Annotated in this window: 229 protein-coding genes, 2 tRNA genes and 3 pseudogenes (2 of these 234 cut by a window edge); 147 read left to right on the top strand and 87 right to left on the bottom strand. The window is 64.8% G+C overall.

The features are described from left to right. A protein-coding gene (locus tag C7T96_RS10795; RefSeq protein ID WP_245414120.1) for a protein-disulfide reductase DsbD domain-containing protein crosses the window boundary here: on the bottom strand, positions 1 to 15 show its 5' end (the start). 810 nt of this gene lie to the left of the window's left edge; the window shows 15 of its 825 coding nt (coding positions 1-15); the start codon lies at positions 13 to 15; its stop codon lies beyond the left edge, outside the window. A 153-nt stretch (positions 16 to 168) separates the two neighbouring features. Between C7T96_RS10795 and C7T96_RS10790 the strand changes: the two genes are divergently transcribed. Beyond that, positions 169 to 801, top strand: coding sequence for a YqgE/AlgH family protein (locus C7T96_RS10790; RefSeq protein WP_106571233.1), 633 nt, complete (start codon positions 169 to 171; stop codon positions 799 to 801). A gap of 8 nt (positions 802 to 809) precedes the next feature. Here C7T96_RS10790 and C7T96_RS10785 read toward each other — a convergent pair whose 3' ends face one another. The 4 genes from C7T96_RS10785 to thrC are packed head-to-tail and all read right to left on the bottom strand — an operon-like array spanning position 810 to position 7,035. Beyond that, on the bottom strand, positions 810 to 3,674 hold the full coding sequence (locus C7T96_RS10785) for an EAL domain-containing protein (protein ID WP_238719705.1): 2,865 nt from the start codon (positions 3,672 to 3,674) through the stop codon (positions 810 to 812). Positions 3,675 to 3,702: 28 nt separating this feature from the next. After that, entirely contained in the window at positions 3,703 to 4,314 is a 612-nt protein-coding gene (locus tag C7T96_RS10780) for a GNAT family protein (RefSeq protein WP_106571232.1), read from the bottom strand. Between the two features lie 6 nt (positions 4,315 to 4,320). Continuing rightward, positions 4,321 to 5,613, bottom strand: coding sequence for a pitrilysin family protein (locus C7T96_RS10775; RefSeq protein ID WP_106571231.1), 1,293 nt, complete (start codon positions 5,611 to 5,613; stop codon positions 4,321 to 4,323). A gap of 24 nt (positions 5,614 to 5,637) precedes the next feature. Continuing rightward, positions 5,638 to 7,035, bottom strand: coding sequence for a threonine synthase (thrC, locus tag C7T96_RS10770; RefSeq protein ID WP_106571230.1), 1,398 nt, complete (start codon positions 7,033 to 7,035; stop codon positions 5,638 to 5,640). A 139-nt stretch (positions 7,036 to 7,174) separates the two neighbouring features. Here thrC and C7T96_RS10765 point away from each other — a divergent pair, with 139 nt between their 5' ends. Continuing rightward, positions 7,175 to 7,756, top strand: coding sequence for a hypothetical protein (locus C7T96_RS10765; protein WP_106571229.1), 582 nt, complete (start codon positions 7,175 to 7,177; stop codon positions 7,754 to 7,756). Between the two features lie 106 nt (positions 7,757 to 7,862). Here the strand turns inward: C7T96_RS10765 and C7T96_RS10760 are convergent, their stop codons facing one another. Continuing rightward, complete coding sequence (locus tag C7T96_RS10760; protein ID WP_106571228.1) at positions 7,863 to 8,549, bottom strand: HAD family phosphatase; 687 nt, start codon at positions 8,547 to 8,549, stop codon at positions 7,863 to 7,865. Between the two features lie 148 nt (positions 8,550 to 8,697). Here C7T96_RS10760 and C7T96_RS10755 point away from each other — a divergent pair, with 148 nt between their 5' ends. Next, positions 8,698 to 9,825 (top strand): site-specific DNA-methyltransferase, encoded by a 1,128-nt coding sequence (locus tag C7T96_RS10755; RefSeq protein ID WP_106571227.1) that lies wholly within the window; start codon positions 8,698 to 8,700, stop codon positions 9,823 to 9,825. A 22-nt stretch (positions 9,826 to 9,847) separates the two neighbouring features. Here the strand turns inward: C7T96_RS10755 and C7T96_RS10750 are convergent, their stop codons facing one another. Beyond that, positions 9,848 to 10,459, bottom strand: coding sequence for an HAD family phosphatase (locus tag C7T96_RS10750; protein WP_106571226.1), 612 nt, complete (start codon positions 10,457 to 10,459; stop codon positions 9,848 to 9,850). Next, the gene (gene mutY / locus C7T96_RS10745; RefSeq protein WP_106571225.1) at positions 10,456 to 11,571 is read right to left on the bottom strand and encodes an A/G-specific adenine glycosylase; all 1,116 of its coding nucleotides are present in this window, start codon (positions 11,569 to 11,571) and stop codon (positions 10,456 to 10,458) included. Before mutY ends, C7T96_RS10750 begins: the two co-directional genes overlap by 4 nt. A 64-nt stretch (positions 11,572 to 11,635) precedes the next feature. Here mutY and C7T96_RS10740 point away from each other — a divergent pair, with 64 nt between their 5' ends. The 3 genes from C7T96_RS10740 to C7T96_RS10730 all read left to right on the top strand — a co-directional run bounded on the left by C7T96_RS10740 (position 11,636) and on the right by C7T96_RS10730 (position 16,489). Next, on the top strand, positions 11,636 to 12,133 hold the full coding sequence (locus C7T96_RS10740) for a DciA family protein (RefSeq protein ID WP_106571224.1): 498 nt from the start codon (positions 11,636 to 11,638) through the stop codon (positions 12,131 to 12,133). Positions 12,134 to 12,277: 144 nt separating this feature from the next. Next, positions 12,278 to 12,970 carry a DsbA family protein gene (locus C7T96_RS10735; RefSeq protein WP_106571223.1) on the top strand — a complete coding sequence of 231 codons (693 nt, stop codon included), beginning with the start codon at positions 12,278 to 12,280 and terminating at the stop codon, positions 12,968 to 12,970. A gap of 60 nt (positions 12,971 to 13,030) precedes the next feature. Beyond that, positions 13,031 to 16,489, top strand: coding sequence for a chromosome segregation SMC family protein (locus C7T96_RS10730; RefSeq protein ID WP_106571222.1), 3,459 nt, complete (start codon positions 13,031 to 13,033; stop codon positions 16,487 to 16,489). 43 nt (positions 16,490 to 16,532) lie between these two features. Here C7T96_RS10730 and C7T96_RS10725 read toward each other — a convergent pair whose 3' ends face one another. The 3 genes from C7T96_RS10725 to C7T96_RS10715 all read right to left on the bottom strand — a co-directional run bounded on the left by C7T96_RS10725 (position 16,533) and on the right by C7T96_RS10715 (position 18,720). Beyond that, positions 16,533 to 16,877, bottom strand: coding sequence for a VOC family protein (locus tag C7T96_RS10725; protein ID WP_106571221.1), 345 nt, complete (start codon positions 16,875 to 16,877; stop codon positions 16,533 to 16,535). Positions 16,878 to 16,970: 93 nt separating this feature from the next. Beyond that, positions 16,971 to 17,312, bottom strand: coding sequence for a hypothetical protein (locus C7T96_RS10720; RefSeq protein WP_106571220.1), 342 nt, complete (start codon positions 17,310 to 17,312; stop codon positions 16,971 to 16,973). A gap of 91 nt (positions 17,313 to 17,403) precedes the next feature. Next, positions 17,404 to 18,720 (bottom strand): UDP-glucose/GDP-mannose dehydrogenase family protein, encoded by a 1,317-nt coding sequence (locus tag C7T96_RS10715; RefSeq protein ID WP_106571219.1) that lies wholly within the window; start codon positions 18,718 to 18,720, stop codon positions 17,404 to 17,406. A 288-nt stretch (positions 18,721 to 19,008) separates the two neighbouring features. Between C7T96_RS10715 and C7T96_RS10710 the strand changes: the two genes are divergently transcribed. The 3 genes from C7T96_RS10710 to C7T96_RS10700 all read left to right on the top strand — a co-directional run bounded on the left by C7T96_RS10710 (position 19,009) and on the right by C7T96_RS10700 (position 22,411). After that, complete coding sequence (locus C7T96_RS10710) at positions 19,009 to 20,151, top strand: DegT/DnrJ/EryC1/StrS aminotransferase family protein (RefSeq protein WP_106571218.1); 1,143 nt, start codon at positions 19,009 to 19,011, stop codon at positions 20,149 to 20,151. Between the two features lie 194 nt (positions 20,152 to 20,345). Beyond that, complete coding sequence (locus tag C7T96_RS10705; RefSeq protein ID WP_106571217.1) at positions 20,346 to 21,074, top strand: glycosyltransferase family 25 protein; 729 nt, start codon at positions 20,346 to 20,348, stop codon at positions 21,072 to 21,074. Next, a complete protein-coding gene (locus C7T96_RS10700) occupies positions 21,071 to 22,411 on the top strand; it encodes an O-antigen ligase family protein (RefSeq protein WP_106571216.1) in 1,341 nt (446 codons plus the stop codon). The genes C7T96_RS10705 and C7T96_RS10700 overlap by 4 nt, the downstream gene beginning before the upstream one ends. Before the next feature lie 130 nt (positions 22,412 to 22,541). Here C7T96_RS10700 and C7T96_RS10695 read toward each other — a convergent pair. After that, positions 22,542 to 22,616: transfer RNA gene (locus tag C7T96_RS10695), tRNA-Gln, on the bottom strand. Between the two features lie 400 nt (positions 22,617 to 23,016). Here C7T96_RS10695 and ppdK point away from each other — a divergent pair. The 5 genes from ppdK (at position 23,017) to C7T96_RS10670 (ending at position 32,775) form a co-directional block, all read left to right on the top strand. Further along, positions 23,017 to 25,680: a pyruvate, phosphate dikinase gene (gene ppdK, locus C7T96_RS10690; protein WP_106571215.1), complete on the top strand. Its 2,664-nt coding sequence runs from the start codon at positions 23,017 to 23,019 to the stop codon at positions 25,678 to 25,680. A 216-nt stretch (positions 25,681 to 25,896) separates the two neighbouring features. Further along, positions 25,897 to 27,612, top strand: a complete 1,716-nt coding sequence (locus tag C7T96_RS10685) for a type I secretion system permease/ATPase (protein ID WP_158264341.1) — start codon at positions 25,897 to 25,899, stop codon at positions 27,610 to 27,612. Then, positions 27,603 to 28,928, top strand: a complete 1,326-nt coding sequence (locus C7T96_RS10680) for an HlyD family type I secretion periplasmic adaptor subunit (RefSeq protein ID WP_106571213.1) — start codon at positions 27,603 to 27,605, stop codon at positions 28,926 to 28,928. Before C7T96_RS10685 ends, C7T96_RS10680 begins: the two co-directional genes overlap by 10 nt. A 391-nt stretch (positions 28,929 to 29,319) precedes the next feature. Next, on the top strand, positions 29,320 to 29,775 hold the full coding sequence (locus tag C7T96_RS10675; protein WP_146149171.1) for a hypothetical protein: 456 nt from the start codon (positions 29,320 to 29,322) through the stop codon (positions 29,773 to 29,775). A gap of 15 nt (positions 29,776 to 29,790) precedes the next feature. Next, positions 29,791 to 32,775, top strand: coding sequence for an FG-GAP-like repeat-containing protein (locus C7T96_RS10670; RefSeq protein WP_106571211.1), 2,985 nt, complete (start codon positions 29,791 to 29,793; stop codon positions 32,773 to 32,775). Between the two features lie 133 nt (positions 32,776 to 32,908). Here the strand turns inward: C7T96_RS10670 and C7T96_RS10665 are convergent, their stop codons facing one another. Continuing rightward, on the bottom strand, positions 32,909 to 33,604 hold the full coding sequence (locus tag C7T96_RS10665) for a cation diffusion facilitator family transporter (RefSeq protein ID WP_106571210.1): 696 nt from the start codon (positions 33,602 to 33,604) through the stop codon (positions 32,909 to 32,911). 72 nt (positions 33,605 to 33,676) lie between these two features. On the opposite strand from C7T96_RS10665, the gene C7T96_RS10660 reads away from it, so the two are divergent. Then, entirely contained in the window at positions 33,677 to 34,087 is a 411-nt protein-coding gene (locus C7T96_RS10660) for a helix-turn-helix domain-containing protein (protein WP_106571209.1), read from the top strand. Positions 34,088 to 34,114: 27 nt separating this feature from the next. Here the strand turns inward: C7T96_RS10660 and C7T96_RS10655 are convergent, their stop codons facing one another. Then, positions 34,115 to 34,486: a hypothetical protein gene (locus C7T96_RS10655; protein WP_106571208.1), complete on the bottom strand. Its 372-nt coding sequence runs from the start codon at positions 34,484 to 34,486 to the stop codon at positions 34,115 to 34,117. A gap of 176 nt (positions 34,487 to 34,662) precedes the next feature. Here C7T96_RS10655 and C7T96_RS10650 point away from each other — a divergent pair, with 176 nt between their 5' ends. Both C7T96_RS10650 and C7T96_RS10645 read left to right on the top strand, forming a co-directional pair. Further along, on the top strand, positions 34,663 to 36,291 hold the full coding sequence (locus C7T96_RS10650; RefSeq protein ID WP_106571207.1) for a 3-(methylthio)propionyl-CoA ligase: 1,629 nt from the start codon (positions 34,663 to 34,665) through the stop codon (positions 36,289 to 36,291). A gap of 144 nt (positions 36,292 to 36,435) precedes the next feature. Then, entirely contained in the window at positions 36,436 to 37,206 is a 771-nt protein-coding gene (locus C7T96_RS10645; protein ID WP_106571206.1) for a DUF1499 domain-containing protein, read from the top strand. A gap of 11 nt (positions 37,207 to 37,217) precedes the next feature. Here C7T96_RS10645 and C7T96_RS10640 read toward each other — a convergent pair whose 3' ends face one another. Continuing rightward, positions 37,218 to 38,123 (bottom strand): MBL fold metallo-hydrolase, encoded by a 906-nt coding sequence (locus tag C7T96_RS10640; RefSeq protein WP_106571205.1) that lies wholly within the window; start codon positions 38,121 to 38,123, stop codon positions 37,218 to 37,220. A 118-nt stretch (positions 38,124 to 38,241) separates the two neighbouring features. Here C7T96_RS10640 and C7T96_RS10635 point away from each other — a divergent pair, with 118 nt between their 5' ends. From C7T96_RS10635 to cysN, 15 genes are all read left to right on the top strand, one after another. After that, positions 38,242 to 38,847, top strand: a complete 606-nt coding sequence (locus tag C7T96_RS10635; RefSeq protein WP_106571204.1) for a biotin transporter BioY — start codon at positions 38,242 to 38,244, stop codon at positions 38,845 to 38,847. Between the two features lie 385 nt (positions 38,848 to 39,232). After that, on the top strand, positions 39,233 to 40,534 hold the full coding sequence (locus C7T96_RS10630) for a sugar transferase (protein WP_106571203.1): 1,302 nt from the start codon (positions 39,233 to 39,235) through the stop codon (positions 40,532 to 40,534). A 16-nt stretch (positions 40,535 to 40,550) separates the two neighbouring features. Continuing rightward, on the top strand, positions 40,551 to 41,261 hold the full coding sequence (locus tag C7T96_RS10625) for a class I SAM-dependent methyltransferase (protein ID WP_106571202.1): 711 nt from the start codon (positions 40,551 to 40,553) through the stop codon (positions 41,259 to 41,261). Between the two features lie 290 nt (positions 41,262 to 41,551). Beyond that, the gene (wecB, locus tag C7T96_RS10620) at positions 41,552 to 42,673 is read left to right on the top strand and encodes a UDP-N-acetylglucosamine 2-epimerase (non-hydrolyzing) (protein ID WP_106571201.1); all 1,122 of its coding nucleotides are present in this window, start codon (positions 41,552 to 41,554) and stop codon (positions 42,671 to 42,673) included. Next, positions 42,670 to 43,935 carry a UDP-N-acetyl-D-mannosamine dehydrogenase gene (gene wecC, locus C7T96_RS10615; RefSeq protein WP_106571200.1) on the top strand — a complete coding sequence of 422 codons (1,266 nt, stop codon included), beginning with the start codon at positions 42,670 to 42,672 and terminating at the stop codon, positions 43,933 to 43,935. Before wecB ends, wecC begins: the two co-directional genes overlap by 4 nt. Then, a complete protein-coding gene (locus C7T96_RS10610) occupies positions 43,932 to 46,058 on the top strand; it encodes a bi-domain-containing oxidoreductase (RefSeq protein ID WP_106571199.1) in 2,127 nt (708 codons plus the stop codon). The genes wecC and C7T96_RS10610 overlap by 4 nt, the downstream gene beginning before the upstream one ends. Before the next feature lie 64 nt (positions 46,059 to 46,122). Then, on the top strand, positions 46,123 to 48,150 hold the full coding sequence (asnB, locus tag C7T96_RS10605) for an asparagine synthase (glutamine-hydrolyzing) (RefSeq protein WP_106571198.1): 2,028 nt from the start codon (positions 46,123 to 46,125) through the stop codon (positions 48,148 to 48,150). Between the two features lie 3 nt (positions 48,151 to 48,153). Next, positions 48,154 to 50,172, top strand: coding sequence for an alginate lyase family protein (locus C7T96_RS10600; RefSeq protein WP_106571197.1), 2,019 nt, complete (start codon positions 48,154 to 48,156; stop codon positions 50,170 to 50,172). A 2-nt stretch (positions 50,173 to 50,174) separates the two neighbouring features. Continuing rightward, complete coding sequence (locus C7T96_RS10595) at positions 50,175 to 51,437, top strand: oligosaccharide flippase family protein (protein WP_106571196.1); 1,263 nt, start codon at positions 50,175 to 50,177, stop codon at positions 51,435 to 51,437. A gap of 56 nt (positions 51,438 to 51,493) precedes the next feature. Continuing rightward, positions 51,494 to 53,113: a glycosyltransferase gene (locus tag C7T96_RS10590; protein WP_158264340.1), complete on the top strand. Its 1,620-nt coding sequence runs from the start codon at positions 51,494 to 51,496 to the stop codon at positions 53,111 to 53,113. A 695-nt stretch (positions 53,114 to 53,808) separates the two neighbouring features. After that, complete coding sequence (locus tag C7T96_RS10580; RefSeq protein WP_106571193.1) at positions 53,809 to 55,164, top strand: DUF2793 domain-containing protein; 1,356 nt, start codon at positions 53,809 to 53,811, stop codon at positions 55,162 to 55,164. Positions 55,165 to 55,314: 150 nt separating this feature from the next. Next, the gene (locus C7T96_RS10575) at positions 55,315 to 56,973 is read left to right on the top strand and encodes a heparinase II/III family protein (protein WP_106571192.1); all 1,659 of its coding nucleotides are present in this window, start codon (positions 55,315 to 55,317) and stop codon (positions 56,971 to 56,973) included. Further along, entirely contained in the window at positions 56,973 to 58,235 is a 1,263-nt protein-coding gene (locus tag C7T96_RS10570; RefSeq protein ID WP_106571191.1) for a glycosyltransferase family 4 protein, read from the top strand. The genes C7T96_RS10575 and C7T96_RS10570 overlap by 1 nt, the downstream gene beginning before the upstream one ends. Before the next feature lie 229 nt (positions 58,236 to 58,464). Then, positions 58,465 to 59,388 (top strand): sulfate adenylyltransferase subunit CysD, encoded by a 924-nt coding sequence (cysD, locus tag C7T96_RS10565; protein ID WP_106571190.1) that lies wholly within the window; start codon positions 58,465 to 58,467, stop codon positions 59,386 to 59,388. Positions 59,389 to 59,390: 2 nt separating this feature from the next. After that, positions 59,391 to 61,328 (top strand): sulfate adenylyltransferase subunit CysN, encoded by a 1,938-nt coding sequence (gene cysN / locus C7T96_RS10560; RefSeq protein ID WP_106571189.1) that lies wholly within the window; start codon positions 59,391 to 59,393, stop codon positions 61,326 to 61,328. Positions 61,329 to 61,367: 39 nt separating this feature from the next. Here cysN and C7T96_RS10555 read toward each other — a convergent pair whose 3' ends face one another. The 9 genes from C7T96_RS10555 to C7T96_RS24355 all read right to left on the bottom strand — a co-directional run bounded on the left by C7T96_RS10555 (position 61,368) and on the right by C7T96_RS24355 (position 69,939). Further along, entirely contained in the window at positions 61,368 to 62,390 is a 1,023-nt protein-coding gene (locus C7T96_RS10555) for an NAD-dependent epimerase (RefSeq protein WP_106571188.1), read from the bottom strand. A 3-nt stretch (positions 62,391 to 62,393) separates the two neighbouring features. Next, positions 62,394 to 63,722 (bottom strand): nucleotide sugar dehydrogenase, encoded by a 1,329-nt coding sequence (locus C7T96_RS10550; protein WP_106571187.1) that lies wholly within the window; start codon positions 63,720 to 63,722, stop codon positions 62,394 to 62,396. A gap of 137 nt (positions 63,723 to 63,859) precedes the next feature. Continuing rightward, positions 63,860 to 64,666 carry an ectoine/hydroxyectoine ABC transporter ATP-binding protein EhuA gene (gene ehuA, locus C7T96_RS10545; protein WP_338036287.1) on the bottom strand — a complete coding sequence of 269 codons (807 nt, stop codon included), beginning with the start codon at positions 64,664 to 64,666 and terminating at the stop codon, positions 63,860 to 63,862. A gap of 8 nt (positions 64,667 to 64,674) precedes the next feature. Further along, positions 64,675 to 65,346, bottom strand: coding sequence for an ectoine/hydroxyectoine ABC transporter permease subunit EhuD (gene ehuD / locus C7T96_RS10540; RefSeq protein ID WP_106571185.1), 672 nt, complete (start codon positions 65,344 to 65,346; stop codon positions 64,675 to 64,677). Positions 65,347 to 65,349: 3 nt separating this feature from the next. Further along, positions 65,350 to 66,015 (bottom strand): ectoine/hydroxyectoine ABC transporter permease subunit EhuC, encoded by a 666-nt coding sequence (gene ehuC, locus C7T96_RS10535; protein WP_106571184.1) that lies wholly within the window; start codon positions 66,013 to 66,015, stop codon positions 65,350 to 65,352. A gap of 88 nt (positions 66,016 to 66,103) precedes the next feature. Then, complete coding sequence (locus C7T96_RS10530) at positions 66,104 to 66,943, bottom strand: transporter substrate-binding domain-containing protein (RefSeq protein WP_106571183.1); 840 nt, start codon at positions 66,941 to 66,943, stop codon at positions 66,104 to 66,106. Between the two features lie 34 nt (positions 66,944 to 66,977). Continuing rightward, positions 66,978 to 67,118 (bottom strand): hypothetical protein, encoded by a 141-nt coding sequence (locus C7T96_RS24025; RefSeq protein WP_158264339.1) that lies wholly within the window; start codon positions 67,116 to 67,118, stop codon positions 66,978 to 66,980. A gap of 325 nt (positions 67,119 to 67,443) precedes the next feature. Then, positions 67,444 to 67,716: a hypothetical protein gene (locus tag C7T96_RS10525; protein ID WP_106571182.1), complete on the bottom strand. Its 273-nt coding sequence runs from the start codon at positions 67,714 to 67,716 to the stop codon at positions 67,444 to 67,446. 132 nt (positions 67,717 to 67,848) lie between these two features. Then, positions 67,849 to 69,939 (bottom strand): hypothetical protein, encoded by a 2,091-nt coding sequence (locus C7T96_RS24355; RefSeq protein WP_146149170.1) that lies wholly within the window; start codon positions 69,937 to 69,939, stop codon positions 67,849 to 67,851. On the opposite strand from C7T96_RS24355, the gene rffA reads away from it, so the two are divergent. Next, positions 69,838 to 70,968 carry a dTDP-4-amino-4,6-dideoxygalactose transaminase gene (gene rffA / locus C7T96_RS10515; protein WP_245414119.1) on the top strand — a complete coding sequence of 377 codons (1,131 nt, stop codon included), beginning with the start codon at positions 69,838 to 69,840 and terminating at the stop codon, positions 70,966 to 70,968. The genes C7T96_RS24355 and rffA overlap by 102 nt on opposite strands. Positions 70,969 to 71,033: 65 nt before the next feature. On the opposite strand, the gene C7T96_RS10510 is transcribed toward rffA, so the two are convergent. After that, on the bottom strand, positions 71,034 to 71,660 hold the full coding sequence (locus C7T96_RS10510) for a methyltransferase domain-containing protein (RefSeq protein WP_106571180.1): 627 nt from the start codon (positions 71,658 to 71,660) through the stop codon (positions 71,034 to 71,036). Positions 71,661 to 71,780: 120 nt separating this feature from the next. Here C7T96_RS10510 and C7T96_RS10505 point away from each other — a divergent pair, with 120 nt between their 5' ends. After that, positions 71,781 to 72,161, top strand: a complete 381-nt coding sequence (locus tag C7T96_RS10505; RefSeq protein ID WP_106571179.1) for an EamA family transporter — start codon at positions 71,781 to 71,783, stop codon at positions 72,159 to 72,161. A 29-nt stretch (positions 72,162 to 72,190) separates the two neighbouring features. Here C7T96_RS10505 and C7T96_RS10500 read toward each other — a convergent pair whose 3' ends face one another. The 5 genes from C7T96_RS10500 to C7T96_RS10480 form a co-directional block, all read right to left on the bottom strand. Then, complete coding sequence (locus C7T96_RS10500; protein WP_245414118.1) at positions 72,191 to 73,108, bottom strand: hypothetical protein; 918 nt, start codon at positions 73,106 to 73,108, stop codon at positions 72,191 to 72,193. A gap of 9 nt (positions 73,109 to 73,117) precedes the next feature. After that, on the bottom strand, positions 73,118 to 73,783 hold the full coding sequence (locus C7T96_RS10495; protein WP_106571178.1) for an acetyltransferase: 666 nt from the start codon (positions 73,781 to 73,783) through the stop codon (positions 73,118 to 73,120). A 131-nt stretch (positions 73,784 to 73,914) separates the two neighbouring features. After that, on the bottom strand, positions 73,915 to 74,907 hold the full coding sequence (locus tag C7T96_RS10490) for a glycosyltransferase family 2 protein (protein ID WP_199190450.1): 993 nt from the start codon (positions 74,905 to 74,907) through the stop codon (positions 73,915 to 73,917). Between the two features lie 50 nt (positions 74,908 to 74,957). Beyond that, on the bottom strand, positions 74,958 to 75,809 hold the full coding sequence (locus tag C7T96_RS10485) for a class I SAM-dependent methyltransferase (protein WP_106571176.1): 852 nt from the start codon (positions 75,807 to 75,809) through the stop codon (positions 74,958 to 74,960). Continuing rightward, positions 75,802 to 76,554, bottom strand: a complete 753-nt coding sequence (locus C7T96_RS10480; RefSeq protein ID WP_106571175.1) for a WbqC family protein — start codon at positions 76,552 to 76,554, stop codon at positions 75,802 to 75,804. The genes C7T96_RS10485 and C7T96_RS10480 overlap by 8 nt, the downstream gene beginning before the upstream one ends. A 94-nt stretch (positions 76,555 to 76,648) precedes the next feature. Here C7T96_RS10480 and rfbB point away from each other — a divergent pair, with 94 nt between their 5' ends. The 4 genes from rfbB (at position 76,649) to C7T96_RS10460 (ending at position 80,484) form a co-directional block, all read left to right on the top strand. Then, complete coding sequence (gene rfbB, locus C7T96_RS10475) at positions 76,649 to 77,707, top strand: dTDP-glucose 4,6-dehydratase (protein ID WP_106571174.1); 1,059 nt, start codon at positions 76,649 to 76,651, stop codon at positions 77,705 to 77,707. A 10-nt stretch (positions 77,708 to 77,717) separates the two neighbouring features. Continuing rightward, the gene (gene rfbA / locus C7T96_RS10470) at positions 77,718 to 78,602 is read left to right on the top strand and encodes a glucose-1-phosphate thymidylyltransferase RfbA (RefSeq protein WP_106571173.1); all 885 of its coding nucleotides are present in this window, start codon (positions 77,718 to 77,720) and stop codon (positions 78,600 to 78,602) included. Positions 78,603 to 78,778: 176 nt separating this feature from the next. Beyond that, entirely contained in the window at positions 78,779 to 79,600 is an 822-nt protein-coding gene (locus C7T96_RS24020) for a hypothetical protein (protein ID WP_158264338.1), read from the top strand. Further along, entirely contained in the window at positions 79,594 to 80,484 is an 891-nt protein-coding gene (locus C7T96_RS10460) for a glycosyltransferase (protein ID WP_158264337.1), read from the top strand. Before C7T96_RS24020 ends, C7T96_RS10460 begins: the two co-directional genes overlap by 7 nt. Here the strand turns inward: C7T96_RS10460 and C7T96_RS10455 are convergent. Continuing rightward, the gene (locus C7T96_RS10455) at positions 80,462 to 81,415 is read right to left on the bottom strand and encodes a UDP-glucuronic acid decarboxylase family protein (RefSeq protein ID WP_106571170.1); all 954 of its coding nucleotides are present in this window, start codon (positions 81,413 to 81,415) and stop codon (positions 80,462 to 80,464) included. The genes C7T96_RS10460 and C7T96_RS10455 overlap by 23 nt on opposite strands. A 227-nt stretch (positions 81,416 to 81,642) precedes the next feature. On the opposite strand from C7T96_RS10455, the gene cysQ reads away from it, so the two are divergent. Further along, positions 81,643 to 82,458 (top strand): 3'(2'),5'-bisphosphate nucleotidase CysQ, encoded by an 816-nt coding sequence (gene cysQ, locus C7T96_RS10450; protein WP_106571169.1) that lies wholly within the window; start codon positions 81,643 to 81,645, stop codon positions 82,456 to 82,458. A gap of 28 nt (positions 82,459 to 82,486) precedes the next feature. Here cysQ and C7T96_RS10445 read toward each other — a convergent pair whose 3' ends face one another. From C7T96_RS10445 to C7T96_RS10430, 4 genes are all read right to left on the bottom strand, one after another. Further along, positions 82,487 to 83,407: a carbohydrate kinase gene (locus C7T96_RS10445; RefSeq protein WP_106571168.1), complete on the bottom strand. Its 921-nt coding sequence runs from the start codon at positions 83,405 to 83,407 to the stop codon at positions 82,487 to 82,489. 167 nt (positions 83,408 to 83,574) lie between these two features. Next, on the bottom strand, positions 83,575 to 85,296 hold the full coding sequence (locus tag C7T96_RS10440) for a TadG family pilus assembly protein (protein ID WP_106571167.1): 1,722 nt from the start codon (positions 85,294 to 85,296) through the stop codon (positions 83,575 to 83,577). 1 nt (position 85,297) lies between these two features. Then, positions 85,298 to 85,675 (bottom strand): TadE/TadG family type IV pilus assembly protein, encoded by a 378-nt coding sequence (locus C7T96_RS10435; RefSeq protein WP_238719690.1) that lies wholly within the window; start codon positions 85,673 to 85,675, stop codon positions 85,298 to 85,300. 330 nt (positions 85,676 to 86,005) lie between these two features. Beyond that, a complete protein-coding gene (locus C7T96_RS10430; RefSeq protein ID WP_127596575.1) occupies positions 86,006 to 86,449 on the bottom strand; it encodes a MarR family transcriptional regulator in 444 nt (147 codons plus the stop codon). Positions 86,450 to 86,582: 133 nt separating this feature from the next. Between C7T96_RS10430 and C7T96_RS10425 the strand changes: the two genes are divergently transcribed. The 8 genes from C7T96_RS10425 (at position 86,583) to C7T96_RS10390 (ending at position 97,658) form a co-directional block, all read left to right on the top strand. Continuing rightward, positions 86,583 to 87,713 carry a substrate-binding domain-containing protein gene (locus tag C7T96_RS10425; RefSeq protein ID WP_127596578.1) on the top strand — a complete coding sequence of 377 codons (1,131 nt, stop codon included), beginning with the start codon at positions 86,583 to 86,585 and terminating at the stop codon, positions 87,711 to 87,713. Between the two features lie 164 nt (positions 87,714 to 87,877). Further along, entirely contained in the window at positions 87,878 to 89,476 is a 1,599-nt protein-coding gene (locus C7T96_RS10420; RefSeq protein ID WP_106571163.1) for a flotillin domain-containing protein, read from the top strand. 32 nt (positions 89,477 to 89,508) lie between these two features. Continuing rightward, entirely contained in the window at positions 89,509 to 90,732 is a 1,224-nt protein-coding gene (locus C7T96_RS10415; RefSeq protein WP_106571162.1) for an ABC transporter substrate-binding protein, read from the top strand. 85 nt (positions 90,733 to 90,817) lie between these two features. Next, positions 90,818 to 91,684 (top strand): branched-chain amino acid ABC transporter permease, encoded by an 867-nt coding sequence (locus tag C7T96_RS10410; protein ID WP_106571161.1) that lies wholly within the window; start codon positions 90,818 to 90,820, stop codon positions 91,682 to 91,684. Beyond that, on the top strand, positions 91,681 to 92,718 hold the full coding sequence (locus C7T96_RS10405; protein ID WP_106571160.1) for a branched-chain amino acid ABC transporter permease: 1,038 nt from the start codon (positions 91,681 to 91,683) through the stop codon (positions 92,716 to 92,718). The genes C7T96_RS10410 and C7T96_RS10405 overlap by 4 nt, the downstream gene beginning before the upstream one ends. Beyond that, positions 92,711 to 93,427 carry an ABC transporter ATP-binding protein gene (locus C7T96_RS10400; protein ID WP_106571159.1) on the top strand — a complete coding sequence of 239 codons (717 nt, stop codon included), beginning with the start codon at positions 92,711 to 92,713 and terminating at the stop codon, positions 93,425 to 93,427. The genes C7T96_RS10405 and C7T96_RS10400 overlap by 8 nt, the downstream gene beginning before the upstream one ends. Positions 93,428 to 93,430: 3 nt before the next feature. Beyond that, entirely contained in the window at positions 93,431 to 95,875 is a 2,445-nt protein-coding gene (locus tag C7T96_RS24350; protein ID WP_106571158.1) for an amidase, read from the top strand. Between the two features lie 145 nt (positions 95,876 to 96,020). After that, on the top strand, positions 96,021 to 97,658 hold the full coding sequence (locus tag C7T96_RS10390) for an AMP-binding protein (RefSeq protein ID WP_245414132.1): 1,638 nt from the start codon (positions 96,021 to 96,023) through the stop codon (positions 97,656 to 97,658). Between the two features lie 213 nt (positions 97,659 to 97,871). Here the strand turns inward: C7T96_RS10390 and C7T96_RS10385 are convergent, their stop codons facing one another. The 21 genes from C7T96_RS10385 to C7T96_RS10300 form a co-directional block, all read right to left on the bottom strand. Further along, entirely contained in the window at positions 97,872 to 98,402 is a 531-nt protein-coding gene (locus C7T96_RS10385) for an HD domain-containing protein (RefSeq protein WP_106571156.1), read from the bottom strand. Between the two features lie 19 nt (positions 98,403 to 98,421). Continuing rightward, entirely contained in the window at positions 98,422 to 98,733 is a 312-nt protein-coding gene (locus tag C7T96_RS23860; protein WP_146149169.1) for a hypothetical protein, read from the bottom strand. A 232-nt stretch (positions 98,734 to 98,965) separates the two neighbouring features. Further along, the gene (locus C7T96_RS10380) at positions 98,966 to 100,063 is read right to left on the bottom strand and encodes a tyrosine-type recombinase/integrase (protein WP_106571155.1); all 1,098 of its coding nucleotides are present in this window, start codon (positions 100,061 to 100,063) and stop codon (positions 98,966 to 98,968) included. A 196-nt stretch (positions 100,064 to 100,259) separates the two neighbouring features. Beyond that, the gene (locus tag C7T96_RS23855) at positions 100,260 to 100,448 is read right to left on the bottom strand and encodes a hypothetical protein (RefSeq protein WP_146149168.1); all 189 of its coding nucleotides are present in this window, start codon (positions 100,446 to 100,448) and stop codon (positions 100,260 to 100,262) included. Between the two features lie 293 nt (positions 100,449 to 100,741). Beyond that, positions 100,742 to 101,035, bottom strand: a complete 294-nt coding sequence (locus C7T96_RS10375; RefSeq protein WP_106571154.1) for a hypothetical protein — start codon at positions 101,033 to 101,035, stop codon at positions 100,742 to 100,744. Next, entirely contained in the window at positions 101,032 to 101,340 is a 309-nt protein-coding gene (locus C7T96_RS10370) for a hypothetical protein (protein ID WP_106571153.1), read from the bottom strand. Before C7T96_RS10370 ends, C7T96_RS10375 begins: the two co-directional genes overlap by 4 nt. Beyond that, a complete protein-coding gene (locus C7T96_RS10365; RefSeq protein ID WP_106571152.1) occupies positions 101,337 to 101,588 on the bottom strand; it encodes a hypothetical protein in 252 nt (83 codons plus the stop codon). The genes C7T96_RS10370 and C7T96_RS10365 overlap by 4 nt, the downstream gene beginning before the upstream one ends. Continuing rightward, positions 101,585 to 102,016 carry a hypothetical protein gene (locus tag C7T96_RS10360; RefSeq protein ID WP_106571151.1) on the bottom strand — a complete coding sequence of 144 codons (432 nt, stop codon included), beginning with the start codon at positions 102,014 to 102,016 and terminating at the stop codon, positions 101,585 to 101,587. Before C7T96_RS10360 ends, C7T96_RS10365 begins: the two co-directional genes overlap by 4 nt. Continuing rightward, entirely contained in the window at positions 102,013 to 102,327 is a 315-nt protein-coding gene (locus C7T96_RS10355; protein ID WP_106571150.1) for a hypothetical protein, read from the bottom strand. The genes C7T96_RS10360 and C7T96_RS10355 overlap by 4 nt, the downstream gene beginning before the upstream one ends. Beyond that, on the bottom strand, positions 102,324 to 102,713 hold the full coding sequence (locus C7T96_RS10350; RefSeq protein WP_106571149.1) for a hypothetical protein: 390 nt from the start codon (positions 102,711 to 102,713) through the stop codon (positions 102,324 to 102,326). The genes C7T96_RS10355 and C7T96_RS10350 overlap by 4 nt, the downstream gene beginning before the upstream one ends. Continuing rightward, positions 102,713 to 102,979, bottom strand: a complete 267-nt coding sequence (locus C7T96_RS10345; RefSeq protein ID WP_106571148.1) for a hypothetical protein — start codon at positions 102,977 to 102,979, stop codon at positions 102,713 to 102,715. Before C7T96_RS10345 ends, C7T96_RS10350 begins: the two co-directional genes overlap by 1 nt. Next, a complete protein-coding gene (locus C7T96_RS10340) occupies positions 102,976 to 103,452 on the bottom strand; it encodes a DUF1367 family protein (protein WP_106571147.1) in 477 nt (158 codons plus the stop codon). Before C7T96_RS10340 ends, C7T96_RS10345 begins: the two co-directional genes overlap by 4 nt. 82 nt (positions 103,453 to 103,534) lie before the next feature. Continuing rightward, positions 103,535 to 104,200 carry a lambda exonuclease family protein gene (locus C7T96_RS10335; RefSeq protein WP_106571146.1) on the bottom strand — a complete coding sequence of 222 codons (666 nt, stop codon included), beginning with the start codon at positions 104,198 to 104,200 and terminating at the stop codon, positions 103,535 to 103,537. Continuing rightward, a complete protein-coding gene (locus C7T96_RS10330; RefSeq protein ID WP_146149167.1) occupies positions 104,197 to 104,907 on the bottom strand; it encodes an exonuclease domain-containing protein in 711 nt (236 codons plus the stop codon). Before C7T96_RS10330 ends, C7T96_RS10335 begins: the two co-directional genes overlap by 4 nt. Beyond that, positions 104,904 to 105,698: an ERF family protein gene (locus C7T96_RS10325; protein WP_106571144.1), complete on the bottom strand. Its 795-nt coding sequence runs from the start codon at positions 105,696 to 105,698 to the stop codon at positions 104,904 to 104,906. The genes C7T96_RS10330 and C7T96_RS10325 overlap by 4 nt, the downstream gene beginning before the upstream one ends. After that, on the bottom strand, positions 105,695 to 105,997 hold the full coding sequence (locus C7T96_RS10320; RefSeq protein ID WP_146149166.1) for a hypothetical protein: 303 nt from the start codon (positions 105,995 to 105,997) through the stop codon (positions 105,695 to 105,697). The genes C7T96_RS10325 and C7T96_RS10320 overlap by 4 nt, the downstream gene beginning before the upstream one ends. After that, complete coding sequence (locus C7T96_RS24480) at positions 105,994 to 106,125, bottom strand: hypothetical protein (RefSeq protein WP_280951731.1); 132 nt, start codon at positions 106,123 to 106,125, stop codon at positions 105,994 to 105,996. Before C7T96_RS24480 ends, C7T96_RS10320 begins: the two co-directional genes overlap by 4 nt. 1 nt (position 106,126) lies before the next feature. After that, positions 106,127 to 106,507, bottom strand: coding sequence for a hypothetical protein (locus C7T96_RS10315; RefSeq protein WP_106571142.1), 381 nt, complete (start codon positions 106,505 to 106,507; stop codon positions 106,127 to 106,129). After that, positions 106,507 to 106,974, bottom strand: coding sequence for a hypothetical protein (locus C7T96_RS10310; protein WP_106571141.1), 468 nt, complete (start codon positions 106,972 to 106,974; stop codon positions 106,507 to 106,509). Before C7T96_RS10310 ends, C7T96_RS10315 begins: the two co-directional genes overlap by 1 nt. A gap of 17 nt (positions 106,975 to 106,991) precedes the next feature. After that, positions 106,992 to 107,828, bottom strand: a complete 837-nt coding sequence (locus C7T96_RS24170) for a pentapeptide repeat-containing protein (RefSeq protein WP_106571140.1) — start codon at positions 107,826 to 107,828, stop codon at positions 106,992 to 106,994. A 175-nt stretch (positions 107,829 to 108,003) separates the two neighbouring features. Beyond that, complete coding sequence (locus tag C7T96_RS10300; RefSeq protein WP_106571139.1) at positions 108,004 to 108,663, bottom strand: S24 family peptidase; 660 nt, start codon at positions 108,661 to 108,663, stop codon at positions 108,004 to 108,006. Positions 108,664 to 108,745: 82 nt separating this feature from the next. Here C7T96_RS10300 and C7T96_RS10295 point away from each other — a divergent pair, with 82 nt between their 5' ends. From C7T96_RS10295 to C7T96_RS10130, 36 genes are all read left to right on the top strand, one after another. After that, complete coding sequence (locus C7T96_RS10295) at positions 108,746 to 108,958, top strand: hypothetical protein (protein WP_106571138.1); 213 nt, start codon at positions 108,746 to 108,748, stop codon at positions 108,956 to 108,958. Then, on the top strand, positions 108,955 to 109,092 hold the full coding sequence (locus C7T96_RS24010) for a hypothetical protein (protein WP_158264336.1): 138 nt from the start codon (positions 108,955 to 108,957) through the stop codon (positions 109,090 to 109,092). The genes C7T96_RS10295 and C7T96_RS24010 overlap by 4 nt, the downstream gene beginning before the upstream one ends. A 3-nt stretch (positions 109,093 to 109,095) precedes the next feature. Continuing rightward, positions 109,096 to 109,785, top strand: a complete 690-nt coding sequence (locus C7T96_RS10290) for a GapR family DNA-binding domain-containing protein (RefSeq protein WP_106571137.1) — start codon at positions 109,096 to 109,098, stop codon at positions 109,783 to 109,785. Between the two features lie 126 nt (positions 109,786 to 109,911). Continuing rightward, on the top strand, positions 109,912 to 110,316 hold the full coding sequence (locus tag C7T96_RS10285; protein ID WP_106571136.1) for a helix-turn-helix transcriptional regulator: 405 nt from the start codon (positions 109,912 to 109,914) through the stop codon (positions 110,314 to 110,316). A 21-nt stretch (positions 110,317 to 110,337) separates the two neighbouring features. Continuing rightward, on the top strand, positions 110,338 to 111,429 hold the full coding sequence (gene dnaN / locus C7T96_RS10280; RefSeq protein ID WP_106571135.1) for a DNA polymerase III subunit beta: 1,092 nt from the start codon (positions 110,338 to 110,340) through the stop codon (positions 111,427 to 111,429). Between the two features lie 37 nt (positions 111,430 to 111,466). Further along, the gene (locus C7T96_RS10275) at positions 111,467 to 111,757 is read left to right on the top strand and encodes a hypothetical protein (protein WP_106571134.1); all 291 of its coding nucleotides are present in this window, start codon (positions 111,467 to 111,469) and stop codon (positions 111,755 to 111,757) included. A gap of 637 nt (positions 111,758 to 112,394) precedes the next feature. Further along, entirely contained in the window at positions 112,395 to 112,661 is a 267-nt protein-coding gene (locus C7T96_RS10270; RefSeq protein ID WP_106571419.1) for a hypothetical protein, read from the top strand. Continuing rightward, the gene (locus tag C7T96_RS10265) at positions 112,661 to 113,332 is read left to right on the top strand and encodes a sigma-70 family RNA polymerase sigma factor (protein ID WP_106571133.1); all 672 of its coding nucleotides are present in this window, start codon (positions 112,661 to 112,663) and stop codon (positions 113,330 to 113,332) included. The genes C7T96_RS10270 and C7T96_RS10265 overlap by 1 nt, the downstream gene beginning before the upstream one ends. Continuing rightward, positions 113,329 to 113,922 carry a hypothetical protein gene (locus C7T96_RS10260; RefSeq protein ID WP_199190449.1) on the top strand — a complete coding sequence of 198 codons (594 nt, stop codon included), beginning with the start codon at positions 113,329 to 113,331 and terminating at the stop codon, positions 113,920 to 113,922. Before C7T96_RS10265 ends, C7T96_RS10260 begins: the two co-directional genes overlap by 4 nt. 164 nt (positions 113,923 to 114,086) lie before the next feature. Next, positions 114,087 to 114,407, top strand: a complete 321-nt coding sequence (locus C7T96_RS10255; protein WP_106571132.1) for a hypothetical protein — start codon at positions 114,087 to 114,089, stop codon at positions 114,405 to 114,407. After that, positions 114,408 to 114,983 carry a GcrA family cell cycle regulator gene (locus C7T96_RS10250; protein ID WP_106571131.1) on the top strand — a complete coding sequence of 192 codons (576 nt, stop codon included), beginning with the start codon at positions 114,408 to 114,410 and terminating at the stop codon, positions 114,981 to 114,983. It begins immediately after the preceding gene. Beyond that, positions 114,980 to 116,650, top strand: a complete 1,671-nt coding sequence (locus tag C7T96_RS10245; RefSeq protein WP_106571130.1) for a DUF6551 family protein — start codon at positions 114,980 to 114,982, stop codon at positions 116,648 to 116,650. Before C7T96_RS10250 ends, C7T96_RS10245 begins: the two co-directional genes overlap by 4 nt. Beyond that, positions 116,647 to 117,030, top strand: coding sequence for a helix-turn-helix domain-containing protein (locus tag C7T96_RS10240; RefSeq protein WP_106571129.1), 384 nt, complete (start codon positions 116,647 to 116,649; stop codon positions 117,028 to 117,030). The genes C7T96_RS10245 and C7T96_RS10240 overlap by 4 nt, the downstream gene beginning before the upstream one ends. Beyond that, complete coding sequence (locus C7T96_RS24005) at positions 117,027 to 117,203, top strand: hypothetical protein (protein ID WP_158264335.1); 177 nt, start codon at positions 117,027 to 117,029, stop codon at positions 117,201 to 117,203. Before C7T96_RS10240 ends, C7T96_RS24005 begins: the two co-directional genes overlap by 4 nt. A 26-nt stretch (positions 117,204 to 117,229) precedes the next feature. Next, positions 117,230 to 118,075, top strand: coding sequence for a hypothetical protein (locus C7T96_RS23850; RefSeq protein ID WP_146149165.1), 846 nt, complete (start codon positions 117,230 to 117,232; stop codon positions 118,073 to 118,075). Between the two features lie 13 nt (positions 118,076 to 118,088). Then, complete coding sequence (locus tag C7T96_RS10230) at positions 118,089 to 118,502, top strand: hypothetical protein (protein WP_146149164.1); 414 nt, start codon at positions 118,089 to 118,091, stop codon at positions 118,500 to 118,502. Continuing rightward, complete coding sequence (locus C7T96_RS10225; RefSeq protein ID WP_106571126.1) at positions 118,495 to 118,899, top strand: helix-turn-helix domain-containing protein; 405 nt, start codon at positions 118,495 to 118,497, stop codon at positions 118,897 to 118,899. Before C7T96_RS10230 ends, C7T96_RS10225 begins: the two co-directional genes overlap by 8 nt. After that, complete coding sequence (locus C7T96_RS10220; RefSeq protein ID WP_245414117.1) at positions 118,896 to 119,441, top strand: hypothetical protein; 546 nt, start codon at positions 118,896 to 118,898, stop codon at positions 119,439 to 119,441. Before C7T96_RS10225 ends, C7T96_RS10220 begins: the two co-directional genes overlap by 4 nt. A 226-nt stretch (positions 119,442 to 119,667) precedes the next feature. Continuing rightward, positions 119,668 to 120,180 (top strand): DNA-packaging protein, encoded by a 513-nt coding sequence (locus C7T96_RS10215; protein WP_245414116.1) that lies wholly within the window; start codon positions 119,668 to 119,670, stop codon positions 120,178 to 120,180. Continuing rightward, positions 120,101 to 121,453, top strand: a complete 1,353-nt coding sequence (locus C7T96_RS10210) for a terminase family protein (RefSeq protein ID WP_106571124.1) — start codon at positions 120,101 to 120,103, stop codon at positions 121,451 to 121,453. Before C7T96_RS10215 ends, C7T96_RS10210 begins: the two co-directional genes overlap by 80 nt. 2 nt (positions 121,454 to 121,455) lie before the next feature. Beyond that, the gene (locus C7T96_RS10205; protein ID WP_106571123.1) at positions 121,456 to 123,279 is read left to right on the top strand and encodes a phage portal protein; all 1,824 of its coding nucleotides are present in this window, start codon (positions 121,456 to 121,458) and stop codon (positions 123,277 to 123,279) included. A 4-nt stretch (positions 123,280 to 123,283) separates the two neighbouring features. After that, a complete protein-coding gene (locus C7T96_RS10200) occupies positions 123,284 to 124,429 on the top strand; it encodes a DUF2213 domain-containing protein (RefSeq protein WP_106571122.1) in 1,146 nt (381 codons plus the stop codon). Positions 124,430 to 124,507: 78 nt separating this feature from the next. Continuing rightward, a complete protein-coding gene (locus C7T96_RS10195; RefSeq protein WP_106571121.1) occupies positions 124,508 to 125,191 on the top strand; it encodes a DUF2190 family protein in 684 nt (227 codons plus the stop codon). 26 nt (positions 125,192 to 125,217) lie between these two features. After that, positions 125,218 to 126,189 (top strand): major capsid family protein, encoded by a 972-nt coding sequence (locus C7T96_RS10190; RefSeq protein ID WP_106571120.1) that lies wholly within the window; start codon positions 125,218 to 125,220, stop codon positions 126,187 to 126,189. A gap of 66 nt (positions 126,190 to 126,255) precedes the next feature. Then, positions 126,256 to 126,570: a hypothetical protein gene (locus tag C7T96_RS10185; protein ID WP_106571119.1), complete on the top strand. Its 315-nt coding sequence runs from the start codon at positions 126,256 to 126,258 to the stop codon at positions 126,568 to 126,570. 3 nt (positions 126,571 to 126,573) lie between these two features. Beyond that, entirely contained in the window at positions 126,574 to 127,053 is a 480-nt protein-coding gene (locus C7T96_RS10180) for a DnaT-like ssDNA-binding protein (protein WP_106571118.1), read from the top strand. After that, entirely contained in the window at positions 127,053 to 127,433 is a 381-nt protein-coding gene (locus tag C7T96_RS10175; RefSeq protein ID WP_106571117.1) for a hypothetical protein, read from the top strand. The genes C7T96_RS10180 and C7T96_RS10175 overlap by 1 nt, the downstream gene beginning before the upstream one ends. 12 nt (positions 127,434 to 127,445) lie before the next feature. Next, entirely contained in the window at positions 127,446 to 127,859 is a 414-nt protein-coding gene (locus tag C7T96_RS10170) for a hypothetical protein (protein WP_106571116.1), read from the top strand. Then, positions 127,860 to 128,909 carry a head morphogenesis protein gene (locus C7T96_RS10165; RefSeq protein WP_106571115.1) on the top strand — a complete coding sequence of 350 codons (1,050 nt, stop codon included), beginning with the start codon at positions 127,860 to 127,862 and terminating at the stop codon, positions 128,907 to 128,909. A gap of 2 nt (positions 128,910 to 128,911) precedes the next feature. Next, on the top strand, positions 128,912 to 129,361 hold the full coding sequence (locus C7T96_RS10160) for an HK97 gp10 family phage protein (RefSeq protein WP_245414115.1): 450 nt from the start codon (positions 128,912 to 128,914) through the stop codon (positions 129,359 to 129,361). Positions 129,362 to 129,566: 205 nt separating this feature from the next. Next, the gene (locus C7T96_RS10155) at positions 129,567 to 129,986 is read left to right on the top strand and encodes a phage tail terminator-like protein (protein ID WP_106571113.1); all 420 of its coding nucleotides are present in this window, start codon (positions 129,567 to 129,569) and stop codon (positions 129,984 to 129,986) included. A gap of 21 nt (positions 129,987 to 130,007) precedes the next feature. Then, positions 130,008 to 130,460 (top strand): hypothetical protein, encoded by a 453-nt coding sequence (locus tag C7T96_RS10150; RefSeq protein ID WP_106571112.1) that lies wholly within the window; start codon positions 130,008 to 130,010, stop codon positions 130,458 to 130,460. A gap of 12 nt (positions 130,461 to 130,472) precedes the next feature. Next, a complete protein-coding gene (locus C7T96_RS10145; RefSeq protein ID WP_106571111.1) occupies positions 130,473 to 130,886 on the top strand; it encodes a hypothetical protein in 414 nt (137 codons plus the stop codon). Between the two features lie 182 nt (positions 130,887 to 131,068). Next, positions 131,069 to 131,221, top strand: a complete 153-nt coding sequence (locus C7T96_RS10140; protein ID WP_199190448.1) for a hypothetical protein — start codon at positions 131,069 to 131,071, stop codon at positions 131,219 to 131,221. After that, complete coding sequence (locus C7T96_RS10135; RefSeq protein ID WP_146149163.1) at positions 131,221 to 133,188, top strand: hypothetical protein; 1,968 nt, start codon at positions 131,221 to 131,223, stop codon at positions 133,186 to 133,188. The genes C7T96_RS10140 and C7T96_RS10135 overlap by 1 nt, the downstream gene beginning before the upstream one ends. Further along, positions 133,188 to 133,940, top strand: a complete 753-nt coding sequence (locus tag C7T96_RS10130) for a hypothetical protein (RefSeq protein ID WP_106571108.1) — start codon at positions 133,188 to 133,190, stop codon at positions 133,938 to 133,940. The genes C7T96_RS10135 and C7T96_RS10130 overlap by 1 nt, the downstream gene beginning before the upstream one ends. 2 nt (positions 133,941 to 133,942) lie before the next feature. Here C7T96_RS10130 and C7T96_RS10125 read toward each other — a convergent pair whose 3' ends face one another. Beyond that, the gene (locus tag C7T96_RS10125; RefSeq protein WP_106571107.1) at positions 133,943 to 134,305 is read right to left on the bottom strand and encodes a hypothetical protein; all 363 of its coding nucleotides are present in this window, start codon (positions 134,303 to 134,305) and stop codon (positions 133,943 to 133,945) included. A 37-nt stretch (positions 134,306 to 134,342) separates the two neighbouring features. Here C7T96_RS10125 and C7T96_RS10120 point away from each other — a divergent pair, with 37 nt between their 5' ends. From C7T96_RS10120 to C7T96_RS10105, 4 genes are read left to right on the top strand one after another with little or no spacing between them, the layout of a single operon-like run. Continuing rightward, complete coding sequence (locus C7T96_RS10120) at positions 134,343 to 134,921, top strand: transcriptional regulator (RefSeq protein ID WP_106571106.1); 579 nt, start codon at positions 134,343 to 134,345, stop codon at positions 134,919 to 134,921. Beyond that, positions 134,918 to 135,382 (top strand): hypothetical protein, encoded by a 465-nt coding sequence (locus C7T96_RS10115; protein ID WP_146149162.1) that lies wholly within the window; start codon positions 134,918 to 134,920, stop codon positions 135,380 to 135,382. The genes C7T96_RS10120 and C7T96_RS10115 overlap by 4 nt, the downstream gene beginning before the upstream one ends. Then, positions 135,382 to 137,565: a phage tail protein gene (locus C7T96_RS10110; RefSeq protein WP_106571104.1), complete on the top strand. Its 2,184-nt coding sequence runs from the start codon at positions 135,382 to 135,384 to the stop codon at positions 137,563 to 137,565. Before C7T96_RS10115 ends, C7T96_RS10110 begins: the two co-directional genes overlap by 1 nt. Before the next feature lie 42 nt (positions 137,566 to 137,607). Beyond that, on the top strand, positions 137,608 to 139,818 hold the full coding sequence (locus C7T96_RS10105; RefSeq protein WP_106571103.1) for a hypothetical protein: 2,211 nt from the start codon (positions 137,608 to 137,610) through the stop codon (positions 139,816 to 139,818). 79 nt (positions 139,819 to 139,897) lie between these two features. Here C7T96_RS10105 and C7T96_RS10100 read toward each other — a convergent pair whose 3' ends face one another. The 3 genes from C7T96_RS10100 to C7T96_RS10090 all read right to left on the bottom strand — a co-directional run bounded on the left by C7T96_RS10100 (position 139,898) and on the right by C7T96_RS10090 (position 143,518). Next, positions 139,898 to 140,824: a class I SAM-dependent methyltransferase gene (locus C7T96_RS10100; protein WP_146149161.1), complete on the bottom strand. Its 927-nt coding sequence runs from the start codon at positions 140,822 to 140,824 to the stop codon at positions 139,898 to 139,900. Positions 140,825 to 140,875: 51 nt separating this feature from the next. Continuing rightward, positions 140,876 to 141,247 carry a hypothetical protein gene (locus tag C7T96_RS10095; RefSeq protein WP_106571101.1) on the bottom strand — a complete coding sequence of 124 codons (372 nt, stop codon included), beginning with the start codon at positions 141,245 to 141,247 and terminating at the stop codon, positions 140,876 to 140,878. A gap of 711 nt (positions 141,248 to 141,958) precedes the next feature. Next, positions 141,959 to 143,518 carry a hypothetical protein gene (locus tag C7T96_RS10090; RefSeq protein ID WP_106571100.1) on the bottom strand — a complete coding sequence of 520 codons (1,560 nt, stop codon included), beginning with the start codon at positions 143,516 to 143,518 and terminating at the stop codon, positions 141,959 to 141,961. A 426-nt stretch (positions 143,519 to 143,944) separates the two neighbouring features. Here C7T96_RS10090 and C7T96_RS10085 point away from each other — a divergent pair, with 426 nt between their 5' ends. The 5 genes from C7T96_RS10085 to C7T96_RS10065 are packed head-to-tail and all read left to right on the top strand — an operon-like array spanning position 143,945 to position 145,792. Continuing rightward, complete coding sequence (locus C7T96_RS10085; protein ID WP_106571099.1) at positions 143,945 to 144,742, top strand: hypothetical protein; 798 nt, start codon at positions 143,945 to 143,947, stop codon at positions 144,740 to 144,742. After that, positions 144,742 to 144,984, top strand: a complete 243-nt coding sequence (locus C7T96_RS10080; protein ID WP_106571098.1) for a hypothetical protein — start codon at positions 144,742 to 144,744, stop codon at positions 144,982 to 144,984. The genes C7T96_RS10085 and C7T96_RS10080 overlap by 1 nt, the downstream gene beginning before the upstream one ends. After that, positions 144,887 to 145,150 (top strand): hypothetical protein, encoded by a 264-nt coding sequence (locus C7T96_RS24345; RefSeq protein WP_106571097.1) that lies wholly within the window; start codon positions 144,887 to 144,889, stop codon positions 145,148 to 145,150. The genes C7T96_RS10080 and C7T96_RS24345 overlap by 98 nt, the downstream gene beginning before the upstream one ends. 5 nt (positions 145,151 to 145,155) lie before the next feature. Continuing rightward, positions 145,156 to 145,518 carry a hypothetical protein gene (locus C7T96_RS10070; RefSeq protein ID WP_245414114.1) on the top strand — a complete coding sequence of 121 codons (363 nt, stop codon included), beginning with the start codon at positions 145,156 to 145,158 and terminating at the stop codon, positions 145,516 to 145,518. 58 nt (positions 145,519 to 145,576) lie between these two features. Further along, the gene (locus C7T96_RS10065) at positions 145,577 to 145,792 is read left to right on the top strand and encodes a hypothetical protein (protein ID WP_106571096.1); all 216 of its coding nucleotides are present in this window, start codon (positions 145,577 to 145,579) and stop codon (positions 145,790 to 145,792) included. A gap of 131 nt (positions 145,793 to 145,923) precedes the next feature. Here the strand turns inward: C7T96_RS10065 and C7T96_RS10060 are convergent, their stop codons facing one another. The 3 genes from C7T96_RS10060 to C7T96_RS10050 all read right to left on the bottom strand — a co-directional run bounded on the left by C7T96_RS10060 (position 145,924) and on the right by C7T96_RS10050 (position 147,106). Next, on the bottom strand, positions 145,924 to 146,574 hold the full coding sequence (locus C7T96_RS10060; protein WP_199190447.1) for an SOS response-associated peptidase: 651 nt from the start codon (positions 146,572 to 146,574) through the stop codon (positions 145,924 to 145,926). A 120-nt stretch (positions 146,575 to 146,694) separates the two neighbouring features. After that, on the bottom strand, positions 146,695 to 146,958 hold the full coding sequence (locus tag C7T96_RS10055) for a hypothetical protein (protein ID WP_106571095.1): 264 nt from the start codon (positions 146,956 to 146,958) through the stop codon (positions 146,695 to 146,697). A gap of 71 nt (positions 146,959 to 147,029) precedes the next feature. Then, positions 147,030 to 147,106: transfer RNA gene (locus tag C7T96_RS10050), tRNA-Pro, on the bottom strand. A gap of 208 nt (positions 147,107 to 147,314) precedes the next feature. Between C7T96_RS10050 and C7T96_RS10045 the strand changes: the two genes are divergently transcribed. Beyond that, a complete protein-coding gene (locus C7T96_RS10045) occupies positions 147,315 to 148,832 on the top strand; it encodes a phosphomannomutase/phosphoglucomutase (RefSeq protein WP_106571094.1) in 1,518 nt (505 codons plus the stop codon). 24 nt (positions 148,833 to 148,856) lie between these two features. Continuing rightward, positions 148,857 to 151,109, top strand: coding sequence for an AGE family epimerase/isomerase (locus C7T96_RS10040; protein ID WP_106571093.1), 2,253 nt, complete (start codon positions 148,857 to 148,859; stop codon positions 151,107 to 151,109). A gap of 46 nt (positions 151,110 to 151,155) precedes the next feature. Here C7T96_RS10040 and betB read toward each other — a convergent pair whose 3' ends face one another. From betB to betI, 5 genes are all read right to left on the bottom strand, one after another. Then, positions 151,156 to 152,619, bottom strand: a complete 1,464-nt coding sequence (gene betB, locus C7T96_RS10035) for a betaine-aldehyde dehydrogenase (protein WP_106571092.1) — start codon at positions 152,617 to 152,619, stop codon at positions 151,156 to 151,158. Between the two features lie 147 nt (positions 152,620 to 152,766). Further along, on the bottom strand, positions 152,767 to 154,419 hold the full coding sequence (gene betA, locus C7T96_RS10030) for a choline dehydrogenase (RefSeq protein ID WP_106571091.1): 1,653 nt from the start codon (positions 154,417 to 154,419) through the stop codon (positions 152,767 to 152,769). Positions 154,420 to 154,469: 50 nt separating this feature from the next. Next, positions 154,470 to 155,471 carry a pyridoxal-phosphate dependent enzyme gene (locus C7T96_RS10025; RefSeq protein ID WP_106571416.1) on the bottom strand — a complete coding sequence of 334 codons (1,002 nt, stop codon included), beginning with the start codon at positions 155,469 to 155,471 and terminating at the stop codon, positions 154,470 to 154,472. Then, positions 155,471 to 156,997 (bottom strand): choline-sulfatase, encoded by a 1,527-nt coding sequence (betC, locus tag C7T96_RS10020; RefSeq protein WP_106571090.1) that lies wholly within the window; start codon positions 156,995 to 156,997, stop codon positions 155,471 to 155,473. The genes C7T96_RS10025 and betC overlap by 1 nt, the downstream gene beginning before the upstream one ends. After that, positions 156,994 to 157,587: a transcriptional regulator BetI gene (betI, locus tag C7T96_RS10015; protein ID WP_106571089.1), complete on the bottom strand. Its 594-nt coding sequence runs from the start codon at positions 157,585 to 157,587 to the stop codon at positions 156,994 to 156,996. Before betI ends, betC begins: the two co-directional genes overlap by 4 nt. 172 nt (positions 157,588 to 157,759) lie before the next feature. Between betI and C7T96_RS10010 the strand changes: the two genes are divergently transcribed. The 4 genes from C7T96_RS10010 (at position 157,760) to C7T96_RS09995 (ending at position 161,109) form a co-directional block, all read left to right on the top strand. Then, positions 157,760 to 158,926, top strand: coding sequence for an acetyl-CoA acetyltransferase (locus tag C7T96_RS10010; RefSeq protein ID WP_106571088.1), 1,167 nt, complete (start codon positions 157,760 to 157,762; stop codon positions 158,924 to 158,926). Then, positions 158,923 to 159,669 carry an SDR family NAD(P)-dependent oxidoreductase gene (locus C7T96_RS10005; RefSeq protein WP_106571087.1) on the top strand — a complete coding sequence of 249 codons (747 nt, stop codon included), beginning with the start codon at positions 158,923 to 158,925 and terminating at the stop codon, positions 159,667 to 159,669. Before C7T96_RS10010 ends, C7T96_RS10005 begins: the two co-directional genes overlap by 4 nt. A 43-nt stretch (positions 159,670 to 159,712) precedes the next feature. Next, complete coding sequence (locus tag C7T96_RS10000; protein ID WP_106571086.1) at positions 159,713 to 160,168, top strand: hypothetical protein; 456 nt, start codon at positions 159,713 to 159,715, stop codon at positions 160,166 to 160,168. A 164-nt stretch (positions 160,169 to 160,332) separates the two neighbouring features. Continuing rightward, a complete protein-coding gene (locus tag C7T96_RS09995; protein WP_106571085.1) occupies positions 160,333 to 161,109 on the top strand; it encodes a type III pantothenate kinase in 777 nt (258 codons plus the stop codon). Here C7T96_RS09995 and C7T96_RS09990 read toward each other — a convergent pair. Then, the gene (locus C7T96_RS09990; RefSeq protein ID WP_106571084.1) at positions 161,079 to 161,825 is read right to left on the bottom strand and encodes a DUF3750 domain-containing protein; all 747 of its coding nucleotides are present in this window, start codon (positions 161,823 to 161,825) and stop codon (positions 161,079 to 161,081) included. The two genes, C7T96_RS09995 and C7T96_RS09990, sit on opposite strands and share 31 nt — an antisense overlap. 76 nt (positions 161,826 to 161,901) lie before the next feature. Between C7T96_RS09990 and C7T96_RS09985 the strand changes: the two genes are divergently transcribed. Next, positions 161,902 to 162,906, top strand: coding sequence for an asparaginase (locus C7T96_RS09985; protein WP_106571083.1), 1,005 nt, complete (start codon positions 161,902 to 161,904; stop codon positions 162,904 to 162,906). A 28-nt stretch (positions 162,907 to 162,934) separates the two neighbouring features. Here C7T96_RS09985 and C7T96_RS09980 read toward each other — a convergent pair whose 3' ends face one another. The 5 genes and pseudogenes from C7T96_RS09980 to C7T96_RS09960 form a co-directional block, all read right to left on the bottom strand. Next, positions 162,935 to 164,305, bottom strand: coding sequence for a TIGR03808 family TAT-translocated repetitive protein (locus C7T96_RS09980; RefSeq protein ID WP_106571082.1), 1,371 nt, complete (start codon positions 164,303 to 164,305; stop codon positions 162,935 to 162,937). Between the two features lie 99 nt (positions 164,306 to 164,404). Then, positions 164,405 to 164,786: pseudogene (locus C7T96_RS09975) on the bottom strand (type II toxin-antitoxin system death-on-curing family toxin). Continuing rightward, positions 164,783 to 165,014 (bottom strand): annotated as a pseudogene (locus C7T96_RS09970) (AbrB/MazE/SpoVT family DNA-binding domain-containing protein). Before C7T96_RS09970 ends, C7T96_RS09975 begins: the two co-directional pseudogenes overlap by 4 nt. Before the next feature lie 78 nt (positions 165,015 to 165,092). Continuing rightward, positions 165,093 to 167,216 (bottom strand): methylmalonyl-CoA mutase, encoded by a 2,124-nt coding sequence (gene scpA, locus C7T96_RS09965; protein WP_106571081.1) that lies wholly within the window; start codon positions 167,214 to 167,216, stop codon positions 165,093 to 165,095. Next, positions 167,213 to 168,652 (bottom strand): methylmalonyl-CoA mutase family protein, encoded by a 1,440-nt coding sequence (locus C7T96_RS09960; RefSeq protein WP_106571080.1) that lies wholly within the window; start codon positions 168,650 to 168,652, stop codon positions 167,213 to 167,215. Before C7T96_RS09960 ends, scpA begins: the two co-directional genes overlap by 4 nt. Before the next feature lie 345 nt (positions 168,653 to 168,997). On the opposite strand from C7T96_RS09960, the gene C7T96_RS09955 reads away from it, so the two are divergent. After that, positions 168,998 to 170,587, top strand: coding sequence for a helicase HerA-like C-terminal domain-containing protein (locus C7T96_RS09955; RefSeq protein WP_106571079.1), 1,590 nt, complete (start codon positions 168,998 to 169,000; stop codon positions 170,585 to 170,587). 18 nt (positions 170,588 to 170,605) lie between these two features. Here the strand turns inward: C7T96_RS09955 and C7T96_RS09950 are convergent, their stop codons facing one another. Together C7T96_RS09950 and C7T96_RS09945 are read right to left on the bottom strand one after the other, a co-directional pair. Continuing rightward, on the bottom strand, positions 170,606 to 171,310 hold the full coding sequence (locus C7T96_RS09950) for a L,D-transpeptidase (protein WP_245414113.1): 705 nt from the start codon (positions 171,308 to 171,310) through the stop codon (positions 170,606 to 170,608). A 197-nt stretch (positions 171,311 to 171,507) separates the two neighbouring features. Further along, entirely contained in the window at positions 171,508 to 172,170 is a 663-nt protein-coding gene (locus C7T96_RS09945; protein ID WP_106571077.1) for a haloacid dehalogenase type II, read from the bottom strand. Between the two features lie 147 nt (positions 172,171 to 172,317). On the opposite strand from C7T96_RS09945, the gene C7T96_RS09940 reads away from it, so the two are divergent. The 4 genes from C7T96_RS09940 (at position 172,318) to C7T96_RS09925 (ending at position 175,487) form a co-directional block, all read left to right on the top strand. Beyond that, entirely contained in the window at positions 172,318 to 173,193 is an 876-nt protein-coding gene (locus tag C7T96_RS09940) for a branched-chain amino acid aminotransferase (protein WP_199190446.1), read from the top strand. A 104-nt stretch (positions 173,194 to 173,297) separates the two neighbouring features. Beyond that, positions 173,298 to 173,900 (top strand): superoxide dismutase, encoded by a 603-nt coding sequence (locus C7T96_RS09935; protein ID WP_106571076.1) that lies wholly within the window; start codon positions 173,298 to 173,300, stop codon positions 173,898 to 173,900. A 193-nt stretch (positions 173,901 to 174,093) separates the two neighbouring features. Further along, positions 174,094 to 174,531, top strand: coding sequence for a cytochrome c (locus tag C7T96_RS09930; RefSeq protein ID WP_199190445.1), 438 nt, complete (start codon positions 174,094 to 174,096; stop codon positions 174,529 to 174,531). A 14-nt stretch (positions 174,532 to 174,545) separates the two neighbouring features. After that, positions 174,546 to 175,487, top strand: coding sequence for a cytochrome c (locus C7T96_RS09925; protein ID WP_238719692.1), 942 nt, complete (start codon positions 174,546 to 174,548; stop codon positions 175,485 to 175,487). 15 nt (positions 175,488 to 175,502) lie between these two features. Here the strand turns inward: C7T96_RS09925 and C7T96_RS09920 are convergent, their stop codons facing one another. After that, positions 175,503 to 175,823 carry a hypothetical protein gene (locus C7T96_RS09920; RefSeq protein WP_106571073.1) on the bottom strand — a complete coding sequence of 107 codons (321 nt, stop codon included), beginning with the start codon at positions 175,821 to 175,823 and terminating at the stop codon, positions 175,503 to 175,505. A gap of 107 nt (positions 175,824 to 175,930) precedes the next feature. After that, positions 175,931 to 178,030: a S9 family peptidase gene (locus C7T96_RS09915; RefSeq protein WP_106571072.1), complete on the bottom strand. Its 2,100-nt coding sequence runs from the start codon at positions 178,028 to 178,030 to the stop codon at positions 175,931 to 175,933. Between the two features lie 131 nt (positions 178,031 to 178,161). Between C7T96_RS09915 and C7T96_RS09910 the strand changes: the two genes are divergently transcribed. From C7T96_RS09910 to C7T96_RS09865, 9 genes are all read left to right on the top strand, one after another. Further along, positions 178,162 to 178,533: a hypothetical protein gene (locus C7T96_RS09910; protein ID WP_106571071.1), complete on the top strand. Its 372-nt coding sequence runs from the start codon at positions 178,162 to 178,164 to the stop codon at positions 178,531 to 178,533. Positions 178,534 to 178,836: 303 nt separating this feature from the next. Next, entirely contained in the window at positions 178,837 to 181,182 is a 2,346-nt protein-coding gene (locus C7T96_RS09900; protein ID WP_106571069.1) for a putative monovalent cation/H+ antiporter subunit A, read from the top strand. Position 181,183: 1 nt separating this feature from the next. Next, positions 181,184 to 181,603, top strand: coding sequence for a Na+/H+ antiporter subunit B (locus tag C7T96_RS09895; protein ID WP_106571068.1), 420 nt, complete (start codon positions 181,184 to 181,186; stop codon positions 181,601 to 181,603). Beyond that, on the top strand, positions 181,603 to 181,980 hold the full coding sequence (locus tag C7T96_RS09890) for a Na+/H+ antiporter subunit C (RefSeq protein WP_106571067.1): 378 nt from the start codon (positions 181,603 to 181,605) through the stop codon (positions 181,978 to 181,980). Before C7T96_RS09895 ends, C7T96_RS09890 begins: the two co-directional genes overlap by 1 nt. Before the next feature lie 5 nt (positions 181,981 to 181,985). Then, the gene (locus tag C7T96_RS09885; protein WP_106571066.1) at positions 181,986 to 183,557 is read left to right on the top strand and encodes a Na+/H+ antiporter subunit D; all 1,572 of its coding nucleotides are present in this window, start codon (positions 181,986 to 181,988) and stop codon (positions 183,555 to 183,557) included. Then, complete coding sequence (locus tag C7T96_RS09880; RefSeq protein ID WP_106571065.1) at positions 183,554 to 184,027, top strand: Na+/H+ antiporter subunit E; 474 nt, start codon at positions 183,554 to 183,556, stop codon at positions 184,025 to 184,027. Before C7T96_RS09885 ends, C7T96_RS09880 begins: the two co-directional genes overlap by 4 nt. Continuing rightward, positions 184,024 to 184,350, top strand: a complete 327-nt coding sequence (locus tag C7T96_RS09875) for a cation:proton antiporter (RefSeq protein ID WP_106571064.1) — start codon at positions 184,024 to 184,026, stop codon at positions 184,348 to 184,350. Before C7T96_RS09880 ends, C7T96_RS09875 begins: the two co-directional genes overlap by 4 nt. Next, positions 184,350 to 184,706 carry a monovalent cation/H(+) antiporter subunit G gene (mnhG, locus tag C7T96_RS09870; protein ID WP_106571063.1) on the top strand — a complete coding sequence of 119 codons (357 nt, stop codon included), beginning with the start codon at positions 184,350 to 184,352 and terminating at the stop codon, positions 184,704 to 184,706. Before C7T96_RS09875 ends, mnhG begins: the two co-directional genes overlap by 1 nt. A 420-nt stretch (positions 184,707 to 185,126) precedes the next feature. Beyond that, entirely contained in the window at positions 185,127 to 185,549 is a 423-nt protein-coding gene (locus C7T96_RS09865; protein WP_106571062.1) for a MucR family transcriptional regulator, read from the top strand. 85 nt (positions 185,550 to 185,634) lie between these two features. Here the strand turns inward: C7T96_RS09865 and C7T96_RS24535 are convergent. Next, positions 185,635 to 185,841 (bottom strand): annotated as a pseudogene (locus C7T96_RS24535) (cytoplasmic protein); the annotation flags it as partial. A 268-nt stretch (positions 185,842 to 186,109) separates the two neighbouring features. Here C7T96_RS24535 and C7T96_RS09855 point away from each other — a divergent pair. Together C7T96_RS09855 and C7T96_RS09850 are read left to right on the top strand one after the other, a co-directional pair. After that, positions 186,110 to 186,511 (top strand): helix-turn-helix domain-containing protein, encoded by a 402-nt coding sequence (locus C7T96_RS09855; protein ID WP_245414112.1) that lies wholly within the window; start codon positions 186,110 to 186,112, stop codon positions 186,509 to 186,511. 1 nt (position 186,512) lies between these two features. After that, the gene (locus tag C7T96_RS09850; RefSeq protein ID WP_106571061.1) at positions 186,513 to 187,331 is read left to right on the top strand and encodes a DUF6456 domain-containing protein; all 819 of its coding nucleotides are present in this window, start codon (positions 186,513 to 186,515) and stop codon (positions 187,329 to 187,331) included. Between the two features lie 69 nt (positions 187,332 to 187,400). On the opposite strand, the gene C7T96_RS09845 is transcribed toward C7T96_RS09850, so the two are convergent. Both C7T96_RS09845 and C7T96_RS09840 read right to left on the bottom strand, forming a co-directional pair. After that, positions 187,401 to 187,829, bottom strand: coding sequence for a SufE family protein (locus C7T96_RS09845; RefSeq protein WP_106571060.1), 429 nt, complete (start codon positions 187,827 to 187,829; stop codon positions 187,401 to 187,403). A 76-nt stretch (positions 187,830 to 187,905) separates the two neighbouring features. Continuing rightward, positions 187,906 to 188,241, bottom strand: coding sequence for a DUF5330 domain-containing protein (locus tag C7T96_RS09840; RefSeq protein ID WP_106571059.1), 336 nt, complete (start codon positions 188,239 to 188,241; stop codon positions 187,906 to 187,908). Positions 188,242 to 188,780: 539 nt separating this feature from the next. Here C7T96_RS09840 and C7T96_RS09835 point away from each other — a divergent pair. The 3 genes from C7T96_RS09835 to C7T96_RS09825 all read left to right on the top strand — a co-directional run bounded on the left by C7T96_RS09835 (position 188,781) and on the right by C7T96_RS09825 (position 191,777). After that, positions 188,781 to 190,493, top strand: a complete 1,713-nt coding sequence (locus tag C7T96_RS09835; RefSeq protein ID WP_146149160.1) for a PAS domain-containing sensor histidine kinase — start codon at positions 188,781 to 188,783, stop codon at positions 190,491 to 190,493. Continuing rightward, positions 190,468 to 191,274: a peptidoglycan-binding protein gene (locus C7T96_RS09830; RefSeq protein ID WP_106571057.1), complete on the top strand. Its 807-nt coding sequence runs from the start codon at positions 190,468 to 190,470 to the stop codon at positions 191,272 to 191,274. The genes C7T96_RS09835 and C7T96_RS09830 overlap by 26 nt, the downstream gene beginning before the upstream one ends. Positions 191,275 to 191,432: 158 nt before the next feature. Further along, positions 191,433 to 191,777 (top strand): DUF1491 family protein, encoded by a 345-nt coding sequence (locus C7T96_RS09825; protein WP_106571056.1) that lies wholly within the window; start codon positions 191,433 to 191,435, stop codon positions 191,775 to 191,777. Here C7T96_RS09825 and C7T96_RS09820 read toward each other — a convergent pair. Then, positions 191,767 to 192,717: a hypothetical protein gene (locus tag C7T96_RS09820; protein WP_106571055.1), complete on the bottom strand. Its 951-nt coding sequence runs from the start codon at positions 192,715 to 192,717 to the stop codon at positions 191,767 to 191,769. The genes C7T96_RS09825 and C7T96_RS09820 overlap by 11 nt on opposite strands. Before the next feature lie 185 nt (positions 192,718 to 192,902). Between C7T96_RS09820 and C7T96_RS09815 the strand changes: the two genes are divergently transcribed. Beyond that, positions 192,903 to 193,094, top strand: coding sequence for a hypothetical protein (locus C7T96_RS09815; protein ID WP_106571054.1), 192 nt, complete (start codon positions 192,903 to 192,905; stop codon positions 193,092 to 193,094). 78 nt (positions 193,095 to 193,172) lie between these two features. Here C7T96_RS09815 and C7T96_RS09810 read toward each other — a convergent pair whose 3' ends face one another. The 4 genes from C7T96_RS09810 to C7T96_RS09795 form a co-directional block, all read right to left on the bottom strand. After that, the gene (locus C7T96_RS09810; protein ID WP_106571053.1) at positions 193,173 to 193,892 is read right to left on the bottom strand and encodes a DUF1013 domain-containing protein; all 720 of its coding nucleotides are present in this window, start codon (positions 193,890 to 193,892) and stop codon (positions 193,173 to 193,175) included. Between the two features lie 169 nt (positions 193,893 to 194,061). Continuing rightward, positions 194,062 to 194,604, bottom strand: coding sequence for a DUF1254 domain-containing protein (locus tag C7T96_RS09805; RefSeq protein WP_106571052.1), 543 nt, complete (start codon positions 194,602 to 194,604; stop codon positions 194,062 to 194,064). Further along, the gene (locus C7T96_RS09800; protein WP_106571051.1) at positions 194,597 to 195,178 is read right to left on the bottom strand and encodes a DUF1214 domain-containing protein; all 582 of its coding nucleotides are present in this window, start codon (positions 195,176 to 195,178) and stop codon (positions 194,597 to 194,599) included. The genes C7T96_RS09805 and C7T96_RS09800 overlap by 8 nt, the downstream gene beginning before the upstream one ends. A gap of 82 nt (positions 195,179 to 195,260) precedes the next feature. Beyond that, complete coding sequence (locus C7T96_RS09795; protein ID WP_106571050.1) at positions 195,261 to 197,411, bottom strand: penicillin-binding protein 1A; 2,151 nt, start codon at positions 197,409 to 197,411, stop codon at positions 195,261 to 195,263. A 193-nt stretch (positions 197,412 to 197,604) separates the two neighbouring features. Between C7T96_RS09795 and C7T96_RS09790 the strand changes: the two genes are divergently transcribed. Further along, the gene (locus C7T96_RS09790; RefSeq protein ID WP_245414131.1) at positions 197,605 to 198,186 is read left to right on the top strand and encodes an IS1595 family transposase; all 582 of its coding nucleotides are present in this window, start codon (positions 197,605 to 197,607) and stop codon (positions 198,184 to 198,186) included. Here the strand turns inward: C7T96_RS09790 and C7T96_RS23845 are convergent. Beyond that, positions 198,183 to 198,410, bottom strand: a complete 228-nt coding sequence (locus C7T96_RS23845) for a hypothetical protein (protein WP_146149159.1) — start codon at positions 198,408 to 198,410, stop codon at positions 198,183 to 198,185. The genes C7T96_RS09790 and C7T96_RS23845 overlap by 4 nt on opposite strands. A gap of 14 nt (positions 198,411 to 198,424) precedes the next feature. Here C7T96_RS23845 and C7T96_RS09785 point away from each other — a divergent pair, with 14 nt between their 5' ends. The 27 genes from C7T96_RS09785 to C7T96_RS09660 form a co-directional block, all read left to right on the top strand. Further along, positions 198,425 to 198,955 (top strand): hypothetical protein, encoded by a 531-nt coding sequence (locus C7T96_RS09785; protein ID WP_106571049.1) that lies wholly within the window; start codon positions 198,425 to 198,427, stop codon positions 198,953 to 198,955. A gap of 399 nt (positions 198,956 to 199,354) precedes the next feature. Then, positions 199,355 to 199,846 (top strand): hypothetical protein, encoded by a 492-nt coding sequence (locus tag C7T96_RS24165; protein WP_199190444.1) that lies wholly within the window; start codon positions 199,355 to 199,357, stop codon positions 199,844 to 199,846. 25 nt (positions 199,847 to 199,871) lie between these two features. After that, positions 199,872 to 201,092 carry a terminase family protein gene (locus tag C7T96_RS09780; protein ID WP_199190443.1) on the top strand — a complete coding sequence of 407 codons (1,221 nt, stop codon included), beginning with the start codon at positions 199,872 to 199,874 and terminating at the stop codon, positions 201,090 to 201,092. Between the two features lie 116 nt (positions 201,093 to 201,208). Then, positions 201,209 to 202,384 carry a phage portal protein gene (locus C7T96_RS09775; protein ID WP_106571047.1) on the top strand — a complete coding sequence of 392 codons (1,176 nt, stop codon included), beginning with the start codon at positions 201,209 to 201,211 and terminating at the stop codon, positions 202,382 to 202,384. A 35-nt stretch (positions 202,385 to 202,419) separates the two neighbouring features. After that, a complete protein-coding gene (locus C7T96_RS09770; RefSeq protein WP_146149158.1) occupies positions 202,420 to 202,911 on the top strand; it encodes a hypothetical protein in 492 nt (163 codons plus the stop codon). Positions 202,912 to 203,090: 179 nt separating this feature from the next. Then, the gene (locus C7T96_RS09765) at positions 203,091 to 203,441 is read left to right on the top strand and encodes a DUF6107 family protein (protein ID WP_106571045.1); all 351 of its coding nucleotides are present in this window, start codon (positions 203,091 to 203,093) and stop codon (positions 203,439 to 203,441) included. Next, positions 203,431 to 203,997 carry an HK97 family phage prohead protease gene (locus tag C7T96_RS09760; RefSeq protein ID WP_106571044.1) on the top strand — a complete coding sequence of 189 codons (567 nt, stop codon included), beginning with the start codon at positions 203,431 to 203,433 and terminating at the stop codon, positions 203,995 to 203,997. Before C7T96_RS09765 ends, C7T96_RS09760 begins: the two co-directional genes overlap by 11 nt. Then, positions 203,994 to 205,253: a phage major capsid protein gene (locus C7T96_RS09755; protein ID WP_106571043.1), complete on the top strand. Its 1,260-nt coding sequence runs from the start codon at positions 203,994 to 203,996 to the stop codon at positions 205,251 to 205,253. The genes C7T96_RS09760 and C7T96_RS09755 overlap by 4 nt, the downstream gene beginning before the upstream one ends. A 104-nt stretch (positions 205,254 to 205,357) precedes the next feature. Beyond that, positions 205,358 to 205,930, top strand: coding sequence for a head-tail connector protein (locus C7T96_RS09750; protein WP_106571042.1), 573 nt, complete (start codon positions 205,358 to 205,360; stop codon positions 205,928 to 205,930). After that, complete coding sequence (locus tag C7T96_RS09745; protein WP_106571041.1) at positions 205,927 to 206,262, top strand: phage head closure protein; 336 nt, start codon at positions 205,927 to 205,929, stop codon at positions 206,260 to 206,262. The genes C7T96_RS09750 and C7T96_RS09745 overlap by 4 nt, the downstream gene beginning before the upstream one ends. Positions 206,263 to 206,319: 57 nt before the next feature. After that, the gene (locus tag C7T96_RS09740) at positions 206,320 to 206,844 is read left to right on the top strand and encodes a DUF3168 domain-containing protein (protein WP_245414111.1); all 525 of its coding nucleotides are present in this window, start codon (positions 206,320 to 206,322) and stop codon (positions 206,842 to 206,844) included. Between the two features lie 49 nt (positions 206,845 to 206,893). Next, positions 206,894 to 207,307, top strand: coding sequence for a phage major tail protein, TP901-1 family (locus C7T96_RS09735; RefSeq protein ID WP_106571040.1), 414 nt, complete (start codon positions 206,894 to 206,896; stop codon positions 207,305 to 207,307). Further along, positions 207,304 to 207,648: a gene transfer agent family protein gene (locus C7T96_RS09730; RefSeq protein WP_199190467.1), complete on the top strand. Its 345-nt coding sequence runs from the start codon at positions 207,304 to 207,306 to the stop codon at positions 207,646 to 207,648. Before C7T96_RS09735 ends, C7T96_RS09730 begins: the two co-directional genes overlap by 4 nt. A 43-nt stretch (positions 207,649 to 207,691) precedes the next feature. After that, positions 207,692 to 207,892 carry a rcc01693 family protein gene (locus C7T96_RS09725; protein ID WP_106571038.1) on the top strand — a complete coding sequence of 67 codons (201 nt, stop codon included), beginning with the start codon at positions 207,692 to 207,694 and terminating at the stop codon, positions 207,890 to 207,892. Continuing rightward, positions 207,885 to 208,460, top strand: coding sequence for a phage tail tape measure protein (locus C7T96_RS09720; protein ID WP_106571037.1), 576 nt, complete (start codon positions 207,885 to 207,887; stop codon positions 208,458 to 208,460). Before C7T96_RS09725 ends, C7T96_RS09720 begins: the two co-directional genes overlap by 8 nt. A gap of 37 nt (positions 208,461 to 208,497) precedes the next feature. Beyond that, entirely contained in the window at positions 208,498 to 209,148 is a 651-nt protein-coding gene (locus C7T96_RS09715; RefSeq protein WP_106571036.1) for a DUF2460 domain-containing protein, read from the top strand. Beyond that, complete coding sequence (locus tag C7T96_RS09710; protein ID WP_106571035.1) at positions 209,145 to 210,035, top strand: DUF2163 domain-containing protein; 891 nt, start codon at positions 209,145 to 209,147, stop codon at positions 210,033 to 210,035. Before C7T96_RS09715 ends, C7T96_RS09710 begins: the two co-directional genes overlap by 4 nt. Next, on the top strand, positions 210,032 to 210,487 hold the full coding sequence (locus C7T96_RS09705; protein WP_106571034.1) for an NlpC/P60 family protein: 456 nt from the start codon (positions 210,032 to 210,034) through the stop codon (positions 210,485 to 210,487). The genes C7T96_RS09710 and C7T96_RS09705 overlap by 4 nt, the downstream gene beginning before the upstream one ends. A 9-nt stretch (positions 210,488 to 210,496) precedes the next feature. Beyond that, entirely contained in the window at positions 210,497 to 214,402 is a 3,906-nt protein-coding gene (locus C7T96_RS09700; RefSeq protein WP_106571033.1) for a glycoside hydrolase TIM-barrel-like domain-containing protein, read from the top strand. A gap of 45 nt (positions 214,403 to 214,447) precedes the next feature. Beyond that, positions 214,448 to 214,654: a hypothetical protein gene (locus C7T96_RS09695; protein WP_106571032.1), complete on the top strand. Its 207-nt coding sequence runs from the start codon at positions 214,448 to 214,450 to the stop codon at positions 214,652 to 214,654. A 137-nt stretch (positions 214,655 to 214,791) separates the two neighbouring features. Then, a complete protein-coding gene (locus C7T96_RS09690) occupies positions 214,792 to 215,088 on the top strand; it encodes a hypothetical protein (RefSeq protein ID WP_106571031.1) in 297 nt (98 codons plus the stop codon). 78 nt (positions 215,089 to 215,166) lie between these two features. Beyond that, positions 215,167 to 215,832, top strand: coding sequence for a response regulator transcription factor (locus tag C7T96_RS09685; protein ID WP_106571030.1), 666 nt, complete (start codon positions 215,167 to 215,169; stop codon positions 215,830 to 215,832). A 43-nt stretch (positions 215,833 to 215,875) separates the two neighbouring features. Further along, positions 215,876 to 217,243, top strand: a complete 1,368-nt coding sequence (locus tag C7T96_RS09680) for an ATP-binding protein (RefSeq protein ID WP_106571029.1) — start codon at positions 215,876 to 215,878, stop codon at positions 217,241 to 217,243. A 112-nt stretch (positions 217,244 to 217,355) separates the two neighbouring features. After that, positions 217,356 to 217,763 carry a hypothetical protein gene (locus C7T96_RS09675; RefSeq protein WP_106571028.1) on the top strand — a complete coding sequence of 136 codons (408 nt, stop codon included), beginning with the start codon at positions 217,356 to 217,358 and terminating at the stop codon, positions 217,761 to 217,763. Between the two features lie 112 nt (positions 217,764 to 217,875). After that, positions 217,876 to 219,003: a c-type cytochrome biogenesis protein CcmI gene (gene ccmI, locus C7T96_RS09670; protein WP_106571027.1), complete on the top strand. Its 1,128-nt coding sequence runs from the start codon at positions 217,876 to 217,878 to the stop codon at positions 219,001 to 219,003. Positions 219,004 to 219,005: 2 nt separating this feature from the next. Then, entirely contained in the window at positions 219,006 to 219,446 is a 441-nt protein-coding gene (ccmE, locus tag C7T96_RS09665) for a cytochrome c maturation protein CcmE (RefSeq protein ID WP_106571026.1), read from the top strand. A gap of 7 nt (positions 219,447 to 219,453) precedes the next feature. Continuing rightward, positions 219,454 to 221,143, top strand: partial view of a heme lyase CcmF/NrfE family subunit gene (locus C7T96_RS09660; protein ID WP_106571412.1) — the 5' portion only. It continues 293 nt past the right edge of the window; the window shows 1,690 of its 1,983 coding nt (coding positions 1-1,690); the start codon lies at positions 219,454 to 219,456; its stop codon lies beyond the right edge, outside the window.

Raw genomic sequence — 221,143 nt, 5'->3', positions numbered from 1 at the left:
CATGATCGGTTTCAAGCGGTTCCTCCCATCGTCCCATCAGTGTCGCCAATCGGCCCGGACTTCAATCCGCACGCCGATCATCTGCCGTCATTTCTGCGTGAAGGCGGGCGATGGCGCCGGATTTCAAACCGTCTTTCAAGAATTGCGGAAACGCGATAGGCTTTGAATATGGATTTGTTGCGCCAGAAGGGAAAATCGAGCACGCCGCCCGGCAATGCCGGCGGGGCGGGCGGTTTTCTCGACGATCATTTCCTGATCGCCATGCCGGGCATGGTGGATGACCGTTTCGCGCGCGCCGTCATCTATGTCTGCGCCCACAGCGAAGAAGGCGCGATGGGGCTGATCATCAACCAGTCCCAGTCGCTGCGCTTCGCGGACCTGCTCGTTCAGCTCGGCATCGTCGACGAAAAGCAGGCGATCCGCCTCGCTCCCTCCGCGCGCGACCTTTTGGTGCGCAATGGCGGCCCGGTCGATCGCAGTCGCGGTTTCGTTCTCCACTCCGACGACTACGTGGTCGAATCCTCGCTCCCGGTGTCCGACGAGGTCTGCCTGACCGCCACCGTCGATATCCTGCGCGCCATCTCCGAAGGCGAAGGCCCGCGCCACGCCATCATGGCGCTCGGTTATGCGGGATGGGGGGCCGGCCAGCTCGAGCAGGAGATCGTCGACAATGGCTGGTTGACCTGTCCGGTCGACATAGAGCTTCTGTTCGATGGCGACATCGAGCGCAAATATGACCGCGTCCTCGCCTCGCTCGGTATCGACGTCGCCCATTTGAGCAATTTTTCCGGTCACGCCTGAGTTTCCGGTCATGCCTGAGTAAGCGGGAACTGCTCCTTCAAAAGCTTCAGCGCCGCGTCGGCCGTCAGCGGCGCGCCGAACAGGAAGCTTTGAACGAATTCGCATCCCATCTGCCTGAGCTGCAGCGCGTCGGCCTCGCTGGAAACGCCCTCGGCCACGACCGACAGGCCGAGCTCGTGCGCCATGTCGACCATGGAGCTCAACAGCACCGCCTTTTTCGGACTGGTGTCGTCGACGAAGCTCTTGTCGATCTTGATGGTGTCGAAAGGCAGGCGGGTCAGATAGGACAGCGACGAGTAGCCGGTGCCGAAATCGTCCAGAGACAGGCCGATGCCCAGCTTGCGCAGCTTGTCGAGCACGTGCGTGCTCTGCTCGGGATTGTCCATGATCAGCGATTCGGTCAGTTCGAGACGGAAATAGATCGGTTTGAGATTGGCCCTGGCCAGCACCGAGCGCACGTCGGTGACGAGATCCTGCCGGATGAGCTGCCGGCTCGACAGGTTGACCGACACCGACAGCGGCGAGTTGCCGATCTGTTTTTGCCACGACGCCAGATCTTCGGCCGCGCGCTGCATGGCGAAAAGGCCGAGCTGCACGATCAGATTGCAGTTCTCCGCGACCGGGATGAATTCGCCCGGCAGGATCATGCCCCGGCGCGGATGATCCCAGCGCATCAGCGCCTCGAAGCCGGCGACCGAATTGTCCTCCAGCCTAACGATAGGCTGGTAGACAAGGCTGAGCTCGCCGCGATCGAGCGCACGGCGCAGATCCGATTCGATCTGCAGGCGATCGGCGCCGTAGGAGCGGAAGGCGGGGCGGAAGGGCTCGATCCGGTCGCCGCCGAAGCGTTTGGCCTGCTGCATGGCGAGTTCGGCGTCCTTGACCATGTCCTCGGCGGTGGCGGAGGGCGACGTCCATGAAATCAGGCCGATCGATCCGGTCAGCACGATCTCGCGTTTGGCAAAGCTGATCGGCGCCCGGATCGCCTGGCGCAACGCGTCGGCGAAGGCCGCGATCCGCGCCGGGTCCTGTTCGGAAAGCAGCATCAGCGCAAACTGGTCGCCGGTGAACCGCGACAGCGCGTCCTGCGGCTTGATCAGCCGGTGCAGCCGGCGTGCCAGCGTCAGGAGCATGGTGTCGCCGGCCGACATGCCGAGCCCGTCATTGACGTGCTTGAACCGGTCGATGTCGATGACGAAAACCGTCGGCCGGACCTTTTCCTCCGCGCGCGCGATGCTGACGACCGCGTCGAGCCGGTTGAGGAACAATTCGCGGTTTGGCAGGCCGGTCAGATTGTCGTGCACGGCGTCGTGCAACAGCCGCTCCTCGGCCTTTTTCTGCTTGGTGACGTCGATCAGCGTGCCGACGCAGCGAATCACCTCGCCGTCCGAGCCGACCACCGGCCGCGCCCGCATCAAAAACCAGTGATAATGCCCGTCGGCCGCCCGCAGCCGAAAACTCTGGCCGATGCGGCCGCGCCGGTGTTCCAGCACCATGTCGAGCGTGGTGCGGAAATGGTCGCGGTCGTCGGGATGCAGCACCGGCAGCCAGTTGCGGGCCGGGCCGTGCAGGCTGCCGCCGCTCAGGCCGAGCTGCTCGCTGATGTCGGGCCGGGTCACCACGCGGTCGCGCAGCACGTCCCAGTCCACCACCGTGTCGCCGGAGCCGGTGATGGCCAGCGCCTGGCGCTCCATGTCGCTGAACAGGCCTTGCTGCAGCGCGCCGCCGGAAAAGGCGTGCTGCATCACGGTGAAGCCGATCAGAAGCACGATCAGGATCAGGCCGCCGCCCAGCGCCGGCTGGACGATGTCGTTGTCGAGCAGGCCGGTGATGGCCAGCCACGAGCCGGCCATCCACACCAGCACCATCAGCCAGCTCGGCACCAGCATGATCGCGCGGTCATAGCCGCGCAGGCCCAGATAGACGACCAGAAGCAGGCCGATGACGGCGGTTGCGGCGAACGAGAGCCGCGCGATGCCGGCGGCCACGGCCGGATCGAAGAACACCGCGATGCCGGCGATCAGGCCGAGCCCGGATATCCAGGCGAGCGCGACATAGCTGAAATGGCCGTGCCAGCGGTTGAGGTTGAGATAGGCGAACAGGAACACGATCGAGCTTCCCGCCAGCGCGATTTCGGTCACCGAACGCCACAATTGCTCGCTGCCCGGCGATATTTCGATGACCTTGCTCAAGAACCCGAAATCCACGCAGATATAGGCAAGCGCCGCCCAGGCGAGAGCAGCCGTCGCCGGAAACATGGTCGTGCCCTTGACGACGAACAGGATGGTCAAAAACAGCGCCAGGAGCCCGGCGATGCCGATCACGATGCCGCGAAACAGCGTGTAGGAATTGACCGTGTCCTTGTAGGCTTCGGGATCCCACAGATAGACCTGCGGCACCTCGGGCGAGGCCAGCTCGGCGATGAAGGTGATCACCGAGCCGGGATTGAGGGTCACCAGGAAGACATCGGCGTCGGGGCTTGCCTGCCGGTCGAGCGCGAAGCCCTCGCTCGGCGTGATCGCGCCGATCCGGCTCGCGCCGAGATCGGGCCAGAACAGGCCGGAACCGACCAGACGGAAATGCGGGGCCACGATCAGCCGGTCGAGCTGCTGGTCGGTCGTGTTGGCGAGCGCGAACACGGCCCAGTCGCCGGACGAATTGCTCTCCTTGGCCTCGACCTCGATGCGCCGCACGATGCCGTCGATGCCGGGCGCGGTGGACACCTGGAAACTGGCGCCCTTGTTGCGGTGGAATTCCAGCGCGCCGGACAGGTCGAGCGCGATGTCGTCGCGCGATATTCTGATCGGTTCGATCGCGCCGGCCGGCACCGGCGCCCACAGCGCGGCCACAACCACCGCGACGAGCCCCAGCAGGAAATAGCGTATGTGGCGGTCGGTCGAATCAGGTGCCACCGGTCTTGCCCCGTATTTGCTGTGCCCGATAGTCGTCCACGATCAGGGCGTAAAGATAGTGGTCCTGCCACGTTCCGTTGATCTTCAGATAGGACCGCAACAGTCCTTCCCGCGTGAATCCGGCTTTTTCAAGTACACGCATGGACCGCGTGTTGCCGGGAATGCAAGCCGCCTCGATCCTGTGCAGGCCGAGTGTCTCGAAGCCGTAGCCGCTGGCCAGGCGCAGCGCCTCCAGCATGATGCCGCGTCCGGCGTGGCGCTCGCCCATCCAGTAGCCGATCTGCGCGGACTGGGCCACGCCGCGCCTGATATTGCCGATCGAGATGCCGCCGGCCATCTTGCCGGTGTCGTTGAGATAGATCAGGAAGGCGGTGCCGGTGCCGCGGTCGTGCTCTTCGCGATAGCGCCTGATCCGTGTGCGCCAGGCCGGCCGGCCGAGCTCGTCGCTGGCCCATTTCGGTTCCCACCGTTCCAGGAATTGGCGGCTGGTGCCGCGCAGTTCCGCCCACTCGGCATATTCCTGCCCGGTGGGAAATTTGAGCGTGATCCTTTCCCCTCTGGCGGACGGGTAGGCCCGGCTGAAGAACGGCAGGCCGGCCATTGCCGGCTAGCCGGCGACGACACGCATGGCCGATTGCCGGTCGGGCAGCAGGCCGACAATGTCCTCGAAGGCGGCCAGCGAACCGACGGGGCCGACCGCTGCCACGGTCGGGCGGGTGGAGAAAAGCCGCGCCGACAGGTCGGCCAGCCGCTCCACCGTGATCAGCGAAAGCCGCTCCATCAATTCGTCCATGGAGACCGGGCGGCCGAAAAGCAGCATCTGGCGCGCGATCTGCGAGGCGCGGCTGGCCGCGCTTTCGCTCGACATCTTCAACCCGGCCCGGTATTGCGCCCGCGCCCGGTCGAGCTCTTCCTGCTTGATGCGTTCGCCGGCCTTGCTCAATTCGTTCACGAGCACGGGAACCAGCGTCGCCATATCCTCCTTGCCGGTGGCGGCGTGGATGCCGAACACGCCGGTGTCCGAAAAGCCCCAATGGAAGGCATAGACCGAATAGCAAAGCCCGCGGCGCTCGCGCACCTCCTGGAACAGGCGCGACGACATGCCGCCGCCCAGGATCATGGAAAGCAGCTGGGAGGCATAGAAGTCCCGCACGTGGTAGGCGCGGCCCTCGAAGCCGAGCACGATCTGGGCGTCCATCAGGTCGCGGTGTTCGCGAAAGTCGCCGCCGACATAATGCGCCGTCGGCGGCGTGCCGGCCGGCGCCTTGGGCTGCAGGAGGCCGAGCCGCTTTTCGACCTCGCGGGCGAATTCGTCGTGGCGCACGGCGCCGGTGGCCACCACCACCATGCGGTCGGCGCCATATTGGCGCGCCATGAAATCGTGGATCTGCTTGGGCGTGAACGACTGCACCGTTTCGGGCGTGCCGAGAATGGTGCGTCCAAGCGTCTGGTGGCGAAAGGCGGTTTCGGAAAAATGGTCGAAAACCACGTCGTCGGGTGTGTCGTGGGCGGCGCCGATCTCCTGCAGGATGACATGCTGCTCGCGGCGCAATTCCTCCGGATCGAACCGGGAATCGGTCAGGATGTCGGCCAGGAGATCGATCGCGAGCGGCAGGTCGTCACGCAGCACGCGGGCGAAAAACGATGTCGTTTCCACGCTCGTGGCCGCGTTGATCTCGCCGCCCACATCCTCGATCTGGGAGGCGATGTCCCATGCCGAACGCGAGCCGGTGCCCTTGAAAGCCATGTGCTCGAGCAGATGGGCGATGCCGTGTTCGTTCTCATGCTCGTCGCGCGACCCGGACCGGACCCACACGCCGAGCGCGACGCTGTCGATATGGGGATGGGTTTCGGTGACGACCGTCAAACCGTTCGACAGACGGCTTACCTCAACTGCCATAAATGGCCTACTCCTTGTACTCCCTCAGCCGGCCGCGCGCGTATGCCTGCCGACATAATCCTCGACCGCCTCGGTTTCCGACGCCAGGATTTCGTAGTTTTCCTCATGATCCATAAGGCCCGCAAGGCGCGATGGCAAGGTCGGGTGCACCGCGGTCGCTTCCTTGACCGCATCGGGAAACTTCGCCGGGTGGGCGGTGGCGAGCACGATCATCGGGCTTGGTCCATCGTCGATTTGGCGCGCCACCCGCATCGCGGTCGCCGAGTGCGGATCGAGCAGATAACCGCTGTCGTCAAGCACCGTACGCATGGTGTCGGCGGTTTCGGCCATGGTCGAGCGTCCCGCCGAAAAATCGGCGCGCAACGTCTTGAGCGCCGCCGGCGCGATGGTGAAGGCGCCGGACTGCCTGAGCCCCTCCATCGCCGCGACCGTCGCCGGCGCGTCGCGCCCGCAGGCTTCGAAAAGCGCGCGTTCGAAATTGGACGAGACCTGGATGTCCATCGACGGCGAGGTTGTCGCCACCACGCCCTGCGTCTCGTAACGTCCCGACGCGAGCGCGCGCGCGAGGATGTCGTTGTCGTTGGTGGCGATCGCCAGCCTTTCGATCGGCAGACCCATCTTCTTGGCGGCGTAGCCGGCGAAAATATCGCCGAAATTGCCGGTCGGCACCGTAAACGACACCGCCCGCTCCGGCGCGCCGAGCGCGACGGCGGACGTGAAATAATACACGATCTGGGCCATGATCCGGCCCCAATTGATCGAATTGACGCCCGAAAGTCGGGTTTTTTCGCGAAAACCGTGATGATTGAACATGGCTTTGACGATCGCCTGGCAGTCGTCGAAATTGCCTTCGATCGCCAGGGCGTGGACATTGGCCGCCCGCGAGGTGGTCATCTGGCGCTGTTGCACCGGCGAGACCTTGTTGTGCGGAAACAGGATGAAGATGTCGGTCCGGTCGCGGCCGGCGAACGCCTCGATCGCCGCGCCGCCGGTGTCGCCCGAGGTCGCGCCGACGATCGTGGCGCGCTCGCCGCGCTCGGCCAGAACGTGATCCATCAGCCGCGCCAGCATCTGCATGGCGACGTCCTTGAAGGCCAGCGTCGGTCCGTGGAACAGTTCCAGCACGAATTCGCCCGGCGCGCTCTGCACGAGCGGGCACACGGCCGGGTGGTGGAACGTGGCATAGGCCTCGCGCGCGATCGCCGACACCGTGTCCTGGGCGATCTCGCCGTCGATGAACGGCGCCATGATCCGGCTTGCGACTTCGTCATAGGGCCGTCCGCGCAGGGCGCGCATGTCGGCCGGCGAGAGCTGCGGCCAGCTCTCGGGCAGGTAGAGCCCGCCGTCGCGCGCGAGCCCCGTCAGGAGCACGTCGGAAAAACCGAGGGTCGGGGCCGTTCCCCGGGTTGAGACATAGCGCATTTTACCCGTCCGTTCCTCATCTGCGGGCCGCGGCCGGCTGTCGGGGCCGCGGCGTCGTTGAAAAACCACAATCCATCGGTCGCATTTTCGGCGCGGCGTTGATATAGAACGGCGCCGTTGTCACAGGAAAGAGCGGTTGATGGTGTTGTTGGTGAACAAGCCGGGTTTTGTAAAGCGTGCGGCCGCCCTCGGGCTGCTGCTCGCCGTCGCGGGGTGTCAGTCGGGCGGCGGGCTGGACCTCGGCCTCGGTGGCGTCGGCAACAATGCCGCCACCAACGAGAACGAGAAGATTTCGGCCGACGAGTTGCGCGCCTATTGCCCGCGGGTGATCCTGCGCGCCGGTACGGCCTATTACAATACCTACCAAAAAGGTGCCGAGAACGATCCCGACAAGGTGGTCTACCAGGCCGCGATCACCGACGTGACGCGAAGCTGCAGCTACGGCTCGGGCATGCTGACCATGAACGTCGCCGCCGCCGGCAGGGTTGTGCCGGGGCCTGTGGCCAAGGACGGCCAGGTGTCGATGCCGATCCGCGTGGCGGTGGTGCAGGGCGACCAGGTGCTTTATTCTGAACTGCACAGATACGATGTCGCGCTGACCGCGAATCAGCCCGCGACCCAGTTCGTCTTCAACGATCCCAACGTGACCTTCCCCACGCCGAGCGCGCAGAACATCCAGGTCTTCGTCGGCTACGACGAGGGCCCGCCCAAGACGCGCTGAGGCACGCGGCCGCGCCCGCTAGCAGCCTGACACCAACCGGCCGACAGGCCGAGCGAGGCCGCGCCGGCGTTTACGCGCCGCGATCCACAGCGGCCCGGTGCGGGGGTCAGGGTGCTTCCGACCACTGCGACAAGGCGGCCAGGGTCGGCTGAAAATCGGACCAGCGGCCGATCACGGTCTCCGCGCCGGCCTCCGTCAGCACGTCGGCATGGCCGGGATAGCTGTGGCGCCCGCCGGTGAAGCCGATCACCCGCATGCCGGCCGCCTTCGCGCCGGCGATCCCATGCGCTGAATCCTCGATCACGAACGTGTTGGCCGGTTCGGCGCGCAGGCGTTCGGCGGCGAAGAGGAACACGTCCGGCGCCGGCTTGGGGCGCCGCTCGGGCGTCTGCTCGGCCGAGAAAACCGCATCGGCGAAGGCCGGCTTCAGCCCGGTCCTGGTCAGCATCATCTCCAGGCGCTGCGGCGAGGAATTGGAGCAGATGCAGCGCGGCGCGGTGGTCCTCAACACCGCTTCCAGTGCCCCGTCGACCGCTTCCACCTGGCGCGCGAGTGCCCGGTCGACGGCCTTCTCGGCGCGTTCCAGCAGGCTTGCCTGCAACGGAATGCGCGCCTCCTCCTCGATGCGCAGCAGGATGTCGCGGAAGGTGAGGCCGGCATAGCGTTCGCCCAGCTCGGCCGCGGTGATGGGAAAGCCCGCCTCGGTGATCAACTGCGCCTCCACCCGCGCGGCGATGATCTCGGAATCGACGAGAACCCCGTCGCAATCGAAAATTACCAGCTCGGGCTGCATGGATCGGCCTGTGTTTGGAGGGAGGGGAATGCCGGCCAGATATCGTATGTGCCGCGCCGGCGCAAATCGGCCGGGCGATACACTAAAAATTTACGCAACGCGGTAACCATAACGAGGCGTAAACAGTCCAAGTGTTGTGAGTATCGCCATGCCAGCCGTGCGTTCCGTCGCCGACCTGACCGCCTCCCGAACCGATTGGTGCGACACGATCCTGAAAGGCGATTGCGTCGCTGCGCTCGAGCGCCTGCCGGACCATTCGGTCGACGCGATTTTCGCCGACCCGCCCTACAATCTGCAGCTCGGCGGCGATCTGCACCGGCCCGACCAGTCCAAGGTCGACGCCGTCGACGATGCGTGGGACCAGTTCGACAGTTTCCAGGCCTACGACGCCTTCACCCGCGCCTGGCTGCTGGCCGCGCGCCGCGTGCTCAAGCCGACCGGCACCATCTGGGTCATCGGCTCCTATCACAACATTTTCCGCGTCGGCGCCAAGTTGCAGGATCTCGGCTACTGGATCCTCAACGACGTGGTGTGGCGCAAGACCAATCCGATGCCGAATTTCCGCGGCCGGCGCTTTCAGAACGCGCATGAAACCATGATCTGGGCCTCGCGCGACCAGAAGGCCAAGGGCTACACCTTCAACTACGAGGCGCTCAAGGCTTCGAACGACGACGTGCAGATGCGCACCGACTGGCTGTTTCCGATCTGCACCGGCGCCGAGCGGCTGAAGGGCGCCGACGGCGCGAAGGCGCATCCGACACAAAAGCCCGAAGCCCTTTTGGCGCGCGTGCTGATGGCCTCGACACGGCCCGGCGACGTGGTGCTCGATCCGTTCTTCGGCTCCGGCACCACCGGCGCGGTCGCCAAGAGGCTCGGCCGGCATTTTGTCGGCATCGAGCGCGAGCAGGCTTATATCGACGCCGCCACGGCGCGCATCGACGCGGTCGAGCCGCTCGACAATCCCGAACTCGCCATCCTGACGGGCAAGCGCGCCGAGCCGCGCATCGCCTTCGTCAGCCTGATCGAGGCGGGCCTGGTCGCGCCCGGCCTGGAACTCAGCGACGCCAAGCGCCGTTGGACCGCGCGGGTGCGCGCCGACGGCACCGTCGCCGTCGGCAACGAGGCCGGTTCCATCCACAAGATGGGCGCGCGCGTCCAGGGGCTCGACGCCTGCAACGGCTGGACCTTCTGGCATTTCGACAGAAAGGGCGCGCCGACGCCGCTCGACGCCCTGCGCCAGGACATGCGTCAGCGCATGGCCGTCGCCGCGGCCTGACCGCCCGCCGCGCCTCCGGCGCCTAGACGACGATGCCGTGGCGCGCCAGCGCGTCTTCCAGCATGGCCGGCGCGGTGAAGTGGATCGCCCGCCATCCGGCCTCGCGTGCGCCCTCGACGTTTGGTTCGCTGTCGTCGATGAAGATCGCGCCGGCGGGGTCGAGGCCGAAGGTTGCCGCGTGAAGCTCGTAGATGCGGCGGTCGGGCTTGATCATGCCGACCTCGCCCGACACCGTGACGCCGCGCGGGCGGTCCAGAAACGGAAATCTGCGGCGCGCCTCGACAAAGGTGTCGGCGGCGAAATTGGTCAGCATGGTGACGTCGTGGCCGCGCTCGATCAGTTCCAGCATCAGCGCGACGCTGTCGTCATAGGCGTGCGGCACCATCTCGTGCCAGTGGCGGCGAAAGGCGCGGATATTGTCTTCCTCATGCGGATGATCGTCGATCAACAGCGCCTCCGCCTCTTCCCAGCTTCGCCCGCGGTCCTGTTCCACGTTCCAGGCCGGCGTGCACACCGTGTCGAAGAAGCGCTGCCGCTCCCGCGCGTCCGGGATCAGGCGCGTGTAGGGGATTTCGGGATCGTAGTGGATCAGCACCTTGCCGATATCGAACACGATGTGGCGGATGTCGCTCATGGGCTCGCTCCGGGGGCGGGAGGTTTCCTGGTCGCGCCCGGTATCGCAGCCTCGATTGCCTTTTTCATGACAGTCGGCAGCGCTTCGCCGTGGACAAGATGCCGCGGCGACCACCAATGGCCGGCCGGGGCGTCGTCGTCGAAACGGGCGTGGTAGACCGAAAGCCGCAGTTCGAAATGGGTAAAGACGTGGCGGATTTCGCCCGCCGTCCGCCAGCCGGCGGCAAACGGCGCGGCCTCGAGGCCGCCGGCGCCGTCCGTCCGCGCCGACCAGGCGCTCGTCGGCACCTCGCTCATGCCGGCCAGCAGGCCGGTTTCGCCGCGCTTGCGCAACAGCAGCGCGCCGTCGGCGCGCTCGGCGACGAAGGCGGCGCCGGTGCGCACCGGCTTGGCCGCCTTTGCCGGCTTGACCGGATAGCGCTCGGCCTCGCCGGCGGCAAAGGCGGCGCAGTCCGCGCTGACGGGGCATAGCGCGCAGGCCGGCGCGCGCGGCGTGCAGATCGTGGCGCCGAGATCCATCATCGCCTGGGCGAAGTCGCCCGGCCGCTCGGCGGGCAGCCAGCGTTGCACGATCGCGGCGATGTCCTTCTTGACCGTGGCGACCGGCGCCTCGATCGCCGCGTGGCGGGTAACGACCCGCTCGACATTGCCGTCGACGACGGCGACCGGGATGTCGAAAGCGATCGCCGCGATCGCTGCGGAAGTATACGCGCCGATGCCGGGCAGGGCGCGGAGCGCGGCAACGTCGGCGGGAAAGGCGCCGTCATGGCGCGCCACCACCTCTTCGGCGCATTTTTTGAGGTTGCGCGCCCGCGAATAGTAGCCAAGCCCCGCCCAGGCCTTCATCACCGCCTCGCGCTCGGCCGCCGCCAGAGCCTCCACGTCGGGCCAGTCGCGCAAGAACCGTTCGTAATAGGGTTTGACCGCCGCGACCGTGGTTTGCTGCAGCATGATCTCCGACAGCCAGACCCGGTAGGGCGTCGCCCGCAATCCGTTTGCGCGCTCGCCGGGCGCCACCCGCCAGGGCAGCCGGCGATGGTGGCGATCGTACCAGGCCATCAGCCGGGCGGCGAAGTCCGTCCGGTTCGGTTCGGGCTTGGCGGGGGCTGTCATCGGCGGGCGGCTCGGCTATGATGGCGGTGGGCGGTTCGCGCCCCACCGATAAGGCAGGTCAGGCATGAAAGGAAAGGGATATCGGGGTGCGCCGGTCGCCGTCAGCGACCTGGCGACGCGCATTCTCGACCCGGTGATGAAAAAGCGCGCCGGCATGTCGGTGAGCCTGGTCCAGTCGTGGCCGGAGCTCGCCGGCACGCGGTTGGCCGCGTCCACCCGGCCGGAAAAGATCGCCTGGCCGCGGCGGCGCCATGAGGACGACCCGTTCGAGCCCGCGACCCTGATCGTCGCCTGCGAGGGCGCGGCCGCGCTGCACCTCCAGCACGAAACCGGCGAAATCGTCAGCCGTATCAACAGTTTTTTCGGCTTTGCCGCGATCGGCCGCATCCGCATCGTGCAAAAGCCGGTCGGCAACGACGCCGTGCGCCGGCGTCCTGCCCCGCGCGCCCTGAGCAAGGACGAAATCGGCCTGGTCGAAAACAGCGTCAGCAGCGTCAGCGATCCCGGGTTGCGCGCGGCGCTGGAACGGCTCGGCCGCAACGTCGTCGCCGCGCGCAAATGAAGGCGTGTCGGCGACGTTGGCGATTTCGTGAACGCGCCGCGACACTTTGCTCTGTGACTGGCGGTTGCAATGCCTTATTAAGCGCCAACTCTCGCTTTTTCATCGCCGACCGTAGCAAAATCCAGATATCGACAGGTGATTCGCATGACCCGTTTCGTTTCGCGTCGCAACGTCGTCGCTTCGCTGGCAACCCTGCCGGCAGCCGCTTTGCTGGCGGCGTGCAGCGATTCCAACGGCGCGAGCGCGCCTGAAACGCCCGAGACGCCGAAAGTGGCCGTGCCCGAGGCGCAGGGCTCGGTCGATATCGACAAGCTGATGGAACCGGGCGCCTTGCCCGAAAAATGGGTCGGCGACGAAGACGCTCCGGTCACGATCGTGGAATACGCGTCGACGACCTGCGGCCATTGCGGCAATTTCCACCGCAACACCTATCCCGCGCTCAAGGAGAAATATATCGATACCGGCAAGGCGCGGCTGGTCCTGCGGGAATTTCCGTTCGATCCGCGCGCGGAAGCCGGTTTCATGCTGGCGCGCTGCGCCGACGACAAATATTTCGCCATGGCCGATGTGCTGTTCAAGCAGCAGGATGCCTGGGTATCGGTGGAAAACGCCCGAGAAGCATTGCTGAAAATCGCCCGTCTGGCCGGTTTTTCACAGGAGTCCTTCGAGGCGTGCTTGACGGACCAGAAGCTTCTGGAGGATGTTAGGGCTGTCAAGGACCGCGGAGCGAAGGAATTCGGCGTCGACTCCACGCCGACCTTTTTCGTCAACGGCAAAAAATATGCGGGGGCCATGTCGATTGACGAGTTCTCGGCAATCATCGACAGCATGCTCTGACGCCAGGCAGCCAGCCCGGCGGGGCCTTCCTGCGGCCGCAGGGCGGGGGAGCCGCGCCTGATGCGCTTTTCCCGGCTTCGCGTCCTCGGCTTCAAATCCTTCGTCGAACCCAGCGAGTTCGTCATCGAAAGCGGCCTGACCGGCGTGGTCGGGCCGAACGGCTGCGGCAAGTCCAATCTCGTCGAGGCCCTGCGCTGGGTCATGGGCGAGAATTCCTACAAGAACATGCGCGCGTCCGGCATGGACGACGTCATCTTCTCCGGCTCCGGCACGCGTCCGGCCCGCAACACGGCCGAGGTGACGCTTTTCCTCGACAATGCCGACCGCTCCGCGCCGGCCGCCTATAACGACACCGACGAGCTCCAGGTGTCGCGGCGCATCGAGCGCGAGGCCGGGTCGGTCTATCGCATCAACGGCAAGGAGGTGCGCGCCAAGGACGTGCAACTCCTGTTCGCCGACCAGTCGACCGGCGCGCGCTCGCCCTCCATGGTCGGCCAGGGCCGTATCGGCGAGCTGATCCAGGCCAAGCCGCAGGCCCGGCGTGCGCTGCTGGAGGAGGCGGCCGGCATTTCCGGCCTGCATTCGCGCCGCCACGAGGCCGAGCTGCGCCTGCGCGCGGCCGAACAGAACCTCGAGCGGCTCGACGACGTCGTCGGCGAGCTGGAAAGCCAGATCGAGAGCCTCAAGCGTCAGGCGCGCCAGGCGGCCCGTTTCAAGAGCGTGTCGGCCGATATCCGCCAGGCCGAGGCGATCCTGCTGCATCTGCGCTGGTCGCAGGCCAAGCAGCAGGCGGGCGAGGCGCAATCGGCGCTCGCGGCGGCGACGTCGCTGGTCGGCGAGCGCGCCCAGGAGCAGATGAACGCCGCCAAGGAGCAGGCCGTCGCGGCGATGCGCCTGCCCGAACTGCGCGACGCCGAGGCCACCGCCGCCGCCGCGCTGCAGCGCCTGTCGATCGCCCGCACGCAGATCGACGAGGAGGCCGCGCGCCTGAAGACGCGCCAGGGCGAGCTCGACCGTCGCATCGCCCAGCTCGACGCCGATATCGAGCGCGAGGAGCGTCTCGTGCGCGACAATGCCGACACGCTGGCCCGGCTCGACGCGGAGGAAAAGACCCTGACCGCGGAGCAGGCCGGCTCCGCCGAACGCGAGCAGGCGGCGAAGGCGACATTCGAGGAAGCGTCGTTGCGGCTCGCCGCGAGCGAGGAGAAGCTGGCCGCGATCACCGCCGAACGGGCCGAGGCACTGGCGCAGCGCACCCAGTTCGAGCGCTCCGTGCGCGAGCACGCCGAGCGCCGCGACAGGTTCGAGCGCCAACTGGCCGAAAAACGCGGCGAAGCCGAAGCCGTGGCCGCCCGGCTTTCCGAATTGCCGGATCCGGCCGAAAAGCAGCGCAAGGTCGAACAGGCCGAGGCCAATGTCGCGGCGGCGGAGACCGCCACCACGGCCGCCGAAACCAAGGTTGCCGACGCGCGCGCGGCCGAGGCCGCGTTGCGGGCGCCGCTCGACGAGACGCGCGCCGAGCTGCAGCGCCTGGAAACCGAGGCGCGCACGCTGGCCAAGGTTCTCAATGCCGGCGACAGCGGGCTTTTTCCCGCCGCCCTCGAGCAGATCAGGGTCGAGCGCGGTTTCGAGACCGCGCTCGGCGCGGCGCTGGGCGAGGATCTCGATGTGCCGCTCGACCGCGCCGCACCGGTCCATTGGGGCGAGATGGATCCCGCCGACGGCGACCCGCGCCTGCCCGAGGGCGTGCGCCCGCTGGCCGAGATCGTGCGCGCGCCGCGCCAGTTGGCGCGCCGGCTCGCCCAGATCGGCCTGGTCGAGGCGGCCGACGGACCCAGGCTGCAAAAGGCGCTCGCGCCCGGCCAGCGTCTGGTCAGCCGCGACGGCGCTCTGTGGCGATGGGACGGGTTCACCGCCAGCGCCGACGCGCCGACGGCCGCCGCCCAGCGGCTGGCGCAGAAGAACCGGCTCGCCGAACTGGAACAGGAGGTTGCCGCCGCCGCCGCGCGTCTCAAGCAGGCTGAAACCGCCCAGCAGGAGGCCGACGCGCTGGTGCGTCAAACCGTGGAGATGGAAAAACAGGCCCGCGAGGCCTGGCGGCTTGCCCAGCGCGCGGCCGGCGAGGCGCGCGAGGAACTGGCCAGGGCCGAAAAGGCGGCCGGCGAATTGTCGACCCGCAGGGCGACGCTTGCCGAGGCGATCGCGCGGCTGGACGAGAGCGCGGCCGAGGAGGCAAGGCTTCTGGCCGAGGCGCAGGCCGCGCTCGACGGCGCGCCGGACCCCGGCGACATCCAGTCGCGTTTCGAGCGCCAGTCGACCCTGGTTGCGGAGGATCGTTCCGCCCTTGCGGACGCGCGCGCCCTCGATGACGGTCTGAAACGCGAAGCGGAGGCCAGGCAGAGGCGATTGACGGCGATCGCGCAGGAGCGCCAGGCCTGGATCGCGCGCGCCGACAATGCCGACCGCCAGAAGGCCGCCTTGATCGAACGGCGCGCCGAGGCCGGGCGCGAGCGCGCCGGGATCGAGGATGCGCCCGATGCGCTCGACGCGCGCCGGCGGGCGCTGTTGTCGGAACTGGGCCACGCCGAGACCCGCCGCAGCGAGGCCGCCGACGCGCTCGCCGTGGCCGAGACGCGCCAGACCGAGTTCGACAAGGCCGCCAATGCCGCCCTGCAGGCGCTGTCGGAAAGCCGCGAGGCGCGCGGCCGCGCCGAGGAGCGCCTGACGGCGGCGGAGGAGCGCCGACGCGACGCCGAAGCGCGTATCCAGGAGGCGCTGGGGATCGCGCCGCATCTGGTCTTTCGCCACACCGGGCTCGGTCCCGACGATCCGCTGCCCGAGATGGGCGATGTCGAACGGCGCATCGACCGCTTGAAGGGCGACCGCGAACGGCTCGGCGCGGTCAATCTGCGCGCCGAGGAGGAGCAGCGGGAACTGGCCGGGCGTCTGGAGACCATCGTCACCGAACGCGAGGACGTGATCGAGGCGATCAAGAAGCTGCGTCTGGCGATCCAGAGCCTGAACCGGGAGGGCCGCGAACGCCTGCTCGAGGCGTTCGACCGGGTCAACGCCCAGTTCCAGCGCCTGTTCACCCACCTGTTCGGCGGCGGCACGGCCGAGCTGCAACTGGTCGAATCCGACGATCCGCTGGAGGCGGGCCTGGAAATCCTCGCCCGCCCGCCGGGCAAGAAACCGCAGACCATGACCTTGCTGTCGGGCGGCGAGCAGGCGCTGACGGCGATGGCGCTGATCTTCGCCGTGTTCCTGACCAACCCGGCGCCGATCTGCGTGCTCGACGAGGTCGACGCGCCGCTCGACGATCACAATGTCGAGCGTTTCTGCAATTTGATGGACGAGATGGCGGCGAGCACCCATACCCGCTTCGTCATCATCACCCACAACCCGATCACCATGGCGCGCATGAACCGCCTGTTCGGCGTCACCATGGCCGAACAGGGCGTCAGCCAGCTCGTTTCGGTCGATCTACAGACCGCCGAACAGATTCGCGAGGCGAGCTGAGGCAAGCGTGACCGCCTGCCTGGCCTTGGCCGAACCGAACAGCCTAGTCGCCCCACACCGCCAGCTCGTTGCCAGCCGGATCGGCGAAATGGAACCGTCGGCCGCCGGGGAAGGAGAAGATCGGTCGCACGATCGTCGCGCCGGCGTCCTCGACCGCGGCCAGCGTTTCCTCCAGATTTTCCGAATAAAGCACCGGCAACGGTTTTGCCGCCTCATCCGGCTTGGTTGCCTCAAACCCGCCTTCCAGCCCCTCGTCGAAGGCGGAATAGGTCGGGCCGTAATCGGTAAAGGTCCAGCCGAACGCATTGCTGTAGAAGGCCTTGACCGCGTCGAGCGTCGCGCCGGGAGCCGACATTTCCAGATAATCGATCTTTCCGGTCTTTTTCATCGCGTGTCCTCGCTGATTGTTCTCTATTTGTTCTATTCGGTATCGGTGCTGCGGGCAAGGGCCGGCGCCCTTCTTGCGATTGTGCCTGCGGGACTATGCGCCGCGGCATTCGCGGCGGGTGATCGAGCGGTCCATCGCCTCGATGCGGCCGAGCGCCTTGCGGTGCTGTTTGGCGTTGCGGCCGCGCGCGTCGGGCACCAGCGTGCCGAAACCGGTCGGCAGCAAGGCCGGCCGTGCGCCGGGTTTTTCGCCCGGGTCGAGCGCATCCGGCTCGCCATGCTCGGCGGCGAGCGCGTCGCGTTCCGCCACCAGTCGATCACAGGGGATCTGGTCGAAATGAAGCGACGACACGATTTCGTCGTCGAGCCCGCCCGAAAGGCTGGTGCAGCCGGCAAGCGCGCCGGCGACCACGACAAGGCTCCATTTCGACAACATCGCCGCCTCTCGTTTGGTTTCGGACCAACCGTCATCTGTCGGTCCAATTCGGGCGGCATCATGTCCAGCGCCGTGCGCCGAAGGATGCCGCTCAGTCGATCCCGTTCGGACGCCCGAGGCTCGCATAGGCAAAACCGAGCCGTTCGACGTCCTTCGGGCGGTAGATGTTGCGCAGGTCGACCAGCACCGGCGTGGCCATGATCGCCTTCAGGCGCTCGAAGTCGAGCGAGCGGAACTCGTTCCATTCCGTGACGATCACGACGCAGTCCGCGTCGGCTGCGGCGTCATACGCGTTTTGGGCATAGTCGATCTGGGCGAAATAGGCGCGCGCGGCGTCCATGCCTTCGGGATCGTAGGCGGTGATGTGCGCGCCCTGGTCGAGCAGCGCCTGGATGATGGCGATCGAGGGCGCCTCGCGCATGTCGTCGGTATTGGGCTTGAAGGTCAGGCCGAAGATCGCGATGCGCTTGCCGCGCACCGCCCCGCCGCAGGCGGCGACGACCTTGCGCGCCATGGCCCGCTTGCGCTGGTCGTTGACGGCGACCGTCGTTTCCACCAGGCGCAGCGGCGTACCCAGGTCCTGCGCGGTCTTGACGAAGGCGAGCGTGTCCTTGGGAAAGCACGAGCCGCCGTAGCCCGGCCCGGCATTGAGGAATTTCGGACCGATGCGCTTGTCGAGACCGATGCCGCGGGCCACCTCCTGCACGTCCGCGCCCGCCTGTTCGCACAAATCCGCAACCTCGTTGATGAAGGTGATCTTGGTCGCCAGGAACGCGTTGGCGGCGTATTTGATCATTTCGGCCGTGCGCCGGCTGGTGAAGAGGATCGGCGCCTGGTTGAGATAGAGCGGTCTGTAGACCTCGGCCATGACGGTGCGGGCGCGCTCGTCCTGGGTGCCGATGACGATGCGGTCGGGGCGTTTGAAATCGTCGATCGCCGCGCCTTCGCGCAGGAATTCGGGATTCGACGCGACGGCGAAATCCGCCTCCGGATTGGCTTCGCCCATGATGCGCTCCACATCGTCGCCGGTGCCGAGCGGCACGGTCGATTTCGTCACCACCACGGTGAAGCCTCGGAGGGCGCCGGCGATCGAGCGTGCGGCCGCGTGGACGAACGACAGATCCGCATGGCCGTCGCCGCGCCGCGACGGCGTGCCGACGGCGATGAACACGACGTCGGCCTCGGCGACCGCCGGGGCGAGCTCGGTCGTGAAGAACAGCCTGTCGGCGGCGACATTGTCGGCAACCAGCCGGTCGAGGCCCGGCTCGTAGATCGGGATGCGCGCCGATTGCAGCGCGGCGACCTTTTGTTCGTCGACGTCGACGCAGGTCACGCGATGTCCGAAATCGGCCAGACACGCGCCGCTCACCAATCCGACATAGCCGGAACCGATCATGGCGATGTTCATGTGAACCCCGACGAATGGCGACCCATCCCACCGGAGGGCCGGAACGAACCCACGCGGTCTGCGCCGCGGCGATGGCGCGTGGTGGCATGGCGTGGGCCTCGTTTCAAGAAAACTTTGCCCGCGCCCCCGTCTCGCCGGGCTCCGAACCGCCCGGCCTCGGCTCTTCACCTTGTGTAACGACACGGCGACGAGATTGACGGCCGGCCGTGCTTGCACCTTTGACGCGCGCCTTCTATCAGCGGGTCAGGCTGGAAGGCCGCACAGCAAGGCTTCGCTTGAAAGGCGCACATGCAGTTTGTCGATCTCCACACGCAGCGCGAACGAATCGAGCCGCAGCTTCAGGCTGCCATGGCCAGGGTGTTCGCGCATGGCCGCTATATTCACGGACCCGAGGTCGCCGAGTTCGAAAGGCGGCTTGCCGATTTCGTCGGCGTGCGCCACGTGGTGGGCTGCGCCAACGGCACGGATGCGTTGCTGATCCCGCTAATGGCGCTCGGCATCGGACCGGGCGACGCGGTTTTCTGCCCCAGCTTCACCTTTGCCGCCACCGCCGAAGTCGTGGTTCTGGCCGGGGCCGAGCCGGTGTTCGTCGACATCGAACCGGACAGCTACAACGTCTCGCTCGCCAGCCTGGAAGCCGCCTACGAGCAGGTCCGCGCCGAGGGGCGGCTGACGCCCAAGGCGATCATCCCCGTCGATCTGTTCGGCCTGTCGGCCGACTATCGGGCGCTCGGCCGCTTCGCGCAGGAGCGGGCGCTGGCGATCGTGGAAGATGCGGCCCAGGCGATCGGCGGCAGTTTCGGCAACACCAAATGCGGCGCTTTCGGCACCGCGGCCGGCACCAGTTTCTATCCGGCCAAGCCGCTCGGCTGTTATGGAGACGGCGGCGCGATCCTGACCAACGACGACGATCTGGCCGAAACGATGCGCTCGATCGCCTTTCACGGCATGGGTGCCAGCCAGTACGACAATGTCCGCATCGGTCTCAATTCGCGCCTGGATACGCTGCAGGCGGCGATTCTGATCGAGAAACTGGCCATTTTGCCGTCGGAAACCGAAGCCAGGCAGGCGGTAGCCGACCGTTACACCGCAGGGCTGTCGGACGTGGTCAAGGTGCCGGCCGTGGCCGCGGGCTATCGCTCGGCCTGGGCGCAATACGCCGTTGAATCGGACCGTCGCGACGCCGTTCGCGCGCATCTGAGCGCTCTCGGCATTCCCTCGATGATCTATTACGAAAAGCCGCTGCATCTGCAGGCCGCCTATGCGGCCTACGGCCGCGCCCCGGACGGCCTTGCGGTGTCGGAGGCGGCCAGCAACAACGTGGTGTGCTTGCCCATGCATCCCTATCTGGGCGAGTCCGATCAGGACCGGATCATCGCCGCGGTACGCGAGATAGCGGACGCCGGGCTGATGCGGCGGGCCGGTTCGTAGAACGGCCGGCCGCGCGCGCCACGGCGCTGGGCCGCGCCGATCGGGCGCAACGCGTGTTTGCCATACTTTCAATAAGAGCGGCCAACCGCGGCCTTGCGGTTGCTTATAAAGGCGCGCCGACCTAAACATTTCTGCCCCGGCCGGCGCGTTGTAGGCGGCCGGGGCGTGTTCTTTTTTGCAGTGACAGACCATCGATGGTGCCAGTTCTTGTCATAAATCTCGCGCGCTCGCCCGAGCGCTGGGACGCCATCCGGCAGACGGCCACGGGGCTGGATCTGCGCCGTGTGGAGGGCGTCGACGGCGGCGCGATCGCGCGGGAGGAATGGTCCGCCATCGACCGGGAACGGTTCCGCGCCAGGCACGGGCGCATCGTCACGCCGGGCGAATATGGCTGCTACCGCTCGCATCTGGCGGCCCTGGCGACGGTGGTCGCCGAGGGCGTTGACGTCGCCGTCATCGCCGAGGACGACATCGTGCTCAACGACCGGCTCGGCGAAAGGGCGGCGGCGCTGTTTGCCGGCGTCGAGGAGCCGCGGCTGGTCAAGCTCGTCAACCACCGCACCACCGGTTTTCTGGAAAAGGGCGTGTCGGCGGCCGGCGACGCGTACGGGCGCTGCCTGTTCGGGCCGCTGGGGTCGGCAGCCTGTTATGCCGTCAACCGCAGCGGCGCCCAACGCCTGGTGGAAACGCTCGCCACCATGTGGCTGCCCTGGGACGTGGCGCTGGAGCGCGGCTGGGCGACCGGTGTGGCGACCTATACCACCCGCGAGCCGCTTGTCGCCTTCAGCACCCATCGCGCCCGTTCCACCATCACCGCCAGCTACGCGCACACCAAGCTGCCGACCTTGCAAAGGCGGCGCGCGTTCTCCTTCCGGGCGCGCGACTTCCTGCGGCGCGCGGGCTACGCGCTGGAGGCGGCATGAACGCGCCCACGCAGCCGGCCGCGCACAGGCCGCCTTTCCACAGGACCGAACTCGTCGGACACGCGGTGCTGTTTTGCCTGGTCGGCATGATCTCGGCCGTGTGGATCGAGACCGACCTTTACCGCGTGGCGATGCTGCCGCCGATCGCGCTCGGGCTCTGGGTCTATTTTTCCCGGCGCGATTTCCGCCCGGCGATGGGCCCGATGGGCTGGGCCTGCCTCGTGTGGGCGCACTATGTGGCGCTGCGTTATGTGTGGGTTGTCCTGACGAGACCGGACTCGACCGGCGGCTCGGCGGAAGGCATCTATCTGATGCCGGCGCTCTACATGACGGTCGGTTATGTGCTTTTCCTCTACCGCGACAAGCTTGCCCATCTGGTCTGGGTCTTCATAGCCATCAGCCTTGCCGCCTTGCTCGCCAGCATCGACATCGTGGCGGTCTTTCGGCCGGATGCGGGCCTGGTTCCGTTTCTTTTCCAAAACAACACCATCCATTCCTCCGTCGGCGCCGGTCTGATTCTGATCGGAGCCTTTTGCTTCGGCTTGTGGCTGCTTTCCCGCTCCGATCTGCCGGGCCGGATCGTGTGGACGGGGCTGGCGGTTGCGTTGCTGATCGGCATTCTCGCCGTGCTCGGGATTTTCGGCGCCAAGTCGAAGGGCGTGTGGATCGCGCTGCTCGTGACGGCGCCCTCCGTCGTGGCGGCCACGTTCGCGCAAATCAGGGGCAAGGCGCGATGGGTGGTCATGGCTGGTTTCGTGTGTGCCTCGGTCGTCGGGATCCTGATTTTTCATCAGATCGTGTGGCATACGATCGGCCATGTCGTCGTCAGTGCCGTGGACCTGGTCCAGCGGCTGCTTTCGGGAATGCCGGCGCGCCAGATGGTGCTCGACGCGATCGATTCGGGAACCTTGCCCTATACGTTCGACGCGCGCATCCGCGTTTGGTGGAACGCCCTCTCGATCTGGCGCCTCGACTGGCTTTTCGGTCAGGGGATCTGGTGGGAAAATCTGTGGCAGCAGACCCGTTTCGCCGATATCGGCTATGAGCTGATGCACAATGGTTATCTGGAGATCGCCATCCGGTTCGGCCTGTTCGGCCTGGAATTTTATGCCGTGCTTCTGGCGTGGTGTCTCTACCAGGCGACGGCCGCCGTCCGCCGCGGCCTGATTCCGCTCGAACTCTATTTTTTCTATCTGCTGACGTTGATTTTTTTCCTGGCGAGCATGCTCAGCAATTCCAACATCCGCCTCGCTGTCGGCGAAAGCTACATGCTGATGGCCGGCGGTTTCGGCTTTTGCTGCTATTATCTGCGCCAGGCAGCCGGCCAGGCGCGATAGCGCGCCGAATCGACGGCGTCGTTGCCGGCAATCGTTGGAAGCTTCCAGTCAGCACCTCGGGCCGGGGTACGGGCCCGTCTGTCCGCAACGGAGGTGCGGGCCGGTCTGTTTGGAACGGACCGTGGAGACATGGCTGGGGCGCCTGGATTCGAACCAGGGAATGACGGTACCAAAAACCGTTGCCTTACCACTTGGCTACGCCCCAGCATCGTCGCTGCCTTGCGACGGGGTGGCGCCCTTATATGGATGCTCCGCCGTCAGTGCAATGACTAGTTGGCGTCAAGCGCGCGCTGCCGGTCGGCGGTCGCCGTCGTTGCCGCGGCTGCGAGGATTTGCGGTGGTCAACGATCCCCGAAACCGCTAGAGCAAGGCCGGACCGGGCCGGGGCGATCCGGCTTGCGTCCGGCGAATCGGTTCGCATGACAGGCGGACGGCATGGCGCGCTATCCCGGCGAGGTTGCCGGGCGGGCCGGATGTCGGCTGTGGCACCGCGAAAGAGGCGGGTAATTCGGACCGGACGGATCGGTATTCACGGGCGCCCCGGGGGCGGGATGGCCCGGTCGGATATGTCTTCGGGTGCTATCCAGACGGCGAGGGAGATCGCGATGGCGAAATGGGTCTATAACTTCGGCAACGGTAAGGCGGAAGGCCGCGTCGGCGACAAGAACCTGCTCGGGGGCAAGGGGGCCAATCTGGCCGAGATGTCCGGGCTCGGATTGCCGGTGCCGCCGGGTTTTACCATCACCACCGAGGTCTGCACCCATTATTACGCCAACGCACAAAGCTATCCCGGCGAACTGAAACAACAGGTCGAAGACGCGCTTGCCCGGATCGGCGCCGATACCGGCCGCCGTTTCGGCGATCCGCGCAATCCGCTTTTGGTTTCCGTGCGCTCCGGCGCGCGCGCCTCGATGCCCGGCATGATGGACACCGTGCTCAATCTCGGCCTCAACGACGCCACCGTCGAGGCGTTGGCCGAAGAGGCGCAGGACCGCCGCTTCGCCTATGACAGCTATCGCCGTTTCATCCAGATGTATTCCGACGTCGTCATGGGGCTCGACCACGAGGTTTTCGAGGAGATCCTCGAGGACGAAAAAGCCGGGCTCGGCATCGAATTCGACACCGAGCTCGACGCCGGCCACTGGATCGGGCTGGTCGAGCGCTACAAGGCCAAGGTGGTGGAGGAGCTGGGGCAGCCCTTTCCCCAGGATCCGCACGAGCAGTTGTGGGGCGCGATCGGCGCGGTGTTCTCGTCCTGGATGAACCATCGCGCGATCACCTATCGCCGCCTGCACAATATTCCCGAAGGCTGGGGCACGGCGGTCAACGTCCAGGCGATGGTGTTCGGCAATATGGGCGACAGTTCCGCCACCGGCGTGGCCTTCACCCGCGATCCGTCGACCGGCGAGCGCACGCTTTACGGCGAGTTTCTGGTCAACGCCCAGGGCGAGGACGTGGTCGCCGGCATCCGCACCCCGCAAAACATCACCGAGGAGGCCCGCATCGCGGCCGGCTCCGACAAGCCGTCGCTGCAAAAGCTGATGCCGGAGGCGTTCGGCGAATTCGCGCGCACCGCCGAGACCCTCGAGCGCCATTATCGCGACATGCAGGATCTCGAATTCACTATCGAGCGCGGCAAGCTGTGGATGTTGCAGACTCGTTCCGGCAAGCGCACGGCCAAGGCCGCCTTGCGTATCGCCGTCGAGATGGCCGCCGAAGGCCTGATCACGCGCGAGGAGGCGGTGGGGCGCATCGATCCGGCCTCGCTCGACCAGCTTCTGCATCCCACCATCGATCCGGCCGCCAAGCGCGACGTGATCGGCCTCGGCCTGCCGGCCTCGCCGGGGGCGGCCACCGGCGAAATCGTGTTCTCCTCCGACGAGGCCGAGGAAGCCAAGGCGGCCGGCCGCAAGGTTATCCTGGTGCGCGTGGAAACCAGCCCCGAGGACATTCACGGCATGCATGCCGCCGAAGGCATTCTGACGACGCGCGGCGGCATGACCAGCCATGCCGCGGTCGTGGCGCGCGGCATGGGCAAGCCGTGCGTGTCGGGCGCGGGCACGCTGCGCGTCGACTACAAGACCCAGACCATGACCGCGCTCGGCCGCAGCTTCGGGCGCGGCGACGTGGTCACCATCGACGGCGCCTCCGGCCAGGTTCTGGCCGGTGCGACCGCGATGCAGCAGCCCGAACTGTCGGGCGATTTCGCCGCGATCATGGAATGGGCCGACGCGATCCGCCGCATGCGGGTGCGCGCCAATGCCGAGACCCCGGCCGATGCGCGTACGGCGCGCTCCTTCGGCGCCGAGGGCATCGGCCTGTGCCGGACCGAGCACATGTTTTTCGACGGCGAACGCATCGTGGCCATGCGCGAGATGATTCTCGCCGACAGCGAGACCGGGCGCCGCGCCGCGCTGGCCAAGCTTCTGCCGATGCAGCGCTCGGATTTCGCCGAGCTGTTCGAGATCATGGCCGGGCTGCCGGTCACCATCCGGCTGCTCGATCCGCCGCTGCACGAATTCCTGCCCAAGACCGAGGAGGAGATCGCCGAGGTCGCGGCCGTCCTGGATGTCGAGGCGGAATTGCTGCGCCAGCGCACCGAGGCCCTGCACGAGTTCAACCCGATGCTCGGCCATCGCGGCTGCCGGCTAGCGGTCTCCTATCCCGAAATCGCCGAAATGCAGGCGCGGGCGATCTTCGAGGCGGCCGCCGAGGCCGCGGCCAAGACCGGGCGCCCGGTCGAGCCGGAAATCATGGTGCCGCTGGTCGGCATCGTGCAGGAGCTCGAATTCGTCAAGGCGCGCATCGACCAGGTCGCCGCCGAGGTGATGGCCGAGACCGGCACCAGCATCGCCTATCTGACCGGCACGATGATCGAATTGCCGCGCGCCGCCATCCGCGCGCACGCCATAGCGCAGGTGGCGGAGTTCTTTTCCTTCGGCACCAACGATCTGACCCAGACCACGTTCGGCATTTCGCGCGACGACGCCGCAACGTTCCTGGAGACCTATCGCCAAAAGGGCGTGATCGAGACCGATCCGTTCGTGTCGCTCGACATCGAAGGTGTCGGCGAACTGGTGCGCATGGCCGCCGACAAGGGCCGCACGGCACGTGAGGGCATCAAGCTCGGCATTTGCGGCGAGCACGGCGGCGATCCGGCCTCGATCCGCTTCTGCGAGGAGGTCGGGCTGGATTACGTGTCCTGTTCGCCCTTCCGCGTGCCGATCGCCCGCCTCGCGGCCGCGCAGGCCGCGATAGGCAAGGCCTGAGCGGCCTGCGCGGTTGGAAGCCCCGGATATTGCAGACGGTTCGGGCCGACAAATGCTGGCACTACCGCCTGGTTCCGGCGAGACGCTTTAGCGCGAACCGCTCAAGTGTGTCTTGCTTATGTTTGCCTCTGCGACCAAGCTGGCAACTCGATTTGCCACAGTTGCATACGCCGTATGCAGGCGTGGAAGCAGCATATCAAATGCGGTGATCTATTGATGAGCAAGGCAGGAGACAATCCGGTTGGCGAGTTGCGATCGATCTTGCCTTTCCTGATCGTGGTCTCGCTGCTCATCAATATTCTGATGCTCGCCTCGCCATTATATATGTTGCAGGTTTTTGACCGAGTGCTCACGAGCCATTCGATCGAAACACTGATTTTCCTGTCCTTGTTGGTTCTGGCGGCGTTGCTGGTCATGGGGGCGCTGGATGCCTGCCGCGTTACGGTTTTTGCCCGGTTCGGAGACTGGTTGGACCGACGTATTTCCGGAAAAGTGCTGGATGCGGTTATCAACTCGGCCGCTCGTCCTGCCTCCAGATCTACAATCCAGCCGCTCGCCGACATTGCTACGGTCCGGCAGTTTCTGGGGTCTCCGAGCGCAGGCGCGATCTTCGACACGCCCATGGTGCCGATTTTCGTGGCCGCGATCTGGTTCTTGCATCCGATCCTGGGTGCCGTGGCGGCAGGAAGTGCTGCACTTCTCGCTGCGCTTGCCATGGCCAACGATTTCTTGTCGCGGGGGCCCGGCTCGTCAGTGTCGCTATCCGGCGCGGAGAGCCAGGCCTTTCTCGAAACGACCGTGGCGAATGCCGATGTCGTTCGCACGATGGGGCTGCAACAACGCGTGGTCGTAAACTGGGCGGGCATGCGCGATGCGCTATCCACGCAGATGTTGTCCGTCTCCACGATCGTCGGTGTACTCGGCGCGGTATCCAAATCGATCCGGTTGGCCGTGCAGGCGGCAATTCTGGGAGCCGGGGCGTATCTCGTCATCGTTCGTGCCATCACGCCTGGCGAGATGATTGCGGCGTCCATCCTCCTGGGGCGGGCCCTGGCGCCCGTCGAAACCGCCCTCAGTGGATGGCGACAGCTTGTGTCTGCGCGTCACGCCTGGAAGCGTCTCCGTGCTCTGCTGGAAAGCTACCGACCCGCTGACCGCAGCCATGCATTGGTCGATGCGCGCGGCGATCTGGAGATCGAAAACGTCGCCTTGCGTGCTGCGGCGGACCGCAAACCCATACTGCAGAACGTATCCTTTGCCTTGGAACCCGGCGACACGCTGGGCGTCATCGGAGATTCGGCTGCGGGAAAATCAAGCCTTGGGCGCGTGCTTGTCGGGGCATGGCCTCCTTCTGCCGGATCGGTGCGATTTGACGGCGCGGAACTTGCGCAATGGGATCCTGAGGCGCTCGGCAACCATGTCGGGTACGTGCCACAATCGGCCGCACTTTTTCCCGGAACGGTACGTCAGAATATCGCGCGCTTTCGAGACGTTCCCTTCGAGGCCGTAATGGAGGCCGGGCGCCGGGCCGGATGCCATGAGGCGATCCTTCAGTTGCCCGATGCATATGACACGGATGTCGGCCATCACGGTGAGCGGCTTTCCGGGGGGCAACGCCAGCGCGTGGCGCTCGCCAGAGCGGTTTTTGGTAAGCCGCGCCTCGTCGTGCTCGACGAACCTGACGCGAATCTTGATCAGGCGGGGCATGAGGCGCTACTACGATGCTTGGCTTCTCTGCAGTCGGAAGACGTCACGCTGGTCGTCATTGCGCATAGGCGCGATTTGCTTTCTGTTTGCGGAAAACTACTGTGGTTGGAGAACGGAAGGGTGAGGGCGTTTGGGCCGACGAAGGACGTGATCGAGTTTATGGGCGATCACAAGAAAAAACACCTGCGCGCGGTTGACGGCGAAGCGAAACAGCAATGGAATTGACGCTTGCGCATGCAACGTTGCGGGATCGCATCCGAAGCCCCTTGCGGATTGCGACGCTGTTTTCAGTCCTGTTTTTTGCCGGATTCGGCACGTGGTCGGCCCTGGCGCCTTTGACGGGCGCCGCAGTTGCTCACGGGTTCATCGGCGTCGAGAACAAGCGGCAGACGATCCAGCACCTCGAAGGCGGGATTATCGAACGCATAATTGCCAGGGAAGGGGACCGGGTCGAAGCCGGCGACCTTCTGGTTCGTCTCGACGACACGGTGCCGAAATCCACCTATGACCTGCTTGAAGGGCAGTATGTCGACCTGATCGTCGAGCGCGCGCGCCTCGAGGCGGAGCAGGTGGAGGCGGAAGTCATCGAATGGCCGGATCTGCTGGCGGTTGTCTCGGACCGCACGCGGGTCACGCGGGCGATGCGGGTGCAGCAAGAACTCTTTCAGGCGCGCCGCGAGGCGCTGGCAAGCCGTGCCGGCCTCCTCAATGCAGGAATTCGTCAGCTCGAAGAACAAATACGTGGTCTCGACGCACAGGAGTCCGCGACACAGCGACAACGTGGGCTGGTTCGCAAGGAAACTGCGGCGGTCGAACAACTGGTCGAACAGGGGCTCCAGAGTCGTCCTCGACTTTATGCCCTGCAGCGCACATCCGCGCAAATGGATGGGGCATTGGGTGATATCGCGTCGCAAAAGGCGCAGGCGCGCTTGTTGATCGGCAAGTCTCGGCTCGAGCTCCTTGATCTGAAGACCCAGACCAGAAACCAGGTCGTCGGCGATCTCCGCGACCTTTCGGCTCGCATTGCCGATATGCAGCCCCGGTTGCGGGCAGCACGCGACAAGCTGAACCGTCTCGAATTGCGGGCACCGATGGCCGGAACGATCGTGGGAATGCAGTTTCACACCGAAGGCGGCGTGATCGGTCCCGGCGCTCCGGTTCTCGATCTTGTGCCAACCGACGCGCCCTACGTCATCGAAGCTCGACTAAGCCCTCAGGATATCGATATCGTTAGGGCCGGGCTGCCGGCGGAAATTCGATTGGTTGCCTTTTCTTCACGAATTACGCCCACCTTGCCGGGGCGCGTTGTACATGTCTCGGCCGACAGTCTCTTCGATCGCAAGAGCGAACAATCCTATTACGAGATCAAGGTCGAGCTACAGGTCGACCCGTTGCTGCTGAGACAGCACAAGGTCGATCTGGACAAGCTCTACCCCGGCATGCCGGTTGAGGTAATGCTGGTGACCGGGCAACGTACTTTGCTCGACTATGTTCTTCAGCCCGTCACCGACATGTTCGCGCGCGCATTCCGTGAGACCTGACAAGATTCGGCTGGCCATGGTTGCTGCGTTTCGAATTCGCTCGACCCGCAGGGCGACGGTTTTCGGTTCCCGATCGGTACGGGCGTCTGGATCTCCGGCATTCCTACTCACCGCTGGGGGACGGGAACCCATGACCGGGCTGCGACGACGGCAACCTGGCGAAGCTGAGTGACCGTCATGATCGTGCCGATTGAAAAAAGCCCGCGTCATCGGTTGCTCCTTTCGAACCGGGCGATCTCTCCTGAAGATCGTGACGGTGAATTAGTCTAATGGGCGAATGGAAGCTGTGGATGTTTAGAAAACCGTTGATGATATAAGCCAATTCAGAGTACCTGTTTCGAGAAAGTGTCGAATCTGATCTCATCTCGGACTGAAGTCGGGCGGTGTTGCAATGTCCGGACGATGGAAATCACTGAGCGCCGGCCTCGTATTGGCGGCCACCTTTCTTTGTGCAGAGGCGCTGGCTATGCGGAACCCGTTTCTCAACGATCTCCGGTCTGTGTCGCTTGCCTGCGAGGGCCCTCGACAGGGCGAATGGTGCGAGGTTGCCGCAGCGGTGGTGGGCGAGGCTGTTCGTGTCCCCGTGGTGGTCGTTCCCGCTGCGAAACTTCCGCTCAATCCGTCAGGCGCCCCCGCGGTGAACGACGCATGGCTCGTGGTCGAGGTCGCACCGGACGGGGGAGAGCTTCAGGTGCGACTGGATTGGGGGTCGGCCATGAAGATGGCCGGTGTCGATCCCGGGCATGCATCGTCCCGGCTGGCCGATGACGTCGATACGAGGGATGAGAAGGTGTGGCGGAAAATTCTCGCCGCGACACCGTTCGTGCGCAAAAGCGGTGAGAAGTAGGAGGAACGAGCAGGGATGGCTACCTATCCGAACCCACTCAGTGATCAAGGCATCGCGGATCAGTTGACGCGTACCGGAAAACACTGGGCGAAGACGACGATTACCTATTCCTTCGACGATTTAAGCACCGCCGGAAATGATCTGAATTCGACTTATGAATCGTGGATCAAGAAGGCAATCGGGCAGATCGGTGAAATCCTGAATCTCACCTTTGTCGAAACGGGCTCTGGAGGTGACATCACATTCAACGGGAGCTCCGGCAACGGCACCTATGCAAGCACGTCTTATTACACGGTCTCCCGGGAGATAGTCTCGTCAAACATCTTCTTTGACAGGACGTGGACAGGCAATCAGCCGTCGGCGTTGGACTACGGCTCGTATGGTTTCACGACGATCATGCATGAGTTCTTGCATGCGTTGGGCCTGTCGCATCCAGGCGATTACGATGCAGGATCGGGCGATCCGAGTTATTTCCCCGATGCCGAGTTCCTGCAGGATACGCATCGTTATTCGGTGATGTCGTATTTCGGAGCCGGGTCGGACGGGAGCGGCACGTCGCACTATTTCTACAACGGCTCCTCGTTCGAATATCAGTATCCCCAGACGCCAATGGTCTACGACATACTCGCCCTGACGCAGGGCGGGTTTAACGGGAAGTTCGGCGGCTATTCGTTCAACACCGCAACGAGGTCTGGCGATACGACATACGGCTACAACCCCACGGGCGGCATAAATGAGGTCTACGATTTCGTATCAAACCCGTCGCCAGTGCTGACGATCTATGATGCCGGAGGTGTCGATACACTCGATCTTTCCGGCGACACCGTCTCGATGCAGGCCAATATCGTTTATGACGCCAATGGGGTTCCTTCATCCTACAACACGGTTGCCCGCGAAACATCCGTCATCGACTTGCGCCCGGGACATTATTCTTCAACCCATGGCATGAAAAACAATCTTGGCATCTCGTTCGGAACGACGATCGAGAACGTCGTAGCCACCCAGTTCAACGATACGATCTATGGCAACGATGCCGATAACCTGATCACCGGCGGCAGCGGAAACGACGTCATGGACGGCGGTTCTGGGACCGATACAGCGGTCTTTTCCGGCGCGCGCGCGAACTACACGATAACGAACAATGGCGGTACGTTTACGGTCGTGGGTCCGGACGGAACCGACACGTTGACCAATTTCGAGTTCCTGAAGTTTGCCGATCAGCAGGTCGCGACCGCCGATCTGGTCGCTCCGTTCGGAACCATGGTCAAGGCATCACCGAGTTTTGGAAGAAGTGCCGGGTGGGCCGACCAGGACAGGTACGCCCGTACGACGGCTGACGTGGACGGAGACGGCAAGGCTGACATTGTCGGCTTCGCGTCTAGCGGAGTGATGGTCGCTCTGGGCACCGGCGGCGGTAATTTCGGGACGATGATGCAAGCCACTGCCAGTTTCAGCAGGAATGCGGGATGGATTTCCCAGGAAACCTATCCACGTCTGCTGGCGGATACCAACGGCGACGGGCGTGTCGACATTGTCGGCTTTGGCGCCGACGGAGCGTTCGTCGCGCTGGGCCGGGCGGATGGAACGTTCGCACCGTTGAAAGTGGCTGCCAATAGCTTTGGCCGGAATGCCGGCTGGGTCGATCAGGAGGTCAAGACCCGAACCCTGGCCGATGTAAACGGCGATGGAAACGTCGACATCGTCGGCTTTGGCGCCGCAGGAACCTATGTCGCATTGGGTCAAGGCGACGGCACTTTCGGCACGATCAAGAAGGCGACGTCGGATTTCGGTACGGACCGGGGCTGGAACAACCAGACCGAGAAACCGCGCATCGTCACCGACATCAACGGCGACGGGCGGGCCGACATTGTCGGCTTCGGCGCGGCGGGCACCTATGTCGGTCTGGGGCAGGCGGACGGGACTTTCGCGCCACTTATTCTGGCAACCTCAAGTTTTTCACGGAATGCGGGATGGTCGGACCAGGACGTGTACACGCGCGTTCTGACGGACCTTAATGGCGACGGGAATACCGATATCGTCGGTTTCGGCGCGGCGGGCACCTACTCCGCTCTGGGCAACGGCGACGGCACGTTCCAGGGGTTGAAGCTCGCGACGTCCAGTTTCGGAATCAACGCGGGCTGGGCGAACCAGGACAACTACGCCAGACTGTTCGCAGACGTCGATGGTGACGGCAAGGTAGACATTGTCGGCTTCGGCGCGGCCGGCACCTATGTCGCCTTCGGCAAAGGAGACGGCACGTTCAGTCCTCTGGAATTGGGCACCGAACGTTTCGGAAAGAACGCCGGCTGGACGAGCCAGGAAACGACTCCGCGTTTTGTCACGGACGTCAACGGCGACGGCCGGGCCGACATTATCGGGTTCGGTTCCGATGGGGCGTACCTGGTGCTGGCGAACGCAGGCGGGCAGGGAAACGCGCCCCGGTATTTTTCGGAAGGCTATCTGTCGGGCGACCGGCGGTTGGAGGATACGATTTCCGTCGATATCGACCATGCGGGCATCGTTCGACAGCCGGGTTCGGATGACCGGGCGGTGGGCGGCTCGCTGCAGGATTTGCCGGGCGTCCTGGCGGACGACTGGTTTGGAGATGCGGTCGGCGGCGGTCGTTTTGGCGGCGCTGCCCCTGGGAACGGTGAAACAACGACCGGTCTCGTGGGGCCGGCCGACATGCGTCAACCGAATGCGGTGGGCGACGGTTTGGATCAATTGCCCGGCGTGTTGGCCGACGATTGGTTTGGCGATGCCATAGGCGGCAAGCAGGCCGGCGGGGCTGAAGCGCACGATGTGCTCGCTGTCGTCGTCGAACACGCGCAGTTGCGCGATGCCGAACCGGCGCCGGAATTTGTCGACATCTCCCTGGCCATCGAATGGACGGGCGCGAGCGAGGGACCTCTGGCGCCGCCGGTCACTGACCCCGTTCCCGCGACCGCATTCGTCATCGCGGAGGACTGGACCGACGCGGGCAATCACGGCTTTTTCTAGCGCCGGGAAAGCGAAGGGCGCCTTGGTCTCGACGTGAGGCCGCGCCCCTCACGACCGAAACCCTTGAACACGCCGACTTGGTCTTGAGCATGCCCGGGCCGCCCATCGCACGTATTCGGTGGGCGGCGCGGGGTCAGCGCCCGGCCTGGGGCTTTTGGGCGTCGCAGCCGGGACCGTGCCCGCACGGAGATGCGGGGTCGTGAGCGACCGGCATTGTGTCGCCGGCCGAGAATTCCCGCCATCCCTGGCGCAGGATCTGGAAGGACGACGATAGGAACAGGCCCGCCATCAGCCCGGCCACGATCACGTCCGGCCAGCCGCTGGTCGTGCCCCACACGCCGAGCGCGGCCGCCATCACCGCGACATTGCCGATCGCGTCGTTGCGCGAGCACAGCCAGACCGAGCGGACATTGGCATCGCCATCCTTGTAGCGCACCAGCAAAACCACGCTGACGATATTGGCCGCCAGCGCCAGGAAGCCGATCGCGCCCATGATCTCGGCCTGCGGCACGCCGAGATAAAGCACGCGCCACACCGTCGATGCGAACACCCACAGCCCCATCACGAACAGGCTGAGGCCCTTGGCGAGCGCGGCCGTGGCCCGTACCTTCAGCGAGGCGCCGATCACGGCGAGCGAAATCGCATAGGTCAGCGCGTCGGCGAAAAAGTCGAGCGCGTCGGCCTTTAGCGCCTGGCTGCCAGCCATCTGCCCGGCCGTCATCTCCACCGCGAACATCGCGCCGTTGATGGCGATCACCGCCCAGAGGCGGCGCTTGAAGTCGTCGGACATGCCGTCGAAAGTATGGGAATGGCCGCAGCCCGCGCTCATGATCGTCTCCTTGAAGCGTGTCGAAGGCGACCCTACAATCTCGAGCGACTAGAGCTTCAAGAGGTTTTTTCGATGTTTTCGATCGGGGAGATGGCGCGGCGCTCCGGCGTGAAGGCCGCCACCATTCGTTATTACGAACAGATCGGCCTGCTCGAGCAGGCCGGGCGCTCGCACGGCAATCAGCGCCGCTACGGCAGCGACGAGCTCGACCGGCTGGTGTTCATCAGGCACGCCCGCGACCTGGGCGTGTCGGTGCCGGCGATCCGCGAACTGATCGCGCTTTCCGGCGATCCGCAGCGCCCCTGCGCCCAGGCCGACCGCATCGCCTCGGCCCATCTGGCGACGATCCGCGAAAAAATCGCCCGGCTGAAACGGCTGGAAGCCGAACTCGAGCGCATCGCCTCCTGCAAGGCGCACACGGTCGGCGAGTGCTACGTGCTGCGCGCGCTCGGCGAGCATGATCTGTGCGAGGGCGAGCATTGAGCCGCGTTGGCGGCCATGCGCGCCGGCTCACCCGTTGATCGCCCCGGCCGGTCCGAACAGGTCCAGCAGACCGCGATAGGACAGCGCGATGCCGGCGAACGGGTTGTCGCTGTCGCGCGCGTTTTCGATCCGCACCGACCCGCCGTCACGGCCGAGCAGCACGAGTACTGTGTGGGTGTCGTGGCCGGCGCCGAGCGAAACGGCGGCGACGCGCTGGCAGTCGCGCTGGGCGAGTGCCGGCATGTGGAACAGGACCGACCCGTCCGCGCGTTCGGCGGCGCGCCGCAGCGCGGTCTCGAAGCCGCTTTCGGCGATATCCTGTGAATTCAGCGCCAGTTCGAATTCCACCGCTTCGAGCGGCATCTCTGGGTATCGGCTGGCGAGGTCGCGCGCATCCATGCGAAGACTCCAACTTCTCGCACCGGCCCGCCTGCCGCACCATTCGCGGCCACGATGGCCGCAATAAGGCGGGCGCGGTCGCCGCGCCGGCATGCATTTTTTGCGCACCGGTCCTAACCCCTCTGGACAAGCAAGGTGCCCGCGTCACAATACGGCGGTTGTTTGGGAGGACTGCGATGCTCGGATTGATGCAGCAATGGCCGCTGCTGTGCCATAAGATTCTCGACTATGCCGCACGCCAGCACGGCGCGCGCGAAGTGGTGTCGCGTTCCGTCGAGGGGCCGATCGTTCGCACCACCTATGCCGAGATCAGGGCGCGTGCGCTCAAGGTGGCGCAGCGTCTGGAACGCGACGGCTGCAAGCCCGGCGACCGGATTGCCACGCTGGGCTGGAACACGGCCCGGCATCTGGAGGCCTGGTACGGCGCGATGGGCATGGGCGGGGTCTATCACACGCTCAACCCGCGGCTCTTTCCCGAGCAGATCGCCTGGATCATGAACCATGCCGAGGACAAGGTCCTGTTCACCGACCTGACCTTCATGCCGCTGGTGGAGAAGATCGCGCCGTCGATCGCCTCGCTCAAGCGCGTGATCGTGCTGACCGACGGCGCCCATATGCCCGAAACCGGTCTTGGCGACGTGGTTGCCTACGAGGACTGGCTGGCCGAGGCCGACGGCGATTTCCAATGGCGCGACTTCCACGAGAACACGGCCGCCGGTATGTGCTACACGTCGGGCACGACCGGCGACCCCAAGGGCGTGGTCTACAGCCACCGTTCCAACGTTTTGCATGCCATGATCGCCTGTCTGCCGGACGCGATGGGCATTTCCTCGCGCGATACGATCCTGCCCGTGGTGCCGATGTTCCATGCCAATGCCTGGGGACTGGCCCAGTCGGGACCGATGATCGGCGCCAAGCTGGTCATGCCGGGCGGCAAGATGGACGGGGCCTCGATCTACGAGTTGCTGGATACCGAAAAGGTCACCTTCACCGCGGCCGTGCCGACGGTCTGGCTGATGCTGCTGCAATATCTGGAAGAGACCGGCAAGACGCTGCCGCATCTCGACAAGGTCGTCATCGGCGGCTCGGCCTGCCCGCGTGCCATGACCGAGAAATTCCAGGACAATTACGGCGTCCAGGTCATCCATGCCTGGGGCATGACGGAAATGTCGCCGCTGGGCTCGCTCGGCACGCTCAAGCCGGCCTATGCCGGTCTCGAGGGCGATGCGCTGCTCGACCTGCAGGAAAAGCAGGGCCATGCGCCCTTCGGCGTGGAAATGAAGGTGACCGACGACGACAATCGCGAATTGCCCTGGGACGGCAAGAAATTCGGCCGCCTCAAGGTCCGCGGTCCCGCGGTCGCGGCCTCCTATTACGGCGGCGACGGGGCCGAGCAATTCGACGAGGACGGCTGGTTCGACACCGGCGACGTCGCCCATATCGATCCGCAGGGTTACATGCAGATCACCGACCGGGCCAAGGACGTCATCAAGTCGGGGGGCGAGTGGATCTCCACCATCGATCTGGAGAACCTCGCTGTCGGCCATCCCGACGTGGCCGAGGCGGCGGTGATCGGGATCGCGCATCCCAAATGGGACGAGCGCCCGCTGCTGGTGGTGGTGAAAAAACCCGGCAAGCAGGCCTCGCGCGAGGCGATCCTCGATTACATGAAAGGTCGCTGCGCCAAATGGTGGCTGCCCGACGACGTGGCGTTCGTCGACGAGATACCGCATACGGCGACGGGCAAGATCCAGAAGACGGCGCTGCGCGAGCAGTTTCGCGACTACCGGCTGCCGACCGCGTAGCGCGCGGCCGGGGGACCCGATGGGCGCGCCGTTCGCCGCCAAACGCCATCGATCTTTGGCGGACGGCGGCGCTGTCTCATTCCCTTGGCGTCGAAAACCCTCTAAGGACCACGCGCAATCGTAAGGCGCGGGTTCTGGTGCAGCGTGTTTGAGAAGCAAAATTCACCGGCCAAGCGCTGGTCGGCAAGGCTGGCGTCTTTCGCGCTCGTCCTGTTCCTGACGGCAGCACTGGCCCATCGTTACCTGGCGCTGGAAACGGTCGCGTTCTTATGGGTGCTCGGCCTTGCCGGTCTGCTGGCACTGGTCGGCCTCGGCCTTGCCGTGGCCGGGTTCGTTGCCCTGTGGGAACAGGGCGGCAGCGGCGCCGGGCGGCTTTTTTCCGCGATCGTCCTGGCCGCGCTCACGCTTGCCCCCTTCGCGGCCGGGCTGTGGCGCATGATCGACTATCCGCGCCTGGCCGACGTGGCCACCGATCTGGCCGATCCGCCCCGCTTCCGCGCGGCCGCGATCCTGCGCGATGCGCGCGCCAACGCGATCGGCCCGATCAACGCCATCCAGGCACGGCTGATCGAGGACCATTATCCCCAGGCCGACGGGCGGCGCTACCCGCTTGGGCCGGACCGCGTGCTGGAGATAGTCCAGCAGCTGATGGCGCGCCGTGGCTGGGCCGTCATCGAGCGCCGGGGGCGCTGGCCGCAGGATCGCGAGGTCACGGTCGAGGCGCTGGCCGGGTCCTATCTGCTGCGTCTTCCCGCCGATGTCGCCGTGCGCGTCACCGACGAAGGCGAAACGACCTTCGTCGACATGCGCTCGGCCTCGCATTTCGGCGCCCACGATCTGGGCGACAACGGCCTGCGCATCATCCGCTTTCTTGCCGATCTCGACGCCATGGTCGCCGCCGCCGCGCCGGGCTGACGGGCGCAGGCTCAGGCGGGCGCGTATCGTGCGTCCAGGCCGATCTCGCCGTCGGCGGCGGCATCGCCGCGCGCGACGATATCCTCCAGATGCGCCAGAACCGAGAGCGCCGCCGCGCCGTGCAGCCTGGGATCGGTGTCGCGATAGATGGCGCGCACCATCTCGGCAATTGTCCGGTCGCCGGATCTGAGCCGTTCGAGCACCGCGCGCTCGCGCATTTTCCTGTGCGCCTTCAGCGCCCGCACGAAGGCGGCCGGCTCCACCACCGGGCCGCCGTGGCCCGGCAGGTAGAGCCGGTCGTCGCGCGCAAGCAGCGTGTCGAGGGAGCGCATATAATCGGCCATGGCGCCGTCGGGCGGTGCCACCACCGACGTTGCCCAGGCCATGACATGGTCGGCCGAAAACAGGATGCCGGTTCCCTCCAGCGCGAATGCGGCATGGTTGGCGGCATGGCCGGGCGTCAGCACCGTGCGCAGGCTCCAGCCGTCCCCGGCGACGATATCGCCGTCGCCGAGCGCCAGGTCCGGATTGAAATCGGTGTCGGCGCTGGCTTCCAGCGGGTTGACCTCGCCCAGTCGCATCGCCCGGGCCGGCCTGTGCGGGCCTTCCGCGCACACGAGCGCGCCGGTCTCGGCCTGCAGCCGGGCGGCGAGCGGCGAGTGGTCGCGATGGGTGTGGCTGACCAGGATGTGGCTGACGGGCCGGCCGGCGATCGCGCGACGCAGCGCCTCGAAATGGCGTTCGTCGTCGGGGCCGGGATCGATCACGGCGAGCGTGTCGGTGCCGACCAGATAGCTGTTGGTGCCGTGAAACGTGTACGGGCCGGGATTGTTGACCGTGATCCGCCGCACCAGGGGCGCGACCGCCACCGATTGGCCATAGAGCGGGTCGAAGTCCATATCGAATGCAATGGCCATTGGAAATTCGCGGGCAAGGGCCGTGGCGACCGGTTTGACTGTTGCCGCTTATCACGGATGAATTTATAGGGGAACCGTTCGGAACGCCCCGCGGGGCCGAGGGAAACTGGAGAAGTTCATGTCCGCTGCCATCGCGTCGCGCCCCTTGATTGAATTTGCCATCCCCGACCGGGGAGCCGGCCGGCTGGCCGTTCAGGCCGCCATCGTTTTTGCCGGAACGCTGCTTTTGGCCCTGTCGGCCAAGACCAAGGTCGTTCTGGGACCGGTCGACATGTCGCTGCAGACCCTGGCCATTCTTCTGATCGGCACAACGTTCGGCCTGCGCCTCGGCGTGGCCACGCTGCTTGTCTATCTGGCCGAAGGGGCGATGGGGTTCCCGGTTTTCCAAAGCACGCCCGAAAAGGGTATCGGCATCGCCTATATGCTCGGCAGTACGGGCGGCTATCTCGCCGGTTTCGTGGCCATGGGCGCGATCGTCGGCTGGGCGGCGGATCGCGGCTGGGACCGCTCGCCGGTCAAGCTGTTCGGCGCCATGCTGGTCGCCGAAACGGTGATGATGGCGATGGGCTTTGCCTGGCTCGCCGGCCTGATCGGCGCCGAAAAATCCTGGATGTTCGGCGTTGCGCCGTTCATCGTGCCGGACCTGATCAAGCTCACGCTGGCCGCCTGCGCCATGCCGGCGCTGTGGATGGCCGCCGACTGGCTACGCGGCGGGCGCGGCTAGGCATTCTTCCAGCGACGGGGCACCGGGGCGCTCGACGGTTCCGGTTGCCCGCTTCAGTGGCAATTCGTGAGAGTGGCGGGGGCTGACATTGAACAGTGCCGTTTCGGTCATTTAGCCGGCGGTAAAACGTCCGAAAGTTATCTTAACTCTTCTTCGGAATTACCTTGACTGGGGCTGAATACCGACTAGGAAAAAGCCCGATACGGGGTGAGGGTGTTTTCTCGCCGGCTGATGGGGCATGTGGCCGGTCGGGGGATGGCACTGGGGACAGGCGACCAGCATGGTGATGCGTGTTGGTCGCGTTTCGTCATGACATCGCATCTCGACAAAGAGGTTCGGCGGCAAGGGTAAGCCGCGAGCCGCTTAGCGCGAGTGACAGACATATATGGCCAGATCGAACAGCAGAAGTCTCGTACACGCGTTTCGCGTACAGATCCTCGTCACGCTCCTGCTCGGCGTTCTGTTCCCTATCCTTGTGCGGCTTGATTTCCGGTTCGCCTCGGCGCAGACCCCGTTTTATCTCAACATGCTGGCCTGGACCGCGCTCGCCGCGTTTGGCGGGTTGCTGCTTTACCGGCGTGTGTTGGCGGTCCCGGGCGCCAGTCCGGGCTATCTCATCTTGCCCACCTACACGACGTCCTATCTCGTCGTCATCCTGGTGCTGTTTTTCTTCCGTCTCGACTATTCGCGCACGATCCTGGCGCTGAGCTATTTCCTGCTGGTTTCGTGGATGATGTTCTCGGTGTTCGTGCTGCGGCCGAAGAAGATGCTGCAGTTCTTGGTCGTTCCCGGCGGACGCGTCGAGCGGTTGAAGGATATTCCCAATGCAAGTTGGACCTATCTGAAAAGTCCCGACCAGCCGCTGTTGAGCTGCGATGGTGTGGTCGTCGACCTCAGGATTGACCTCTCCGACCGATGGGCCCGCTTCATTGCCGACGCGACACTGGCCGGCACGCCGGTTTTTCACGTCAAGGAAATCGAGGAATCGCTGACCGGCCAGGTCGAGATCGAGCATCTTTCGGAAAACAATCTTGGCTCCTTGAACCCGAACGAGGCCTATCTCGAATTCAAGATCATCGTCGACTGGCTGCTGGCGGCGATTTCCCTGATCCTGCTCCTGCCGGTTTTCCTGCTGGTCGCCCTCGCCATCAAGTTGGATTCGCCCGGAGAGGTGATGTTTCGCCAAAGCCGCCAGGGGTATCGGCAAAGGCCGTTCCGGATTTTCAAGTTCCGCACGATGATGGCCGCGCCGTCGGCCCCAGCCGCCGAAGAGGATGAAACCGGCTCTCAGGTCCAGAAGGCCGAGATCGATCGTGCGATCACCCGGGCCGGAGACAACCGCATTACCCGGGTCGGCCGGTTCCTGCGCCGCACCCGGCTCGACGAACTGCCGCAGATACTCAATATCCTCAGAGGCGAAATGAGCTGGATCGGCCCCAGGCCCGAAGCGACGGTGCTGTCGGCCTGGTACGATGCCGAGCTGCCTTTTTACAGCTATCGCCACATCGTTCGGCCTGGAATTACCGGTTGGGCACAGGTCAATCAGGGCCATGTCGCCGATGTCAACGATGTTCACAAGAAGCTTCATTACGACTTTTATTATATTAAGAATTTTTCGTTCTGGCTCGATGTGATGATATTTTTTATGACGATTAAGGTTATTTTGTCTGGACATGGATCAAAATAGAATAAGGGGATAAAATATGTCCATGAAGGACTATTTTGACAAAAAGTACTATCCGGAATTTGAGAAGTCGTGGGACGATAAGCTTTTTCGGGAATTCATTCTGGAGAACATAAGGCCGGAATTCTCGGTCCTGGATCTGGGGGCGGGCGCGGGTATCGTGCCTGAGATGGATTTCTCCGGCCGGGCGGCCCGAATATGCGGCCTCGATCCCGATCCGCGCGTGGAAACCAATCCCTATCTCGACGAGGCGAAGGTCGGATTGGGGGAGGAGATACCCTGGCCGGACGGCTCCTTCGATCTCGTTTTTGCCGACAATGTTCTCGAGCATCTCGCCGACCCCGACCGTGTCTTCGCCGAGGTGGCCAGAGTGCTCAAGCCCGGCGGCCGCTTTCTGTTCAAGACGCCCAATCGCAGCCATTATATGCCGTTGATCGCGCGCCTGACGCCGCTGTCGTTCCATCGCTTCTACAATCGTATGCGCGGGCGCGCGTCGGAAGACACGTTTCACACCCACTACCGGGCCAACACCCCCGCCGACGTCACTGCGATCGGCAAGCGGGTGGGGCTGGGCAAGCCGGATATCCGGCTGGTCGAAGGCCGGCCGGAATATTTGCGGATGATGGCCGCGACTTATGTTTTCGGAATCGCTTACGAAAGGCTCGTCAACAGTGCCGATGCACTGAAGCGATTCCGTATTTTGCTGATGGGGAGTCTGGAAAAGGGCTAGGCCGTGGCAAAGGCCGGGAGCGAAATCTGTCGGTACGCAGAAACGGCAAGTATAGCCGGGCGTTTGGTTGTGTGTCGGGGGACAAGCAGCGCGAAACGCGCAGGTGTAAGACCTGGTTTACGGTGGACAAGGACAGCACCATTGTCTAAACAGCCGCGCGTGGCGCGCCGCCACGCGATCGAGCACCTCATACCGCTTGCAGGCTTAGAGGACGGAAGCGAGCAGCACCTTCCGAGGCGAACAGCTGATCGTCGGGTGCTGCGATCGGACGACACCGGGAAACCGAGCGCATGAAAAAAGTTCTCGCCGTCTTCGGGACGCGGCCGGAAGCGATCAAGATGGCACCGGTGGCCAAGGAGCTGGCGCGCAGCAGCCTGCTCGACGTGCGCATATGCGTCACCGCCCAGCACCGGCAGATGCTCGACCAGGTGCTCGACCTGTTCGAGATCGCGCCGCACCGCGACCTCGACGTCATGCGGCCCAACCAGACCCTCGATCAGGTGACCGCCCGGGTCTTGACCGGCCTCGGCGAGGTTTTCGACGAGGAGCGGCCCGACATCGTGCTCGTGCATGGCGACACCACCACCACCATGGCCGCGTCGCTGGCCGCCTTCTATCGCAAATTGCCTGTCGGCCATGTCGAGGCCGGCCTGCGCTCGGGCTCGCTGTGGGCGCCGTGGCCGGAAGAGATGAACCGGCGCGTGGCGACCCTTGCCACCCGGTTCCATTTCGCCCCGACGCCGCAATCCAAGCGCAACCTGCTTGCCGAGGGCGTTCCGGACGCCCATGTCCACGTCACCGGCAACACGGTGATCGACGCGCTTTTCGAAACGGTGGAGCGCATCAAGGGCTCGCCCGAGCGGCAGGCCCGGCTGGCCGAACGGTTCGACTTCCTCGATCCCGAGCGGCCGATCGTGCTCGTGACCGGGCACCGGCGCGAGAATTTCGGCGCCGGCTTCGACAATATCTGCCAGGCGTTCCTCGATATCGTCGCCGCGCACGACGTGCAGATCGTCTATCCGGTCCACCCCAATCCGAGCGTGCGCGAACCGGTGGAGCGCTGGCTCAAGGACACGCCGTCGGTTCATCTGATCGACCCGCTCGACTACGAGCCGTTCGTCTATCTGATGGAGCGTTCGCACATCATCATCACCGATTCCGGCGGGGTGCAGGAGGAGGCGCCGTCGCTGGGCAAACCGATCCTGGTGATGCGCGAAACCACCGAGCGGCCCGAGGCGGTGGATGCCGGCACCGTCGTCCTGGTCGGCACCGCGCGCGACAGGATCGCCGGCGAGGCGGGGCGCTTGCTTGGCGACCGCAACCACTATAAGCGCATGGCGCAGGCCATGAACCCCTATGGTGACGGCATGGCCGCGGCACGTATCCGAAAAATCATCGAGGAACAGGCATGACCGAATCCCGCCTGAAGAAAGTCTGTGTTCTTGGTCTGGGTTATATTGGCCTGCCAACGGCCTCGGTGATCGCCTCGCGCGGCGTCGAGGTGGTCGGCGTCGACGTCAAGCCGGAGGTCGTGGCGCGCATCAACAAGGGCGAAATTCACATCGTCGAGCCCGACCTAGACGCGGTGACCGCCCACGCCGTGCAGCAGGGCCACCTGCGCGCCAGCACCGCGCCCGAGCCGGCCGACGCCTACATGATCGCGGTGCCGACCCCGTTTCACGACGGCAAGGCCGATCTCGACTATGTCTGGAAGGCCGCGCGCTCGATCGCGCCATGCCTCGTCGCGGGCAATTTGGTGGTCCTGGAATCGACCTCGCCGCCCGGCACCACCGACAAAATGGCCGCCCTGCTTGCCGAATTGCGGCCCGACCTCAAGATCGCCCAACCCGGTGTCGAGGGCTGCGACGTGCACGTTGCCTATTGTCCCGAGCGGGTGCTGCCCGGCCGGGTTCTGACCGAGCTGGTCGAAAACAGCCGGGTCGTGGGCGGCATGACGCAAGCCTGCGCGGCCCTTGCCGAGGATCTCTACCGCATTTTCTGCAGCGGAGAATTGTTGCGCACCAACGCCCGCACCGCAGAAATGTGCAAGCTGACGGAAAACGCCTTTCGCGACGTCAACATCGCCTTTGCCAACGAATTGTCGATCGTCTGCGAAAAGCTCGACATCAATGTGTGGGAACTCGTCAAGCTCGCCAACCATCATCCGCGCGTCAACATTCTTCAGCCCGGCCCCGGCGTCGGCGGGCACTGTATCGCCGTCGACCCCTGGTTCATCGTCGAGGCCGCGCCCGACGATACGCGCCTGATCCGCACCGCGCGCGAAGTCAATGACGGCAAGCCGAAATACGTGCTCGACAAGATCGCCGCCGCCGTCGCCGACAAGGCTTCCGGCAAAAGGCGGCCGGTGGTCGGTCTTCTGGGCCTGGCCTTCAAGCCGGATGTCGACGATCTGCGCGAAAGCCCGGCCCTGCAGATCGCCGAGGCGGTGGCCGCGCGTGGCGATTGCGACGTGGTCGTCTCCGAGCCGCATATCGAGCACTTGCCGGCCTCGCTGGCCAACGGCGCCGGCGTGCGGCTGACCGCCGACATGCACGAGGCGGTGCGCGAAGCCGACGTGGTGGTGATGCTGGTCAACCACCGTCTTTATCAAACGATCGCGCGGGACGAGCTCGCCGGCAAGACCGTGATCGACACGCGAGGTATCTGGTCGTGAAGCAATTATTGGTGCGTTCGGGCAATGTTTTTCTGCAGGAGGTTCCTGCACCGACAGTCGGGCCTAAGAACGTCCTGATCCAGGTCAAGTCGTCCTGCATTTCCGTCGGCACCGAGATGGCCGGCATCAAGATGTCGGGCCTGCCGCTTTATCGCCGTGCGCTGAAACAGCCGCATCACGTCAAGAAGGCGCTGCAATTGATGAAGGACCAGGGTTTTGCCCGGGTCTACAAGCAGATCAAGGGCAAGCTCGATGCCGGCCTGCCGACCGGCTACTCGGCCGCCGGCGAGGTGATCGAGGTCGGCAGCGAGGTCACCGGCATCAAGGTCGGCGATCGTGTCGCCTGCGCCGGCGCGGGCATCGCCAATCACGCCGAAGTCGTCGACGTGCCGGTCAACCTGACCGTGCCCGTGCCCGACGGGCTCGATTACGAGGCCGCCGCCACCGTGACGCTCGGCGCCATCGCCATGCAGGGCGTGCGCCGCACCAACCCGACGCTGGGCGAGACCGTCGTCGTGATCGGCCTCGGCATTCTCGGCCAGCTCACCGCCCAGCTCCTGACGGCCAGCGGCTGCCGGGTGATCGGCACCGACATCGACGAAAACCGCATCGAGATCGCGCGTGCCAACGGCATGGATATCGGTCTCAATCCCAAGGACGGCGACATCGTCGAGCGCATCGTCAAGCTCACCGACGGCCACGGCGCCGACGCCGTGATCATCACCGCCGCCTCGCCCAGCAGCGAGATTCTGGCCCAGTCCTTCCAGGCCTGCCGGCGCAAGGCGCGTGTCGTCGTGGTCGGCGATGTCGGGCTCAACATCGCCCGGTCCGACATCTACGCCAAGGAACTCGATTTCTTCATCTCCACCTCCTACGGACCCGGCCGCTACGACCCGGTCTACGAAGAGGAGGGCGCGGACTATCCGATCGCCTATGTGCGCTGGACCGAAAACCGCAACATGGAGGAGTTTTTGCGCCTTCTGGCGCGCGGCCGCATCAGCCTGGCCAACATGCTCAAGGAGCCGTTTCCGATCGACCGGGCCGAGGACGCCTATGCCGCGCTGCGCGGCACCGGGCAAAAACCGCTCCTAGTCATGCTGACCTATCCCGAGCGCGCGGAAGCGACCAGGCCGGCGCTGCAGATCGCGCCGCCCGCGCCCGCCGACGGGCGCATCAAGCTCGCCCTGGTCGGCGCCGGCGGCTTCGCGCAGGGCATGCACCTGCCCAATCTGCAGAAGCTGAAGGACAGCTACGATCTGCGCACCATCGTCAGCCGCACCGGCCTGTCGGCGCGTTCGGCCGCCGAGCGCTTCGGCGCGCCCAACGCCGCCACCGATTTCAAGACCGTGCTCGACGATCCCGACATCGATCTCGTGCTGATCGCCACGCGCCACGATTTGCATGCCGGCATGACGCTCGACGCGCTCAGGGCCGGCAAGCACGTGTTCGTGGAAAAGCCGCTGGCCATGAACGAGGCCGAACTGGCCGAGATCGAGGCGTTTTACCGCGACAACCCGAACGGGCCGGTGCTGATGACCGGCTTCAACCGGCGCTTTTCCCCGGCGGTCGTGGCGGCGCAGAAGGTGCTGGCCAACCGCACCTCGCCGATGATCGTCAATTACCGCATGAACGCCGGTTACATCCCCGCCGACCATTGGGTGCACGGTCCCCAGGGCGGCGGCCGCAATATCGGCGAGGGCTGCCACATCTACGATCTGTTCAACGCCCTGACCGGCTCGACCCCGGTCGAGGTCAACGCCATGTCGATCGTGCCGGAATCCAAATACTGGCTGCGCAACGACAATTTCAACGCCACCGTACGCTATGCCGACGGCTCGGTGTGCACGCTCACCTATACCGCGATGGGCTCCAAGAGCTACGCCAAGGAGCGCGCCGACATCTTTGTCGACGGCAAGGTGCTGACGCTCGACGACTACAAGCAGCTTACGGTCGTCGGCGGCAGCGGCGGCTGGAAGGGCACCACCATGCAGAAGGGCCAGCAGGAAGAGCTGGCCGCGCTGGCCGAAACGCTGCGCAAGGGCGCGGCCTGGCCGATTTCGCTGGAAGACCAGATTTTTGCCACGCGCATCAGCTTTGAAGTCGAAAAGCAGATCGCGCTTTAGGGCGGTGCAGTTGACGCGCCGGTGTCCTGATCTCCGGCGCGAAGGGACGAAAGGCTCGTAGGATATGTGCGGAATTGTTGGGATATATGCCTACGGCAAGCCGGGCGGCGTGACCCCGGACGTGATCACGCAAATGCGTGACACGATGGGCCATCGCGGTCCCGATGGCGCCGATCTTTGGATTTCCGACGACGCGCGGATCGGCTTCGGTCATCGGCGCCTGTCGTTCATCGATCTCAGCAATCTGGCCAAGCAGCCGATGCCCAACGAGGACGGCCGGGTCTGGATCACCTTCAATGGCGAAATCTACAACCACGCCCGCTACCGCGCGCCGCTCGAACAGGCGGGGCACCGCTTTCGCACCGACCATTCCGACACCGAAATTCTCGTCCACGGCTACGAGGAGTGGGGGCTGGAGGGGCTGCTGGAGAGGATTTCCGGCGACTACGCGTTTGGCATTTACGATGCCGACAAGGACGCGCTTTTCCTGGCACGCGACCGGATCGGCGTAAAACCGCTCTATTTCGCGGTTTTCGACGGCGAGTTTGTGTTCGGATCCGAAATCAAGGCGCTGCTGGAACACCCCAAGGCGGAACGCGATATCGATCCTTTCGCCATGGTCCACTATTTGAGCTTTTTGACCACGCCCGCGCCGATGACCATGTTCAAGGGCATCTACAAGGTGCCCGCGGGCTGCTGGCTGAAGGTCGAGGCGGACGGCCGCATCTCCATGCAGCGCCATTTCGATGCCGCGCCGGGCAAGGGGATCGATCCCTCCGAGACCAAGGGACTGTCAAATCAGGCGCTCGAGGATTTTTATGTCGGCGGCATCAAGCAGCGCCTGCATGACGCGGTCGAGCGCCGCATGATCGCCGACGTGCCGATCGGCGTGTTCCTGTCGGGCGGCATCGATTCCTCGGCGAACGTCGCCCTGATGTCGCAGTTCTCCGACAAGCCGATCAACACGTTCACGGTCGGCTTCAAGGACTTCACCGGTCTCAACGAGCTCGATTACGCCAACATCGCCGCCAAGCGCTTCAACACCAATCACCACGAAGTGCTGATCGACGAAAACGACATGATCGGCTATCTCGACAGCCTCATTCACCATCAGGACGAGCCGCTGGCCGACTGGGTGTGTATCCCGCTCTATTTCGTCTCCAAGCTTGCCAGCGACAACGGCATCAAGGGGGTGCAGGTCGGAGAGGGCTCGGACGAGCAGTTCTGCGGCTACTCCTCCTACATGGGCTACCTGCAACTCTACCACAAATACTGGTCGCCGTTCCGCAACTACCTGCCGCGGCCGCTGCAGCGGGCGGCGGCGATGGCCGTGGTCGGGGCGTCCAATCTCAATCCCAGGCTGCCGGTCTACGCCGACATCATCGATCGCGCATCGCGGGACCGCGAGCATTTCTGGAGTGGCGCTATGGTGTTCTGGAACACCAGCAAGGATCGCCTGATGCGCTACGACGCGCTCGGCTCGGCCGACCACCATCTGCCGATGATCGAGGCGGGCGTGCTCGATCCGAGCTATCTGGTGCCCGACAGCTACAACGTCATCCAGTCCTTCCTAAAACCCTTCGATGCCGCCCATGGCGGTCAAGATGCCCTGACCCGGATGATCCACAACGAGTTCCGGCTGCGCCTGCCGGAACTGTTGTTGATGCGTGTCGACAAGATTTCCATGTCGGTGTCGCTGGAGGCGCGTGTCCCGTTCCTCGACCACGAACTGGTCGATTTTACTTTCGACATTCCGGAGGAATGGAAGACCAAGAACGGAACGGCGAAATATCTCCTGAAGAAGGCGGTCGAGGGTCTAATCCCGCACGAACTGATCTATCGCAAGAAGATGGGTTTCGGCGCGCCGATGGCCGATTGGCTGCGCGGTTCCTTCGGCGAGCGGGTCGAGCGCGAGCTTCTGGGGTCGAGCCTGATGGAGCGCGGCTTCTTCAACCTGTCCTATATTCAGGACCTGTTCGCCCATCACCGTTCCAAGAAGGCGGATGTCAGCCTGCAGATCTGGACGCTCTACAATCTCAGCTCGTGGTACGATTACTGGATCGGCGGCAAGCGGGCCCAAAGAGGGCATTGATCCATGTCCGCGTTGAGCGCCGTCAAGCGTGTCGCCCGGCTGGTGCGCAAGCCGCCGGGATATGTCATCAAACGGCTCGCGCGCGAAGGCCGCATGGAGGCCGACCGGTATCTGGCGCCGCTTGCGGCGCGGCGGATGAACGGCGCCCGCCTGGCGCGGCTCGCCGGACAACCCGATATCGACCATCTGTGGCGTCATCTGGCCGCGCGGCCTTACCCGGCGGTGACGCACGCTGATCAGGCGGCCGGATTTGCAAGCCTGTTCCCGGAGTCGGTTTCGCGGATCGAGGAGGCTGCGCAGCGCGCGCTGCGCCACGAGGTCGACCTGCTGGGCAGCGGTCCCGTTCTGCTCGGCGAGCAGATCGACTGGCTCAGGGATTTCAAGACCGGTCATGACTGGCCGACCGGTTTCTGTCGCGCGATCGACTACGTCAACAAGGGGCGGCCCAGCGACGTCAAGATGCCGTGGGAGCTGTCGCGGCTGCAATGGCTGCTTCCGGCCGGGCAGGCCTATCTTCTGACCGGCGAGGAACGCTACGCGATCGCGGTGCGCGACGTCCTGGAACAATGGATCGCGGCCAATCCCTATGCGTGGAGCGTCAACTGGTCCTGCACCATGGAGCCGGCGCTGCGGATCCTGACCTGGACCTGGTTCTTTCATGTGTTCGCACGCTCGCAGGCCTGGGCGGACGAGGGGTTTCGCGACCGGTTCCTGACGTCGCTTTATCTGCACGGCGCCTTTACGCTGACCCACATCGAACGCTCCTCCATCAACGGCAATCATTTGACCGCCGACGCCGCCGGACTGGTGTTCGCGGGCCTGTTTTTCGACGGGATCGGCGACGCGCGCGCCTGGCAGGAAGAAGGCTGGCGCAGCCTGTGCCGGGAGATCGAACTGCAGGTCCATTCGGACGGCGTGGATTTCGAGGCCTCGTCCGCCTATCATCGGCTCGTGGCCGAGCTTTTTGTCATGCCGGCGCGTTATCGCCTGGCCAAGGGGCTTGACGTCGACGGCGCCTATCGCGCCCGGCTGGCAGCGATGGCGCGCTTTGCCTGCGCCTATACGCGCCCGGACGGCTCCTCGCCCAATTGGGGCGATGCCGACGACGGACGCGCGCTGCCGCTTGGTACGCAAGCCCTGTCCGATCACCGTTATCTGGCCGGTCTGGTCGGGTTGACGGTGGGCGATACCGATCTCGCCGGCCTGTCCGGTCCGCCATCCGACGAGGTTTTCTGGCATTGCGGGCGGGTGCCCGAACCGGTGGCCGGTGCGGCCGCCCAACCGGGGTCGCAGGCCTTCGCCGAGGGCGGCGTCTATATCATCCGCGATGCCGACAATCACCTTTTCATCGATTGCGGTCCGGTCGGCCTTGCCGGGCTGGGCGGCCACGGCCACAACGACGCGCTGTCCTTCGAGGCCTGGCTTGCCGGTACGCCGCTTATCGTCGATCCGGGGTCGTTCGTCTACACGGCGTCGTTCGAGGATCGCAACGCCTTCCGCTCGACGGCTTTTCACAACACGCCGCAGATCGACGGCGAGGAGATCAACCGCTTCTACGCGCCCGACAATCTGTGGAACCTGCACGAGGATGCCCGGGCAACCTGCCTGGCCTTCGAGGCGAACCCTCAGGGCGGTCGTTTCGTCGGCCGCCACGCGGGCTATCAGCGGCTTGCTTCGCCGGTCGGCGTCGAGCGCGAGATCGCCTTCGACGCAACGACGGCGCGGCTTGTCGTCGAGGACCGGCTGAGCGGCGAGGGCAGGCACGCCGTCGCGATCCCCTTGCATTTCGCGCCCGGCGTGGCGCTGACGCAGGAGCGCCCCGGCCACTGGGTCGCGATGGCAGGTGACCGACGTTTCTCGATCGCATTCGACGCGGATTGCGCCGGAGAAGTCATCAGCGAACCCGCCAGGGTCTCGCCGAGCTATGGCGTCGAACACCCCGCCCACCGCCTCGTCTGGCGCGGCAACGCGACATTGCCGATGCGCCTTGCGGTGGTTGTCGCTTTCGAAAGCGGCTCCTAGTCATGACGCCCAGCGCGCGTGAGGTCCTGTCAACTCTGGTCGCCCGCGGCATAGCCATGGCCGGTCCGTTTGCGGTCAGCATCATCACCGCGCGCGTGCTGGGGCCCGAAGATCGCGGCCACTATTTTCTGATTATATCTTACGCGCAAATTGCCTCTCAGATTGCCAATCTCGGCCTGCCGTCATCCAATACGTATCTCCTGGCAACACGTCACGAGTTGCTTGGGCGTCTGATGGTCAACAGTCTCTACGTTGCGGCCACGTTGGCGCCTTTGACTGCCGTTGCGGTCGTGATCTTCCTCGCCGCGCCGGAATTGGTGGGCTTGGCGCCCCCGACGGCAGGGTCCGCTGGCACCGCATCTTTCGCGACAGTGCTGCTGGCACCGGTGATGGTTGCGTTTCTCTTTCTGACCAATCTCGCCGTCGCCGTCGGGCGGGTGCAACTCTTCAATGGCCTGACGATTCTTGCAGGGGTGGCGGCCGTGCTGGCCGCCGTCGTTGCCGCTCTGTTTTCGGCAGGTACCCTCGGCTTTCTCTATGCTGCGGTTGCGGCACTCGGACTGGCCTGCATCCTGAGCTACGCGCTTCTGATGAGAGGCGAGCGCGCGCCGCCAACCTTCGATCCGGTGCTCTTCCGTCGGGGTATTGCGTATGCGCTGCGGGCCTATCTTGCCACCATGTTCGGTTTCCTGATGATGCGCGTCGGCGTCATTGCGCTTCAGCAAAGGGCCGATTTCGCAGAGATCGGGCAGTTTTCGATCGCCCAGCAGATCGCCGACGCTTTGATCATTTTGCCGAGCACTGTCGCCTTGCTGCTCTTCCCAAGCCTGCTGCGCACCGATGGGGGACAGGATCGTTGGAAGGCGATGTGGCGGGTCTTGTGGAGTGTCGCCGGGCTGATCGTCGTCGTCCTGATCATATTCGGCTTCCTGGCGGACTGGTTGATTCCGCTGGTCTTTGGGCCAGCTTATGCACCGGCTGTCGACGTTGTGTTGTGGATGTTTCCCGCGGTCATATTCCTGTCGATCATTTCGATGCTCTCGCAGTACGCGGCGGCACAGGGATTTCCCTGGTCCCAGGTCGGCGTCTGGGTGGCCGCGTTCTTCATACAGGCGGTCCTTTCATATGTGCTGACTGGGACGAACGGAGCGCTTGGCGTCGCCTATGCACTTGGAATCAGCACGTTTTTTGTCATGGTTTGCCTTGTGTTCATTGCCTATTCGGTACGGGGCCGGGCAGAAGAAAAGAATGGGCGGCCGGCATGATTTGCGTTATTTCGTTCAGAGCGCTCGGAGAACCGTTTAGAGCCAGGGTCCGCTCGGTGCTCGGCGAGGAGGTCTACTTCTTTGAGGCGGGCAAGTTGCGAACCCTTGGGGTACGCCGCGCATGGCAGGAAATTGCCGCCCTTAAAGGACGCAACGCCGTGGTGGCGATCGAAAACGAGGAATCGCGGCCGCTCGCGGGGCCTCTCACTCTCGTCGCTGCGATAGCGGGCTTCCGCAGGGTAAGCGCCTTGTGGCCCGACGGGAGCGTGGAGAGGGTCTCTTTCGCCAGGCTTGCACGTCTTCCGTTTCGGGTTGTTTGGGATCAGGTCGTCAGCCGCGTACGTTATGTCCTGGCACGCCGCGATACGCGGAACCGAGTCTCCGGTGACGGCAAGCTTGCCGCGTTGCCTGCCGAAAAGGGTCCGGTGCTGTATCTCGACGCAAATCTGTCGTTCGGCGTTGCTGCAGGGGGATCCGTCGGTCACATCAAAGGTGTCATCGACGCCCTGTGTCGAAGTGGACGCGAGGTTGATTATGCCAGTGTACGCAAGATTCCGACATCCGGACCAGGAACGCACTGGCTCCGGCTCGACGCGCCCACCCTTTATGCCTTCCCATCGGAATTGAACTATTATGCGTTCGCCTCCCGATACGAGGCGCAGGTCGAGCGCTGGGCGCGCTTGCGCTCCTATCAGTTCCTCTACCAGCGCATGTCGCTTCACAATTATTCGGGCGCCCGCCTGCGCGAGCGTCTCGGCCTACCGCTCGTGCTGGAGTACAATGGGTCTGAGGCCTGGGCGGCCGCAAACTGGGGAGAACGGCTGGCCCTGCACGACATGGCTGTCGCAACCGAGGAAGTATCGTTGCGTTCGGCCGATCTCGTCGTGACGGTGTCGGAGGTTTTGGCCGATGAAGTAGCTTCGAAAGGCGTGGCGCGCGAGCGTATCGTCGTCTACCCGAACTGCATAGACCCGGCGATTTTCGATCCGTCCCGGTTCACGGAAGACGACAGTGTGGAACTGCGCCGGAGTCACGCTATCCCGGAAGATGCCGTTCTTGCCACATTCATCGGCACTTTCGGCACTTGGCACGGGGTGGATTTTCTTGCCCGCGCGATTCGCCGGCTCGTGGACGAAGATCGTGAGTTCTTGATGAAGCACCGGCTCCATTTCATGCTGGTGGGCGATGGCTTGCGCATGCCGGAGGTCCGGGCTGCGGTAGACGCTGAGCCCTATCGTCAGTTCGTGACACTAACCGGCCTGATCCCGCAGAGCGAGGCCCCACGATACCTCGCTGCTTCGAATATGTTCCTTTCTCCGCATATGCCAAATCCGGACGGAACCGCATTTTTTGGATCGCCGACGAAACTGTTCGAATACATGGCAATGGGGCGGCCGATTATAGCCGCAGATCTCGATCAGATCGGAAAGGTACTTCGGGGAAAGCCAGCGAGTCCTCCCGATGATGCTTCCTCCCGACCTCTGGCGGCCCTCTTCACGCCGGGGGATATGAAGGATTTCGTGGCAGCACTAAAGTCAGTGGTCGAAGATCCCGCGAAGGCGGCGATGATTGGAGAAGATGCGAGAAGATCGGCGTTGGATTTTTATACTTGGGACCATCATGTCGGTGTTATTTTTGACAGAATGGTTGAAATTGGGTTGATAGACACGAAATAGAGAATGCGATGGAATTTTTATTTAAAAGAAAGTAGTATTATTGCATGCGGGTCGCAAAAAATGAACGAGGAAAATCGTTGTGTGAAAAAATTGTCTGCATATGAATTTATGTTGGCAGAATTTGGACTAATATACATTAGCAGCAAAGCGGCGGCGAGTTGAAGTGGATGTCGCCTCTATTCCTACGCCGGCGAATAGATCCCGTAGGGCACTGGAGTTGTGGGCGCTGCCGGCACGGACGCGGCGTGATGTGAAGCCACCGAGCAGAGTTGGCGCAAGTGGCGCATCGTCATACTGGCCGGGTTTGAGGATCAGACTCAGCGGTCGGCCGAGCACATCCACGGCCATGTGGATTTTGGTCGCCAGTCCTCCTCTGAAACTTCCCAGAGCCTGATCCCCTTTTGGGCCGCCGCCTTTTTACGGCGGCTACCCGCTGATGACCGCGCACGAGACTTGAGTCTAGACTGACATAATCGTTGTCGTGATCGTCAATGAGGCGGGCGAAGCCTCATCTGAAACGCGAGCCTCCGACCACCGCTTGAAGTGCTTGTGAACAGTCTTCCACTTCCCGTAGCGCTCAGCTAGGTCGAGCCACGTGTCTTCATGCTGCGGGAAATGACAAAACGAATGCTTCCATCCATCCACCCCTTTTGCGCCGCGCGCTACCCTAAGGGCTTTTCCGCAGGAAGGGCTCCATGGACGCAACCGCAAATCTCTCGCTTCCCGTGATCGCGCCGGCGCAGGCGCAAAAACACGTCACCCACAACGAGGCGCTGCGCGCGCTCGACGCGGTGGTGCAGCTTGCCGTCATCGACCGCGACCTGACCGCGCCGCCCGGCGGCGCCGCCGAGGGCGACCGGTATATCGTGGCCTCCACCGCGACCGGCGCCTGGGCCGGGCAGGAGGGCCGCATCGCCGCCTTACAGGACGGCGCCTGGGCGTTCTACCGGCCGGGCGAGGGCTGGCTCGCCTTCGTCGCCGACGAGGCGCTTCTTTGCTACTGGACCGGCGCCGCCTGGGCCGACGTCGCCGGCGCCATCACCACGCTGCAGAACCTTGCCCTGCTCGGCCTCGGCACGACGGCCGACGCGACAAACCCGTTTTCGGCCAAGCTCAACAAGGCGCTGTGGACGGCCAGACCGGCGGCCGAGGGCGGCGACGGCGATTTGCGCTACACGCTCAACAAGGAGGGCGAGGCCGACGTGCTGTCGCTGTTGATGCAATCGGCCTGGTCGGGCCGCGCCGAGCTCGGCCTGGTCGGCGACGACGATTTCTCCGTGCGCGTCTCGCCCGACGGCGCCGCCTGGACCGAAATCCTGCGCGGCGACCGCGCCGCCGGCGAGGCGGTGATCGGCCATCTGCGCGTCGGCCGCGACATGGTGCAGAACGTGCTGCCGGATTCCGGCCGTTTTAACGGCAACGCCAACAACACCGCCTTCAGCGGCATCGCCTATGCCGCGCCGACCTATCTGAGCCCGACCTCCGGCGCCGGGCTCGCCGCCCACGCCAAGTTCATCCACGACAACGACGATTACGGCGGCGCGGCCGGCGCGCTCGACGCCGAGGTCAAGGCGCTGGTCGAGGCGATCCGGCCGCCTGCCGCGCGCCGGTTCGGGCCGGAATGGTACGTGATCGAGGTGACCCAGAAGGCGTCGGGGACGATGAGCGAGCCGGTCGATATCGGCGGCACGCTTTACGGCCTCGCCTTCACCACCCTGTTCACCGCCTTGCCGAGGCGGCTTACCTTCGCCTACCACGTCAAGGTCAAGACCGGCACCGCCGCGCTGACGCTCGACAGCGGCCGGGTCGTGCGCGCCAGCCGCGACGGCGTCGCCCAGCCCAAGGCGGCCCAGACGATCGCCAATGCCGACGGCTGGACGCATATCTGCGTCCACAACGTTCCCAATCAGTATGGCTACGCCTACGACCTCGCCCAGCTCAAGCTGCCGCTGTCGGGCGCGGTGTGGCTCGCGCTGCCAAAGATCGTCTTCGGCCATGTCGATCTCGATCCCGAGCTCGGCGTCTTGATGAACGCCCGGATGTTCGGCTGAGCGGATGGCCGGCGCGCCGGCGCCGGCGGTCTGCGTCCCATCCGGCCGCTGTCGGCTGCCGGGTGGGCTGCGGCCGGCGCCGATGCTTGCAATTGCCGATTTCCTGTGGTTGGGAAAGCCGGTCTCCCGAACCGTTCCACCGAGAGCTGCATGCGAGCTTCCCTATCCAAGGCCGGGCGCCTGTTGCGGACCGTGCGTTATCTGCGCCCGGGCCAGATTTCCGACCGCGTCGGCCGCCGCCTGCGTGCCGCCCCTAAGGTCGGCGGGGCGACGCCGCCCCTGCGCGCGGCCGCGGCCGGCTGGACACCCTGCGCGGGACGGCCGCCGAGCCTCGTCGGCCCGTCGCGGTTCCGGTTCCTGGCGCGCGAGGCCGGCCTCGACGCGCTGACGGGCTGGAACGACGCTTCGATGCCCAAGCTCTGGCTCTACAATCTGCATTATTTCGACGACCTCGTGGCCGACGAAGCGCCCGCTCGCAGGGCCTGGCATCTGGCGCTGGTCGACCGCTGGATCGACGACAATCCGCCGCTCGCCGGCAATGGCTGGGAGCCCTACACGCTGTCGCGGCGTATCGTGAACTGGATCGCCGCCGCGCTGGCCGGCCTGCCGCTTGACGCCAAGGCGCTCGACAGTCTCGCCCGGCAGACGCGCGCGCTCGCCGGATCGCTCGAGTTCCACCTGCTCGGCAACCATCTGTTCGCCAATGCCAAGGCGCTGATCTTCGCCGGCGCCTATTTTTCCGGCCCCGAGGCCGAGCGCTGGCTGAACGCCGGGCTCGCCATCATGGCCCGCGAACTCGACGAGCAGGTGCTGGCCGATGGCGGGCATTTCGAGCTCAGCCCGATGTATCATGCGCTGATCCTGGAAGACGTGATCGATCTCGTCCAGCTTGCCGCGATCTATCCCGACGCGCTCGGCCGGGCCGCCGCCGACCAGGACTGGCAAGGCCGCGCCGCGCGCATGATCGCCTGGCTGGCCGCGATGAGCCATCCCGACGGCGAGATCGCCTTCTTCAACGATGCCGCGCTCGGCCAGGCCCGCAACCTGGCGCAGCTCAGCGCCTATGCCGGCCGGGTCGGCATTGCCGCGCCGGCATCGCCGCCGGCGCTCGCCCATCTGGCCGACAGCGGTTATGTGCGGCTGCAGGAGGGGCCTTGGTGCGTTTTCTTCGACGCCGCGCCGGTCGGTCCCGACTATATTCCCGGCCACGCGCATGCCGACACGCTGTCGCTCGAAATCTCGCTGGCCGGCGCGCGCCTCGTCACCAACACCGGAACCTCGACCTATGCGCCGGGCCCCGAGCGCGAGGCCGAGCGAGCGACCAGCGCCCACGCCACCGTGGAACTCGACGGCGCGAACTCCTCCGAAGTGTGGGCAAGTTTCCGGGTCGGCCGCCGCGCCCGTCCCGGCGCGGTGACGACCAAGGTGGCCGACGGCGCCGTGCACGCGCATGGCGGGCATGACGGGTATCGTTTTCTCGCTGGCAGCCCGCTGCACGCGCGCGACGTCAAGGTCACTGCCGGCGCGGTCAGGATCGTGGACCGCATCGAGGGCGGGGGGCGCCACGCGGCCGTCGGCCGTTTTCCGCTCCATCCGGACGTGGACCGGGTCGAGCAGACCGACGGCGGTTTCCGCCTCGCCATGCCCGACGGGCGGGTGGTGACGGTCGCCGTCAAAGGCGCCGATGGGCTGGCGATCGAACCCGGGCACTACGCGCCCGAATTCGGCATATGCAGGCCGCGCCCGGTGCTGGTCTGGCGCGTGACGCGCGATCTTCCCATCGAAGTTACGGTCGAGTTCCTGGCCTGATGCGCATTCTCCTGCTTTCCGACAATTATCCGCCCGAAACCAACGCCGCCGCGCTCAGGAGCAGCGCGCACGCCCGCCGCTGGGTGGAGCGCGGCCACCGGGTCACGGTGGTGACGAGTTTCCCGAATTTTCCCGAAGGCAAGCTGTTTGCCGGATACAAACAGTCGCTGTGGAAGCGCGAGACCGTCGACGGGGTCGATGTGATCCGCGTCCCGACGCTGATCTTTCCCAATGCCGGCACCGCCAAGCGCATTGCCGATTTCGTCAGCTACATGGTCAGCGCGACGGTCGCCGCGCCGTTCGTGAAGCGCCCCGACATCGTCGTCGCCACCTCGCCGCAATTCTTTGCGGCCGTGGCCGGCTGGATGACGTCGGTGCTGCGCCGGCGGCCCTTCGTGTTCGAGCTCAGGGATCTGTGGCCCGATTCCATCATCGCCGTCGGCGCGCTCAAGGATGGCGCCTTGCTGCGCATGGTGCGCAAGCTGGAATATTTTCTCTATCGCCGCGCGAACCTGATCGTCTCCGTCACCAACGCCTTTCGCCGCCACCTGGCCGAGACCGGCATCGATCCCGAGAAAATCCGCGTCGTGCGCAACGGCGCCGATCTGAGCCGGTTTTCGCCGGGGCCGGCCGACGATCTGCGCGCCGAGCTGGGGCTGAGCGAGCGCATCGTGGTGTCCTATATCGGCACGCTCGGCATGGCGCACGGCCTCGACATGCTGATCGAGGCCGCCGTCAGGCTGGCCGCGCAGGCGCCGCAGGTCACGCTGCTGATGGTCGGCAGCGGCGCCGAGCGCGAGCGGCTTAAGGCCATGGCCGCCGAGCGGCAGCTCGAAAACATGATGTTCGTCGACCGCGTCGCGCATGATGCCGTGCCCGATTATTGGCGCCTCAGCGACATGACCCTGGTGGTGCTGAAGGATCACCCGCTGTTTCGCACCGTGATCCCCTCGAAGATCTTCGAGGCGATGGCCACCGGCACGCCGATCGTCACCAATGTGAAGGGCGAGCTGGAAGAGCTTTTGACGCCGCTCGGTTCCGCGGTCCATGTCGAGGCCGGCAGCGCCGGCGCGCTTGCCGATGCCGTCACCGCGCTCGCCAACGATCCCGCACGGCGCAAGGCCCTGTCGGCGGCGGGCGTGGCCGCCTCGTCGCAGTTCCACCGCACCAAGCAGGCCGACCTGATGCTGGAGGCGCTGGAGGAACTGGCCGCGGGGCGCGACAGCGGCGACAACGGCAACGAGGGCGCGGCGCGCGGCTGAGCGGCAACCGCCGCGTTGGCACCGCTCCAGTCCGACTGCTCGGGATGCCGGGCGCGCGAGGGCGGCGCGTCGGCGACGAAGTTTCCACGATGACGCCCAAACGCAAAAAAATGCTTCGCCTGCGCGCTGCCGCGGAGGATCGCGCGCCTTGAGAAGTGCCGCCCGGAGCGGCAGGTTCGGGCCGGATGCCGGGATGCGAGATCCCGGTTGCTTCGAAAGCGCGAACCCGATGCTCCAGAACCGCGGCGGCCACGACACGCTCACCCATCTCGATCGGCTCGAAGCCGAGGCGATCCACATTTTCCGAGAGGTCGCGGCGACCTTCTCCCGGCCGGTGATGCTCTACTCGGTCGGCAAGGATTCCGCCGTCATGCTGCATCTGGCGATGAAGGCCTTTTATCCGGCCAAGCCGCCTTTTCCGTTCCTGCATGTCGACACCACCTGGAAATTCCGCGAGATGATCGCCTTTCGCGACCGGATGGCGGCCGAACTCGGCTTCGATCTTCTGGTCCACGTCAACCAGGACGGCCTGCGCGAGGGCATCAACCCGATCGACCACGGCTCCAGCGTCCACACCAACATCATGAAGACGGTGGCGCTGCGCCAGGCGCTCGACGCCCATAAGTTCGACGCCGCCTTCGGCGGCGCGCGGCGCGACGAGGAAAAATCGCGCGCCAAGGAGCGCGTGTTCTCCTTCCGCAACGCCCAGCACGGCTGGGATCCGAAGACCCAGCGCCCGGAAATGTGGAAGATCTACAACACCCGCGTCAGCCCGGGGGAATCGATCCGCGTCTTTCCGCTGTCGAACTGGACCGAACTCGACATCTGGCAATACATCCTGCGCGAGGACATCCCGATCGTGCCGCTTTATTTCGCCGCGCCGCGCCCGGTCGTCGAGCGCGACGGCATGCTGATCATGGTCGACGACGCGCGGCTGACGCTGCGGCCGGGCGAGGTCCCGCGCCGGCTTATGGTCCGTTTCCGCACGCTCGGCTGCTATCCGCTGACCGGCGCGATCGAGTCGCAGGCGACCAGCCTGGAAGAGATCGTCGGCGAGATGCTGGTCGCGCGCACCTCCGAGCGCCAGGGCCGGCTGATCGACCGCGACGAGGCCGGCTCGATGGAGAAGAAAAAGCGCGAAGGCTATTTTTGACGATGGAACATGTGTCCCCCCGCGCCATCGAAAAGCGCGACGGCGTGCGCGCCTATCTCGCCGGCCAGGAGCGCAAGTCGCTGCTGCGGTTTTTGACCTGCGGATCGGTCGACGACGGCAAGTCGACGCTGATCGGCCGGCTTCTGTTCGACGCCAGGCTGATTTTCGAGGACCAGCTCGCCGCGCTCGAAAACGATTCGCGCCGGCACGGCACGGCCGGCGAGGAGATCGATTTCGCCCTGCTGGTCGACGGGCTGGAGGCCGAGCGCGAGCAGGGCATCACCATCGACGTCGCCTATCGCTTCTTCGCCACCGAGCGGCGCAAATTCATCGTCGCCGACACGCCCGGCCACGAGCAATATACCCGCAACATGGCCACCGGCGCCTCGACCGCCGATCTGGCGATCGTGCTGGTCGACGCGCGCGCCGGCATCATGCGCCAGACCCGGCGCCATACCTACATCGCCGCGCTGCTCGGCATTCGCCACATCGTGCTCGCCGTCAACAAGATCGACCTGGTCGATTTTTCCAAGACCGCCTTCGACGCCATCGCCGACGACTACGCCGCGCTGACCGAAGAACTCGGCTTCGAAACCGTCACCGCGCTGCCGATCTCGGCGCGCTACGGCGACAATGTCAGCGCGCCCTCCGAGCGTCTGGGCTGGTTCGGCGGGCCGACGCTGCTCGACCATCTCGAAACCGTCGCCATCGACCCGCCCGCCGCCGCGCGGCCGTTCCGCTTTCCCGTCCAATATGTGGTGCGGCCCAATCTCGATTTTCGCGGGTTCGCCGGTACCGTCGCCTCGGGCTCGGTCGCCGTCGGCGACGAGGTCGTCGTGGCCAAGTCCGGCCGCGCCTCCACGCTGGCGCGCATCGTCACCCGCGACGGCGATCTCGACAGCGCCCGCCAGGGCCAGGCCGTCACATTGGTGCTGGCCGACGAGGTCGAGGTCTCGCGCGGCAACATGCTGGCCGCGCCGACCGCCCGGCCGCATGTCGCCGACCGGTTCGTCGCCAATATCGTCTGGTTCGGCGAAAGCGCGCTGGTGCCCGGCCGCTCCTATCTGCTGCGCACCGAGACCGACGAGGTGCCGGCGCATGTCAGCGCGCTCAAGGCACGGGTCGACATCAACAGCTTCGCCCGCGCGCCGGCGAAGACCCTGGCGCTGAACGAGGTCGGCGTGGCCGAGATCGCCACCCAGGCGCCGATCGCCTTCGACCCCTACGGCGAAAACCGCGCCACCGGCGCGTTTGTCTTGATCGACCGCATGACCAATGCCACGGTCGGCGCCGGCATGATTGCGCATCCGCTGCGCCGCGCCGACAATATCCACTGGCAAGGGCTCGACGTCGACGCCGGCGCGCGCGCGGCGATCAAGGGGCAGAAGCCGGCGGTGCTGTGGTTCACCGGCCTGTCGGGGTCGGGCAAGTCGACGATCGCCAACCGGCTCGAGCGCAAGCTGCATGCCGAGGGGCGGCACACCTATATTCTCGACGGCGACAATGTCCGCCACGGGCTGAACCGCGACCTCGGTTTTTCCGAGGCCGACCGGGTCGAGAACATCCGCCGGGTCGCCGAGTCGGCGAAGCTGATGGCCGATGCCGGGCTGATCGTTCTGGTGTCGTTCATCTCGCCCTTCAGGGCCGAGCGCGCCATGGCGCGCGCGCTGATGGGCGACGTGGCCTTTGCGGAAATATTCGTCGATACGCCGCTCGAGGACTGCGCGGCGCGCGATCCCAAGGGGCTTTACGCAAAGGCGCGCAAGGGCGAGATCTTGAATTTTACCGGCATCGGGTCGCCCTACGAGGCGCCGGACGCCCCCGATATCCATATTCGCACCCAGGAAAGCCGGCCGGACGACGCCATCGCCGAGATCGAGCGCTGGCTGGCAGCGCGCGACATTTCCGGCCAGCATTTCGGCGACGGCGGTGGCATCTGAGCGAAACGAGGAGTGTCGCGCGCGCGTGCGCGCGCCCGCTCAAACGCCGTAATAGTCGCGATACCAGGCCACGAAACGGGCAACGCCCTCGCGCACCGAGGTCGCGGGACGGTAGCCGACCGCGGTCTGCAGCGCGCTCACATCGGCCCAGGTCGACGGCACGTCGCCGGCCTGCAGCGGCAGAAAGCGACGCTCGGCCTTTTTGCCCAGCGCCGCCTCGATCGCTTCGACATAGTCGAGCAGCTTCACCGGCTGGCTGTTGCCGATATTGAAGATCCGGTAGGGCGCGTTGCTCCTGTCGGGCGCGGGCGCGTCGCTGTCCCAGCCTGGATCCGGCGCCGCGATCCGGTCGCTGGTGCGCACCACGCCCTCGACGATGTCGTCGACATAGGTGAAGTCGCGCATATGGTCGCCATTGTTGAAAATCTCGATCGGTTCGCCGGCCAGGATGTTTTTGGTGAATTTGAACAGCGCCATGTCGGGCCGCCCCCACGGACCGTAGACGGTGAAGAAGCGCAGGCCCGTGGTCGGCAGCCCGAACAGATGGCTGTAGGAATGGGCCATCAATTCGTTGGCGCGCTTGGTGGCGGCGTAGAATTGCAGCGGATGCACGGCGGCCTGGTTTTCGGAAAACGGCATCGCCGTGTTGGCGCCGTAGACGCTGCTCGTGCTGGCATAGGTCAGATGCGCGACCTTGGCGTACCGGCAGGCTTCCAGCAGGTTGGTGAAGGCGACGATGTTGCTGTGCACATAGGCGCGCGGATTGTCGAGCGAATAGCGCACGCCGGCCTGCGCGGCGAGATGGATGACCCGGTCGAAGCGGTGTTCGGTAAAACAGGCCTCGACGGCCGCCGCGTCGGCGAGGTCGGCGCGCACGAACCGGAACGATCCTTGCCGGGCGCCTGCCAGCCCCTCCAGGACGCTGAGCCGAGCCTCTTTCAGGGACGGGTCGTAATAATCGTTGACGACGTCGAAGCCGACCACGGTGTCGCCGCGTTCCAGCAGGTGTTTGGCGACGTGAAAACCGATGAAGCCGGCGGTGCCGGTGACGAGCACGTTCATGGTCTAGAGCCGTCCGTCGCTGTCGTGTTTGGCAAAAACGCTCTTGACGTCGAAGATCACCGCGCCCGGCCTGCCGCGCGCGCGCAGCCACGCCGCCCCCAGGTCGACGAAGTCACGATGGGCAACGGCGAGGATGATGGCGTCATAATGCCTCTCTTGGGGCGCGCTCGTTAGGATTTCAAGCCCGAACTCCCGTTGCGCGGTCGCGGGATCGACCCAGGGATCCCACACCTCGACGTCGGCGTTGAGCTCGGCGAGCCCGCGAACGATGTCGATCACGCGTGTGTTGCGAACGTCGGGGCAGTTTTCCTTGAAGGCGAGCCCCATCACCAGAACCCGGCTGCCGACCACGGGCAGGCGGTTTTTCATCATCAGCCGCGCCACCCGCTCGACCACGTGGCCGCCCATGCGGTCGTTGATGCGCCGGCCGGCCAGGATGATCTCCGGATGGTAGCCGACCTCCTGGGCCCGGTGGGTGAGATAATATGGGTCGACCCCGATGCAGTGGCCGCCGACCAGTCCGGGCGTGAACGGCAGGAAATTCCATTTGGTCGAAGCCGCCTGCAAGACCTCTTTCGTGTCGAGCCCGAGCCGGTGGAAGACGATGGCCAGCTCGTTCATCAGCGCGATGTTGAGGTCGCGCTGGGTGTTCTCGATCACCTTGGCCGCCTCGGCGACCTCGATCGAGGACGTCTTGTGGGTGCCCGCCGGCACGATCGCGGCATAAAGCGCGTCGACGGCGTCGGCGGCCGCCGGCGTCGAGCCGCTGGTGACCTTGACGATGTCGCCCAGGCGCCGCGCCGGATCGCCCGGATTGATCCGCTCGGGGCTGTAGCCGACGAAAAAGTCGCGGTCGGGGACGAGGCCGGAACGCCGCGCCAGGATCGGCGCGCAGACGCTGCGCGTGCAGCCTGGGTAGACGGTCGATTCGTAGACGACCAGCGCGCCCTTTTTCAAAACGCCGCCGACCGTCTCGCTGGCCTGTTCGAGCCGGCTGAGATCGGGCCTGTTGGCCGCGTCGACCGGGGTCGGCACCGCCACGACGAAGACGGAGCAGGCGGCGAGGTCGTCCGCCGTGCTGGTGAAGGTGAGGTGGCGGGCCGCCGCGAGCGCGGCCGCGTCGACCTCGCGGGTTGCATCCCGTCCGGCGTTGAGGTCGGCCACGCGCTCCGGGTTGACGTCGAAGCCGATCACCCGGCCGCGCTTGCCGAACGCCACGGCGAGCGGCAGGCCGACATAGCCGAGCCCGATTATGCCGATCGTGGCTTTGCCGGGATCAAGCGGCGCGTCCGCACCCTCGGACGTTCCTTCGACTATATCCGTTTCCGCCATGCGCTTGGGTCGCTCGCTTCCATGCCGGACTTGCTGTAGCAGGACCGTCGGTCCCGGCAAACCCAAACATCGCCGCGGCCAGCCGCCGGCCCGGTCGCGACGGCCCCGGCAGCGCGACCGGCTTGCGCAAACCCCGTCTAGGTCGCCTCCAGGACGGCGCTGAGGAATTGCTGGGTCCGTTCCTTGTCCGGACTGTCGAAGAGCTTGTCGGGCGTTCCCTGTTCCTCGATGCTGCCGTCGTAGAAGAACACCACGCGGTCGGAAATCTCCTTGGCGAAACCCATCTGGTGGGTGACCATAAGCATGGTCAGCTGGTGCTGATCGGCCAGCGCGCGGATCACGCTGGTCACCTCGCTGATGACCTCCGGGTCGAGCGCCGACGTCACCTCGTCGAAGAGCATGACCTGCGGGCGCATCGCCAGCGCGCGGGCGATCGCCACCCGCTGCTGCTGTCCGCCGGACAGCCGCGAGGGATGCTCGTCGCGTTTTTCCGCCATGCCGACCATGTCCAGCAGTTCCAGGGCGCGTTCCTCGGCCTCTCTTTTCGACAGTCCCAGAACCTGCACCGGGCCTTCCATGCAATTGCCGAGCGCGGTCATGTGCGGAAACAGGTTGAAATGCTGGAAACACATGCCGATCTTGCCGCGCATGCGCCGCAGATGCTGGGCGTCGCCGCGCACCAGCCGGCCGCCCTTTTCCATGTGGGTGAGCGGTTCGCCGTCGACATAGATCACGCCGGCGTCGATCTGCTCGAGTGTCATCAGCATGCGCAGAACGGTGGTTTTTCCCGAGCCGGAAGGCCCGATGATCGTCACCATCTCGCCTGCCGCCACGTCGAGATCGAGGCGGTCGAGTACGGTCAGGTCGCCATATTTCTTGGTGACGTTCTGAAACCGGATCATCGGCGCGTCGTCGCCTTCCAGCCTCAAGGGGTATTGGGTCATGTCTTCCGTCATTTGATCAATCCAAGTTTGCGCCGCACCGTGGTTTCGAAACGGCGAAACAGCCAGGCCAGGGGCAGCGAGAGCGCCAGAAAGACCAGGCCGACGATGGTGTAGGGCTCCAGATAGCGATAGTTTTCGGCGCCGATGGCGTTGGCGGTGTGCATCAGCTCCGCCACGCCGATCACCGACAGCATCGGCGTATCCTTCAGGATGCCGACCAGATAATTGCCGACGCCGGCCAGTGCGGGCGGCAGCGCCTGCGGCAGGATGATGCGGCGATAGGTCTTGATCACCGACAGGTTGATGGCCTTGGCGGCCTCCCACTGTCCCTTCGGCACGCTTTCGATGCCGCCGCGATAGACTTCCGAAAGATAGGCGGCGTAGTGCAGGCCGATGGCGATCAGGCCGGCCGTCCACGGCGACAGGCGCAGGCCGAACTGCGGTCCGACATAATAGACGAAGAACACCTGCAGCAGCAGCGGCGTGGAGCGGACGAGTTCGACGAGTTCGCGCGTGATCACGGTCAAGGGGCGAAAACGCGTGCGCTGCGCCAAGGTCAGCACCAGTCCCAGCACGAGCGCGACCGCAAAACCGCCGCCGGCGGCCAGCACGGTCTTGCCTGTCGCCTCGATCAGGCGCGGCAGGATCGTCCAGGTGAAATCCCATTTCCATTCGAGCATGTCTCAACCCTTCCCGATCCGGCGCGCCATGGTGCGCTCGAGCCAGCGCATCAGCGGCGTGACCGTAAACCGCGCGAAGATGTAGTAGAGGATCAGCGCCGTGCCGAAGGCCTGGGCCGAAAGATAGGTGGCGCTGTTGATCTGGCGCGCCTCGAACATCAGGTCGGCAACCGAGATCAGCGCGACCAGGGCCGTGCCCTTCAGGATCTCCACCATCAGGTTGCCCCACGGCGGCAGCATGATGATGAAGGCCTGCGGCAGGATGATGCGCCACATCCGTCGCGCCGGCGACAGGTTGAGCGCCAATGCCGCCTCCCATTGCCCCTTCGGCACCGACGCGACCGCCCCGCGCACCAGTTCGGCGCCATAGGCGCCGAAACACAGTCCGACCGTGAGAAAGCCCGCGGTGAATTTATGCAGGCTCACGCCGAACAGCGGCAGCGCAAAAAACACCCAGTAAAGCTGCACCAGCAGCGAGGTGCCGCGAAACAGCTCGATATAGACGGTGGCGATGCCGCGCACGGATTTGACCGGCGCAAGCTTCATCAACCCGGCGACGAGCGCGGCCGCCACGGCGACGAGCGCGGCCAGCACGAACTGCGCGACCGTCATCAGCGAGCCGCCGATCAGCGCCTCGCCATATGTGTTTAGAAACTCCAGATAAGACATCAATTCCCAGCCGCCCTTCGCGGGCCTGACGTGTTGAGGGAGCCGGACGGCATCGCTGCCCGGCTCCCGACCCTGTTTTCAGTGTGCGTCAGTCGGCTTGGCAGGCTTGCTGCGTGCTTGCATCGCCGGGCAGGTAGGTGTCGACATAACCGTCGGCGGCGACGGTCTCCATCATCTCGTCGGAGCCGATATAACCGGCGAGCGCCTTGTTGAAGTCCTGACGGAAATCGTCGTCGGCGGGGCGGAAGCCGACCGCCACCACCTGTTTCTTGCGTCCGGTGAACGCATCGGGATCGGTTACCTCGATCCCGTCGGCCTTGCCGGCCATGTCGTTGGCCTCGAGGATCGTCGTGGCCAGGGCATCGGCCCGGCCTGCGCGCAAGGCGGCCAGGGCCGCCGTCGAATCGGGGACCACCATCACTTTGCTGTCGGGAACGCCGGCCGCCTTCGCGTCCGCGATCGTGTTGTAGCCCGCCGTCGCGACCATCGTCAGGTCCTGGTCGATCAGGTCCTGATAGGTCTCGATGCCTTTCGGATTACCGGCGGGCACGAGAAACACGTCGCCGAACGCGCCGATCGGATCGGAAAAGTCCATGTTCGCGCAGCGCGCGGGAAGAACGTACATGCCGCCGGTCACGATATCGACCCGGTTGGCGTTCACGCTGGGGATCAGCGCCGACCAGTCGGTCAGGACGGGTTCGATATTGGTGTAGCCCATCTTCTTGAGGACATCGATCGTGATGCCGTTGACGAAGCCCTGGGCGGACCCGTCCTCGCCCGGATACGCCCATGGCGGTGCGGCGGCGAAACCCAGCCGGATCGGCTCGCCCGCCTCGATACGTTCGGCAAGGGGGCCGGCCTGAACGGTGGCGGCCACGAGGCTGCCCGCGATGCCGGCCAGGGCCACCTTGATGATTGATTTAAGCAACGAACTCTCCTTTTCGGTTGGTTGAAACTGACGGTCAGGTGCGCAGCGCCGCCAGCCGTTCGCCCGGCGCGGCAACGGCTTTGCAAAAACGCCGAGATATCGAAATCAGCAGTGAGGCTTCACCATGATTTTTCCCTGTCTCGCACCCCATCGCGGACGGGGTGCGGCGCGTCATGTCTCCCGCAGCCCCGAAGCCCGAAGGGCTCGTGAGCGAGGCGCTGTTCTGGTGCGTCGGAGACAGCCGGCGGCGGACGCCACCTTGAAGATTGTTTATACACTGAACAGCATCAGGGCAACCGCGCGCGCCGGTGCCGCTGCCGTAACTGTGGATTAGAACGTGCTGAATGCCCGCAACGCGCCCGGTTCCAGCCGTATGCCGGGCGTCAAAAAACCGTCAAGCGCGGCCCAAGGGCCGGCGTCGCCGCCGGTCGCGCCGCGTCGCCGAATCGCCCTTCGACCGCCAATGGAGGCGGCGTCGCGTCTTCACCGCCAGGGCATCATCATTGGCGTTTGCGCCGCGCTTGCCGGTGATCGACGGACGAGGTCGTCGCATGACAGCGCGTTTTGTCGCTGGTCTGAAACAGCCCGAACACGCATTTGACGGGAAGGTCGGTGACGAAAGGCGCATGGAGTTTGGCGACGAGAAGCAGCGCAAGAACACTTGTGCCGCATACAAAGGCTGTTCTTACAGGAGCGTGCCGAAACCGCCAGCTCAAGGCCAGCCCTATCGCCGGACCTATCAGAAAGGCTAGTGCATAAATCGAATTTTCCATGCCATTCCACCGCCGGGAAAGTGATGAATGGCGGGTAAATTGTCAAACAGAGACGGCTAGAAGATAACATATTCTCTTGTATATTAGATATTGTTACAATGGAATTTGCTTCGAAGAGTTAAAGATGATCGTCTATTTCGCCTTTGACGCGGGGTAGGCGCGGGCTACAACCGAACTGGCGCTTCCTTGCGCGACAGGATGGTCAAAAAAACCGCGCCAGTCTCGGGATCCGGTTGAATCTATTGTTATCAGTAGGGAAATAGCGCGGCTATCCGCATCCGGTGCCTTGTCCGCATAGGCTCGATAGGCTTCGACGATGTCAGGTATCTTCTGCCCGATCGCCTCCGACTTCACCGCCCTGCTGTCGGTGCACGGATGCCAATAATCGCAGATGTTGAAAAAGAAACCGGAAAAGAAGCCGCCGCGAGCGGCGTGCTCCGACATCAGGATTTCGCTCACCCCGTCGGCCGACATGCCCCTTAGGCGCCAGTACTCGAAAAGCGCGTATCCGTGGCGGGTGATCGAGAACGGTTTTTCTTCGATCGAGGGGATTCGATCGCGGAAAACGTCGGTGTAGTCGACCAGAAACCCGGTCTTGCCGCCGCGCCGCAGGGCCACTTGCGGCGCCAGCCCGACACTGTCGAGCACAAAAACCGCATCGGCGGGAAGCTCTGCTTCGGCATTGTCAATCGCGCGCGCGATCGCCAGGCCATGCAGATTGATGTTTTCCCAAAGCCCGTAGGTTCGCTTGGTTCCGTAGATCGCGAAGGCCGCGAAAAAGACGATGGCGGCGTAGACCGGCCATCGCCCCTGTCCCGGTCGACCGTGCTCGGCGGCTTTCTTGCGGATCGTCGCCCAGAACAAGATCGCGCCGAAGGCCAGGAACGGATGGTTGATGTAGCGTTCCCAATCCTTGGTGCTGACCATCAGCCCGGTCAGGACCTGCTGGTTCATCAGCGCAACCGGCAGGCCCGCAAGACCGAGGCCGAGCCACAAGGGCGGCTGGGAAAAACCCTTGCTGAAGAGACGCACGAGCATCGCGCCCGTGACGACCAGGCCGCCAAGCACCGCGGTGCTGATCATCGGCAGTCGTGATGCGAACAAGGCCGTGTTCCCGGCCAGTGTCTGGCTCGCCGCCCAGACCGCGACCGCGATCGACATGAGGCAGAGCGCGAAAACCAGCCCGGCGATTTTGCAGCGCCCCATGAAAACTAGGATCGTGGCGACATAGAACTCGAGCAGGAGAACCGGGTAGCCGACGACCGAATAGCTGCCGGTCAGGGCGATCTGGGCGGCAAGCAGGAGGGGGACGCTCGACCGCAATCTTTGCGACTGCGGCGCAAGCACAAACCGGACCAGGCACCCGACGACGATCCAGGCCGAGACATAGGCAAGCTGCGGTTCCAGCGATTTGAAGAAATTGAGATAGGCGGTGTCGATCGGCGGCACCATGGTTTCGCCCCATGCGCCGAACAGAAGCCGGAAATCCGACAGCTTGACCACATCGTGCGTGAGCGAGGCGATGTTGCCGAGCGAAAACAGATCCTGCGACAAAAGGATCAGCACGGCAGCGGCGACCCGCCCGGGCATGGATTTCAACAGCGGTGAAACGGCATACAGGATCGCCAGAAAACACGCGGGAATAAGAACAATGTCAGCGGCGATCAGCGCGTATCCGAAGTTCGATCCGAACACCGCTTTGAACAGGTCGAAAATGACTGCCGAAAAATAGCGGTCGATACGCCAGGTGTTGAGGTTGTTCGGAAACAGCGCATAGGTGTCTTCATCATAGGCGTTCTTGAAAAAATTCAGCCCGCCAGTGTCTATGGAGAAATAGACATGATGCGCGGCGCCGAGCGCCACGAAAAACAAAACGGTGGCCAAGAGAAGAGCGCGATCCGTTCTGTCCATGTCGATCTTTTCCGGTAGTGAAACCCAGGCCCCGAAGGGCTGTCTAGCCGAGTGTGATGCCGGTGTCACTGTGGACGGGACGGGAGTTGAAGACGTGGCTTTGTTCGCTTGTGCCTGTCTTTCCGCGCGGCGGCGGTGTAGATCAGCCAAGATCGCGTGCAGCGACGAAGGAAGCCGATGAAGTCCAACTCCGCCAGCCCCAGGAATATCGTGCCGTTCAACACGCCGCCATTGCTCGGCGGCGAACTGGAAGCGATCCGGCAGTGTCTCGGCGAAGGAGCCTTCTCCGGCAACGGGCGGTTTTCCAGACAATGCGCCCGGTTGCTGGAGGAGCGGCTGCCGGTGGCGCGCGCGCTGATCACGCCGTCATGCACCGCCGCGCTCGAGATGGCGGCGATTCTGTGCGATCTCGGCCCCGGCGACGAGGCGATCGTGCCCTCCTTCACCTTTTCCTCGACCGCCAACGCCATCGCCCTTCGCGGCGCGGTTCCCGTCTTCGTCGATATCGAGCCCGATACGCTCAACGTCTCGCCCGACGCTGTCGCGCGGGCGATAACCGCCCGAACCAGGGCTATTTTCGTCGTCCACTATGCCGGCGTTCCCTGCGAGATGGACCGGATCAACGAGATCGCCGCCGCGCATGGCCTCGTCGTGATCGAGGACGCCGCGCAAGCCCTCGGATCGTCGTACAAGGGGCGCGCGGCCGGCGCTCTGGCCTCGATGGGGGCGTTCTCCTTCCATGCGACCAAAAACATCGTTTCGGGCGAGGGCGGTGCGTTGACTCTGGGCGATCCGGCGCTCGTCGAAAGGGCGGAGATCGTTCAGGAGAAGGGAACCAACCGCTCGCAATTCGTTCGCGGCGAGGTCGACAAATATACCTGGGTCGACATCGGCTCGTCCTATCTCTTGAGCGAGATCGCCGCCGCCTTCTTGATCGGTCAAATCCGGTCCGTTGACGAGATCAACGGCGACCGGCTTGCGACGTGGCGAACATACCGCGATTCATTTCTGGATCTGGAACAGTCGGGTCGGGCCAGGCTGCCGGTCGTGCCCGAGCATGTGCGCCACAACGCCCACATATTTTACCTGTTGCTGCGCGACGAGGCGGAGCGCGATCGGTTCCTCGAGGCGATGAGAGGGCAGGGGGTCATGGCGACCAGCCATTATGTGCCGCTCCATTCGAGCCCGGCCGGCCGAAAATTTGGTCGCAGCGCCGGTTCTCTCGCACAAACCGACAAGGTGGCGGGCACGATCGTGCGCCTGCCGCTTTATTTCGGCATGACCGACCGCGACCGCGGCCAGGTGATTGACCGCGTAAGGGCGTTTTTTCGCACCGACTGAGCCTGTTTGCCGCGCCCGGCCCGAGTCCGCCCGGGCCTTGGTCGCAAGCGCGCGGCGATGGTCGCTTAGGGCGTCGTCACGACCGGCCGCCGCGCCTCCATGATGATATGGGTGTAGGGCACTGCAAGCAGATCGTGCACGATGCGCGGCTCGACGCTTTCGAAATCCGGCTTTGCCAGTGCGACATAGGCCTCTGGACTGCGCACATGGCGGCCGCGGTCCAGTTTCAGCAGCAGCCGCGCGATCGGGTTCTGGCCTTTCACGAACGCGCCGTCGAAGGTCACCAGCCTGCCGTCCGGCTTAAGCGCCTTTGCCGCGCCCGCAAACAGCGTGCGGGCCTCCTGGTCGGTGAGGTGGTGGACGACGCCGATCGCGATCACCACGTCGAAGGCGGCGATCTCGTCCATGGCTTCCGGCGAGACCGAGCGTACCTCGAACGTGCCCCGCTTTCCAAAGCGCGCCCGCGCCGTTTCGATATAGGCCGGATTGTTGTCGAAGCCGAAATAGTCGATGCCCTCCGGCAGGGTGGCGAGGATGTCGCCCGGACCGCATCCGATATCGAGCACGCGCTCGCCGGGCGCGATCCGCAGAAACTCGCGGGCGAGCCTGCCGCCGCTGTCGCGTCCCGACACGAGCTGGCGAAAGCCGCTATAGACGCCCGAATGGGAAAGCAGGCGGCGTGGATCGATCATGGTCGGTTCCAATGTTGATCTGGCGCGTTGTGACTTGATGTGCCATCACCGATATGGGAGTGCTGCGCCGTTGCGGGATAGTCGTGCGACATTCAATTCTTCTTCGACTTTTCGGTTCAGATGACTGACCTCAGGCTGATCGGTTTTTCCCTGGTGCTCATGTCCGTCGTCGGGCTGACGGTCACCCAGATTGTGATCAAGAGCAGGTTGGGCGTCCATGGCGCCGTGCCGCTCGCCCCCATGGAGCTCTTTCGCTACGGGCTGGCCGTGGCGAAAGACTGGAAGCTGGTCGGCGGCCTCGTCCTGCTGGTGGCGGCTGCGTTGTGCTGGTATGCTGGCGTCTCGCGCATACCGCTCTCGGTGGCATTCCCTGTTGCGGCCCTGTCTTACCCGTTGATCTTCGCGGCTTCGATACTGTTTTTGGGCGAGCCTTTCAAATGGACGAGCCTGTGGGGCAATGCGCTGATTGTCGCCGGCGTCCTTCTGGTCGCGCGCGGGTAGCCTGGCGCCGTTCCCGTCCGGGGGCGCGGTCAGCGATCCTGAATCGCGATGCCGAAGCCAGACAGGCCGTAGCCGTTGCCGTTGTAGAGCATGTAGCGCTGCCCCTGGTGATCGAACACGAAAGGATAGCACACCATCTCGCTGTCCCACCCGTCATCCGAGATGTCGAGGCCGCCTTGGTCGGGCTTTCTTTCCCAGGTCATTCCGTCCTCGGATTCGGCATAGCGGATCCGGTAGGTCGGACTGTCCGCGGTTGCCCGGGAGCAGAACCACATCCGGTATTTGCCGCCGTCGACCAGAACGCGGGGAACGCCGAGCGCATATTCGTGTTCGTCGGCAAAGTCGATCGCGGTCGTGCCGTCGCGCCGCCAGTCGATGCCGTCGTCGGATTCGGCATATTCGAGATTGTAGAAGTGCTTCGGCCCTCCGGGCGTGTCTTCCCATCTCTGGCAGGCGGTGAACCACGCCTTGTATATGCCGTCGTAGCGGACTTCCGGCGTTGCCACGAAATGGGGCAGGTCACGGGTGCGGTCGATTACCGGGCCGCGATAGCAGCGTACGAAACGATGCTGGTCCTCGTCCCATTCGGCCAGGCCGATCGAATTGCGGATCTTGACCGTCACGCCGAGATTGATGCCGGTGTAATAGAGGCGTTTTCTGCCGTCGACCTCCACGAGTGAGTTCGGCAGCGCGCCGCTATCGTCGAAACATCCCAGCGCACCCGGCTCGAGCACGGGATTTTCGTGAACGCGTTCGACCCGCAGCGGGTCGCGCATGTCGATTTCGAGATAGGCCCCATGGCCCCGGTTTTTCCGGTCGCGCGGCGAAAAATAGATCCGGTAGAGGTCGCCGTCGACCTGCTCTGCGAGCGGGATCATGGCATGCGTGTGCATCCACGAACTTTCGCCGGTCGGTGCGAAGATGTGGCCCAGTTTCTTCCAGTGCAAATCCGTCACCTAAATCTTGCGGATACGATTGCTTGGCACGCGCGAGCGTTCCGTTGCCGCGGGCACGTAGACGCCCCGCGGGTCCGCGTCTGCGACCACGAGCGCGCCGGCGCCGATGAGACATTCGTCGCCGATGGTGATGTGATCGCGCAAGGTTGCGTTGACGCCGATGAAGCAGCTCTCGCCGATCGCAACGCGGCCGGAGACCACGATGTGCGAGGCCAGGAAACAATGGTCGCCGATCGTCGAGTGATGTCCCAGATGGTTGCCGCTCCACATGGTGACGTTGTTGCCGATCGTGGCGAAGGGCTGGATGGTGTTGTCTTCGAGGATGAAGCAGTTTTCCCCGATCCGGCCGTCGTTGAGAACCGTCGCGCGCGGGCTGACATAGCTGGCGACGGCATAACCCTTGCTCTTGGCGGCCAGGTATTTTTCCTTGCGCAGCGCGTTCAGCTTCGAATAGCCGAGCGCCACGAAGAGCGCGTGGTCTTCCGGCCCGTAGCGATCGCCGATCTCTTCGAACGGGATCACCGGCAAGCCGCAGAACTCGGGCCTGTCGATGAATTCACCGTCCACGGTAAAGGCAACCACATCGTAGTCGGTATCGACGCTGAAATAGCGATGCGCCAGTTCGGCAACATCCTCTTGGCCGAAAATGACGAGATTGTTCGACAATCCAGTCTCCATGAAACAATCGACGATCAGGTTTCAGTGACGTTTCGGCGACATAGCTGGAATGCGGATGATTGAAAAGGCCGAACATCGTATCTGCGGGCGCAAGCGTCGATGCCTAAACAAGCGTGAAGCTAAGATTTGTAGATCTGTTTTATGATCGTGTAAGGACGGCGTTTCGTTTCTGAGTATATCTTCGCTATATATATACCTATGACACCCAGGAAAAGTATGATCATTCCGCCTATCAGCCATATAGAGGCCATGACGGACGTCCATCCTTCGAGGGGTGATAAAAATATGTATTTTTGTGAAACAAGATACAAAATATAAAGTAGAGAAAATACAGATATAGTTAATCCTGTATAAAATATCGAAACAAGAGGTTTGTTGCTGAAGGAAGTGATGGAGTTGACGAGCAGGGATAATTTTCTGCGAAGTGTGTATGAGGACGTGCCTTTGTTGAGTTTTTCGACGGTCTTGGCTTTCTGGGCGAAGCCGGTGATGTGCCAGAGGCCGGCGAGGAAGACTTCGCGCTCGTCATGCAGAAGCAGGGCTTGGACATAACGCCTGGACATCAGGCGGGCGACGATCACGTTGGCCGGCAGGGCAAGGCCCGTAATCAGGTTGAAGAGCCAGTAGAACCAGCGTCCGGTCCAACGTTCGAACCGATTGCCCTTCCGCGATTTTTGAACGCCGAACACGACGTCGCAGTTTTCGCCTTCGAGCGTCTCGGCAAAACTCCGCAACCAGTCGGGGTCTTCCTCGAGATCGGAATCGATCAGAAAGACCAGCTCCCCGCTGGCATGGGCCAGCCCGGTCATCATCGCCTTGTGGTGGCCGAAATTGCGCGACAGGTCGACCACCGTCACATGCGGATCGCCAAGCGCGATCTCGACCGCGCGCGCCAGGCTGTCATCCGGCGAGCCGTCATTGACCAGAACGATCTCGTAGGCATCGCCGGCAAAGGCGCGCGCCGCGCGCGTCGCACGGTCGTGAAATTCCTCGATATAAGGGGCCGAATTGTAGAGCGTGGAGACGATCGAAAGCCGGGGCCGGTCTCCGGCGGGGTTTTCCGTGGCGAGCGGCATGCCTGTCATTTCGAGCCTGGAGTGGGTTGGGGACATCGCGTTTCTTCAAATAAGCCCTGTCTAGGTATGCGCCTGTCGGCGAGGCGTCAAACGCGGCGGGCTGCGACGAGGCAACTCGTGCCGAGAAACCGCCTGTTTGCGCCCGACGAAATCAGCCGCCGCTCCCGCTCGAGCAGGGCGCCGACGATCCTGCCGGAAAGGCCGGACGGCAGCGCATGATCGCTCTGCTGGTCGGCGGGATCGGTCTTTGCGCCGCGACCGAACAGGCTTGGCAGGGTGCGAAAGGCGAAGACGGCCGGCACGAGGACGGAAAAGAAATAGCTGTCGAACTCGACCGCAAAACCCGTGTCTTCCAGAAGCGCCCGCAATCCGGGCAGCCTGTAGCGGCGAAAATGACCCGAATGCGTATCCTGCTGCGACCACAGCCAGCGATGGGCCGGCACGGTCAGATAAAGCTTGCCGTCGGGCCGCAGCGCATCGTGAAGCCGTTCGAGTGTGCCGCGATCGTCCTCGATATGCTCCAGAACGTCGAACAGCCCGGCGGCAGGCAGGCTGCCCGCCGGCACGCTAAGGTCCTGAAACGCCGTTTGGATCACCGCCAGTCCGCGCGCGCGTGCGTTCGAGGCCCCGACCGCGCCCGGTTCGACGACGATGCTGGCCAGGCCCGCCTGCGCAAGGCCCAGGCTGACGAAGCCGTTTCCGCCGCCGATGTCGAAGATCGGGCCTTGTGGGGGAAAACGCGCCGCTATCGAGGCGATGACCGCATTGCGGTGGGTGAACCAGAACGAGTGCGCCTCGATCTCGGCCAATGTGTCGTGGCCGCTTTCCGGGTAGGAAATCTCCGCCCCGGTCCGTCCCGTCCAGAAACAATCGGCCTGCCTGGCGAGCCCGGGGACTTCGGCGCACCACGCGTCAAGCCAGTCGGCAAGGTCAGTCATGCGTGTCGTCGACGCCCTCCGCTCTACGCCCCGACTTCAGGTAGCCCGCGGCCGCGGGACCCGTGTTGAGCACGAGGTCGATGATCGACACCGCGTGCTCGAAGGCGCCATGCAATTGCGGATACTCCCTGTAGCCCGAATAATCCATCCATTCGACGGCAATGCCGGCCTCGGCGAATTTTTCCAGGTCGAGATAGGTTCGTGCCGCCGGGCCGGACAGGTAGATATCGGCCTTCCTTTTGATGCAGATGTCCAGGACACGCTGGCTCGACCGGCCTTCGGCGCCGATCTGCGACGACAGCACGATCGGCGTTCTTATGGCCAATTCGCGGCAAAAAAAGTCGATGAAAACGCGATCGATCTCCAAAAGCGACGTGTTTTTCTCCGCGCTTTGATAGATTTTTTCGAGTTTTTGGAAAAAATCGTCGAAATAGGAAGCCTTTCGATAGTTTTGCGCGATGAAATCCAGATGTTTTTGGGCCCAGTTGGCGTCGATCTCGACGTGATTGATCGGCTTGAAGCTCGGCCCCGAGCGCAGCACGGGGAGAGTGAGCCATTTCAGCCCGGCCGGTGATTTCAGCCGGTTGCGATTGTACCAGGTGTTTTTGACATATTGCACGTCATCGAGAATGACGAACTCGTCGCTGAGGCCGATGAGGTCGAAATATCCTTTCCAGGGAATGTAGCAGGGCTGCACGATCGCAAGCCGTTTCGGCGCGCTGTCGTTTTGGGGTCGTTCGCCCATATCATCTCCTGCGCGTCATCACGGCGGTCCAGCAGGTGTGGCGAAGCGGCGGGCCGACTGGTATAGGACGGCGAAAATCGGAGCCTGCTTGACTATGCGTGCATTGGTAACCGGCGGCGCCGGCTTCATAGGGTCAGCGCTGGTGCGGCGCCTTGTGTCAGAAAGCGTCGAGGTTTTCAACATCGACAAGCTGACCTATGCCGGCGATCTGCGCACCGTGGCGGACGTGGCGGCGGCGCCCAACTATCAGTTCCTGCAAGCCGATATCTGCGATGGCGCGTTGATGTCGAGCGCCATCCGCGACTTCCGGCCGACCGCGATCATCCATCTTGCCGCCGAAAGCCATGTCGACCGCTCCATCGATGCGCCGGCGGATTTCCTGCGCACCAACGTCATGGGCGTATGGACGATGCTCGACGCCGCCCTTGCCTATGTCAAGCACGACGCGCCGGACCCCGACGCCTTCCGCTTCGTTCTGATCTCCACCGATGAGGTTTACGGAAGCCTCGGCGCGGACGGACGGTTTTCCGAAACCTCCGCCTATGCGCCGAATTCGCCCTATGCGGCCAGCAAGGCGTCGGCCGACCATCTCGCGCGCGCCTGGCACAAGACCTACGGGCTTCCGGCGATCATCACCAATTGCTCGAACAATTACGGTCCGTTCCAGCATCCCGAGAAACTCATCCCCACGGTGATCCGCGCCGCGCTGGCCGAGCAACCGATCCCGATCTATGGAACGGGCGCGAATGTCCGCGACTGGATCTTCGTCGACGATCACGTGCAAGGGCTCATCGACGCGATCGCGCGCGGGCATGCCGGCGAAAAGTACAATTTCGGCGGTGATGCCGAGACCTCGAACCTGGAGATGGTTCGCATGATCTGCGCCCATCTCGACGCGCTCGCGCCGCGCCGCGGCGGTGGCAGCTACGCCGAACTGATTGCGTTCGTGCCGGATCGGCCAGGACACGATTTCCGCTACGCCGTGGACTCGGCCAAGGCGGAGCGGGAATTGGGGTGGACACGGCGCGAGACGCTGCAGACCGGACTCTCGAACACGGTCCGCTGGTATCTCGACAATGGCGACTGGTTCTTGCCGGAGAAGAATTTCGGGCGGCAGGGACTGTCGAGTTCGATGGTTGTGCAGGGGCGGTAGCGGTTTGGCGATGACTGAATGGAAAGCGGTAATCATGGCCGGCGGTTCGGGCTCGCGGCTCGACCCTTTGACGCGGGCGATCAACAAGCATCTCCTGCCCGTCTACGACAAGCCGATGATCTATTTCCCGTTGACGACGCTGATGCTCGGCGGTTTGCGTGATTTCATCGTCGTCACCGCGCCCAAGCATGTGGAGCAGTTTCGCGCGGTGCTGGGCGACGGCAGCCATCTGGGCATTTCCATCGAGATCAAGGAGCAGCAACGTCCCGGCGGCATCGCCGAGTGTTTTCGGATCTGCCGTGCCGAATTGGAGGGCAGGAACACGGCTTTGGCGCTGGGCGACAATATCTTCTATGGCGCCGGCCTGACGACCCTCGTCCAGCGCGGCCTGGCGCATGAAACCGGCGCAACGATCTACGGCTATGAGGTCACCGATCCGTCGGCGTTCGGCGTCGTGGTCCTCGACCGGGCCGGGCGCCCGGTTTCGCTCGAGGAAAAACCCAAGGATGCCAGGAATGGTCTCGCCGTGCCGGGGCTCTATTTCTATGACCGGCACGTGTGCGACATCGCGGCGACATTGCGCCCTTCGCAGCGCAACGAACTCGAGATCACCGATATCAACAAGGCCTATCTCGAAAAGGGCCAACTCAACGTGGAGCCGATCGGACGTGGCATTGCATGGCTCGACGGGGGCACGCCCGACGATTTGTTCGAAGCCGGACAGCTTGTGCGTGTGCTTGAGCAGCGTACGGGAATGAGAATTGCCTGTCCCGAGGAAATTGCCGTGCGAAAAGGCTTCATCGATGTCGACTTTCTGCTTCGAAGCATCGAGGACTATCCCGAGAGCGGATACAAACGTTATCTTCGCGACGTCGTTGCGGGTATCGAGGCCTGAGAGTTTCTTATCGTCGGCCGACGGCAGGGGCACCACCTGCGTGCATGTCGTCAACGCGCGCAAAGCAGGAAAAACCCGAGGGTTTGACCCGACTGTCGGCCCTGTCCGCGGCGGTGATGATGTGAGATCGGACTGCAGCAAAGCCGGAACCTCCGACGCAATTGGGAGAGTGCTGATTGATCACGACATCGGTTGATAGCAGGCACGCCGGCTGGCGGAACGAGGCTTTACGTGTCCTCGGCGAGGAAGGTTATGTGACGGTCGCACATGTCGTTCCTCAAGACCTGATCGATCGTGTCCTCGAAAGTGCGGATCGCACGAAAGAACATGTTCGACGGATGGTTGGCCCCCGAAATTTCGAAAAGGCACGGCAACAGGGCGTAAGCGAGGTGCGGATGCCCTTTGCGGTCGAGCCGGTGTTTTTCGAATTTCTCGAACTTCCGCAGGTGCTCGAGGTCGTGGACGAGGTCTTGGGACCGCACGCGATCCTGCGGTTCCAGAACTTCAACACGACCGAAGACCAACAGGATCATTATCGCAGTCAGCAGCTCCATCAGAATTTCAGGTTCCCGCTCAAGAACGATGCCGGTCGCGCGGTCTTGCTGGAGATCGGGTTTCCGATCGGCACCAGCCCGCTTCACTTCGAGGTCGTTCCGCGCAGTCATCGTCTCGGCGAACCTCCCGGTCCGGCGGCGCTCGACAGCCAGTTGCGCCGTGTCACATGGCGCCAGGGCGAGATGTTTTTGTTCGATCCGTTCGTTTGGCATCGCGAACGCGTCGCGGAGGCCGGAACCGAGAGCCTGTCGGTCTTCCAGCAATTCTGCCGTCCATTCATCAAGCCACACGCCGACTACTGCCATGTGCTGGGCTCCGAGGCGCTTGGACGTCTGCCCGCGCGCACCCGGCGCCTGTTGGGAGAACACGCCCGCGTGCCGAAAAGCATGGCGGATTTTTACCTCCCGGAAGAACAGCGGCCCTATCGGTCCGGGCAATGGTGAGGCCGCCCGAACTGACCGTCGTGATTGCCGTCTATCGTTGCGCCGCTTCGCTCGAGGAGCTTTACCGCCGGGGCAACGCGGCGCTGCAAGCAGCCGGTCATTCGGCCGAATGGGTGTTCGTCGACGATGCCTCGCCGGATGACGCCTGGTGCGTGCTGCAATCGTTGTGCCGCACCGCGAAAAATGTCGGGGCAATCCGCTTCGAACGAAATTGCGGTCAGCATGCCGCCATTCGCGCCGGGATCGCCATGGCGAGAACACCCTGGACAGCGGTCATCGATGGCGATCTCGAAGATCGGCCCGAATTTCTCGTCGACCTGCTCGAGGAGGCCAAGGCCGGCCACGACGTGGTGTGTGCGGCAACACCCAGCCGAGGCGGCTCGCCGCTTCGCCGGCTGGGCAGCTTCGCCTATCGGCGGCTCGTCGGGCTGGAGGAGCCGCCGGGTTGGAAACTGCGCGTCTTCAGCGTCATTTCCGCGCGTGCCCGAAAAGCCTATCTCGCCGACAGACGATCGATCAGGTCCTATCTCCTGGTTTTCGCCGCAGCGGGATTTGAAATAAGAAGCTTGCCGTGCCCGGTCGAAACGCGAAAGGCGGGCCGCTCGTCCTATGGGGTCGGGCGTTTGATGGGCACGGCCGGGCGCAATCTGCTCCTGTTTCGGCGTCGTCTGCTTCTCGGCGCCTTGGGGGCGGTTCTGCTCCTGATCGCCGGCATCCAGGGACTGGCCGGCTCGACCTCGCTGCCTGGTCTATCGCTGTCGCTCGGCGTCATTTTCTGGATCGCGACCTATGCCGCCGCGTCGAGTTTGGCCGGCCGCTGGACCGGCCCGCAGGCGCGATCCTGTGCCCGGATCGGAAACCTCACGCCGCGATCTGCCGTTTGAAATAGGCGATCGTTTCCTTCAGCCCGTCTTCCAGCCCGACCCGCGGCTGCCAGCCGAGGCGGTCGCGGGCCTGGGCGATGTCGGGCTGGCGCTGTTTGGGATCGTCATGCGGCAGCGGCTTGAACACCAGCTTGGAACGCCCGCCGCACAGGCTGAGTATTTTCTCGGCCAGGTCGCGGATCGACATCTCGCTCGGATTGCCCATGTTGAGCGGCCCGATCAGCGTTGCCGGCGCGGCCATCATCCGCGTGAGGCCGTCGACCAGGTCGTCGACATAGCAGAAGCTGCGCGTCTGCGAGCCGTCGCCATAAAGGGTGATGTCCGCGCCGTTCAGCGCCTGGACGATGAAATTGCTCACCACCCGGCCGTCATTGGGGTGCATGCGCGGGCCGTAGGTGTTGAAGATCCGCACCACCTTGATATCGACGCCGTGCTGGCGGTGATAGTCGAAAAACAGCGTTTCGGCGCAGCGCTTGCCCTCATCGTAGCACGAGCGCACGCCGATCGGATTGACGTGGCCCCAATAGGTTTCCGGCTGCGGATGAATCTCCGGGTCGCCATAGACCTCGCTGGTGGAGGCCTGCAGGATGCGCGCCTTGGTGCGCTTGGCGAGCCCCAGCATGTTGATCGCGCCGTGAACACTGGTCTTGGTGGTCTGGACCGGGTCGAACTGATAGTGGACCGGCGATGCGGGGCAGGCGAGGTTGTAGATCTCGTCGACCTCGACATAGAGCGGGAAGGTCACGTCGTGGCGCATCAGCTCGAAATGCGGATCCTGCGCGAAGCCGGCCAGATTGTCCTTCACGCCGCAATAGAAATTGTCGACGCACAGAATGTCGCTGCCCTCGGCCAGCAGTTTCTGGCACAGATGCGAGCCGATGAAACCGGCGCCGCCGGTGACCAGCACTCTCTTTCGGTTCGCCACGCGCATGGCCCGGCTCCGCGGGGCAGGGGCGCTCCCCGATGGCCGCCCCGCTTGCGCGCCGCCAGGGGTTCGGCGCGTCCGGGCAGCCAGGCGGCCGGAACGCGCGGTCCGTGGTGACAGCTTTACGAAGCCCGGCCCCGCGTGGCAACGGCCAAGAGCTGTGTCCCGTCGCGGGGAATGTCGAGGCCTGTGCCCTTGTGCGGCCGCATGGGGCGCGCTAGAGCCGTCCCATCATGGCGGACGACCAAGAGCTTCTGCGCGAGATGGAACGGCTGGCGGTTCTCGCCAGCCGCGACATTCTCGATGTCGCGCGGCGCGGGATCGTGACGGAACGCAAAAAAGACGCTTCGCCCGTGACCGAGGCCGACCGGCGCGCCGAAAAGACCATTTTGGACGGATTGCGCCGGGCTTTTCCCGCAATTGCCTGTATCGGCGAGGAGGAGGCGAGCGCGGGTCTCGCCGATGCCGAGACCGGCGAGACCTTCTTTCTGGTCGATCCGCTCGACGGCACCAAGGAATTCGTCTGCGGCCGGCCGGACTACACCGTCAACATCGCCCTGATCAGAAACGCCGCCCCGGCGATCGGCGTGGTGGCGGCGCCGGCCACCGGCGAGCTCTACGCGGCCAGGCCCGGCCATGCCGAGCATGCGCGCATCGCCGCCGACGGCGCCATCGGCGCGCGCGCGCCGCTCGCCGTGCGGCCGGCGGCCGAGCCGCCTTTGGTGGTGGCGAGCCGCTCGCATCTCAACCGGGAAACCTCCGACTATATCGCGGCCTGTGGCGCCAAGCAGACCGTCTCGGTCGGCTCGTCGCTCAAATTCTGCCTGCTGGCCCGGGGCGAGGCCGATCTTTATCCGCGCTTTTCGCGCACCATGCAGTGGGACACGGCCGCCGGCGACGCGGTGCTGCGCGCCGCCGGCGGGCGCACGGTGGAGGTCGGCGGCGGCGATCTCGCTTACGGGCGGCGTCCAAGCCGGGCCGAGGCGTGGGCCAATCCCTGGTTCATCGCCATGGGCGGGGCGGTGCCGCCGGCCGATCCCGACCGCTGACCGCGCCCGCGAAAGGCGTCCGTCCGGCTCAGCCGATCTCGGCGCGCCAGGGCGGATTGGCGCCGGTCCGGGACACGGTGACGGCGGCCGCGCGTGCGGCAAGGCCAAGCGCGCCCACAAGCGCTTCGTGGCCGAGCCCGCACAGCGCGGCTTTCGACAACAGCCCGTTTTGCGACAGAAACGCCAGCAGCCCGGCATTGAACGTGTCGCCGGCGCCGAGCGTGTCGGCAACGGAAACCGGTGGCGCCGGGACCGTGACCGTGCGGTCGCGGACATGGCCGCTCGCGCCGGCCGCGCCGCGCGTCACCACAACCAGGCCGGGGCCGAGATCGAGCAGGCCGCGGGCGGCGTCGTCACTGTCGCTGCCGGTGAGCCACGCAAGATCCTCGTCGGACAGTTTGACGATGTCGCTCATCGCCATCATGCGCCGCAGGCGCGCCCGGTGGCGCTGCGGATCGGCGATGAAATCGGGACGGATATTGGGGTCGAGCACGATCACCCGGCGCGTCCGTTCGCGCGCCATCAGCGCCTCGTAGGTCGATCCGCACGGCTCCGAGACCAGGCTGATCGCGCCGAAATGCAAGGCCTCGACCGCGTCATCGAGGACCGGCAGATCCTGTAGCTCCAGCATCCGGCCGGCCGTGTTTTCGTCATAGAACAGATATTGCGCCTGACCGTCGCCGAGCGTGACGAAGGCGAGCGTGGTCGGCCGGCCCGAGCGGCGCACGTGGCGCGTGTCGACCCGGCTCGCCCGCAGCGCGCCGTCGAGCAGGGCGCCGAACGGATCGGTGGAAAGGCCGGCGAAAAAACCGGTTGCAACGCCGAGCCGGCCAAGCGCGACGGCGGTGTTGAACACCGCTCCGCCGGCCTGCGGCACATAGGCGACGGCGCCGGCATCGACGGGTCGGGGCAGCATGTCGATCAGCGCTTCGCCGCAGCACAGGATCATCGAGGTCTCGCAGTTTCGCCGGCTCGCCGGCGCTCGACCTTATGCCGGCAATCGGCCTTTCGACAATCCTTGCCGCGCCGGCAAGCGCACAAGGCCGGGCGCTGGAGATGGCCGGGCGATGTTTCTCGCGCCGGGCGGGAACGGGCGACCGGGGTCGTGGCCCGGACCTACTGGACCAGGACGGAACGGGCGCAGCGCACGCCGCTGACCTTGACGTCGGCCTCGCCGAGACGCACGCCGAGCACGCCGAGAAGGTCGGCCAGAAGATTGTCGATCGCCGGCGTCACCGCACCCAGAATGCCGGCCAGCGTGTTGGTGACGGCACCGAGGCCGAGACCGAGGCCGAGCACGCGCACCTCCAGGTCGAGCTCTCCAAGCAGCGACGCCGTCAGCGAGCTGGTGATGTCGCGTGTCGAGGCGGTCTTCACCGTCGCGTTGCGGATGTCGGTCGCGTTGAAGCGCAGATCGGTCGACCGGCCGTTGCCGATATTGACCCGAGCCTGGCCGCGCACCTTGATCAGCGGCACGGAGACGATGTCGGCGTCCTGGAAGGAAAGCGTTCGCGTGAAGTCGGCGAAACCGGCGCTCGACGTCTCGGCAATGCGCAGTTCGGCGATGCCCGGCCGCGTCGCGACCGTGACCTGGGCGCTGGAGGCGGTGCCGTCCGGGCAGGCGATGCGTTTCAGCCGGCCTTCCGCGTAGGCGACCTCCAGGAACAGCGGCAGCTTGATCGCGACGCCGCGCAAAATGCCGGTTCCGCCGATCTGGACGTCGATGCGCGCCCGCGTCTGGGCCGTGCGCACCACCGTGCCGTGTTCGCCGAGCGCGAACCAGCCGCTTTGCTGCATCGGTTCGCCGATCGCCACGGCGGCCGTGACCCGCGCCAGGCCGGGGATGGCCGCGCCGAGGTCGAGCGCGACCTGGTTCTGGCCGTTGGCGGCGACCGCGCTGCCGGTGATCAGCTCCATCACGCCCAAAGACGCGTCGAAGGCGCCGCGTCCGCTCCCGAGCGCCAGCGAGGCGGCTTCGCCGAGATCGATCATGTGCGACAGCGGCACCTCGATCGTGGCGGCGTTCGGGCTTGTGGCAATGGTGTGCAAGGCCGTCCTGAGCGCCGGGTTCGCACCGTCGGTGGCCGCCACCGCCTTGGCGATGTCGCCGATCGTGGCCTCGGTGGCCAGCAATTGCGAATAGGTGCCGGCATCGAGGTCGATTTCGGAGGCCAGCGCGTCGAGGAACCCGAACAGCGACACGTCGGCGTCGAGCAGGGCGTCGTAGTCCATCGCCGACAGCGACAGATTGGTGCCGAGCAACCCGCCGAGAAGATCGTTCACCAGCCCGCCATTCAGGCTTGCGAGCCGCGAGCCGATCGAAAAGGCGGCTTTCGGCGTCGCGCTGGCGGTTGAGGTGACGGCGATCGTCGGGCTGCCCATCAGGGTTTCGGCGAAGAAGCGCTTGCCGGTGCGGGTCAGGGTGACCCGCACCGCGTTCGGGTTGGCGTGATCGCGCTCGAAGCGGACCGACACCGGCAGATCGGGGTCGGGCGTGTACAGGCCCGTTTCGACGGTGAGCAGGTTTTCGCCCGCCGCGGGAATGTCGGGGTGCTCGCCGTCGCGGATCACCGTGATCGAGCCCAGACGATTGTCGCGAAGCGCCGCGATCACCGCGTCCTCGGCCGCATCGAGGCGCCTGGCCCCGGCGATCGCGGCGATGTCGGCCAAAGTCTGCACCTCGCGCTTTTCATTGTAGAGCGCGCCGGCGTCGATGGCGAAGGCGGCCATGGCCAGCGCCAGCGGCGCCAGAAAGGCGCTCATGGTGGCGAGATTGCCCTTGCGGTCGGTCAGAAAACCGGCGGCGCGGCGCAGACGCTTCGGGCGCGACGACGTCATCTCATAACCCTCCGACGCGAATGGTCGAAACCCGCCGGATCTCGGCCGGCGGCATCGGCAGCCCCTTCATCAGGTTCCAGATCGGCAGCGCGCGCGCGTCGTAAAGCACCGAGACCGTGAACTGGTTCGGATTGGCGGGGTTTTCCACGACCGAGAAGACCAGGCTGTCACGATCGATGAACGGATAGGAACTGGCGTTCGCGTCGACGAAACTGGTCGCCAAAGCGCGCCGTTCGGTAAGATCGAGCCCGGCGATCGCCGTGCGGGTGGCGTCGGCGGCGATCTGCTGCAGGGAGTGGGCGGCGGCGAGATGGATGCCGAACGCCACCATGCCCAGGAACATGGCCAGGAACAGCGGCGCCAGGATGGTGAACTCCACGGCCGTGGCCCCGGACCGGCAGGCGGCGAGGCGGCGAAATGCGAGAGGGGCGCACAGGGTACACATAGCGCCACTAGAGCATGCAGCCCATCACGCAATGCTAATGGCTGATACAACCTGGGCTGGCTTGCAGGTGTATGGCTGTCCCACCGGCGCCGGCGCCGGCGGCCGGTTCGGGCGCTGGTGCGCCGGGCTCGAAGCCGGGCAAGGCCTGCGCGCCAAACGCGGCGACCGCGCAACCCGCCTCCGCCTAAAGGAGCCTCGAAACGCGCAACGTGTCTCTGCCCCGCCGAACTCGGGCTTTCGACCGCGCGACCCGACGAAACCGCTTCAGCCGCGCGCCAGGGCCTCGTGTCCGTCGGCCAGGTCTTCCAGAAGCGCGCGCAGGGCAGCCGCCTTGGACGCGCCGAAGGTCTCCTCGATCCGCCGGCCGTGCGCGTCGGCGATCGGGCGCAGCCGCGCTTGAATGGCCAGGCCCCGGTCGGTGATATGAACCAGCACGCGGCGCTGATCGTCGGGGTCGGCGACGCGGTGGATAAGCCCGCTCGCCACCATCCGGTCGGCAAGCTTGGTCAGAGCGGGATGGTTCATCAGCACCTGTTCGGCGAGCGCTCCCATCGAGCGGCCGGCGCGGTCGGCGAGGATTTCCAGCACGCGCCATTGCTCCACCGAGATTTTTTCGGCCTGAAGCCGCGCTTCGAGCTCGGCATGCAGGCGCCGATGCGCCCGCGCGAGCTGGTAGGTCAAATACATCTCGATGGAAGGCGTCGGCACGTCGCTGGTCCCGTCCTCGTCCGGAAAATCGTTGTGCGCGAAGCGTGCGCTTTCGCGGCGATTGATTTGACCGCTTTATTCCGTTATTTTACTTGGAAAATGAAGCGGGTCAATTGCTGGGAGGCAAGAAGGATTGACCGCGGCGAGAATGATCGAGTTGAGGGGAAAATCCTTTCCGCCGCCCGGCCTGGTTTGTCCGGGCGATCTGGATCGCTTGTCGCCGATCGGCGGAACGCGGACGCATCGTGTCGCGGTTCTGGTGCCGATGGGCGGCTCGGCTGGGCTGTGGGGCCCGTCGTGCATTTCCTGCGCGCAACTGGCGATTTCGGAGGTCAATGCCGGCGGCGGCATCGCAGGGGTCGCGCTCGAACCGGTTTTCCTCAATTCCGACGACAGCTCGGTGAGCGATCTCGAATACGAGCTGAGCGGACTGGTGGAGGACGGCGTGGTCGCCGGCATCGTCGGAATGAGCGTCAGTTCGGTGCGCCAGCGGCTGAACAAGGTGCTCGCCGGGCGCGTGCCGCATATCTACACGCCGCTTTATGAAGGCCATGAGCACACCCCCAACGTTTACGCCATCGGCGAGACGCCCAGCGACCAGCTCGTGCCGGCGATCGCGCGGCTGTCCGACATGCTGTCGGCGCGGCGCTGGGCACTGATCGGCAACGACTATGTGTGGCCGCGCGCCTCCAACGCGATCGCCAAGCCCTGCATCGCCGCTCAGGGCGGGACGGTGACGTTCGAGGGTTACGTGCCGTTCGGCCTGGAGGAGCCGGCCTGGCTGGTCGAACGCATCATGCGTACCGAACCCGATATCGTGCTGATCTCGCTGGTCGGGCAGGACGCGGTCGAATTCAATCGCTGTTTTGGCGACATGGGACTCGACCGCAGCGTCTTCCGCTTTTCCACCGCGATCGAGGAAAACGTGCTGATGGCGACGGGCGCGGCCAACACCAAGCGCCTGTTCGCCGCGGCGTCGTATTTTTCGGCGCTGGCGACCGAGCAGAACCTGTCTTTCAAGGAGCGCTACCACGCCATCCACGACGGGGCCGCGCCCGCTCTCAATTCGCTCGGCCAGTCCATGTACGAAGGCATCAGCTTCTATGCCGGCCTGATGCGCCGGCGCGAGAGCGATGCACCCGGCCCGATTTCTTATGCCAGCGCCCGAGGCGGGGTGTTTTACACCAATGACCGCAAGGTCTGTCCGACCTATCTCGCGCGCGCCGACGGATTGCAGTTCTCGATCCTCGACCGCTTGTCCTGACCGATCCCGGCCCGTCGCGGTTTGCGCCGCGTCCGCTTCGGGCCGCCGGCGGGACGCTCGCCCAGCCGGACCCGATGTCAAAATTTACTTGAATTGGAAAATAAAACGCCTTAGGGTATTTTCCAATTCAAATAATAATCGCACGCAAGGCCGGGGAGGGTCGCGTGGCTTGGCTGCTTGGTATCATTCTCATCATCGTCGTGGCGGCGGTTGCGATCCTGTTTCTCAACCGGTTCTACGTGAAGTCGACGCGCGACGCGGCGCTGATCCGCACCGGCGCCGGCGGCCGTAAAATCATCATCGACGGAGGCGCTCTGGCGCTGCCCATTCTGCACCGCGTCGACCGCATGAACATGCGTTCGGTGCGCCTGCAGGTGGAGCGGACCGGCGGCCGGGCCCTGATCTCGGAAGACCGGTTGCGGGTCGATCTGACGATGGAGTTCCACCTGCGGGTCGACCCGACGCCGGACGGCATCGCCACCGCCGCCCAGGCGCTCGGCTCGAAGGCCTTTCGCGAGGACGAGATGCAGGCGCTGATGGAAGGCAAGCTCGTCGACGCCGTGCAGGCCGAGGTCGCGCGCCGCACCATGGACGCGCTGCATGTCGACCGTGGCGGCTTTTCCGAGGCGGTCGCCGTGCGGCTCGCCGCCAATCTGGCCAAGTCAGGGCTCGTGGTCGATTCGGTGTCGCTGATCCATCTCGACCAGACGCCGTTTTCGGATCTGGACGACAACAACGCCTTCAACGCTGTCGGCATGCGCCGCCTCGCCGAAACGATCGCGGAAAACCGCAAGGCGCGCGTCGACGTGGAGGCCGAGGCCGACACGACGGTCAGGCGGCGCCAGCTCGAGCAGACCAAGGAAAGGCTCGCCATCGAGCGCGAGCAGCAGGAATTCGAGATCGTCAGCAAGCTCGAGATCGAGCGCCAGCGCATCCGCCACAACAGCGAGCTGGAAACCAGTCGGACCGAAGCCGAACGGCTCGCCGAGGAGCAGCGCATCGCCAAGGCGCGCGACCTCAAACAGGCCGAGATCGACCGCGACCTGGCCCTGCGCCGGCGCGAGATGGAGGCGCTGCTGGAGGTCGAAGCGGCAAAGATCGACAACGCGATCCGCATCGCGGCCAAGCGCGGCGAGGAGACCGAGGAACAGGCCAAAGCCGAGGCTGCGCGCGTCGGGCTGATTGAGGCGCAGGAACAGGTGCAGACCTCGCGCGACCTGGCGGCCGCCGACCGCAGCCGCAAGCTGGCCCAGTTGAAGGCGCAGCAGGACAGCGAGACCGACGATGCCCGCGTGAAATCGAAAGTCTCTTCGATCCTGTCGACGGCAAAGGCCGAGAGCGAGGCCGTGCAATTGCGCGCCGCGGCCGAGCGCGACCGGCTGGTGGCCGAGGCCGAGGGACGCTCGGCAGAAATCCAGGCCGACAACCAGCAATCCGACGCCGTGCTGCGGGCCCGCGTTGAGATGCACAAGATCGACCGTCTGCCCGAGATCGCCACCCAGATGATGAAGCCGGTCGAAAAGATCGACTCGATCCGTATCAACCAGATCGGCGGTCTGGGCGGCCGCAACGGCGCCGGCGAGGGCGACGGCACGCCGTTCGGCCAGGCGCTGGACTCCATTTTGGGCATGTCGGTGCAGCTGCCCTTCATGAAAAAGCTCGGCGACGAGATCGGCCTCGATTTCGACGCCCAGCTTGCCGGCCGCACGGCCGATGCCGCCGGCCGGGCCGCCGCCGCGACCCGGCCCAAGAAAGACGGCTGAACGCCGCTGCGACCATCACAGGGGAGAGAAAGATGACCAGCAGACGCGAATTCCTTGCAGGCAGCGCCGCCCTGGCCGCGAGCGGCCTGTTCGCCGCCGTGCCCGGCGCGCGCGCCGCCGACCCGATCAAGTTCGGCTCGATCCTCGACATGTCGGGCATTTTCGACGCTTACGGCAAGCCGATGGACATGGCCATGCGGCTGGCGATCGACGAAATCAACGCCGCCGGCGGCCTGCTCGACCGTCCGGTCGAGGTCACCGCCTACGACACCCAGTCCGACATGGCGCTCTACACCCAGTTCGGCCAGCAGCTGGCCCGCCGCGACAAGGTCGACGTCGTGCATGGCGGCATCCTGTCGGCCTCGCGCGAGGCGATCCGCCAGACGCTGCGCAAGAGCGAGGTTCTTTATTTCTACAACGTGCTCTACGAAGGCGGGGTGTGCGACCGCAACCTGTTCGTCACCGGCGTCACCCCGGCCCAGCAGGTCGAGATCGTGGTGCCGGCCGCGATCAAGAAATGGGGGCCGAAGATCTACATCCTGGCCGCCGACTACAATTACGGCCAGATCACCGCGCGCTGGATGCAGAAATATGCCGCGGAGGCCGGCGGCGAGGTGGTGCAGACCGACTTCTTTCCGCTCGACGTCGCCGATTTCGGCTCCACGATCGCCAAGATCCAGAGTGCGGCGCCCGACATCGTGGTCTCGGCGCTGGTCGGCGGTGCGCATCTGTCGTTTTACCGACAATGGGCCGCCGCCGGCATGAAGCCGAAGATCCCGATGGCCTCGACCACGCTCGGGGTCGGCAACGAGCACAAGGTGCTGACCGCCGAGGAGGGCGACGGCATTCTGGTCGCCTACAATTACTCGCCCGAGATCGCCTCGCCGGCCAATGAGCGGTTCCTGAAGGGCTGGACCGACAAATACGGCGACACCAGCCTGATCCACGAGATCGCGGTCTCCAACTATCAGGGCGTGCATGTGTGGGCCGAGGGCGTGCGCAAGGCCGGCACGCTCGACCGCGACGCGGTGATCGCCGCGCTGACGCAGGGTTTGTCGATCGACGGTCCCGGCGGCATGGTCGCCATCGACCCGAAGACCCACCATGCCGTGCTCGACGTGCATTTGATGGAGTTCGCCGGCCAGAAGCTGAAGGTTCTGGAAAGCTTCGCCCAGCGCCAGCCCGTCGACACCCAGGGCGTGTGCGATCTCGTCGCCAACCCCGACGACAACACGCAATACGAAATCAAGATCTGACGCGAGCGCGGCCGGCCGACCGGGCCGGTCGCGACCGCTGCGGCCGCCGGCCGGGCAGGACAACGCGAACAGGGAGCGGGCCCGCATGGACCTCGCAACGGTCCTCATCGTCGAAATTTTCTATTCGATCGCCGTGCTGGTCGTCATCAGCGCCGGTCTGGCGGTCGTGTTCGGCATGATGCGCGTGATCAACCTGGCGCATGGGGAGTTCATGATGGCGGGCGGCTACGCCACCATCGTCGCGGTCAATGCCGGCATCAACATCTATGTCGCCATGCTGATCGTCGCCCCGCTCGTCGTCGGCCTGATCGGCCTGGTGGTCGAGCGCCTCGTCATCCGCCATCTCTACGGTCGCCTCGTCGACACGATGCTGGCGAGCTGGGGGCTGAGCCTGGTGATGATCGGGCTCGCCACCATGATCTTCGGCAACACCACCACCGGCATCTCGCCGCCGATCGCCGGCTTCGCCATCGGCGGCTACCAGGTCAACGGCTACAATTTCTTCATCATCGTCGTCGCCGCGCTGCTGCTCGTTGCCATGTACGCGCTGCTGGCCGGCACAAGGGCCGGGCTGGTCGCGCGCGGCACCATGCAGCGCGCCGACATGGCCGCCGCGCTCGGCTACAGTCCAGACCGGGTCTACATGGTCACCTTTTTCTGCGGTTCGGCGCTCTCGGGCCTCGCCGGCGGCCTGCTCGCCCCGCTCGTCGGTCTCGTGCCGACCACCGGCGGCACCTATATCGCCAAGGCCTTCATCACCGTGATCTCCGGCGGCGCGTCGATCATCGTCGGGCTTTTGTCGAGCGCGACGCTGTTCGGGCTGGTGTCCCAACTCTTCACCTTCGCCGCAAGCCCGGTGGTCGGCGAGGTGGCGCTGCTGGTCGCCGCCGTCGTGCTGCTGCGGCTTCTGCCGCAGGGCATCACCGGCCGTTTCTTCAGGGGGCGTCTGTGAGCGGGCGTCCGGATATCGGCGCGACTCTGGCCGTGCTCGTCGTCTTTACCCTGTTGGCGCTGGTCGCGCCGGCCGTGCTGGAAACCTACACGCTGACCATCCTTCTGATCTACGGTCTTTTGGCGATGAGCCTCGGTCTGGTCTGGGGATTCGGCGGCATATTGTGCTTCGGCCAGGCGGCGTTTTACGGGCTGGGCGCCTATAGCTACGCGATCGCCGCCATCAATCTCGGCGAAAGCACGCTGCCCTTCGTACTCGGCATTGTGGTTCCGTTCCTGTTCGCCGGCGTGCTCGGCGCGATGATGTTTTACGGGCGCCTGTCGGACGTCTATCTCGGCGTCATCACGCTGGTCGTCACGCTGATCTTCTTCAAATTCATGAACTCCACCGCCGGCCCGGAATATGCGATCGGCCAGGCGCGGCTCGGCGGTTTCAACGGCATACCGGGCTATCAGACGCTCAACGTGCCCGGCGATCCCGACGCCTATATCTTCGGCGACGATTTTTATTATCTCGTCGTGGCGATCGTCCTCGTCGTCTACGCCCTGCTGCGCTGGCTGCTGGCCAGCCCGTTCGGCCGGGTCGCGATCGCGATCCGGGAGAACGAGGCGCGGGTCGAGCTGATGGGTTACGACGCCCGGCTGCGCAAGACGACGCTGTTTGCCGTCGGCGGCGCGGTGGCGGGCCTGGCCGGGATGCTGTTTGCCAACTGGGCCGAAATCGTCACGCCGGGGCTGTTTTCGCTCGGCCAGTCGGCCGAGATCATCATCTGGTGCATCGTCGGCGGGCTCGGCACGCTGGTCGGCCCGTTCGTCGGCGCGATGCTGCTCGGCTATCTGAAATTCGCGCTCGGCCAGCAGGCGCTGATCGACAACACGCTCGTGCTCGGCCTGGTTCTGGTTCTGTCCGTGCTGCTTTTGCCGCGCGGCGTGGTGCCGACGCTCGGCCAGTGGGCCGGCCTGGCGCGCCGGCGCCGGCCCAGGCGCGCCCCGCGGCGCCGTTTGCGCCCCGCCCGGGGAGGCGCCGATGGCTGACATCGTGCTTGAGACCCGCGGCGTGACCATGCGGTTCGGCGGCGTCAACGCCGTCGACGGGGTCGACTTTTCGCTGCGCCGCGACGAGCTGCGCTGCCTGATCGGTCCGAACGGCGCCGGCAAGAGCACGTTTTTCAAATGCCTGGCCGGCATGCTGACGCCGAGCGCCGGCGAAATCCTGATCGACGGCCAGGAGACGACCGGCTGGCATCCGCACGAGATCGCCCGGCTGGGCATCGGCATCAAGACCCAGGTGCCGAGCGTCATGGACGGGCTTTCCGTGCGCGAGAACATCTGGCTGGCGGCGTTGCGCGTGCTCGGGCGGCAGGGAGCGGACGGCGCGGTCGCCGACGCGCTCGAGCGGCTCGATCTCGGCGATCTGGCCGCGCGCCCGGTCGGACGGCTGGCGCATGGCGAGCGCCAGCGCGTCGAACTGGGCATCGTGATCGCCGCCCGTCCGTGGCTGGTGCTGCTCGACGAGCCGGCGGCGGGCATGACGGCCGACGAGATCGAGCGGCTGGCCGCCGTGATCGCCGAGATCGGCAGTCAGGCCGCCATCATCATCGTCGAGCACGACATGCAGTTCATCCGCGCGATCGCCAGGACCGTGACTGTGTTCGCGCAGGGCCGCATTCTGATGGAGGACCATGTCGACGCCGTCATGGCCGATCCCAGGGTGCGCGACATCTATCTGGGCAAGAAGGGATAGCGCATGGCGAACGCTTCCGACGCTCTCTCGGTCAGGGCGCTGGCCGCCGGCTACGGCCGCATTCCCGTCCTGCACGGCATCGACCTTGCGGTCGGCGAGGGCGAGATCGTCGGCATTCTCGGCCATAACGGCATGGGCAAATCGACGCTTTTGAAGGCGGTGATGGGGTTCTTGCCGGCCACCGGCGGTTCGGTCAGCCTGGCCGGGACGGATATCACGACCCTATCGCCGCACGAACGCGCCCGGCTCGGCCTGGGCTACGTGCCGCAGGGCCGGGGGATCTTTCCCCAACTCAGCGTGCGCGACAATCTCCGGCTGGCCTGGCGCGACGATGGCGAGGCGGGCGAGCCCGACGCGCTTGCCGGGGTGCTGCGCGACTTTCCGCGCATCGAGCGCCTGCTCGACAGGCCGGGCGGCTCGCTGTCGGGAGGCGAGCAGCAATTGCTGGCGCTGGCCCGCTGCCTGATCGCCGATCCCTGGCTTGTCCTGCTCGACGAGCCGACGGAAGGCATTCAGCCCTCGATCATCGAGGAGATCGAGGAGACGCTGGCCAGGCTGCGCGCCGAACGGGGCCTGACCATCCTCCTGGTCGAGCAGAATTTCGATTTCATCTCCGCCCTGTCCGACCGCGTGCTGGTGCTGGAACGCGGCGCCATCAAGGCCGAGATCGACGCCCAAGCCCTCGCCGATCCGCGCCAGGTGGAAGCGTTTCTGGGTTTTGGCGCCGCGCGCCGCACCCGCCCAGGCAGCGCCCCGGCCGGGGCGGTCGACGCGGCGGGCCCGCCGGCGGCGGCTGCCGCGCGCGTTTTCGACGCGCCGCTGCGCCACGCCGTGCCGGCCCCGGCCCTGCCGCGGGTGCCGGGCGGTACCCGTGCGCCCGCATTGTCCATCCCCAACCCCGTCCCGGCGAGGGACCCGGCGAAAGCACAAGCCATGACCGTGAAACGACCCAGCCTCGACCAGATGCGCGCCATGCGCGACACGCTCGGCTTCTCGATGGCCGACGACGAGCTCGCCCGCTATCTCGCCGTCATGGAGCCCTATCTGCAAGGCTATGACCGGCTGAGCGCCACGCCCGACTTCCTGCCGCAGGTGAACTATCCGCGCGCGCCCGGCCACCGCCCCGACCCGGCCGACAATCCCCTCAACGCCTGGTACTACAAGACCGAGATCCGCGGCGCGCCGACCGGCCCGCTGGCCGGCAAGCGCATCGTGGTCAAGGACACGGTGTGCGTGGCGGGCGTTCCGATGATGAACGGCTCGGCGGTCATGGAGGGCTACGTACCGGAGATCGACGCCACCATCGTCACGCGCATGCTCGACGCCGGCGCGATCATCGTCGGCAAGTCGACCTGCGAAAATCTGTGCCTGTCGGGCGGCAGCCACACCAGCGCCACCGGCCCGGTGCACAATCCCTACAAGCACGGCTACATGGCCGGCGGCTCCTCGAGCGGCTCGGCGGTGCTGGTCGCCACCGGCGAGGTCGACATGGCGATCGCCGGCGATCAGGGCGGCTCGATCCGCATCCCGTCGAGCAATTGCGGCACTTACGGCATGAAGCCGACGCACGGCCTGGTGCCCTATTCGGGTGTGATGGGGGTGGAGCAGACCATCGACCATGTCGGCCCGGTGACCGCCAACGTCGCCGACAACGCGCTGCTGCTGGAGGTGCTGGCCGGCGAGGACGGGCTCGATCCACGCCAGTACAAACCCACGGTCGAGCGTTACACGGACGCGGTCGGGCGCGGTTGCCGGGGCTTGCGCATCGGTGTCCTGGCGGAAGGGTTCGCGCGGCCCGAAAGCGAGCCCGACGTCGACCTGAAGGTCAGGGCGGCGGCCGACGCCTTCAAGGGGCTGGGCGCCGAGGTCGAGGAGATCTCCGTGCCCGAGCATCTGGCCGCGCCCGACTACTGGACGGCGATCACCGTCGAGGGGCTGCAGGATTTCATGATGCACGGCAACTGCGCCGGCACCAATTATCGCGGCCTGTTCCTGCCGTCCATGGTCGACCATTTCGCCAGTTGGCGCGGCCGCGCCGACGAGCTGTCGGCGAGCCTCAAGATCTGCATGTTCCTCGGCGAATATTTCCAGACGCGCTATCGCGGCCGCTTCTACGGCAAGGCGCAGAACCTGATGCGCCGGCTGGCGATGCGCTACGACGCCGTGTTCGCCAAATACGACCTGGTGCTGATGCCGACCCTGCCGATGAAGGCGCAGCCGATCCCGCCCGCCGACGCGCCGCTGGATCTCTACGTGCAGCGCGCCTTCGAGATGGTCGGCAACACCGCGCCTTTCAACGCCTCCGGCTATCCGGCCATGAACGTGCCGTGCGCGATGAGCGAGGGGCTACCGGTCGGCATGATGCTGGTCGCCCGCAATTACGGCGAAAGCACGATCTACCGGGCGGCGTCCGCCTTCGAAAGCCTCGGCGACTGGCGTGCCATGTGAAGGGGAGCGTGCGATGACGATCTTGTCGGAATCCCTGGCCGGCAGGCTTTCGCAAAGCCTGTGGGACGCCAACGACGCCACCGAACCGGCGCCGGCGCAGATCGCGCCGCGCGACGGCAAGTCCTACGTTTCGGGCGAACGCACCATGCCGCTGCGCCATGTCACCATTCCGGCGATGTTCGCCGACACGGTGTCGCGGTTCGGACCGCGCGAGGCGGCGGTGTTTCGCCAGTTCGACAAGCGCTACACCTATTACGACCTCGACCGGGCGGTGGACGCGTTCGCCGCCGGCCTGCTCAGCCTCGGGCTGGAGCGCGGCGACCGCATCGGCATCTGGTCGCCCAACCGGCCGGAATGGCTGATCACCCAGTTCGCCACCGCCAGGATCGGGCTGGTGATGGTCAACATCAACCCCGCCTACCGGCTCTCCGAGCTCGAATACGCGCTCAACAAGGTCGGCTGCAAGGCGCTGGTCACCGCCGCCGCGTTCAAATCGTCAGACTATCTCGGCATGATCCGCACGCTGGCCCCGGAAATCGACACATGCGCGCCGGGCCGGCTCGCCGCGGCAAAGCTGCCGGCGCTGAAGATCGTCATTCGCATGGGTGCGGAGAAATCGCCCGGCATGTTCAACTTCGACGCGGTGCCGACCCTCGCCGGGCCGGCGCAGATGATGCGCCTCGACGCGATCAGCCGCGCGCTCGATCCCGACGATCCGATCAACATCCAGTTCACCAGCGGCACCACCGGCGCGCCGAAGGGCGCGACGCTGACGCATTACAACATCGTCAACAACGCCGCCTTCACCGTGCGCGCGATGGGGTTCGGCGAGGCCGACCGGCTGTGCATTCCCGTGCCGCTCTATCATTGTTTCGGCATGGTGCTGGGCACGCTCGGCTGCGTGACGGCGGGCGCGGCGATGGTGTTTGCCGGCGAGGCCTTCGAGGCCGGCGCCACGCTGGACGCGATCGTGGCCGAGCGCTGCACGGCCGTCTACGGCGTGCCGACCATGTTCGTTGCCATGCTCGACCATCCCGAATTCTCCAGTCGCGACTATTCGAGCCTGCGCACCGGCATGATGGCCGGCGCGCCCTGTCCGATCGAAGTCATGCGCCGCGTGGTCAAGGACATGCACATGCCCGAGGTGACGATCGGCTACGGCATGACGGAAACCAGCCCGATCTCCTTCCAGAGCGGCCCCGACGACGCGCTCGACGACCGCGTGTCGACGGTCGGCCGCATCCACCCGCATGTCGAGGTCAAGATCGTCGACGAGGACGGCCGCACGGTGGCCGTCGGCGCGCAGGGCGAATTGTGCACGCGCGGCTATTCGGTGATGCGCGGGTACTGGAACGACGAGGCGCGCACCCGCGAGGCGGTCGATCCGGGCGGCTGGATGCATACCGGCGATCTCGCCGCGCTCGACGAACGCGGCTATTGCCGCATCGTCGGCCGGGTCAAGGACATGGTGATCCGCGGCGGCGAAAACCTCTATCCGCGCGAGATCGAGGAATTCTTGTACCGCCATCCCAAGGTGGCCGAGGTGCAGGTGTTCGGCGTGCCGGACCCGACCTATGGCGAGGAACTGGCCGCCTGGATCGTGCTGCAGCCGGGCGAGCAGGCCAGCGAGGGCGAGATCCGCGACCATTGCCGCGGCCAGATCGCCCACTACAAGATCCCCAAATATGTGCGCTTCAAGCCCGAACTGCCGATGACGGTGACCGGCAAACCGCAGAAATTCCTCATGCGCAAGGCGATGGTCGAGGAACTGGGGTTGGAATGATCGATCAATTCATTGATATTTTTTGGAAATCCGGTCGGAGTAGCGGCGATTGGGGAGACATTTCGAACCTACAGGGTTCGCAAGGCCAAGGGCCGTCCGAGCTGATGCGAGGCCCCGACTGGAGCGAAGCCCGGAGGGCGACAGCGCGAGGTCAGATAATGGCGGGGGTAGAATGACTTGAACCCGCGGCCTGCGGACTGGGACTCCGCCGCTCTATCCATCCGAGTGACGAGCGTGTGGATCGTCATTGTCCTCCAACTGGAAGGCGGCACGCTCCAAAAGGCTCTTGTCGCCTTCTTGAAGCACATTCAACAGCGCGGTCTTTTCGCGCCTGTAGACCCTCCAGAAATCGGGATCGCGCGCCTTGATCGATGCCGTGTTGTCGATCAGGTCTGCGAGCTTGATCGTCTTGGCTTCTGGTGGAGCCTTGGCGATGTGGTCGCGGTCCATCGCCTTGCGCGTTGCACGATTGCCGTCCTCCGGCTTCGAAACATCGCTCAGCCAACCGACAAGCTCGGCAACCTTCGCGCCAAACTGGGCCTCGATTTCTTCGATTGTGACAAGGGTGTCCTCGACGACATCATGCAACAGGGCGGCTGCGATCATTTCGGGCGTATGCGGCACCGATTTTACGATTTCGGCTACCGCTATCGGATGGACGATGTAAGGCTCCCCGGTATATTTTCGTTGCTGTCCAACCGCCGCATGGGCCGTGGTCGCAAACACAAGCGCTTTCTCATACATGGTCCATGTCTTTCACCGGCTAAAACGCTGCAATCGCCCTGCATTTGGGACATTGCACGATCTTCCCCGTCTTGCACCGGCCGGTCGAGCTCCAAGAGGCGCCTTCGACAGGGGCGAGGGGGGCTGCGGTTAATCCTGATCGGCCATCGACGTTGGGTTTTTCACCGCTGGCGTCCCACCAATCCCAATCCTGGCGAGAAATCATATCGATCAGTGTTTTTCCCGTGTTGCCAAACACAGCAGCGGCGCGGTGCTTGGCATCATCTACGGCGGCGACAAGAGTGCCCCGGCTGTCTCCTTTGACGAAATAGTGCGCATCGTCTGTCTCCATCTGTGGAGGGCAGAACGCTGCTGGAAGGATGGGATTCAGGGGGGCTGTGCGCGTTTCTTGTGCGCCGTCTGGTCGGAGTGGCAGGATTTGAACCTGCGACCCCCTCGTCCCGAACGGTGTAGGCTTCGCAAAAACTCAACGAATTCAACGAAATAGATCGAGGCCGATCGCGCTTCGTTCATCCCATGTTCCGCGAAACGGTCCGGAAACGGTCCGGTCTGGATCGATGTTCTCAGTATGCGTCGGCCGCCGCCTTCTGGAAGTCGGGATCGTTGTGCAGATAGGTGCGCTCGTACTCATCGACCGTCAAGCCGAGCGAGGCAGCGGCTTCGTTCGAAGGCACGTTCTTCTGGGCCAACCACGTCCCACGCGTGTGCCGAAGGATGTGAGGCGTCACGTCCGATGATAGGCCGGCGGCGGCTATGGCTGCCCGGAATGCCTTGTTCTCCTTCGTGAGCGGCTTCCCATAGTAATGAACCACATTGCGCAGACCGGTCTTGCCGTCCTTCCATCCGTCCAGGCGCTTCCACCGCTTCATGTGACCGAGCAGCTTTCGCGCGATCTTCACAGGAGGCTTGCGCTTGTTGTGGGCCACACGCTCGCCCTCTGCGCGGCGGAAGATCACACCCCTATCGACGTCGGCCCACCCGCCCGACGTGTTTCTCATCCATTGCAGGTTCTTGATGGCGCCGGGTCTTGTCCCTGTGTAGAGACCGATCAGTACGAGGCGCGCGAGATGCCGGCCGCGATGGTATGGTCGGCGTTTCCAGAACGCGTTCGCGCCGCTCCCGACCCTCTCCCACCCCATGCATGCCCACAACAGCGCCGCGGCTTCCGAGCGTGTCAGATATCGCTCCCGCGGCTGGCTCTTATCCGGCAGCGTGATCGCCGGCAGGAGGTCCAGCCCGTGTTCCTTGTGGTAATACTGGATCGCGGCGCGCAGCGTTTCCAGATCCCGCCTGGCACCCGATGCTGTCTTGCGATGCGCGGCGTAGTTTCGGCAGGTCTTCCCCTTGATGAAGAGCAGCGGTTCGCCGCCAAAGAACTCGTTGAGCCTAGCGACGGCTTGCTCGGTTTCCTTCGGGCGAGCCGTGCCGTCGGCCTTGTCGATCAGATAGACTGCGAGAACGTCGCCTACCGTGATTTCAGCGGCACGACCGCTGCTCGGTGGTTGCCATTTGTCGGCGATGTAGTCTGCGAGCTTTCGTTCCGCTTCCTCAACATCCGCCTCACCGCATCCTGTCCCGACACGGCGTTTCCCGTCCTTGATGACCCACAACTTGGTGTCGGGACGGAGCCAGAGGCGGGGTGGCTTGCGCTTCTGAGGCATCGCTGTTTCATCTCCTCGATCGCGCGCCTTGTGACGAAGTCCTTCCTGGCGATCTGCATGATATCGAGATTGCCCCTTGCCGCCTCGGTGCGCAACGCTGAGGGCGACAGCCGGCCACCAAAGAACAGACGGCACGCCTCGGCAAGCGTGACAGGCTCGTCATCCCCGATATCCACGATATCGCGCGCGGCCTTCGTCACCCCTCGCCCCCATCCGTTTCGAGCCGCGCATCTTTCCTGCTCCATCCGTGCATTCGACCACACTCGGGGCAGGGGCCGAATCCACCGCCGTCAAGTTGTGCCGTTTTAAAAGAGGATCGGTCCATCACCCACCCGGTCGAAACGGGCTTGCCGGTCACGGGGCAGTCGATGATGATCTTGCTCATTCCGGGCCTCAAGATTCGTATAGGTTATCGGTGTTTGCGTCCCAGACGGCCTCGAAATCCGCACCCAGCGGCTCTTGGTCATCCGGACGCGCAGGCCTGACCGATCCACCGCCGCTACCCGCCGCTTCATGGCCCGGGCGCCAATTCCACTGTGAAACGGCGTCGGCGATGGTGTCGTGTGCACTGGTTCGCAGCCCGCACCGGGTGCAGACCGCGAAAAATTCATCAGCGCCGTAGTCTAGTTCGGCTCTGCCAGAGCAGGTCTCGCACGGAAGCAGGTATCTCATTGTCATCTACTCGCTCCCATCCGTTTCAGTCGGCGAGGCTTTCAGGGCGCGGATGGCGTCTGGGAGCGCCACCAGCAGTGCGCGTGCAGCTTCATGCGATACGGTCCCGGCCATGGCCGCGCGTTTGTCGGCGACCCTTGCGGCGGCTTCCATCGACACACCGTCGAGTTCTCCGGGCGCGAGGACCGTGAAGCCTTCTTCATGCAGGATGGTCACGCATTTGTCAGCGAACGAATCGCCCCTGTACGTGTCATCGAACTCGGTTTCGAACGCCTGCTTGATGATGTCTCTCGCGCTCACGATCTGTCCTCCAATGCGCGGCCAGCCTCGTCAATGATGGCTTGGCGGTGAATCTCAATTGTGTTGCGGCAGTTCTCAATAGCCCTTTCGACCAACTCCATGATACCGAGACGCGCACAAGCTTCTAGAACCTCCGCTGCTTCCTCCGAGCCGACGGAGCTTCTCGCGAAAAGCGGCCTGACGCTGATCCCGATGCTGCTCTTGTCTAACCCGCGAAGTCCGGGTCCGTATTCTTCCAGCCATTTCAGGGCAGCGGTGTTTCGTTCGATCTCACGAACGGCGGTGGAGATACGTGTTGTGTTCATGGCTTTTTCTCCAGGGCGTTCAGGTGGGCACATCTCATGCCGACCTCCTTGAACTGATCGGGGCCGAATTTATTGACAGACTCGGCGAGAAGCGTGGCGCGTCCGAGGGCTAGTCCATCGGAGCCACAGTCGACGATGAATCCATCGGCCAGGACGACGCACCAGACAGTCGCCCCGCCCATCTCGCCATGTACCTGCCGGTGTGAGACGATTGCCTTTGAGCTTTTTAGGAGTTCCGTGTCGCTCATTCCGTCTCTCCCCTACTAGGAAAGGCGGCGAGGAGGCCCTCAATCACTTCCGCGATTGACTGACGCACGGTGTTAGGGACGCGGGAAAGAGATGCGTCTGGTTTACGCAGTGCGGTGATCGCGCGCTTGGCCCGCTCCACCGCCTCGTCGGTGAGGGCGGGGGCGGGGTAGGTGGGCCAATAGTCCAGAGCTACGTCTATTTCGGTCCCGTCGTCAGAGACCTTCACGCGCTTGACAGCCACATGACATGTTCCGGTCACATGTTCGTCAGTCGTCTCGAAGAATGCATTAATTGTCACCGCCTCTGCCTTGGGGGTAGAGAGGGCTTCGATTGCGGCCATAACGGCGTTGGGCCAACCGTTGATGTCCTTCTCGATCATTTCGTCGCGTGCCTTGTGCAACATGGCTAACAGCCGATCTCTGTTCATCGGTTTTTCTCCACCCATTCAGCAGCGGCGCGGAACGAGGCAGGTGACGGCTTACGCCTCAACCAGTCGCTCAACGAGAATTCCTCGCTCCAATCTGGCTCACGAAGCCAAACGTAGACCCCTGCCATATCCTTCTCGGCCTCCGCCAGCTTGGCGCGAAGGCGCTCAATCTCGGTGGCGGCGGTCTCAATCAGCCCGACTTCGTAGATCAGGGAAACTTTCTCGCCCATATTGATCATCGCTGTTACGGTGCGCAGCCGTTCCACCAGATCGGGTGTGCGGCCGTCTTCCTTTTGATGCTCGTTCGTCATCGTGCCTTCCTCGCGTTCGCAATAATCCGAACCGCAGCCTCTCGATCTCCGGTATGCGCGTAGAGGTCGCGAGCCGCGGCCAGCGGATCGATGCGGTGCATGTTCCAGAACTGCACTTCGCTCATGGCGTGTTGTGCGCGGTGTTCTTCGGGCGTCATCGGGACCGTCCATGCGTCATCCGGCTTTTGCGCTTTGCCAGTCGCCTTTTTTCGGTAGACCGGATCGCCGTACCGAACGTGGCACGCCTCGCACGGGCCGGCCCCGGATATGATCGACGGCAGGGACCGGATGAACGACAAGTGCCGCTCGTCGACGATGCGTTTTTGATCCTTGGTCGAAGGATCCTCGGAGAAAGCCGTGACAGGACGGGCGACGCGGGAGGCCATTACGCCGCCCTCCGGGCTTTCACCCGCACACGGGGCTTGCCTCTCGCCAGATCGACCAGCACGGCGCGCTGCATCTCCGCACGGGCTCGGGACACGCCTTGCGTCCAGCCGCGTGACAGAGCTTCGGCCTCCTGCTTCGACGCCGCGGCAAATTCTGGAATGCCGGCGGCAAGTACGTCGCGAGGCTTCGGCGCTCTGGCCCGCGCCTTCTTCGATCTCCAATGGAGAAAGGGCCGCAACCAGCGGCGGATATCCTTGAGCGTCATTTGACCCTCCGCAGGTGATTGGCTTGTGCGATGTAGCGGCCGTCCACGATCTCAATGATTTCGTCGCGGACCTTCTCCCAATCGTCATCGCCAAGGAGCCTCGAACAGACCGCATGAACGGCCCGGTCGAAGAACTGGACGAAACTGGACTGGTCCATGCTGGCGAAGGCGATCGATGCCGGCGCGTAGTGAGCCCTGCCGTTGTGATCGACGGCGGTTCGCACATGGCCGGTGGCGAATTTGATCCAGTCGAGCAGGGAATCGGTGCCGGCCTCCCACGCCCCGCCGTCGATGCACCGCTTCATCAGCAGGAAGATCATCCTGTGGTGGCGCGGATTGCGTGGCGTATGGATATCCAGCAGGCATTGGCGGTCGGACTTCCATGCCGCGAGAATGTCGCGGCCGTCATCATCGGTCGGGACCAGTGCCGGCCCTACGCCCGTCATGACCTTCTGAAAAACGGCCTTAGCCATCGGTCTTTCCCTTTCGAAAATCCCCGGTCGCGCTACTCGGCACACAGGCGCGAACCGGGGCAGGTGGGCGGCTTGGGAGGGGTTAGCCGGCCATCATGTTCGCGACGATTTCGGGCAGTTCTTCCCGTGGTGCGGGCTCTGGCTCGTAGGCGCGGATGCGCTCGACCAGTTCGGCCAGTTCCTCGTTGAACCTCGAAACGGCGCGGGACATTTCCGCGATATACGCCTCGTCGCGATAGGCACGCTTGATGAAGATCGGCATGCCCGGCCAGTAGACGACGATATCGATCCATTCGCGTTCAGTGACCCACAACCCGCCCTGGCATTGGGCCTTGTGCTCGGGCGGGAAGCCGTCGCGCTCGATGCATTCGATAAGCAGGTCCGGCAGCTTGGACTTGATCTCAAGCATCCCACTGCCACCGACGAGAGAATCCGGCGAGCACCCTTTCTGGCCGTTGCGGATGAACCCGACCTGCTTGATCTCGGCGTCGGTCAGGAAGGCGTAGCGCTTGCGCGCCTCCGGCTCCATTTCATGACCGCGATCCATGTGAGGGTTGGAGTAAGTCTCCATCGGCCTGCCGGTGATGATCTCGCCGGCGACCTGACGCATGTACTTGGCGCGTGTCTTGCTCTCGCCGCCGCCGCGACCGGACGCCATCACGGTGGCAAACATGCTGGCCGTGGGGATGCCGGCGCGGCATTCGAACCACTCGGGCGTGCCCTGATCGAAATCGAAAATCTCCATCATGATCCGCGTCTCCGGTCGAGCTCTCGCTGAGCGTTCCATTTGTGGTCCGGGTCCATTTCGGCCTTGTTGACCATCCATCCGAGAAAACCGGCATCGACTTCGGACCATTTCATGCCGCGCCACGGCGTGCCGATGGGGCATCGCGGAAGGACGGCAGGATCGCTGGTCCATGCGACCATTTCCTTGCCGGTGGCGCCCGCCTCGAACAGCGCGCGCAGTAGATGGGCGGTGATATAGGCGTCGGGACCAGCCCGGTGCGTCGGGTATGCCTTGGCCGGGTCAACCGAAATCTTGCCCGCATCCTCCAACCAATATCGAAGCGCGCCATTGGAATGTGATGGCGCGTCCGGCCAGACGTGGAGCGCGGCCTTGTAGGTGCAGATCACCCGGCGATGCTCAAGATCGCTGAGAAACTGGCACTCGAATGCCGAATTGTGAGCGGCGAAAAAGGTGATCGCCATCGTGTCGGCGGGCGCAAAGACGTTGGCGAACGCGTCGAAGGGCTGCGCGGTCGCCGGGATGTCCGCCATGCCGATATGGTGAATGGCGCGGCTTTCGGGCGGGATGGAATCGACATGGAAAAGCTCGGAGACGGGATCGCTGATCTGTCTCGTCTCGACGTCGTAGTCGCACCACCCGAGTTCGATCACCTTGGACGAGGCGTCCATGCCGGTGGTTTCCATGTCGATGATACGAATAGTGGTCACTTGCCGTTCCTCCGGCCGTATGCGCGAAGGTTCTGGACCGCATCATCGAACAGCCGAGCGGGGAGATGGGGAACCGCGTCGATCTGGTAGACCTCGCAGAACTTGGCCGCGTCGGCCTCGACTTCCTCGATGATGGACCGGATCGTCGCGGCCTGCTCGTCGCTGATCGGCCCATCGTCCGGGACGCGGTTCCCGTCCCTGTCGTCTCCGGTCGAGATATTGAACAGCATGCAGAGCAGGTAGCGCCGGCCATAGGTGGCGGTGCTGCCGAACGCTTGCGTGCCGGTCTTGTTGACCCTGCCCTGCGAGCCGGCGCCGTCCAGCGGGATTTCGCCGACGCCGTTGCGAACGTGGCCTTCCTCGTGAGAGATTTCCCACAAGATGCGCAGTTCGCCCTTGTCGTTGTAGCCGTCGGGCTGGAACGAAACCGCGAAACCGTACCGATGGATGATCGGCATGGCCTGCTCTTCGATTGCCGCCAGATCGGCGTAGGTCGACTTGGTGTGCGTGTTGTTGCGGTTCTTGGTGACGACCGGCAATTCGGCCTGGCACTTCGACATAGCCGCGAAATAGGCGCGCTTCGCCGCGATCTCGGCATCTTCGCGATCTCGCCGGCGGTTGTTCTCGACTTCCTCGTTGCGCAGCGCCAGCATGCGTTCCAACTTGTCGACGGACGCATTCGGGTCCAGCACGACGCGCTCGATCATCTGCACAAAGGGGTCCGCGCGCTGGTCGTCGTCATAGCGCTGGATGGTACTGTCTTCCTTGCGGATATCGACTGCGGTGTTCATCGGTGGCCTGCCTTCCTCATCTGGTCGGTGTTGTCGTTGCCCGCGCGGACGTAGATCGCGTCGTAGCGATCCAGCCATCGGCGGCGGGCGCGGTTGATGTCGTCCTGCGGCGGGCCGTAGCCGGCTTCCTTGTCGGACTGAGCCTCCACGATCAGGTCGCGAAGCGCGTCCAGACCGGCAGCGCCGGGGATCGCCAAGCACTCGTCGACCTGTTCGGAGAAAAACCGGAACGGCTTCGCGTTCATCGGTGCTATGGAGCGGATTCCGGATCGGCCGGTGTAGCCAAAGGGCGCGCTCATCCGAACACTCCCGTAAGCACCATCCCCGATCCAATCACCAGCGCCATGATGGCGAGCATGGCGAGGACGTTGCGGAATGGCTCCGATTCTTCCGGTTCGGCGGCGAGGGACCAGAGGAAATTGTCCATGTCACGCGCCTCCTGTGGCTTTGGAAATGGCGGCGTCGATGCGCGCCAATGCGGCTTCGATTTCCTCCACGTGACGGGCGTCACGTGGATCAATGGTTGCCCTGATGGGTTCGAGCGTTCCCTTTTCGAGAACGCAGCAGCATTCGAGAGTGGATCGAAGTTCGTCAGCGACGAACCGGCGCGCCTCCACCAATGCTTTCAGCATCTCAGACGCGTGGTCCTCTTTCATCGCCTCAAGAGCGGCGCGCGAGGCTTGAACCGCATAGGCAAGCTGCAACCAGCCTTCTTCGCCGATCAGCTTTTTGATCTCAGGTCCGAAACCCGCCAAAGACATCAGCGCGTCGATGCTCTTCTGCAGTGCGGCTTCTGTGGCGGTGCTCATCACGCCGCCTCCGCTTTCGCCCGTTCCGCCGAATCAAACGCCATCACGGCATTGCGATAGGCTTCCTCGGCTGCCAGAAGATCGTCGGGCCGGCGCACGGTGCGGGCGCGCTCGATCTCAAGCCGGAGCGCTGCCCTGTCGCGTTCGATGGCGAGGCTGCGCAGCGGTTCGCCCATGGCGTCGATCTCGGCGCGGTAAGCTTCATCGGAAGCGCGATGGGCGCGCCATTCCGGCGCCAGCTTTTCAATGGCCTTGATGCAGGCCGCGCGGCTCGTCTCGTAGCCGCTGGTGCCGCAGGCGCTCCATTTCCACTCGCCGGGATAGGCGTTGCTCTCGACAAACCAGCCGATGCGCTCGCCGTCGCAGATGGCGCGCTCGAACTGCCCGTCGCGAACAACCGTGATCGGAGACGCGCACCCGGCCAGCGTGGCGGTCAGGTCGGAGAATGTGGTGGCGTATGCGGACATCGGTGATCTCCCCTCGATCAGGCAGCGGCTTGCGCGGCAGCTTCACTGAGCGGCTTCCACCCGCGCAGCTTCGCAACGGCCAGCATGTGCTTGATGATCAGGCGGGTTTCGTCGCCGAGCGGCTCACCCTTGGGTCGGGTATCGTCCCAATGTGCCTTCGCTTCCTTGACCGTGAAATTCCGGCACCCGGCCTTGACGCGAAATTCACCCGGCTCGGTGCGGGTCAAAAGAAAGCGGTAGCCGTCCGACCGTAGACCGCCATCAATGATGCGGTCGTTTATCCGATTGGCACCCGCGAGATAGGCACGCGCGAGATCGGCATCCGCGAGATTGGCATCCGCGAGATTGGCACCCGCGAGATAGGCACCCGCGAGATAGGCACCCGCGAGATCGGCACCCACGAGATTGGCACCCGCGAGATCGGCACCCGCGAGATAGGCACCCGCGAGATCGGCACCCACGAGATTGGCACCCGCGAGATCGGCACGCGCGAGATCGGCATCCGCGAGATTGGCATCCGCGAGATTGGCACCCGCGAGATAGGCACCCGCGAGATTGGCACCCGCGAGATCGGCATCCGCGAGATTGGCATCCGCGAGATTGGCACCCGCGAGATAGGCACCCGCGAGATAGGCACCCGCGAGATCGGCACCCACGAGATTGGCACCCGCGAGATCGGCACGCGCGAGATTGGCATCCGCGAGATTGGCACCCGCGAGATCGGCACGCGCCTTCACAGCCCATTTGACGGCGAGGCCGAGCTTGACCGAATACGGTGCGCTCTCGTCGCACTCGATTTCCGCCGTGACCTGTACGTTGCCGGTCCAGCGGTTCTTGATTTCGAATTTGAGCATCGGTGATCTCCCGTGGTGTTGGGAGAAAATAGGATTAGTCCTATCGTGATGTCAATAGGTTTATGCCTATTATGTAGGAAAAATCTTATTGGCAGGTTGTGGGCACGAAAAAGCCCGCGCGAGGCGGGCCGAAGTGGCGACTAGAATGCTGATCTTTGCGCGCTGTTTGGTGGTGCTATCCGCGCCACTGGAACCACGCGACCACTCGACCGTAAACCCGAACCTCGTCGCGCCTTAGCTCGTGGTCGTCGTAGCGTTCGTTGTCGGACATCACCTTGATCTTGTCCGTTCGCGGAACGAGTTGAAGGCGCTTGATGGATAGGCCATCTCCGAAGTCGCAGGCGTAGATATCTTCCGGCTGCGGCACGGTGTGCGTCATGTCGACGAACACGTAGCTGCCGGATGCCAGGGTAGGCTCCATGCTATCGCCCGTGACTGGCAGCGAATAGACCTGTGGCATATTCCGCCAGCCCGCCTTTACCGGCTCGGGAAAGCTCCAGAAGCCGTTGATGTGGTCCGCATAAATCTCGCCATTGTCATGAGACAAGACGCCCTCCGGGCTGCCGATCCCCGCCCCGCCGCGAATCGCAAGGCTTGCTACATCGCCGGCGGGAGGGCGCGAGGATCGACCGGCTTTCGCGCCCAGTTCGCTTTCAGGGATATCCAGGATTTCGGAAAGCCGGCCGCGCACGTCTTCGCTGAGTTTCGCGGGGATTCCCCGGTCAAGGTATTGCTGCATGTAAGCGTGGTTTTTCCCGAGCTCGATTGAGACCTGTTTGTAGGTCAGTCCGCGGTCGGCAATCGCCCCGGCAATTCGTTTTCTCACAGCGTCCATGCGGAATGTTTGTCACCTCGCTTGACACCGGTCCAATAGGAAAGTACCTATTGAGAAAGGAATAGTCCTATAGGTAGGAACGATGACGCTGGACGAATTCAAGTCGCGGGTCGAAACCTTCATCTCGGAAAACGAGATCGCGCCTACTGCATTCGGTAAGCGTTTCGCCGGCGACCCCCTATTTGTGTTTCAGCTTCGGGACGGTCGGGAGCCGCGCGAGGCGACGCGCGAGCGGGTTTTGGCTGGCATGTCCAACTCCGCCCTCAGCGCCCCCAACAAGGAGAGCGCCGCATGACCGACGCTCTCGTCAACCTCGCCATCATGATCGCCCCGGTAGCCGCTGTGGGTGGTGCGCTTCTTCTGGCGCTGCATGCCTTCCGCCGCGCTCCCCGCGATCCGGGCAAGGCCCGCATGGGCGATTGGGGGTAGGGCATGAAAGCTGACCAATTCGCTCAACGGCAGTTCAAGGCCTTTATCGACCGCGTGCTTCGCTGCCGTGAGGCCGAAGACGCGGCGAAGGAAGACACCAAGGCCGTCTACGCCGAAATGAAAGCGGCGGGTTATGACAAGGCCGCTGCCGGCGCGCTGGTGCGCGAAATTCGCGACGCCGACAAGAACCCCGAGAAATTCCGCGACCGCAACGCGATGCTCGACCTGTACCGCGACGCCTATGAGCGGGCGTCCGGCATGGGAGAGGGGTCGCACGCGTATGCGCGTGCGGGGAACGGCTCGACGGCCACGCAAGACCAGAGCGCCGTCGATCACGATCCCGCCACTGGCGAGATCACCGAATCCGAAATTCCCCGTCCCGTCCCCACCGAGGACGAGGAAAAGGCCGGGGAGGCGGTAAGCCTTTCCCCTGTCTCCCCGGCTGAAACCAATTCCGCGCAAGTGCCGCAATCCTCGACGGCCAGCGCGGAGGCCGATGCGCCTTGTCCGGCTCCGGGCGCATCGGCCACGATTTCCGACGATGAAATCCCCGATTTCGTGAAGAAGCCGTTCGCAAGGCCGGCGCGTCCGTTGCGGCCTCATTGCCTCAATCCCGGCCTGTGCGCCGGCACGGGCTCGAAGCACTGTCACTCATGCACCAAGGCCCTTGGGGAATTGGGGGAGCCGGCATGATTGTCGTTCGCCAGCACCCATTCCCGAGATTTCTTCCGCGCGTCCAGTTCCGCCAAGAGCCTGCGCGCGGCGTCACCTGCCGACTGCCATCCAATGTCTTGTATCTCGTCTGTGGAGGCGTCTCCCATGCTTTTCGATCCTTCCTGGATCCGGACGCGCCATGCGTCGCTCCCCCATGCCGGTCAACAGATCAGCATGGGAGCTTCCAGCATGTCCGCCAGCAAATCTTGCAAAGTTGCAAATCTCGATATGGAGGGCGTCGTCCGCTTTCTGTTCGCAGCCTTTCCGCGCGCCACGGCGCAGCACACCGAGGCCGTGACGGGCGTTTCGAGCGGCACGGTGGAGAACTGGTTGCGCGGCCGGGCGAAGCCGTCCGGCGATCATCTTGGTGCAATGGTGGACGCGTTCGGGCCGGCGTTCGTTTCGGCCGCATTTCCTTCAACCCGCCAGTGGACCGCGCCGCTTATCGCGCGGTCGCGTCTGGCTGAAATCGCACGCGAGCTTTCGGCGCTCGCCGAGGCCGCTGAATAGTTCTCAAACCCGAGGACCGTCATGAAAATGGAAACCACTGCCCGGAGCCTCGCGTCGGCGCTCCATATCGCCAAAGGCGTCGTTCGTCGCCGGAACTCCATCCCCGTCCTGTCGGCGGTGAAACTGTCGGATGGCAGGCTTTCGGCGATGGGCGGCGTGGACATGCGTGTTGAAGTTGCGCTGCCGACCGTCGGAAAATCGCGGGGCGCGACCGCTATCGACTGCCACTCATTGGCGGGTCTGCTCGCGCATATTCCAGGCGACGAGGCAATCGAAATCACCGATGGCCACTCGTTGGCTGCGATCAAATTCAACGGCAGCGAGTACCAGCTTCCGTCCTATGCCGCATCCGACTTTCCGACCATGTTGGAGAAAATCGATGGGCATCGCACCGCATTGGACAATGTCGGATTTATCGCCGCGATCAAGCGGGTGATGTTCGCTGCCTCAACCGATGAATTCCGCTATTACCTCAACGGCGTAGCAACCGTTTATCTCAACGGAGAGCCCGCTGTCGTGGCGACCGACGGCCGCCGCCTGGCGTGGATGCCCATCCCGTTCATACCGGATGGCGCAGAGGGCGCGATCCTCCCAAGCGAAGCCGTGGCTTTCCTGGTGAAACGAAGGCTTGAGCCGAAAGCAGCGGTATTCTCCACCGACAGCCTGTCGGCGCGGTTCGAGTATGACGGGCTGGTGTTCTCGACGAAATGCATCGATGGGACGTATCCCGATATCGCGCGCGCCCTGCCGGAACCACCGGCGCCCTATGCCCGTCTCGACCGACGCGAGGCTGTTGCGGCGCTGCTAAGGCTTTCGTCTCTTGATGCTCTCGGGAATGACTGCGCAGTCATCCTGACCGGGGCCGATGGCCGCGTTTCCATCACGCGGGACGGCGGCGCGTATTCCGGTCGCGAAACCCTGTCCTGCAAAACCTTCGATACAGGCGGATTCAAGGTCGGCTTCAATGGCCGATATCTGCTCGACGTACTTTCGGCTCTCAGCGGTGATGCCGTCACGCTGTCTTCGGAAGCGGGCGGGAGCGGATTGTCTCCCAGCATATTCGCGTCCGACGACGACCCGCTGCACACCGTGCTGATGCCGATGCGCATCTAGTCGCCGCGCCTCTAAACCCGAATTCGAGAGGACCGTCATGGCAAAAATCATGCAGTTGATCCGCTCCGCCGAGGCGGCAATTTCGAGAGATTTGGCAAGCGGGCTGGACGTTGAGCTTTCGGCCGATCCGATCCCGCTGCCCGATCTTCTGTCCCGCAACACCGATGCCGTGGCGCGGTTTCTGGACGGGCTGAACGGGGCGAAGCTGCGGCTTGAGGCCGATATCGCCAGCCGCACGGAAGAGCTGCGGCAGACGGAAATCGCCATCGCGGCCTACGAGGCTGCGCAGACCATCATCCAGAAAGGCCGGGAGGGTGGAAATGGCTAAGGTGATAGACCTCACTGGACGCAAGTTCGGGAAACTAACGGCCTACTCATTCGCTCACGTGGAGCTGAGCAGCGGCAGGCAAATGGCCGCATGGCTGTGCATCTGCGACTGCGGGAACAAGAAGATTGTCCAGGGGCACCATTTGCGCGGCGGGAAAACGCGGTCCTGCGGCTGCGCATCCCATGATTGGGCAAAAAAGGAGGGTGGATCGCGCAAGGAGTGGCCTGAGTATCTGGTCTACCGCGCGATGATCAATCGGTGCGAGAACAAGAACGTACGCGGATACAAGCACTACGGCGGCCGGGGCATCAAGGTTTGCAGAAAGTGGCGCCATGGGGACGGAAGGCTCAGCGGCTTCGAATGTTTCATTGCTGACATGGGCAGGCGACCGAAGGGTCTTACGATAGAACGTAACGACCCGAACGGTAACTACGAGCCTGAAAACTGCCGGTGGGCCACGCCCGAAGAACAGCGGGTGAACACACGTCGGAGTATTCACGCATACGTTGGCGGAGTTCGAGTCCCCCTGATCAAGTACGCCAAGCGAACCGGGATCAGGTATGAAAAACTGCGCTCCCGCGTTCGTAAGGGGATGACAGTCGGCTCAGCGGCGCGCCTGCTCTTGAGGGCTGGAGCTATGGTCGTCGCCACGTCGGTGTTCACGCCAGACATCGCCGTTGCGCACGATTGGTATCCATTCGCCTGCTGCTCAAATTTTGACTGTAGAGCCGTCGGCGCCGTCAAGGAGCGGCCCGAAGGGTACGTCGTGCCGTCGGGCGAAGTCGTGCCGATGACGGACAAGCGGGTTCGTCATTCTCCAGATGGGCTGTTCCACTGGTGCACCGTCGCCGGCAAGGACGACGGCAAGACGATCTGCTTGTTCGTGCCGCCGAGGGCGTTCTGATGCGCGTCTCGCAAACCTACCTCTCCCCCGTCGAGGAAGTCGCGCTGATCCGCCAGGCGAAGGCCGGCGACGATCATGCCCGCGACCGTATCGTGCTGGCGTTCTCGCGCCTGGCCGTCTCCGTCGCGAGGAAATACCGCACCTTCGGCGTGCCGGTCGAGGATCTGGTGTCGGAGGGCATTATCGGTCTTCTGACAGCGCTGGACAAGTTCGATCCAGACCGGGGAAACCGGTTCTACACCTATGCGCAATGGTGGGTCCGCGCGCAAATCCTCGATTGCGTCTTCCGGCAGGTCGGCGTCGTTCGTGGTTCGAGTTCCGCCGACGCCAAGATGCGGTTTTTCCGGGGCGAGCGGTCCGTCATGTCCGTGTCGATGGAGGCCCGCGTCGGTGGTGACTTGACCGTGGCCGACACGCTGGTGTGCGCCGACCCCAAACCAGACGAACTGGCAGAAACCGTGATCGACGGGGAGCGGCGGAGCGCTGCTTTGGACCGGGCGCTTGGCCGGCTCCAGAAGCGCGAGCGCGCCATCATCGAAGCCCGGTATCTCTCGGATGAGAAAATCACGTTGGCCGATCTGAGCCCGGTGATCGGGGTTTCCCGTGAGCGCATCCGGCAGATCGAGGTCAAGGCGCTGGCGAAGGTGTCGAAGGCGATGGGGGCTGCATGATGACGGTCGTCTCGTCAAACTACGCCAGAAAGGCCAATGAGCTGTACCAGACGGAAGCGTGGGCCACCGAGGCGCTCTTGCGGCATTTTCCGGTGCGCGGCCTCGCCGTGTGGGAACCCGCTGCCGGCAACCACCGAATGGCCGACGTTCTCCGCCAGTATGGCGCGAACGTCATCACAAGCGACATCGCCACCTATGACCGCCGTCACGACGCGACCGTTGACTTCCTTGAAAAGCGCTTTGCTTACAGGAACCCAAAGCACGACGCGATCATCACGAATCCGCCTTACGGCAAGGGCAATCGCGTCGCGGTGAAGTTCGCAGAACTGGCGCTCCAACGTTGCCCGGGCCTCGTCGCCCTTTTGCTGACGGCCAAGTTCGATTTCGGCAAGACGCGCCGTCACCTATTCGCGGACAATCCGCGGTTCGCGGCCAAGATATGCCTACTGGATCGGATTCAATGGTTCCCCGGCGACACGTCCGGAACGGAAGACCACGCCTGGTATGTGTGGGGCCCGTCTCCGGGCGGTGACCCAGGGCAATCCGTGACTCGCTACGAGGGGAGGGCACCACATGCGGCCTCTCAATGATCGGATCGCGGAAGCCATGCGGCGCGAGCGTCTTGGGAACGCTGGTCCGCATTGGAGCCAATTCACCGACGAACAGAAGGCCGACTGGCTGAGGCGAGCCGACGAATTTCGCAGGCTTTGCACGGAGCTCGGCGTGTTCGTCGCCATTCGTGGAGAAGGACGCAATGGGCGAATTTCTTGAGAAGGCACACGACGATGCGACGAAACTTCCTCATTTCGTCAAGCGGGCACTGGTACGGCTCCGCGACCGTGACCTGATCCGGCAGGTGAGCTCTTCGGAAGAGGCTATCGCCAAGGGCGATGGCCATCTGTTCTTCACGCACCCGGACGGCAAGGCGTTCGGAACGGCGTCAGGTCTTTTTTGCATCGGCAATGGCTTGGTCGAGCCTATGGGCGACGACCTTTTCGGCACCGGATCGCAAACCTACCGCCTGACAAAAGAAGGCCGGCAGGCTGCGGCTGCGTTTCTGGAATCGGGCCGCTGAATGACCAGTCACCCCCTTTCCCGATACTCACCCGAAGAAGAAACCCTCATCCGCCGTCTCGTGGCGGAGCGGAAGCTTTCGGCCTCGCAGATCGCCCATCAGGTCAACCGGGGTCGCGACGACGACCGCAAACTCACGCGCAACGCGGTGATCGGCAAGGTTCGCCGCATGGGGCTCTACCTCTCGGCAAACCCCTCTGGTGGGGCGTGGTCGCGCAAGAGCAATGCACCGCGCGTCAAGAAACCCGCCGCGCCCTACGAGCTTCCCGGCAGTCTCGCAAGGAAGGCATTGACCACCTTCGAGGGCAGCGACCGGTTTTCGTTCAAGGTGCCGGCGCCTAAGCGAAAGATCATCGATGGCGAACCCCATCGGGTCGGTATGCGCTTCATCGATTGCCTTCCCGACCGCTTCACGCCGCCACGGTGTCGGATGCCCGTCGATCTGTCGCCAGATGGTCAGAAGGGCGGGCTGGACATGGTGTGCTGCGGGATTCTGACCGAGCCCGGAAAATCCACATGCGAGCACTGTTCGGCCCGTCTGGTTGACAGGTCGCAGGACAGGAGGGCGGCTGCATGAGCAAGCGACGTTTCACGGACAAGCCGGCCCTTCATCCGAGTGCGGTTGCGGGCCTTGACGACGACCACCCCGCTATGACCGGAAACCGAACGCTGTTTCCCTCGACGGTCGTCGAGGTCACAGGAGAGCAGCCCGACCGCATTCTGGTGTCGGGCGATAACAACCGGAAAATCGGAAAGGTTGTAGGGAAGGGGCGTTTCAGCGGGTACGGCATCTACATGCTCACACTCCAGGAGCGCGCGACCTGTCCCGTATCGTGCGAAATGCGCGGTGCGTGTTACGGCAACGGCATGCAGTTGGCCCGGCGCCATCGCATCGGGGACACTGATACGTTCTACGACCGGCTCGGCTTGGAGATTGCCGAACTTCTGGACAGGCACGACGGCCTTCTGATCCGTCTGCATGTGCTTGGGGACTTTCCGGACGTCGAATACGTGTCGTTCTGGAAGGAGGTTCTTGACGAATATCCCAACGTCGCCTGCTACGGCTACACCCATCGCGCTCCGGCCAGTCGGGGCGGGTGCGAGATCGGTGATGCCATCGATGCCGTCAAGGATGTTCACCCGGATCGCTTTCGCATCCGCTGGTCGTCGCCTGTCGCTCGCGCTGATGGCGCGGTCGTGCTTGACCATGTACCGGCCGGGCCGCGCGCTGACGACCGATCGCTTGTCTGTCCTGCGCAGACCGATGCTACGGCCTGTTGCGCGACGTGCGCCTTGTGCTGGGAGGCCGCGGCAAAGCGCGAGTGCATCGGCTTCATCAGGCATGGACGCGCTACGGCCGGCGGTGAATTGAAGGCAATCGCCAAGGCCGCAAACGAAAAGGGGGCGGAGCTCCCCGGCAGCTTGAGGCCTATTGTGCCAATGCCGACAGCGGGCCTTTCGCCCAGCGCTATCCGGTCTGCAAAGCCTCGTTTCGTCGACATCGATCCCTCCACCTTGAAAGTGGAGACCAAGTATCAGCGCGACCTGTCGACGAAATCACTCACCCTCATCAAGCGGATCGTCGAGCACTTCGACTGGACGAAATTCAAGCCTCCGATCTGTGTTGAGCAGGACGGGGAATATTTCTGCATCGACGGCCAACATACAGCCATCGGGGCGGCGTCGCATCCCGATCTGGAAACCATTCCGGTAATGGTCGTGGATGCAGACAGCGTTGAGGCGCGGGCTTCGGCGTTCGTGGCGCACAATCGCGACCGGGTATCGATGTCCCGCCTGCAGGTTTTTCACGGCGACGTGGCGTCGGGAAAACCGGAGGCCGTGGACATCCTCCGCATAGCTAAACAGGCCGGCGCGCGCATACCCCGAAACCCGGTGAACCGACGAGATGCCAAGATCGGTGATGTGGTGGCGGTCGGAGAGATCGAGAAGCTGCACGCCATGGACGGCGGTGCCCTTCTGTCGAGAGTGCTTCGAATTGCCGTGGAGGGGCGGTGCCGGCCGATCAACCAGACCATTTTGAGAGCGCTTCGCATGCTGCTGGTCGAGCCGCAATACGAGGGCGTCTCCGAAGGAGACATCGTCACCGCGTTGATGGCCCGCCCGGACCTGGAACAGGCTGCCGTACGTTTCGGGGCCGAAACGAACAAAGGTCGATATAGCGCAGCGGCGGTGATCCTATATCGCGCTGCGTCCTCGATTTCAGCGGGGAGCCGTGCGGCATGAACTGGGAAGCGCGGGCGCGAGAATTACAGAAGCAGGTCGATGATCTGGAATTCATGGTCGACAACCTGCAATCGGCGCTCACCAAGCATGCGAGCCCTTACATCGCAAATCTAACAGGGAATGAGGCGAAGATCGCCCAACTGCTACGGGAAAGGTCGCCGAATGCCGTCGACAAATCGGCAATATTCGACCTGCTGTACGCATTCCGGCACGACGATGAAACGCCCGAATCCAAGATCGTCGACGTCTACATTTGCAAGGCCCGGCGCAAGCTCTCCCCACTCGGGATCGAGATCGAGACAGTGTGGGGTCGCGGCTATCTGATGCCGGATACCTCGGCAAAGGCATGGGATGTTGCGGTTGGAAGGGCGGCGGCATGATCGACACCGACGAAAAGCTCCGCGTCCTCCACAGCCTTGCCTACGGCCATGTGGACTGGCTCGACAAGGTGTCGAGACGGAAGATTTCGCGCCCCCAGCACGAGGTGGATCGCATGAAGCAGGAACTGGCGGTGATCAAGGCGATTGCCGGGGATTATGAGGGGCGGCAGTGAGCCGGTGGTTTCGCCATTACGCGGGAATGATGCGCGACGAAAAACTTGTCGGCGTGGCCGTGCGATCCAAGCAACCCGTCGAGAGGGTCGTGTGGGTTTGGGGCGCCATTCTGGAAAGCGCAGCGGAGATTAATGATGGTGGAAAATTCGACCTCGACGCCGCCGAGGCGGCTTACTTTCTTCGATGCGACGATGCTGGGATTCTTGCTATTCAAGATGAGTTGGAAAGTGCTGGCCGCATCGCTGGTGGGATGGTGGCAAAATGGGGCGACCGTCAGTTTGCGAGTGACGGAGCAGCAGAGCGCCAGCGCCGTTATCGCAAGCGAAAGCTTGAAGGTGACGTTTCCGGGGCGCGTTGTGACCATAACGGTGACGTCACAGTAACGTCACGTGACGCCAAGGTGACGGCCCCAGATACAGAGACAGAGAAGATAGAAAAAGAAGAACCTAACGGTTCTTCCAAAAAGCGCGGCTCACGCCTTCCTGACGATTTCCAGCCCGACATGCAGGCCGCAAGGGCCGAGGGGTTATCCGACGCCAATGCTCAGCGCGAGGCGGCGAAGTTTCGCGACTACTGGCGAGGTGTGCCTGGCCAGAAGGGCGTGAAACTCGATTGGCCGGCGACTTGGCGTAATTGGTGCCGCAAAGCTGCCGACGACAGGCGAACACCCGCTCGCGGCCATTCCCCGCCTCGCCAATCCCTCGGTGAATTTTTCCGCGAAGACGCCAGGCGACAAAGGCTGATCCCCGATGACACTACCGACAAACCGACAGGATATCTGGAAGCCGGCGACGGAAGGCGACAAGACGCAGGCTCTGGCGGCGCTCGGGTCTTTGCCGTCTCGGGCGACATCCTCGGGAAGCTTGGATAAGGCGGCCTATCACATGGCGTTGGACGGCGTGACGCGGCACGGGCTGGTCAAGGCGGTGGAGGCGATCCTGAAAAACGCGCTTGGGCATCCGTTTTTCCCCAGCCCGCCAGAGCTTCGCGGTCAATGCGACAAGGCCATGGATTGGCACCGGCAGGAGGCACGCCGGGCGCAAAGGAGATCGGACCAGTCGCGTCTCAATGCCGATCTTGACGCCTCTCATGAGGCCAAGACATCCGATGCCCGCGCCAAGGTCAGGTCGGCATACCAGCGTTTCATCGCCCGATACGACCAAACGAACATCGAAGATCAGGAAGTGGCGCGCGCCGCTATCCGAGCCCGGTACGGCATGACGCCGGCGGTCTTGGCGAGCATTCCGAACGCGAGCGACGACAAGCGCACTGGGCGCATGGGAGGTGGCGATGCTTGACGAGGCCCGGACCATCGATGACCGGGCGATAGAGCTCGGCTACAACCCCGATTTCTACCGCTGCGTCCAGAAGCGGATTCGGCGTGAGGCCGTCATGGCGATGCGTTTTGCCGAGTGTCGCAGGGCGGCACGTGTTCATCGCGGCATCGCGTCACTGTCGGGGCAATCCACGATGGACGAGATCGCGGCGGCGGTGTGCTTCAAACACGACATTCCCGTCTCGGAGATCATGGGGCGGTCCAAGCGGGCTGAAATCATGGCCTGCTACCACGAGATCATCAGGCGGATACACGACCTGAGGCCGGATATCACGCTGGTCGCCATTGGCCGGTTTTTGGGCGGGCGGGATCACACCTGCATCGTGCATTCATTGGCGAGGCATGGAGGCCAGACGTGAAGGCAAAGCGCAAGACCAAACCGGCAAAGCCGTTTGCGAGCCGGCATGTCGAGTTGCGGACCACGATGGTGGACAACCCCGATTTTTCCCGGGACCACGCTGAGGGTCGCTATGGCAACGCGCGGTCAGTCGAGGCGGTGCAGAATATCCGGGAAAGCTCAATCACCACGCTTCATGCTCGCGGCATCATCAGCGGCGCCCAAGCCCATGCCGGCGACCGATTCCGGCGATTGTGGGAGGCCATGGGCGGGGCAGGCGCATCGGCCATCAATTACGCCCAAGAGCCTGTCGACGGCGGGCGTGCCGTGGACCCGATCGACCCGCGCCAAATTGATGCCGGAAAGGAGCTCAACCGGTGCCGGCAGCATCTTGGCGCGCGCGGCTACGACCTCATCTGCAAGGTGTGCGGCGAGGGGTATTCGGTCAAGGCAGTCGTGGGGGTCGCGTCCAAGCGGCGGGACTACGACAGCGCCATGGATTCGTTGAGGGCCTATCTGGATGATCTGTGTGATTTGTGGAACTTGCGCGGCGGTCGCAGTTGACGGCGTGTGCGCTCAATTCTATATTTCCACTAGGTTGGCGATTTGCACGCCATGACGCAGCGCCCCAACCATCCCCACACCCACAAATACAAGACCGCACGCTGGATAGCGCTCCGGCGCGAGGTGCTGCTACGCGACCTGTTCACATGCAGGATGTGCGGCGTGCTCTTGTCGGAGGGTAGACAATCGATAGGGTTTGTGAGGTTTGATGACTAAGGGGAGAGACGTGAATACCGGGCAATTCATCAAGGGCAACCGCTTTTGGGAGGCGAGGTCTTCTCACGGGGCTAAACCAAAGTTCGCCAAAGCTGGTGAATTGTGGTCCGCGTGTCGGGAGTATTTTGAGTGGGTGGAAGCAAACCCGCTCTATGAGGACAAGCTAGTCATTTTCCAGGGCACCGCCACGCACGAGCCTGTCGCCAAGATGCGCGCCATGACCATCCAGGGGCTGTGTATTTTCCTCGATATCAACTTCGACACGTGGGTTGAGTGGCGCAAAACTCGTTCCGATTTATCCGATGTCATCGCACGAGTTGAGGCGATCATTCGCGATCAGAAGTTTTCCGGAGCCGCTGCCGATCTACTCAATGCCAACATTATTGCCCGCGATCTTGGCCTCGTCGACCACAGGAAGCAGGACGGCGAACTGACGGTGAAGGATGAACGCGCACCCGACGAAATCGCCGCTGCGATCGCAGGCAAGCTTGCTGGCCTCACGACCGGAGAAGGCAAGGAATAGGTTCCTCGCCAGCCTAAGCCCGGACGAACTCGCATTTCTGGAGCACGATTGGTCATTCTGGGGCCGGCCGGACCAGCAATTCCCCACAGGCGATTGGTTCGTCTGGTTGATCCTGGCGGGGCGCGGGTGGGGGAAGACCAGAACTGCCGTCGAGAACATCGCCAGCATGTTGCGGGGTCCAACGCCATCGACGGCTCCTGTCGGCGCGCCGGCGGTTATGTCTATCATCGCGGATTCGCCGTTCGACATGCGGCAATACACCATCGAAGGGCCGAGTGGGTTTCTGAATGTCGGGCCGATGGATTACCGGCCACATCACGAGCCGTCCAAGAAGACGTTGACCTGGCCGAACGGCTGCAAGGCGCTGCTATTCTCCGCCGAGGATCCGGAAACACTTCGCGGCGCATCCGGCTCCTTCTTCTGGTGGGATGAATTGGCGAAGTCGCGCTATGCGCAGGCCGGCTGGGACAACATGATGTACGGCCTTCGCGAGGGGAACCCGAGAGGCATCGTCACGACAACACCTCGCCCGATCCCGTTACTCAAGTCGCTGGTAAAGAGGGAATCGACGCGCATTACACGCGGTTCGACATGGGATAACCGGGAAAACCTGTCTGAGGTCTACTACCGCGAGGTCATCGCCCCGCGCGTCGGGACGCGGCAGGGCCGTCAAGAGATCGACGGCGAAATTCTCGACGATCTACCCGGTGCACTCTGGACCCACGATCTACTCGACAAGACGAGGGTGGCCACGATCCCCGAAATGCGGCGCGTCGTCGTTTCGATCGACCCGAGCGGCACCAAGGGTGAAAGCGATGACGGCGACGAAATCGGCATTGTCGTTGCTGGCCTTGGCGTCGATGGCCGCGGTTACGTGCTGGCGGATCGTACATGCAAGTTGTCCCCGGACGGCTGGGGTCGCAGGGCCGTATCTGCATATGGCGAATTTGATGCCGACCGCATCGTTGCGGAGCGGAATTTCGGCGGCGCTATGGTTGAGCATGTGATCAGGACCATTGACCCAAGGGTGGCCTACAAGGAGGTCACTGCCAGCAGGGGCAAGATCGCTCGCGCCGAGCCGGTGGCGGCGCTCTACGAGCAGGGAAGAGTGAGCCATGTCGGACCGATGCCTGAACTTGAGGACCAGATGTGCCTTCTGGCGCCTGAGGGATATGTCGGCGAGGGCAGTCCCGATCGCGTCGACGCGCTCGTGTGGGGCCTGACTGAACTGATGCTGGGCGACAGCACCTACGACCTGATGGCGATGGCGTAAGCATGGCAACGGTATGGGATACGCTCACCAACCTGGTATCAGGACTCGGCGGGGCAAAGGACAAGGCCACTTACGATCAGTTCGTATTGCTGGCCATGGACAAGGCGCAGATCGAGGCGGCCTATCGATCCGACTGGATCGCACGCAAGATCGTCGATATCCCGCCGCACGACGAAACCCGCGCCGGGCGGGAATGGCAAGCCACGGCGGAGCAGATCGCGTCTATCGAGGCGCTTGAGAAGGAGGTCGGCTTCTGGGGCAAACTCGCCCGTGCTCGTCGTCTAGCCCGGCTCTATGGCGGCGGAGCTCTTGTCCTTGGCATGAAGGACGGCGAGCACGACCAGCCCCTCAATATCGAGGCTGTCCGCAAGGGCGACCTGGCGTATCTGCTTGCGTTTTCCTGTCATGAGCTTCAGGCCGGCGAGATCGACCGGCAGTTCGATAGCCCGAATTTCGGCCTGCCGAAGACGTATCAGGTCTCGATAGCGGAGGCCCCCGTCACGGTCCACCACAGCCGTGTGGTGCGGTTTGTCGGCGCAGCTCTTCCGGACATGAACCTCCATGCCCAGGCCCAGGGATGGGGCGATAGCGTCATTCAGTCGTGCTACGACGCAATCCACAACGCCGGCATTGTGACGCAGGGCGCCGCGACCATGGTGCAGGAAGCCAAGCTTGACATCGTCAGGGTGCCGAACCTCTCGCAGCATTTGAATACAGCGGCCGGGACGACGCTGATCCAGAACCGCTTTAGCAACGCCAACAAGCTGAAAAGCCTGATCAATACACTGCTGCTCGACAAGGAAGAGGAGTGGGAGCGTAAGCAGACGAGCTTCGCGCACTTCCCTGAATTGATCGACAGGTACCTGCAGGTCGCGGCCGGCGCTGCCGATATCCCCGCCACGAGGCTTCTCGGCCAGGCCCCGCAGGGTATGAGTTCCACCGGCGATGGCGACTACAAGAATTATCTCGACCGGATAAGCGCGGGCCAGGAAATCGAGATCAGGCCGGCGCTTGCGACGCTGGATGAGGTACTCATCCGCTCGGCTCTTGGTGCGCGACCGGGCGAAATCTATTACAACTGGGCTCCGCTTTGGCAGCAGAGCGAAAAGGAGCGTGCCGACGTTTTCAAGACGAAGGCGGACGCTGCGAGAGCAATTGCGGGCAACGGGCAGTCGCCGATCCTGATGCCGATCGAGGCGCTTTCGGATGCGCTTGTGAATGAGCTGATCGAAGATGGTTCGCTGTCCGGCCTCGAGGCTGCAATCGAGACGTACGGCGGGCTCTCCGATCAGGAGGAAGACGAAGTCGATCTTTCAGGCGCTGCGCTACCTGCGCCGAACGGCCGGCAGGAAACTTCCGACGCTGCGCCGCGTACGCTGTATGTGTCCCGTCGCGTGCTCAATGCCGCTGAAATCATTGATCACTTCAAGGCGCAGGGTCTGGAAAGTGCGATCCCGGCCGATGAATTGCACGTCACCATTACATTCAGCCGTGCGCCGGTGGACTGGATGCAGATGGGTGAGAACTGGTCTGGTGACGGTGAGGGGAACCTGACCATTCAGGCCGGTGGGCCTCGCATGATGGACCGCTTCGGAGATGCGACGGTGCTGTTGTTTGCATCCACGACGCTTGCCTGGCGGCACGAGGACATGCGGCGCAACGGCGCGTCCTGGGACCACTTCGAATACCAGCCGCACGTCACCATTACGTGGGCGCCTGGCGTCAGTGTCGATGACATCGAGCCTTGGCGCGGCGAAATTCGGCTTGGGCCGGAGATATTCGCCGAGGTCAATGACGACTGGAAGTCAGGCGTAGTCGAGGAATAGGCCCATGCAGTTCACCGATCTTGCCGTTGTCGCGGGAACGCGGCGACGCGATGACGGCTACCTTGTCGCCGATGCCAGGATCGCCCGCACTGGCGTCCAGACATATGGCGGGAAGGAAGTCGGCAGGCCCGAGATGGCTACGGCCCGGGTTTACCGCCCTGGGGCCGAGGTCTTCGCCAAGGATACGATGGCGAGCGCGGCCCATCGGCCCGTCACCAACGACCACCCCGCCGATCTGGTCACGTCCGAAACTTGGCGCGACGTAGCGGTTGGCCAGACGGGCGACGAAGTGGCGGGGGAGGGTATCTATCTTCGTGTTCCGCTGATGGTCTCGGATGAAGCGGCCATCAAGGATATCGAAGCCGGCAAGCGCGATCTTTCGGCGGGCTACACCTGCGATCTGGACTGGACGGCGGGGGTCACCCCGACCGGCGAGGCCTACGACGCGATTCAGAGAAACATCAGGCTCAATCATGTCGCCATCGTGCGTCGTGGCAGGGCCGGACCCGAAGTCCGCATCGGAGACGGTGCGGCGTCTTGGGGCGCTGCCCCGATCTCCACCCCAACAGCAGACGAAAGGATAGCCAACATGGCTGATAATCTGCGCACTGTGGTCGTGGACGGTCTGTCGGTGAGCACCACCGATCAGGGCGCCCAGGCGATCGAAAAACTCACCAAGGACCGCGACGATGCCAAGTCCGCTCTCAATGACGCCGAAGCGGCCCACAAGGCTGCCGTCGACGCCAAGGACGGCGAGTTGGCCAAGAAGGACGCCGAGATCGAGAGCCTGAAGGGCAAGGTGCTCGATCAGGCTGCTATCGACAAGCTCGTCACGGCCCGCGCCGATCTGGTCGACAGGGCCCGCTCGGTCGTGCCCGACATAAAGACGGATGGCAAGACCGACGCCGAAATCCGTAGGGCGGCCGTCCTCTCCAAGCTCGGCGACGACGCCGTGAAGGACAAGGGCGAGGCCTATATCGACGCGCGCTTCGACATTCTCGTCGAGGACGCGGCAAAGGCTGGCAAGAAGACCGATCCGCTCGGCTCTCAGCACGCGACCCGGACCGCGACTACCGATCAGACGGTCGAAGACGCCCGGCGCGAGGCTGAGGAGCGTGACCGCAACGCCTGGAAGGGCAAGGCGGCTTAAGCCCCGCCAGACAGGAGAAACACCATGGCTACTGTACAGTCCACCTATCCTGCGGGGCTGCGTGCCGGCCTTGCGGGTATGATCGCCAACGCCGAAACCGCCAATGTCATCACGCGGATCGCCGGCGGCGCAATTGCCTTCGGCCAGCCCTGCGTCCGCACCGGGGATCGCACCTGCGCCATCGCGGATGAAGCCTACACCGCGGCGGGAAGCGAAAGCCCGGGCAATGCGGCCAATACCGGCACGATCACCGACGCGCCGACCGTCTCGGGCGGCGTCAAGGCCGGTCGCTACACGATTACCATGCTGGACCCGGCCACTAATGCCGGTCAGTTCGTGGTCGAGGACCCTGACGGCGTCTCTATCGGGTTCGGTACGGTCGCAGTCGAGTTCACCGGCGGCGGCCTCACCTTCACCATCTCCGATGGCTCTCAGGATTTCGTCGCGGGCGAACAGCTTTACGTCGACGTGTCGGCGGACGTGGGCTCCGAAGTTCTCGGCATCTCCGTGCGTGATCCATCGCTCGACGTTTCGAACAACGATGCGTTCGCGCAATACGACAGCGTTCCGATCATGACAATGGGCGTGATCTGGGTGACGGCGGGTGCCACCGTCGTCGCCGGCGATCTCGTCTATTGGGATGACGCCGACAGCCGTTACACCGATCTCGCGACGGATTTCCCGGTCATCGTCAACGGCACTCACGCCCGGTTCGAAACCGGCGGCGCCGACGGCGATCTGGTGAAGATCGCGATCCGCTAAGGCCCGCCGGGCGAAAGGACAAGCAGATGAACATCAATCTCAACGATGCTCAGCAGGCGTTCGGGTTCCTGGTATCCCAGACCGCCCATATCGAGCAGGAGGTCTACAAGACCCAGTACCCGGACTACGACTACGCGTCGCTCGTTCCGGTCGATTCCTCGGCGAACGAATGGGCCAAGGTGGTCACGTTCTTCTCCATGGATATGGTCGGGGCGGCGCAGTGGCAGTCGGGATCGGCTTTCGATATTCCGTTTGCCGACGTCGAGCGCGCCAAGTTTGACCACTCCATCCACATGGCGGCCATCGGCTACCAGTACAATCTGGAGGAGATCAACACGGCACGTCTCGCCGGGATGGGCCTGACTTCGGACAAAGCCGACGCGGCCCGGATGTCCTATGCGCAGTTCATGTACAATCTCGTCTTCACGGGCAACTCCGAGAAGAACATGGACGGTGTGCTGGACTATTCCGGCGTCACCGCGACCAACGCGGCCGCCGATGGCAACAGCAATGGTGGGTCGAGCTCGACCTATTGGGCGCACAAGACCCCGGCGCAGATCATCGCCGAGTTCAACGGCGTCCTGTCGGCGGTCTATGAGGGCACCGAAACGGTCGAAATGGCGGATACCGTGCTTCTGCCGGTCGGCGTCATGACCTATCTGGGCTCGACGCCGCTCAACAGCACCTCCGACACGACGCTGCTGACCTTCATCAGGGCCAACAATGTCTATACCCAGGTCACCGGGCAACCGTTGACGATCCGTGCCCAGCGCGGCCTTGCGACCGTGGCGGCGGGCAGCAAGGGGCGCATGGCCGCCTACAAGCGTGATCCAAAGGTGCTGAAACTTCATCTGCCCATGCCGCACCGGTTTCTCCCGATCTGGCAAAACGGTCCGATGAATTTCGTCATCCCCGGCATCTTCCGCACCGGCGGCGTCGAAATCCGCCGCCCAAAGGCGGTTCGCTATCTCGATCTGATCTCGGCAACGCCGACCTGATCCTGATTGCAAGAGGGGCCGGTTCGCCGGCCCCTTCTCAATCCGGATCGCACAGGAGAGAATTCCATGCCTATCGTCAACCTGACCAATAACGGCAAAGGCCCTCGGGTCGTCCCGGTGAGCGGCGGCGGCAATGTGCTTATCGAACGCGGTCAGACCCGCGAAAACATCGATATGCGCGAAGCCGACATCGAAGCGCTCGCCGGCGGACCGGTCACTGCCATCATGGCCGCGGCAAATCCCGTTAAGGAGCCCGCCCTGCGAGACGATGATTCCCGCGACGACCTCAAGGCTCAGGCTGACGAATTGGGGATCGAGTACCCGAAGAACATTCCGACCGAAAAGCTCAAAGAGCTGATCGACGCGAGCCTTTCGGAGTAGGTCGTGGCGGGCTACGGCAGCGATCAGGGCTTCGCGGACTGGGCCGCGGCGAGCGGCTATACCGTTCCGTCGGGAACGGTAGCGGCGGCGCGCGAGCGCGGTTCGGTCTACATCGATGCGACCTACGGCGATCGCTTCACCGGAGAGCCGGCATCTGGAGTGGAGCAGGATCGCGCCTGGCCTCGTATCGGGGCGGAGGACCGGTTCGGCAATGCGATCGGCTCAGCATCTATCCCGACAAGGGTTGTCACGGCCTCCTACCATGCCACGCTGGCCGAACTGCGCAAACCCGGATCGATGTCGGTCACGGTGCGGCCCGATCGTCGCGTCAGGCGTCAGAAAGTCGAGGGGATCGAGCGCGAGTTCTTCGCAGCAGGAGGCAGCGGTGACGTCCTTGACGCCATGCCGGTCGTGACGACGATCGAGGGGCTTCTTCAACCACTGCTCATTTTCCGAAACGCGCCCAACGTCCTGGTCGTGTGATGGCGTTCTATGACGAAATGCGGGAGGCGGCCGACGACCTCCTGGGGGAGTTCGCCCAGGGCGTCGTGACGCTCACGCAACAGGTCGATAGCGGGGCGCCGATCGATCCTGCCAAGCCGTGGCTTGGGAGCATCATCGATGAACAGGTCTACGCCCTCGACGCAACGGTGCGGCGCGTTGCTCAAAAGTTCGTCGACGGCACGTTGATCGTGGCCACGGACGACCAGATCACTTTCGCCGTACCCGCGGTCGCCCCGACCATGGATGACACGTTTTCTGTCGACGGGACGGTTCGCGTTCTCAAAGACCTTCGCCCCATCCCCGCGGCCGGCGATCCGGTCGCCTATGTCGCTTTCGTGGCGGGCATTCTCGCCCCATAAGGAGATTCAGAAATGGTTGACCTTTCCTTGACCCCCGCCGACGTCGTGGCGGGCAGTGGCGCCGTGATCGAGCATGGCCGGGCTGGTGCCACCATCGCGGCCGGCCAGGTGGTTTACAAGGAGGCCGCTTCCGGCAAATTCAAGCTCGCCGACAGCAACTCCGGGACGGCGGAGGTGAAGGTCGCGGCCGGTATCGCGCTCAACGGGGCCGGGGACGGCCAGCCTCTCGCAATCGTCAAGGCCGGCGACGTCACTCTTGGATCGGTCCTGACCGCGGGTGGTGCGTATTATCTCAGCGAAACGCCGGGCGGCATCCAGCCCGCCGCCGATCTTGCCTCCGAGGACGTTATCCTTCTTGGCCTTGCGAGGTCGGCGACAGTGCTTGCTCTGCGCATCCAGATACCGGGCGTGACGCTCGGCGCGTAAATGGCCCGTAGATCGGACCGCCAGATATTCGAGGAGTTGCTGGCCCGGTTCGAATCGCGATTGAGGGACGTGTTCCTCGATTGCGTTGCGGACATCCGGGACACGATCACACTCCGCATCGTGGTGGAGCGGCTGGAAAAAGGGGATGTAAACGGCGCGATAGAGGCCATGCACCTTGACCCGGACGCTTTTGCCCGGCTTGAGACGGCCTTTGCCGAGGCGTATAATTCCGGAGGGCAGGCGACGGTCGGCAATTTTCCGCGCGTGATCGATCCCGATGGTTCCAGGGTCGTTTTCCGCTGGGGGCTGCGCAATCCGGTAGCCGAGCAATGGTTGCGCGAGCATTCGTCACGCCTCATCACTCGCATTGTCGAGGACCAGCGAGACGGTATCCGCTTCATCCTTTCCGAAGGTCTCGCGCGCGGACGGAACCCGAAGCGAACCGCCCTTGATGTCGTGGGGCGGGTATCGCGAGTTTCGAACAGGCGCGAGGGCGGGATCATCGGGCTGACCACGGCGCAGCAGCGCTATGTGGCTCGGGCGCGCGAAGAGCTATCCAACCCGGCGCGGATGGCGGACTATCTGCGCCGGCAGCGCCGAGATCGCCGTTTTGACCGCACCGTTGCGAAGGCGCTGCGAGACGGCAAGCCGTTGCCTGGCGATGTCGTTGACCGGATCGTTGGCCGGTATAGTGACCGCCTCCTGCAGCTTCGCGGCGAGGCGATTGGCCTGAGCGAAACCATGACGGCGTTGGCGAAGTCTCGTGACGACGCCATTCGCCAACAGATTGCCGCCGGAAAGATCGACGCCGCGGCGGTGACGAAGGTCTGGAAACACACACCGCAAGAGCACCCGAGACACCATCACCGCGCCATGAACGGCAAGAGCGTCGGTATCGATGATCAGTTCGAACTGCCGAACGGGGTGCGGATGTCATATCCGCATTCGGACGACGCTCCCGCGGACGAAACGGTGTTTTGCAAGTGCTACCACACCATGAAGATCGACTTCTTCGCGGCGGTCGAGCGGCGCTTTAGGGCAGGACGGTAATCGTGGCGAAGTCGTTTACTGCTCAAATCGAGGAATGGGCACGCAAGGTCGAAGGTGCTGTAGAAGCAATATTCAAAGAGGCGGTCCATGAACTGGTTGAGCAGGCCGATCAACTGCTCACGCAACTGGTTTACGAAGCGCCGCCGAGCCCCAACTATCGACGCACCGGCTTTCTTCGTGCGTCCGTCACGGCTTCGAATGCCTCGATGCCGCCGGCAAACAGGCCGCAAGGCGTTCCCGATGGCGGCTACATGGCGGAGATTGAGATAGTAATCGCCGGCTCCGATCTGGGGCAGACGATCTATATCGGCTGGACCGCCGAATACTCGGGCTATGTCCACTACGGCGCGAACGGAACGGTGCCGAAACCATGGGTCGACCTGGTGGCGCAACGCTGGCGATCAATCGTCGACGACAAAACGGCTGAACTCAAGAAGCGTCTGGGTCTTTGACGCCTGCAATTTCGTCGGCTCCGCTCTCCGACGCCACGAGCAATGCCAGCGCCAGACCGGCAAGTGTCTTGCGGGCCGCTTCCAGTGCTGTGTTGGCGCGTACCGTTTGCCCGGGGGCATCGCCGAGGGCGCGGCGCGCCTCTACGAGTGCATCGTGTGCCTGATTGTCGCTGAGCGGCTTCATCCCGTGAAGGAATAGCGCGAAATGCCGACGATCGAAAGCTCGATTGAGACAGCCCTGTTTTCCCGTGTGGCCTCGCTAAGCCTTTCGCCCGAACTTACCGTGTCCTGGCCGAACCAGACATTGAAAACCAAGCCGGCGACCTATCTCAGGGTCTCGCACGTTCCGAACATCAACGATCGACCATTCATCGACAGCGATGCGCCGCATCTGCGCCTGGGACTGCTTGAGATCGACGTTTTCGTAAAGAAGGGCAGCCCGCCGCGTGCCGCCGCCGCAACGGAAATCGCAGGCAAGATCGCGGAGCATTTCTCGACCGATTTGGAGATGGTCGCTGATGGCGTCGTGGTCCAGGTCGCGAAGGCGCCCGATGTCAGGCAGGCAATGCCTGGCGAGACGCATTGGATGGTCCCGGTCGTCATCCGCTATGAATGTTTCGCCTAACCGTCTGAAAGGACATTAGAAATGGCAAAAACCAACAAAGGGTCCACGCATTGGGTCTGCTCGACCGCCCAGCCCTCCGATCTGGATCAGAGCGGGTACGAGGGGCTTGCCTGGGTGCAGGTCAAGCAGGTTGGGTCGTTCGGCGAATCCGGTCGAAATACCAACATCGTCAGCTACGACACGCTGGAAACCGTGGTGTCGTTGAAGGACAAGGGCATCACCAATGCCGGCGATCCTCCGATGGAGGTGGCGCGGGCCCACGACGATCCGGGACAGATCATCCTTCGGACGTTCGGCGGTCCCGGCAGTGACGATATCTGCGCCCTCAAGGAAATCAAGCGCGACGGTACTGTCGTGTACCGTCGTGGCGTCGTCGCCGGCCCTGTCAGGCCCGGAGGTCGCAACGAGGACTTCGATCTCGAGGTCTTCACGATCGGCCTGCTTCAGGACGAGATCGTCGTGAACCCGGTATAAGGACGACTGAAAATGGATATCGCGGCACGGTTCGACTATGAACGCCACTTCCCTCTCGAACTCGTTTTCCCCGACAGCGAAAAGAAATCCGGCATCGTATTCCAGATCAGGTCGGCGTCGAGTGGCGAGGCAAAGAAGGTGGTGCGCAAGCACCTCGACAAGGTCACGGAGCGCCGGCAGCGGGGCAAGCTGATCAAGGGCGACATGGCCCTCCAGCAAGAACTTGAAAAGGCGGCGTCCTACATCGCGTCCTGGGACTGGGGTGACCACACCTACAAAGGTGAGAAGCCGGAATTTTCGTTCCGGAAGGCGGTCGAAATCCTCGATGAGCAGGACTGGGTCTATGAGCAGGTCATGGAGGCTGCGAACAAAGTCGCAAATTTTACCTGCGAGCCCAGGAAGCCTGCGTCAAAGCCGTCCGGCTGACCGTTCGTTACGACACTCCTGATCAATCAGGAGAAACCCGGCGCCAGCGCAACAAGCGGTTCGGGGTCAAGGGGAAGAGCCCCACAATCGAGGTCCCCGATCACTGCCAGCACCTGCTGGAATGGTTCTGGGATATGAGCGCGTCGCGGGGGCAGGGCTTCAATGGTCCAGACCCAATTTCCATGACTGAAATCGCTGCATGGTCAGCCGTGAGCGGCAACCTCGTGAACCGGGATGAGGTCGTGATCCTCAGAGCCATGGACGCGGCGTTCATGGCGGCGACGGCGGTAGAGCAAGCCGAAGCGGCCGAACGGGCGAAGACGGAGCAGGCCTGATGGATGTTGCATCGCTTGGCATCGAAGTTCGATCCGATCAGGTCGATAGAGCCACTGGGTCACTGGATAAACTGACTGGTGCTGCCAATCGCTCCGAAACCGCGGCGGGCAAGCTATCCAGGCGATCCAGGGCGACCAGTGCCGCGGCGTCGGCGGTGGCGGGCTCGGCAAACTCCGCCGCTTCTGCGCTCACCAACGAAGCCGCAGCCGCAACCAAAGCCGCCGCTGCGATGCGCCAACACGCCGTTGCCGTCAACGACAATGTGCGCCGTATGGGCGGCAGCTTCTCGGGGCTCGCGGCGCAGTTCCAGGATATCGGCGTTACTGCGGCGATGGGGATGAATCCGGCCATAATCGCACTTCAGCAGGGTACTCAGATCGCCGGCCAGATGGAAGCGTCGATGCAGTCGGGTGCTTCCGCAACCAGTGTTCTGGCGCAATCGTTCCGGTCTTTGCTCACCCCGACGACATTCGTGGTGATCGCTCTCACGGGACTGGTTTCAGCCGGCCTTCAAATGGTCGATTGGCCATGGCTGGCGAGTGCGGCCTTGAATGCACTGGCCGATGCGCTGGTTGTCATCGCGCCATACGCTACTGCTGCTGCGGCGGCTTTGGCGTTGCTCTACGCGCCAACCATTATTGCCGGCATCGTTCAACTGATTGCGCTGATCAGCCGCTTGGCGCTGTCGGTGCTTTCGCTTGCTGCGACGTTCGCTGCGGCAAACCCGGCTGTCGCGTTCGTTCTTGGCCTGACCGCAGCGGTTGCGGCCATGAATATTTTCCGTGACGATCTGGCGCGCATCTTCGGCCGGGATATCGTCGCTGATGTGAAAAACGCCGCCAACACGATCATCGGGGTTATGGTCGGTGCGTTCAACGGCGTCAGGGACACCTGGAGCCAGCTACCGCAGGCCATGGCCGGTTTCGCGATCAACGCTGCGAACCGCGTCCTGACCATCATCCAGATCATGCTGCGCAATCTGCTTCAGAGCATCAATCGGTTCATGGCGAGCATATCCGGCGCACTGTCCGGAACACCGTTCGCCTTCGACGCGCCGCAGATAGACACCAAGGCGACTCTTGGCGAGTTCCGGTCGTGGGAGATGGCAAACCCGTACGCCGATCAGGCCAAGAAGGTAGCGCAAGTATTCCGCGACGCTATGTCCGAGGCGATGGGTACCGACTTTGTTGGTGAGTTCGGTGAGCTGATTTCGCGCGGAGCTTCTGCCACTGCCGAGAAATTGCGTTCGCTGGCATCAGGGTTCGGAGAGGTCGAAAAGTCGGCCAAGAGCGCAGCAAAGAAGGCGGAGGATCCGTGGAAGAGCCTCCGGAAGTCGACCGACGACACGATCAGGAAGATCACGGAGGCGCGGGAGGCTCTGGGGAGAGGGTTCGCGGGCGTGCTCGACGGCCTCATAAACAAAACGATGACGTGGAAGGAGGCGCTGATTGCGGCGGCGCAGTCCGTTCTCAAATACCTCAACCAAGTCAACCTGGCGCAGGGCGGGCAGGGCATTTTCGGCGGCGGGTTCCTCCAGGGGCTGCTTGGCGGCCTGCTCGGCTTCGCCAAGGGCGGCTACACCGGAAACGGGTCGCGCGGCGCGGCTGCGGGTGTCGTCCATGGGCAGGAATACGTCTTCAATGCTCGCGCCACGGCGAAGATCGGCAAGGGCAACCTCGACGCCGTCCACCGTGCCGCGAATGGCTATGCCGGCGGCGGGTATGTCACGCCTGACCTGCCGCGAATGCACGCTCCGGCAAACGACCAGCCGCTACGCCTGGAGCTGGTGTCGAGGTTCGACGCCGATGGTGGGTTTGAACAGGCCGTTGAGAGGACGTCGCGACCTATCGCGATCCAGGAAAGCTCCGAGGCGGCCGGCCGTGTGGCGAGGGCGGTGCCGTCAATCGTCGACGGCCGAGTGGACGAGGGTCGTACCCGTCGAATCCGCGCGTCGGGAATGTTCTGATGGCTCGCCTTCTTTCATGGCCTGATGGGGTGGGCATCGATCTACTGGAGGTCGTTGACGATCCGAACATCCGCAATTCGGGCTCCAATACCGCAAGCGACGGTTCAGAACGACTGTTTGCGGGGATCGGCCAGGTTTGGGCTTTCCGCGTCGGCGTTCCGATATTGAAGAACCTCAAGGCTCGGCGAGTTCGTGGCATTCAGGATGGGTTGATGGACGGCGCAAACGCCATGCGCTTCCAGTATTTCGATCCGGATCAGATGACGCCCGCCGAGGCCGGGCTTGACGTGTCGCCGAATTTGACATGGAGGGACCGGATTACGGTTCCGTGGTCGAACGGAATGAACTGGTCCAACGGTCAGCCGTGGCGGGTTCGATATCCCGTCGTAAAGGTGGCGGCGTCAGCATCTTTCGGAGAGACGATCGTCAGCCTCCAGGATGAGTTTTGGGGCCACAGTCTCGGCTTTGGCGACAGGTTCGGCTTCTTCCCGTTCCATTTAGGTCTGTACCAGGTCACGGAGGTGATCGTTCCGGGGACCTATCGCGTGAAATGGAGCCTTCGCGCGGCAATCACCTATTCGGCCGACCCCTCCGAAGTAACATACGCGACCCTGTTTCCGACGCTCGCGCTACGCCCGATCAAGGTTGGGGCGGCCCGGCCGGGCGCCAGGCGACCGGCGCACGTCGAGGGCTCGGAGATGATCCTTTCCGAAGTCATCGACCCTTACGTGCGTCGCGACTTTGCTGGATAGCTCTACTCGAACGAGATTTTGGGCGCGAGGCTTCCGCAATTGTTGGCCGAGCCGGCACGCATGATTGCTTCGGCGTGCCCTTTGAGGATGCCCACTTGCGCGGTTCGGTCGCGACCGGTCATCGATGCGATTGGCAGGCCGACGAGAAGTATCCCGGACGCATCGGCCGCGCGCGCCGTCGACTGGTCGACCGCTGCCATGTTCAGCACGGTGTTCGTGTTGAGGAGGGCTTCGCGCAACTGTTCGCACGAAAAATCAGCGTACAGCGCTTCGCTGACATAGATCGGGGCGATGTCTTTCGGGCTGGCAGCGCAGCTCGAAAGAAGAGCGGCAGTAAGTGCGGCCGCGAGCGTATTTGCCGTCATTTAAATCCTCCGAACACTCCTAATAGCGGGTTGTGACATGACAGGCTACACGCAAGACGATCTCGACAGGCTCGGCGGCCTCTACACCGGCAGGGCTTGGTTTGCGCATGTCCAGCTGCCCTCCGGGGCGCGGCGTCTGCACACGGGCATGGGACCGAAGACCGTCGGCGGTCACGAATGGGAGGGTGTGAGCGATCCTTTCGGCGGGCAGATGGTCGGCGTGGGAACGATCGAGGAGCCGTATTTCGGATCGGCGCCGGCCGTTGATGTCGTGATGTCCGGCGCGAACAAGGCGTTCCTGAAAGAGGTATGGGATGACCGTGCGGACATGGAGGGCGTTTCCTGCGACCTCTATTTCGCGACCTTCGATCCTGAGACCGGCGACGAGGACGTGGCGCTACAGAAGCTTGTCCCCGGCAAGATCAGCGCGCCGCGGATCAGCTTTATCGGAGCCGCGATCCGCTTCATCTCCATGAAGGTGGTTTCCGTCTTCGAAGGCTTGAATTTCCCGGACACGGGATCGGCGTGGAGCCCGGCCGGCCAACGGCAGCGATATGCCGGCGACAAGGGGTTGGACTACATCAATGCCGATATCGTTGAAGAGTACAAGAAGTGACCAGCCTTTCCGCTGAAGCTCGCGACCGGCTGGAACGCCTGCGCGCCATGGCCGAGCGGTTGAAGGGTAAGCCGTGCGAGTGGGGCGTTGATGATTGCTCCACGATGCCCGCGCAATGGGTGGCGGAGACCACGGGCAAGGAGTTCGACTGGCCGGCCTACTCGACCAAGGAAGAGGCGATCGAACTCACCGAGGCGTGGGGCGGCCTGGTCAATATCTGGGATCATGTCGCCCGGCAAATCGGCCTCAAGGCGGTTTTCGGCGAGCCCGAGCCTGGCGATGTCGGTGTGATCCAGAGCGATCAAGGCCCGGTCGGCGGGATATGGCTGCCGAACCATGTCATCATGCGGCGGGCCGAAATGGGTGTGCGCGTTCATTGGGTCCGCCCCTACACCGTTCGCAGCGTCGACGGTGAGCCGACCAAGATTCCTCTCATTCTGAAGACCTGGCGCGTCGTCTGATGAAACTGAAAACCTGGCTTTTGGCCGGAGCATCGGTTCTGGCATCGACGGCGCACGCTTGTGCTATGCCCACGACACTTGGCAGCCTTGTCATATCGACACTGATGACGGTTGGCCTCGGGTCGCTGTTACCAGCGGCATCGGCCGCCTATATCGGCGCCCAAACCCTCATCCTTGCCGCTAGCGTAGCATCGACCGTAGCGAATTTTATTGGTGGCCGGGCGCCGACCGCCAAACCGGAGGCGTTGAAGCAGACCACGCGGGGGCAGGAGGGTCCGGGGCGCTACGCCACGGGACGGGTGCTTCTGGCGGCCAAGATCGGGTTCGGCAACACGTCGGGCTACAACATCCATCGCCTTCTCCTGCACTGCTTCGGGGAGATGGATGGCGCCGAAGAGTATTTCTACGACGGACGTCCCATCACGGTCGAGGCGGACGGGCAGGTGTCGTCACCGCCCTTTGCAAAGCCCGGCGGCTCCAATCTCTACATACGCACTAAGGTTGGCGACGGAACGGAAACGTCGTTTCCTCAACTCCAGACAGATTTCCCAACCAAATGGACTGCAGATCACCGTGTCCGCGGTATCGCGCAAAGCCTGCTGACCTTCATCAATCCCGGAACGGGAGACGACCGGTTCGCAACACTGCTGACCGGCGGCGTGAAGGAAGCCTCGATCCTATCGCGCCAGGGCAAGTTCTACGATCCGCGCGACGCATCCACTCGCTGGACGCTGAACGGCCCGCTGCAAATCGCTCATTGGTGGGCGCGGCTGCCGGGCTGGCAGACCAGCATGCTCGACCTGTCCGATATCGGTGATCGTGCAGACGACGCCGACGTCAACGTCACGACCCTGACCGGCACGGCGCCGCGGAGCCAGCTTTCCGGTGGCTGGGAAGGACCACTCACGACCGACATCGTTCTCGACATGCTCGAGTCAGCGGGCATGGAGGTTGTGCCTTCCGCCGAGAAGTTCACGCTACGGTGGCTGGAGGACAACCCGACATCGGAACTCACATACTACGATCGCCACATTATCGATCGGGTTTTCCAATCCGGCCCCGAGGGCGCAAAGCGGCCGAACATCTGCAAGCTGCACTACTTTTCGCCGGAGCGCCGCTACGAGATGGCGGAGATCGACCTGACCAATGCGCCGTGGGCCAAGGTGCAGGGCGAGATCGACAAGTACGGGGAACAGGAATTTCCGGTCAAGCTGCCGTTCTGCTGTGACGCGAGCCAGGCGCAGCGGATCGCACGGCGGCTGTTCTGGATGGCGCGGGCGGATTTCGGGACGGTCAAAACCACGTTCGCCGGGATTGCGGCTTGGGGGAAGCGCACCATCACGGTTGAGGTTCCGGACGTCGGGTCAGGCTATGGCAGCATCTTCGTAAAGTGCCGCAAGGGGCCGATCCGGGTCAATGACGAGGAAGGCACCTGCGAAATCCCGGTCACGATTATCCCGGCTGAACTTCAGACGCCATGGAATGCTGCCACGATGGAAGTGCCGGCGCCGCCGGTGCTCGAGGCTTTCGAGTATGAAAGCACGCTGAACAAGCCGGCCGCCCCTTCCATCGGCGCCGTGGTTCAACTCTCGGACCTCAGCTACCAGACCAGATCGAAATTCACCGGCGTAACCGGTGGCGTGACGGCTGAGGCGAGTTACCGGACCTACTCGGGCGGTCTGCCGAACCTGCCCCTTGGCATGACGGAATATCAGGGGATCACGGCCAATACCTGGTTCGCATGGGTGGTCGGTGATGCGCGATCGAAGGCCGATTTCCGCGTCAGGTTTTTCGATGCGGACGACGAAACCTCGTACTTCTCGGATTGGCATTCCGAAGACCCGCTGGCGGTCGACAATACCGCCCCAAGTGCGCCGCAGGTCACGGTGACGCCGACCGGCTCCCCGACCAATGGAGCTGATATCGATGCCTATTTCACCGACCTCCACGCCGTCAAATTGGTGATCGAGCACAACTACGACGGCGGCGGCTGGACGGGGACGACCTACGACAACGAAATCCCTGAAGTGCTGCGAAGCATCAGCATCGGACCGTTCATCAATGGATCATCGCCGCCTGTGACTAAGGCGGTCCAGATCCGCGTCACGGCATACACGTCAGATGGAACGGCCGGCGCGCAGTTCACCGACAGCGTTTCGATCCCGAGCACCGGTGGACCGTAGCCGCCTGGCTCGTTCTTTCCTCTGAAAATTCGGAGACTTTGAATGTCAGCTTATCCGTTGACCAAGTTGCCCGTGGATGTCGCGAGCGGCATCAATGCCAATAGGCAACCGGTGCCTGTCGACAATGGCGATATGGTCACGCTCCTGACCGAGCTTTGGCGCGGGTCTGAAGCGGCGACGCTCGGCATTCTGGCCAAATCCACATGGCCGGAACTCTCGGCGCTCACCGGCACAAACGGCCAATGGGGTCGTGTCGTCGGCCCGGACGCCGGCACGCACACCGATCCTGTCGCTGGCGGGACGGTGGACAACGAGGGCGAGTACATCTGGTACGCCTCGCCGGGGCCGGGCTGGAAGCGCGTAAGTGGCCTCGCGCGGACGTTGGTCCATGCCCTCAATATTGGCGCCGGCTCGGCCAACGCCGTGCAAGCCACGTCGGACGGATCTTTCTCCAAAACGGCCTACAAAGCGCTGATCTCGGTGAACTTCACCGCGACGAACACAGGGGCCGTGACGCTCTCGATCGATGGGGAGACGCCGCGCAATCTCGTTACGAATACCGGCGACGCGCTGACCTCCGGGTACATCAAGACAGGCATGGCCGCACTGGTGATGATCGACAGCAATGGCGATTATCGGCTATTCAGTTACGGCGATGCCGCGGCTATCCAGGCGGCGGCGGAAGCTGCGCAAACGGCGGCAGAGGCAGCGCGGGATGCGGCATTGGCGGCCGTACCTGCGGCCTTCCCGGCTGACCTAGCGGCTCTCGCAGCGCTCGACACCAGCAATGTTACGACTGCCACCGTCAATGATGAAGCGCTGGCCGTAGAATACTTCCTCAGGGATGCGTCGGGCTACACCGACGAAATCACGGCAGCCGCCGGCGAAGGTTATTTCATCCCCTCGACGCATAACGCGTTGAAGGTCTGGGCCGCACCGCTCCACGAAAAGATCATCTTCACCGAGCTTGCATCGGCAGACCCCACCAATACGACGTGGTCGGATGATGCCTTGGCGGCGGCAATCGCGATATCGCAGGAGCGCATGTGCCTGCCGATTTTCATCCCGCCCGGCCGATACAAATTCCAGGGCAACCATGATTTCGGGCCGATTCCGATCTACGGAGCCAATCAGGGCACGTCCACGATCAGCAACACGACGCTGGAATGGCACGGCAGTACCGGCGTTTTTCTTCGCAATAACGGCGGCGGACGGTCTTTTGGCGGCACTGGCGGGTGCCTGAAAGACGTGAACATCTACAAGGCCAACGGTACCGTCGCCGGCGGCGTGGCTTTGGAACTCTATTCGGTCAGTGACGAGTTCCGCCCCGGCGAGTGGTCGATGGATAACGTCATCATCGCGTATGCGGGCTCGGGCCTATGGGAGACGGGGTTCCGCATCGATGGCCGGAATACGAACACGCCCGGCAGTCGCGGGGTACGCACTGTTGATATCGGTTACCTCCGGGTGGCCGGCTGCACGGAAACGAACAAATATATCCACATTCGTCAGGCGACCCATATGTGCGCGAGAAATGTCAATCTCGACACCGGGACCGGACCGGGATTCCCGGGAACGACATTTGACGACATTTGGGATAACATCGAGTGGCGACAGCGCTCGGGGAATATTGTTGTCAATCACAGCGGCACCGTTGGGGTGGATACGGCCCACGCGCTGTTTCGGGGTCTGACAATCAACGTCTTCCAGAACAACTACCGCAGCGTGACGGGCGCCGCCATCCTCGACGCGGGGACGATAACGAATGCTGCCCGTAACCTGCGCATCATCGCAAACGGGTCCGACTACGCCGCTGCCTATATGGGGACTACACAGGCGAGCATCACTGGTGACGGCACTGAATCCAAGATCGTCATGGACACCGAATACGAAGACCGAAACTCGAATTATGACAACTCGACTGGTCGGTACACCGCGCAGTGCGCAGGGCGACACGATTTTTCTGGCGGGATCACGATGACGGGCATCACCAGCTCTCACGCTCGCGCCGATCTGTTCTTGAAGACATTTTCATCGGCTGGCGCGGCCAAACTGAAACGATCGGCCATTCTACACGCCTATGACGGCTCGGTCGCCGGCTTCAAGACCATCCCGTTCGCTTTCCAGGGCGTCATCATGGATGAAGACGACTACGCCGAACTATGGATCAAGGTCGCGGGGGGCACCAAGGTCATCGGCGTTTACGGCGGGTCCGATTGGTACTCGTCATGGCAGGGTCGTTTGGCACGATAGACGCCTACGGTGATGACTGGCACCGCTTGTTCGCCTCGCGCAGTGGCGAGGTTGAAGCGCTCCGCCTCACTCTCACGAGTCACCTCTCCTTACGAGGCTTCATGACCGTGCACACATGGAAGGTAAGAACTTCAGATATTGTTGGCGACAGGCGCATCAAAGGTCCCGTGAAACGCGAAAGGATAGACCGCCCACCTAGGTAATGGCGGAAAACACTCACCTGGTCGAGATCAACTATTTCGAAAGCCTCAGCGTTCCGCTTGAAATCGTTCAGGCCCATACCGTTCAGGGTGGGCATCACTGGTTTTTTGCCATCGTAAGACGTGCCGGCAGCAGGGTGTCTTGTCACTTCGACGTCTGCATATTTTGTATCGAGGAGGCCGTTGACGACGCGCATTACTCGGCGCGGGTCGAAAAGAATATGAATTGCAGGGGCCAACGTGATGTAGTCGAGGTGGTGTGCGAACATCCCCCGGTAGAGGGGAAAAACCGCAAAGACCGTTCCGTCCGGCTTCAGTACCCGGTAGATTTCGGCGAGGGACTTTCGCGGGTCAGCGACGTGCTCTAGCACGTCAAAGGTCACCACCATGTCGAACGTGTTGTCATCGTAGGGGATATCGTAGTCGCCGCAGAGCTTAAACTCAACGTTGGTTGCGCCCTCCTGGTTGGCGAACTCTTTGCCGGCGTCGATATGCGCCTCTACTGGCTCGATCCCGCAAACGCGGGATGCAAACTTGCCGTATCGCACCGTTCGACCGCCGTAGCCGGACCCGAAGTCGAGCACGGATTTTCCGGCCATCAGGCTGCGAAGGTCATGGGCGGGAAAGAAGCGAAAAAAGCGCTCGACATCGTCAGCCTCGGCCCTCGCTTTATCGACGGCAGTTGCCGAATGAAGCCGTTCTTTCGATAGGTTTGTGTAGCCGCCACCCTTGCCTCGAAATGGCGTGCGTTGTGACGCGACAATTATTGATCGGAGAATCGTATCTCGCATGGTTGCTTTACGCACCTTTGTTGAACGTTCCTAGATAGCAATCGTAGGTGGTCGGGTTGCGTTTGACTACACCCGGTCGCGGAGTTTCTTTAGGGCCGCGCCAGCACGATCATCTGCGCTTTCGATCTCTGTTTCGAATATGGAAGAAACCACACTTTTCGGCATGGTTCGCAAGATCGCGGCCAGCAACACCTTAATGGCCTCCAGATCGTCGTCTCGTGTCGCTGTCTTTGCGCGCAACTGCGCGAGCACAGCTCCCGGCACGCGGGTCTCGCCGTTGGCCCAGCGCATAGCTGTCCGGTAAGTAACGCCTGCTTCTTCCGCGATCCGCGACTGGTAGCCTCGGCCATACAGAGGCTCGGCCAGCCGTCTGAGTTCGGCGGCTTCGTCCGGGTATTTCACCAGTTGCACGGGGCGTCTGCGTGTCATGGATTTCATGCGTGAGCGCTACCCGTCCGGCCCGCCTCCCGCGCGACGCGAAGCGCGGTGTCTTTACTCTTGAGTTGATCCCGCCCGGCAGCCCCGGCGATGGAATGGTTCCACCCGCGAATAGAGTTGTCTCGGGTGCGGTACGCGTACAGCGATGCGGCGACGGCCCAAGCGGCGACACCAAGAAATGCCAGATCTGCAACCCGAGGCTTCATCCCGAAACTTTCATCACTTGCGGCACGCGCTGACCGTAAGATCCCCGGTTAAAGTCGCGCTATTGCACCCGCGCGCCATATCGTCACTCCATGGACCGCCCATCTTCGCAGCGCCAAGAGCAAGCGCCGTGCTGACCAGTACAAACGCACCATAGGCGGCCGGAGAAGCCGCATAGCGTGCGGCCAGCGCGATCCCGATAGCCGGACCCAGCACAAAAGCCGCAAGAAATCCGCCGTTTCCCATGCAGGATTTCTATCCTCACCGCCCGCCTCCCGCAATATCTCCAAAGGAACCAGTTGCCTGCGATTTGAATATTGTTGACGAGGAATAGGGCTATTGCGTGCTGGCGTGGTGCGCTCTCGCCTGCTTCAACCAGCCTTCCTCGGGGTACTTGTAACGATAGAAAATCAAACTGCGCGAAGCTGCGGAGCGGCTGAAGGCCATGGATCCGATCCCGGCCGCGCTAAGCATCATAAGATGCCACTAAACAGGACTCGTGAGAGATCAGCGCAGCTTTTGATAGGACGCAAAGCACAGCGCAAGCCCGAACGCCCAAGGCGTGAGACCCATCACAGCGAGGGAGGCGCCGAATAGGCTCGCCTTGAGCAGAAACGCACTGGCAGCGATAATTGCGGTGGCGCGCATCATGTCAGCCTCACGCCTCACCAGTAGGACGAATGACGCTATAAATGCATACAGCGTGAGGATGAGGACGGAGAGGAATGACAAAACCCCGCCTTCGGCCCATCGTTGCAGCAGGAAGCTGTGCGTAGCAGTATATTCGGGCACGATTGAACGATAGACGCCAAAACCAACGCCGGCGGCCCAATGCTCTTTGATGACAGCAATTGCGGCAGCCCACGCATCGGCGCGGGCAAAGCCGGACAGATCACCGCCGCCTGGGCTTTTTAGACGTTTGTCCAGCCACTCAAAGAAAAACCCACCTCCGCCGCCACCTGCGCCACCGCTTTCGCTCCCGGACGAAAGTGCGGCAACAACCTTGTGGAGCAAGCTGAGAGCGCCATCCAGGAGGTATCGCGCCGCCTCCGGATCGGAGTGCGACACAGTGATCGCCGCGATCGCGATTATCAGTCCCACGCTATATGATCGATGTATCCATGCTCGGTATACCCACAGACCGGCAAGGCCAATAAGAACCGTCGCTAGAGCAGAGCGCGGATAGACGAGAAGCCCCGCATAGGCGATGAAGGCAAACATTGCCCAGACCGCCCATCGTGGACGAACAAAATACGCGCCGCCGGCCGCGGCTACGGCAACGAGCGCCCAAAGGCTGGCAAAATTGTCTGTGTTTCCGTAGCCGTTCCCGCCAGCGGCCTTCATCAGTTCAATGGACTTTTTGGCCTCCAGGAACTCGGAGGCGAAAACCGGGATCGGGAATACAAGGGTTTCGACCAAATAATCCGGCAAGCGTTCGATGATCACATAGGACTGTGCGCCGGCCACCAGGGCGAACCCGAGACAAAACAGAACCCCGCAATGTCGATAGAATGCGCGATCCGGGGCGACAGCGCACAAGACCACGAACGCGATCCAGAAGATCATCGTTTCAAAGAAACCGTGCCCAAGAGACAGGAAGAAGCTGTGGTGCGCCGTCGCGGTAGCGAAGATCCAGCCCAGAACCGCCAAAATCGCGGCGGCGACGAGCGTCATCGATTGAACACGAATCGGCCTGAGAGAAAAGAACAAGTACACGCCAACGCTGCAGAGCGCTAGGATATCTGGGCGAAGAATTTCTAGAAGAATATGTTCCGACAGGAAGGCCTTTCTGGCGGCTTTTATAGCAAATGTGTTTTGCAGCGGGATGGCGAAGGCCAGTATCAGCAATACCCGCTCCGGCCAGCCGCGATAGTGATCGAATAGCCGCTGGCTAGCGAAATATACGTACCCCACGAGTATCGCGACGACCTGCACTAGGTGGCCTGCCATATAGTCTGGGAAGCGCGAGCCGACCAGCGGCGTAAGTGCGAGTACGGTGACAACGACCAGGCCGACCGAAAGCGGGACGAGCGGTATTCCGACCCTTTCCAGAGTTCTGGCGATCATCTCGAGCAGTCCGCCATCATGCCGATCCAGTCGACACAGGGCCGGAATGTCATGCTGTTTTCCATGGCGTAGAGGTAGGCAGCAGCGCAGATGAGTAGCGCCGCGAAAGCCAATCTGCGGAAAGCAAAAATCATGGGCCTCTCGCGAAATCGGACTCGTTATGCGTGCATGGTGCACGTTTGGCGAGTCTTTATAGGAAAATCAAAGATAAAAATCATTCAGACATCCAATAGTTAGTTATCGAACGATGCCAGAATGAAATTCAAGTCTATGGAATCCAATGAAGATTCCAATTTGTTGGTAATGAACTAAATAATTGTGCCAGCAAAAAAATTGATTGGGCCAGAAGCGAGCCCGCTGCGGCTTCAGCGGCCTCGCGCACAAAAAGCGCCCCGCCCGCATCCCGCAATATCCCGAAAGGACAAGATGATGACGGATAAGTATCGCGTCTACCGACCGCTGTTGAACCTGATCGGCTTCACCGAAGGCACCGACAAGGGCGACGGCTACAACGAGACGTTGGGCTACGGGATCATGCTCGACGGCAGGGTGTCGAAAGGAAAGGGCACCGATGTTGTCCTGACGCGGATGACGCTCGATCAGGTCGACAAGCTGCAAAGCCGGATGCTCAAGGATCCTGATAACCGCCGCCTGAACTCGTCGGCGGCTGGGCGATACCAGATCGTGCGCACCACGCGCCGCGCCATCGAAAAGACGCTCGGGCTTTCCGGCAACGAGCTGTTCGACGCGGACATGCAGGACCGTATGGCCTGTTTCCTCTTGGGGCAAAGGGGGATCGACAAGTATCTGGCCGGCCGGCTTTCCGAAGACACCCTGCTCAACAATCTTGCCCGGGAGTGGGCGAGCCTGCCGACGGTTTCAGGCAAGGGGCACTACGGGGGGCAGCGCGCCGCCGTTTCCACGGCAAGGGTCCGCGCGGTCTTGGCTGATGTTAGGAAGCTGCATCGTCGTGAAGCACCAGCAAAGGAGGTGGTCCCGCCCGCTGTCGATGAGGCGGTGAAGGAAAAGAGCAGCTGGTGGCAGAAGGTCATCGGCTTCTTCGGTGGCGGCGGCGCGGCCGGCGGCTTCCTGTGGGGGCTCGATTGGGAAACCGTCGCCGTCATCGGCGGTGTGACCGTCATCCTCATTGCCATGGTGATTATCTTCAAGGGCAGGGTGGTGGCCGCGATCCGCGACGTGCGCAAGGCCGTGGAGGAAGGCTGATGTTCGGCCTCGGCACATGGATCAAGATCATCGCCGGCCTGGCCGTTCTGGCGGGGCTGGCGTGGTCGCACAGCGCAGCCTATCGCGCCGGCCGCTCGGCAGAGCAGGCCAGAATCGTGGAACGCATCAATCAGGAGAACGACGATGCAGCCGAAAATGCTGAGGACTGGCGTGGCAAGTTGCGCCGCTGCATTGATGCTGGCGGCGTGTTCGACTTCGAAACCGGTTCCTGTGAACCGTGAGGGGCTTCGCAGGGTGGTGGGAACAGACTTGATCGGCGCCCGCGGCGCGACGAGCGACGACCAGATGAAAATCGATCTCACGATATCCGGCCTGTGCGGCGGCGGGGTTTATACCCGCTCGGAGTGTGCCCGTCACGGGCGGGAAAGCCAGCGTGGCGAGCAATAGGTGATATGATGGCGGAAACCCCGGAAGTCCAGCTCGCACGTATCGACGAGCGGCTGAAAGCCATCAACGAAACGCAGCAAAGCATCGTCGGGGAGATGAGGGACGCCGCGGTAGCCCGCAAACGGGTCTATGAGGCGCAGGAGCGCACCGAAAAGGAAATCATTGGTATCAACCACCGGCTGGACCTGGTGGAGCGGAGCGTTGAGGCCATCGGCCCGACCACCGACGAATTGGAGCGTGTCCGCGACCGGGTGATGTTCGCCGGCCGGCTGGGCAAGGCGTTGTGGTCGATCGGCAAGGTGCTTCTAGCCGCTGCCGCCGGCGCAAGCGCGGCGTGGTATTCGATGACCGGTCGGCCTCCGCCATAGCGACTTGGCAGGCCGTGTGATCAGCCTGTAGCGTGCCGCCAGACATGAGGCGCGCGCGATGACTGAGGACGAACGGCGGATTTTCCGGCTTGCGATGCTGCGGTTCGAGGAGACGGCGAACCAGGTTGTCACGGAATATTTTGAGCGGCTAAAGCTGGCCGATGGCGGAGCGGAACTGGTCGGACGCGTGAGCGCGGCGATCGAGGAGGTCTATCAGTCTGCATGCGAGGGGCACGACGATGCTGTGCTGTCCGCCTGGCGGCGCGTCCAGTAGCGCGATCCCGGCATAGACCCGCGGGCGCCCGGTCGTTATCCCAAAACTGCGGCGGACCTGATCCGCATCCGAGCCCCGTCGGCCACGCGCTGGCGGGGTTTTTTTGCATTCGTAGCGGACCGGGCGGATTGTCATGCGGCCTCGCGTGGATCCTCGACGATCATCAGTTTGTCGTCGTCGAGCGGCCGTTGCAGCGCCTTCGCCTCATCCCAGGGCGCGCGCATCCAGATATCGATCTCCTCCGGCTCGGTCAGGATCACCGGCATCGCCTTTTTGTGCACTGGGCCGACGACAGCGTTGGGCTCGGTTGTCAGGAAGGCGAATAGCTCATGGTCTGCCGGGTCTTCCTTGGCCTTGCGTTTGCCGGACCAAGCCGTCCACACGCCAGCGAAAACGAACAGTGGCTCATCCTCGTCACGCGCGAACCAAACGTTCGGCGTCTTGCCGTCGATTTTTTCTGGCGATGGCTCGGCAAAGCGGGTGACCGGCACCACGCATCGGCTTTCAGGGCCCAGCCATCGCCGCCAGTGCTGAGACGCCGTGTTGCGGACATTGGTGACGCCGTAATCGTATGCCTTGCCCTTGAGCGCGAAAGCCGGCGAAGGCATGCCCCAGCGCGCCATGGCGAGCTCGCGCTTTCCATCGGCGCCGGCGCGCACGATCGGGCCGTACTGGTTCGGATAGACCCGGCCAGGCTCCATGTTCCCGGCCCGGTTGATCATCGCTCGGGTGAACTCGAGCACGGCCTGCGGCCCCTTGTCGATCGAATAGAGATTGCACATCGGGAAAGACTATCCGCGAAAATCGGCCGTGGCGAGCCCCGCGGTAGCGTTCGCTTCCAAACGCTTGCTGCTGCGCCTTGTCGAAAACCCGATATACAAAGACGGCAATCTGGTTGCTCGCTAGTTCACCCAATGCGGCGCTTCTGGATGCAGGGTGAACGATATGTTCTTGTCGGGCCGGCCGGCCTTACGGCATTCCGAGCAATGGAAATGCGGCGCCAGGTCGGCGGCTAGGCATCCGTGATCCGGTCCGAGCATGTCGGCCAGTGCGCCTAGGTCGATCCGGTGGTGGCGCCAGCACCGTTCCGTGTTGCAGTGGACCCAGATCGAATAGCTGCACTCGATGGCCTTGCGAATCGTGTCTATGCGGAGGGGATATGGCATGAAACGGTCCGGAAACGGTCCGAAAGCGCGTATGTAGTTGTCATGCGTTGAGCAAGAACCCTTGCGCCGTCTGGTCGGAGTGGCAGGATTTGAACCTGCGACCCCCTCGTCCCGAACGAGGTGCGCTACCAGGCTGCGCTACACTCCGCAAAACCAGACCGGCGGTCTATAGCGTTCGTGCCGCGATCCTGCAAGCATGAAACGGCAGCGAATTCGCGCTTGGTGGATGGCGGGCAGAGCGGGTTGAAAACCGTGCCCTGTCGCCACCGGTCCGGCCCCGGCGACGATTTAAGCCGACGGTAAGCGATCGCTGCTAGATTGGCGCCATCACCAGTGACCGGAGCCACGCCATCGCCATGCAAAAACCGCTCGCCGACGCGACACCGAACAGCTTTGCCTTCGAAACCAGAGCTTTGGTCAAGCCGACCGGGTTTCGCGAATATGACGCGCGCTGGTGGTTCGGCCATCCCGAGTCCGACAAGGCGCCGGAGATCAATCTGATCGGCGTTCAGGCGCTCGGCATCGGGTTGGGGACGCTGATCAGGCGGCTCGGCGCCGGACCCGATATCGTCGTCGGCCACGATTTCCGCTCCTATTCGATGGCGATCAAGCTGGCGCTGGTGTCGGGGCTGCAGGCCGCCGGCGCGCGGGTCAAGGATATCGGCCTGGCGCTGTCGCCGATGGCCTATTACGCCCAGTTCGCGCTCGACGCCCCCTCGGTCGCCATGGTGACGGCCTCGCACAACGAAAACGGCTGGACAGGCGTCAAGATGGGCGCGGCCCGGCCCTTGACCTTCGGTCCCGACGAGATGGACGCGCTGAAAAAGATCGTGCTCGACGCCGATTTCGACCTGTCCGGCGGCGGCGCTTACGAATTCGTGCCGGATTTTCGCCAGCGTTATGTCGACGATCTGGTTTCGGGCGTGAAAATCGCTCGTAAACTGAAAGTGGTGGCGGCCTGCGGCAACGGCACCGCCGGCGCCTTTGCGCCGGAAGTCCTGAGGCGCATCGGCTGCGAGGTGATCGAACTCGACTGCGACCTGGACCACAGCTTTCCGCGCTACAACCCCAATCCCGAAGACATGAAAATGCTGCATGCGATTCGCGACGAGGTGCTGCGCACCGGCGCGGATGTCGGGTTCGGCTTCGACGGCGACGGCGACCGCTGCGGCGTGGTCGACGACGAGGGCGGCGAGATCTTCGCCGACAAGGTCGGCGTGATGCTTGCCCGCGACATTTCCGGCGAACATGCCGGCTCGCGCTTCGTCGTCGATGTGAAGTCGACGGGCCTGTTCCTGACGGATCCGGTGTTAAAGGCCAACGGCGCGCGGACCGATTACTGGAAGACCGGCCATTCCCACATCAAGCGCCGGGTCAAGGAGCTGGACGCGATCGCGGGCTTCGAGAAATCCGGCCATTTCTTCTTCAACCCGCCGATCGGGCGCGGTTACGACGACGGGCTGGTGACGGCGATCGCGGTCTGCCACATGCTCGACCGCAACCCGCAAAAGTCGATGGCCGAGCTTTACCGCGACCTGCCGCACACGTTCGGCTCGCCGACCATGTCGCCGCACTGCGCCGACGAGGAAAAATACGCCGTGGTGGACAAGGTGGTTGCCCAGCTCGAGGGGCTGCGCGACAGCGGCGCGCATTTCGCCGGCCAGCCGATCGCCGACATGGTGACGGTCAACGGCGTGCGGATCACCAACCGGGACGGCACCTGGGGGCTGATCCGCGCCTCGTCGAACAAGCCGGAACTCGTGGTGGTGGTCGAAAGCCCCGTGTCGGAGGAGCGCAAGCGGGACATGTTCGCCGCGCTCGACGCCGTGCTGCGCGCCCACCCGCAGGTGGGCGCCTACAACCAGACCCTGTGACGACGCGAGCGGGCCGGAGACGCCATGACTGAAAAGATCGTCAGCTTCGTCATGAGCGGCGGCGTCGGCTCCCGGCTGTGGCCGCTGTCGCGCGAGGACAACCCCAAGCAGTTCCACGACCTGTCCGGCGCCGGTTCGATGCTGGCCCAGACCCTGCGCCGGCTGAAGGCGGGGGGCGATGGCGGCTGGCCGGTCTATCTGATCGGCTCCGAGCGCCACGCCGAGCGCCTGCGCGCCGATCTCGCCGGACTGGACCTTTCGGGCGGCCGGCCGATCTTCGAGCCGATCGGACGCAACACCGCCGCCGCCGTCGCCGTGGCCGCGCTGCAGACCCTGGCCGATCATGGCGACGCGCTGGTTCTGGTCGTGCCCTCGGACCACGCCATCACCACGGACACCCAGTTCTGGGCCTCGGTCGCGGCCGGGGCAAAGCCAGCGCGCGACGGGCGCCTGGTGGTGTTCGGCATCAAGCCGAGCCAACCCGAGACCGGTTACGGTTATATCGAGGCTGCCGGCGATGGCGGCGAGGCGGTGCGCGACGTGCTGCGTTTCGTGGAAAAACCCGACCTTGCAACGGCCGAGACCTATCTGGCGGCTGGCAATTTCTACTGGAACACCGGCATCTTCCTGTTTCGGGCAAGCGCCATGCGCGACGCCTTCCTGGAGTTCGCGCCCGATATCTGGGCGGGCGCGGAGCGCGCACGCGCCGCGGCATCCAGCGATCTGTCGGGGCTTTATCTGCCGCTCGACCTCTACGAGCACATTCCGGCGATCTCGGTCGACTACGCGATCATGGAGCGCGCGGCGCGCATCGCCATGGTGCCGGCCGGCTTCCGCTGGAACGATCTCGGCTCGTGGCAATCGCTGCTCGACGTCGGCGCCTCCGACGAGAACGGCAACGTGGTGATCGGCGACGTCGTCGCCTTCGACACCGCCCATTCCTATCTGCGCAGCGAGGGCCGGCTGTTGTCGGTGATCGGCATGCGCGACGTCGCCATCGTGGCGACCCAGGACGCAACCTTCGTCGCGCCGGTGGCCCAGAGCCAGAACGTCAAGAAGATCGTCGAGCGGCTGGAACAGAGCGGCCGGCTGGAGACGCGGTTCACCCCCAGCCACGACCGGGTTCTGGTCGTCGGCGCGCATCGCCGGCGGGTATGCCACTGGCTGTTCGAGGAAACGCTGCCGCTGTGGGCGACGGCCGGCGTCGACGCGGTCGGCGGCGGCTTCCACGAGGCGCTCGACTTCGCCGGCCGGCCGCTCGGCAAGCCCAAGCGCATGCGTACCATGGCGCGCCAGATCTATGCCTTCGCCGTCGCCAAGGCGCGCGGCTGGGACGGGCCGGCCGACCGGATCATCGCCCACGGCATCGATTTCATCGCCGCCAGGGGCCGCAGCGAAAACGGCGGCTGGGTGCGCGCGATCGGCGTCGACGGCGCGGTGGTCGACCCGGTCGAGGACGCCTACGACCATGCCTGCGTGCTGCTTGCGCTGGCGCATGCCCATCTGTCGGGCAACGAGGCCGCGCGCGCGCTCGGCGCGGAGACATTCGCCTTTATCGACGCCCATCTCGAGGACGAGCGGCTGACCGGGTTTCTGGAGTTTCCCGGCGGTAACGGCCTGCGCCGGTCGAACCCGCATATGCACCTTCTGGAGGCGTTCCTGGCCTGGTACGACGTGACCGGCGAGCGCGTCCACCTGCGCCGCGCCTCGCGCATCATCGATCTGTTCCGCAGCCGGTTCTTCGATCCCGATAGCTGGACGGTCGGCGAGTTTTTCGACGACGATTTCACTCCGGCCGCGGGCGAAAAGGGCCAGTGGACGGAGCCGGGACACCATTTCGAATGGGCCTCGCTGCTGGTCGATTTCGCCGACAAGACCGGGCAGGGCGATCTGGTCGGCATCGCCCGCAAGCTCTATGCCTCGGCGGTCGCCAACGGGCTGAACCGGGCGACCGGGCTTGCCTATGCCGCGGTGTCGCGCTCGGGCATGCCGCTCGACCAGCTGTCGCGCTCATGGCCGCAGGCCGAGGCGATCAAGGCGGCGATGGCGCTCGACGGGGCCGGCGGCCCGGACCTGAAGCCGGAAATCGAGGCGCGTGTCGGGCGGCTGTTCCGCTGGCATATCGATCCCGCGCCGACCGGCCTGTGGATCGACCGGGTCGACGAAAAGGGGCGCTCGGTGGCGCGCGAGGTGCCGGCCAGCATCTTTTACCATTTGGTGTTCGCGCTTACGCGCTATCTCGACAAGACGGACGGGGCCGACGAGGCGGCCGGGTAGGCCGCGCGCCGGTTCCGCCCTTCGGGCAAGGCGTGACGCCGCGACCTCAATACGGACTGTCGACGTCGCCGGTCTCCACATAGACCGTCTTGATCTGCGAGTAGTGGCCGAGCGCGGCGAGCGAGTTCTCCCGTCCCATGCCCGACTGCTTGACGCCGCCGAACGGGATCTCGGCCGGCGACAGATTGTAGTGGTTGATCCAGCACGTGCCGGCCTGCAGGTCGGCGATGACGCGGTGGGCGCGGGCCAGGTCGCGGGTGAACACGCCGGCCGACAGGCCGAATTCGGTGTCGTTGGCGCGCGCGATCGCCTCGGCTTCCTCGCTGAACGACAACACGCTCATCACCGGCCCGAAAATCTCCTCGCGGGCGATGCGCATGTCGTCCCTGACCTCGGTGAAGACGGTCGGCTCGACGAAGAAGCCGCCTTCGAAACCCTGGAGTTTCGGCACGCCGCCGCCATGAGCGAGCGTCGCGCCCTCGGCCTTGCCGATCTCGATATAACCGCACACCTTGTCGTGCTGGGCCTTGTTGATCAACGGTCCCATCTGCGTTTCGGGATCGAGCGGGTCGCCGATGCGGATCTTCTTGGTGCGCTCGATCAGCCGCGCGAGGAAGCGCTCGCGAATGCCGTCCTGGACGAAGACGCGCGTGCCGTTGGAGCAGACCTGGCCGGTGGAGTAGAAATTGGCGAGCATGGCGCCGCCGACGGCGTTTTCGAGATCGGCGTCGTCGAACACAATCAGCGGCGACTTGCCGCCGAGCTCCATCGTGGCGTGCTTCATCTGCGAACCGGCGAGCGAAAGCACCTTGCGGCCGGTCGGTACCGAGCCGGTGAGCGACACCTTGGCCACCACCGGATGCCCGGCGAGCGCGGCGCCGACATCGCCAAAACCCTGGACGACGTTGAACAATCCGTCCGGAAGCCCGGCCTCGGTGAAGATCTCGGCCAGCGCAAGGGCCGAAAGCGGGGTGTTCTCCGAGGGCTTGAACACCATCGCGTTGCCCATGGCGAGCGCCGGGCCGGCCTTCCAGCCCGCGCCCTGGATCGGATAGTTCCAAGCGCCGATGCCCACGCACACGCCGAGCGGCTCGCGCCGCGTATAGGCGAAGGGACCGCCGAGATCGACATAATCGCCATTATAGGCGGCGACCGCGCCGCCGAAGAATTCCAGCGCGTCGGCGGCCGAGGCGGGATCGGCGACCAGCGTTTCCTGGATCGCCTTGCCGGTGTCGAACGTCTCCAGCCGGGCGATTTCGTCATTGCGTTCGCGCAGCAGGTCGGCCGCGCGGCGCAAAACCCGCCCGCGTTCGGTCGGGCTCATGCGCGCCCAGGCCCCCTGCGCGGCACGGGCGGCCTCGATGGCAAGCTCGACGATATTGTCGGTGGCCGCGTGCAGGCGGGCGATCACCTCGCCGGTGGCCGGATAGATGACGTCCAGCGTCTGTCCGCCCTGGTCCTCGACATAGCTGCCGTTGATGTAGTGCGACGCCTTGGGTTGAGCTTTCATGGTCTGATCCTTTTGGCGGGGCCTGCGTTGGCCTTCCCTTATCGTTTCCGGGCGTCCGGCGCGAGGGGGCGCGGCGAACAGACGCCCCGGGCGCTCGGCCTGATCGGAACGGAACGGCGCGGCGGGCTCTGTCGGATCGCCGACCGATCACCTGTCGGTGTCGCGCCAGCGCGGATTGATCCACGGTTCCTGGTTCGAGGGGGGCAGAGGCGCGCGCCCCAGAATGTGGTCGGCCGCCTTTTCGCCGGTCATGATCGACGGACCGTTGAGATTGCCGTTGGTGATGCGCGGGAAGATCGAGGAATCGGCGACGCGCAGCCCCGCAACGCCGATCACCCGGCAGTCGGGATCGACCACGCTCATCGGATCGTCGGCATGCCCCATGCGGCAGGTGCCGCAGGGGTGATACGCACTCTCGACATGCTCGCGGATGAAGTCGTCGAGTTCGGCGTCGCTTTCGACGTGGCTGCCCGGCGCGATCTCGTCGCCGCGAAACTCGTCGAAGGCGGGCTGCGAAAAAATCTCGCGGGTCAGCCGGATGCAGTGGCGGAAATCGACCCAGTCCTGATCATGCGCCATATAGTTGAAACGGATGACGGGCTTTGCGCGCGGGTCGGCCGAGCGCAGGGTGACGGTGCCGCGCGAGGCCGAGCGCATCGGTCCGACATGAGCCTGAAAACCGTGCGCGGGCACCGCCGCCTTGCCGTCGTAGCGGATCGCCGCCGGCAGGAAATGATACTGGATATCGGGATAGTCGACGCCGGCGCGCGAGCGCACGAAGGCGGCCGCCTCGAAATGGTTGGTCGCCCCGAGGCCCGATTTGAACATCAGCCAGCGCGCGCCGATCAGCGCCTTGGAAAGCGGATTGAGCACCGAATAGAGCGTGACCGGCTTCAGAGATTTCTGCTGGATGTAGAGTTCGAGATGGTCCTGCAGATTGGCGCCGACGCCGGGCCGGTCGGCGACGACATCAATGCCGTGCTCGGCCAGCTGCGCGGCCGGCCCGATGCCCGACAGCAACAGGAGTTTGGGCGAGTTGATCGACGAGGCGCAGAGCACGACTTCGCGCTTCGCCTTAATTTGTTGAATCGCTCCGCGAAGCTCGACCTCGACGCCGGTGGCGCGTTGATTCTCGATGATCACTTTGCGCGCGAAGCCGTTGACGAGACTCACGTTCTTGCGCTTCAGCGCCGGCCGCAAATAGGCATTGGCCGTCGACCAGCGCCGGCCGCGATGAATGGTCTGCTCCATCGCGCCGAAGCCTTCCTGCTTGGCGCCGTTATAGTCCTGGGTGAGTTCGAAACCGGCCTGGTTGCCGGCCTCGATGAAGGCCGCGTAGAGCGGGTTCCTGCGCGCGCCGCGGCGCACATGCAAGGGGCCGTCCGTGCCGCGCCAGCCCGCTTCGCCGCCATGCGAATTTTCCATGCGCTTGAAGTAGGGCAGCACGTCGGCGAAGCTCCAGCCGGTCGCGCCGGTCTCGGCCCAATGGTCGAAGTCGCGGGCATGGCCGCGCACATAGACCATGCCGTTGATCGACGACGAGCCGCCGAGCACCTTGCCGCGCGGCGTGGCCAGAACGCGTCCGCCCAGATGCGGCTCCGGCTCGCTGGCGTAGCCCCAGTCGTAAAGGCTCATGTTCATCGGGAAGGACAGGGCCGACGGCATCTGGATGAGCGGGCCGATGTCGGTGCCGCCATATTCGATGACGATCACGGAGTGGCGCCCGTCCTCCGACAACCTGTAGGCGAGTGCCGCGCCGGCCGAACCGGACCCGACGATCACGTAATCGGCTTCAAGCATTGGCGCTGATACTCCCGCTGCAAGGTTGGGGCGAGAGGCGATGCCGGCTTTCACGCATCGCCGACATGCCGGGTGAAATCGGCGAGCGCGACATTGCCGCCGGTGGCGATGACGAGCACCGTCTTGCCGGATAGGTCGAGCCCGGCCTCCAGGAGCGCGGCGATGGCCGCAGCCCCCGAGGGTTCCAGAACCAGCTTCAGCCGTTCGAAGGCGATGCGCATCGCGCGCCGCACGGCCGCGTCGGCGACGGCCAGTCCGGTGACGCCGGCCGCCGCCGCCGCGGCGAAGGGGGCCGCGCCCGGCGCGCGCGCCATCAGCCCGTCGCAGATCGTCGCCGCACCGGCCGGACGCGGCTCGATCGCGCCCTCGGCGAGCGAGCGTCCCATGCCGTCGAAGCCCTGCGGCTCGACGGCGAAGAGTTTCGTGTCGGGCGCAAGGTGGTGAAAGGCGAGCGCCACCCCGCCGATCAGTCCGCCGCCGCCGACCGGGCACAGCACCAAGTCTGCGCGGGCGTTCCTGTCGGCAAGCTGTTCGAGCGCCTCCAGCCCGGCGCACGCCTGTCCGGCGACGATTTCGGGGTCGTCGAAAGGATGAAGCAGCACCAGATTTTCTTCCGCGGCGATGGCGGCGGCCCGTTCGGCGGCGACCTCCTCGCGCGGACGTGCGCCGTGCTCGCTCAGGATTACGCGCGCGCCATAACCCGCCGTCGCCTCGCGTTTGGCGGCCGGCGCGTCGACCGGCATGACGATGGTCACGGGAATGCCGAGCGCCTGGCCGGCCGCCGAAAGGCCCTGTGCGAAATTGCCGGAGGAATAGGCGACCACGCCGCGCCGCGCCTCGTCGGGGGCGAGCCGTGTCAGCCGCCAATAGGCGCCGCGCACCTTGAAGGAGCCCGCCCATTGCAGCGATTCCGGCTTGACGAAGACGCGCGCGGCGCCGCTTTCCTTGGCCAGAAAGGCCGATTCCAGCAACGGTGTCACCTGTGTCGCCTGCCGGGTGAGCGCGTAGGCGCGGCGAAGGTGATCGAGGTCGGGGATTTGCGGGGCCGTCATCATTCGCCTCTCGGAAAGCGTTTTTGGTCTTCCAGCACGTTCAGGTCCATGTGGTTGCGCATGTAGCGCTCCGAGGCCTGGCGCAGCGGCTGGAAGTCCCAAGGGTAATAGGCGCCGTTGCGCAGCGCCGGATAGACCACCCAGCGCCGGGCCTGGCTTTCGCGCACCGCCGCGTCGAAGCCCGCCATGTCCCAGCGCGCTCGCACCATGCCCATGAAGCGCCCGACCGTCTCGGCATGATCGGGACGTTCGGCGAGATTGACGGTTTCGAGCGGGTCGGCGTCGAGATCGAAGAGCTGCGGCGGATCGAGTTCGCAATGGACGAACTTGAAGCGGCCCTGGCGAATCGCGACCAGCGGCGCATGGGAACCCTCGGCCGCATATTCCATCAGCACCGGCGCGCTCCGCGTTCCGCCGGCAAGAAGCGGCGCCAGCGACTGGCCGTCGGTCCATGTCGCGATGGCGTTCATGTCGGCGCCGGCGAGGTCGCACAGGCTGGGCAGGATGTCGAGATTGGAGACCGGGACATGGAAGAGGGCCGCTTCGATGCCTGGGCCGGCGATCATCAAGGGCACGCGCGCCGATCCCTCGAAGAACGACATCTTGAACCACAGGCCGCGCTCGCCGAGCATGTCGCCGTGGTCGGAGCAGAACACGATCACGGTGTCGTCGAGCATGCGCGTGCGCGCAAGCGTGTCGATCAGTTCGCCGACCTTGTCGTCGAGATAGGAAATATTGGCGAAATAGCCGCGCCGCGCGCGGCGTACATGGTCGGGCCGGATGTCGAAGGCTGCGTAGTCGCTGGCGTGGTAGAGCCGCCTCGAATGCGGGTCCTGATCTTCTTCGGCGATGCGGGCGACCGTCGGCTCCAGCGCCGGGCAGTCCTCGTAAAGATCCCAGTAGCGCCGGCGTGCGACATAGGGATCGTGCGGATGGGTGAAGGAGACGGTCAGGCACCAGGGGCGTCGATCTTCGTCCTGGGAGGCGCGGGCATGGTCGTAAAGACGCTGCACGGCGTGGAAGCAGACCTCGTCGTCATACTCCATCTGGTTGGAGATCTCGGCCACGCCCGCACCGGTGACCGAGCCCAGATTGTGATACCACCAGTCGATGCGCTCGCCGGGTTTGCGATAGTCCGGCGTCCAGCCGAAATCGGCCGGATAGATGTCGGTCGTCAGCCGTTCCTCGAAGCCGTGAAGCTGGTCCGGGCCGACGAAATGCATCTTGCCCGACAGGCAGGTGTGATAGCCGGCGGCGCGTAGATGGTGGGCGTAGGTGGGGATCGAGGAAGCAAATTCGGCGGCATTGTCGTAGACCCCGGTGCGCGAGGGCAATTGCCCGCTCATGAAGGCGGCCCGGCCGGGGGCGCACAGCGGCGAGGCGGTGTAGCTATTGCGAAAGCGGGCCGAGCGCGCGGCCAGCGCCTTGAGATGCGGGGCGTGCAGGAAGTCGGCCGGACCGTCGGGAAACAGCGTCCCGTTGAGCTGGTCGACCATGATAATCAAGATGTTGGGGCGCGCCGTCATGACGTCCTCGCTTCCGTCGCAAGCATGGTTTCGACATAGTCTTCCACCAGCGCGACCGCGCTCCTGGGGTCGGGCGGCCCGTCCTTCAGCGCACGGCGGATGTAAAGCCCGTCGATCAGCGCGGCGATGCCTTCGGCGATCCGCTCCGCGCGCAGGGCGGGCATCAAAGGCCGCAAGCCGCTCATCAGATTGGAATGAAGCCGGCGGGCATAGACCCTCAACAGCCGCCGCATGGCGGGCGAGCGCTGCGCCTCGACGTAGAACGCCAGCCAGGCGGCAACGGTCTCGGGCCGGAACTGGGTCGGCGAAAAACTGACCGCCACCATTGCAGAAACCCGCGCCCGGGGCTGGGGCGCGGCCCGCAGCGCGGCGCACCCGTCGCGGCCGAGCTCCGACAGGAGGTGGCGCATGGTGGCTTCGAGGAGATCGTCCTTGGCACCGAAATAATGATGGGCGAGCGCGGAGGAGACGCCGGCGATGCCGGCGATTTCCGACATGGTCACGTCGAGCGAGCCGCGCGCGCCGATCGCCGCGATCGCGGCCTCGATCAGCGCCTTGCGCCGCAGCGGCTCCATTCCGACCTTTGGCATGATCGCCTCCCTTGAGAGCTGTATATTTTTAATTGACTGGTCAATCAATAAAAATTCGCGCGGCTGTGCGGAGCGGACTTTACTGCGCTGCAAAATACGTTCAGACTTGAACAATCAATTGCCGCGCACGGCATTTGCGCTACAGTGCGCGATCATCGGATTGGAGGCTGGCATGACCGCATCGATCGTCGGATGGGCGCATTCGCCCTTTGGCAAGTTGGAAGACGAAACGCTGGAGGGTCTGATCACCAAGGTGGCGGTCGAGGCGATCGAACATGCCGGCATTGGGCCCGAGGATGTCGACGAGATCGTGCTCGGCCATTTCAACGCCGGTTTCTCGCCGCAGGATTTTACCGCCAGCCTTGTGCTGCAGGCCGACGACCGGCTGCGCTTCAAGCCGGCGACCCGGGTCGAGAACGCCTGCGCGACCGGCTCGGCCGCCGTGCGCCAGGGCCTGCGCGCGATCGAGGCCAAGGCGGCGCGCATCGTTTTGGTGGTCGGTGCCGAGCAGATGACCAAGACGCCCGGCCCGGAGATCGGCAAGAACCTCTTGAAGGCCTCCTACCTGCCCGAGGACGGCGACACGCCGGCCGGTTTCGCCGGTGTGTTCGGCAAGATCGCCAGTGCCTATTTCCAGCGCTACGGCGACCAGTCCGACGCGCTCGCCACGATTGCGGCCAAGAACCACAAAAACGGCGTCGACAATCCCTATGCGCAGATGCGCAAGGATTTCGGCTACGAATTCTGCCGCGCCGAGAGCGAAAAGAACCCGTATGTCGCCGGGCCGCTGAAGCGGACCGACTGCTCGCTGGTGTCGGACGGGGCGGCCGCGATCGTACTCGCCGAAACCCAGACCGCGCTGTCGATGCGCCGGGCGGTCGCCTTTCGCGCCAACGAGCACGTGCAGGATTTCCTGCCGATGTCGAAGCGCGACATCCTCGCCTTCGAGGGCTGCCAGGAAGGCTGGAGCCGGGCGCTGTCCAGGGCCAGGCTGACGCTCGACGACCTGTCCTTCGTGGAAACGCATGACTGCTTCACCATCGCCGAGCTGATCGAATACGAGGCGATGGGGCTCGCCAAGCCGGGCGAGGGCGCGCGGATCGCGCTCGACGGCGTGACCGCCAAGGACGGCCGGCTGCCGGTCAACCCGTCCGGCGGGTTGAAGGCCAAGGGGCATCCGATCGGCGCGACCGGCGTGTCGATGCACGCGCTGACCGCCATGCAGCTTACCGGCGAGGCCGGCGGCATCCAGGTTCCAGACGCCCGCATCGGCGGCATCTTCAACATGGGCGGCGCGGCGGTCGCCAATTACGTGTCGATCCTCGAACGGATCAAATGAGGCACGCGGCGGTCGTCACCGGCGGCGCCTCCGGCATCGGCCTGGCGGTCGCCGGGCGGCTGCTGGAGGACGGCTGGCCGGTCGCGGTCGTCGACGCCAGCCGCGACGCGCTCGCCGATGCCGAGGACGCGCTCGCCGACGAGGGCGCGCTGTTCCTGGAAGCCGACATCACCGACGAGGACGAGGTCGCCGGCGCTTTCGGTGCCGTCGTCGAGCGCCTCGGCCCGATCGGCGGTCTGGTCAATTCGGCCGGCATCGCCCGCGACGTCCCGGCGCTGGAAACGAGCGCGGAACTGATGCGCCATGTGCTCGACGTCAATCTCGTCGGCTCCTTCATCTGCTGCAAGGCTGCGGTCGAGCGTCGTTCCGAGACGCTGGCGATCGTCAATATCGCCTCGGTGTCGGGCCTGCGCGCCAATGCGGGCCGGGTGGCCTACGGCGCGTCGAAGGCCGGGGTGAGGATGATGACGGAAGTCATGGCGGTCGAACTCGGCGGCCGGGGCATCCGCGTCAATTGCGTGGCGCCGGGCCCGATCGACACGCCGATGGTCGCGCGGCTGCACGAGGACCGCCAGCGCGCCGGCTGGCTGGCGCATGTGCCGGAAGGCCGCTATGGCGAGGCCGACGAGGTGGCCGCCGCGATCGCCTTCCTGCTTTCGCCCGAGGCAAGCTACATCACCGGCCAGACGCTCGCCGTGGATGGCGGTTTTCTCGCCGCTGGCCTGTTGCCATTCCAGGGCTGATTTCCGTCAATCGGGACCTGTTTCAGCAACGGAGATCATCGACATGAAAAGACTCGCCACGGCCTTTGTGATCGGCTTCGCCGCGATCGGAACCACGCATGCCGCCGAGGACGACGCGGTCGCGCTCGCCCAGGCGTTCTGCAGCCTGGCCGAGCTCGACCAGGGCATGGGACGCATGTATCTGCTGTCGCCCGGCCTGACCGAAAAGGTGACCGCCGCGCTGGCGGCCGGCGGGCAGGGCGAGACGGCGTTTGGCACGGGCGTGCCCTGGGCGAGCGGCGACGGGGCCGCGGGCGCTTGCAGCGCCGGGGCGGTCAGCGCCGAGGACGGTGTGACGCTTGTCGACGTCATCTATGGCGAGGGCGATCAGGGCTGGACCGATCAGCTCGTTCTGGCTGCGGGCGAGGGCGGCGCGCTCGTCGTCGACGACATTCGCTACGGCAAGCCGAAAGACGCTGCCACGCTCGGCGAGGCGGCGTCGGCTCTCCTGACCGATTAGGGCACAATCCCGGCAACGAGCCTCTTTGTTCGGGAAAGATCATGCTTTAACAGGATGACGGCGCGTGGCGACGGCTCAATGGGACGTCGCCGCGGTCGCGACACATGTCTCGGCGCCGCTTGAGGGGAAGGCGGCGCCGGACGGCGAGGCGAGGGAACGGCCATATGCTGCTTGCGATCGAGCAGGGCAACACCAACAGCCTGTTTGCCGTGCACGACGGCGAAAGCTGGATCGCCCAATGGCGTTCCGCTACCGAACCCAACCGGACCGCGGACGAATATGCGGTCTGGCTGCACCAATTGCTGTCGATGACCGGGCTCGACCTGGGCGTGCTCGACGCCTGCATCATCTCCAGCGTGGTGCCGCAATCGATCTTCAACCTGCGCAATCTGTCGCGCCGCTATCTGGGCGCCGAGCCGCTGGTGATCGGCGAGAACGCCGAGTTGGGCATTCCGATCCGCGTCGCCAAGCCGGCCGAGGTCGGCGCCGACCGGGTGGTCAACGCGCTCGGTGCGCATATCGCCTATCCCGGGCCGCTGATCGTGGTCGACAGCGGCACGGCGACGACGATCGACGTTGTCGCCGCCGATGGCGGCTTCGAGGGCGGCGCGATCGCGCCCGGCATTCATCTGTCGGTCGAGGCGCTGCACTCGGCCGCCGCCAAATTGCCGCGGGTCGCGCTGAAGAAACCGCAGCGCGTGATCGGCAACGATACGGTCAGCGCCATGCAGTCGGGCGTGTTCTGGGGTTATATCGGCCTGATCGAGGGCATGATCGCGCGCATCCAGGCCGAGCGCGGCGAGCAGATGACGGTGGTGGCCACAGGCGGCATCGCGGCGCTGTTTTACGACGCCACCGCCGCCATTCACCATTTCGATCCCGACGTCACCATTCGCGGGCTTCTTGAAATCTATCGGCGCAACAATTCCAGCCGCCCATAGGCCGGGATCTTCAGGGCCGGCCGCACGATATCGACGCCCGCGACCAGGCCGAAGAGATGGATCTCGAAACCGTGGCGCCGCCCGACCGCCAGCCCGGCGAACCCGCCGAGCGTGACATGCAGGTCGCGGCGGTCCGGCGACAGGCTGACCGAGGCGAGGCCTGGCGCGTAGTCGCGCCCGACCGCGTTGGCGGGCAGCGCGACGTCGAGCTGCGGCACCCGGCGCAGCACATGGGCCACGAAGCTGTTGGAGTTCGGTCCCGGCCAGATCCGGTAGTCGCCGCGGCCGGCGAAGGGATAGGTCGCGATCGCCGCCTCCACGACCGGCAGCAGGGACGCCGCCGCCTCGCCGGTGATCGCCTGCACGATCCGCGGCGGGTTCGAATACCAGTAGCCGTCGGCCACGAAACCGTTATGGCGCACGGGCAGGCCCCAGCCGACCTTGTCGTAGCGGTCGTAATCCTGCCGGTCCGGTCGTTTCAGCACGATCCAGCTATGGGACGAAAACGCCCCCTTGAAGCCGCCGGTGCGCGCGGCGAGCACGTAGATCGCGGCGTCGACGTTTTTCGGGGCCGGCAGGAGGCCGCTGCTGCTCCAGTCCGCCGAACGCCAGGATGCCGGCCGGTCGACGAGCGACCACCACAACGCCGTGCCGACCGCCGGCAGGGCGAACAGCACCACAACACCCAAAACAACCGGCCTGAAGATTGCGCGCATGGATTTCCTTTGCCTCGGCGGGTGTGAGAGCATAGGTCGATAGGGACAGGCAGGGCAGTGAATTTCCGGTGAGGCGATGAAAAATCCCGTTCTGGTCGAGGTGATGCGCGGGGCGCTGGTGGAAAGCCGCCACCGCGGCGCGGTCGTGGCGCTCGACGCCGACGGGCGCACGGTGTTCGAGATCGGCGATATCGACCGGCCGGTTTTCCCCCGTTCGGCGGTCAAGGCGATCCAGGCCCTGCCGCTGGTCGAAAGCGGCGCCGCCGAGGCCTGCGGTTTCGACGACCGCGACCTCGCGCTGGCCTGCGCCTCCCATTCCGGCGAGGCCGCCCACGCCGAACGCGCGGCGGCGATGCTGGCCAGGGCCGGGCTCGATGAGGATGCGCTCGAATGCGGCAGCCATTGGCCGCTCGGCGAACAGGCCACGCTCGACCTTGCCCGCGCCGGCCAGACGCCGAGCGCGCTGCACAACAACTGCTCCGGCAAACATGCCGGCTTCCTGTGCGTTTGCTGTCACGGCGGCGTCGCGCATCGCGGCTATTCGGGCTTCGACCATCCCATGCAGCGGGAGTTGCGTGCGGTGATGGAGCAGGTCACCGGCGCCGTGCACGACCGCGACAATGCCGCCGTCGACGGCTGCTCGATACCCACCCACGCGGTGCCACTGCGCGCGCTGGCGTTTGGCTTTGCGCGCATGGCGACCGGCGCGGGCCTTGCGCCGCGGCGTGCTGCGGCCGCAACGCGGCTGCTCGGCGCCTGCATGGCCGAACCGTTTTTCATGTCGGGCAGCGCGCGGATGGACGAAAGGCTGATGGCGGCCGCCGGCGGCCGGATCTTTTGCAAGACCGGCGCCGAAGGGGTCTATTGCGCCGCCATTCCCGAACTTGGCCTGGGTGTCGCACTGAAATGCGACGACGGCGCGACCCGCGCCTCCGAAACCATGCTGGCCGCGATGCTGGCGAAACTGCTTGCCGCCGGCGACCCGCTGGCGGCCACCTTGCGCGACATGGCCCGACCGCCGGTCGTCAGCCGGCGCGGCATCAAGGTCGGCGAAATCCGGGCGACGGACGTGCTTGCCTGAGGCCGCCGCGACAGCGCAAGGCCCGGCGTCAACTCGCGTGATTGCGCTCGACGGTGAGGTGGGCAAAGCCGGCATTGCCGACCTGTGCCAAATCCTTGGTCACGGCCTCGGCCCAGCGATGGCCGCGGATGGCGCCGTTGCGCGCGCCGGAGATGATATTGTCGGAGATCACCGCCGCGCCGGCGCCCTCGACCACGGAGACGGCAATGCCGGTGCCGGCGTCGCGGATGACGTTGCCGCTGGCCGTGACGTTGCGCAGATACGGCCCCCAGCCGAGATGGAGGCCGAACAGCGGCGCGTTTTCGACCACGTTGCCGGTGACGGCCGTGTCGGCCTCGGCGGTGATGCCGACGCCGAACCCGGGTGAGTCGGCCGGATAGGGGCCGGTCTGCGACAGGTTGCGCACCAGATTGGCCGCGCAGACGGCCAGACGGCCGCCCTCGTTGAAATTGACGATCGAGATGCCGTTGGCCGCGCCGTCGACGATATTCGACGAAATCGCCGCGCCCTCGAAGGCGAATTCGGAATAGATCGCGGTTTCGCCGGAGCGCTGGCAGCTATTGCCGGTGATCTGGATGTTGTTGCCTCCATTGGCCCGGATGGCGGAAAAGGCGCAGTCGGCGATCCGGTTGCCGGAAACCATGACGCCGCCCGCGCGATAGACGTTGATGCCGTTGCCGAATTGCCCGGTGCCGCCATTGCGCGCGGCGATGCGCTCGACGCGGTTGCCCGACACGATGGTGGCGTCCTCGCCCGCCTGCCAGCGATGCACCAGAATGCCGCCATTGCCGCAATCGGCGACCGTGTTGCCGGTGATCGCGAGGCCGCCGGCCTGGACGCTGTAGATCCCGGCATCGGCGGCGCCCGAGATCTGGCTGCGCTCGATGCGGCCGGCGACGTTTTCCAGCGCCAGCGCGTGCTTGCCGCTGCCCAGAATGCTGCAATTGTCGATGACGAGATGGCGCGCACCGCGCACCGTCACGAGGCCGTCGACATGATCGCCCAGCCAGCGATTGGCGCCGTCGATCAGCAGGCCGGAGATCTCCAGATGGTCGGCCGCCTCGGCCAGGAACAGATGGCCGTTGCCGCCGTAAAGGATGCGCGAGGCGCCCGGCACGCCGGTCAGGCGCAGCTTGCGCGGCAGGACCAGGTTCGAAACCACGTAGTCGCCCGGCGGCAGATAGACCGGCGCGTCGCGCTCGGCCGCCTTGTCGAGCACCCGGGCGAAGGCCTCGCTCTGGTCGTCGTAAAGGCCGGGCTGTACGCCGAGTTCGCTGGCATCGAGCGAGCCGCGGATCGAGGCCGTCTCGATACCGGACAGGGTGGCGCCATGGGCCGCGCCGGCGGCCAGCCCGCCGGCGCCGGCCAGCCCGGCCAGGAACGCGCGTCTGTTCAGCATTGGCACAGCTCCAAGGTTCATCACCTTGGCGGAGCAAGTGCTATGCCAGCCCGATGCGGAGCGGGCGCTGCCGGTGCCTGGCGGTGACAGGTGGACGCTTCAGGCCTTCTCGGTGTGGTCGCGCAAGAACGCCGCGGCGCCGGCCTCGTCGATCTCGCCGGCGGCAACCATAAGGACAAATTGGATCAAACTGGCGTCGTCGGTCTCCAGGCTCCAGCCATTGAAGACGAGGAAAAGGTCGGTCGCGGCCAGCGCCGTTCGTTTATTTCCGTCCACAAAACGGACGGTTCTTCACAATGCCGAAAAGGTGCGCTGCTGCCAGGTCGAATATGTCCGGATCGCCACAGATTGCCTTCTGGAGCGGTCTCGCCAAGGCGGATTCGAGCATGCCGACATCGCGGATGCCTGGCGCTCCGCCGTGCAAGCGGAGCTGTTCAGCATGCGTGGCCTCAACGAACTCCCGCGTATGGAATTCCGTCATTTCGCGAGCGCGCGGTACGTGACCTCGTATTTGTGCATGCGTTCACGCGCGATTTTCATCTTGCGCTCGAACTCATCGGCCGAATCCTCGACGCGTCGCATGCGTAGCTCGTCCCCTTCCTTGAAGACGACAACACTATCCCCAGCCTTGAGATTGAGGATTTTCAAAAAGTTCTTTCGGCAAGATCACGCCTTCGGAATTGCCGATCTTGCGGATGACGGTGTTCATGGTCGCAGCCTTGCCGTTGTAACGGTTGTTATAACAGGGCGAGGCATGTGTTACACCGCGCGTTGAAACGGCGCTGCGTTAGCGCGCCAGAAGCGTGTCGATGAGGTCCTCGGCCGCTTCTGGGATCACCGTGCCGGGCGGAAAGATCGCCGTCGCGCCGGCCTTCAACACGGCGTCGAAATCGTCCGGCGGGATGACGCCGCCGGCGACGATCATGATGTCGTCGCGGCCGAGCCTGGCGAGCGCCTGCGACAGTTCCGGCACAAGCGTGAGGTGGCCGGCTGCCAGCGAGGAGGCGCCGACGATCTGCACGTCGTGCTCGGCGGCCAGCTTGGCGATCTCCTCGGGGGTCTGGAACATCGCGCCGACGGTGACGTCGAAACCCAGGTCGGCGAATGCGGTCGCGATCACCTTCTGGCCGCGATCATGGCCGTCCTGACCCATCTTGGCGACCAGCAGGCGCGGTGCCGCGCCGGTCTTTTCGCGATAGGCCTCGACCTTCTCGTGCACCCGCTCCACCACCGGGTCCTCGCCGATCTCCTTGCGGTAGACGCCGCTGATCGTCTGGATGGTTGCGACGTGCCGGCCGAACACTTTCTCGAGCGCCAGCGAGATCTCGCCGACCGTGGCCTTGGCGCGCGCGGCCTTGACGGCGAAGTCGAGCAGGTTGCCACCGGTGCGGGCGGCGTCGGTGAGGGCGGTGAGCGCGGCTTCCACGGCGGCCACGTCGCGGGTGCCCTTGAGTTCCTGCAATTTGGCGAGCTGGCGGGCGCGGACCTGGGCGTTGTCGACCTTCAGCACGTCGACTTCCATGTCTTCGGCCGGTTTGAAGGCGTTCACGCCGACCAGCGCCTGGCGGCCGGTATCGATCCGTGCCTGGGTGCGGGCCGCGGCCTCCTCGATGCGCATTTTCGGCACGCCCTTTTCGATCGCCGCCGCCATGCCGCCGAGGCTCTCGACCTCCTCGATATGGGTGAGCGCGCGCGCCGCCAGATCGTGCGTCAACCGTTCCACGAAGGCCGACCCGCCCCAGGGGTCGATGATGCGGGTGGTGCCGGATTCGGCCTGCAGGATGATCTGCGTGTTGCGGGCGATGCGCGCGGAATGGTCGGTCGGCAGCGCGAGCGCCTCGTCGAAGGCGTTGGTGTGCAGCGACTGCGTGCCGCCCTGCGTGGCCGCCATCGCCTCGATCATGGTGCGCACGATGTTGTTGTAGGGATCCTGGGCAGTCAGCGACCAGCCGGAGGTCTGGGTATGGGCGCGCAGCGCCAGCGATTTCTGGTTGTTCGGCGCAAAATTCTTCTGCACCAGGCTCGCCCATAACAGCCTGCCGGCGCGCTGCTTGGCGACCTCCATGAAAAAATTCATGCCGGCGTTCCAGAAGAAGGACAGCCGCGGGGCGAATTTGTCGATGTCGAGGCCGGCCGCCACGCCTGCGCGGGCATACTCGATGCCGTCGGCGATCGTATAGGCGAGCTCCAGGTCGACCGTCGCGCCGGCTTCCTGGATGTGATAGCCCGAAATCGAGATCGAGTTGAATTTCGGCATCCGCTGCGCGGTGTAGGAAAAAATGTCCGAAATGATCCGCATCGAGGGCTTGGGCGGATAGATATAGGTGTTGCGGACCATGAACTCCTTGAGGATGTCGTTCTGGATGGTCCCGGCCAGGTCCTTCTCGGCCACGCCCTGTTCCTCGGCCGCGACGATATAGAGCGCCATGATCGGCAAAACGGCGCCGTTCATGGTCATCGACACCGTCATCTCATCGAGCGGGATGCCGTCGAAGAGCTGGCGCATGTCGAGGATGGAATCGATCGCAACGCCGGCCATGCCGACATCGCCCGCCACCCGGGGATGGTCGCTGTCATAGCCGCGATGGGTCGCGAGGTCGAAGGCGATCGAAAGCCCCTTCTGGCCGGCGGCAAGGTTGCGTCGGTAAAACGCGTTCGATTCCTCGGCGGTTGAGAATCCCGCATATTGGCGGATCGTCCACGGCCGCTGCACATACATGGTCGGGTAGGGGCCGCGGATGAAGGGCGGGGCGCCGGGAAACGTATCGAGATGGGCGAGGCCGGCGAGGTCGTCCTCGCCGTAAAAGGTCTTGATGGCGATCCCTTCCGGCGTTTCGCGCACCGCCTCGCCGTTGGGCGCGGCGCGGCTTGCCGGCTTCTGCCAGCCGATCGTCGAAAAATCCGGGATCATGCGTCTTCTCCGACCTGTTCGTCGAGGCGCAGCGGCGCGAGCCTGTCGCAAAACGTCGTTCCGTCCGAGGGCGCGGGCCGGCTTTCGGCGTCGAGCGTGGCGACCGGGCGTTCCGTGCCGAGCGGGTAGAGCGTGGTGCCGACGATGGCGCGCTGCCCGTCGCGCAGCGCCTGCCGGCGCTTTGCCGCCACCGTCCGCACCCGGGCCTGGAAGGCACCGGCGGCGAGGCTCTTGAGCGCGCCGCCTTCCTGTTCGATCTGCTGAAACTCCGCCCAGGCCGCTTCGCACAGCGCTTCGGTGAGATGGGCGATGCCGCCCGAGCCGGCCGCGGGATCGGCGACGAAGCCGATGCCGGCCTCCTGGGCGAGCACGAGCTGGGTGTTGCGCGCCACCCGGCGCGCGAAACCGTCCGGCAGGCCGTGGGTGAGCGTGTGCGGCAAAACCGAAATCGAATCCGCGCCGCCGGCCGCGGCCGCGAAAACGGCGATCGTGGCGCGAAGAATATTCGTTTCCGGATCCCGTGCCGTCATCATCCGCCACGACGTCTCGGCATGGAGGGAGGCCGGCGACGGCTCGATGCCGCAGACCTCCTGGGCGCGCTGCCACAGCCGGCGCAGCGCCCGCATCTTGGCGATGGTCACGAACTGGTCCTGGTCGGCGGCGATGGCGAAGCCGACATGCGGGGCGGCATAGACCAAAGGCTGGCGCGCCTTTTCGAACATGCGCAGATGCGACACGGCCGAGGCGAGCATGATGCCCAGCTCCTGCGCGGCGCTGGCGCCGCCATTGTGGCTGACACGGCCGTCGGCTTCCAGAAGCACGCCCGGCAGGCCGAGCGCGAAGAAATGGGCAAGCGATTGCGGCATGGACGCTTCGAGCGCCTCGATCGACATGCGCAGGCGTCCGGTCCCGGCGAAGATAGCGGCCGGGTCGATCCCGAACGACAGATGCAGGCGCGCCGGATCGGCGCGCTTGGCTGCCAGCGAGGCGACCAGCCAATCGATCGACGAGCGGCTGAGGGGATGGGTGTCGATCCGAAGTCCGAGCCGGTTGAGCGGCACGCCGTCGAGCGCCCGGTCGAAGGCCTCGTCCGTGCACGGCAGACCGTAACCGTGGGCGTTGGGGGCGCCCTCGAACACGATCGCCAGCCCGGTGGCGCCGTTTTCCACATCCTCAATCGCCTGGCGGTTGGCGCGCGCCGGGTCGGGATCATCGACCCGCTGGACGACACGCCAGGGCGCGGCCGGGTCGACGCGCGAGATCGGCTGGGGATGGGCCGAGCGCGCATAGAGCGGATCGATGCGAAGCCCGTCATCGGTGTGCGACACCAAGGAGTCCTCGAAATCGGCACCCTTGAGCGCCTTTTGCGCGAGTGCCCTCCATCCGGCCTCATCGATGCCCGCAAACGTCGTTCCGCTGATCAGTTTGTGCTCCATGGCGTTCCGGCTCGATCCTCCCGACCTGCTGCCGACAGACTAAAGGCCCCGGTCTTGGCCGGCAACAACGCCGATCGCCTCGCGCGAATATCGGCGCACCTGCAAGGCGGGTGCTCCGTCCTTCGGCTCACGTCGCGTCGATGCCGGCGCCGCGGTTCGGTCTGGCAGCGCTTCCCGATACAATCGGTCGGACCGGCGGGCAACAGGGACTTTTGGCAAATCTGCAAGCAGCCGTCCTTGCGGCCTGGCGCGCGGCGGCGTTGTCGGCGGGTGCGGGGCTGTTTATAGGAAGACACGAAGCGGCCGGCGCCCGGGCCAGTCGCGGGATTGCCGGAGAGAACACGCATGGCCCAGGACGACAGCCTTTTCATCGGAGCCAGCCGAAAGCCCGACGACAGCTATCAGGCGGCCGAGCGGCTGTTGCTGAAATACGCCAATCGTCACGGCCTGGTCACCGGCGCGACGGGCACCGGCAAGACGGTGACCCTGCAAATCCTGGCCGAAGGATTTTCCAATGCGGGCGTTCCGGTCTTCTGCGCCGACGTCAAGGGCGATCTCTCCGGCATCGCCGCAATGGGCGAAGCGAAGGATTTCCTGACCAAGCGCGCCGACGCGATCAGGCTCGATCCCTATGAATTCCAGGAATTCCCGGTGATCTTCTGGGATCTGTTCGGCGAAAAGGGACATCCGATCCGCGCCACCGTGTCGGAGATGGGACCGCTGTTGCTGTCGCGGCTGATGAACCTGACCGACGCGCAGGAAGGGGTGATCAACATCGCCTTTCGTATCGCCGACGAGGAGGGGCTGCTGCTGCTCGACATGAAGGATCTGCAGGCGATTTTGGTCAGTATCGCCGAGCGGGCCGACGAGATCAGCAAGGTCTACGGCAATGTCAGCAAGGCCTCGGTCGGCGCCATCCAGCGCTCGCTGCTGGTCCTCGAACAGCAGGGCGGCAACCATTTCTTCGGCGAGCCGGCCCTGCGCATCGAGGATCTGATGCGCACGACCCGCGACGGGCGCGGCGCCATCAGCGTTCTGGCGGCCGACCGGCTGATGATGAACCCGCGGCTTTACGCGACCTTCCTGCTGTGGCTGTTGTCGGAGCTGTTCGAGGTTCTGCCCGAGGTCGGCGATCCCGACCGGCCGCGCCTGGTGTTCTTTTTCGACGAGGCGCATCTTTTGTTCGACGAGGCCCCGAAAATCCTGCTCGACCGGGTCGAACAGGTGGTACGGCTCATCCGCTCCAAGGGTGTCGGCGTCTATTTCGTGACCCAGAACCCGCTCGACGTGCCGGAGACGGTGTTGTCCCAGCTCGGCAATCGCGTCCAGCACGCCCTGCGCGCCTATACGCCGCGCGAGCAGAAGGCGGTGAAGACGGCGGCCGAGACCTTTCGTCCCAACCCCGATTTCGACTGCGCCACCGCGATCACCCAGCTCGGGGTCGGCGAGGCCCTGGTGTCCACGCTGGAGGCCAAGGGGGTGCCGTCCATGGTGCAGCGCACGCTGATCCGTCCGCCGGCATCGAGGCTGGGACCGATCTCGGAAACCGAACGCGAAAAGATCAGCGCAATCAGCCCCGTCGCCGGCCAGTACGACACGCCGGTCGACCGCGAGTCGGCCTTCGAGATCCTGCAGAAACGCGCCGCCAAGGCGGCTCAGGCCGAGGAAGAGGCGACGCGCCGCGAAGAGCAGCAGGATGGCAGCGATGACAAGCGCACGCGCTGGACCCTGCCGGATTTCGGCGACCGCGACGAGGATCGGCGCAGGCCCAGCACCACGCGCAAGACCACGCCGCGTACGACCACGCGCCGCCGTAGCTCCAATCGTCAGAGCGTGACCGAAGCGGCCATCAAGTCGGTGGCGCGTTCGGTCGGCACGTCGCTCGGCCGCGCCCTGGTGCGCGGCATTCTGGGCAGTCTCAAGCGCGGGCGCTGAGGCTCCGGCGGTTTTCGATCACGAAACCGCCTGCGAAACGCCCGACGTGACCAGGATCGGCGTACGGTTGGGCACGCGGTCGTAAAGGTCCATCACGTCCTGGTTGAGCATGCGCACGCAGCCAGACGAAACCGACTTGCCGATGGTCCACCATTCCGGCGAGCCGTGGACCCGGTAAAGCGTGTCGACGCCGTCCTGGAAGATATAAAGCGCGCGCGCGCCGAGCGGGTTCATCAGCCCCGGCTCCATGCCGCCATTGCGCACGCTGTATTTTTCCAGTTCCGGCTTGCGCGCGATCATCTCGTCCGGCGGGGTCCATTTCGGCCATTTGCGCTTCCACTGGATGACGGCGCGACCCGACCACTCGAAGCCCGCGCGGCCAAGACCCACGCCGTAGCGCAGCGCCTGGCCGTTCTCGCGCACCAGGTAGAGGAAGTGAGCCGAGGTATCGACCACGACGGTACCGGGGCGCTCGCCCGTCGGATCGGGAACCAGCCGGCGCAGATAGCGGCGTTGCATTTTGTCGATCGGCACGGCGGGCACGTCGAAGCCGCCATCGGTAACGGCTGCGTACATGGTGGCGTAGTTGCCGAACGCCGAACCCAGCCCGGCATCGTCCTTCGGCTTGTCTGCCGGCGGGATGCCGCTGGTTGTCGTGCACGACGCCAGTGCGAGCGACGCGGCGCCAGCCGCAGCACCGGAAAGAAGAGAGCGCCGCGTCATGGGCGCGGAGTTGTGGTATGGGCCGGACATGCTACCTCGCTAAAGAAAGCCACTAGAAACGATTCAACGTCCGGCACGCCGAACATTTTCTCCCGCCGGGCTGATATGCCCCATCGAATGCGGCCGTGGGGTGAAAAAACAAAGGCAGCCTTGTGGCGGCGCTCCGACTGTTGCGCCTGTGCAACAGGCGTGGAGGGTCATCGCGTGTCCACCAGGCCGTTCAGCGACGGCAGGATCAGCGCCGGGGGATAGTCGCGATATTCGTCCGGCTGGCCGGCGCGATTGATCCACACGGTGCGGAAGCCGAACTTGGTGGCGCCGGCAACGTCCCAGCGATTGGACGATTGGAACGAGACCGCTTGCGGGTAGAGCCGCCAGGCGGTGGTCGCCATGTCGTAGACGGCCGGATCGGTCTTGAAGCGCTCGACGTCGTCGACGGAAAAGATATCGTCCAGAACCAGGTCGAGTGCCGCGGACTTCACCGCCGCCTCCAGCATGGCGCGCGAGCCGTTCGACAGGATCGCGAGCCGTGCCCCGTCAGCCTTGAGCGCCTTCAGCACCGCCGGCACTTCCGGGTAGCAATCCAGCCGCCAATAGGCGTCGAGCAGGTCCTGGCGCAGCGCGCGATCGGCCGAGGGCACGCGCTCGAAAGCATGGTCGAGCGCCTGTTCCGTCAGCTGCCAGAAATCGACGAAGGCGCCCATCATGGTGCGAACCCAGGAATATTCGAGCTGCTTGGCGCGCCAGATTTCCGACAGCACCTGCCCGTCCGGCCCGACCGCCTGGGCATGGCGGCGCACCGCGGCATGGACGTCGAACAGCGTGCCGTAGGCATCGAAGATGAAAGCGGAATGGCGCATCGTGGTCTGTTCCCGGTTGGAAAGACTTGATCCGATGGGTTGGATCGGGTCAAGGGTGGGTTGGAGCAATCGGTGTTCCCTTGCAGGCGATTGACGCCGCGCCATGAACCACTATCCATAGGCCTGCAACAGAAGGACGTTCCAATCATGGCTGTTGATACGAGCGCGCAGTCGCTGACCTGGACCTATCTCGACGGCGACTGGCACGAAGGCAATGTTCCCATCATCGGCCCGCGCAGCCACGCCATGTGGCTCGGCACGACCGTGTTCGACGGCGCGCGCTGGTTCGAGGGCGTGGCGCCGGATCTCGACCGGCATTGCGAACGGGTCAACGCCTCGGCGATCGCGCTCGGGTTGAAACCGACCGTCTCGCCGGAGGAGATCGCCGGCCTGACGATGGACGGGCTGAAAAAATTCGACGGCAAGACCGCCGTTTACGTCCGGCCGATGTACTGGGCCGAGCACGGCGGCTATATGGGCGTTCCGGCCGAACCCGACTCGACCCGGTTCTGCCTGTGCCTGTACGAGGCGTCGATGATCTCGCCGTCCGGCTTTTCGGTGACGGTATCGCCGTTTCGCCGCCCGACGCTGGAGACGATGCCGACCAACGCCAAGGCCGGCTGCCTTTATCCCAACAATGGCCGCGCGATACTCGAGGCCAAGTCGCGCGGTTTCGACAACGCGCTGGTGCTCGACATGCTGGGCAACGTCGCCGAAACCGGCACGTCGAACATTTTTCTCGTCAAGGATGGCGAGGTGTTCACGCCGATCGCCAACGGCACCTTCCTGTCCGGCATCACCCGGGCGCGGGCCATCGCGCTGCTCGACGCCGCTGGGCTGCGCGTGAACGAAAAGACGCTGAGCGTCGGCGATTTCCTCAATGCCGACGAAATTTTTTCCACCGGCAACCATTCCAAGGTGGTGCCCGTTATCCAGATCGAGGACCGGCGTCTGCAACCCGGCCCGGTCGCCGAACGCGTGCGCGCGCTCTACTGGGAGTGGGCGCATTCGGTCACCGTCTAGGGGCCTGCCCCGACGAAACAGGTTGGCCCGGACCGGTTGCGCAAGCCGGGCAGGGGGCTTAACTGAACGCAACAACCCGTTCGTGTTTGAAAAGGAGATTGACGATGGCTTTTGAATTGCCGGACCTGCCCTACGACTACGAGGCGCTGCAGCCCTACATGTCGCGCGAGACGCTCGAATATCACCACGACAAGCATCACAAGGCCTATGTCGACAACGGCAACAAGCTGGCCGCGGAAGCCGGGATGGACGGGTTGTCGCTGGAGGAAATCGTCAAGCAGTCGCACGGCAAGAATCCGGGCCTGTTCAACAATGCCGGCCAGCACTACAACCACATCCATTTCTGGAAGTGGATGAAGGGCGGCGGCGGCGGCAAGAACCTGCCGGGCAAGCTGCAGGCGGCCGTCGACAGCGATCTGGGCGGTTACGACAAGTTCCGCGCCGATTTCATCAATGCCGGCACGACCCAGTTCGGTTCGGGCTGGGCCTGGCTTGCGGTGAAGAACGGCAAGCTGGAGGTCATGAAGACGCCGAACGGCGAGAACCCGCTGGTGCACGGCGCGGTGCCGATCCTCGGCGTCGATGTGTGGGAACACTCCTATTATATCGACTACCGCAACGCGCGGCCGAAATATCTCGAGGCTTTCATCGACAATCTCATCAACTGGGATTACGTGCTGGAATGCTACGAAAAGGCGTCCGGCTGAACCGCCCGACGCAAACGCTTGTGGAATGACATGCGACGGATCCCGGCCCGGCCGGGGTCCGTTTTTGTTGACAGTCTGTCGACGGTGGCAACGCCAACTTTCACACAAGCGTGATGACGCGTGAACGGTTTCTCGGCCATTATCAGGCTGTGAAGCCTGAGATTTTCCCCTGAAACATGCCGGAGGACGATTGATGAAGAGAGTGTTTGTGGCAGGAGCCTTGCTCGCGGTGACGGCGTCGTTGTCGTTCGCCGGCCCGGTCGAGGATCGCCAGGCGGTTATGAAGGCAATAGGCAAGGCGCTCGGACCCCTGGCGGCGATCGCCAAGGGGGAAAACGCCTTCGACGCCGGCGTGGTCGAGCAAAACCTGACCGCGCTGAACGAGGCCACCGACAAACTCGACGTGGCCGCCCTGTTTCCCGAAGGCAGCACAACGGGCGAAACCGAGGCCCTGCCGGCGATCTGGGAGAATATGGCCGATTTCCAGGAGCGCGCCGACAAGCTGAAAGCCGACGTCGCCGAGGTGGCCTCGTCCATGCCCGCGGACCAGGCCGGCGTGCAGGCCGCGCTGGGCAGGATCGGCCAGAATTGCGGCGGCTGCCATGAAAACTACCGTATGAAGAAGAACTGATCCGGCCGGTTCGCTTGAAAAAATCCACTCTTGGCAGGTTCGTCCTCGTGCTCGCCGCGCTCGGCGTGGCGGGGGCGGCCGCGCTTTTTTATCTATCCGGCCCAAACCGGTTGCCGCAGGAAGCCATCGCGGCGCTTCCCGAAGGCGACGCCGCGCGCGGCGAGCGCATGTTCTGGGCCGCCGGCTGCACGTCCTGTCACGCGCGGCCGGGCGCACAGGGCGATGCGGTCCTGGAACTGGCCGGCGGGCTGGAACTCAAAACACCGTTCGGCACGTTTGTCGCGCCGAACATCTCGAGCCACGAACAAGACGGGATCGGCGGCTGGTCGGCAGGCGACTTCGCCAACGCCATGCTGCGCGGCGTGGCGCCCGACGGAAGCCATTATTACCCGGCCTTTCCCTATGCGTCTTACGCGCGCATGCGCCCGGCCGACATCGCCGACCTTTATGCCTTCATGCGCACGCTGCCGGCGGTGGCAGGTGCAGCGCCGGGCCACGAGCTCGCATTTCCGTTCACCGTCCGTCGCGGGCTGGGTCTGTGGAAACGGCTTTATCTCGACCCCGAGCCTGTGGTCGCGCTTGCTTCCGACGCCGACGAAAAGACGCGCGCGGGACGCTATCTCGTCGAGGGGCCCGGCCATTGCGGGGAATGCCATACGCCGCGCGCGTTGACCGGCGGCCTGAAGACGCAGGCATGGCTGGCCGGCGCCGTCGCGGCCGAGGGCGACGGCATCGTGCCCAACATCACGCCCGGCGAGGGCGGCCTGTCGTGGTCGGCGGGCGATATCGCCTACTATCTGGAATCCGGCTTCACCCCCGATTTCGACACGGTCGGCGGGGCCATGGTCGCGGTCCAGAAGAACATGGCGCGGCTGCCGGCCGAGGACCGCGCGGCGATCGCTGCCTATCTCAAGGCGGTGCCGCCGCGCCCGAACGGTTATCCCGCACGAGACTGACCCCGGCCCGGTCGCCTATCGCGGCTTGCAATAGGCCGACTTCTCGCCCGCACTGTGGTCGGAGCGGATGGCGTAAAGCCACGCCTCGCAACGCGCCTTGCTGGCAAAGCAGCCCGCCTCGAAGATCATCTGGTCGCGGAACATGCCCTTTTGGCCGATGCCGCGAAAGCTGCCGAAATAGGGATCGTCGGGATGCTGGCTGCATATGTTGGGCATTTCGCGCGGCCGCTCGCCCGGCCGCTCGACGATCTCGCCGGCGAAAGCCGGAACGGTGAGCACCGACAACAGCAGAAAACCGGTCAGACAGGACAGTGCCGTAGACGCGTTGCGGATCATGGAATGCTCCTTCGCAAACGTTTGATATGCCCCTTTCTGCAGAACAGAGCCTAATTACGTTTGTGGCGCAACTGCGGTGCGCGAACGCCAGGCTTCGACCCGGGTCGTCAGGCAAGGCCGGTCACTTTCAGCGCGAAGGCGTAGGCAAAGGCGATCTCCTCCAGCCGCGAGAACCGCCCGGACGCCCCGGCGTGGCCGGCGTCCATGTTGATGCGCAGCAGCACCGGATTGTCTCCGCGCTTGCGCGCGCGCAGGCGCGCCACCCATTTCGCCGGTTCCCAATAGGTCACGCGCGGATCGGTCAGCCCAGCCAGCGCCAGGATCGGCGGATAGGTCTTGGCCTCGACATTGTCATAGGGCGAGTAGGCGGCGATCGTGCGGTAATCGTCTGCCGAGGTGATCGGATTGCCCCATTCCGGCCATTCGGGCGGGGTCAGCGGCAGCGTGTCGTCAAGCATGGTCTCCAAAACGTCGACGAACGGCACCTCGGCGATGATGCCGCCGAACAGCTCCGGCGCCATGTTGGCGACCGCACCCATCAGCATGCCGCCGGCCGAGCCGCCCTGCGCGACGATGCGGCCCGGCGCGGTATAGTTTTCGGCGGCCAGATAGCGCGCCACGGCGACGAAATCCTCGAACGTGTTGGTCTTCTTGCCGCGTTTGCCGTCCTCGTACCAGGCGTAGCCCTTGTCCTTGCCGCCGCGCACATGGGCGATCGCATAGACGAAGCCGCGATCGACCAGCGACAGGCAGTTGGTGTTGAAGGAGGCCGGGATCGCGATCCCATAGGAGCCATAGCCGTAGAGCAGGCAGGGCGCGCTGCCGTCGAGCGGCGTATCGCGGCGATAAAGCAGTGAAACCGGCACCAAGACCCCGTCATGCGACGGCGCCATCAAGCGCCGCGTCACGTAGTCATCCGGCGCGTGGCCGGACGGCACCTCCTGTGTCTTGCGCAGCACCCGCTCGCGCGTGCGCATGTTGTAGTCGAAGACCTGCGAGGGCGTGGTCATCGACGAATAGGCGAACCGGATCGTGTCGGTGTCATATTCGAGCGATCCGACGAGACCGAGCGAATAGGCTTCCTCCTCGAACGCCACCACATGCTCCTCGCCGCCTTCGCGTTCGTGCACGACCAGCCGCGGCAGGCCGTCCTTGCGCTCCAGCCGCACGAGGAAATCGCGGAACGCCATGATCGACAGGATCAGCCGGCCCGGCTCGTGCGCGACGAGTTCCCGCCAATTGGCCTGCGAGGGATCGGAGACCGGCGCCGTCATCACCTTGAAGTCCTTGGCGCCGCCGATATTGGTGAGCACGAAGAAGATGTCGCCGCCTTCCTCGAGATCGTACTGGACGCCGGTTTCGCGCGGGCGCACGCATTTCGGCGCGGCCGTCGGATCGGCCGCCGGCAGGACATGATATTCCGACGTCTCGTGGTCGTGGATGGCGACGAACACCCAGTCCTGGGCGCGCGTGCCGCCGACATTCATGAAGAAGCCCGGATCGGTTTCCTCATAGATGAGACGGTCGCTCGCCGTATCGGTTCCCAGGCGGTGGAAAAGCACTTTCGACGGGCGGTGATTCTCGTCGAGCCGGGTGTAAAAAAACCCGTCATTGCCGGCCGCCCAGACACCGCCGCCGCCGGTATCGGCGACCCGGTCGGCAAGATCGGCGCCCGATTCGAGGTCGCGCACCTTGAGATCGTAGAATTCCGACCCCTTGTCGTCATAGCCCCACAGCAGCCGGGCATGGTCGGGCGAATGGTCGGCGCTGCCGAGGCGGAAATAGGGTTTGCCCTCTGCCTCGGCGTCGCCGTCGAGCAGCATGTCGTGCGCCCCGCCTTCGCGCGGCGTGCGAAAGAAGCGCGGCTGCTGGCCGCCGGTCTTGAAGGACGTGCCGTAGGCATAGGGGCCGTCCGGCATGGGAACGGAGGAATCGTCCTCCTTGATCCGGCCGCGCATCTCCGAAAACAAGGCTTTCTGCAGGGCTTCCGTGTCGCCCATCATCGCTGCCTGATAGGCGTTCTCGGCGTCCAGATGGGCGCGGATGTCGGCCGCCAGCACAGCAGGATCGCGGAAAACCTGCTGCCAGTTCTGCGCCCGCAGCCAGGCGTAGTCGTCGATGCGGGTAATGCCGTGATGGCTGGTTTCGACGGGGCGTCGTTCGGCCGTCGGAGCCGGAATATCCGGAAATTTCTCGGTTTTCGCCATGGAACCTTCTCGAAACGCGGAGTGGGTGGGCGTGTCTTGAACACGACATGAACGGGCCGATCAGCCGGTATTCAACCCAGCTATGGCATTCCCGCCCGGTAATCAAATGAACAGACAGCAAACCGGAGGGAATGATGATAACGCGCAAATGCCTTGCCGCCGCCCTTGTCGCGACGACCGTACTCGGCGCCCAGGCCGTCGAAGCCGGCGCCTCGGCCTTTTACGGCTGGCAGGTCGCCAACGTGCCGTGGGGCGACACGCTCAACGTGCGCAAATATCCCGCCAGCCATTCCCAGAAACAGGCGGCCTATCCCAATGGCGCGCCGTTGCAGATGACCGGTCGCTGCACCAAGGGGCTTGCGCTCGACGACGTCGCCGGGCTGCCGGCCTGGCAGCAGGCGCAGGCCGTGCGCTATCGCTGGTGCGAGGTCTGGCACGATCCGAGGCGGACCGGCGACTGGACGACCGGCTGGGTCTACGGCCGCTATATCAGCCCCATTTGATGCCGGCGCTCGCGGTTTCCGGCACAAATATCGGCGCTGGGCGCCATAGCATCTCGGCCGTCCTCCGGGCGGTCTTGGCGTCGGCGCACGCCCTTCTCCGGCCGAGGTTTTCCACAACCGTCCGTTTCTTTTGAAGTCGTTCCGCGGTCGTTTTTGCGCCTTTTTGCCGGCCGGTGACCGGATTTCCGCACGCGCCAAGCGCGGCCAGGCGCCGCATCCGCTTGCCCGGCGTGGGGTGAGCCGCTATGTCACCACACAACAGCATCACCGGCGCGGCGGCTCGCGCGAAAACAGGACTTTTGAATGGCGAGCGGATCGCAATCGCTGACCTTCTTCGTGCTAGTCTTGCCGTTTGTTGCCGCGTTGGCCGCGCCGTTCCTCACGCGAGCGTTGAAGCACAACGCCGCCTGGGTGCTAGCGCTCGCGCCCGCCTTCATCTTTGTCCATTTCGCCGGGCTGCTCGGCACGGTGGCCGACGGGGCCACGGTTTCGGGCGGTTATGCCTGGATTCCCAGTCTCGACGTCCGCTTTTCCTGGTTCCTCGACGGCCTGTCGCTGACCTTCGCCCTGCTGATCTCGGGTATCGGCACGCTGATCGTGCTTTATTCGGGCGGCTATCTGAAGGACCATCCCCAGCTCGGCCGGTTCTTTTCCTTCATCCTCCTGTTCATGGGCGCGATGCAGGGGCTGGTCGTGTCCGATTCGTTCCTCACCCTGTTCGTGTTCTGGGAACTGACCTCGATCACCTCCTTCCTGCTGATCGGCTTCGATCACAGGCGCGAGGCCTCGCGCCGGGCCGCCATCCAGGCGCTGGTGGTGACCGGGCTCGGCGGGCTGTCGCTTTTGGCCGGCTTGCTGGTGGTGTGGATCGCGACCGGCGAAACCGAGCTTTCCGGGCTTTTGGCCGCCGGCGACACCATGCGCCATAGCGCCTTGTATCTGGTGGCACTGGTGCTGGTTCTGGGCGGCGCGTTTACCAAATCGGCCCAGTTTCCGTTTCATTTCTGGCTGCCCAACGCGATGGAGGCGCCGACCCCTGTGTCGGCCTATCTCCATTCCGCGACCATGGTGAAGGCCGGCGTCTATCTCGTCATGCGGCTCAACCCGGCCTTCGGCGGCACGGATGCCTGGGAAACCGTGCTGCCGGTGTTCGGCGGTACGACGCTGATCGTCGGCACGCTGTTGGCGATCCGCCAGACCGACCTGAAGCTGATGCTCGCCTACACGACCGTCGCCTCGCTCGGCATTCTGGTCATGCTGACCGGGCTCGGTTCCGACAAGGCCGTCGAGGGCGCGGTGCTCTATCTCGTCGCCCACTCCCTGTTCAAGGGCACGCTGTTCATGGTGGCCGGTGCGATCGACCATGAAAGCGGCACCCGCGACATCACCGCGCTCGGCGGCTTGCGCCGCGCGATGCCGGTCACCTTCGCCGCCGCGCTTCTGGCCGCGCTGTCGATGGGCGGGCTACCGCCGTTTTTCGGCTTCCTGGCCAAGGAGGAGATCTACGCCGCACTGCAGTTCCAGGACGGCTGGCACGGCCTGTTCACGCTGGTGGCCATACTCGGCAACGCGCTGATGCTGGTGATCGGGTTCGCGGTGGCGCTGAAGCCGTTCCTGGGCCCGCGCGTGGCGACGCCGAAAGAGGCCCATGAGGGGCCACCCCTGCTGTGGCTCGGGCCGCTGACGCTGGCGCTCGTCGGGCTGGTCTCGGCGCTGTTATCCGAAACCGCGCACCATTTCGTGTCGAGCCCGATGGCGAGCGCCGTGGCGGGCAATGACATCGCGGTCCACATTTCCGTCATCCCCTATATCAGCGTGCCGCTGGCGCTTTCGGTGCTGACCGTCATTTTGGGCATCGCCATCTACTGGTTCCTCGACCAGGCACGCGCGGCGATGGCGGCGCTGCTGGCCGCGATCGGCTGGGGACCGGATCGCGGGTTCGACCAGACGATCCGCGGCCTGCTGCGGGCCTCGTTCGGCGTGACGCGGATCATCCAGAGCGGCCGGATGGAAGTCTACATGACCGTCACCTTCATCGCGATCGCGCTGGCCCTGTGGGCTCCGATGACCGTGTTCGGCGAGATGCCGGACCTGCCCGAAATGCCGGACCTGCCGTTTTACGAATGGACGGTGATCGCGATCGCCGTCATCGGCCTCGGCGCGGTGGTCTACGCGCGGGATCGGCTGACGGCGATCGTGTCGCTCGGCATCCAGGGCTTCGCGGTGGCGCTCTTGTTCATGCTTTTGGGCGCACCCGATCTGTCGTTCACCCAGTTCATGGTCGAAACGCTGTCGGTGGTCATCCTTGCCCTGGCGATGACGCGCCTGCGCCTGCATCCCAGCGATCACCGGCCGACAAACGAAAAACTGCTCGACATCGCCGTGGCGGGCGCGTGCGGGGCCGGCTTCGGATTCCTGATCCTGAAGGTGACCCAGATGCCGTTCGACGACAGCCTGTCGGCGTTCTTCAAGACCTATTCCTATGTGATCGCGCACGGGCGCAACGTGGTGAACGTCATCCTGGTCGATTTCCGCGGCCTCGACACGCTCGGCGAAATCGCCGTTGTCATGGTCGCCGGTCTGGCGATCCTGGCGCTGATCCGCGTGCGGGTGCCGAAACCGGCCGCCGGCGGCAAGGAAGGCGGCTGAGATGAGAACCGTCATCTTCCGCACCAGCGCACCCTATCTGACCAGCCTGATGGTGCTGTTTTCCGTGTTCGTGCTGCTGCGCGGCCATAACGAGCCCGGCGGCGGCTTCATCGGCGGCCTGATCGCCGCCTCAGCCTTTGCCATTTACGGCATCGCATGCGGCGTCTCGCCGGTGCGCAGGGCGCTTTATTTCCACCCGATGGCGCTGTCCGGCTTCGGCCTGTTCCTGGCGGCGCTGTCGGGTTTTGCGTCACTGTTTTTCGGGGTTCCGTTCCTGACCGGACTGTGGACGTCGCCCGAAATCCTGGGCGTGACGGTCGATCTGTCGACGGTGCTGTTTTTCGATATCGGCGTTTATTTCGTCGTCGTCGGCTCGGTCACCTCGATCGCGCTTGCGCTCGAAGAACGGGAGCGGCTGTGATGGAAACCGCATTGTCGGGGCTGGTCGGACTGTTTTACGCGGTTGCGATCTATCTGATGCTGTCCAAGCACACGATCCGGATGATCCTGGGCATCGTGATCCTGGGCAACGCCGTCAACATGACCATCTTCGCCGCCGGGCGGGTGTTGCGCGAGGTGCCGCCGATCATCCCGGCCGGCTTCGACACGCCGCCCGAATCGGTCGCCAACCCGCTGCCGCAGGCGCTCGTCCTGACGGCGATCGTGATTTCGTTCTCGTTTTTCGCCTTCCTGTTGGTTCTGGCCTATCGAGCCTACCAGGAGCTCGGCACCGACGACACCGATGAGATGCGTGTGGCCGAACCCGATGGCGAGGGTCCGCCGCCGATGGGATACTGACCGAGATGGCCGTAAGCAGCGCAAATACCGTCGATCTCGGCGCGGCGATGGTGACCGCACCGACGGCGCTCGCCGACTGGGTTGTGATCCTGCCGGTCGCGTTGCCGATCCTGGGTGGCGCGATCCTGCTGATGGTGCGCCATCAGGTGCGCCTGCACGCCTGGATGGCGGTCGTCGTGGCGGCCGCGACCCTGGCCGCGACGACCGCACTGCTCGTCCGGGTGATCGCCGAGGGCGCGCTGGTGATGACGATGGGGCGCTGGCTGCCGCCCTTCGGCATCAGCTTCAACGCCGACGCGCTTGGCGCGACCTTCGCGCTCACCGCCACCTTCGTCACGCTTGTGGGGGCGTTGTTTGCGATCCGCGACATCGACGCGACCGGCCGCCGCTACGGTTTCTACCCGTTCCTGCTGTTGATGCTGGCCGGCGTCAACGGGTCCTTTCTGACCGGCGATCTGTTCAACCTCTATGTCTGGTTCGAGGTCTTCGTCATCTCGTCGTTCGGACTTCTGGTGCTCGGCTCCGAACAGCGTCAGATCGACGGGGCGAGCAAATATGCCGTGCTCAATCTCGTTGCAACGACGGTGTTTCTGATCGCGACCGGCGCGCTCTACGGCACGCTCGGCACGCTTAACATGGCCGATATCGCCAACAAGGTCGGGGCCGCGCGCGAGACAGGCCCGCTGATGACGATCGCCACCTTGCTGTTGTTGGCCTTCGGCATGAAGGCGGCCGCCTTTCCGCTCAATTTCTGGTTGCCGGCCTCCTACCACACGCCGCGAATCGTCACCTCGGCGCTGTTCGGCGGTCTTTTGACCAAGGTCGGCATCTATGCGTTGCTGCGCTCGATGATGGTGCTGTTCCCGCTCGAGCGGGTCGTCTTGTCGGACCTAATCGCCTGGGTAGCCGGCGCGACGATGGTGTTGGGCATCATGGGCGCGCTGGCGCAGTCCGATCTGCGCCGCATCGTCGGTTTCGTCGTGGTGTCGGGCATCGGCGTAATGCTGGCCGGCCTCGCGCTCGGCAGCCCGCTCGGGCTCGCCGGTACCGTGCTCTACGCGGTCCATTCGATCCTGATCATGACGGCGCTCTATCTTCTGGTCGGCCTGATGTACGAGGCCGGCGGCAGCTATTCGCTGCACGATATCGCCGGTCTTTACCGGGCGCACCCGCTGTTGGCGGCGATCGCCTTCGCACTGGTGCTGGCGGCGGCGGGCCTGCCGCCTTTGTCGGGGCTGTGGCCCAAGGTCGTGCTGGTGAAGGCATCGCTGGATGCGGGCATGTGGTGGCTGGCGATCGCCATCCTGGTGAGCGGCATCCTGACGACGATCGCGCTCGCGCGGGTGTTCGCGCTCGCGTTCTGGCGCGACCGTCCGGACGCAGGCCCGGCAGCCGGCGACGGCGCGGCGGCGCAACTTGGGGGCGGATATGCCATATTGGCGGGGCTGCTGGTGCCCGCGATATGGATCGGCATTTATCCTGAGCCGGTTTTGCAGCTCGCCCAGCTCGCGGCGGCCGGGTTGAGCGACCCGTCCGCCTATCTGGAGGCCGTCTTTCCGCTGGGACCCGGCTCATGATCCTTTATCTGAACCATATCCTGCTCGCCCTGGCCTGGATGGCGATCACCGGCTCGGCCAGTTTTTCCAATTTCCTGCTCGGCTTCGCCTTCGGCGCGGCGGCGCTTTATCTGATCCGCGAGCAGGTCGGATCGCTGGGCTATTTCGCGCGCGCGCGCCGCGTCGTCGCGCTCGCGCTCCTGTTCGCCTACGAACTGGTCCTGTCGGCCTGGCGCGTCGCGGTCCTGGTCCTGCAACCGAGGATGGATCTGAAACCGGGCATCTTCGCCTATCCGCTCAAGGTCGACCGCGATTTCGAGATTACGCTTTTGGCCAATCTGATCACGCTGACGCCGGGCACGCTGTCGGTCGACGTGTCGGAGGATCGCCGCTTCCTTTATGTGCACGCGATCGATTGTTCCGATCCCGACCAGACCCGCTTCGACATTGCCACCGGCTTCGAGCGCAAGATCCTGGAGGCGTTCCGGTGAGCGGTGGCGAATCCTTTCTGCTTCTGGCCGAGAACGTCGCGCTCGGCCTGCTGAGCCTGTCCTTTCTGGTCACGGTGTTTCGGGTGATGCGCGGCCCGACGCTGCCCGACCGTATCATCGCGCTCGACATGCTGGTGTCTGTGGCGATCGGCTTCATCGCCGTGATCGGCATCAAGACCGGCATCACGCTTTATGTCGACGTGGCCATCGCGCTCGGCCTGGTCGGCTTTCTGGCCACCGTCGCCTTCGCGCGTTTCGTGATGAGCCGCCGTGCCGGCGAGGAGGGCGAGACGCCGCCGCCCAAAAGCGAGGCAAAGCCATGATGGCCGAATTCTACAATTACCTGGTGGGCGTTCTGATCGTGATCGGTGCGGCCTTTGCGCTGGTTGCGGCGATCGGGCTGGTGCGCCTGCCTGATTTCTACAGTCGCACGCACGCCGCTTCGAAAGCCGGCACGCTGGGAGCCTGCGTGGTTTTGATCGCGCTCAGCATCTATACCGATGACGCGTCGGTGACCACGCGCGCGCTCGCCGGGGTGGTGTTCTTCCTTTTGACCGCGCCGATCTCGGCCCATCTTCTGGCCAGGGCCGCCTATATTGCCGGCTACAAGCTGTGGCACGGATCGGTGCACGACGACATGGCGCGGCAGGACAAGACCGCGCCGGCCACTATCGACTGACGCAGCCGCCGGCCCGAACGTCCACCCTGGCGACACGCAGGACGCATCAGGCAAGCAACGCTGGCGCGCGCGTCGTGCCGCAGCTTTGCGCCCGGTCACGGCTTCATATCCCGTGGTGGCTGCATGTCGATCCCGCCGGAAACGCGCGCCGATGCGGAAATTCTACTTCGAAACTGTTGAGAGACGCAAAAAGCGCGCAAAAGTTGTAAATGATAAATTAAGGATACAAAATCTAGGGGGCATGGCCGATGTATTTCCTCTAAAAATAATCCGAGGTTCTCCTTGAATTGTTTGCCAAAGAGGTTATTTACGGGGCAAGTGAAGCGTCACTAGTCGTGGCGTTCGCGCACAGCTGGCGAGCAGCGCCGAAGAACGCTGCGTGACCATCGAGTATCTTGAAAATTGGGGCCTTAGACAATTATGGAAACTTCCGAGACAGCCGTGGCAAACAACGACAATCTGATCGAACTGACGGCCGACGTGGTTGCTGCCTATGTCAGCAACAATCCGGTGCCGGCGGCCGAACTGCCGAACCTGATCGCCGATATTCACGCCGCGCTGGGGCGTGTCGGCGTCGCGGCGGAAGCCGCGCCGGCAGAAAAGCCGAAGCCTGCGGTGAATCCGAAGAAGTCGATCCACGACGACTACATCATCTGTCTCGAGGACGGGAAGAAGTTCAAATCGCTCAAGCGTCACCTGATGACGCATTATGGGCTGACGCCCGACCAGTACCGCGAAAAATGGGGTCTGGACGCGAGCTACCCGATGGTTGCGCCGAGCTATGCCGCCGCGCGGTCCGCGCTTGCCAAGAAGATGGGCCTTGGTCGCAAGAGCAAGAGCTAAGCTCTGGTTCGGTCTCCCGAATCCGCGAGCGGCGCCTTCGGGCGCCGTTTTCGTTTGTGCCCGCGCCGGACGCGGCAGCCGGTCCCAACAGATCATAGACCTGTTTGAGCGCGATATGCCGGTTGAGATCGTAGCTCCAGTGACGGCGTTCGCCCTTCAGCCTTTCCCGTTCGATCAGCCGCTTGAGCCGCAGGCGCACCAGCCGTTTGCGGGCAGGTGGCGCCTCGATGGCGGCTTCCAGGTCGATGCCGCAGGCGGCAAACAGCGCCACCCGGGCGGCGGCCAGGCGCACTTGTTCGGCTTTTCTGCCGCCGAAGGCCCGTGCCTCGTCGATCAAGCGTCGCATCCGAACCTCCCATCCCGGCGTCGGTGACGAGTGTTGCCGGTCTGGGCCGGGTGGGGAGGAAATCGGCCGCAACGTTCGGTCTCGTCCAAAAAAGATCGAACAAAATCAAAGTTCTAAAATTATTCTGTGCCGGTAGGCGTTGCCTGTTTGTTCACAGGTCGGCGATGGATCGATATAAGAACATATTCCTATATTTGAAAAGGGAACATGTCTCGTGATCGCCAACCGCGCCTTTGACGCAGCCCCTGAAACGGACCCGCCGATCCTCGGGCAACATCGCTCCTCCAAAGATCCGATCGAACGCAAGATCGAGATCTGCGAATGCATGATCGATATTGCGGCGGCGATCTTTGCCGTCAGCAGCAAGGAGCTGCGCCGTCCCGGCCGCACCGCGCTGGCGGTGGCGCGCGTGCGCCAGATCGCGATGTATGTCGCCCATGTCGTCATGGGCTTGTCGATGAGCGAGGTCGGTCGCGGTTTCGGACGCGACCGCAACACCGTCCTGCACGCCTGTCATCTGATCGAGGACATGCGCGACGACGAGGAGTTCGACGCCATCGTGGCCATGGCCGAGCGCGTCGCCCGGGCGGCGCTGCGTTATCGGGAGTTCGCCTGAAATGGCGCCCGTCAGCCGAAAGCCGAAATTGCGTATCCTGCGCTTCCTGGCCTGCAACCAGGCGAGCGCACAGGAGTGCGCAGGGGCGGGCCGCACGCGACTGGTCGGCGTGACGCGCGGGTCAATCAGTGTGGAAACCGAGGCGCTGGACGCCGTGCTGCGGGCCGGACTGGCACGCCAACGCGACGGTCGTCTCGCCCTGACCGCCGCCGGCCGGGCAAGCCTGGCGCGGATGAAGGCAAAGCCCGACCCGTTCCGCGACCAGCATGGCGACACGATCGAGGTGGAGATCGATGTCGACGGCCTGCGCCACAAGGTCAGGCGCAATCTGGCCGAATCGCCGCTGTCGCAATTGGCACGCCGCCGCACGCGCGACGGTGCTGCGTTTCTGAGCGAAGCGGAATGCGATGCCGGTGAGCGCCTGCGTTCGGACTATGACCGGGGACGCCTGACACCGCGCATCAGCGCCAATTGGGATGCGGCCATCGCCTCACGCCGCCGCGGCGAGAGCGGCGGTCTTGCGGAACTGACCGAAGCCGCCCTGGCGGCGCGCCAGCGCGTCAACGCGGCGCTTGATGCCGTCGGCCCCGAGCTTGGCGGGCTCCTGATCGATGTCTGCTGTTTTCTGAAAGGGGTCGGACAGGTGGAAACCGAGCGGCAATGGCCGGCGCGCTCGGCAAAGATCGTGCTGAAGACGGCGCTCGCTGCCCTGGCTCGCCATTATGCGCCGGGGTCCGCGCGCGGCCGACGGCGCGGCAGCCATCACTGGGGCGCAAAAGACTTCCGACCGTCCCTGCGCGCGCCGACCAGCGCGGAATGAGCGTCGGATGAAAACCTGTTGGCAAAAAGCGCTTATGCGCGCATCGGAGCCGAGACGGCCGCGCCGGGCTCAGGCTTGTTCGCGCAACGCGGTTTCGGCGTCCTTGCGCATCCGCAAGACCATGGCGCGCAGGCCGTTGGCCCGCTGCGGCGTCAGGTGTTCGTCAAGGCCGAGCTGGCGCAAAACCGGTTCGGCATCGGTCGCGGCGATCTCGCTGGCCTTCCTGCCCGAATAAAGCGCGAGCATGATCGCCACCAGGCCGCGCACGATATGGGCGTCCGAATCGCCGGCGAACCGGATGACCGGATCCTCGCCCGGCTCCCGCGCGGTCGTCAGCCAGACCTGGCTGACGCAGCCGCGCACCTTGTTTTCGTCGGTCTTGTTTTCATCGGCGAACGGCGGCAGGTCGCGACCGAGATCGATCACATAGCGGTAACGATCCTCCCAGTCGTCGAGGAAGGAGAAATCGTCGAGTATGGTTTGCAGGTCAGATGTCATGAATCGCGCAGCCTTTGCCCCCGCATATAGGGGCTCGCGCGGCGTACGTCACTTCCTGAATGCCGATTGCGGCGAATCAATCCGCCGTCGCACCGGTGTCCGCGGGCTCCGTCGCAACGGTTCCCGTGGTCAGGGCCGGGTCGGACTGCCCGAACTGATCGTCCAGCAACTCGTAGGCGATGCGCGCGCTTTCGCGGGCCCGCACGCCGATCGTCTGGACCGCGGCGCGGCCGGTCTCGCACACGCCGGGCTGGCGCTCGCACATCGATGACACGTCGCTGATGGCGGCGCGCGCGGCAAACACCGCCTCGAGCGGATCGACCGTGGCTTCGGGGTCGGCGCCCTCCGGCGAGATCGGCAGCAAAAGCAGGACGAGCGAAAACCAGAATGCCGTCTTGATCAGGAAACCCATAGTTCTTCCCCATCGACAAAGCCGGCGCTTGCGGGTGCGTGGCCGGGCTTTTTCCCTTCACGCATCGACATGCCACAGGCGCGCGAAAGGACGCTTGCCGCAAAAGCGGGTTTTTTCGTCAAATTCGACATAAATGCCCATAATCGGGTTTTTATGAGAATTTGCCGCGATTCCCGCCGGTTTCCGAAAGCCGGCATTAACGAGCCAAGCGGCTGTTTTTCCTATAATTTCGTAGTCTTTTCAGCGCATGGCGACCATAGTGCGGGATAAAACCGGCCGCCTGGCGCGCATACCAAGCGTTTACCATCCGCCGATGTTCCGCGGCCCGTGCCCCGTTAAAATCGGATTTTCGGTGAAGCTTCGCCCGGTGGCCGCCGGCCCTTATTCATTCCTTAAAGGGTGAATGAGAGGTTCGGGGAAAACGGCGATCCGCTAAGCGGACAAGTGGCGAGTACGTGTTTTTGGGTAGCGTCCATAAAAGTTTCGGAGGATGGCAGAACCGGCTTTCGCAGGCGTGCGAAGGGCTGGTGCATCCAGGCGTGGCCGAGCCCGCCGAACGCGCGCGCCAGCGCCGCCTGCTGGCCGCGTCGCTGACCGGCCCGTTTCTGGCCGCGGCCGCTTTCGCCCAGGTGCTGACCATCCCGCTCGGCGTTTCCGCAGCGCTTGCCGCGATCTGCCTGGTGTTCGTGGCCGGCTGGTCGGCGGCCGTGATCGTGGCGCAGACCGGCTCGCGGCGCTTAGCAGAACCGCTTGCCCTTGGCGCGGCGGTGCTTTCCTGCGCCGTGATCCTGTTTTTCGCCGGCGGCTTCGCCTCGCCGCTGTTTCTTGCCTGGCTGCCCCTGGTCGTGGAAACCGAAAATGTCGGACGCGACCGCCGCTCCCTGCTGATCGGCGCAGGCGCGGCCGGCGCGGCGGTTCTGCTTGCGAGCCTGGGCGGTCTGCTTGCACCGGACCTGCCGGCGATCGGCGCCTCGGCCGGCCATTGGCTGCTGCCCGTGATCTATGCCGGCGTGTGGTTCGCGCGCAGGAGCGGCGAGCGGGAGGCGGCGCGCAACGAAACCGACGTACCGCAGGAAGAGACGCTCGGCGGGCTGCTCGACGCCGTGACGCTGCGCTTTGCCGGCAATGGCGAATTGTCCGACGCCTCGGCGCAGGCGCGCATGCTGTTGCGCCTGGAACCGGAATTTCTGCTCGGCACGGGGCTGTTCGACCGGATCCACGTGTCCGACCGGGTGCATTATCTGAACGCGCTGGCCGACATGCGCGAAGGCGCCGACCGTCGCTCACTCGAAGTGCGGGTGCGCCTTCCACGCCGGGACAAGGGCGAGGTCGGGGCCGTCTATGGCCCGTTCCGGCTGGAGCTTGCCGGCGGCGGCGCGGTTGGCGGCGGCTTCTTCGGTTTCCTGCGCGCTAATGATGACGTGGTCCGGCTGCGCGAGGACCTGGAAACGGCGGTTGCGCGCGCCGAAGCCGACCGGTCGCGGTTCCTGTCGACCGTCAGCCACGAATTGCGAACGCCGCTCAACGCGATCATCGGCTTTTCGGACATGCTCCTGCAGGACTTGGCCGGTCCGCTCGCCAACGAGCGCCAGCGCGACTATGTCGGCCTGGTTCAGGAATCGGGCCAGCATTTGCTGTCGGTGGTGAACTCGATCCTCGATATCGCCAAGATCCAGGCCGGGACCTATACGCCCAGCAAGGAACATTTCGTGGTCGACGAGATCGTCGCGACCGCTCGCGCGATCGTGTCGTGCCAGGCCAGAGCCAAGCAGGTGCGTGTCGATATCGCCGGCGACCAGCCGCTGGGCGAGGTTTTCGCCGACAAGCGCGCCCTGCAGCAAATTCTCATCAATCTGCTTGCCAACGCGGTCAAGTTCACGCCCGAAGGCGGCATGGTGACAGTCGGCGGATCGCGCGACGACGGCCGGCTGGAACTGTGGGTCAGCGATACCGGCATCGGAATGGCCGAGAACGACCTTCATCAGATCGGCAAGCCGTTTTTCCAGGTTGTGAACGACTACACCCGCCAATATGAGGGGACGGGGCTCGGCCTTGCCCTGGTGAAAGGGCTGATCGAGCGCAACGGCGGCACGATGGCGATCGAAAGCGCCCCAGGCGAAGGCACGACGGTCACGATCGCGGTGCCAGAAAACGGAACCGCCGCGTCCGAAAACGTGCCGCATATCGTGAAGATCGAGACGGAAAGACAATCGAGAGACGCATCCGATGACCCGCTCCGCAAATTCGCGTAGGAAAAGCCCGGTTCTGGCCGACACGCTCGGCAGTCTCGCGACCGCTCTGGGCGCGACGGTTGCCCGCAATCCGATCCTCGTCGGTGGCGTGACCGCGTTCGTGGTGGCGTTGGGATATGTGTCGGCGAATGCGCTGTGGTACCAGCCCTATCAGCACCCCAAGCCGCTGATTGAGACCCGCATCATGGTCAAGGCCGAAGCGCCGGTTCCCAGCCAGACGCCGCGCGAGGAGCCGGTGGCGGCGGTGTTGCCGCCGAGCCCGGACGTGACCGCATCGGTGCCGGCCCCCGCACCGGCACCGGCGCCGGCCGCCGGGGATCCGGTCGTGCGCAAGGTGCAGGAGACGCTGGCGCGTCTGAACCTTTATGACGGCGACGTCGACGGTCTTTCCGGCCCGTTGACCAAGCAGGCGATCGCCGCCTATCAAAAGACGATCGGGCTCGCGGTCGACGGCGAGATCAGCGATGCGCTGCTGCACCAGATCGAGGGCCCGCTAGCCGAAAAGAAGATCGCCGCCTTGCCCGCGCCGGCGCCGCGCCCAAAACCGCGCCACGCCGCGCCCGTCGAAGACGGTTCCGCACAGCTCGGCGATGCCGATATCGTCAAGATCCAGGCGGGGCTGCGGGCTTTCGGGCATGACGGGATCGACCTCGACGGGATCGTCGGCGACCAGACGAGCAGCGCGATCCGCGAGTTCCAGTCGCTGTTCGGTCTTCCCGTCACCGGCCAGCCCGATGCGCAATTGCTTGTCAAGATGACCGAAATCGGGCTTACGAACTAGAGCAATACTGCTTTTCGTGGAAGCGCAGATCCGCTCTAACTTATTGTTTTAAAGCGTTTTCGAACGGCGAACCGGTTTCTATCTCGCCTGGAAACGCTCTAGGCCGACCGTCCGCGCGCCAGGGCCAGACGCGGTCCGGCAGCAGGCGAGGTTCGCAAGTGCGCGTCACATCCGATCTCTTCGTATCGTCCTTGATCCGGCGGGCTTTCGCGGCCGGCGGGTTCGCCGCCATCGTGCATCGCGGGGCGACGGAGGCAGGCGCGATCTTCGTGGTCGAGCGCGGCCGCAACGGCGCGGTGAGCCTGTTCGCCCCCGCGCCGCAAACCGGTTATGGCGAGGGGAGGCCGGGCGGACGGCTGTTCGTCTTACTGCCGGAGATCGTCGACGAGGACACGCTGAGCAGGAAACTGGAGCGCGAATTGAAGTTCGATCCGGACGCCTGGGTGGTGGAGCTCGAACTTTCCACGCCGGTGAGCGACATGATCGACCTTGCTACGCCCTGAGCGCGGTGGCCTCGTCGCGCCCTGACGCAAAGGTAGATTTTTCGGACCGGTCCGCGCTTTCGCGCCAACTGGTTTCAACCTGGGCGCGTGCCGCGTCGCGGCTGATCGATCGGAATTTTTCCAGGAACAGGCGGATATTCCTGCGCTGCGGAAAGCGCCACGGCGAGGCCGCGCAGGCAAGCAGGAATGCCTGCTCCTCGGTGAGGTCGAGCGAGCGCAGGGCGACGAGCAGGTCGTCATAGGTGCGCGCGCGCGCAATCATCCGTGCCGTGTCGTAAGGCAAGCAGACGGTCTCGGCGAGTGCGCGGAAGAACGGCTCGCGGTTTTCGGCCAGGGCGGCCGCCCTCAGCTTGCGGAAATGGTCGCCATCGTGCGTCGCGTCGTCCGCAGCCTTGGCCGACAAGCCCTCGCAAGCGGCGTTTTCATTGTCCGACATGGTCTGAAGCAGACGGCGGCGGGCGAGTTCGGCCAGACCGCGGCTGGCCGGGGTCGGCGTCGGCGCGGCCTGTTCGGGCGGCCGTGCGGCCGTCGCCTCGAGCAGCTTGGCGACCTGGATGATGGTGGGGTGGACGCGCGGCCGTCTCTTGATGACGCGCGCATGGGTGAGACCGTGCCGGGCGATCAGGCCGAGCAACGCAGCGTCGCCGAGCAGCGGCGAGCGGATGAGCAGGGGCGCGGCGATGTCGGCACTCTGCTCGCACAGCCGCGCCAACAGGCCCGGTGGAGTATGCGGCGATTCCGACAGCACGGCGGCCACGTAACGCAGCGTCTCGGCCGGGACCTTGTCGAATAAGGGGGCGGCGAGCTGGTCGAGCTGGCGGATTTCGCGCCGGCTGGGCCGCGTCAGCGACGCGAAGGCCGAAACCGCCGCGCGCAACAGCCGCTCGGCCTTGCCGGCCTGGTCGCGGTCCGCAATTCGCCTGAAGTCCGCTGTACTCACTGGTTACGCTCTACGCCTCGATGACCGGTTACGCTGACCCCGCCGGGCTGCCTGATCTGCCCGTGCGCATATGCCAGCACGCTACAATCAATGTGTTAGCAAGCTGTTAACCCTATGGTGGGCACAGTTGGAACGACAGCGTCGTAAGCGTGCCCATCGTGTCCCATGCACCGGAACGCACAGCCATGACGAACATTATCCAGTTCCACGCCCATAGCGCCCGGCGCAAACCGGCCTGTCATCGCAGGTCCGGCAGCGCCGCGATCATCGTCTTTCCCGGTATTCGTTACGAACGCCAGGGCGAGGCGTTGCGCAAACAAGGCCCGGCGGACACGCCAAAACCGTCGCGCCGTCCGCCGGTTTCCGGTCGCTCCTGACCGAGCGGAGCAAACCGGCGCCAAGACGCTTGCCCGGTTTTGCCGCCGTGCCCGGTTCCTGTCCAGCGGAAGCCGGCCCTACCGGTCCTTGTCGTCGCCGTCCTCGTCCGGATCGGCGGATTTGAGCGACGACAGCTTGGCGAAGACGGCGTCGGCGTCGAGTTCCTTCTCGCCCTCGCTTTCCTCTCCGGCGGGCGCGCCATCCTTGCCGACCGGCAGGCTTTCGGTCGCCGAGGCCGGCAATAGCGTCTCGTCGGGGCTCTGCTGTTGCGGCGCGCCGCGTGAGGCGCGCTGAACCTCCAGGTCGAGGTCAATCTGCGAACACAGGCCGAGCGTGACCGGATCCATCGGCTGCAGATTGGCCGAATTCCAGTGCGTGCGGTTGCGGATCTGCTCGATGGTCGATTTGGTGGTGCCGACGAGGCGTGAAATCTGGGCGTCCTTCAATTCGGGATGGTTGCGCACCAGCCACAAAATCGCGTTGGGACGGTCCTGCCGCTTCGAAAGCGGCGTGTAGCGCGGGCCGCGCCGCTTCTTTTCGGGAATGCGCACCTTGGGCTCGGACAGTTTGGGCCGGTAGTTCGGATCGTTCTCGGCCCGGGCGATTTCGTCGCGCGTCAACTGCCCGGTGGTGATGGGGTCCATGCCCTTGATGCCCTGCGCCGATTCGCCGTCGGCGATCGCCTTCACCTCGAGCGGATGCAGGTGACAGAAAAAGGCGATCTGGTCGAACGACATCGCCGTGTTGTCCACCAGCCAGACCGCGGTCGCTTTGGGCATGAGAAGCTGATTGGCCATGATACAATCGTCCTTTCTTCGCCCGCGTCCCTCACGCGGGCGGTGGTTGAAGCCACCAGAATGGGAAATCGAGCAGGCTATATCGCGTCTTGCAACGGTGCGCAACGTGCCTGTGTGTCGATAGCGCCCGCCCGCCGATCACATTTGCCGGCGGGCAGGGGGGGCGATGCTAGAGCGACTGGCAACGCGCAGCGTCGAAGAAGCTGTCGACCAAGGGGGCGAAGGTTGCGTCCGGCCGGAAAATCCGCACCACGACGATGCCGATATCCTCCTCGACCTCGATGATGACCGAGCCGGCCAGGTCTTCGGGCAGATCCTTGCGCAGGTCGATCATCTGGTCGGGCGAGACCACGACCAGATCCAAAAGCCCGTCGGAGGCGGTGCGGTCGTTCAGGCTGTAGATATTGTGCCCCCAGCGATTGTAGAGCGAGACCGACCAGAACAGCGGTTTCTCCGTCGCCTGCACCCGCACCCCGCTTTCGGAAAGGTCGAAGCGGCAGGCGCCGGCGGCCATGAAGGGGTCGGGCGCGCGCGCGCCGCGCGTGGCCGAGGCGGTTTCCGGCAGCCGGACGAAGCTGTTGGGCGCGCCGGCCTGCTCCAGGCGCGACCAGGCATCGCGCTCGGCATAGGCCGGCAGCAGAAGCAGGATCGCGATGTGCACGATCGCGGCGCCGATCAGGCCGGACAGGAGGACGTAAGCCAGCCTAAGCATCGCAGCCGGTCCTGTAGATGGCGGGCAGCGCGATGTCGCGGGCGTCGGCGCCGTTGGCCACCGGCGTGTCGTAGAGCGTGAGCACCAGCGTCATTTCGCCGGTTCCCGTCACGGCAAGCCAATTGCCGGGGGCGGGGGCGCGGCCGATGGCGATGTCGAAGCTGTTGTCGGCCCGGCGCAGGATCTGGCGCGAATGCAGCCCGTCGGCGGGCCGCTGCGGCTGCGGCGCGGCGTGACCGGTCCTGTCGGTAGCATAAAGGGTCCAGAAGCGCGCGACCGGCACGCCGCCCTCGAGGCGGTAGCGGCATTGCCGGCGCAGGCCCTGTCCGGAGGAATCGCGCTCGGCCAGGAAATAAAGCCCTTCGGCGCGCCCCAGCGGCAGTTCGCCGTCGCGCGCGATGCGCGCCCGGCCGTAGGGGTCGACCTGCGGCGTGCCGGAAGCGGGATAGGCGGTCCAGGCCCCGACCCTGAGCGTGTCGAGCCCGTCAATGGCGTTGAGCGCGAACCAGACCGAGGCGCCGCCGCCGCCGACAGCGATCGCGACCACCAGGGCGATGTAGAGCGGAACGCGCATTAGCCGGGCCTCGCCGGCAAGGCCCGGCCAAGGCGCGCGCGCAGACGGGGCGGACAAGGCGCGGACGGCACGGCGCGGATACTCAAAGCGCCGACGAGGTGTCGCGTTCGCTGGCGACCCGGATCGGCGCGGCTTCGCGGAAAAGCCGCGTCATCTGACGCAACAGCCGGGTGGTTGCCGCCGACATTACCGGCGGCCGGCCGGCGGCCTCGCCGTCACCGTCGCCGTCGGCGCCGGCATCGGCGACCTTGGGCGCGTCCTTGCCCTCCAGGAACGGCTTGTCGATGCCGGGGATCGGCTTCAACTCGATATTGTTGTGGGCGTAGGTCATCAGCCGCTTCCAAGTCATCGCCGGCAGCGAGCCGCCCGTCATGTTGCGCGTGGGGGTCGACTCGTCGTTGCCGAACCAGACCGCGGCGGTGTAGTTGCCGGTGAAGCCGACATACCAGGCGTCCTTGTAGGCCTGGGTGGTGCCGGTCTTGCCGGCGCTGCGGATGCCGTCGAGCGCGGAGCGCCGCGCCGTGCCGATCTCCGGCACCTGGACCATGATGGAGTTCATGTAGCCGACCGACTGCTCGCTCAAAACCCGCTGCGGCTCCGGCGCGTCGCGGCGCCAGTCGTAAACGACCTCGCCGGAATGGGTGCGAAGCTGGGTGATGCCGTGCCGCCGGCCGGCGAGGCCGCCATTGGCGAAGACGTGAAAGCCGGTCGCCTGGTCGAGCACGGTCAGCCCCGACGTGCCCAGAACCATGGTCTTGTCGGAAAACACCGGCGATTCGATGCCCATCGCCTCGGCCAGTTCCTTGATCGGCTTGATGCCCAGATGCTCCTTGGCCAGGCGCACCGGCACGGTGTTGATCGACTTGATCAGCGCGGTGGAGAGCGGGATGCTGCCGCGATAGCCGCGCGAATAGTTTTTCGGCGACCAGCGCCCCCAGGTGATCGGCGCGTCGCGCACGATGGTGTCGGGCGTGAAGCCGTTTTCCATCGCGGTCGCATAGACATAGGGCTTGAAGGAGGAGCCGACCTGGCGCAGCGCGCGGGTGGCGCGGTTGAACTGGCTGGTGCCGTAGTCGCGCCCGCCGACGATGGCGCGCACCGCGCCGCCGTCGTCGATGACGACGATCGCGCCCTGCTTGACGCCGTAATCCTTGCCGTACTGGCGCAGATGGTATTCCAGCGCCTCCTCGGCCGCCGACTGGATGTTCATGTCGAGCGTGGTGCGCGCGACCAGCGAATGGGTTGGCAGCCGCGCCGCCAGTTCCTTGACCTCCTCGAACACCCAGTCGAGGAAATAGTCGGGATGCTGCTGGTTGTCGCGGTCGACGACATTGGCCGGCTCGCGCCGGGCCGCGATAACCTGGCCCTCGGTCATGAAGCCGGCCTGGACGATGTTGGTCAGCACCTCGTTGGCGCGGGCGCGCGCGGCCGGCAGGTTGATGTGCGGCGCGTAGCGCGCCGGCGCCTTGAACAGGCCGGCCAGCATCGCCGCCTCGGCGAGGTCGACGTCCTTGATGCCCTTGTCGAAATAGAAGTCGGCCGCCGCCGTGATGCCGAACGTGCCGCCGCCCATATAGGCGCGGTCGAGATAGAGCTGCAGGATCTCCTTCTTGGTCAGGTTCACCTCCAGCCACACCGACAGGAAGGCTTCCTTGACCTTGCGCTCGATGGTGCGCTCGTTGGACAGGAAAAGGTTCTTGGCCAGCTGCTGCGAGATGGTGGAGCCGCCCTGGACGACGGAATTGGCGCGCATGTTTTCCGTCATCGCCCTGGCGAGGCCGATGACGTCGATGCCGTAATGGTCGAAGAAGCGCCGGTCCTCGGTCGCCAGCACCGCCTTGATGACGTGGTCGGGGATCTCGTCGACCGGCACGGAATCGCGCTGGATGATGCCGCGCTGGCCGATCTCGTTGCCGTAGCGGTCGAGCACGGTGACGGCATAGTCGGCCTGGGCGCGCCAGTTGCCGGCGGTTTCCTCGAAGGCGGGCATGGCCAGCGCCAGGAGTACGACCGAGCCGGCCGCGCCGAGCGTGACGCTCTCGCTCAGCGCCTCCACCACGCCGCGGCGCCAGCCATAGACGCGGAACCGGCGGAAGAAGATGGTGATCGTTTCCCAGATCTCGCCGGCCTTGAACCCGGCCTCATAGAGGCTGGAATCGATCCAGGCGTCGATCTCGAGCAGTTTCGAGGTTCGCGGGGCGCGTGTCTTTTTTTGTTCGAATGGGTTGTCCATCAACCGCTTGTCCGTAAGCCATCGGGCAGGCAAGCTGCGTTCCCATACGGGCGAATTTCAGGCGGCCCACCACTTCCGCTGCGGCATCATTGCACCAAAGCGGCCGGCGCATACAAGGAAAAACCGGCCGCAGACCTTTGCAACTTCGCGTCATCGTAAAGAGGGTAGGAAAATATTCCAGAACGCCGGGGCGATGGCCCGGCGGGGAACGGACGTCCGTTTGCGGGCGGGGCGGCGGGAGAGGCGTCGGCACGCGCGGTATGGCTCCGCGCCGACCGGGCACGGCGGCGACGCGCATCTGCGGTGCCGGCTGGCGGTGTTTGACTTCCGGGAGCGTCGCCGCGCTGGTCGAGCCCGGCGATCCTGTCCTACCTTCCACGTCAACACCGCCACCACGGCATCCGCTCGCGAAGCGCTGGTGCGCAACGTGCCCCGCGACACCACGCTCTACACCGACGAATCCCGCCTCTACACCGATACCGGCAAGGAATATGCCGGCCACCGCACGGTGAAGCACACCGCGAAGGAATACGCCCGCCGCGAAGGCGCTGTTGTCGTGCACACCAACACGATCGAAAACGTGTTCTCCATCTTCAAACGCGGCATGACCGGTGTCGATCAGCATTGCGGCGAAGCGTATCTGCACCGCTACCTTGCTGAATTTGACTTCCGCTATAACCGCCGCGCTGCTCTAGGCGTCGAAGATCAGGCGCGGACTATTGCTGCGATCAAAGGTGCGGAAGGCAAGCGTCTCACCTATCACCAACCTCACTAAGCCTGTTTTCCGGCATCGCGCCGCCCGCTTTTTGCGCTGGCGGAAGAAGCATCGGAAGAAGTAGCGGCCTTCTTGCCGCGCTTCTTTTGTTGCGCCGGAACCCCAATGGGAGTCATGCTCTTAAGCGGCGCGGGAGGGGTGTTCACGGCCGATTTGAGCAGCCTGCGAAAGCGATCCTCGGCTTCATTGTCGCCGTAGCGTTCTTCTGTGCAATTGTTATCCATGGGAGGACTCTATCATGGCAGCCGACGTTCCCAGATCCCCTGAAGAAGCCCAGAATATCTTTTGGCAGGAAATCACCCGGTTAAACGAAAATGCACAGAGTACCACCGCGATTCTGACGGCCGCATCCCTAGATTCGTTTCTGCAGACGATCATCACATCCAAAATGCCGAAACTCAATGCCGATCTGAGAGACAAGATGTTCTCTGGATATGGGCCCTTTTCATCGTTTTCGGCCAAAATCGATAGCGCATATGCCATGGGTCTCATCGACAAGACGATGCACACTGAGATGCACATAGTCCGTAGAATTCGGAATGAGTTTTCCCATCCCAAAGACTTCAGGCCGGTCACGTTCCAACATCCCGCGCTCAAGACAATTTTTGAGAAGTTCGCAGATTATACCGACCACAACGTGGACAAGAGCATGTTCCTTACGGTGAAGTTCAAGGACATGCTGAAACGGCTACAGCCTGCAATCAATGCCGCCTATCTGATGCAAGGCATTCACCGTAAAGGTGCGTCCGCGCCGCCTTCATCGAACTGAAAATCCTAACAAGGGTTTCTTCTTCGTCCACTCCGCGATCCGGATGATACCAATAAAGGTGGCGTAGCCCCGCCTCGATCATCTCGGGCGTAATCTCGATCTCTCTGCAATCTTTGTCGTTGTCGGGTGCGCCAGGCATGGGGAGCCTCCATTGTCAGGCGCATACCAGCACTAGTGGTTGTGGTGCGAAAGGGATAATTAGGAAAAAAATCCTTGACACCGTGACGGGGCTTTGGTAGGGTTCGGCTATCGTCGGACAGTTGCGCCAGATTGGCCGGTCGGGCCGGAGGCGCGGGGGTGTTGCGAGACATCGCCAATGTCCGCGACAGGCGAAATCCTGGACGACGACGTTCCAGACGACGAAAAACCCAAACACAAGAAAACGATCGGGATCGGTTGATGGTGCTGGCTGCGGCGGCGCGCTGGGCGGCGGCGCGGCGCGTGTTCGAGGACGGGAAAGCGGGGTTTGCCACGATCGCGCAGCTGACCGGCTGCGGCGAGGCCAGCCTGGTCCGCCGGGTCCGGCGCGAGGGCTGGCGGGCGCCGCAGCAGACCGAGATCACGCCGGACCATCTGGCGCGGCTGCGGCGCGAGCTGGCGCGCTGGATCGGCCGTATCGAGACACTCGGCGCCGCGCTCGAGGCCGGGGAGGGCGGGGTCGACAAGGCCGATCTCGACGCCGCGCTGGCTGCGTTTCGCGCCCTGGAGAAGGCCGAGGACATGGCCCGCGCCCAGATGACGGAAGACACCATAAATAATGACGCCGAAAAGGCCGCCGTCCTGGAGAAGATCAATCAGCGCATCGTCGCGCTCGCCCACGAATTCGCCGCCGAGATCGTCGACGGAGGCGGCGGCGGCGCGGGAGGCGGGATGGACGCCGAGCCAGGATGAGGCCTGGACGATCCGCCACGAATGGATGGTCTTTGCCCGCGCGCGGCAATATCCGCTGCTGTGGCCGCCCGGACGCTCCTGGCTGGTGCTGGGCGGGCGCGGGGCGGGCAAGACGCGGCTGGGGGCGGAATGGATCGACATGCTGGTGCGCGGCCTGCCGCCCTTCGCCCACCGCAAATACGGCCGGCTGGCGCTGATCGGCGAGACGCTGGCCGACGTGCGCGAGGTGATGATCGACGGGCTGTCGGGGATCGCCGCGCGCGCCCGGCAGGCGCGGCCGCGCTACGAGCCCTCGCGGCGGCGGCTGGTGTGGCCGGGCGGGGCGACGGCGCAGATCTTTTCCTCGGAGGATCCCGAGAGCCTGCGCGGGCCGCAATTCGACGCCGCCTGGTGCGACGAGGCCGGCAAATGGCGCCATGCCGAGGCCTGTTTCGACATGCTGCAGTTCGGCCTGCGGGTCGGGCCGGCGCCGAAACAGCTGATCACCACCACGCCGCGACCGACCCCGCTTCTGCGCCGGCTGCTGGCCGACCCGGCGGTGACGGTGACGCGCATGAAAACGGTCGACAACCAGGCCCATCTGGCGGCCGGTTTCATCGACTGGCTGCGGACCCGCTACGGCGGCACGCGGCTCGGCCGCCAGGAAATGGACGGCGAGATGATCGCCGACCGCGAGGACGCGTTGTGGTCGCGCCAGATGGTGGAACGCACCGCCGGGGGACGGGCGGACGAGACGCCCGGCCGCATCGTGGTGGCGGTCGACCCGCCGGCGAGCGCGCGCCGCACCTCGGACGCCTGCGGCATCGTTGTGGCGGGCGCGGTCGGTGACGGTCGGGCGCTGGTGATGGCCGACGCGACGATGCGCCGGGCGCGGCCGACGGCGTGGGCGCAAAAGGCGGTGGCCCTTTACCACCGCTATGCGGCCGACAGTATCGTGGTCGAGGTCAACCAGGGCGGCGACATGGTGTCGACCGTCATCCACGGCGTCGATGCGAGCGTGGCGGTCAAGCCGGTACGGGCGACGCGCGGCAAGTGGCTGCGCGCCGAGCCGGTGGCCGCCCTCTACGAGCAGGGGCGCGTGGCGCATGCCAGGCGGTTTCCCGAGCTCGAGGACGAGATGTGCGATTTCGGCCCCGGCGGGCTTTCCGACGGCCGCTCTCCCGACCGGCTCGACGCGTTGGTGTGGGCGCTGACCGAACTGCTTCTGGGACCGCACGCAACGCCGCGCATCCGCGAAATCCACTAGAGCCGTTCTGCTTTTCCCGGATTGGCAGACCGGCTCCAACCTATTGTTTTAACGCGTTTCCGAACGGCGAGCCGGCTTCCACTTCGCCTGGAAACGCCATAGCGCAGGAATTTTCGATGACCTGGAACTGGCCGTGGGCGCCGCGCCCCAACGGTGCGACGACGGCTGCCGAGACAAAGCAGGCCGGGCCGATCGGTTTCGTCGCGCTGCATATGCAAAACGAGGCGAACTGGACCCGGCGCGACTATGGCGCGCTTGCCCGCGAGGGCTTCATGCGCAACCCGGTCGTGCACCGCTGCGTGCGGCTGATCGCCGAGACGGCCGCCGCGGTGCCGTGGCTGCTCTACGAGGGCGCGGCCGAACACGGCGAGCACCCGCTGATGGAACTGATCGACCGGCCGAACCCGCGCCAGGCCGGCGGTGCCTTCTTCGAGGCGCTCTACGGCCATCTTCTGCTTTCGGGCAACGCCTATGCGGAACTGGTCGAGGCCGGCACCGATGGGCGCGAACTGCATTTGCTGCGGCCCGACCGGGTGGCGGTGGTCAGCGACGAGGCCGGTTGGCCGGTGGCGCTCGACCACCGGCATGACGGCTCGAAGAGGCGCGTGCCGCTGGGGCGGCCGGGCGCGGGCGCGGCGCAGTTTTCGCTCTTTCACCCGCTCGACGACCATTACGGCTTTCCGCCGTTGCAGGCCGCGCTGATGGCGCTCGACACCCACAACGCCGCCGGGCGCTGGAACAAGGCGCTGCTCGACAATTCGGCCCGGCCGTCGGGAGCGTTGGTCTATGCGCCGAAGGACGGCGCCAATCTGACCGAGGAGCAGTTCGAGCGCCTGAAGGCGGAACTGGAGCAGGGCTATGGCGGGCCGACGCGCGCCGGGCGGCCGCTGCTTCTGGAAGGCGGGCTCGACTGGAAGGCGATGGGCCTGTCGCCAAAGGACATGGATTTCATGCAGGCCAAGAACGGCGCGGCGCGCGACGTGGCGCTCGCCTTCGGCGTGCCGCCGATGCTGCTGGGCATTCCCGGCGACAACACTTATGCCAATTACGCCGAGGCCAACCGGGCGTTCTACCGCCTGACGGTGCTGCCGCTGGTCGGCCGCATCGCCAAGGACCTTTCCGCCTTCCTGGGGCCGGCCTTCGGGCGTGGCCTGCGGTTCTGGTACGACGCCGACCGCATCGAGGGCCTTTCAGGCGAGCGCGATGCGCTGTGGGCGCGGGTCGACGCGGCAAGCTTCCTCGGCGACGACGAAAAGCGCGAGGCGGTCGGCTATCCGCCGAGGGGGAGGTAGCGACCGGGACCGGGTTTCGCCCCGACCAGCCGCGCGTGCCGAAGGGCAATCCCGATGGCGGCCAGTGGACCGACGAGGGGTGCTGTGCGCGGGTGATACCGGTTCAGGCCAGGCCGCCTGGCGGTCGCGGCGGCCCGCGCCGTGTCGGGGGACGCTGGCGAAACGTGCCGCCGGCGCAGGCGACGCAGCTGGCAATCAGCAACAGCTACATGCGTGCGGCCGTGCAGCGTGTACGGGAACTCGATCCGAGATGGAAACCGCGTCCGAGCGCGTACGAGACGGTGGAGGGTGAGATTGCCGCCAACCGGGCAGCGATGCGCGAGGCCGAGGCCGGGCTGCTGGAACTGCAGCGCATGGGGATCGGACCGGGTCCATACGCCAAGGAATCGCTGCCGGCGCGCAGTTCCGGACGAAACCGGACAGCGGAGGAAATTCGCGAGATCAATCGCATCGGACGCAATTATGGCTGCCACACGTGCGGGACGAAGGATCCGGGGACACCGGTGGTCTGGTTGAGGATTGAATAGCCGGGTCCGAATCTGGCTCAACCATCCCGAGCCGGCCGACAAGCTTATTGTCGGTTGGGGCTGAGCCAGGACCTCTTACAACAGCACACGAGCACCCGGCGAACCTCGACCGGGGGGACGATCGAGTGCTGCCAGGCCCGGCATCGGACCGCCGCGTTTCAGTAAAATCGGAGAAGGACTTGACCGACGTACCGGATGCCGCCTGGCAATGGGCGGCCAAGGGCGCGGGCGCGATAGCGGGGTCTGCCGTCTCGCTCGCCTACATGTTGCCGCGAACCCGGCGCGAGGCGGCGATCCGCTTCGCCGTCGGGGTGGTCTGCGGCCTGGTGTTCGGCACGGTCGCCGGGCTCAAGATCGCCGCCGAACTCGGCATCGCCGACGCGATCGGCACCGCCGAGACCATGCTGATGGGCGCGGCCGCGGCGAGCCTGTGCGCCTGGTGGGCGCTGGGGCTGGTCATGCGTCTCCTGCAGCGCTGGCCAGCGGGCGGGCGTGTGCCGGACGTGGGAGGGAACCGCGATGAACGTTGACACGGCGCGGACAAGGGACGCGGCCGGCTGGGCGCGCCCCGGCGCGGGCGCCGGCAAAGGCGGCCGTTTTCGCGGCTACGCCAGCCTGTTCGGCCGGCTCGACCAGGGCCGCGATCTGATCGAGCCGGGCGCGTTTGCGCGCGCGCTGGCCGAAAAGGGGCCGAGCGGCATCCGCATGCTGTTCCAGCACGATCCTGCCCAGCCGATCGGGCGCTGGCTCGCCCTGTGCGAGGACGCGCGCGGCCTGTTTGTCGAAGGCGTGCTGTCGCCGGGTGTCGGGCGGGCGCGCGAAGTCCGTGCGCTGATTGCCGAAGGTGCCATCGACGGACTGTCGATCGGCTTTCGCACCGTGCGCGCGGCGCGCGACCCGCGCCGGCGCGTGCGCCGCATCCTGGAGGCCGATCTGTGGGAAATCTCGGTCGTGACCTTCCCGATGCTGACCGGCGCCCGCGTCGAGGCGATCGGCCCCGATAGCGAGGCGATTTCGCCGCCGGGCGATCTCGCCGGCATCATCCGCGCCGCAACATTCTTGATCGAAGGAAAGGAACCGCAATGACGCAAAAGGGCATCGCCGCTCCCGAACACAAGGCCGAAACCGGCGCATCGCCGGAGATCGCGCCGGCCTTCGCCGAATTCATGCACGCCTTCGAGGCGTTCAAGCAGACCAATGACGAGCGTCTGGCCGCCGTCGAGGGCAAGGCGGCCGGCGACGTGCTGGTGGAGGAACGGCTAGACCGCATTTCCCAGGCGCTGGACGAGCAGCGCCGGGCGCTCGACGGGCTGCTGATCGGCAAGGCGCGCCCGCCGCTGGGCGGGGCCGGCTTCGCGGCCGGCGCGTCCGGCGAGCACAAGGACGCCTTCCATGCCTATATGCGCTCCGGCGACGACCGCGCCCTGCGGGCGCTGGACACCAAGGCGATGTCCTACGGCTCGGGCCAGGACGGCGGCTATCTGGTGCCCGACGAGACGGAGGCGGCGATCGGCAAGCGGCTGGCCGCGCTGTCGCCGATCCGCGGTATCGCGTCGGTGCGGCAGGTATCGGGCGCGGTGCTGAAAAAGCCCTTCGCGCTGAGCGGGCCGGCGGTCGGCTGGGTCGGCGAGACGGCGGCACGGCCCGAGACGACCAGCACGACCCTGGCCGAGCTGCAGTTTCCGACCATGGAGATCTACGCCATGCCGGCGGCGACCGCCTCGCTGCTCGACGACAGCGCGGTCGACCTCGACGACTGGATCACCGGCGAGATCGAAACCGCCTTTGCCGAGCAGGAAGGCGTGGCCTTCGTGGTCGGCGACGGCGTCAACAAGCCGCGCGGCTTTCTCGACTACGATCAGGTCGGCGAAAGCGCCTGGGTGTGGGGCAAGCTCGGTTACGTGGCGACCGGGGTCGACGGCGCGCTGCCGGCGAGCGACGCCTCCGACGTGCTGATTGACACGATCTATGCGCTGAAGGCCGGCTACCGGCAGAATGCCGGCTGGGTGATGAACCGCAAGACGCAGGCCGCGATCCGCAAGCTCAAGGATGGCGACGGCAATTATCTGTGGCAGCCCCCGGCGACCCCCGGCAGCCGGGCCATGCTGATGGGGTTCCCGCTGGTCGAGGCCGAGGACATGCCCGACATCGCCAGCAACGCCACCGCGATCGCCTTCGGCGATTTCGGCCGCGGCTATCTGGTGGTCGACCGTACCGGCGTGCGTGTGTTGCGCGATCCCTACTCGGCCAAACCCTACGTGCTGTTTTACACCACAAAGCGGGTCGGCGGCGGCGTGCAGGATTTCGACGCCATCAAACTGTTGAAATTCGGCGTGTCCTGATCCGCGATCCGCTTCGCCATGGCGTCCTGGCGCCATGGCTTACGGCTCCGGCCAGCGCCGGGGCCGCCTCGTGTCAAAAAAATTCCAACGACGAAGGATTTTCGATGGCGCTGTTTCGCACCGTCGCGCCGCCGGTCGAGCCGCTGACCGTGGCCGAATGCCGGGCGTTTCTGCGCCTCGACCACACGGCCGAGGACGATCTGATCACCGGCCTGATCCGGGCGGCGCGCGAGGAGGTGGAGCGACATGCCGGCCTTGCGCTGATCGACCAGGACTGGCGGCTGGTGCTCGACGGCTGGCCGCGCGGCGGGGTGGCGCATCTGCGCCGGCACCCCGTGCGCGAGATCCTCTCCGTGACGATCTATGACGAGGAGGGCGCGGCGTCGCTTGCCGACCCGGCCGACTATCAGCTCGACGGGCTGTCGCGGCCGGCGCGGCTTTTCATGCGAGAGCCGGCACGGCCGGGACTGGCGATGAACGGGATCGAGATCGATTTCCGCGCCGGTTTCGGGGCCTCGGGCGTCGACGTGCCCGATCTGCTGAAGCGGGCGATGACGCTGCTCGTGTCGCACTGGTACGAGTTTCGCGCCGGGTTCGGCGCGCGCGACCAGCCGGTGTCGCTGCCCGACGGCTATCGGCGCCTGATGGCGGGCTACCGACCGAAGGCGCTGTTGTGAGGCGCGCGCGCATCGATCCCGGCGCGCTGCGCGCACGGCTGACGCTAGAGGCGGCGGACACGGTCGTCGACGCGACCGGCGGCCATGTCGAGGACTGGAATGCGGTGGCGACCGTGTTTGCCCGCCTGGAACCGATCACCGCATCGAGCCGCTTCGGTCCCGACCAGCGCATCGAGCGGGTGACGCACCGCATCACCATCCGCCATCGCGACGACGTGGCGAGCGGCATGCGTTTTCGCGCCGGCGCGCGGCTGTTTGCGATCCGTCATCTGCACGATCCCGACGAGAGCGGCCGCTATCTCGTCTGCCAGAGCGAGGAGGAGGGGCGATGAAAATTGCCGTGCGCCTGACGCTGGACGGTCTGGTGCGCGCCCTCAGGAGCAGGGCGCATGCACGCGCCGATGAACGTGTGCAGCACGATCACGCCCGGCGGCTTCGAGCCGAGGGACGCAAAGGGCGCGCAGGCGCGCCCGGCGCGCACATGCATCAGGCGGGAGGCGCGCGTGGCGGCCGCAGCGATTGAACTGCAGGCGGCCGTTCATGCGGCCCTGAGCGCCGACGCCGCCCTGACGACGCGGCTGGGCGGTCCACGCATCTACGATCACGCGCCGGCCAACGTGCCGTTTCCCTACGTCACCTTCGGTCGCACCAGCGTTTACGACTGGAGCACGGGCACCGAGAGCGGCACCGAGCAGCTTTTCAGCCTGCACGTGTGGTCGAAGGCGCGCGGCAAGGCCGAAACCCTGGAGATCATGGACCTGATCGGGCCGGTCCTGGCCGCGCAGCCGGTGCCGCTGGCCGAGGGCCGGCTGGTGCTGATGCGGCTCGACTTCGCCGAGGTGCGCTACGATGACGACCTCGCCCTCTACAGGGGGGTGTTGCGGTTTCGCGCGCTGATCGAGGCGGCGGGCTGAGCGCCGGCTGCGTCATCGCGAATTTTCCAGACACGAAAGGACCGCGTTCATGGGTGCGCAGAAGGGCAGGGACCTGTTGCTGAAACTCGACATAGACGGGATGGGCGGATTTCTGACCGTCGCCGGCCTCAGGGCGCGGCGACTGGCGTTCAACAGCGAGACGGTCGACATCACCGATTCGGACTCGGCCGGCCGCTGGCGCGAATTGCTGGCCGGCTCGGGCGTGCAGCGCGCTTCCGTGAGCGGATCGGGCATCTTCAAGGACGCGCAGTCTGATGGCGAGATCCGCGCCCGCTTCTTTTCCGGCGCCACCGACGCCTGGCAGGTCGTGGTGCCCGATTTCGGCACGGTGGAGGGGCCCTTCCAGATCACGGCGCTGGAATATGCCGGCAGTTACGATGCCGAAGTAACCTTTGAACTGGCGCTGGAATCGGCCGGCGCGATCGGTTTTTCGGCAAGCTGATGATCATCAATCCGCAGCGCGGCGAGATCGCCGCCGAGCTCGACGGCACCCGCTACCGTCTGTGCCTGACGCTGGGCGCGCTGGCCGAACTGGAAGCCGGTTTCGGGGCGGACGACCTGCAAGCGCTCGTCAAGCGTATGGCGAGCGGCCGGCTTTCGGCCCGTGACCTGGCGCGCATCGTCGGCGCGGGCCTGCGCGGCGGCGGCGCGTCGCTTAGCGACGAGGAAGTGATGGCGATGGCCGTCGACGGCGGCGTGGCCGGCTTCGCCGAGATCGTGGCGCGGCTTCTCACCGCCACTTTCGGGTCTGCCGAAGCCACGGCGCCCGAGCCGCGAGACTGAGCGGCCGGTTCCTGTGTCGCGAAGAGCAAGCAGGCGGCAGGCGATGGACTGGTCACGATTAATGGCGATCGGCTTCGGCGTGTTGCGGCTTTCGCCGGCCCAGTTCTGGGCCATGACGCCGAAGGAGTTTGCCTGCGCGAGCGGATTGGCTCGCCATCGCCACGGCGCCGTGCCGGACCGCGCCGTTCTCGAGGCCTTGATGGCCAGGTTTCCAGACCAGGGAGGCAAGGACCGAGATGAATGATACAGCGCGGATCGACCTGGAATTCGACGCCGAGTCCGTACGCAAGGTCTTCGACGACCTCAAAGGCCTGTCGGACGATTTCGGCGCACGCCTGACGAACGCGTTCAAACGGGCCGCCTTCAGCGGCCGGGCCCTGGAGGACGTGTTGCGACGCCTCGCCCTCAGCCTGTCGGAGATGGCGCTCGGCAAGGCGCTGGCGCCGCTGCAGAACCTGATCGGCGCGGGCATGTCCGGCCTGTTCGACATGCTGCTGAAGGCCGTTCCGCATGCCAAAGGCGGGGTTCCGGGCAAACCGACTCGGTTCGCGTCCGGCGGGGTGGTGTCGCAACCGACCTATTTTCCGATGCGGGGCGGGCTCGGCCTGATGGGCGAGGCCGGCGCGGAGGCGATCCTGCCGCTCGCGCGCGGCGCCGACGGCCGCCTGGGCGTGGCCGCAGGCGGGACGGCCGCGCCGGTCAATATCGTGTTCAACGTGACGACGCCGGACGCCGCCTCGTTCCGCAAATCCGAAGCGCAGATCACCGGCATGATCGCGCGCGCCGCCTCGCGCGGCGCCCGCTCGCTTTGACCGGACCGGGTCGACAGGCAAAACGGGGGGAGGCGGCATGGCCGAACTTGACGCGTTTCACGAGGTGTTGTTTCCGAGCGCGGTGTCTTTCGGGGCGACCGGCGGGCCGGTGCGGCGCAACGAGATCGTGACGCTGACTTCGGGGCGGGAAAGGCGCAATGCCAGGTTCGCCGATTCCCGACGCAGCTACGATGCCGGTACCGGGCTGCGCTCGTTGGAAGACGTTTACGCGGTGCTCGCCTTTTTCGAGGCGCGGCGCGGATCGCTGCACGGTTTCCGCTTTCGCGATCCGTTCGACCGCAAATCCTGCGCGCCGGAGCAAACGCCGTCCGCCCTCGACCAGGCGATCGGAACCGGCGACGCCACCACCGCCGCCTATCAGCTTGTCAAGCGTTACGGTTCGGGGCCAGACGCCTATGCGCGTGCGATCCGCAAGCCGGTCGAGGGCACCGTCAGCGTCGCGGTGGACGGTGTGGAGGCAGCAGCCGGTGCCGATTTCGCCGTCGACGTCACCACCGGTATCGTCACGTTCGCGCTCGGCTCGATTCCCCCGGTGGGGCTGGAGATCACGGCCGGTTACGAATTCGACGTTCCCGTCCGCTTCGATAGCGAGGCGCTGTCGGTCAGCCTTGCCGCCTTCAAGGCCGGCCAGATTCCCGCCGTTCCCTTGATCGAGGTGCTGTCGTGAGCGCCTTTCCGCCCGGCCTTCTGGCGCATCTGCAACGCGAGGTGACGACGGTATGCCAGTGCTGGCGCCTCGTGCGGAGCGACGCGACGGTTCTGGGTTTCACCGACCACGACCGCGCGCTCGTCGTCGACGGAACGTCGTGTATGCCAGGTTCGGGGTTCTCGGCCAGCGAAGCGCGCGAAAGCCTCGGCCTGGCGGTCGATACCGTCGATATCGAGGGGGCGCTGGCCTCGGCCGACCTCGACGCCGAGGAAATCGCGGCCGGGCGTTTCGACGGCGCGACGGTCGAGACCTTCCTGGTCAATTGGCGCGCGCCCGACCAGCACGCGCTGCTGCGCAGGGCGGTGATCGGCAAGATCACGGTTGAGGACGGGCGGTTTCGCGCCGAACTGGAAAGCCAAAAGCGTCATCTCGACCAGCCGCGCGGACGCTGGTTCCGGCGCGGCTGCGACGCGGAGCTGGGCGACGCGCGTTGCGGCGTCGCCCTCGACCAGCCCGCATTTACCGGTGCGGGAACGGTCTGCGCCGTCGTCACCGCCGACATGGTGGAGGTCGACGGCCTCGAGGCGTTTGAACCAGGCTGGTTTTCCAACGGCATCCTGATCTGCCTCGACGGACCGCTGGCCGGCGCGCGCCACCGCATCCTCGCGCATCGGCGCGGCAGCGCGGCCGACGAACTGGTGATCTGGCGCGACACCGCGCCCCTGCCGCCTCCCGGTACGGCGGTGACGCTGCGCGCCGGCTGCGACAAGCATTTTTCCACCTGCAAGGCGAAATTCGGCAATCATCTGAATTTTCGCGGCTTTCCGCACCTGCCGGGCAACGATGTCGCCTATGGCTATGCGACGCCGGACGAAAGCTTCGACGGGAGCCCGCTGGTGCCATGAGCGTAAGGCCGGCATCGAACGGGTCCATTGGCGCGCGGGTCGTCGCCGAAGCGCTCGGCTGGGTGGGGACCCCCTACCGCCATCAGGGCTCGAAAAAGGGCGTCGGCTGCGACTGCCTGGGACTGGTGCGCGGTGTCTGGCGCGCGCTCTACGGGCGCGAACCCGAGCCGGTCGAAGCCTACCCGCCCGACTGGGCGGAAGCGGGTGGGCGCGACCGCCTGCTGGACGCCGCGCGCCGTCACTGTCGCGAGCGTCCGCTGGCGGCAGCATCGGCGGGCGATCTGGTGCTGTTTCGCTGGAAACCGGGACTGCCGGCCAAACATGCCGGCATCCTGCTTGCGCCGGATCGCTTCGTGCACGCCTATCAGGGCCATGCGGTCACGGTCTCCGCGCTCGTGCCGCAATGGCGCCGCCGCATCGCCGGCGTTTTCTCCTTTCCCGAACCCGACTGAGGGCAAGTCTTGGCCACACTCCTGCTCCAGGCCGCCGGCGCCTATCTCGGCGGTTTTCTGGGCGCGACCGGCGTCACCATCGGCACCGCCGCCGGCGCGCTCGCCGGCTATGCCCTGGACCGCTATGTGCTGGGCGGAACGCGCACGCGGGAAGGGCCGCGACTGAAAGGCGCGCAGCCCTTTTCCGCCGAGGAGGGGACACCCGTGCCCCGGCTATACGGCACCGCGCGGTTGGGAGGCACGCTGATCTGGGCGACGCGGTTCGAAGAAACCCGCACCTCCGAGCGCCAGGGCGGCAAGGGCGGTCCGCGCGTCACTTCCTACGCCTATTTCGCCAACGCGGCCTTCGCCCTGTGCGAGGGCGAGATCGCCACGATCCGCAGGGTGTGGGCCGACGGCCGCGAACTCGACCTGACCGCGGTCACCATGCGCCTTTATCGCGGCGGCGAGGACCAGCCGCCCGATCCGCTGATCGAGGCCAAGCAGGGCGCGGGCAACGCCCCGGCCTATCGCGGGACCGCCTATGTCGTGTTCGAACGCCTGCCGCTCGAGGCGTATGGCAACCGCCTGCCGCAGCTCCAGTTCGAAGTCATCCGCCCTGTCGGTCCGTTGTGCGGCCAGGTCCGCGCCGTCGCGCTGATTCCGGGTTCGACCCAGTTCGGCTATGCGCCGGACGAGGTCAGCCAGAGTATTCAGCTCGGCGAGGCCGGTCTCGTCAACCGGCACGTGCTCTACGCCGCCAGCGATTTCGAAGCCTCGCTCGACGAACTCGTCGCCACCTGCCCGAACCTGACAAATGTCGCCCTGGTGGCGACCTGGTTCGGCAACGATCTCAGAGCCGGAGAGTGCCGCATCCGGCCCGGCATCACCGACCCGTCGATCGCCGCCGCGTCGGCTCCCTGGGAAGCCGGCGGGCTCGGTCCGGCCGAGGCCGACATCGTCTCGCAGGACGCCGGCCGCGCCGCCTATGGCGGCACGCCGTCCGATCTGTCGGTCATCCAGGCGATCGGGGCCTTGAAGGCCCGCGGCCTGAAGGTCACGCTCTACCCCTTCATCATGATGGACGTGCCGGAAGGCAACACGCTGCCAGACCCTTATGGCGGCCCCGCCCAGGCGCGTTATCCATGGCGTGGCCGCATCACGTGCGATCCGGCGCCGGGTCGGCCTCAAAGCGCCGACAAGAGCGCCGCCGCGCGCGGCCAGGCCGATCTGTTCATGGGCGCGGCGACGGCGGCCGATTTTTCGATCGAAGACGGCTTGGCCCGCTATGCCGGCGATCCGCAGGAATGGGGCTATCGCCGTTTCGTGCTGCATTACGCGATGCTGACGCAGGCGGCCGGCGGCGTCGACGCCTTTCTGATCGGCTCCGAACTGCGCGGCCTGACGACGCTGCGCGACGAAACCGACGCTTTTCCGGTGGTCGAGGCGCTGTGCGATCTGGCGGCGCAGGTGCGTCTTGTCGTCGGCGCGCCGACCAAGATCAGCTACGGCGCGGATTGGAGCGAATATTTCGGCCACCAGCCGGCCGACGGCAGCGGCGACGTCTATTTCCATCTCGATCCGCTGTGGGCCCATCCGGCGATCGACGCGATCGGTATCGACAATTACCTGCCGCTGGCCGACTGGCGTGACGGCGATCATGCCGGAACCAGTCCCGATGGCGCGGCTGGCCCCTACGACGCCAAGGCGCTGCGGGCGGCGATCGCCGGCGGCGAACGGTTCGACTGGCACTATGTAAGCGAGGCGGCGCGCCTGATGCGCGAGCGCAGCGCCATCACCGACGGCGCCTACGGCAAGCCGTGGGTGTACCGTCCCAAGGATATCGTCTCGTGGTGGTCGAACCCGCATCATGACCGCCCGGGCGGGGTGGAGGCGGCGACGCCGACGGCCTTCGTGCCCCGCTCGAAGCCGATCTGGTTTACCGAACTCGGTTGTCCGGCCTGCGACAAGGGGCCGAACCAGCCCAACGTCTTCGTCGACCCCAAATCCGCCGAAAGCGCGTTGCCGCATTTTTCCAATGGCGGCCGCTCGGACCTGGCCCAGCACCGTTTCCTGCGCGCCCATCTCGACCATTGGGACGAGGCGGTCGCCGGTTTCGTCGAGACCGACAACCCGGTCTCGGGCGCCTATGGCGGCCGGATGATCGACCGGGACCGGATCTATCTGTGGGCTTGGGACGCCAGGCCCTTTCCCGTTTTTCCGCTGGCCAAGCATGTTTGGGGCGACGGCGGCAACTGGCCGCTCGGCCATTGGTTGAACGGCCGCCTTTCCAATCCGACGGTCGCCGATCTCGTCAACGCGGTTCTGGCCGACCACGGCCTGCCATCGGCCGACACCGCGGATGCCGGCGGCACGCTGGTCGGCTACGTGATCGGTCAACCCGCGACGGCACGTGCCGCGCTGGAGGAACTGGCGGATATCTATGGCCTGGCGGTGATCGAGGACGCCGATACGCTTGTCGTGCGCGACCTCGACACGGTGGCGGGCGCGGCGGTGGAGGTCGCCGATCTCGTCTGGCGCGAGCCCGAACCAGCGGTCACGCGAAGGCGTGCGCCGCGCCACGATCTGCCCGGCGAAGTGGTGCTCGCCTTTCGCGATCTGATGCGCGACTACCAGGCCGCGACCGTCCGCCATCTGCGTCCGGACGCCGGCAACAACCGCCAGGAGACTTTGTCCTTTTCGGGAAATCTGGAAGAGGGCCCGGCCCGGGCACTCGCACTCGACTGGCAGCGCCGGCAGTGGCGCGCACGCGAGACCGTCGCCTTTGCCGTGCCGGCGGGCGATCGCGGATTTGCCGCCGGATCGCTGGTGAGCCTGGCTCAGGCCGGTGTCGCCGGCGTTTTCCTGGTGACCGGGATCGAGGAGGAGCTGGTCCGCCGCGTCGAGGCGCGGCGCATCGAACGCGTGCCGAAAACGCCCGATATTCCCGCACGGCACGAGATACCCGCCCGGCTGCCGGATCCGCTCGCGGCCCCGTTCGCCATATTCCTGGACCTGCCGCTGACCACGGTCGCGGACGAGCCCCACCGGCACTTTCAGATCGCCGCCTGGTCGCGGCCGTGGCGCGCGCAGCGCGTGTTCGCCTCGCCGGAGGAGACCGGTTTCGACGAGCGCGCCGATCTCGACCGACCCGCGGTGACCGGCTCGCTCGCGGCCGATCTGGTCCAGGGGCCGGTCGGGCGCATCGACCGGGCAAACAGGCCGCATGTGTCGCTGCGCGGCGGCGCGCTCGCCAGCGTGTCGACCCTCCAGATGCTGAACGGTGCCAACGCGGCCGCCATCAGGGCCGACAACGGCGCGTGGGAGATTGTCCAGTTCGAGACGGCCGTCGAGACGGCGCCCAATATCTGGCAACTGGTCGGGTTGCTGCGCGGGCAGCTCGGCACCGAGGACGCGACGGCCGCCGGTGCCTCAGCCGGTGCGCCGTTCGTGCTGCTGGACGCAGCCGTCAGACCGGCAGGCTTGCGCGCGCGGGAGGTCGGCCTGCCGCTTCACTGGCTGATCGGTCCGGCCGGCGCGGATTTCGGCGGCTCGACCTTTTCGGCGGCCCATCTCGGTGGCGGTGTGCGCGCGGCCAAACCGCTGGCGCCGGTGCACCTCGCCGCCAGGCCGCAGCCAAGCGGCGACGTTGCGATACGTTGGATACGCCGCGGCCGGATCGCCGCCGACAGCTGGGAGCCCGCCGAAATCCCGCTCGGCGAGGAGGCGGAGGCCTACCGGGTCGAAATCCGCAATCCCGCCGGCGCCGTCGTGCGCGCCGCCGAAACGACCGTGCCGCACTGGACCTATCCGGCTGCCGACATCCTCGCCGATTTCGCCACCACGCCGGCCGAGGTCGATATCCTCGTCATGCAGAAAAAGGGTCTTGCCGGCGCACCGGGCCTGCGGGCGCTGCTGCGGACCGAAATCGGCTGAATGCGTCCGGCCTTCCTTTTCCCCCACCACAAAGGAGATATCCCCATGACCGCAACCAAACCCTGGTACATGTCGCGCACCGTCTGGGCTTCGTTGATCACCGTGCTGACGGGAACCGCCGGTTTGCTCGGTGTGCCGGTCGGCGCGCTCGACAACGCCGCGCTGACGGAGACCGTGCTGGAAACCGTCACCGCGATTTCGGGACTTTTCGCCCTTTTCGGCCGATTGTCGGCAACGGCGAAAATCGGTTAGGGTTGCCGCCGAAATCCGCAACGACGAGGCCGATCCCGGCTGAACGGGGGAGAAAGCGTGTCCGGAGCAGGCGACAGGGCCGATTCGAGCCGCGTATGTTCATTCCGCGTTCAGCCGGTCCCGGCTAGAAGAGCGCCATGAACGGTATTTGTCCCCATATCAGGAACGCGGTCCTGGCGCTTGCCGTGGCGACGGCCGGTCCCGCGCACGCGGCGATGCTCGCGCGGGCGCCGAGCGTGCCGGCCTATGTTCATACGATCGCGGCCGACTGCAACGCGATCGGCCAGTCGGTGGCCTCCAGCGCCGGCGGCCAGCTTCGCAAGGCCGTGACCGTCGACCAGGACGGGCGCACGGTGTGCGTCATCACCTATACGGTGCCGAGCAAGGACGGCAAGCCGCCGCGTCGCGTGCAGACCACCGTAAACGCGGGATAGAGGCCGACGAACCGCTTTTCCTCCCTGGCCGAAGCACGTTAGATAGGTCCGGGCACAATCGATGGCGTCGAGGACCTGATGCGCATACTCGTTGTCGAGGACGACAAGAATCTCAACCGACAAATCAGCGACGCCCTCGCCGAGGCGGGCTACGTCGTCGACACGGCCTATGATGGCGAGGAGGGGCACTTTCTCGGCGACACCGAGCCCTACGACGCCGTCATTCTGGATATCGGCCTGCCGGAAATGGACGGTCTCAGCGTCATCGAGCAATGGCGGCGCGACGGCAAGAAAATGCCGGTTCTGATGCTCACGGCGCGCGACCGCTGGAGCGACAAGGTCGCCGGCATCGATGCCGGCGCCGACGATTATGTCGCCAAACCCTTCCATATCGAGGAGGTGTTGGCACGGGTGCGCGCGCTGATCCGGCGCGCCGCCGGCCATGCCACCACCGAACTCGTGTGCGGCGGCCTCAGGCTCGACACCAAGACCTCGAAGGTCGACCTCGACGGGACGCCCGTAAAGCTGACCTCGCACGAATTCCGCCTGCTCGCCTATCTGATGCATCATATGGGCGAGGTGGTGTCGCGCACGGAACTGGTCGAGCATCTCTACGATCAGGATTTCGATCGCGATTCCAATACGGTCGAGGTGTTCGTCGGCCGCTTGCGCAAGAAGATCGGCAACGATCTGATCGAGACCGTGCGCGGCATGGGCTACCGCATGCACGGGCCCGCCGCATGAGCGCGTGCCCGGTCGGGAGCGGACAGCGGGCCGGGCACGGAGGATGAGGTTCGGGCCGCGCTCGCTTTCCCTTCGCGTCGTCACCTACTCCACCGTTTGGGCCATCGCCGCGCTCGTCGTCATCGCGACGCTGATCTCCGCGCTTTACCGCGATGCCGAGGAGCGCGGCTTCCGCGGGCTTCTGACGGCCCATCTCTACAGCGTCGTCACCGCCGTCAGCGTTGCCGAAGACGGCAGCCTGCGAGGGGCGCCGGAACTGTACGACCTCAAATTTACCCAGCCGGAATCCGGCTGGTACTGGGCCGTCGAACCGGTGTCGCCCGGGCTTGGCGGCGGCTTTCGCTCGCCTTCCATGACCCGCCCGATCCCGGCGCCGCCGGTGGCGGAAGTTCCCTTCGACAGCGAATTCCAGCGCCGCTACGAGACGACGGGTCCCGGCGGCGAGCGCATCGACGTTCTGGAAAACGATTTTATCCTCGACGCGCAAAACCGCGTCGCCCGCTTCCGCGTGATGGGCAATCGCAGCGAACTCGAACAGCAGATCAGCCAGTTCGAGCGACAGATCTACACCTATCTCGCGGTTTTCGGTGCCGGCATGATCGCCATCAACGCGCTGGCGATCCTGTTCGGCTTGCGTCCGCTCGACCAGGTGCGCAACGCACTCGCCCAGGTGCGCGAAGGCACCGCCACGAAGCTCGACGGGCGCTTCCCCTCCGAAATCGAGCCGCTGGCCAACGAGACCAACGCGCTGATCGAAAACAACCGCCGCATTCTGGAACGCGCCCGCACCCAGGTCGGCAATCTGGCCCATTCGCTGAAGACACCGGTTGCCGTGCTGCTCAACGAGGGACGCTCGATGGGCGGGCAGAAGGGCGACCTGATCGTCGAGCAGGCCGCCTCGATGCAGGAACAGGTCGAGCATTACCTCAAGCGCGCGCGCATCGCCGCCCAGCGCGACAGCGTTGTCTTTCGCACCCCGACACGCGACATCGTGGACCGACTGGTGCGGGTTTTCCGCAAGCTCAATCCGGCGGTGGCCGTCGAGAGCAGCTTTCCGGCCGAGGAGATCGTGTTTGCCGGCGAACGCGAGGACCTGGAGGAGATTTTGGGCAATCTCCTGGAAAATGCCGTGAAATGGGCCAAGTCGCGGGTCCGCGTGTCCCTGATGGCAGGCGCGGACAACCGCGAAAATTTCGAGATTTCGATCGAGGATGACGGGCCAGGCATTCCGCCGGACAAGGCGCGCGAGGCGCTCAAACGCGGCCGCCGGCTCGACGAAAGCAAACCCGGCACCGGGCTCGGTCTGGCCATCGTCGCCGATCTCGTCGGCGAATATGGCGGCACCATCGCGCTCGAGCGCGCGCAACTGGGCGGCCTGCGGGTCGCAATCGTGCTTCGCCAGGCCAGTTGACGACAATGTTGACGCGGCGTGATTGATGCGGCGCCAAATTTCGGCCAAAACTGACCGGTACGCGGAATCGATCGCCCTCGCCACCATCCGAAAAGGGAATGCAGGCCGGCCCATGAGACCGAATCTCTTGCTTGCGCTTGCCTGCGCCTTGCTGTCAGGATGCACCACCACCTCGCTTGGGCGGGTGACGCCCGGGCTGCAGTCGACCGCGTCGATCGAAAAGGCGATGGATGGCGGTCTGATCGGCCGCGAACTCGGCAAGGACTTGAATTCGCGCGACCGGCGGCTCGCGCTACAGGCCGAGTACACCGCGCTCGAGCACACGCCGGGCGGCAAGCCTGTGACCTGGAAAAGCGAGGGCGGGGCATGGTCGGGCGAAGTGGTCGCGGCCCAGCCCTATCGTGTCGGCAGTCAGGACTGCCGCCAGTACAGGCATGCGGTGACCGGCGGGTCCGGCACGCGCGAGGCGCGCGGTACCGCTTGTCGCAACGAGGACGGAAGCTGGACGCCTCTGACCTAGCCGGTTCGCCGCGGGCGAACCGTTCCGGGATCGGCGTCGGGGCGTCTCAGGGCCAAATCGCCGCATGCCGTGGCGATTGGCAGAACAGGCCGGCGGGTCTATGTGATTGGACATGGTGTTCTGGCTTTTTCTCGCGTTGCTGACGATCGCCGCCTCGCTCGCGGTCCTGCTGCCGCTTGCCCGCCGTCCGCAGACCCATGTGCCGGCCTCCGCCCACGACCTTGAAGTGTATCGCGACCAGCTCGCCGAGATCGAGCGCGACCGGCAGCGCGGCCTGATCGGCGAGAGCGAGGCCGAGGAAGCGCGCGCGGAGATCGGCCGCAGGATGATCAAGCTCGAGGCCGCCGGCACGGAGGGCAGCGCGCGCGCCTCCCGTTTCTTGCCGATCGTCGCCGCCGGCGCGGTGCTTGGCGTTCCGCTTTTGAGCTGGGGCGTGTACGCCACGATCGGCTCGCCCGACCTGCCGGCCCAGCCGCTCGCCCAGCGCCTGGAAAAGGACCCGCGCGACAACACGCTCGACGAATTGGTGGCGCGGGCCGAAGGCCATATTCGCGCCAACCCCGAGGACGGTCGCGGCTGGAACGTGCTCGCCCCGATCTATCTGCGCCTGAACCGACCCGAAGACGCGGTGATTGCCTATCGCAACGCGATCCGGCTTCTGGGCAGCGACGCGGCCCGCGAGACTGGACTGGGCGAGGCGCTGTTCGCCGAAGCCGGCGGCATCGTCACCAAAGAGTCCGCCGAGGCGTTCCGTCGCGCGCTTGAGGCAGGCGGCAACGACAATCCCAAGGCACGGTTCTACCTCGCCACGGCGCAGGCCCAGGAGGGCCGCCTGGAAGAGGCTGTCGCCGGCCTGACGGCGCTGATGGGCGACCTGCCGCAAGCCTCGCCTTGGCGCGGCGTGGTCGGCCAGGCGCTGGCGCGCGCGCAGGCCGAACTCGGCGCTCCGGTGGCCGGCGGGCCGTCCAGCGACGATGTCGCGGCGGCGGCGCAGATGAATGCCGAAGATCGCGCGGCCATGATCGAGACCATGGTGGCGAGCCTGGACGAGCGTCTGCGCGACAACCCCGCCGATGCGGATGGCTGGCGCCGGCTGGTGCGCTCCTACAGCGTGCTCGGCCGCAAGGACGACGCGCGCCAGGCGCTCGAACGCGGTCTCAAGGCCCTGGGGGCCGACAGCGAGGCCGGACAGGAATTGCGCGACTTTGCCGGAACGCTCGGCCTCGGCGCGGTGGAGTGAGCATGACACGCAAGCAGAAGAGATTGTCGATCATCGCCGGCGCGCTGGGTTTTCTCGGCGCGGCGACGGCGCTGACCTTTTATGCGCTCGGGCAAAAGACCTCCTATTTCTACATGCCCGCCGACATCGCGAACGCGGCGGTGCCGCCCGGCCAGCGTGTGCGCCTCGGCGGCCTGGTCGAGGACGGCTCGGTGGTGCGCGGCCAGGGCAGCCAGGTCTCCTTCGCCGTTGCCGATACCGAGAACCGGGTGCCTGTGGTCTATGTCGGCCTGTTGCCGGACCTGTTTCGCGAAGGGCAGGGCGTGGTCACCGAAGGCACGTTCGATGCCGGCGGCACGTTCGTGGCCGACAGCGTTTTGGCCAAACACGACGAAAACTACATGCCGAAGGAAGTCGCCGACAGCCTGAAGGAACAAGGCGTCTGGCAGCACGCCCAGGAGTAGCGCCATGATGATCGAGACCGGACATTTCGCCCTCGTGCTGGCTTTCGCGCTGTCGCTGGCCCAGGTGGTGCTGCCGCTCGTCGGCGCGCGGACCGGCGACGCCCGGCTGATGGCCACCGGACGGCCGGTCGCCATCACCTGCTTCGCGATGACGACACTGGCCTTCGCGGCCCTGGTCATGGCCTACGTGCTGTCGGATTTTTCGGTCGTCAACGTGTTCGAGAACTCGCACTCGCAAAAGCCGATGCTCTACAAGGTCACCGGCACATGGGGCAATCACGAGGGCTCCATGCTGTTGTGGGTGCTGATCCTGACCCTGTTCGGCGCCCTGGTCGCCGCGTTCGGGCGCAATTTGCCCGCAACCCTGCAGGCCACCGTGTTGTCGGTGCAGGGCATGGTCGGCGCGGCGTTTTTCCTGTTCATCCTGATGACCTCGAACCCGTTTGCCCGGCTCAATCCGGCGCCGATCGAGGGGCGCGATCTCAACCCGATCCTGCAGGATATCGGGCTCGCCATCCACCCACCGCTGCTTTACCTGGGCTATGTCGGCTTTTCGGTCTGTTTTTCCTTCGCCGTCGCCGCGCTGATCGAGGGACGCATCGACGCGGCCTGGGCGCGCTGGGTGCGGCCGTGGACGCTGGTCGCCTGGGTCTTTCTGACCGGCGGCATCGCCATGGGCTCGTTCTGGGCCTATTACGAGCTCGGCTGGGGCGGTTTCTGGTTCTGGGATCCGGTCGAGAACGCCTCCTTCATGCCATGGCTGGCCGGCACGGCGCTGCTGCATTCGGCGATCGTGATGGAAAAACGCGGCGCGCTGAAGATATGGACGCTTCTTCTGTCCATTCTCACCTTTTCGCTGTCCTTGCTCGGCACCTTCCTGGTGCGCTCTGGCGTGCTGACATCCGTGCACGCCTTCGCCAGCGATCCGAGCCGCGGCGTTTTCATCCTGGCGATCCTGGTGTTTTTCATCGGGGGGGCGCTGGCGCTGTTTGCCTGGCGTTCACAGTCGCTCGCCCCGGGCGGGCTTTTCCATCCGATCTCGCGCGAGGGCGCGCTGGTGCTCAACAATCTGTTTTTGAGCACGGCCACCGCCACGGTGCTGGTCGGCACGCTCTACCCGCTCGCCATCGAGGCGGTGACGGGCGACAAGATCTCGGTCGGCGAACCGTTTTTCAACCTGACCTTCGGCCCGGTCTTTGCCGTGCTTCTCGTCGCCGTGCCGTTCGGCCCGCTTCTGGCGTGGAAGCGCGGCGACCTGTTTGCCGCGGCGCAGCGCCTGACTGTGGCGTTCGCGCTCGCCGCGCTCGCCGGCATCCTGGCGCTGCTGTTTCTCGACAGGAACGCCGCGCTGGCCGCGCTCGGCATCGGCCTTGCCTTCTGGCTGGTCTTCGGCGCGCTGACCGACCTTGCGCTGCGCGCGGGCATCGGCAAGGTGACGCCGAGAACGGCGCTGCGCCGGCTCGTCGGCCTGCCGCGCTCGGCCCACGGCACGGCGCTCGCCCATCTCGGACTTGGCCTGTCGACGCTCGGCGTGGTCGCCGTCGTCACCCTGCAGACCGAAACGATCCTGACCATGAAGCCCGGCGAGACCGTCGACGTGGCCGATTATACGCTGCGCTTCGAGGCGCTCAGCCCGCATCGCGGCCCGAATTACACCGAAGACCAGGGCATCTTCCCGGTCTTCAACGCCGACGGCG

Source organism: Nitratireductor sp. StC3 (assembly GCF_003015025.1).
In the GTDB taxonomy this organism is placed as follows: Bacteria; Pseudomonadota; Alphaproteobacteria; order Rhizobiales; family Rhizobiaceae; genus Mangrovimarina; species Mangrovimarina alexandrii.
Note: the sequence above shows the minus strand (reverse complement) of the source record. Positions and strands in the feature narration are given on the sequence as shown.

Excerpts from the sequence above, each read along its gene's own strand:
- C7T96_RS10790 (WP_106571233.1), top strand. The coding sequence starts at position 169 with ATGGATTTGTTGCGCCAGAAGGGAAAATCGAGCACGCCGCCCGGCAAT.
- C7T96_RS10780 (WP_106571232.1), bottom strand. The coding sequence starts at position 4,314 with ATGGCCGGCCTGCCGTTCTTCAGCCGGGCCTACCCGTCCGCCAGAGGG.
- C7T96_RS10775 (WP_106571231.1), bottom strand. The coding sequence starts at position 5,613 with ATGGCAGTTGAGGTAAGCCGTCTGTCGAACGGTTTGACGGTCGTCACC.
- thrC (WP_106571230.1), bottom strand. The coding sequence starts at position 7,035 with ATGCGCTATGTCTCAACCCGGGGAACGGCCCCGACCCTCGGTTTTTCC.
- C7T96_RS10765 (WP_106571229.1), top strand. The coding sequence starts at position 7,175 with ATGGTGTTGTTGGTGAACAAGCCGGGTTTTGTAAAGCGTGCGGCCGCC.
- C7T96_RS10760 (WP_106571228.1), bottom strand. The coding sequence starts at position 8,549 with ATGCAGCCCGAGCTGGTAATTTTCGATTGCGACGGGGTTCTCGTCGAT.
- C7T96_RS10755 (WP_106571227.1), top strand. The coding sequence starts at position 8,698 with ATGCCAGCCGTGCGTTCCGTCGCCGACCTGACCGCCTCCCGAACCGAT.
- C7T96_RS10750 (WP_106571226.1), bottom strand. The coding sequence starts at position 10,459 with ATGAGCGACATCCGCCACATCGTGTTCGATATCGGCAAGGTGCTGATC.
- mutY (WP_106571225.1), bottom strand. The coding sequence starts at position 11,571 with ATGACAGCCCCCGCCAAGCCCGAACCGAACCGGACGGACTTCGCCGCC.
- C7T96_RS10740 (WP_106571224.1), top strand. The coding sequence starts at position 11,636 with ATGAAAGGAAAGGGATATCGGGGTGCGCCGGTCGCCGTCAGCGACCTG.
- C7T96_RS10735 (WP_106571223.1), top strand. The coding sequence starts at position 12,278 with ATGACCCGTTTCGTTTCGCGTCGCAACGTCGTCGCTTCGCTGGCAACC.
- C7T96_RS10730 (WP_106571222.1), top strand. The coding sequence starts at position 13,031 with ATGCGCTTTTCCCGGCTTCGCGTCCTCGGCTTCAAATCCTTCGTCGAA.
- C7T96_RS10725 (WP_106571221.1), bottom strand. The coding sequence starts at position 16,877 with ATGAAAAAGACCGGAAAGATCGATTATCTGGAAATGTCGGCTCCCGGC.
- C7T96_RS10720 (WP_106571220.1), bottom strand. The coding sequence starts at position 17,312 with ATGTTGTCGAAATGGAGCCTTGTCGTGGTCGCCGGCGCGCTTGCCGGC.
- C7T96_RS10715 (WP_106571219.1), bottom strand. The coding sequence starts at position 18,720 with ATGAACATCGCCATGATCGGTTCCGGCTATGTCGGATTGGTGAGCGGC.
- C7T96_RS10710 (WP_106571218.1), top strand. The coding sequence starts at position 19,009 with ATGCAGTTTGTCGATCTCCACACGCAGCGCGAACGAATCGAGCCGCAG.
- C7T96_RS10705 (WP_106571217.1), top strand. The coding sequence starts at position 20,346 with ATGGTGCCAGTTCTTGTCATAAATCTCGCGCGCTCGCCCGAGCGCTGG.
- C7T96_RS10700 (WP_106571216.1), top strand. The coding sequence starts at position 21,071 with ATGAACGCGCCCACGCAGCCGGCCGCGCACAGGCCGCCTTTCCACAGG.
- ppdK (WP_106571215.1), top strand. The coding sequence starts at position 23,017 with ATGGCGAAATGGGTCTATAACTTCGGCAACGGTAAGGCGGAAGGCCGC.
- C7T96_RS10685 (WP_158264341.1), top strand. The coding sequence starts at position 25,897 with ATGAGCAAGGCAGGAGACAATCCGGTTGGCGAGTTGCGATCGATCTTG.
- C7T96_RS10680 (WP_106571213.1), top strand. The coding sequence starts at position 27,603 with ATGGAATTGACGCTTGCGCATGCAACGTTGCGGGATCGCATCCGAAGC.
- C7T96_RS10675 (WP_146149171.1), top strand. The coding sequence starts at position 29,320 with ATGTCCGGACGATGGAAATCACTGAGCGCCGGCCTCGTATTGGCGGCC.
- C7T96_RS10670 (WP_106571211.1), top strand. The coding sequence starts at position 29,791 with ATGGCTACCTATCCGAACCCACTCAGTGATCAAGGCATCGCGGATCAG.
- C7T96_RS10665 (WP_106571210.1), bottom strand. The coding sequence starts at position 33,604 with ATGAGCGCGGGCTGCGGCCATTCCCATACTTTCGACGGCATGTCCGAC.
- C7T96_RS10660 (WP_106571209.1), top strand. The coding sequence starts at position 33,677 with ATGTTTTCGATCGGGGAGATGGCGCGGCGCTCCGGCGTGAAGGCCGCC.
- C7T96_RS10655 (WP_106571208.1), bottom strand. The coding sequence starts at position 34,486 with ATGGATGCGCGCGACCTCGCCAGCCGATACCCAGAGATGCCGCTCGAA.
- C7T96_RS10650 (WP_106571207.1), top strand. The coding sequence starts at position 34,663 with ATGCTCGGATTGATGCAGCAATGGCCGCTGCTGTGCCATAAGATTCTC.
- C7T96_RS10640 (WP_106571205.1), bottom strand. The coding sequence starts at position 38,123 with ATGGCCATTGCATTCGATATGGACTTCGACCCGCTCTATGGCCAATCG.
- C7T96_RS10635 (WP_106571204.1), top strand. The coding sequence starts at position 38,242 with ATGTCCGCTGCCATCGCGTCGCGCCCCTTGATTGAATTTGCCATCCCC.
- C7T96_RS10630 (WP_106571203.1), top strand. The coding sequence starts at position 39,233 with ATGGCCAGATCGAACAGCAGAAGTCTCGTACACGCGTTTCGCGTACAG.
- C7T96_RS10625 (WP_106571202.1), top strand. The coding sequence starts at position 40,551 with ATGTCCATGAAGGACTATTTTGACAAAAAGTACTATCCGGAATTTGAG.
- wecB (WP_106571201.1), top strand. The coding sequence starts at position 41,552 with ATGAAAAAAGTTCTCGCCGTCTTCGGGACGCGGCCGGAAGCGATCAAG.
- wecC (WP_106571200.1), top strand. The coding sequence starts at position 42,670 with ATGACCGAATCCCGCCTGAAGAAAGTCTGTGTTCTTGGTCTGGGTTAT.
- asnB (WP_106571198.1), top strand. The coding sequence starts at position 46,123 with ATGTGCGGAATTGTTGGGATATATGCCTACGGCAAGCCGGGCGGCGTG.
- C7T96_RS10600 (WP_106571197.1), top strand. The coding sequence starts at position 48,154 with ATGTCCGCGTTGAGCGCCGTCAAGCGTGTCGCCCGGCTGGTGCGCAAG.
- C7T96_RS10595 (WP_106571196.1), top strand. The coding sequence starts at position 50,175 with ATGACGCCCAGCGCGCGTGAGGTCCTGTCAACTCTGGTCGCCCGCGGC.
- C7T96_RS10580 (WP_106571193.1), top strand. The coding sequence starts at position 53,809 with ATGGACGCAACCGCAAATCTCTCGCTTCCCGTGATCGCGCCGGCGCAG.
- C7T96_RS10575 (WP_106571192.1), top strand. The coding sequence starts at position 55,315 with ATGCGAGCTTCCCTATCCAAGGCCGGGCGCCTGTTGCGGACCGTGCGT.
- C7T96_RS10570 (WP_106571191.1), top strand. The coding sequence starts at position 56,973 with ATGCGCATTCTCCTGCTTTCCGACAATTATCCGCCCGAAACCAACGCC.
- cysD (WP_106571190.1), top strand. The coding sequence starts at position 58,465 with ATGCTCCAGAACCGCGGCGGCCACGACACGCTCACCCATCTCGATCGG.
- cysN (WP_106571189.1), top strand. The coding sequence starts at position 59,391 with ATGGAACATGTGTCCCCCCGCGCCATCGAAAAGCGCGACGGCGTGCGC.
- C7T96_RS10555 (WP_106571188.1), bottom strand. The coding sequence starts at position 62,390 with ATGAACGTGCTCGTCACCGGCACCGCCGGCTTCATCGGTTTTCACGTC.
- C7T96_RS10550 (WP_106571187.1), bottom strand. The coding sequence starts at position 63,722 with ATGGCGGAAACGGATATAGTCGAAGGAACGTCCGAGGGTGCGGACGCG.
- ehuA (WP_338036287.1), bottom strand. The coding sequence starts at position 64,666 with ATGACCCAATACCCCTTGAGGCTGGAAGGCGACGACGCGCCGATGATC.
- ehuD (WP_106571185.1), bottom strand. The coding sequence starts at position 65,346 with ATGCTCGAATGGAAATGGGATTTCACCTGGACGATCCTGCCGCGCCTG.
- ehuC (WP_106571184.1), bottom strand. The coding sequence starts at position 66,015 with ATGTCTTATCTGGAGTTTCTAAACACATATGGCGAGGCGCTGATCGGC.
- C7T96_RS24025 (WP_158264339.1), bottom strand. The coding sequence starts at position 67,118 with ATGACGCGCCGCACCCCGTCCGCGATGGGGTGCGAGACAGGGAAAAAT.
- C7T96_RS10525 (WP_106571182.1), bottom strand. The coding sequence starts at position 67,716 with ATGGAAAATTCGATTTATGCACTAGCCTTTCTGATAGGTCCGGCGATA.
- C7T96_RS10510 (WP_106571180.1), bottom strand. The coding sequence starts at position 71,660 with ATGATCGATCCACGCCGCCTGCTTTCCCATTCGGGCGTCTATAGCGGC.
- C7T96_RS10505 (WP_106571179.1), top strand. The coding sequence starts at position 71,781 with ATGACTGACCTCAGGCTGATCGGTTTTTCCCTGGTGCTCATGTCCGTC.
- C7T96_RS10490 (WP_199190450.1), bottom strand. The coding sequence starts at position 74,907 with ATGTCCCCAACCCACTCCAGGCTCGAAATGACAGGCATGCCGCTCGCC.
- C7T96_RS10485 (WP_106571176.1), bottom strand. The coding sequence starts at position 75,809 with ATGACTGACCTTGCCGACTGGCTTGACGCGTGGTGCGCCGAAGTCCCC.
- C7T96_RS10480 (WP_106571175.1), bottom strand. The coding sequence starts at position 76,554 with ATGGGCGAACGACCCCAAAACGACAGCGCGCCGAAACGGCTTGCGATC.
- rfbB (WP_106571174.1), top strand. The coding sequence starts at position 76,649 with ATGCGTGCATTGGTAACCGGCGGCGCCGGCTTCATAGGGTCAGCGCTG.
- rfbA (WP_106571173.1), top strand. The coding sequence starts at position 77,718 with ATGACTGAATGGAAAGCGGTAATCATGGCCGGCGGTTCGGGCTCGCGG.
- C7T96_RS10460 (WP_158264337.1), top strand. The coding sequence starts at position 79,594 with ATGGTGAGGCCGCCCGAACTGACCGTCGTGATTGCCGTCTATCGTTGC.
- C7T96_RS10455 (WP_106571170.1), bottom strand. The coding sequence starts at position 81,415 with ATGCGCGTGGCGAACCGAAAGAGAGTGCTGGTCACCGGCGGCGCCGGT.
- cysQ (WP_106571169.1), top strand. The coding sequence starts at position 81,643 with ATGGCGGACGACCAAGAGCTTCTGCGCGAGATGGAACGGCTGGCGGTT.
- C7T96_RS10445 (WP_106571168.1), bottom strand. The coding sequence starts at position 83,407 with ATGATCCTGTGCTGCGGCGAAGCGCTGATCGACATGCTGCCCCGACCC.
- C7T96_RS10440 (WP_106571167.1), bottom strand. The coding sequence starts at position 85,296 with ATGACGTCGTCGCGCCCGAAGCGTCTGCGCCGCGCCGCCGGTTTTCTG.
- C7T96_RS10415 (WP_106571162.1), top strand. The coding sequence starts at position 89,509 with ATGACCAGCAGACGCGAATTCCTTGCAGGCAGCGCCGCCCTGGCCGCG.
- C7T96_RS10410 (WP_106571161.1), top strand. The coding sequence starts at position 90,818 with ATGGACCTCGCAACGGTCCTCATCGTCGAAATTTTCTATTCGATCGCC.
- C7T96_RS10400 (WP_106571159.1), top strand. The coding sequence starts at position 92,711 with ATGGCTGACATCGTGCTTGAGACCCGCGGCGTGACCATGCGGTTCGGC.
- C7T96_RS24350 (WP_106571158.1), top strand. The coding sequence starts at position 93,431 with ATGGCGAACGCTTCCGACGCTCTCTCGGTCAGGGCGCTGGCCGCCGGC.
- C7T96_RS10390 (WP_245414132.1), top strand. The coding sequence starts at position 96,021 with ATGCCGCTGCGCCATGTCACCATTCCGGCGATGTTCGCCGACACGGTG.
- C7T96_RS10385 (WP_106571156.1), bottom strand. The coding sequence starts at position 98,402 with ATGTATGAGAAAGCGCTTGTGTTTGCGACCACGGCCCATGCGGCGGTT.
- C7T96_RS23860 (WP_146149169.1), bottom strand. The coding sequence starts at position 98,733 with ATGGAGACAGACGATGCGCACTATTTCGTCAAAGGAGACAGCCGGGGC.
- C7T96_RS10380 (WP_106571155.1), bottom strand. The coding sequence starts at position 100,063 with ATGCCTCAGAAGCGCAAGCCACCCCGCCTCTGGCTCCGTCCCGACACC.
- C7T96_RS23855 (WP_146149168.1), bottom strand. The coding sequence starts at position 100,448 with ATGAGCAAGATCATCATCGACTGCCCCGTGACCGGCAAGCCCGTTTCG.
- C7T96_RS10370 (WP_106571153.1), bottom strand. The coding sequence starts at position 101,340 with ATGAACACAACACGTATCTCCACCGCCGTTCGTGAGATCGAACGAAAC.
- C7T96_RS10365 (WP_106571152.1), bottom strand. The coding sequence starts at position 101,588 with ATGAGCGACACGGAACTCCTAAAAAGCTCAAAGGCAATCGTCTCACAC.
- C7T96_RS10360 (WP_106571151.1), bottom strand. The coding sequence starts at position 102,016 with ATGAACAGAGATCGGCTGTTAGCCATGTTGCACAAGGCACGCGACGAA.
- C7T96_RS10355 (WP_106571150.1), bottom strand. The coding sequence starts at position 102,327 with ATGACGAACGAGCATCAAAAGGAAGACGGCCGCACACCCGATCTGGTG.
- C7T96_RS10350 (WP_106571149.1), bottom strand. The coding sequence starts at position 102,713 with ATGGCCTCCCGCGTCGCCCGTCCTGTCACGGCTTTCTCCGAGGATCCT.
- C7T96_RS10345 (WP_106571148.1), bottom strand. The coding sequence starts at position 102,979 with ATGACGCTCAAGGATATCCGCCGCTGGTTGCGGCCCTTTCTCCATTGG.
- C7T96_RS10340 (WP_106571147.1), bottom strand. The coding sequence starts at position 103,452 with ATGGCTAAGGCCGTTTTTCAGAAGGTCATGACGGGCGTAGGGCCGGCA.
- C7T96_RS10335 (WP_106571146.1), bottom strand. The coding sequence starts at position 104,200 with ATGATGGAGATTTTCGATTTCGATCAGGGCACGCCCGAGTGGTTCGAA.
- C7T96_RS10325 (WP_106571144.1), bottom strand. The coding sequence starts at position 105,698 with ATGAACACCGCAGTCGATATCCGCAAGGAAGACAGTACCATCCAGCGC.
- C7T96_RS10320 (WP_146149166.1), bottom strand. The coding sequence starts at position 105,997 with ATGAGCGCGCCCTTTGGCTACACCGGCCGATCCGGAATCCGCTCCATA.
- C7T96_RS24480 (WP_280951731.1), bottom strand. The coding sequence starts at position 106,125 with ATGGACAATTTCCTCTGGTCCCTCGCCGCCGAACCGGAAGAATCGGAG.
- C7T96_RS10315 (WP_106571142.1), bottom strand. The coding sequence starts at position 106,507 with ATGAGCACCGCCACAGAAGCCGCACTGCAGAAGAGCATCGACGCGCTG.
- C7T96_RS10310 (WP_106571141.1), bottom strand. The coding sequence starts at position 106,974 with ATGTCCGCATACGCCACCACATTCTCCGACCTGACCGCCACGCTGGCC.
- C7T96_RS24170 (WP_106571140.1), bottom strand. The coding sequence starts at position 107,828 with ATGCTCAAATTCGAAATCAAGAACCGCTGGACCGGCAACGTACAGGTC.
- C7T96_RS10300 (WP_106571139.1), bottom strand. The coding sequence starts at position 108,663 with ATGGACGCTGTGAGAAAACGAATTGCCGGGGCGATTGCCGACCGCGGA.
- C7T96_RS10295 (WP_106571138.1), top strand. The coding sequence starts at position 108,746 with ATGACGCTGGACGAATTCAAGTCGCGGGTCGAAACCTTCATCTCGGAA.
- C7T96_RS24010 (WP_158264336.1), top strand. The coding sequence starts at position 108,955 with ATGACCGACGCTCTCGTCAACCTCGCCATCATGATCGCCCCGGTAGCC.
- C7T96_RS10290 (WP_106571137.1), top strand. The coding sequence starts at position 109,096 with ATGAAAGCTGACCAATTCGCTCAACGGCAGTTCAAGGCCTTTATCGAC.
- C7T96_RS10285 (WP_106571136.1), top strand. The coding sequence starts at position 109,912 with ATGCTTTTCGATCCTTCCTGGATCCGGACGCGCCATGCGTCGCTCCCC.
- dnaN (WP_106571135.1), top strand. The coding sequence starts at position 110,338 with ATGAAAATGGAAACCACTGCCCGGAGCCTCGCGTCGGCGCTCCATATC.
- C7T96_RS10275 (WP_106571134.1), top strand. The coding sequence starts at position 111,467 with ATGGCAAAAATCATGCAGTTGATCCGCTCCGCCGAGGCGGCAATTTCG.
- C7T96_RS10270 (WP_106571419.1), top strand. The coding sequence starts at position 112,395 with ATGGTCGTCGCCACGTCGGTGTTCACGCCAGACATCGCCGTTGCGCAC.
- C7T96_RS10265 (WP_106571133.1), top strand. The coding sequence starts at position 112,661 with ATGCGCGTCTCGCAAACCTACCTCTCCCCCGTCGAGGAAGTCGCGCTG.
- C7T96_RS10260 (WP_199190449.1), top strand. The coding sequence starts at position 113,329 with ATGATGACGGTCGTCTCGTCAAACTACGCCAGAAAGGCCAATGAGCTG.
- C7T96_RS10255 (WP_106571132.1), top strand. The coding sequence starts at position 114,087 with ATGGGCGAATTTCTTGAGAAGGCACACGACGATGCGACGAAACTTCCT.
- C7T96_RS10250 (WP_106571131.1), top strand. The coding sequence starts at position 114,408 with ATGACCAGTCACCCCCTTTCCCGATACTCACCCGAAGAAGAAACCCTC.
- C7T96_RS10245 (WP_106571130.1), top strand. The coding sequence starts at position 114,980 with ATGAGCAAGCGACGTTTCACGGACAAGCCGGCCCTTCATCCGAGTGCG.
- C7T96_RS10240 (WP_106571129.1), top strand. The coding sequence starts at position 116,647 with ATGAACTGGGAAGCGCGGGCGCGAGAATTACAGAAGCAGGTCGATGAT.
- C7T96_RS24005 (WP_158264335.1), top strand. The coding sequence starts at position 117,027 with ATGATCGACACCGACGAAAAGCTCCGCGTCCTCCACAGCCTTGCCTAC.
- C7T96_RS23850 (WP_146149165.1), top strand. The coding sequence starts at position 117,230 with ATGATGCGCGACGAAAAACTTGTCGGCGTGGCCGTGCGATCCAAGCAA.
- C7T96_RS10230 (WP_146149164.1), top strand. The coding sequence starts at position 118,089 with ATGGCGTTGGACGGCGTGACGCGGCACGGGCTGGTCAAGGCGGTGGAG.
- C7T96_RS10225 (WP_106571126.1), top strand. The coding sequence starts at position 118,495 with ATGCTTGACGAGGCCCGGACCATCGATGACCGGGCGATAGAGCTCGGC.
- C7T96_RS10210 (WP_106571124.1), top strand. The coding sequence starts at position 120,101 with ATGAACGCGCACCCGACGAAATCGCCGCTGCGATCGCAGGCAAGCTTG.
- C7T96_RS10205 (WP_106571123.1), top strand. The coding sequence starts at position 121,456 with ATGGCAACGGTATGGGATACGCTCACCAACCTGGTATCAGGACTCGGC.
- C7T96_RS10200 (WP_106571122.1), top strand. The coding sequence starts at position 123,284 with ATGCAGTTCACCGATCTTGCCGTTGTCGCGGGAACGCGGCGACGCGAT.
- C7T96_RS10195 (WP_106571121.1), top strand. The coding sequence starts at position 124,508 with ATGATCGCCAACGCCGAAACCGCCAATGTCATCACGCGGATCGCCGGC.
- C7T96_RS10190 (WP_106571120.1), top strand. The coding sequence starts at position 125,218 with ATGAACATCAATCTCAACGATGCTCAGCAGGCGTTCGGGTTCCTGGTA.
- C7T96_RS10185 (WP_106571119.1), top strand. The coding sequence starts at position 126,256 with ATGCCTATCGTCAACCTGACCAATAACGGCAAAGGCCCTCGGGTCGTC.
- C7T96_RS10175 (WP_106571117.1), top strand. The coding sequence starts at position 127,053 with ATGGCGTTCTATGACGAAATGCGGGAGGCGGCCGACGACCTCCTGGGG.
- C7T96_RS10170 (WP_106571116.1), top strand. The coding sequence starts at position 127,446 with ATGGTTGACCTTTCCTTGACCCCCGCCGACGTCGTGGCGGGCAGTGGC.
- C7T96_RS10165 (WP_106571115.1), top strand. The coding sequence starts at position 127,860 with ATGGCCCGTAGATCGGACCGCCAGATATTCGAGGAGTTGCTGGCCCGG.
- C7T96_RS10155 (WP_106571113.1), top strand. The coding sequence starts at position 129,567 with ATGCCGACGATCGAAAGCTCGATTGAGACAGCCCTGTTTTCCCGTGTG.
- C7T96_RS10150 (WP_106571112.1), top strand. The coding sequence starts at position 130,008 with ATGGCAAAAACCAACAAAGGGTCCACGCATTGGGTCTGCTCGACCGCC.
- C7T96_RS10145 (WP_106571111.1), top strand. The coding sequence starts at position 130,473 with ATGGATATCGCGGCACGGTTCGACTATGAACGCCACTTCCCTCTCGAA.
- C7T96_RS10140 (WP_199190448.1), top strand. The coding sequence starts at position 131,069 with ATGACTGAAATCGCTGCATGGTCAGCCGTGAGCGGCAACCTCGTGAAC.
- C7T96_RS10135 (WP_146149163.1), top strand. The coding sequence starts at position 131,221 with ATGGATGTTGCATCGCTTGGCATCGAAGTTCGATCCGATCAGGTCGAT.
- C7T96_RS10130 (WP_106571108.1), top strand. The coding sequence starts at position 133,188 with ATGGCTCGCCTTCTTTCATGGCCTGATGGGGTGGGCATCGATCTACTG.
- C7T96_RS10125 (WP_106571107.1), bottom strand. The coding sequence starts at position 134,305 with ATGACGGCAAATACGCTCGCGGCCGCACTTACTGCCGCTCTTCTTTCG.
- C7T96_RS10120 (WP_106571106.1), top strand. The coding sequence starts at position 134,343 with ATGACAGGCTACACGCAAGACGATCTCGACAGGCTCGGCGGCCTCTAC.
- C7T96_RS10110 (WP_106571104.1), top strand. The coding sequence starts at position 135,382 with ATGAAACTGAAAACCTGGCTTTTGGCCGGAGCATCGGTTCTGGCATCG.
- C7T96_RS10105 (WP_106571103.1), top strand. The coding sequence starts at position 137,608 with ATGTCAGCTTATCCGTTGACCAAGTTGCCCGTGGATGTCGCGAGCGGC.
- C7T96_RS10095 (WP_106571101.1), bottom strand. The coding sequence starts at position 141,247 with ATGAAATCCATGACACGCAGACGCCCCGTGCAACTGGTGAAATACCCG.
- C7T96_RS10090 (WP_106571100.1), bottom strand. The coding sequence starts at position 143,518 with ATGATCGCCAGAACTCTGGAAAGGGTCGGAATACCGCTCGTCCCGCTT.
- C7T96_RS10085 (WP_106571099.1), top strand. The coding sequence starts at position 143,945 with ATGATGACGGATAAGTATCGCGTCTACCGACCGCTGTTGAACCTGATC.
- C7T96_RS10080 (WP_106571098.1), top strand. The coding sequence starts at position 144,742 with ATGTTCGGCCTCGGCACATGGATCAAGATCATCGCCGGCCTGGCCGTT.
- C7T96_RS24345 (WP_106571097.1), top strand. The coding sequence starts at position 144,887 with ATGCAGCCGAAAATGCTGAGGACTGGCGTGGCAAGTTGCGCCGCTGCA.
- C7T96_RS10070 (WP_245414114.1), top strand. The coding sequence starts at position 145,156 with ATGATGGCGGAAACCCCGGAAGTCCAGCTCGCACGTATCGACGAGCGG.
- C7T96_RS10065 (WP_106571096.1), top strand. The coding sequence starts at position 145,577 with ATGACTGAGGACGAACGGCGGATTTTCCGGCTTGCGATGCTGCGGTTC.
- C7T96_RS10060 (WP_199190447.1), bottom strand. The coding sequence starts at position 146,574 with ATGTGCAATCTCTATTCGATCGACAAGGGGCCGCAGGCCGTGCTCGAG.
- C7T96_RS10055 (WP_106571095.1), bottom strand. The coding sequence starts at position 146,958 with ATGCCATATCCCCTCCGCATAGACACGATTCGCAAGGCCATCGAGTGC.
- C7T96_RS10045 (WP_106571094.1), top strand. The coding sequence starts at position 147,315 with ATGCAAAAACCGCTCGCCGACGCGACACCGAACAGCTTTGCCTTCGAA.
- C7T96_RS10040 (WP_106571093.1), top strand. The coding sequence starts at position 148,857 with ATGACTGAAAAGATCGTCAGCTTCGTCATGAGCGGCGGCGTCGGCTCC.
- betB (WP_106571092.1), bottom strand. The coding sequence starts at position 152,619 with ATGAAAGCTCAACCCAAGGCGTCGCACTACATCAACGGCAGCTATGTC.
- betA (WP_106571091.1), bottom strand. The coding sequence starts at position 154,419 with ATGCTTGAAGCCGATTACGTGATCGTCGGGTCCGGTTCGGCCGGCGCG.
- C7T96_RS10025 (WP_106571416.1), bottom strand. The coding sequence starts at position 155,471 with ATGACGGCCCCGCAAATCCCCGACCTCGATCACCTTCGCCGCGCCTAC.
- betC (WP_106571090.1), bottom strand. The coding sequence starts at position 156,997 with ATGACGGCGCGCCCCAACATCTTGATTATCATGGTCGACCAGCTCAAC.
- betI (WP_106571089.1), bottom strand. The coding sequence starts at position 157,587 with ATGCCAAAGGTCGGAATGGAGCCGCTGCGGCGCAAGGCGCTGATCGAG.
- C7T96_RS10010 (WP_106571088.1), top strand. The coding sequence starts at position 157,760 with ATGACCGCATCGATCGTCGGATGGGCGCATTCGCCCTTTGGCAAGTTG.
- C7T96_RS10005 (WP_106571087.1), top strand. The coding sequence starts at position 158,923 with ATGAGGCACGCGGCGGTCGTCACCGGCGGCGCCTCCGGCATCGGCCTG.
- C7T96_RS10000 (WP_106571086.1), top strand. The coding sequence starts at position 159,713 with ATGAAAAGACTCGCCACGGCCTTTGTGATCGGCTTCGCCGCGATCGGA.
- C7T96_RS09995 (WP_106571085.1), top strand. The coding sequence starts at position 160,333 with ATGCTGCTTGCGATCGAGCAGGGCAACACCAACAGCCTGTTTGCCGTG.
- C7T96_RS09990 (WP_106571084.1), bottom strand. The coding sequence starts at position 161,825 with ATGCGCGCAATCTTCAGGCCGGTTGTTTTGGGTGTTGTGGTGCTGTTC.
- C7T96_RS09985 (WP_106571083.1), top strand. The coding sequence starts at position 161,902 with ATGAAAAATCCCGTTCTGGTCGAGGTGATGCGCGGGGCGCTGGTGGAA.
- C7T96_RS09980 (WP_106571082.1), bottom strand. The coding sequence starts at position 164,305 with ATGCTGAACAGACGCGCGTTCCTGGCCGGGCTGGCCGGCGCCGGCGGG.
- scpA (WP_106571081.1), bottom strand. The coding sequence starts at position 167,216 with ATGATCCCGGATTTTTCGACGATCGGCTGGCAGAAGCCGGCAAGCCGC.
- C7T96_RS09960 (WP_106571080.1), bottom strand. The coding sequence starts at position 168,652 with ATGGAGCACAAACTGATCAGCGGAACGACGTTTGCGGGCATCGATGAG.
- C7T96_RS09955 (WP_106571079.1), top strand. The coding sequence starts at position 168,998 with ATGGCCCAGGACGACAGCCTTTTCATCGGAGCCAGCCGAAAGCCCGAC.
- C7T96_RS09950 (WP_245414113.1), bottom strand. The coding sequence starts at position 171,310 with ATGACGCGGCGCTCTCTTCTTTCCGGTGCTGCGGCTGGCGCCGCGTCG.
- C7T96_RS09945 (WP_106571077.1), bottom strand. The coding sequence starts at position 172,170 with ATGCGCCATTCCGCTTTCATCTTCGATGCCTACGGCACGCTGTTCGAC.
- C7T96_RS09940 (WP_199190446.1), top strand. The coding sequence starts at position 172,318 with ATGGCTGTTGATACGAGCGCGCAGTCGCTGACCTGGACCTATCTCGAC.
- C7T96_RS09935 (WP_106571076.1), top strand. The coding sequence starts at position 173,298 with ATGGCTTTTGAATTGCCGGACCTGCCCTACGACTACGAGGCGCTGCAG.
- C7T96_RS09930 (WP_199190445.1), top strand. The coding sequence starts at position 174,094 with ATGAAGAGAGTGTTTGTGGCAGGAGCCTTGCTCGCGGTGACGGCGTCG.
- C7T96_RS09920 (WP_106571073.1), bottom strand. The coding sequence starts at position 175,823 with ATGATCCGCAACGCGTCTACGGCACTGTCCTGTCTGACCGGTTTTCTG.
- C7T96_RS09915 (WP_106571072.1), bottom strand. The coding sequence starts at position 178,030 with ATGGCGAAAACCGAGAAATTTCCGGATATTCCGGCTCCGACGGCCGAA.
- C7T96_RS09910 (WP_106571071.1), top strand. The coding sequence starts at position 178,162 with ATGATGATAACGCGCAAATGCCTTGCCGCCGCCCTTGTCGCGACGACC.
- C7T96_RS09900 (WP_106571069.1), top strand. The coding sequence starts at position 178,837 with ATGGCGAGCGGATCGCAATCGCTGACCTTCTTCGTGCTAGTCTTGCCG.
- C7T96_RS09895 (WP_106571068.1), top strand. The coding sequence starts at position 181,184 with ATGAGAACCGTCATCTTCCGCACCAGCGCACCCTATCTGACCAGCCTG.
- C7T96_RS09890 (WP_106571067.1), top strand. The coding sequence starts at position 181,603 with ATGGAAACCGCATTGTCGGGGCTGGTCGGACTGTTTTACGCGGTTGCG.
- C7T96_RS09885 (WP_106571066.1), top strand. The coding sequence starts at position 181,986 with ATGGCCGTAAGCAGCGCAAATACCGTCGATCTCGGCGCGGCGATGGTG.
- C7T96_RS09880 (WP_106571065.1), top strand. The coding sequence starts at position 183,554 with ATGATCCTTTATCTGAACCATATCCTGCTCGCCCTGGCCTGGATGGCG.
- mnhG (WP_106571063.1), top strand. The coding sequence starts at position 184,350 with ATGGCCGAATTCTACAATTACCTGGTGGGCGTTCTGATCGTGATCGGT.
- C7T96_RS09865 (WP_106571062.1), top strand. The coding sequence starts at position 185,127 with ATGGAAACTTCCGAGACAGCCGTGGCAAACAACGACAATCTGATCGAA.
- C7T96_RS09850 (WP_106571061.1), top strand. The coding sequence starts at position 186,513 with ATGGCGCCCGTCAGCCGAAAGCCGAAATTGCGTATCCTGCGCTTCCTG.
- C7T96_RS09845 (WP_106571060.1), bottom strand. The coding sequence starts at position 187,829 with ATGACATCTGACCTGCAAACCATACTCGACGATTTCTCCTTCCTCGAC.
- C7T96_RS09840 (WP_106571059.1), bottom strand. The coding sequence starts at position 188,241 with ATGGGTTTCCTGATCAAGACGGCATTCTGGTTTTCGCTCGTCCTGCTT.
- C7T96_RS09830 (WP_106571057.1), top strand. The coding sequence starts at position 190,468 with ATGACCCGCTCCGCAAATTCGCGTAGGAAAAGCCCGGTTCTGGCCGAC.
- C7T96_RS09815 (WP_106571054.1), top strand. The coding sequence starts at position 192,903 with ATGACGAACATTATCCAGTTCCACGCCCATAGCGCCCGGCGCAAACCG.
- C7T96_RS09810 (WP_106571053.1), bottom strand. The coding sequence starts at position 193,892 with ATGGCCAATCAGCTTCTCATGCCCAAAGCGACCGCGGTCTGGCTGGTG.
- C7T96_RS09805 (WP_106571052.1), bottom strand. The coding sequence starts at position 194,604 with ATGCTTAGGCTGGCTTACGTCCTCCTGTCCGGCCTGATCGGCGCCGCG.
- C7T96_RS09800 (WP_106571051.1), bottom strand. The coding sequence starts at position 195,178 with ATGCGCGTTCCGCTCTACATCGCCCTGGTGGTCGCGATCGCTGTCGGC.
- C7T96_RS09795 (WP_106571050.1), bottom strand. The coding sequence starts at position 197,411 with ATGGACAACCCATTCGAACAAAAAAAGACACGCGCCCCGCGAACCTCG.
- C7T96_RS09790 (WP_245414131.1), top strand. The coding sequence starts at position 197,605 with ATGGCCCGGCGGGGAACGGACGTCCGTTTGCGGGCGGGGCGGCGGGAG.
- C7T96_RS23845 (WP_146149159.1), bottom strand. The coding sequence starts at position 198,410 with ATGGATAACAATTGCACAGAAGAACGCTACGGCGACAATGAAGCCGAG.
- C7T96_RS09785 (WP_106571049.1), top strand. The coding sequence starts at position 198,425 with ATGGCAGCCGACGTTCCCAGATCCCCTGAAGAAGCCCAGAATATCTTT.
- C7T96_RS24165 (WP_199190444.1), top strand. The coding sequence starts at position 199,355 with ATGGTGCTGGCTGCGGCGGCGCGCTGGGCGGCGGCGCGGCGCGTGTTC.
- C7T96_RS09780 (WP_199190443.1), top strand. The coding sequence starts at position 199,872 with ATGGTCTTTGCCCGCGCGCGGCAATATCCGCTGCTGTGGCCGCCCGGA.
- C7T96_RS09775 (WP_106571047.1), top strand. The coding sequence starts at position 201,209 with ATGACCTGGAACTGGCCGTGGGCGCCGCGCCCCAACGGTGCGACGACG.
- C7T96_RS09760 (WP_106571044.1), top strand. The coding sequence starts at position 203,431 with ATGAACGTTGACACGGCGCGGACAAGGGACGCGGCCGGCTGGGCGCGC.
- C7T96_RS09755 (WP_106571043.1), top strand. The coding sequence starts at position 203,994 with ATGACGCAAAAGGGCATCGCCGCTCCCGAACACAAGGCCGAAACCGGC.
- C7T96_RS09750 (WP_106571042.1), top strand. The coding sequence starts at position 205,358 with ATGGCGCTGTTTCGCACCGTCGCGCCGCCGGTCGAGCCGCTGACCGTG.
- C7T96_RS09740 (WP_245414111.1), top strand. The coding sequence starts at position 206,320 with ATGCACGCGCCGATGAACGTGTGCAGCACGATCACGCCCGGCGGCTTC.
- C7T96_RS09735 (WP_106571040.1), top strand. The coding sequence starts at position 206,894 with ATGGGTGCGCAGAAGGGCAGGGACCTGTTGCTGAAACTCGACATAGAC.
- C7T96_RS09725 (WP_106571038.1), top strand. The coding sequence starts at position 207,692 with ATGGACTGGTCACGATTAATGGCGATCGGCTTCGGCGTGTTGCGGCTT.
- C7T96_RS09720 (WP_106571037.1), top strand. The coding sequence starts at position 207,885 with ATGAATGATACAGCGCGGATCGACCTGGAATTCGACGCCGAGTCCGTA.
- C7T96_RS09715 (WP_106571036.1), top strand. The coding sequence starts at position 208,498 with ATGGCCGAACTTGACGCGTTTCACGAGGTGTTGTTTCCGAGCGCGGTG.
- C7T96_RS09705 (WP_106571034.1), top strand. The coding sequence starts at position 210,032 with ATGAGCGTAAGGCCGGCATCGAACGGGTCCATTGGCGCGCGGGTCGTC.
- C7T96_RS09695 (WP_106571032.1), top strand. The coding sequence starts at position 214,448 with ATGACCGCAACCAAACCCTGGTACATGTCGCGCACCGTCTGGGCTTCG.
- C7T96_RS09690 (WP_106571031.1), top strand. The coding sequence starts at position 214,792 with ATGAACGGTATTTGTCCCCATATCAGGAACGCGGTCCTGGCGCTTGCC.
- C7T96_RS09685 (WP_106571030.1), top strand. The coding sequence starts at position 215,167 with ATGCGCATACTCGTTGTCGAGGACGACAAGAATCTCAACCGACAAATC.
- C7T96_RS09680 (WP_106571029.1), top strand. The coding sequence starts at position 215,876 with ATGAGGTTCGGGCCGCGCTCGCTTTCCCTTCGCGTCGTCACCTACTCC.
- C7T96_RS09675 (WP_106571028.1), top strand. The coding sequence starts at position 217,356 with ATGAGACCGAATCTCTTGCTTGCGCTTGCCTGCGCCTTGCTGTCAGGA.
- ccmI (WP_106571027.1), top strand. The coding sequence starts at position 217,876 with ATGGTGTTCTGGCTTTTTCTCGCGTTGCTGACGATCGCCGCCTCGCTC.
- ccmE (WP_106571026.1), top strand. The coding sequence starts at position 219,006 with ATGACACGCAAGCAGAAGAGATTGTCGATCATCGCCGGCGCGCTGGGT.